This is a genomic window from Nonomuraea jabiensis, from assembly GCF_014204795.1.
GTDB classification, from domain to species: Bacteria; Actinomycetota; Actinomycetes; order Streptosporangiales; family Streptosporangiaceae; genus Nonomuraea; species Nonomuraea jabiensis.
Genome location: NZ_JACHMB010000001.1, coordinates 9228394 through 9454557 on the forward strand (window position 1 = coordinate 9228394; position 226164 = coordinate 9454557).

Consider the following 226164-nt stretch of genomic DNA (forward strand, 5'->3'; position numbering starts at 1 on the left):
CGGCGCGCCGCGGATGTGGAGAGGAGGAGCGCGAATGAGACGACTGACCACGGCGCTGGCAGGTGCCTGCACCGCGGCGCTCTTTGCCGTCATGACCGTGGTACTCGGATCGCCGGCCGCCGCCGCCAGCCTGGTGGAGGTGACCAGCTTCGGCAACAACCCCGGCAACATGCGGATGCACGTCTACGTGCCGGACTCGCACCCGGCCTCACCGGCCATCGTGGTCGCGATGCACGGCTGCGGCGGCTCCGGCCCCGGCTTCTACCAGAGCAGCGAGTTCGCCTCGCTGGCGGACCGGTACGGCTTCATCGTCATCTACCCGAGCGCCACCCAGTCCGCGGGGTTCGGCAACTGCTTCGACACCTGGTCGGACGCGGCCAAGCGGCGCGGCGGCGGCAGCGACCCCGTCTCGATCATCTCGATGATCGAGTACGTCGAGCGGACCCACCAGGGAGACCCGAACCGCGTCTACGCCACCGGCAGCTCGTCCGGCGGCATGATGACCCAGCACATGCTCGCCCTCTACCCCGACGTGTTCAAAGCGGGGGCCTCCTTCATGGGCGTGCCCTTCAACTGCTTCGCCGGCGCCTCCGACTACCCGCCCGGCAGCAGCAAGTGCACCGGCGGCAGCATGGACCGCACACCCCAGCAGTGGGGCGACGCGGTCCGCCAGGCGTACCCCGGCTATTCCGGCCCCCGCCCGCGCATCCAGCTGTGGCACGGCACCGCCGACACCCTCGTGCCCTACTCGCTGCTGCGGGAGTCGATCGAGCAGTGGACCAACGTGTTCGGGCTGAGCCAGACCCCGACCGGCACCGACACCCCGCAGTCGGGCTGGAGCCGCAGCCGGTACGCCGACGCGTCCGGCACCGTCCAGGTGGAGGCGTACAGCATCCAGGGCGCCGGGCACGTCCTCCCGCAGAGCGGCATGGCCCTGTACGCCGTCCAGTTCTTCGGCCTGACCACCAGCCAGACCGACACCACCCCGCCGACCACGCCCGGCACCCCGGTCGCGTCCGGCGTGACCGCCACCAGCGCCACGCTGACCTGGACCGCCTCCACCGACCAGGGCGGCTCCGGCCTGGCCGGCTACAACGTCTACCGGGAGCAGGGCGCCACCGACCCGCAGCTCGGCCAGACCGCCACCACCTCGATCATCTTGACCGGGCTGAGCGCCAACACCCAGTACCAGGTGTACGTGCGGGCGCGTGACGGCGCGGGCAACCTGTCGGGCAACTCCGCGCCGGTCACCTTCACCACGACCGCCACCGGAGGCGACACCACGCCGCCGACCGCCCCCGCCGGGCTCACCGCCTCGGGCACCACCGCCACCGGCACCACCCTGACCTGGACGGCCTCCACCGACGACACCGGCGTGACCGCGTACGAGATCCTGCGCGCCGCCGGAGCGACGGGCGGCACGTTCACCCAGGCCGGCACCTCGGCCACGACCTCGTTCACCGACACGGGCCTGACCGCGAGCACCACCTACCGCTACCAGGTCCGGGCGCGTGACGCCGCCGGCAACGTCTCACCCGTCTCCGGCACCGTCCAGATCACCACCCAGGCGGGCACCACCGGCACCTGCTCGGCCACCCCGACCGTGCAGTCCCAGTGGGGCAACGGGTACGTCATCCAGCCGCTGACCGTCACCAACACCAGCACCTCGACGATCACGAGCTGGACCGTCACCTTCACCCTGCCGGCCGGGCACACCCTGACCGGCTCGTGGAACGCCACCGTCACCACCAGCGGCCAGACCGTCACCGTCAAGAGCGTCAGCCACAACGGCACGCTCGCGCCGGGGGCTCGCACCACGAGCTTCGGCTTCCAGGCGAGCAGGCCCAGCGGCGACACCGCGCTGCCGTCCGGCTACACCTGCGCCTGACCGCCGGCGCGAGCTTCCCTTGATCACGGACCGTCCGGGACCGGGCCGTGATCAAGGGAGCATTCTTCGTTGCAGAACACCTCTTTGACGAGCCTCCGCTGGGCGTTCCCGAACGCCGCCCCGATGGACAGGCCGGCGTCGTCCACCCAGTTCAGTACGGCGGTCAGAGTCCTGCCGCCGTCGGGCGTGCCGTACATCAGCGTGGCGGAGCCGGCCGTGCCGCCGTTGTGGGTGATGACGGTGCCGCCGCACTCCGTCGTCTGGACGAACACGCCCAGCCCATGCCCGGGATGCCCGTGGCGCGCGGGGTGCACATCTCGGCCAGCAGCGGGGCGGGCAGGAGCTCGCCGCGCACCAGCGCGGAGATGAACGTGGCCAGGTCCTGGCTGGTCGAGATCATGTCGCCGCCGGTGGAGACCCAGGAAGGATTGTGGCGGGTGAGTCGATCGTCTCCTGCCGGCCGGCATCCTCGTAGCGGTAGTAGACGTGGGCGTGCGGCTCGGGAATCTCCGGCGACGCGTCCGGCACCACCGTGCCCGACAGCCCGAGCGGCCCCAGGACCTGCCGCCGCATCTCCTCGGCCAGCGGGCGGGCTTGGACAGCGCCAGGCGTACCAGCTCCTCGGGCCGGTAGCTGTGGAAGCGGCGCTCCACCCACTCCTTGCCCGTGGTGCCCGTAGGGCACGGGGATGCCGTGCACGATCGAGCCGAAACTCCTAGGCCGTCCCCCGAGGCAGGCCGCCCGCCCCGCTCCCTACCGTGAAAGTCGTCATCGACTCACTCACCGGGACCTGCCATGACTGACACCCCCCACCACGACCCGGACTTTCTCCGCGTGACCCCCGGCGTCGGGGAGCAGGTGCGCGACGACGTCCTGCGCACGTTCAGCGACCCCGCCGGTACGCGCGAGCGCGCCGCCTCCGCCCGCGAGGCGATCGAGCGGTTCATGGCCGGGCGGGCGACATGAAGACCGGCCCGCTCGACCTGCGCGAGGTGGCCGCGTCGGAGGGCATCAACACGCTGCGCATCCGCTACCAGCAGTACCACAACGGCCTGCCCGTCTTGGGGTCCGGCGCGCAGGCGGTCGCCGACATCGAGCAGGCCGGCGTCACCGACGTCGGCAACACCACCGACGGCGGCCTCGCCGGCGCGCCCGACCCCGCGCGGGCCCGCCCGTTCGAGGAGGTGCGCGAGCGGGTGACCGCCGTGTTCGCCGGGTACGCCGGTACGGCGCAGGTCGACCGGCACACCCTCGGTACGTCCGCGACGACCGCCGCCCGCCGGTGCCCGCCGAGGACTACCCCACGGCCCCCGCCGCGCTGCTCGCCACGGGCGCCGCGCCCGACGGGGCCATCCACCTCGTCTACCACTGCGGCGTCGAGACCGGCGACCCCTACGAGCAGTTCCAGGTCGTCGTCGACGCCGTCTCCGGGGACGCGCTCTGGGTGGCGCTGCGCGGCAAGTACGTCACCGCCGACCTGAGCGTGTGCCTGCGTACGGTCCAGGTCGCGCTCTGCGCCCGCCTGCACGCCTACGTCGGAAGCGGCCGTATCCGCCTGGTGACCGGCTTCCGCCTCGACGCCGACTTCACGAAACAGCTCATCACCACGGGCGTTGACATGTTTCTGACTTACTACCGGGTAAAGCCGCTGGATCAGGACATCACTCCGCCTCTCCGGGCGTCACGTCCTCGATGCGGGCCTGAATCCTCCGCGCGTCGCCGAAGGCCGGCGAGCCGAGCCGCTTTTTTTAGTTCAGGAGCTTTGGAAGCAGCGCGGCCAAGGGCGGGGAAGGGGTGAATTCGGCCGCATGGCTTTCTGGTGGCCTTGCCCTGAAACTTTCAATATGTTTTCAGGCTGAACGACGCGATACGTGCCAGTAAAACGGCATGGGAGCGCCGCCCGTCACGTCAGAGGAGCGAGCCGCGCCTTGACGGATCCGCATGCCTCGTATTTGCTCCGTCGCACCACCACCCATAAGCAGGAACGGGCGCGGTAAAGCGATGTGAATGATGACACGGTTTTTCCGTCATGCCCTCCCATCACGCCAGTTCCGCACAGATGAGAGGACTGATCCGGCTCATGTTAGCGCTAACTGACTCCCTGGCACCGTCCCTCCCGCTGGCGTCACAGGCAGGTGAGTGATGATGCGGCGTACATCCGTCCTCGTCGCTGTCGTCGCGGCGGTGCTTCTCGCGGTGGCCACCGGCGGTACGGCGCTGGGCAGCAGCGCAACCACGTCACGCGCGGCCAGTGTCGCCGCGGCGAGCGCCGCCGCGACGGCAGGATGCGGCAAGACTCCAACGCTCAGAAGTGGTGCGCAGTCGATTCAGAGCGGCGGCCAGACTCGCTCCTTCATCCTGAGAATTCCCGACAACTACAACAACACCAACCCCTACCGGTTGATCTTCGGGTTCCACTGGAACGGCGGCACCGCCAACGACGTCGACTCAGGCGGGACCAGCGGATTCACCTGGTCCTACTACGGGCTCAGGCAACTGGCGAACAACACCGCGATCTTCGTCGCCCCTCAGGGACTGAACAACGGCTGGGCGAATTCCGGCGGGCAAGACCTGACCTTCGTCGACGACATGATCAGGCTGATCGAAGCGGACCTGTGCGTCGACACCACGCAGCTGTTCGCCGGAGGCTTCAGCTACGGCGGTGGCATGAGTTACGCCCTGGCCTGCGCCCGGGCGACGGTCTTCCGCGCGGTCGCGGTCTACTCCGGCGCGCAGCTCAGCGGATGCAGCGGCGGCACCCAGCCCATCGCCTACATCGGGCTGCACGGCCTCAGGGACAACGTGCTCAACATCTCGCTGGGCCGGTCGCTGCGCGACACGTTCGTCAGGAACAACGGGTGCACTTCCCAAAATCCGCCCGAACCGGCACAGGGCAGCCTGACGCACGTCGTCACCGCCTACTCGGGATGCCGATCCGGATACCCGGTCGTGTGGGCGGCGTTCGACGGGGGACACACCCCTGGTCCAGTGGACGGGTCCACCGCTGACGACGGCGCACGTACCTGGACCAAGGCAGTGGTGTGGAACTTCTTCAACCAGTTCCAGAGCACGAACGACACCACTCCGCCGACCTCTCCGGGCACTCCCGCCGTCTCCAACGTGACCGCCACCAGCGCCACCCTGACCTGGACGGCCTCCACCGACCAGGGCGGCTCCGGCCTGGCGGGTTACAACGTCTACCGGGAGCAGGGCGCCACCGACCCGCTGCTCGGCCAGTCCACCACCAACTCGATCACCCTGACCGGGCTGACCGCCGACACCGAATACCAGGTCTACGTACGAGCACGTGACGGCGCGGGCAACCTGTCGGCCAACTCCGCGATCGTCACGTTCACCACGACCTCCACCGGCGGCGACACCACGCCACCCACCGCCCCGGGCGGGCTGGCGGCCTCCGGCACCACCGCCGGCGGCACCAATCTGTCCTGGGCCGCTTCCACGGACGACGTGGGGGTCGCCGGCTATGACATCCTGCGCGCACCCGGTGCCACCGGCGGCACCTTCGCCCAGGTCGGCACCTCGGCCACGACCTCGTACAGCGACACGGGCCTGACCCCGAGCACCACCTACCGTTACCAGGTCCGCGCGCGGGATGCCGCCGGCAACCTCTCGCCGGTGTCCAACACCGTCCAGGTCACCACCAGCGGCACCACCACCGGAACCTGCTCGGCGACGCCGACCGTGCAGAGCCAGTGGGGCACCGGCTATGTGATCCAGCCGCTGACCATCACCAATACCAGTACCTCGACGATCACCAGTTGGACGGTCACGTTCACGCTCCCGGCCGGGCACACGCTGACCGGCTCGTGGAACGCCACCGTCACCACCAGCGGGCAGACCGTCACGGCCAGGAGCGTGAGCCATAACGGCACGCTGGCCCCCGGAGCCAGCACCACCAGCTTCGGCTTCCAGGCCAGCCGCCCCGCCGGCAACACGGCCCTGCCCTCCGGATACACCTGCACCAGCGCGTAACGTCGCGACCGGAAATCGGCCCAGCCCCGAACGTCTCGGTGGGGCTGGGCCGCACCCGTTCTTCCCCGGCCGCGTCGCGACGTTCAGCGAACAGCGTGTCGGCCTCGGCGCGGTATCCGTGCCCGCATGCGAGAAGGCCACCCGCGGTGAAAGCGGACGGCCTTCTGGGAGGCGGGAGCCTCAGCTGTAGGAGTAGGACTGCGCGCTGCAGCCGGTGATGTAGGGCCCGGGGTAGACCTGCTGGGTGGAGCAGCCCCAGGTGGCGGTCAGGGTCGTGGCCGAGGAGGGAATGCTGATCGCCGGTCCGTTGGTCCAGCCGACCTGGTCATACTGGTGACCGCCGCTGCAGATGGCCGACACGCTCACCGAGGTGCTGCCGCCGGGCAGGCTGATCGTGAACGACCACGTGTGGTTCGCCGGGTTCGCGACCATCGAGCTGTAGGGCATGGTCACGCCGTACGAAGGAGGCGCGGAGCCGACCGAGACGTACGAGGCGTACCAGTCGCGGGTGTCGCCGGAGTAGTTGACGTTGAGGCAGTCCACCGTGGCGTTGAGCGTCAGGGTTGAGGCGGCGGCGGGATGCTGCATGGTCACGACCATCGCGGCGGTGGTGGCCAGCATCGCGCCGACCGCCAGTGCCCGGCGGATCAGGTTGCCAGCGATCATGGGGTTCCCTTTCTTCGCGCCGTTGACTGTGGAGAGCTCGCCAGAGTCGCCGGCCTCGCCGTCCGCCAGGGTCGCCGCCCTGGTCGGGGTGAGGCGGGCGCGCACGCCGGTGAGGCCGGTCGGGTGCCGGGGGCAGGTACGGGTGATGGCGATCGGCGTGGTGGCCACCCGCGGGGAGAAGCCGGGCGCTCCGCCGTCGAGGCCGGCGCATCCGTATCCCATGACGTGGTGGTCGCCATGGTGCTTTCATCGGCGTAAGCCGCATTGTGCTGATGGGTCTCGGTGGAACCCGGATAGTGCCGTCCCGCTACAAGGAGAGATATCCACCGATGTACGAAATTCCCTGGCTGCAGTCGACGCAAGGGCTCGCATTCTGTGAAAAGATTTCCCATCTCTCCCTGCCGCCGGTCGCAATCCAGAACGCGCGGGCCGCGCGCCCGAGACGCCGCGGGACATGCCTTCTTGAGGGGAGGATCACACAATGGCCACGGACTGGACAGCCCCCTATAAAGGCCCGCTTTCCGAAACAAGCGGTGAATCGCGGTTTCCGTACGGCCCGTAAAAGGGCGACGATCTCGCCCCGCGGATCAACAGGCTGGTCGCAGAGCATGTGACGCCGTGCGATGTGGCGGTCGTACCCGCCTCATCACAGTCGTCCGCGCGGCGGTGTTAGTGAAACTTTCAACACGGAGACGCCTGGCGGCGAACTGTCGAAGCTCGCCGTCCGGGAGATGCTGAACGCCGCGGGGATCGACCCGTACGGCCGACGGGCGGCGTCAGTACCTCCTGGCCGTCATCGAGCACGCCACCAGACGCGTCCGCGTCCTCGGCACCACGGGGCTGGCCCGCCCGGGGACGACGAGGTCGTCCTGCGCCCGGGGCGGCACACGGCGCTGTGCTAACGGGGCGCGCGGCTGGTCGCCGCCGAATGCGTCAACAGCCTCGCCGACACCAAAGAGCCGCACCCCCATGACAGGCCCGTACGGGCGGGATCTGGACCCACGGCTCACGGATATGAGTCAGGGGCCTCGGTCCCGGCCGAGGAAGCACGACAGGAGTCGCCTGAAATCGTGCGGGTGTTCGAGCGCCGGCACGTGCCCGCATCGGCCGAGCACGTGCAGACGGACGTCGGCCAGGTGCTCGAGCAGGGGCAGGGCTGCCGTCCCGAGCGGGGTGACCCGGTCCTCGGCGCCGTGGACGAGCAGCACGGGCGCGCGCACCCCTGCCAGCGTTCGCGCCGAAAGGGTGAGGTCGTCGGCCCAGCGTGCCCTGGGTGGGGGGAACAACGACGCGAATGCGGCCGCCCCGGCTCGCATCGCGGCCGCGCGGGCGGCGACGGCCGACTCGGTCACGAGCGCCTGGTCGAGGACGAGGCGACTCAACATGTCTCGTGCCCCGAGCGGGTCGGCAGGGGCGGCCCAGATCGCGTCGAGCTCGGCGGACAGCGGCGCCCCGGGGGCGCCCATCGTCGAGACGGCCACGACATGGGTGACCTGCCGGGGACGCGCGGCCGCCAACGCCAGCGCCACGGCGCCGCCCATGGAGTGGCCCACCACGGCGTAGTGCTCGGCACCGAGAGCATCCATCAGGCCCGCGGCCTGCTCCGTCCACAGCCGGAGCCCGCCCCTGGAGCCGGCCGGGATGGGTGTGCGGCCGAACCCCGCCTGGTCGGGAGCCACGAGGTGCCAGGACGTGCCCAGCGCCTGTGCCGTCGTCGCCCAGGCGCCGGATCCGGTCGTACCCGGTCCGGAGCCGTGCAGCATCAGCACCGCGGGCCCGGCGCCGCTCTCCAGGACGTGGACGGGGGAGCCGTCGACCGTGACGGTGCGAGATGCCGTCACCGGGACGGGCCAGGTGCGCTCATGCCGATGCGGAGTTGATGGACTTCGAGAAGACCTCCATCATCGCCCTGCCGAATTTCGGCATGTCCGGCCATCCCCTGCAGGAGACGAGGTTGCCGTCCACGACGTCGGGAGCGTCGATGACCGTCGCGCCCGCGTTCTCCATGTCACCGGTGATGGGCGGGAAGCACGCCGTCTTCCGGCCCTTCAGCAGCCCGTACACAGCCGGCACCTGCGCGCCGTGGCACACCAGCGCGATCGGGAGGTTGCGCGCGAAGAAGTGCTCGGTGATGCGCCTGACGTCGGCGTCGACCCGGATCCACTCGGGGGCGCGTCCCCCGGGGATGATGAGGGCGTCATAGCGCTCGACGTCGACCTCGGCCCAGGGCACGTCGACCGGCAGCTTCCGGCCGTTCTTCTCCACGTAGGCGTCGGAGTTGGGGTCGAACTCGTGGATGACCAGCTGAACGTCACGCATCGTCCGTGACGAGACGTCGACGTCCCAGCCGCCCTCCTGCACGCGATAGTAGGGATACATGGTGTCGAGCTCCTCGGCGGCGTCGCCGGTCAGGAGCAGCGCTCTGGGCACCTGCTTCTCCTCGCATCTGGAGCGGGTGAGGTGGATCCAATCCGATCCGATCGGGTTGACTTAGCATTCCCCGGCCCGGCACGCCCGTCAAGCCTCTGCCACCATTCCGTCCGCGCCCTCGGCCTCGTCGAACAATCGCCGGAACCGCTCGCCGGACCGCAGGATGTGCCGGCGCATGGCGTAGGCGGCGGCGTCGGGGTCACGCGCGGCGATCGCGGTCAGGACTTCTTCGTGCTCGGCCATGGCCAGGTGAGTGACCTGGGTGTCGTGGAGAAGCCGGAACAGGTGCACGTGCGTGTGCAGGCGGGCGAGCGCTTCGCGGATGACCTGGTTTTCCGCGCTCAGGGCGACGAGATCGTGAAAGGCGGCGTCGCGCAGCCCGAAGGCGCCATAGGCCATGAGCCCGTCGCCCCCCTCCAGCTCCGCCATCTCCTCCAGCAGCCGCCGCAGACCGGCCACCTGCTGCAAGGATGCGCGTTCTGCGGCTCTGCGCGCCGCCGCCGGCTCGAGGAGCAGGCGGACCTCGAGCATGTCCTCGAATCGGTGACGGGTGATCTGGGGCGGAATGCGATAGCCGGCGTGAGGCACGCGCACGACCAGGCCCTCGGCCTCCATGCGGTTCAGAGCGTCTCGGATCGGCGTCTGTGAGACCCCCAGCTCTCGCGCCAGGGCGTCGATCGTGACGCGGGAGCCCGGCTCGATCCGTAGCGACATCATCTGCCCGAGCAGCATGTCGTACACCTCGTCGGCGAGCCGGCCGCGAGATCTTCGCGGCGGGATTCCGCCCGTCATGGCCCCACGGCGCCGCGCGATCATCGCTTCGTCGTCCATCGTGACGTGAGGTCCTTTCTTGCGTCTTCGGGAACCTGCCGGCATCGGTCGCAGCATTGCGAGATGTTGACGCTCCCATTCGGATCGTATAGGAAAGGGGGCGGACGCCAGCCATCCTTCACCCATCGGGGAATCGCCCTCCATCGCTCCGCTTCGATCAGTTGGAGCTCTTATGAGCATGCTCGACGTCCTCTTCGGTTCGCCATCGGGCCGCACCAGGACCGAAGACTTCCCGACTGCTTGAAGCCCCATGAAGTCGCGGCGTACTCGTGACGCCGGTCTGCTGATCAGCCCCTGCGACAGCCGGCAACACGCCTGACCAACCCGGCAACTGCTCGGCGAGGCACGCGGCAAGGCTCCAGAAATCCCCCCAGAAAGCAGGCAAGAAGATGCGGTATCCACAGCGAACAGGACGATTGTCGGTTCCTGGTCGAAAGGCGCGGCTGGCTATGGCGGCCATGTTAGTGGCCACGACCATGGCGGCTTGCGGCGGTCAGGACGGCAGCGCCCCCAAGGCGCCGGCGACCATCCCGGAGCTCACCAAGGATCCGCTGACCCTCAGCTTCATCTGGTTCGACTGGCCCCCCGCCCACGCGCTGGAAACCTTCGCGAACGCGGAGTACACCAAGGGGCGGCCGAACGTGACCATCAAGGTCAAGACCGTGCCGAACGCGAACTGGCACGACGCGATGTTCACCCAGTTCGCCGCGCACAAGACCGACTTTGACATCCCGATCCTGGACTCGCAGCACATCGGCGAGGCCGTGACGAACGGCAACATCCTCGACATCACCGACTTCGTCAAGAAGAACATCGACGTCAAGGCCTACAACCCGTACCTTCTGGCGGCCTACGGCCAGTTCCCCCAGGCGGAGACCGGGAAGCGCGACGAGAACGCCAGCCTGTACGGACTGCCGCTGCTCGGCGACACCTGGACGATGATCTACCGCAAGGACCTGATCGGCGACAAGCCACCGCAGACCTGGGACCAGATGATCTCAGTCGCCGAGAAGTGCCAGGCGGACAACCCCGGCGTCAGCGGGCTGGCCTTCCACCAGGCCAACGGCTCCGACGCCGCGGCCGTGACCTACAACACGGTCAACGGCGTCTACGGCGGCAACCTGTGGGACCCCAAGACGCGCAAGATCGACGGCGTCCTCAACGACGCCGCGGGCCAGGAGGCGATGGACGTCCTGGTCAACAAGATGAAGCCGCTGACCGCCAAGGGCTCCGGCAACTGGTTCATCGACGAGGTGAACGCGGCGGTCGCCCAGGGCAAGGCCTGCATCGCGTTCAACTGGATCGCCGCGAGCGGCGGCCTGCTCGACCCGAAGCAGTCGACGCTCGGCACCACGCGGGAGCAGATTCTCGACAAGCTGGGCTTCGCCACCCTGCCGAGCCAGAAGACGAACCTGGTGCCTCTCGGGGGCATGGGGATGCACGTGTCGGCCTACTCGCCCGAGGCGAACCAGGCGGAGGCCCTGAACTTCATGAAGTGGTTCGAGCAGGCTGACATCCAGAAGAAGTGGGCCGCGGCTGGTGGCGTGCCATCGCGTACGGACGCCCTGGAATCGCCCGAATTCCTCAACGCCCAGCCGTTCAACCAGGTGTACACCGACTCGGTTCCGCGGATGCGGGACATGTGGAACGTGCCCGAGTACGCGCGCCTCGTCGACATCGAGAACACCAACGTGAACGCGGCTCTCAACGGCGCGAAGGCGCCGAAGGACGCGCTCGACGACATCGCCAAGCAGCAGCAGGGCGTGCTCAACGCCAGCAGTGGCAAGGGCGGCGGCGGACTGTGAGCGACTCCGCCCCTCTGACGACCGACCACCCCGGGCAGGCGGCGTCCGTGACGCCGCCCGCACCGGGCCGGTCCCGCCGCTTGAGCGACCGCGGGCTCGCCGTGGCCTTCACCTCTCCCGCGCTGCTGCTGTTGCTCGCCATGTCGGTGTTCCCGTTGCTGTGGGCGTTGTACCTGTCCTTCACCGACTACTCGGCCACTCGCGGGGGGCCCGCCCAGTTCCTCTGGTTCGAGAACTACACCGCCATCCTGACGTCGCCGCAGGTCCACCAGAGGGCCCTGACGACGTTGATCTACGTGGTCGGCGCGGTCGCCCTGCAGACCGTGCTCGGTTTCACCATCGCCTACCTGATCTCACGGCGCACGCACGGACGAGGACTGCTGACCACCCTGTTCCTGGTTCCGATGATGCTGTCGCCGGTCGTGGTCGGGCTGTTCTGGCGATTCATGCTCGACGCGCAGTTCGGCGTGATCAACAGCATGCTCGGCTCGCTCGGCCTGGGCCAGGTGGAGTGGCTCACCCGGCAGCGAACGGCACTGATCTCCCTGATCCTGGTCGACACCTGGCAATGGACGCCGTTCATCATGCTCATCGCGCTCGCGGGCCTCACCGCGGTTCCCACGTACCTGTACGAGGCCGCCTCGATCGATCGGGCGTCCCAGTGGTTCCAGTTCCGCACCATCACTCTTCCGCTGGTGTGGCCGCTGCTCCTCATCGCCGTGTTGTTCAGGGCCATCGAGGCCTTCCGGCTGTTCGACCTCGTCTACATCCTCACCAGCGGAGGCCCGGGGGTCTCCACCGAGACGTTGTCGTTCCACGTCTACAAGGTCGCGTTCCTGGGCTTCAACACCGGAACCGCCTCGGCGTACGGGATCCTCATGGTCCTCGTCGTCATCGTCCTCACGCAGCTCTACCTGCGCTACTTGAACAAGCTCAAGGAGGACTGATGGCCCTCTCCGTCGACGAGGCCGTGTCCACAGGTCCTGCCCGGGATCACACGCCCCCCTCGCGCCGCTTCGGCGGCCGGGGCCGCGCCGTGCTGGAGGTCGCGCTGCTGACCGTGCTGGCCATCGTGATGCTCTTCCCGGTGCTGTGGATGATCGAGACGTCCATCAAGGAGAACCGGGACGTCTACGCCATCCCGGCCAAGTTCTTCGACTTCAAGGTCACCATGGATCATTTCAAGGACGTGTTCGTCGCCTCCGGCGGCGGTCGTTCGACGTTGTCCGCCTCGTTCCTCAACTCCGTCCTGGTCGCCGGGGTCTCCACGGCGCTGGCCACCGTGCTGGGGGTCCCGGCGGCCTGGGCCTACTCACGCTTCGCCCTGAAGGCCAAGAAGGACCAGCTGTTCTTCATCCTGTCCACCCGCTTCATGCCGCCCGTGGTGGTCGTGATCCCGATCTTCCTCATGTACCGCCAAGTCGGGCTCATCGACACCAAGCTCGGCCTGATCCTCATCTACACCGCCTTCAACGTCCCGTTCACGATCTGGATGATGAAGGGGTTCGTCGACGAGGTGCCCGCGGAGTACGAGGACGCCGCCATGCTCGACGGCTACATCCGCTTGCAGGCGTTCTGGCGGTTCACCCTTCCCCTGCTCCTGCCCGGCATCGCCGCGACGGCGGTCTTCGCACTCATCTTCTCGTGGAACGAGTTCGTGTTCGCCATCTTCCTCACCTCCAGCGACGACGTGCGGACGGCCCCGCCCGCCATCGCCGGCCTCATCGGCGGAACCACAGTGGACTGGGGTCTCGTGGCCGCCGCCTCCGTGGTGTTCGCCCTGCCGGTGCTCGTCTTCGCCTACCTGGTGCGCAAGCACCTCGTCGCCGGTGTGACGCTCGGGGCGGTGCGACGCTGATGGCGGGCATCGAGGTGAGCGCCCTGCACAAGCGCTACCCGGACGGGACGGTCGCGGTCGATCACGTGGACCTGTCCGTCCGCGACGGCGAGCTGTTCGTGATGCTCGGCCCTTCGGGTTGCGGCAAGACGACCACGCTGCGGGCCATAGCCGGCCTGGAAAGGCAGACGACGGGCCACATCCGCATCGGCGACACGCTGGTCGACGACCTGCCGCCCGCCGACCGCGACATCGCCATGGTGTTCCAGTTCTACGCTCTCTACCCGCACCTGAGAACCCGCGACAACCTGGCGTTCCCGCTGCGGGCCGAGGGACTGCCCAAGGCGGAGGTGCGCGAGCGGGTCGACGAGGCCGCCCGGCTGATGCGGCTCGGTCCGCTCCTGGACAGGCGACCGCACCGGCTGTCCGGCGGGGAGCAGCAGCGCGTCGCGCTCGCCCGCGCCCTGGTGCGGCGACCGCGCGCATTCCTCATGGACGAACCCCTCACCAATCTGGACGCGGAGCTGAGGGCGGACATGCGCACGGAGATCAAGCACCTGCAGGGGGAGCTGGGGACGACGATGGTCTACGTCACTCACGACCAGGTCGAGGCGATGTCGCTCGGTCACAGGATCGCCATCCTCAACAAGGGCCGCGTCGAGCAGATCGGCACGCCGCTGGAAGTCTACGACCGTCCGGCGAGTCTTTTCTGCGCCGCGTTCATCGGCTCCCCGCCGATGAACCTGATCGAGGTGGAGGTGGCCGACGGGAAGCTGCGCAGTCAGGGCGGGCTGGCCCTCACGCCACCGCCGGGCCTGCCGCGCGACCGCCGCCTGGTCGCGGGCGTCCGGCCGGAGGCGCTGGAAGTCACGGAACCGGAGGCGGAACGTTCGGTCCCGGCCCGCGTGGTCTCGGCGGAGTGGCTGGGCGACGAGATCATCTACGTGGTCGACCACGACGGACAGCGCGACGTACGGGTTCGGATGCCACCGACTGTCCGTTTCACCGCTGACGCACCGGTCGGGCTGCGGCACACCGGCGGGCCCCCGCCGGTTTACGACGTGAGCACGGAAGAGCTGGTGGCCTGATGGGAACCGTGGCAGTGCGCGGGCTGCGCAAATCCTTCGGCAAAGTCCAGGCCCTGGATGGGGTGACGCTGGACATACCGGACGGCTCGTTCTTCGTCGTGCTCGGACCCTCCGGGGCAGGCAAGACGACGACCCTGCGAGCGATCGCCGGCCTTGAGAAGCTTGACGCCGGGTCGGTGCACCTGGACGGGAGGGACGCGACCGGCGACAGCCCGGCCGCACGCGACCTGGCCATGGTCTTCCAGAACTACGCCCTCTACCCGCGACACACGGCGTACGAGAACATCGCTTCGCCGCTGCGGGCACGCCGCTGCTCCTCGAGCGAGATCGCCGCCGCCGTCGAGCGGATGTCGAGCCTGCTGCACATCGAACGTCTGCTGCAGCGTCGTCCCGCGCAGTTGTCGGGTGGTGAGATGCAGCGGGTCGCCCTGGCCCGGGCGCTGGTCCGACACCCGCGCGCGTTCCTCATGGACGAGCCGCTGACGAACCTCGACCTCAAGCTCCGCGTCGAGATGCGCACCGAGCTCACCCGCATCCACCGCAGCCTCGGAGCGACCTTCATCTACGTGACCAACGACCAGGTCGAGGCCCTGTCCATGGCCGACCAGGTCGCGGTACTCAAAGAGGGAAAGGTGCAACAGGTCGGAACGCCGGCCGAGGTGTACGAGCGTCCGGCCAACCAGTGGGTCGCGGGATTCGTCGGGAGCCCGCCGATCAGCCTGCTCGCCTGCCACGCCGAGGGAGATCGTCTGGTCGGGGCGGAAGGCTGGACGCTGCCGCGGCCCCGCTGGACCACGGCTGAGGACGGCCGTCCGCTGCTGCTGGGCCTGCGCGCGGAGGACCTGTCCGTCGAGCAGCGTGGGGACGCGTCGTTGCCGGGTGAGCTCTACGGCCTGGAGCCGCTCGGTGACCGGACGGTGGTCGACGTCCGGGTGGGGACGGAGATCCTCAAGGTCAAGGCACGAACCACCGTCACCGGTACGCCGGGCGAGCGACTGCTCGTCACGGTCGACCTGGACCGTGCGCACCTGTTCGACGCGGACACCGGGCTGGCGCTGTCCGAGGCCGGGAGGTGATCGCGCACGACGGCGAGGTCAATCGCAGAGGTCACGCCCGACATCACCGAGAACATCACAGGAGGCGACGCGATGAGTGACCCGATGAACGTCCTGGCCCCCGAGCACCGGCGGCTCCGGATCGGCGACGCCTGGCGCGACGCCGCCGGCGGAGCCACCTTTGCCGTCGAGGACCCGGCCACCGGCAGGACCATCGCCGAGGTGGCGGACGCCGGCGTCGTTGACGGGCTCGCCGCTCTGGACGCGGCGAGCAAGGCAATGGCGGAGTGGGCGGCGACCCCACCGCGAAAACGGTCGGAGTTGCTGACCGCGACGTACCGGGCACTGACCGAGCGATCCGAGGAGGTCGCCCGGCTGATAACGCTCGAGATGGGCAAGCCGCTCGCGGAGGCTCGCGGAGAGGTGGCCTACGGCGCCGAGTTCTTCCGCTGGTTCGCCGAGGAGGCGGTGCGCGTCGAGGGGCGCTACAACACCGCTCCCGCCGGTGGATATCGCATCCTCACCGTGCCGAGGCCGGTCGGACCGTGCGTCTTCGTGACGCCATGGAACTTTCCGCTGGCCATGGGCGCCCGCAAGATCGCTCCCGCGCTCGCGGCGGGCTGCACGACGATCACCAAGCCGGCGGCCCAGACGCCACTCACCATGCTGTTCCTGGCCCGCATCATGGAGGAGGCCGGCGTTCCTCCGGGCGTCGTCAACGTCGTGACGACCACGCGTGCCGGCGAGGTGGTCTCGGCACTGCTGGCCGACCGCCGGACCCGCAAGCTCTCGTTCACCGGGTCGACCGAGGTCGGGCGCGTGCTGCTCCGGCAGGCGGCGGACAACGTGCTGCGCACCTCCATGGAACTGGGCGGCAACGCGGCCTTGATCGTGTGTGCCGACGCGGACCTGGACGTCGCGCTCGACGGTGCCATGGTGGCCAAGATGCGCAACCTCGGGGAGTCCTGCATCGCGGCCAACCGCATCTACGTCGAGGAGCCGGTGCGTGAGGAGTTCACGGCACGCTTCGCCAAGCGGATGGGCGCGCTCTCGGTGGGCCATGGTCTGGACGACGGCGTGGACGTCGGGGCGCTGATCGACGAGGCCTCGGTCACCAAGATCGACGAGCTCGTCGCCGACGCGGTCGATCGTGGAGCCCGTGTCCTGGTGGGCGGCGAGCGCCCGGATGGGTCGGGCCACTTCTACCCGCCCACGGTCCTCGTCGACGTGCCCGACGACGCGCGGATGCTGGAGGCGGAAATCTTCGGCCCGGTGGCCCCGATCATCTCGTTCACGTCCGACGACGAGGTGATCGCGAAGGCCAACGACACCGAGCACGGCCTGGCCGGATACGTCTTCACCCGTGACCTCCAGCGGGCGCTCCGGTTCGCCGAGCGGCTGGAGACGGGGATGCTCGGCATCAACCGTGGTCTGATCTCGGACCCGTCAGCTCCGTTCGGAGGGGTGAAGCAGTCCGGGATCGGCAAGGAGGGGTCGCACGAGGGCATCCTCGAGTATCTCGACGTCACCTACGCGGCGATCGACCTGCCGTGACCGGCCTGCCGCTCCGGGCGCCCGCCGGGGATCACCGCGCCCCGCGCGCACCTGACCTGCCCGCCTCCACCCGTGGAGCGGGACCCTGACCGGCACATCACCGCCGACGTTCCAGAGAGGCACCGACATGCTTGAGACCGTCCGCGGACCACGCCAGCTGATCGTGGGCGAAGGGGTCGCGCAGAACATCCCACGAGTGGTGGCCGAGTGCGGCTCGCGAGTCCTCATCGTGACCGACCGGGTCCTGCTGGGGCAGCCGGGCGTGGCCGGGATCGTGGCCGCCGTACGGGAGAAGGTCGAAGTCGCCGGGGTGTTCGCCGACGCGACTCCGGACGTGCCACTCACCGATGTCGCCCTGGCCGTCTCGGCCGCCGCAGAGGTGGACGCCGACGTCATCCTCGCCATCGGAGGCGGCACCGTGATCGACCTCGCCAAAATCGTCGGCGTCATCCGGTGCCACGGCGGGACGCCGCGCGACTTCTACGGGGAGTCGAAAGTGCCGGGGCCGACGACGCCTCTCGTCGCGGTCCCGACGACATCAGGCACCGGCTCCGAACTCACGCCCGTCTCGGTACTGACCGACCCGGACCGCGAGCTGAAGGTGGGGGTCTCCAGCGTCCACATCGTGCCCGACTTCGCCATCGTCGACCCCGAGCTCACCTACACCTGCCCGGCGACCGTCACTGCCCACTCCGGCATCGACGCGTTCTGTCACGCGGTGGAGAGCTACACCGCGCGACCCCGGGCCCACGGACCGCGCGACCCGGTGGAACAGGTCTTCCTCGGCCGCAACCCGATCACCGACCACTACGCGCTCCTGGCCGCGGAGCGGATCGCCCGCAGCCTGCCCCATGTCGTCAGGGACGGAGGCGACAAGGACGCGCGCGCGGACATGTCCTACGGGTCCATGCTGGCCGGGCTCGCGTTCTCCCACGCGGGCAACGCGGCTCCGCACGCGCTCCAGTACCCCATCGGCGCGGCCACCCACACACCGCACGGCCTGGGCGTCGGGCTGCTGCTGCCCTACGCGCTGGACGCGGCCAGGGACGCCATCGGCGACCGGCTGGCCATCCTCGCCCGGGTGTGCGGGCTCGACGTGACCGGCGCCTCGGATGCCGAGGCCGCAAACACGTTCCTCACCTGGCTCGACGGGCTCCTTGCCGACATCGGCATCCCTGCTACCTTGGCGGACATCGGCGTGGCACGCGCCGACCTCCCACGCTTCGCGAAGATGGCCGGCGGCGTCACCCGCTTGATCCAGAACCATCCAGGCCCGACCGACACCGCCAGCCTGACCGCTATCCTCGAAGCGGCCTGGCTCGGGGACCGGACCCGACTTTTCCTGACTCCGAAGCAGAGATCATGACGGGCCTTTCCAGGACGACGAGTCCGCTTGCCCTCCCCGGGCATCGGAATCGTCGGCCACCGATCCACCGCAGTCGATCACATCCACCTGAGGTTGTCACGGGATCGCCAGAGCTGAGGCTCGATGTCATCGCTGCTGGAACGGACCGCCACCCGCCGTGCCGAAACTGGCGTATCCTCACCAAGCTGCGCATGGACGCCGCTCACGCCATCATGCTGCTGCGCGCCCTGCTGGTGCTGACCCACAGCGAAATCGCCCGGTGACAGACGCTCACCCAACATGATCAATCGTGGCGACCTGCCTTTGAACAGCACCGATGGTGTGTCGCGAGCTCGCTGATCGTCGTCACGAAATCGGTGCCGATGTGGGGCCATCAGCCCGCTGCTCGCCCGCGCGGTCATCGATCAAGGACTGGCCGGCGGCGACGTCCGGCTGCTGACGCTGCTGCGCGGGCTCATGATCGTGCTGGGTGGTGAGCAGCGCTCCCTGGTGGGTGGGAGTGCGTCCGGCTCGTACGCCATGGGCTCTGACGTACGTGTCGCGGGTGGGGCCTGGCAATTGCTCCGCCCAGCCCGGGAAGGTGTCGTCTTTCAGGCCGAACGCGATCAGCGTGCGGTCATGAGCGACGAGTTCTATGATCAGGTTCGTCCTGATTGCCGAGATGCGAAGAAGACGTCAGCCTCATGCGCCGCGCCATGCTCCTTCTGGGTGGTTTCGCCCTTGTCGTCGGCGCGTTCGTCCTCTTGTATCGGGGTCCGGGACAACCGTTCATTCGCGGTTACGTGAGCGACGTCAGCGCCACCATGCTGGTCTACGCGCTCTTGGGACTGTTGTGGCGCACCACCGCCGCCCGCCGCGCCCTGACCACGGCCGCGATTGCCGCCGCCGTCGAGATCTACCAGATGGTCGGTACGACGCCGCCGGGCATCGGCGGTGTCCTGGTCGGCGCGTTCCCCGACCCCTGGGACGTGGTCGCCTATGCCATCGGTGTGGTCGCGGCCCTGGCCTGGGAACGCCGAACGGGCCGATCCGGCGATCAGGCCGGCCGACTTTCGGACACCACCCCGCCGGCACACTGACGGTAAGGAGCACCTCGCCGCCGCACAGCGCGCCGACACCAAGGAGTCGCGCTGTCCATGACAGGCCCGTACGAACCCGGCCCGGCCGGCTGGGTGGCCCAGTGATCACGTGGCCGGGCAGGTGTAGTGGTGCAGGCCCGGGCCGGCGTCGGCGGTGGTTCCGTCCGGGGAGGGTGAGGGTGGCGCGGGTGCCGGGCGGGACGGTGGCGGTGAGGTGGAACGTGCCGTGGTCGATCCTCCAGCGGCTGGTGATACGCCCGTAGGGGCAGTCGAGCTGGGCTTCGGCGGAGGTGAGGCCGCCGCCGGGCTGGGGGTGGATGTCGAAGTGCCGGTAACCCGGCGCGTCGTCGCGCGGCCGGATGCCGGCGACGTACCGGTGCAGGAAGGAGATGACCGCACCCTTGCTGTAGTGGTTCTGGGAGGATTTCGGGGTGCCGTCGGCGGCGATGGCGTCCCAGTCCTCCCAGATCGTGGTGGCGCCGCGGTCGATCATCGCGAGCCAGGACGGGACGCTGTCCTGGAACAGCAGTTCGTAGGCGACGTCGAGGTGGCCGGTGTCGGCGAGCACCGGGAGGAGGAACGGCGTGGCGAGGAACCCGGTGCCCAGATGCGTGCCGGCCGCGCGGATCAGCTCGACCAGGCGCAGCGCGGTCTGCTTGCGCAGTCGCGGCGGCACGAGGCCGAACGCGAGCGCGCGCACGTGGGTGGCCTGGGTGTCGACGGTCAGCGTGCCGTCGGCGCGGATGAACTCCGCCCGCCACGCGGCCAGGACGTTGTCCGCGTAGGCCGCGTAGCGGGCCTCGTCGGCGTCCTTGCCCAGCACCGCGGCGGTGCGGGCGAGCAGCCTCCGCGCCAACTGCACCCACGGAAATGGTTGGAAGACGGCGAAGGCCAGGACGGCGCGGTGATGGGTAGTCCGGCCGGGGTGCAGATCAGGTGCAGGCGCAGACCCCAGAAGTAGCGGGAGTGAGAGCGGCAGTAGCCGTAGCCTGCCCAGCCAGCCAGGTCCGAGCGTTGGGTGGTGGGGCGGGAACGGCCGCACTCGATCGGAGTGGAGTCGGCCACCCACACCGCATCGCTCCACAGGTCGGTGTCGGATGCCAGCGCCCGGATGGCCCGTTTGAGCAGCGGCAGGGCCTTGTGCAGGCGTTTGTTGTAGCCGGACTGGCCGGGCAGGTAGGGGAAGGCGCCGGGGCAGATGTTCGGGGACGTAGCGCAGCCAGCGCGCCTCGGAGTGGATGCCGAGCAGCACCTGGGCCACCGCCAGGGTCAGCAGCTCGGCGTCGGTCAGCTTCGGCTTGCGTCCCAGCCGTGGCCTGTTGCCGAGCCAGTCGTCGATGCTGACGTACAGTGCGGTGAGAAGGGTGTTGAGGTCTGTTGTCACAAACCGATCGTCAACACCCTTCGTCATGTACACACTCCGTACCGCGGCGACTTAGGACTTACTCGTCTAGGCGCGCGAGATCCGGCCGCAGGCCGCCACCGTGCAGTGGTAGGCGACCGTGCATCGGTTGTCGACATCGCCCGTGAACAGCCTGGTTGCCGCATCCCAGTTCCCGGGCCGCCAGGACGACGGCGTGTGCGCCGCCAGCCACGGCCCGCCCCGCGCAGCCCCGCCAGATACGCGCACGCCTCAACGTGCAGCTCCAGGTCCTCATCGACCACCACGACACCGACTCGTCGGCGGCCACCGCCCGCTCCGCTCGAAAGTAGCGAGGCAGCGCACCTGACATGACTGACATGCCTGAAGACCCCTGGATATCTGCCAGGCAGGTACGCGCCAACCTTACTTACCTGACATGACTGACTACTAAGAGTCATCCAAGATAACCAGGGTTATCTGGGGTTGTCAAGCGAACTGGCTGGTCAGCTGCTTGGAGATCTGTCAGGCACGTCAGGCAAGTAGATCCCAGCATGCCGAGCATGGTGGGGTCCGGCGCGAAGGCATTCGAGCGTGTGGAGAGCGATCGATCAGCGTTGATCTCGCTGCTTGACGGGGGCCGGGATCGTTTCCGCCGAGGGAGGCGGGTGTACGTGGCATCTCTCGTTCCGTTTTGTCACTGGCTCCGGGGACAAGGTGGACGAGGTTATGCGGGCCGCGGTGGCCGTCGGTGGCACGGCCGTCAAGGAGGCGGCGGCGCCGAGTGGATCGGCTACTTCGGCTACCCCAATTGCTACCTGTGGAAGGTCACAACTGTGGCCTGACCTCATCAGGTGCGGATATGAGGGCGGCGACGGTTAGCGTCAAGTGCTGGGCCAGTACCTCGGCGGCGGTGTCGGCGTCACGGGCCAGCGCCGCTTCCTCCAGGCGGCGGTGCTCCGCGGCGCCGTCGCGGTCGGGCGTGCGCTGCGCCGACCAGCGGCGGGCCAGCTCGCCGGCCGTCCATAGCCTGTCGAACGTGTCCAGCAGCACGGGGTTGCCGCACCCGTCCAGCAGCGTCCGGTGGAAGACGCGGTGTGCCTCCGACCACGCGCTGCTGTAGTACTCGCCTTCCTCCGGCACGTACGCCGGTGTGCGGGTCAGGCGGTGGTGGGCCGCCCGCACACGTGCCTCCCAGTCGAGGTCGCCGCGCTCGATCGCCAGGCGCAGCATGACCGGCTCGATCGTGCGGCGGGCCTCCGCGATCTGCTGCCACCGCCGGTCGGAGAAGTCAGGAACGGCGAAGCCGCGGTTGGGCAGCCGCACCGCGATGCCCTCGCCGACCAGCCGCACTAGGGCCTCGCGTACGACGGCCAGGCTGACCTGGTGCTGCTGGGCCAGCTCCTGCGGCTTGAGCGCCTCGCCCGGGGCGTACTCGCCCCTCATGATCGCTTCCTGGAGCCGGGCGTGGACACGCTCGGAGAGCATCTGTTTCGTCGATGGGTCGGCCGTCTGCGTCATGTCCTCAGGATAGACCATTCACCAAATAATCGATTATCCGTGTTATAGTCGATGATGTCTGGCCAGCACCCTCGATGGCGCTGTCCGCGGATGCCGACTCCTCGGCTGACACCCTCGCCAGCTCAATGAAGGAACAGACGTGAACAATCCCTTTGCCCGCCTCCCCGAGGTGCCCTCCTTCACCGTCACCAGCACCACGCTGGCCGACGGAGCTCCCTGGCCCGCCGAGCAGATGTCCGCAAGCCTCCCGGGAGGCAAGGACATCTCCCCGCAGCTGTCGTGGAGCGGCGCTCCTGAGGGGACGAAGAGCTACGCCGTCACGGTGTACGACCCGGACGCGCCGACCGGCTCCGGGTTCTGGCACTGGGCCGTGGCCGATATCCCCGCCACCGTCACCGAGCTGCCCGAAGGCGCGGGCGACGACACCGGCTCCGGCCTCCCCGAAGGCGCCCGCCAGCTGCCCAACGACGCCCGCGTGGCGCGTTACCTCGGCGCGGCCCCACCGGCGGGGCACGGCCCGCACCGCTACTTCGTCGTGGTGCACGCCCTCGACACCGAGACCATCGGCGTCCCGGCCGGTGCCACCCCCGCGTACCTCGGCTTCACCATCGCCGGCCACATCCTCGGCCGCGCGGTCCTGACCGCCACCGCCGAAACCCCATGACCGTGACCCCGATCGAGCTCTCCGCGTCCGGCATCCACCTGTCCCGGGGCGGCAGGATCCACGCCGGCGCCCGGCCGGTGGACGCCGGGCGCGATGGCTGGCACCTGAAGGCGTTCCACGCCAGGACCGGTGTCGACGTCCACGCCGACCACTGGCAGGTGAACACCGAGGCCGAGAAGATCGTGTCCTGCATCATCGGCAAGATCCGCCTCTACCTCCGTCCGGAACGGCCGGGACGGCAGGAGGGAGAGGAGGAGGAGGAGATCAGGCTGACGGCCGGCTCCGCCGCCATCGTTCCGCGCGGACGGTGGCACCGGATCCAGCTCGACATCCCCAGCACCATCATGACCATCACTGCGCCATGTGGCGGCCGTTTGGAGAGATGCGCCGATCCCCTCTGACGGCGCCTGCTCTCTGACGGCGCGCGCCTTATGGTGGCCGACGCCCTCCAACGGCACCCGCTCCTAGCTTCGCTTAAGCGGTCGAGCAGGTGAGCCTCGACGGGAAACGGCCACCGCGTGATGCTCCGAGTACGACCAAGTGCCCGGAGGTGGGCGATGGCCGTCCCTACTTGCCTTACAACCCCAGATAATTTGTCAGGCATGTTGGTCGAGACTCCCCTTGCCACACATGCCTGACGCTTCGAATGCACCCCAGATAACCAAGGAGATCCACGCCGACACGCAAGGCCAGTCATTCCCTGTCTTCGCACTGGCGCACCTGTTCGGGTTCAGCTGCTGCCGCGCATCCGCAACTTCCGGGACCTGACCTTCCACCGGCCCGAGCCCGGCGTCCGGTACCGGCATATCGACGCGCTGTTCGGCGAGCCGATCAACTGGCAGCTGATCGAGAACCACTGGCAGGACCTGATGAAGGTGGCCATCTCCATCCGCGAAGGCGAGCTGTCGTCGATCACGCTGCTGCGGCGGCTGCGGCACGACTCCAAACGCACCAAGATCTACCGTGCTTTTCGCGAGCTGGGCCGCGTGATCCGCACCATGGTGCTGTTGCGGTACGTCTCCGACGCCACGCTGCGGGAGAACATCACCCGGGCCACCAACATGGTCGAGTCCTTCAACAACTTCTCCAAGTGGATCGGGTTCGGCAACAACGGCGTGATCGCCGAAAACGAACCCGAGGAACAGGAAAAGCGATCAAGTTCAACACCCTGGTCGCCGACCTGATCATGTACCAGACCACCCTGGACATGTCGCTGGTGCTCAACCGGCTGCGCAGCGAGGGCGAGACGGTGCATCGCGCCGACGTGGCCATCATGTCGCCCTACCAGGAGGACAACGTGCGCCGCTTCGGCGACTACATCTACGACCTGAACGCGCCGCTGGACGGCATGGAGGTCCACCTCGACCTCGGCGAGGAGGTCGACGCAGCCTGAGCCGGGCTCTGCCGCCGCAGGTGAGCCAGCGTTGCCAACGTTTGGCGCGAGGGGGATACCGGCGAAAACAGCGATCAGGGTCGGCGTGGCGCGCTGCTGGACCTGCTCGATCTCATGGGTACGCGAGCCAAACCGTCCGCCGGCGCGCGGCCGCCGACGATGTGGCTGACTCGCCGCCACGTGCAGACGTCGGGCTGATGCCTGGACATTGCGCCTGCTGGAACCAACGCGCCCCAGCAGGCAGATCGCTGTTTCGTGAGCGAGAGCGGCGGCGACGATGACGCCGCCCAGCGGGGATGAGAGGCGCCGACGGCTACGGTGCGGGATGGGAGCGGGCGACGGCCAGGGTGAGCGCGGTGACGTGCTCGGCGAGTGCCGCGACCAGCGCGGGCGGACTGCGGACGGTGAAGGGCCAGGGCAGGCCGGTGAGGATGCGCGCCATGGCGGGCAGGTTCTCCGCGCCGCTGACCAGGAGCACGCCGCCGTCGGGGCAGGCGTGCAGGTTGCCGAAGGTGGCCGGCAACTGGTCGCGGGCGGTGTCCAGGTCGGTGTCGAGCCATACCTCGGTGCGGTGGGTCCAGGCGCCGAGCGTCAACATGCGCAGGACGTGGGTGACGGGGTCGAAACCGTCGGGCGGGGTGAATGTGCCGGGCAGTTCGGCGGCGTCGCTGATCCTGTCCAGGCGGTACATGCGGATGGCGGCGCGGAGATGGTCGTGTCCGACCAGGTACCAGCGGCGGGCGTGCACGACGAGCCCGTACGGGTCCACCTCGCGTGCGCCGTGGGTGTGCTCGATCCGGACGGTGTGCCGCGCGTGGACGGCGGCGGCCAGCGTCAGCGCCAGGTGTGGTTCGGGGGTCAGCGGGCCTGCCGTCGCCGAGGTGGCGGCGATCAACGCGGTGACGCGCCGGCGCAGCGGCGCGGGCAGGACGCGGTTGAGTTTGACCAGCGCCCGGTCGGTCGGGCCGGGCTCTCCCACCTGTTCGTGCTGTTTGCCGGTGGCCAGCGCGACCGCGACGGCGACCGCTTCGTCGTCGGCGAGCATCAGGGGCGGCAGGCGTACGCCGCGGGCCAGCCGGTAGCCGCCGTAGCGTCCGCGGACGGACTCGACGGGGATGTCCATGTCGCGCAGGGCGGTGATGTAGCGGCGGACGGCGCGGGCGTCGACGTCCAGGCGCCGGGCCAGTTCGTCGGCGGACACCAGGCCGCGCTCTTGCAGGATCTCCAGCAGCGCCAGGACGCGAGTCGCGGGACGGGACACGGTCGCGATCCTAATGAGGGCAGAAAGCGTCCACAATCCTCCCTAGCCTTACGCCGGTAAGAGAGATCGAAAGGAGTCGACGCGATGTCGACCATCGTTCTTGTCGGCGGTTCGTTCCTCGGCGCATGGGCCTGGGAGCGCGTCACGCCGCTGCTGACCGCGTACGGCCACCAGGTGCATCCGCTGACGCTCACCGGTTTCGGCGACCGCGCGCATCTGGGCTCGCCGGACACGACGCTCACCACGCATGCCCGCGACATCACGGCCGCGATCGAGTACGCCGGGCTGCGCGAGGTGGTGCTGGTGGCGCACTCCTACGGCGGAGCCCCGGCCACGATCGCCGCCACCACGATTCCCGGACGGATCGCCCGGCTGATCTACCTCGCCGCGCTGCTGCCCGAGCCGGGCCAGAGCCTGTTCGACATCACTCCCGCGCCCGTCGTCGAAGCGATCATGCAGACTGTCCGGGACGGGCGTATCCCGGTGATGAACGACGAGATCATCGACGCCAACTTCGGCGAGCACGGGCTCACCCCCGAGGACCGGGCCTGGCTGCGGGCACGCGGCGCCGGCCAGCCCATCGGCACCTACCAGGACCCGGCGCCGACAGACCTCAGCGCGGCGCAGCGGCTGCCCCGCACCTACATCGCCTGCGCGGCCGACCCGGGCGGCCCGCCGCGCATGCCGGGCATGAAGGTGATCACGCTGGACTCCGGACACTGGCCGATGATCACCGAACCGGAGTCGCTGGCCCGGGTGCTGGACGAGGCGGCCCGGTCATGATGCGGCCGTACCGGGTGAAGATTGCGCAGGAGAGCCTGGACGACCTGGCCGCCCGGCTGGCCGCGACCCGCTTCACCCGCCCGCTGCCCGGCCACGGGCTCGGCGTGCCCGCCGCCCGCGTCCAGCACCTGGTCGAGTACTGGCGCGACGGCTACGACTGGCGCGCCTGGGAGCGGCGGATCAACGTCCACCCGCAGTTCCTGACCGAGATCGATGGGCTGGACGTGCACTTCCTGCACATCCGCTCGCCCCGGCCGGACGCCCTGCCGCTCATCCTCACCCACGGCTGGCCCATGTCGGTCGTCGAGTTCCTTCCGCTGATCGACCGCCTGAGCGACGCCTTCCACCTCGTCATCCCCTCAGTGCCCGGCTTCGGGTTCTCCGGCGTACCGCGTGAGCCGGGCTGGAACCGCCGCCGCGTCGCCGCGGCGTGGGCGGAGCTGATGCGCCGGCTCGGGTACGAACGTTACGGCGCACACGGCAACGACATCGGCTCCCTGATTTCCATCGAGCTCGGACGCCTGGATCCGCACCGCGTCGTCGGGGTGCACGTCACCCAGATCTTCTCCCTGCCCTCCGGCGATCCGGCGGAGCGCGCCCTGCTGGGAAGCGACGACCGGGCGAAACTGGCCGCCCTGGAACGCTTCATGGCCGACCGGAGCGCCTACCTCAACCTCCAAGCCACCCAGCCGCAAACCCTCGCGCACGCGCTTGCCGACTCCCCGGCCGGCCAGCTGGCCTGGAACCTGCAGCTGTTCGGCGAAGTGGTGAGCGACGACTACATCCTCACCAACGCCGCCATCTACTGGCTGACCGACACCGCCGGCAGCTCGGCCCTGATCGGCTATCACGGCAACCGGCCGCCTGCCGGGCCGTCATCGGTCCCGCTGGGCCTTGCCTGCTTTGCCGACGACTTCTTCCCCTCCATCCGCCCGCTCGCCGAACGCGACCACAGCGCCATCGTGCACTGGAACACCTACGACAAAGGCGGACACCATGCCGCGCAAGAGGAACCCCAGCTCCTCGCCGACGACCTTCGCACGTTCTTCACCCTCCGCCGATGACGTCGCCCGCAAGCGCACCGGCCGCGGCACCGGTGGTCTTCACCCGATGGGGAACACAAAGGGGAACAAGCGCATGCCGACCGCGTTCGTCGTCTTCTACCGGAACATGAACCTGGGCCACCCGAACAGCCCCACCCGGGCGATGCTCGAAGACGCGCTGCGTGCCGCGGGGGCGTCGTCGGCACGGTCGTTCCAGACGAACGGGACGGTCCTGATCGAGGTCGGCGACACCTCGCCCCGCGAGGTGGTGAACCGGGCGGCGCCGCGGTTGCTGACGGTCAGCGGCTACGGCGACGCCGTGTTCGTGCGTCCACTCGACCAGCTCGCGGCGATCCTTGAGCGCGACCCCTTCGCTGGCAGCGGCGACGAACACATCTATCGTGAGACCTTCACCTTCTTCGACAGCGTTCAGGAGTTCGGTGCCCCGCTGCCCTGGACGAATGACCGAGGCGATGTCCGCATCATCGAGATCGGCGGCGGCGTGGCGTTGAGCGTCATCAAAAGGATCGCAACCCGGGTCGGCAGTCCCACCGCCGAGGTAGAGGCGAGGCTTAAAGTCCCCGCCACCACCCGCACCGCAAGGACGGTCAAGCGCCTGGTCAAGCGTTTCACTGAGCCGGTGACGGACCCGGCCCACAGTTACGGCGAGCGACAGTGATCGCCCGGCTGCACATCACCACAGCCCAACTTCCGAGATTGACACAATCTCGGAGTTGACTCCCAGGTATGACTTCCGAGATTACGAAGCGCCGTCCGGGCGCCCGCCCCACCCGGCTGCCGCCCGCCTACGACACGGTGCTCGGCGAGTACGCTGCGGCGCTGGAACGCGCGCCGCTGTCGGATGAGACCCGGCGCACCTACCGCTCCCGCGTGCGCATGTACCTGTCCTGGCTGGCCGATCACGCCGCCACCTATTCCACCGATCCCCTCGCCGATCGGCAGGCACGGGACTGGGCGGTGCGCGACTACCGCATGTGGCTGCTGCGCGACGGCCCGGCCAGGCGCAGCCGCGTCTACGTCAACTCCATCCTCACCGCGCTGGACGACTTCCACGTCCGCCGGGGTCTGGGCAAGGCCGACGTCGCCCGCGAAGACCTGCCCAAGAGCGCACCGCGCGCGCTGGCCGAGGGCGCCCGCATCCGCTGGCTGCGCGCCGTGGAGGCGCATCTGTCGCCCCGGGGCCGGTGCATCGCGCTGATCCCGTACTACGCCGGCGCGCGCATCAGTGAGGTCGTCCGGCTCGACATCGGCGACGTCCAGATGTCGGCCCGCAAGGGCAGGCTGCGCCTGTACGGCAAAGGCGGCAAGTTTCGCGAGGTCGACATCCACCCCAAGCTCCGCAGTGAGCTGCAGCTCTGGCTGGATGAACGCCCCAACTGGCCCCGCGCTGGCGACAACCGGGCCCTGTTCCTCAACGCCAAGGGCGGACGGCTGACCGCCCGGGCCGCTGGCGGCATCATCGCCGAGATCGCCCAGACAGCAGGGCTGGACGATCCCACCACCGCGCACGTCCTGCGTCACACGCTCGCCACCACGCTGGTCCGCGGTAAGACTGACCTGGTTCTGGTCGCCGAGATCCTTGGCCACGCCCGCCTGGAGACCACCCGCCGCTACAGCTTGCCGTCCGACAAGGACAAGGAAGAGGCCCTCAAGCTGATCACAGTTGACCACTAGCCGTACATCTGCCTGGGGAAACTGGCGTAAAGATCGACTCATGGCCGGTTTTACCCCTATCTCGGCTGGACCCGACCGTACGCCCGTCCGGTGGTGGGCGTCGGCCGCGACGTCGACCGGGTCGTGGGGGAGGAGCGAAGTCGCCACGACGCGTGACGGTACGTCGAAACGTGGAGCTGCACGCCCCCCGCTCAACCGCGCTGATCTCACAGCCTCCCAGTCTGGACGAAGCGATACCTCGATCTCGCCATGCGCGGAGTCCGCTCAGCCGAGGTCACCGCCAAGATCTCCCGGCATCTGGAGCGCTTCGGCGCCTGGATCACGCGCGGCCTCGGGCATGCCGAGGCTCTCGGCCGTCACCCCGCGCGAGATCACCGCCTGTCGTGACCACCTGGCCACCGCTGGCAACCGCGGCCGCGACAACGTGCCCGCGCCGATGGCGCCGGCGCGACTCGTGTTGATCTCAGTGAGATCCAACTGACCTCCAAGCCCGCGGCTGTGCACTTGTGCCGAAGGTTGGTAGGGAAACGAGATTGGAGTCATCGGTGTCAGGACTCTTCAGGGGGACCAACGGCAGGCGGATCGTCGCCGTGCTGTTCGGCGCTGTCGCTGCCGCCGTGATCGGCGCCACGGCCGCCACGCCCGCTCAGGCGGCGCCGCCGTGGTGGTCGTACGGGGACGATGCCGGGGACGCGGGTCTGTACCAGGTCCATTACGAGGACGGTCGCCCGTTCACCGTGGAGCTGTGCTGGACGTACGAGTGGGGCCAGGTGCCCTGCGGCCGGTACTTCTGACCAGATCGGCCGGGCCCTCGCAGGGGCCCGGCCGTTCTCATGCGACCGGACCGTACGCGGCCGGCTCGCCGTGATCAAGCATGCCGCAACACCGTGAACCCCCGACTGGAGGACCTGACCATGAACAAGAAGGTTGTGCCCGCGGCGATGGCCGGAATCGCCCTGGCCGCCCTGACCGTGACCCCCGCCACGGCCGCGGCCACCCCGGTGATCGAGATCCGTCCCGGGCACAGCGCGACCGTGCAGGAGTCGGACCACGAGTTCCCCTGCCCGAAGAACGAGGTGCTGATCGGCCGGGAGCACGTCGGGGACGAGAACGCCGACACCACCTACTGGTGCGGCCGCATCTACATCGACAACGAACAGGTGACGACGCTGAGGCTCAGCTTCCTCGGCAACACCGAACCGGAGAACGAATCGTTCTTCGTCACCCAGGCCCACCAGGCCCTCACCGGACGCAGCCACGACGGGGACGAGAACGGCTACACCTCGTACTACACGGGCGCGCTGTTCTGGCAGGGCAAGGTCGTCAAGCTCGTCGACCGGCACTGGGTCACCTATCCGCATGAGAGCAACCACTCCACGAAGGCAGCGGCACTGGAGGTCATGACGGGCCGCTGGCACTCCGGCGACGAGAACGGCCCGACCGGCTACGAGTACGCCACGGTCACCTTCAGCGGGTAGCGGCGCCCCATCCGGACGGAACCAGAACCCAAGGACGGAACATGCAGAAAAAGGCTCTGGCCGCCGCCATGGTGGCGGCCGCCGCACTGACCCTCGTCCCCGCCGCTCCGGCTGCGGCCGCCGTAACGATCGAGGTCAGGACCACGTCCACCGCGACCGTGCGGGAATCGGACAGCGATTTCATCTGTCCGGCCAACGAGGTGCTGACCGGCCGTGCGCACTACGGGGACGAGAACGGCTACACCACGTACTGGTGCAGCCGCATCTTCATCAACGATGTGCAGGTGTCGGTGGTCCGCATCGACATCTTCGGCGCCCACCTGCAGGAACCCTCGTTCTACACCACCCCGGAGAATTACGGCCTCAGGGGCCGTAGGCACGACGGGGACGAGCACGGCTGGACGGAGTACTACCCGGCCGCGCTGTTCTGGCAGGGCAAGGTCGTCAAGCTCGTCGACCGGAGGTGGAGCGGGCAGATGAAGGAGAACGACCACTCCTCCAGGGCGTGGCCCAACGAGATCATGACCGGGCGCTGGCACGCCGGCGACGAGAACGGCGACACGACCTACCAGTACGCCAGGGTCTCCATCGACGCTTGACCTCGCGCCGCGGGACCGAGCCTTCCTGCAGGGCCGGCCTCGGGCAACCTCACCCGGTGGACGTCGTCGCCGAGGTCGCCGCTGAGGTCGGCCAGTTCGGGCAGCACCAGCCCGGCTGCCGCCTGCGCGGCGGCCAACCGGTCACGTAGTTCCCGGACCTGTTCGGCCTCGCGCTCGCGTTCGGCCTGGGCGGCGTGGGCCTGCTGTTCGGCGGCCACGGCGCGCTCGCGCTGGAGGTCGCGCTCGGCGCAGGACTGGCGAAGCTCCTCTTTGGTCACGCTCCTGCAGCCGGGCGGCGGCGGCCTGGCCCTGGGTGGCGGCCAGCGTCAGGCGTGCCTCGGTCGTCTCCTGCCGGGCGGTCTCGGTGCGCCTTTCGGCGGTCTCGGCGCGGGCCTGGGCCTGGCGGCTGTCGCGCTCGGCGCGCTCGCGGGCGGCGCTGGCGTCGGCGATCTCGGCCCGCAGAGCCTCGACCTGGCGGGCGTGCTCGTCTGCCGCGGCGCGCAGCCGGTCGAGCTCGCCGCGCGCCTCCTCCAGCGCGGCAGCCGTCCTCTGCTGCTCGGCCTGGGCCTGCTCCCGCTCGCGCGGGGCGTCGTCGCGGGCCTGCTCGGCCGCGCCGCGGGCGCGTTCGTGCTCGGCGACCTGGGCTCAGGCGTCGCGCGCGTCCTCCTTGGCGGCCTCGACCCGGCGGTCGGCCTCCTGCCGGACGCGCCGCTGCTCCCGCTCGGCGGCCTCCTGAGCCTCACCGGCGGCCCGGGCGCGGCGCTCGGCCAGCTCGGCGCGGGCGTCGGCCTCGCTCTTGTCGCGGCGCGCGCGATCGGCGTCGGCGCGCGCGGCCCGGATCTCCTCGAGCGTGTCCGCCACGGCCCGGTCCACATCCGCGCGCAGCCCGGCCGCCGCGGCGGCGACCTGGTCGGCCAGTGGCCCGAGCACGGCCTGGGCCTCTTCCAGGTGGGGCCGCGAATTCAAGGGCCATCCACCTCGGCACACCCTCGATCTCCCCGGCCGAGGCATGCCCCTGCCCGACACCGAACACGCAGCCAAGCTGATCAGGAGTGGTCTCTCACCGTCAGCCGCCGCCAGCGCACTCGGCACCAGCCCGGAGCACCTCAGACTCGCTTTCATGCCGCGGCCCCCGACGTCGGGGCAGCCACAACGGCGTCGGCAAGATCGCTGCAATGGAATGGAGGAACCCGTGCCCAGAGACGCCGAGATCGTCTCTTCGGACGAGGTCCACGCCGGGCCGACGGACGGGGCCATGGGCAAACGGACTCCGGCCCAGGTGCTGCGCGAAGCCAGAGCACGCGACGGCGAGATCAAGCGAGGCCGCGTACTCAGGACCCTCGACGAGATGGCCGCAGAGGCGGGCGCTGCTGCCTCGGCCGCGTCGCTGGCGGCCGACCTGGAGCTGGCCAAAGCCGAGCTCAGAACCTTGCGCGCGGAGCGCGACCGGCTCAAGGCGAGTAACGCCCGCCTGCGAGAGGCGCTGAAGGAGTCCGAGGACGATCGTGCCCATTTTCAACGCCGCCCTACACCTGCTCGATCAGCAGTCATAGGTCGAGCGAATTCTGACTCATGAGAGGGACCACCGCAGCCGCAACGATCATAACCACCGCACATGCCACGACCAGTCCAAGGGTCCAGGCGTTGAACCAGCCAAACGCTACAGACAGGACCGCCGTCAGCTCGCCAACCACGAATGTCACGCAGAGCCACTCGAATGCCAGGTGCAACCTACGGACTGACTGGCTCAGCTGGCGCGACCACTCGCCTGCCGAGCGAGGGTCCACACGTGACTGGACTTGGCGTTGACTTATGTCGTAGTACGTCGCCGCGTCCGCTGATTTTTTCTGCCGCATGAAGCCAATCTCTACTGACAGGGCGATCAAGATGGTCGGCAACACCTGCGAGGCAGTGGAGTAGAACGCTTCTGTGGCCATGCCAGGTAATCGTGATGACGTTGAACTGTGTTCCGTTGCGCGACGGGCCCGAAACCACGCGGGGTCGGGCCCGTCGTCACGTCTGCGGATCTACCAGCCGCCCAACGGAACCGCGCCGAACCTACTAGCTCACAGACTCGCCAAGTGACACCAGAACGCGGATCCTACACAGCCGTGGTTGCCTTGGGGTACGGACGGGCGTCGGCTGCGGGACTCTGCCCTGTGCGACAGACGGGCGTCGGCTGCGGGACTCGCCCTCTGCGGCGGCTGCGGCCCGTCGCCGTCGGCCCAGCGTGGCCCGAGCGGGCGGGGAACGTCCTCAGCCGGGGATGGAGGCGCCTCCGGCGGCGGCGAGGCCGGGGGCGAGCGCCCCTTGACGGGGATCTTCAGGGCACGGCGCGCTGATCTCCCCGATGCCGTACAGCTGGCGTTCCTCTGCCGTCAGAGGGCTGCCGGCCCGCCGGCACAGCAGTCCCGCGACGGCGGAGGCGTCGGTGCTCCAGCGCCGCAGGGCGTGGTCGGAGGTGGTGAGGAGGAACTCTTCGGCGTCGCCGGTGAGGACGCCCACGCCGGTCGTTCCTTCGACGCTGACCGCCTGGCCGATCCTGTCGCGCTCGCGCAGGTCCCATATGCGGGCAGGGCCGGGGGAGATCCCGTTGGTGCTCAGCAGGCGTTGGCCGCGCGCGTCGAGGTCGACCTGCCACACTGTGCCCTTGTGGCCGCTCAGGGCCGGCAGCGCCACGGGGGCCAGGGGGCGGGTGAGGTCCCACAGGTGGATGCGCTGATTGTCGGAGCCGGCCGCGAGCAGGCGCCCGTCGTCGGTGGCGGACAGGCTCGCCACGCTCAGGGCGCCCGGCAGAGGCCGGATGAGGCGAGGGTGGTGCGGGTCTTGGACGTCCCACAGCTGCGCGCCCGCTTTGTCGGTGCCCACGGCGAGCGTGGCGGTCCTGCCGAGGAAGGTGAGCGAGGTGACGGTCGACAGCGGGCTGCGGGTGTGCGGGCGCGGGTGGCCGGGGTCGGAGACGTCCCAGACGACGAGGGCGTGGTTGCCGTTGCCTCCGGTGACCAGGGTCCGCCCGTCGGGGCTGAACGCGGCGTCGTTGATGTGGTTCTCGGTGTGGGCGTGGCCGTGGCCCAGAGGTCGGGGGGCTTCGGGGTGGGAGATGTCCCACAGGCACATGGCGGCCCAGGTCGTCGGCTTGTGTGGGTCGGAGGTGTCAGGGGCGGCCGTGGTCAGGGCGAGCGTGTGCCTGTCCGGGCTGAACGCGGCGCCGGTCAGGGGCAGGTCCTGGCAGGTGAGGGTGGTGCCGAGCGGGCGGGGCGCGCCGGCGGCGGGGACGTCCCACAGGCGGGCGGTGCCGTCGGCGCTGGTGGTGATCGCCAGCCGCCGGTCCTGGCTGGCTTTCAGCGTGGTCAGGGGGCGTACGTGCCCGGCCAGTGGGGGCAGCGGCTGCCAGCGTCGGCTGCCGTCGGTGCGGGTTCCGACGGCCAGCGAGGTGCCGTCCGGCCCGAATGCGAGCCCGAGCACCTCGCCCGGCTGGCGAAGTGTCAGGCTCCAGGACGTCTCTCGCTCCTTGTCGTGCCGGACGTCCTTGACGTTCCATATCCGGACCTGTGCGTCGATGTCGCCTGCGGCGAGCGCGGTCCCGTCAGGGCTGAAGGCCAGGTCGGCGACCGTGCTGGGGGATGCGGACAGCTCTCGCGGCCTGCTGGGGGTGCCGTCTGGCGCCAGGCGGGCGAGCAGGATCGGGTGGGCGGAGACGGCGGCGTCGGCCAGGGCCAGCGTGCGGCCGTCGGGGCTGAGCGCGACCGTTTTGAAGTTTTGCCGGTGTTCCTGCCTCGGCAGGGGGTGGGACTGCGGGTGGCGGGGGTCGGTGGTGTCCCACACGGTGGCCTGGTGGTCGCCCTCCACGGTGGCCAGGGCGCGGCCGTCGCGGCTGAGGGCCAGGTCGAGGATGTGGTCCTGGGTCGCCTGCCAGCGGTGCAGCGGTTCGGGGTGGCGCGGGTCGGTGGTGTCCCACAGGGCCAGCCGGCCGTGGTCGTCTCCGGTGGCCAGGCGGCTGCCGTCCGCGCTGAATTCCATGGCCGTCAGGGGTCCCTGGTCACTGCTCAGATCCGGCAGGCGTACCGGCGGGCCGTTGCCACGCAGGTCCCACAGCCGGACCCGGCCCGAGTCGGTGGCGGCCAGCACATGTCCTGGGTGCACGGCGAGCCGGGCGATGGCGGCCGTCCCCGCGTGCACCAGGAGCGGGCGGTCGTGCCGCGTGGCCGCGGTATCCCATACGCGCACGTCGCCGGCCGGGGTGGCCTCCGCGAGGATCCGCCCGTCGGGGCTGCCGGCCCATGCCGTCGCATCGGCCGGGCCGCCGCTGACGTAGCGGGTGGCGTACGGCGGGGCGGACGAGCCGATCACCGCGTTGCGGGCTTGCGGGGTGTCGGCGGCCTGCAACGCGGCCAGGGCCAGGTGGGCCGCGAGCGCGGGGTCGTTCGGGCGTACGGCGTCGGCCTCGGCGCCGAGCCGGGCCGAGACCGCCTGCGCGGCCTGCCGGGTCGCCCGGCCCGCCTGGTCCACGGCGAAGATCGCTGCCGCCACGGCCGTGACCGCGAGTGCGGCCAGCGCTGCCGTCAGGCGGCGCCGGCGGCGGGTGTCGCGTTGCCGGCGGCGATGGGCGGCCGCCAGGAACGCGCCCTCCACCGTCTGGTCATCGGCGCAACCGTGCCACTCCTCGGCCGCCGCGAGCCGGCTGCCGCGGTAGAGGTGGCTGTCGTCGCGGCCTGCGGCCTGCCAGGCCGTGGCGTCGTCGGTGAGCCGCTGGCGTACCAGGAGTCCGACCCGGTCGGCGTCGATCCATTCCCGCAGCCGGGGCCAGGCGTGCAGCAGCGCCTCGTGGCTGATCTCGACGTGTTCGGCGTCGGCGGTCAGCAGCCGGGCGCGGGTGAACTCCTCGACCACGGCCTTGACCACGGCCTGGCCGCCGGCGCTGGCGGCCAGTGCGCGCCGCTCGGCGCGGCGGCGGGTGTCGCTGGTGCCCTCGCCGACGCGGACCAGGCCCAGCAGCACCGTAGGGGCGATCTTCTGTTCCTGCGGGGTGAGCCGGGCGTAGGCGCGCTCGGCGGTGGTGGCGACGGCGCCGTGCACGCCGCCGGTGCGTTCGTATCCCGCGACGGTGAGCATGCCGTCGGCGCGGTGCTGCCAGGTGGCCCGCAGGGTGTGCGACAGCAGCGGCAGGGCGCCGACTTCGCACGCGTGCTCGCCGAGGTCCCGCAGCAGGACCTCCACTAACCCCGGCTCCAGGGCCAGCCCGGCCGCGGCGGCCGGCTCGGTGATCGCCAGCCGGAGTTCGGCGCGGTCCATCGGGCCCAGCGGCAGTGAGCGGGTCCGCAGCGCCTCGCGTAGCCCGGGGTGGGCCAGGCAGTGCCCGTAGAAGTCCGCGCGTATGGCGGCCACGACGGCGGGGCCCGCCTGGGCCAGCCGGCACAGTTCGTCGGCGAAGACGTCCCGTTCGGCTTCGTCGTCGCACAGGGTGAACAGTTCCTCGAACTGATCCACGATCAGCAGGGTGCACGAGTCCGTCGGGACATGCAGTTGCGCCATCGGGCGCGCAGTGGGCGTCAGGTAACGCACCGCCGCGGGGCCGGGCACCCGCCCGGGCAGCGCTCCGCCCGTCACGGCGGGCGTCACCCCGGCCCGCAACAGCGACGACTTGCCCACGCCCGACGGCCCGATCAGCATCACCGGATGCCCGGCCGTGCTGGGATCGGCCAGCAGGCAGACCAGTTCGGCCGTGGCCCGGTCCCGGCCACTGAACCAGCGGGCGTCCTCGGTGCCGAAGGACGCCAGACCCGGGTACGGGCACGGCGGCGGCGCCGGCCGGGCCAGCGCCAGCAGGGCGCCTTTGGCGCCCAGCACCCGGTCGCACTCCCGGGCGAGCTCCGCTCCTGGCCGTTTCTGCCCGTTCTCCACCCGGCTGAGGTGCCCCTTCGTGCAGTACACCTCGTCTGCGAGGCCTTTGAGCGATTTACCCGCTTCGATGCGCCTTCGGCGGAGTTCTGCCCCGAACGCAGGGGTGTCCTCGTCCTCCGGCTGCTGCATCGAGGCCTCCGCCCATCCCGGGTGTGACTCTAGGTGCCTGATCTTATGCGAAGAGTACGCAGGTCGCGGGGCGTTGTCCGGGGCCGCGATCGACACGGCCACGGAAAACCCGTTCCGGTCAGGCTTGGGTCCGATCCACCATCGAACCGGCGGCAAACACATGCCGTCATCACTTCGTCACCCAGAGAGAGGGTCACTGATGAACAAGCTCACTGTGCGCGCCTGGAGTGGCCGCTGGGCCGTCGTCGCCGCCGTCGTGGCCGCGTTCGCCGGACCGCAGGCGGCTCCACCCGCCCACAGCGTCTCCGCGGTCACCGGCGCGATCAGCGCCCAGGCCAGGAAGGCCTGCCCGACGGACCACCTGTGCGTCTGGGAGCGCCTGATATCGGGATGGCTCGACCGTCGCGGCAGTGACTACCTCTACCGGGACCCCTTCTCCAGCCCGCAGCTCAACAACTTCGCCGACCGCAAGCTCTACAACGTCACCGGCGCGAAGAACAACACCCGCTTCGACGTCAAGCTGTTCACCGGGCCGAACGGCACCGGCGACTCGCGCTGCCTCAGCCCCGGCCAGGCGCACGCCGTTCACGACTCGCAGATCACCAACACCTGGCAGTCGGTCATCATCTACACCGACGACCGCGCCTGCGACTAGTGATCCCATGACCCCCGGCGCGGCGACCCCCCTTGCGCCGCGCCGGGGCCCCTCCGGTGAAAAGGGGCTGCGGTCAGGCGTGCCAGTCGGTGACCCCGCCCGGCACCGGCGCGGCCGGGTCGTAGGGGGTGCGGCTGAAGATGAACGTGTCGAGGTCCAGATGGCCGGGCGCCACCCGGAGCGTCTCCCCGGCGTAGTAGCTGTCCAGCCCCAGCCAGGTGCCGTCGGGCTGGGGCACGAACCGGGAGGCCCGCCCGCTGCCGCCGACCGGCTCCAGCGACAGGGCGCGCTCGGGCAGCAGCCGCAGCGTGTACGGCTTGGGCCCCCAGTGCCACAGCCCGGTCAGCGCCGGCAGATCGGGATCGGCGGCGACCGGCTGCCATTCGTCCGGCAGGCGCGGCTCGTAATGCTGCAGGATGTCCAGCAGGTCGGTCAGCAGCGTGCCGTTCACCCCGGTGGTGGTGTTGGCCATGAACAGCACCCCCACCCCGTCGGCGGGATCGGCCCACACGGTGGCCAGGAACCCCGGCATCGACCCGGCGTGGCCGGCCAGGCGCCGACCCGAGACGCGGGACAGCTGCAGGCCGAGTCCGAAGCCGCCGGTCCAGGCGTCCCCGTCGTCCACGCCGGCCGGCTCGCGCATCTCGGCGACGGTGTCGGGGCTCAGCACGTCGCCGCTGTCGCCGCCGACGAACGCCGCCCACCGCGCCAGGTCGTGCGGCGTGGACCACAGCTGGCCGGCCGGCCCTATCGCGTCGGCGTCGTGCTCGGCAGGTGCCCACACTCTCCGTCCGGGGCATGATCGAGACAGAGCGCCAAGGTGGTTGCAATGAACGCGCCTGCTCGGCCAGAGCCGAGGCTGCCCCCCGGATTTCGTGATCGGGGGTGAGGTGGCCAGGATCCCGGACTTCCGTCCCCGGCTCAAGGGGATCGGCGGTCCCCTGATGGTGCTGGCCGGCCGCCACGACCGGGCGTTGCACCCGGCGCTGCAGCGTGACTTCCAGCGCTTCGCGCCTCAGGCCCGTCTCCACATGCTGGAGCGCAGCGGCTCGTTCGGCCATGTCGAGGAGGCGGAGACCGTCCACTCGCTGCTGCGTGACTTCTGGCTACAGGCATGACGTCCTTGGTGGAAGAGTCCGGGCGTACCCGGGCACGCCGGGACTCGGGCTGCTGTGGGCCGGGCAGTCGTTGTCGCTGTTCGGGGACCAGTTCATGACGCTGGCGCTGCTCGCGGTGACGGTGCTGGGCACGTACACCGGGCTGGGGGCGATCGGCCTGGTCGTCGGCAGCATCGTGCACTGCGTGAACGAGGGCGCGTTCAGCCCCACCTCGATGACCCTGCGCCAGACGCAGGCCCCTGCCGAACTCCTCGGACGGGTCTCCGCCGTGCAGCGGTTCCAGCTGTGGGGCGCGGTCGCGCTCGGGGCCCTGCTCGCCTCCGCCGCCACCGCGCTCGCCGGACTGGAGGTCACGGTGTGGATCGGGGCGCTCGGCACGATCCTCTGCCTTCCCGCCCTTCTGCGGCGCGGCATCCGCACCGCCACGTTCGCCCGCGGATGATCTGAGCCCCCCAGCCGGGGGCTCGATCAGGGGTAGGGACAGGCCCGGTCAGCGGCGGTGGCGAGAACGCCGAGAGTGCTGGCGGCGAGGCGGTGACGGACGTCTTCGAGCATGACGAGAGTTCCTTCCGAGGAGCGGGAGTTCCTCGACATCCTCAGCCGGCGCATCCGTCCGGACCAGGCCCGCATCGTGCCGTGTCGCCCCCTTGCCCGCATTCCGCTTGGCCGGCGTCCTGGGCGCTTGCCGCTCCAACGGGCGATGGTTACCGGGTCACGACGGTCGGATCCGGTAGGCGCGGATGATCGTCTGTTTCGCCGTGTTGCCCGCCGCGTCCACCGCCTGGGCACGCAGGGACACGAACCCGTCGCCGGCCGGGTGGCGCAGGACGGCCGCCGCCCCGTGGACCTCGGCCCTGGCCCAGGTGGCGCCGTCGTCGTAGGAGACCTCCACCGACAGCCGTCTGACGGGACGGGCGGCGCTTCCCTCCAGCGGCTGAATGGTCACCGGTACGGTGAAGCGCCGCCCGGACGGGGCGGTGTTCTCGGCGTCGAGGGCGGGGCTGAAGCGCACGACCGACACGGGCAGTCGCGCGGGCGTGTCGCCCGCGACGTGTCCGGACCGGAAGGTCCACACGCCGGACACGCGCGTGGACAGCGTCGCGGGTGCTCCGCGCTCGGTTTCGACGACGAGGCGGTAGGCGGCCTCCCGCGCGGGCACGGTGAAGCTCGTCCTGATCTCCGGCTGCTCGCCCACGAGGGTGCCGTCACGGTAGAGGGCGGTCCGTTGCGTGGCCCGGGTGGAGTAGCCGAGCGACCCCCTGCCGTCGCCGTACATGAGCAGATCGGTCGAGATGAGGTCGCCGGTGCGGCTGACGCCGTCGGCTTTCTCCGCGCCCGCCCAGGGCAACGCGGGCGAGAAGACGCCGCGGTTCCAGGCCTCCGTGTACGCCCGCCCGGACTGGTAGCCCTTGAAGGGCGAGTCGAACCGGTTGAGTCGACCGTCGGAGCCGTACTCGAACAGGTAGCGTTGCCAGCGGATGCCGTCGTCGGTGTTGACGTACTCGACCTGCTTGAACGGCGTGCCGAACGTGGTGGGAGCCAGGAAGCCGAAGACGGCGCCGTCGCGCGGCCAGGCGCGGCTGTATGCGCGGGCTTCCGCCTCGGGCAGGTGGCGGGCGTAGTCGGTGTGGATGGCGGCCAGGTCGTGCTGGGCCACGCGCCGTTCGAATCCGTTGACCATGCCTCCAGAGTGGAACCAGGCCAGATGGTAGGCGTACGGGCTGTCGGCTTGGGCGGCGGCCCATCGCTCAGCGACCTTGGTGCGTACGCCGGCATAGGTGCGGGCAGGGCCGAGCTGGGCGGTGTACGTCGCCTCGTAGGAGTCGCCGAGCCAGCCCCAGTGACGCGATGTCCCGTCCGCTTTCTGGTACTGGTAGACGATCTCGGCTTGCACCGGGACGGCGTCCGCGCGGGGAAGCGTCAGCGTGATCGGCTTGCCCAGCCGCGCGTCGGCGTCCACGGTCTGCGATCGGTTCAGGTCGAGGCCCGGGTGGACCAGAAGCGTCCGGCTCTGGCCGTCGCGGATGGTGGTCCTGATCAGCCATCGGCCCTTGGGCAACCGCAGGGTGACCGGTCCCTCGGGGTTCTCCACGTCGATCGGCGTCTGGTCGGCGTCCAGGCGGAACAGCGTCGTGTAGGCCTCGGTGGCCGGCCGGCCGTTCCTGCCGGTGAACCTGAGGGTGAGGTCGTAGCTCTCCTCCTCCTTGTCGACCCCGACCGGCGTGCTGAGGGTCAGGTCGCCGTCGCCGGTCGCGACGACGTGCCCGCCGAGGAGGCCGTCGGGCCCTCCGGCGCGGGTGTCGGCGGTGACGACGGCCTCGGCCTGCCCGCCCGCAGGGACGGTCAGCGTGGCGGGTGTGACGCTGAAGGACTTGTCACCACGCGCCTCCAGACGGAGGGTCACCGGCTGCTGCTGCTGGTTGCGGTAGACGATCGTTTTGCTGACTGGCTGGTCGTCGTCGTGCGGCCACGCCTGCTTTCCGAAGCCGAGGCCGGGCGGTTCGGCGGTGACGGCCTGGCGGGTGCCGCGGTCGGCGTCGACGAGCCCCGCGCCCTGCGCGAAGACCCCGATCCCCGGCAGTGGCCGGGCGGTGCCCATGAGGGCCGCCTTGAGCAGGTCGCCCTTCCAGCCGGGATGCGCGCCGGCCAGCAGCGCGGCGACGCCGGTGACGTGCGGCGTGGCCATGGAGGTGCCGGACATGACGACGTAGGAGCCGTCGCCGGGGCTGTCCTTGCCGCGCGCCGCGGTGATGTCGACGCCGGGGGCGGTGATGTCCGGCTTGAGGCCGTCGTCGCCGGCGCGCGGCCCGCGGCTGGCGAACTCGGCCTGCTCGCCGGACTTGCTGACGGCGCCGACCTGCAGTGCGGCGTCGGCGGTGCCGGGCGAGATGAGCGTACGATCGGCGCCGTAGTTGCCGGCCGCCGTCACGAACAGGGTGCCGTAGCGGTCGCTGAGCGTCTGGACGGCCTCCTCCAGCGGGTCGGTGCCGGGGGTGTCCGGGGAGCCGAGGCTCAGGTTGACGACTCTTGCGCCCTGCTCGGCCGCCCACTGCATGCCGGCCAGGACAGCCGAGTCCGAGCACCAGGTCGACTCGCACACCTTGCCGTCCAGCAGCATCACGCCGGGCGCGACGCCACGGTACCTGCCGTCCGAGGCGGCGCCGCTGCCCGCGATGGTGGAGGCCACGTGCGTGCCGTGCCCGATCACGTCGCGTTCGTCCTGGGCCTCGGTGAAGTCGGCCCGTGCCGCGACCTTTCCGGCGAGGTCGGGATGGGTCGCGTCGATCCCGGTGTCGAGCACCGCCACCTTGACGCCGGCGCCGGTGTACCCGCGCTCCCACGCCTGCGGCGCGCCGACCTGCTTGACGCTCACGTCGAGCGAGACGCGCCGGCGTCCGTCGAGCCAGATCTTGCCCGTGCCGCCCGCGAGCGCCTGCCACGTCCGCGCGGCCTCGCTCCTGCGCTGCCGTACGGCGAAGCCGCGCACCGCGTTCAGCGACCTGAACCCGCTCATCGCACGGACGGCCGAGGCAGGGCCGGAGGTGCCGGTCACGAGTAGCGGGAGCTCCTTGCTGTCGTCGTAGCCGAGCTCCAGCAGCCCGGTCACGTCGAACAGCCGGGGGTCCAACCGCCCGGCGGCGACCAGCGGCGCGGCGTCGCCGGGTAAGACACGCAGCCGCCCCCGCGCTTCGTCGGTGAGAAAGGTGACCTTCTCCCTGCCCTCACCCGGCTCGACGATCGCGCTCGTGGGACCGGTCACGGTCACCTTGTCGCCGGTGACCAGCGTGACCGTCCGCATGCCAGTCATCGCCTGGTCACCGGCCTGCGCGACCGCCTGCGGCAGGGCGGCCGGCTGGACGGTCACGGCCGCAGCGAGCGCGGCGACACCAGCCCACCTTGTCGTTCTTTGCACTCAGTTCTCCGATCATCAGGGAAATATCACTACGAGAACAGCCGGGCGGGTCCCTCGGCTGTGGGTGTTTCAGCCGCGGGCGGGGCCGGTTCGCTCTGGTTCGGGGACCACGGGAGGCAGCGTGTTGGTCCACTCGGAAACTCGGACCGTGGTCGTTCCCTCCTTGTAGATCTCGCCGTCCTTGCCGCTGCGGTAGCTGGAGCCGAGGACGAGCGAGGTTTCGGGGTCGATGATGACCTTCAGGTCCACGCCGAGGTCGGAGATCTCCAGGCCGTCGCCGGCGCGGCCCAGGCCGTCCTTCATGGTGCCGATGCTCTTCACGATGGGAATCGTGGCCAGCGCCCGGAAGGCCGCAGCGCGAACCTCCGGCGGAGCCGGCAAGTCGCCCAGCAGGTTGACCAGGGAATTGGCCACGAACCACTCGCGTGCGGCGGGATCCGCATCGCCGTCGCCGTTGTCGACCTTGTCGGCGATCCACGCTTTCAGCGCCTCCGGATCGGTCGGCAGCTGCTCAATCTGGGAGAAGCTGACGTGGCTGTCGGCCAGGGAGAACGTCTTGGAGCCCTTGGCCTTGTAGACGGTGTCGCCCTCGTCGGAGGGCACCCATGCCTGGCCGTCGCGCCTGATCCAGCTTTCGGTGGACTTCGTGGGAAGTGTCTTCTTCCCGGCGCGCACGCTGTGGTCGGCCTTGACATGCCAGTAGGTCCCTGAGCCGGACCTGTTCTGCGCGGTGGAGGCGGCCGCGAGCAGGATCTGAGTGCTGGACAGCTGCGCCGGCACCGCCGACGCGCTGTGAGGCGTTTTGTTCGGCGATCCGGTGGTCACCGCCACAGGCGTTCCGCTGGTGGTGACCACCACCGCCACTGCTGCGGCCGCCGCGGCCGTCGTGAGGCCCATACCTCCGGCCAGCCAAACGAAGCTTCTGCGCCTCGGCTGTGCCTGGGCGTCTTGGAGTCGGCGCCGCCCCTCGCGTACGACGGTGTCGGAGGGATCGGGCTTGTGCAGCATCTTGCTGATCATCTCCAGTTCGTTCATGGTTCGATGTCCTTCAGTTCGGTGCGGAGCTTCTTTCGAGCACGGCTGAGCCGGGAGCCGACAGTGCCGTACGAGATCCCGAGGCTCTGTGCGATCTCCTCGTGGCTGAGCTGGCCGAGCGCCATCAGCAGCACCACGTCCCGCTCGCCTCGGGTCAGCTTCATCAGCGCCTTCGCCAGCTGAGGCTGCAGTCGTTGGGCGCTGACCGCGCTGACCACCCGGCTCTCGTGGCTGTCGGCATCCGGTTCCGCCCCCACGCGAGCCAGGGCTCGGTAGTGGCGGGCCTCCTTGCTGCGGTGCCGCGCCACGAGGTTGGTGGCGATCCCGAACAACCAGGGCCGCAGGCCGCCACGCTTGGGGTCGAACTTCTCTCTTTTGCGGAGGGCGATGAGGAAGGTTTCGGCGGCCAGGTCGTCGGCGGCCTGTACGTCCAGCCGTCCGGCGATGTACCGGTAGATGTCTCGGAAGTGCCGGTCGTAGACGGCCGAGAAAACGGCGGGATCACGACCGGCCTGGGCGGCAAGCTGGGCATCTATGACGTCCTCGACCGCGCCTGGTCCAGGGGTCACGTGTGGGTCTCCGTCATATGGGCACCTCTCGGGATCGGCGACACTCACCTGAACTTCTCTCAACCGCCCGAACGCTTTCCCGCATGGTGCCGTACGGTCCGACGCGCACCGTGGCTCAGGTCTCCGGGCCGGCGGTTCTGGGCGCCGGTCTTTGACGACCTTCACGAAAGTCTCCACCGGACCCGGGCGGCTGAAGACCCGACCGGTGCGGAGCCCGGCAAGGCCGGCGGAGACGATCAGGGTGCGGGCCGCAGCGGCCCGGGAACTACTGCTGGGAGTGCGGAGGTTCCTCAGGAGCGTCCGGTTCTGCGGGGGCTGGCAAGGACGCGGTGGAGTTGCTCGCCACCTACCGGCTCACCCGGCAGCCCGCTCCCGGCCCCGCCGAGACGGGCAGACAAACCACCTCCGCCGTGCGCACCACCGAAGCCGCCCCCGCCACCATCGCGCAGCTCGGCGGCCGGAAGGACGACCACGCGGTATGGCGGTTCACCTTCCGGCCCCGACGCCGACCGGCCGACGCGTCAGCGGCCGACCCCTAGCCTGCTGGGCTCTGGGCCCGGGCCTGACCGCTGGTCGCGGGCCGAACCGAGCGTGGCCGAAGGGTTTGCCCCGAATGTCAGCAGCGCCTCACGCCACGGCCCACGACCGTGACGACGCAGGAGGGCGAACAGCAGATTACGGTTCCCGAATGCCTGCACTGCGAGGTGGAGTGGATGCCTCGCAGCACGCTGGAGCCAGGCGTGCAGGGCTGGGTGCGCTTCCAGCGGACCGAAAGCGTCCTGGCTGAGCTCCACGGCAACGCTGGCCCAAATGGCGGTAGCTGACGGACGGGCGCCGCCCACGACCATGACGCCCGAATCCCCTCGACAGGAGGCCAACTTGCTGGACCTGCGCGCCGCCCTGGAAGAGACCGGGATGCGAGACCTCTAGGCCTGGCCATGCCCGTTCGAGACCGGCCCTCGATCAGCCCGATACGACACCGGCTCGGGCCGCCCTCCGCAGGCCGGGTGGCTCGGCGAGATCGCCAGCCGATGGGTGAGGGGCCCGCCTGGTATCACGGTCGTCCTTGCCGATCACCTTTCAAGATCGTGGGTGTCCGTTGAGGGATCCCCCTAGCAGACACCTTCGCCTACCCATCCGGCATCCTCCTGCGGAGTTCGGTCAGCGCCCGGGCTGCCTGTACGCGTCCACATGCGTCGACGGTAGGGTCGCTGGCGAAGCTCTCAAGTAGCCGTGTGCCCCGCTTCGTGTCCACATCAGCTAGGCCCCGCGCAGCCAGCACCCGGTGGGAGGCGATGAGGGCGGGGTCGGTGGCGAGGGTTTCGAGGAGCCGTGTGCCGCGCTCCGCGTCCACTTCAGCTAGACGAGTAAGTCCTAAGTAGCTGCGGTACGGAGTGCGTACATAACGAAGGGTGTTGACGATCGGTTTGTGACAACAGACCTCAACACCCTTCTCACCGCACTGTACGTCAGCATCGACGACTGGCTCGGACATCAGCCACGACTGGGACGCAAGCCGAAACTCACCGACGCCGAACTGCTCACCCTGGCCGTCGCCCAGGTCCTGCTCGGCATCCACTCCGAGGCGCGCTGGCTGCGCTACGTCCCCAAGCACCTGCCCGGCGCCTTCCCCTACCTGCCCGGCCAGTCCGGCTACAACAAACGCCTGCACAAGGCCCTGCCGCTGCTCAAACGGGCCATCCGGGCGCTGGCATCCGACACCGACCTGTGGAGCGATGCGGTGTGGGTGGCCGACTCCACTCCGATCGAATGCGGCCGCTCCCGCCCCACCACCCAACGCTCGAACCTGGCCGGCTGGGCCGGCTACGGCTACTGCCGCTCCCACTCCCGCTACTTCTGGGGCCTGCGCCTGCACCTCATCTGCACCCCCGCCGGACTACCCATCACCTGGGCCCTGGCCACCCCCAACATCGACGAACGCCAGGTGTTGATGGCCATCTGCGAGCACGACCCGCACCTGCTCGCCGACCGGCCCGGCCTGCTCATCGTCGCTGACAAGGGCTACATCTCCGCCGAACTGGACACCTTCCTGGCCGAGCGCGGCGTGCGGCTGCTGCGCCCGTCCTACCGCAACCGCACCCCTCGCCCCGGCGAAGAGCTGCTCAAGCCGATCCGCCAGCTGATTGAGTCCGTCAACGACACGCTCAAGGGCCAGCTCGACCTGGAACTGCACGGCGGACGCACCGTCACCGGGGTCGGCGCCCGCATCGCCCAGCGCATCCTGGCCCTGACCGCCGCCATCTGGCACAACCGAGCCACCGGCCAGCCCATCACCCGATCCCTGATCGCCTACGACCACTGACCCGACTTAGGACTTACTCGTCTAGGCCCCACGCGGCCCACACTCGGTCGAAGGCGATGAGGAGGGAGTCGGTAGCGAGGGTTTCGAGGAGCCCTGTGCCCTGCTCCGCGTCCACGTTGACAAGTTCCCGGGCCGCCCACACTCGGTCGGCGGTGTTGAGGGTGCGATCGGTGGCGAAGCTTTGCAGCAGTTGCGCGCCGAGATTCCTGGTCCTGTCCGCCTGGGCCAGCGACCGGGCTGCCTGTAGGCGCCCGAAGGTGTTGAAGGTGGGGTCGGTGGCGAGGGTTTCGAGGAGCCGTGTGCCCCGCTCCGCGTCCACTTTGACGAGTTCTCGGGCCACGCCCAGGCGCTTGCCGGTGGTGAAGGCGGGGTCGGTGGCGAGGGTTTCGAGGAGGCGTGTGCCCCGCTCCGCGTCCACTTTGACGAGTTCCCAGGCCGCATGCAGGAGGTCGGGGGTGGCGAGGCTGGGGTCGGTAGCGGGAGTGAGCAGCCGTGTGCCCCGCACCACGTCTACCTCGACCAGTTCCTGTGCCGCCACCATGGCCCTGTACCGGCCGGGGACGGTGGTGTATCGGGTGGCCACGCTCCGGAGCCGGTGCCCGTCCACCTGGGCCCGCACCTCAGTGAGCCCCCGGGCGGCGTACACGCGCTCGGAGGGGCCAAGCGTGGGATCGGCGGCGAAGCCTTCGAGGAGCCGTGTGCCCCGCTCCACATCAACCTCGGCCAGCACCCGGGCCGCTGCTGCCACAGCGGACCCGCTGATCCGACACTCATGGGGGCGGACGAAGCTCCCGTTCCGGTAATGGCTACGCACGTGCGTCGTTGTCTACGCGGTGTTGGTCGGCGAACTCAGACGGTGCGAACGCAGGCGCACTGGCCTGCCGCGAGTGTGCCCTCCGCAGCCTCTGCGGCTTCCCGCGTGGTGACTTCGGTTTTGGCGGAAGCGACCGCCGCTGCGGCGCGGCCTTCGGCCTCCGTCTTCTTGACGCGTGGCTGGACTTCCACTGCCGTACGCCCTCCGGCCTCGGCCTTCTCGTCGCGCGGCCAGACCGCCAGTGCCGTGACAGCTGCGATTACCGCCAGGCCCGCCAGCACCGTCCAGGTGATCGTGAAGCCTGCCTGCGTGGCGACCCAGCCGGCGATGGGATAGGTGACCAGCCAGGCCAGGTGAGACAGCGAGAACTGGGCGGCGAAGACCTCGGGAATTCCGGCGGGATCGACCGCCCGGCGAAGCACCCGCCCGGTCGGCGTGACGATCAGCGCCATCCCACCGCCGATCGCCACCCAGATCACCACGGTCGGCAGTGATGCGGCGACGCTCGCCGCGGACATCGTGACCGCCGCGCCGACCGCCGATACCAGCACGGCGGCACCGATCAGCATCACGAACCGGTCCGCCACCCGGTCCAGGACGCGCGGGAGGACGAGGGCCACCAGCAGCGTCCCCGTTCCGGACGCGGCGAGCACCCAGGCGACGTCGGATTGGGCTCCGCCGAGAACGTCGCGGACGTAGTTCACGGTGTTGACGACCACGATGGAGCCGACGGCGGCGACCACGAGGTTCAGTGCCATGACACCGCGCAGACTTGGGGTGGCCGCGAAAGTGCGGATCCCGGCCACGGCCCGGTCCCAGGCGCTCGTACGCGAACTGGGGCGCGCGTTGGGGATGCGCGTGGACAGGACCAGCAGCGCGGACACGGCGAACCCGACGGAGGTGCCGATGAACAGCAGGTTGAACGACATGAAGGTGAGCGCCACAGCCGCGAGCACGGGGCTCAACAGGCTCTCCATGGTGTAGGCCACCTGCGATGCGGACAGGGCGCGGGTGTAGTCGGCCTCCTTGGTCACGATGTCGGGGATGACCGCCTGAAACGTCGGGGTGAATGCCGCTGACGCTGTCTGGAGAGCCCCGATCAGGACGTAGATGTGCCACACCTCGGTGACGAACGGCAGCGCGATCACCACCAGAGCGCGCACCACGTCGAGGATCGTGAGAAACCAGCGTCTGGGCAGCCGATCGACGTACGCGGCCGCGAGCGGTGCGACGACCACGTACGCGACCATTTTGATCGTCAGCGCGGTGGCGAGAACCGCACCGGCACGCGGACCTGCGAGCTCGTACGCGAGCAGCCCCAGCGCGACGGTGGCCAGACCGGTACCGAACAACGCGATGACTTGAGCGCTGAACAGCCGCCGGTAGTCGCGAATCGCGAACAATCCCATGCCCGTCTCCTCCCGGGTAACCGCAGTCACCATCAAGTACTGAACAGATACCCCTTAGGGGTATGGCGTCGGGAGTTTTGTATACCAGGGTGGGGTATATGTCAAGCTATGAATTCGAGCTCGGCAAGCCTGCTTGGCCTGCAGTGCGACGCCGAGCAGGGCGCGAGCCTTGTCGCCTTGCCGAGTGCATCCAGGACGGAGTCGACCGCGTCGGTGACGCGGGGCGGCGACTCGATGGTCAACCCCTTGACCGCTCCGGCGGCGGGACCGCAATGCGAGCCTCCCTCGTACCACCACCTGGGTAAGGGAGTCGAACCGGTCGATCCCGCCGGGATCTGTGGCGGCCGACGTATCGCCGCCCCATCGGCCGACCGGCGACTGCGGCGTGTCAGCTCTCTTGCGTGCTCAACGGCGTCCGCGGGCCCAGCATCCATGGATCCTGAATGGCTTGACTGTCACCGACTCTTGCGATCATTATGAACATATATTCATGAACAGTTGTTCACGATCGAGAGGCTACCGATGACCATCGTCAACACCCACCAAGCGGAAGCCTGGAACGGCTACGAGGGCAACCACTGGGCCGATCACTACACCCGCTACGACGCCGTGAACAGCGGATTCAACGATTACCTGCTGCATCACGTCAGGGACGGAGACCGGGTGCTCGACGTCGGCTGCGGCAACGGCCAGGTCACCCGGCTGGCCGCGCGTCGCGCCGGTCACGTCACCGGGATCGACCTGTCAGCCCCCATGTTGCACGTCGCCCGCGCCGCCGCGGAGGCGGAGGGGATCGCCGCCGTCGACTTCCAGCAGGGTGATGCCCAGGTCCACCCCTTTCCAGCAGGCTCTTACGACCTGGTCATGAGCCGCTTCGGGATCATGTTCTTCGCCGATCCGGTCGCCGCCTTCGCCAACATCGCCCGCGGGTTGCGCAGTGGTGGCCGGGTGGCCATGCTCAGCCTGCGGTCCGCAGGTGACAGTGACCTGGGCGCGGTGCTGAATGCGCTCGCCGCCCACCTGCCGGCGCCCGAACCCGACCAGGACGGCGTAGGGCCGACGTCGCTGTCCGATCCTGGGCACATCGGCGAGGTGTTCACCGCGGCCGGCTTCGCCGAGGTCGAGGCCACGCCCGTCGAGGCGATGCAGGTGTGGGGCAGCGACGCCGACGACGCGGCAGACTTCCTGATGGCCTGGGGTCCTGTTCGCTTCCTCCTGGAACGAGGCGACCCCGCGGCCGCGCTGCGGGCCCGCACCGCGCTGGTCTCCGCGCTGCGCCCCTTCGAGCAGCCCGACGCCGTACGCCTGCGCGGCACCGCCAACCTCATTACGGCGATCCGGCCGTGAGCCCGCCCAGGGCGGCCGCTCTGAGCGAGGGTGAGAGCCTGCCGGACCACCTGGTGGCCGCCGCCGCGCGCCTGCTGGCCCGGCATGGCGCCGCCGGGCTGACCGTCCGGGCGATCGCCCGCGAGGCCCAGGTGGCCGACGGCGTGCTCTACAACCACTTTGCGGACAAGGAAGAACTTCTCGCCCTGGCCATGCATTCGCATGTTCGCTCCGTAGAGCGCGACCTGCCTGCGCTCCCGGAGCCCGGATCGGGTGATCTGGCGGGCAATCTCCGTGCCTTCGTCGCCTACGGGGTGGCGTTGCACCTGGCGATCATGCCCGCCTTCGCCGGCATGTTGGCGCGGCCCGAGGTTCTCATGCGCTTCGCCGCCCTGGACAATCCAGTGGCCGAGGGGCGGGGTCTGCGCGCGAAGCTGGCCGATTACCTGCGCGGCGAACAAGCCATCGGCCGCTTGTCCGCTGCGGGTCACCCCGACGCCGCCGCCACGATGGTCGTCGGGGCCTGTCACGAACTCGTCCTGCCGCACCTGTTCCGCGGCGTGCCGGCCACCGGCATCGAGGTCCCGCCCGGCTTCGTCGACCACCTCGTCTCCACCTGCCTGTATGGAGTGGCCATACGACCGGAGTGATCGGGCGCAGGAATAGGGTGTCGGCGACCAGCGCGACAACGGCCGGCATGCGAGCTTCCCCGCAGCGGCGTGGTCATCGAAGGCTTTGGGATGCCGGTGGCTCGCGCTTACCCGGCATCGAGCAGCTGACCTCTACTCAAGGCCGAACCTCCAGCGTTGTACTTTCACGGGCAAAGGCGCGAGGTCCTGGCATCACGTCACCCGCAATCCCGGAAATCACCGAGGGCGTTCGGCGTCGTGAGCTGGCGCGCACGGCCAGGACCACGGCGCGACAGCCCGTCCCCGACCGGCGCGCGGTCGCCGAGCGCAACATCGCCGCGGTCCTCGAAGTCGGCACAAGGCTGACCATTCTCATGTGTGCCGAGATCGACGACGCCGGGGGAGCTCGCACCTGCCTGGAACGCGGTATCGGGTACGTGGACGTGTCGGCCTCCCCCCATGTGCTGGCCGAGAGCCAGCATCTGGACGGCCTGGCCCGCGAACTCGGCGTAACCGCAGCCCCTCAAGATGGGCCTTGTCCCCGGCATCACCAACCTGCTGGCTCGCATCTGCGCCGAACGCTCACCGGCCACGGAACTGCGCATCGGAGTGCTGCTCGGCTCGGAGGAGCAGCACGGCCGAGCGGCGATCGCCTGGACCCTGGATGGGCTGGGCCAGTTCGACGGCTCGTGGACGATGAGTTTTCCCGTGCCGTTCTTCGGCACGCGGACCGTTCACCGCTCCCGTTCTCGGATCAGTACACGCTGCCCTGCACTCTCGGCATGCCCGCCGGGCGCACTGGGGCTGTGTATGGACTCTCACATCGCCACCGGCCTGCTGTCCGCGGCCGGGCGGCCCGCAGCCCGGCCGCTACGCCGCCGGAAGGTACGCGATCTGCTGCTCACGGCGCTGGAGCAGATCCATCTCGGGAACGAAGGGTTCGCTGTGACGGTCAACTCGGGCACGGCCCACGCATCCTTCAGCGGACGGCGGATGAGCCGCGCCACCGCGCTGCTCATCCGCCTGCCCGCTCTGTCGCCCGGCGTCCAGCACATCGAGAAACTGGTGGACCCGCTCGTCTTCCTGACCGAACTCGCCGCCGATGGGTTCGATCTCCGCATTCGACCACGATGACCATCTGGAGACCGGCCGTCGATGACCAGCACCATGCGCAGGGTCCGCTCATCGCCCTGATCGCGTGTGCGGCGTAGGACCAACGCCGGCCTGCGGAAACGTATCGCCACGAGCCCCGATGACCGGGAGGTCCGGCTCGGAAACCGGTACTCGTGGCTCATTGCGGCCACCGCCTCGCCCGGCGAGTGGCCAGAACCTTGCGCGCGGGCGAAGAGCCGCATGACTTGGTCTTGGACGGCCGCGAGCTCTGGATGGCCGACAACGGCCGGGGCACGCTGCTCCACGTCGATCCGCAGGTCAGGAAGTGCCCTCACGGCGTGGCATTCGTTCGCCTGCAGACGGCTGAAAAGTCGGCGATGCCGGAGAGTGTGAGCGAGGCTGGCGATAGGAACATCCGAGCCAAGCATCCCGGCGCACTGGGCCGACGTCTTACGGAGTCAGTCGATTGACTCGGCGAAGCCAACAGAGCCAGTGCGTCTACCCGGCGGGCGCCGCAGGTCGCGCTTGCTGCGTCGTTGCTCGTCCTGCTTCCGCCAGCCGTACCGGGTCACACCCCGCGGCTTGAACACCGAGAGGACCATGATGATGAGCAACACCACAAGGCCGCCGACGGAGTGGGGCATCGTGCCAGGAAGCCCCCTGGGATCGGCGTCGGACGTTGCCGCTTGTGCCAGGTGACTCACGGTCGATGTCTCAACGAGTAAGACGGTGGTCGCCAAGACGGTGAGCAGGAGTTTCACCAGCACCCAGTAGTGCCTGAACAGGCCCCATGGGGTACCCAGCGCATTGACGATCCCGATGATCACTGATGCGAGGGCCAACGGGACGATGACGTACACGACCGTGACCTCCATCGCGGAGTATGCACCCCGCACCGTGTTGCTTACCTGGCTACTTGTAGCGGTGATGTCGAGTCCGAGGTAGGCAAGGACCGCGCCGAGCCAGCCGACCGAAGTGGCGACGTGTGTGGTGAGGACGACCTTGCGGATGGAGGGAGACATGAGCATCAGTGGCTGCCCTCGAGGGTTGGACGGCCCGAGCCGTCGTCGAGGAGCGCCTGGATTTCCATGACGCCGACCGGCGATGAGCCGCCGGCACCCATGTGCCGACCGGGGCCGTGTTCGCCTCCGAGGCCTGTGAGTTTCACGATCAGGACGAACAGGATCAGGACGCCGACGATGATCGCCGATACCTTCACCCAGCGTGGCGCCCTGGGCGGTGCAGCAGAAGACGATCCACGGTCGGCGCCCACGTCGGGGCTGTCTCTGGGGTCAGGGGAGTGAGGTGGGACGGCCATGAAAATTCCTCCGGTATGCGTGGTGGGCGAGCCGCTTCGGACCATAGCGTTTTTCGATACGATGTGTCTATATAAAAACAGACTGTCTCGACTATGGTCGCCACGTATACTCAACTGGTGCCGAAGCTGTGGAACGAGACGATCGAGACGCACCGCCACACCGTGCGTGAGGCGATCCTGGAAACCACGTGGGCGCTGGTGACCGAGCACGGCTTGATGTCGGTGACGATGACGCGGATCGCCGAGAAGGTCGGCATTGGGCGCGCGACACTGTACAAGTACTTCCCGGATGTGGAAGCGATCCTGACCGCTTACCACGAACGTAACGTCACGTCACCGGCCACCTTGAACGGCTCGCCGAACTTCGGGACCACCCGGGCGGCGCCCGTGAGCGGCTCGAAGCGGCACTCGAGCGCTACGCCCTCATCTCTCACCATCGCGGGCGGCACGGAACCGAAGAGCTCGAGGCACTCCTGCACCGAGGCGAGTTTGTCGCCCATGCGCAGCAGCGGATCATCGACCTTTTCCGAGACTTTCTGGTCGAGGTCGCCGCCGTTGGCGACCTGCGAGACGACGTCGCGCCCGACGAACTCGCGAGTTACTGACTTCACGCCCTGTCCGGAGCCGGCAAGTTGCCGTCCGAAGCCGCAGTCCGCCGACTCGTCGCGGTCACGCTGACCGGGTTGCGCCCTCCGCGCTGAAGCATGGCGAAGCCGCGCGGGGCCGGAAGCCCTCCGCCCCTGCGGTGGGTGGCGGGCGTACTCTTCGCCGGCAGGCGGCCCGCAGCTTCCAGAATTGGGGTAGATGCCAGCAGGTCACGTAGTCCCTGGCGGCGTTCATGGCGAGGCGAGCAAAGCTCCGTCCAGCGAACACTCGCCCTTGGCCCTGCCGAGCTGACAGCAACTTGGGATCATGATGAGCTTTGAGGCTGGAGTCTCTTCTTGATCATTTTACGGTTGAGGCAACATGCGCTGTCCGGTGGGCGGCGCGCGTGATCACGTCTTCTGCCTGCGCGCGTGATTCCCAACCTCGAGTGTCGGTGCTTTTGTCCGGTTCGAGGTCCTTGTAGACGTCGAAGAAGTGGCTGATCTCCCCAAGTACGTGAACATCGACGTCCAGCAGATCCTGGATGTCCGCGTAGCGGCTGTCGTTGGCGGGCACGCAAAGGATCTTCGCATCCGGCCCGTGTTCATCGTGCATCCAGAACACTGCCACGGGACGCGCGCTGATCACGCATCCGGGAAAGGTCGGCACCTCGCCCAGCACCAGCGCGTCCAGCGGATCGTCGTCCTCGGCCAGCGTTCCGGGCACGAACCCGTAGTCGTAGGGGTAGGCGGTCGCGGTGAACAGCGTTCGATCGAGCCTGATCTGCTGTTTGAGCTGATCCATCTCGTACTTGTTGCGTGACCCCCGCGGCGTCTCCACGATCACATCGAACTGCATCACAACCTCCTGCGCCGCAGCTGCCGGCTGGTCACATCCTCGGCCAGAGCGTGCTTCCAGGTGTCCACCCACACCCGATAGGGAGCAGGCGTACGGCGCCTCACCCTCACGCGGACGGGCATGGGGCGATATGCCGCCCAGGCGGCGATTCCCGCATCCAGCAGCTCGTCCACGCGCCGCTCGGGCACGTCGCCCAGTTCGCTCCAGGCGTCGGAGGACAGCCCGTTGCCGTGCCCGTGCCAGGGCAGCCAATAGGGGCGATCAAAAGGTCGATCGCTCGGCTGGAACATAGCGAACACCGGCATCCTCCTCATCGCGAGGACAGGACCCATTGGCCGGTACGGTGGAGAGCCACTCGGTGGGGCGGCCTCGGCGGAGGCCACCACTGATCACTTCCATAATATGCCCGCGTCCGCTGGCCGGTCAGAGCCGCCCGAGGTGGCGGGGCGAGTTTGAGGCCGAGGATCCAGGTCGCTACGGACGAAGGCCCCGTACTTGGCAGGCTTGCGTGGTTGGTGGGGGTTCGAGTTCGGTCAGGAGCTTCAGTAGCGTGCGCAGGTCGAGGTCATCGTTATCTCGCCGGGTGTGGAGGCTTTCTCGTGCAGTTTCCAGCGTGGCTGGGGCCAGCTCGATGGGGTCCTGGTGATGGCGGGACAGCAGTGCCGGCCGTGCGGTGTGATCGAGGTCGGGCACGGGGCAGCCATATCCGGGATCTCGACTGGCACACCGGCGCCAGGCAGATATTCCGAGTCGCCCCGCCGCCTTACATGCTCCGCCTCGCCTGGCGACACAACCGGGAGGGAGCCGCCAGGGGGCGGGGCGAGTTGCGGCTGGCTTGGCACAGTGCCACGGCGCGATTGAGGATCGCGCGTAGCAACGTGTTTCCCTAGGACAAGCTCGATCGCATTGACCGGGCGCCGGCGCGGACATTCGACTGCCATTGCCCGGCACGATTTGGCCGATCTCACGTTTCCAAGCGACGCGCTAATTCAGGCACGGCGGTGCTCAGCCGGATGTGGACCGGACCCATAGGCGACGGCCCCGAAGTCGCAGAAGCATACCGTGCACGATCTCCGGACACGGAATACGATCGCGGGAACCAGGCACGACCCCGGAAGCCACGGGCGCTGAGAGAACGTTCGTGACGAGCGCGACTCACTCCGGCGTCGGAGTCGTTCGCGCAGAGTGCCAGACCGTGTCGCGCGTTCTCGTCGCCATGGGACGCCTCCGGCGATAGCGCTGGCCGAGACGCCAACGAGTCCCACCTGGGTCGAGATGTCGAAGCCGAGCCCGAGCGGCAGGCCAACCGGGTAGATGTGCCAGCCGGTGCTGATCAGGCGGGTGTAGCCGCTCTTGGGGAGGCGGTTGAGCAGCTTTCGTTCCGTGAGTAGCCGCTCGGGTCGTCCGAGCTCGTAGGCACGTTGTCATATGTCGGGGCACGTCTTCCATGAGTCGGTGAAGCTGGCCAGGCTGAGGCCTGCCACCAGGTAGCGGAAAAGGGGCGGTGGTGAGCAGGAGCTTCACTCGCATCGCCGAGTACGCGCCATGGTCGTTGACGGATGAGCGGGTATAGTCGGGCCCGCAGTAACTCGTACAACAATGTACGACTTATAGGGTGGATGTGCGTTGAGGCGAAGGAAGTAGGCGGGAGCCGACAATGCTGCTTCACGAGACCTATCTGGATACCGAGGTGATCCGCTTTCACTACGCACGAGCCGGAAACGGTCCGCCCGTCCTGCTCCTGCCCGGTAGCGGCGGGTGGAAGCTCACGTTCCAGGCGATGCTCGAGGTCCTTGCACCGCAATACACCGTCTACGCACTGGACCCGCCGGGACAAGGTGCCATGGAGATCCTCGACCGCGCCCTCTCGCTCGGAGCCGACGGGATCGCCCGGTCCATCGCCGGCTTTCTCGACGGGGTGGGCGTGCGGCGGCCGGCGATCGTCGGGCACTCCTGGGGCGGGGGTTTCGCGTTACGGTTCGCTGAGCTGCACCCCGACCGGGTGGCCCGCCTGGCGCTGATCGCGCCGGGCGGGCTCGATGTCAGGGACACGTGGGAGTTCCGGCTTGCGCGGCTCCCCCTGGGCGGTGAGCTCGCCGTTCGCCTGGCCTTGGAAGGCTCGGCGCGGCACTTAGTGCGCAAGTCCTTCGCCCACCGAGAACGCGTGCCGAAGGATCGGCTGGATGACTACGTGCACATGATGAAGTCGTCGCGCCTGCGGGCAACCCTGCTCGCGGACATGCTGCGCATGGAGCGCTCGGTGCGGTGGTCGGACACCGAACAAGATCTGCGCCTTGTCAACATGCCCGTCCTGCTGCTGTGGGGTAGCGAGGATCGCGTCCTCCCCGCGAGCGTGGAGGAACATGTTGTGTCAGGCGGCGGCCACTCGCTGCACGATGACTGCCCGGAAGAGACCTACGCGCTGCTGCTCCCGTTCCTGGGGGCCGATCATGCGTAGCGGTCCGGGAATCGGCACCGACACCGCGATCGTGCTGCTGGTGGCCGGACTGATCTTCCTGGTGGCCTTGGTACTGGGCGTATGGAAGTACCGGCAGATGATCCGCTCTGAGGAACACCTGGCTCATCCCTACGTGGACATCGCTCACCGGGCCGCGCTGCTGTACTCGTTCGCGACGCTGCTGATCGCCGTGTTCGTGGAGTTGAGTGGCTGGCCACCGGTGGTGGATCTCGTCGCAGCCGGCGTCGTGGTCGCCTTCTTCGTGGCCGCGATCGGGACGTACGTCTACCACGGCTGGCGCCGGGACACCGACAACCAGCTTCGCCGTCCGGTTCGCGGCACGACTGTCTTCATGGTCGGACTGATCGTGGGGGAGATCGGTGGCTTTGCCGTCCTGCTGATCGGCTTCGTCCAGGCGCAACTGTGGTGAACCATCATGGCGGGGGCGGCCAGGGGGTAGGGCCATGCACAGCACCGCCGGGTCGTCATGGGGCATCAGCCCTGATGGGACGTTGCGCCGGCAGCTGCGACTCCCCAGCATGCCCTCTCTACTCGGAGAACTGGTCGTATCGGATGAGGTGATGGCCTGGCAGTGCTCGCAGGGCACGTCGTACGTTGTGGATCAGGATGTGGGTCACCCCGGATCGTCAGTCGCGACCTGATGGACGCGGACGGCGATGCGCAGGGTGTGTGACGTTGTCGGTCTGATGGGCAGCGCGGAAGCAGCGCGTTGCGATAGTTCGGTGGCAGGTCGTCAAAGGAATGGTCGGCCCACCGCTTCGGGGTGATTCCGGGCGCAACAGGTCCGGGCGTTGCTCCCGGACCAAGGTGACCAGGGCGGCAAGATCGTAGGGGACGGGTTCGGTGTGGGACTCGGCCAGCGTGCCGAGCACGGCGACGCGCGTCACCGGCTCGCAGCGGTTCGTTGACATGAGCAGTCCGACGAGGAACAGCAGGGGAGTGGGTCGGGCTCATGATGGCCTCAAAGGAGACGGCTCGCGAGACGGGCGGTCGCGGCCAGTGGCCAGAGCAGCAAGATCGCAAGCGCGGCGAAGGCGCTGTAGAGCACCGCGTGCCTCGTTCGCTCCTTCCTGTCCAATTCGGACGTTAGGAGGGGTGGACGTTCAAGAACAGTTCCTACGCGACAACCTTGTGGGTCAGCCCGTGCGTAATCAGTGTGAGCACGTGCGCCTCGCGCGGGGACAGGTCGATCGCCTTGTCGGTTGGGTTCTTCCCCGCGGGCCAGGGTGGCCAGTGCCTGCGCGGCCAGTGCAGGCGGCAGGATGATCTTGCCACGCGCTGCCGCCACCACTGCACGTAGTAACTCGGCGACCTCGGCGTCGCGCGCCACGCAGCCTGAGGCTCCCATGGCCAGCACGCTCACGCCTCGGTGACCGTGTGGTCCTCTGCCGGCAGCACCATGCCCGCATCAGATACGGCGCCGCGCAGGCGGTTGACGATCTCCGGCCGCCGCTCTCAGGTGACATCGATGAGCACGGTATGTGGCCGCCCTCGGGACAGCAGTTCGGCTGCCTGCCCAACGGATAAGGTGGCCGCGACTTAGCCGATGTCCGGCAAAGGGCCTGAGCAGCGCACGCCAGGCCTCGCCGAGGAGCGGCTCCGCCGGCACGATGACGCTGATGTCGAAGCCTGACATCTTGCTCGGCCTGTCCCGGTCGAGTGTGCGTGGATGCGGTCGCACCCATACAGCTCCCTGTCATACCGGTAGGGAGTAAAGCCAGCCTCCTGGCGTCGAGGAGGTGGATGTCCTTTTCGGGCTATCCCAAATGTACCCCTAGGGGGTACTTGACACCATGTCCCTCCGTGAGGGACCGTGTACCCGGAAATAGCCCATGTGCCCCATAACGGTATATGGGTGGCATTTGGGGGCCTCGACGCCTTCTCCCGAATCCACGGGAGAGACGTCCCGGGCCCGCGGGGGCCTTGTGCCGACTGGTCGCGCGTCAGCGCGAGAGGAAGGGCATGGCCATGGCGTCAGCATTTTTTCGGACATCTTCCCTCGTAGTCCTAGTGATCGTTCTGGCTGGATGCGGTTCCGGGCCTGGCGATGGCGACCTGCTGCAGCGAGTCAAGGCGGCAGGCGTCCTCCGGGTGGCCCAGACCCAGGCCAACCCGCCATGGAACTTCCTGGAGAACGGCAAACCCGCGGGTTACGACGTGGATGTGGCCAACGAACTGGCACGGCGCATGGGGATCGCCAAGGTCGAGTTCGTGGCGTCGAACTTCCAGAGCTTCATCGCGGGCGTCCAGGCGGGCCGCTTCGACGCGGTCGTCTCGGGCCAGACCATCACCGACGAACGTAAGAAGCAGGTCGACTTCTCCCGCCCGTACGAGGTGAACGGAATATCGATCTTCGTGGCCAGCGCCTCCGGCATCGGCGGCGTGGCCGACCTGAAGGGAAAGAAGATCGCGGTCACGGCGGGCACGACCCAGGCGGCCTTCGCCAAGAAAACGATCCCGGACGCCGACATCAAGACCTATGACAACGCCACGCTCGGCCTGACCGAGGTAGGCAGGGGCCGCGCGGACGCCGCGCTGTGCTCGCGCTTCCAGGGCGCGTTCCTGGCGCAGAAGAACGGCCTGGCGGTCAAGCCGGCCGGTCCGCTGCTCGAGTCGGAGGTGAACGGCATCTCGTTCGCCAAGGGCTCCACCGCGTTCAAGCAGGCCGTGGACAAGGCCCTGGGCGACATGATCTCCGACGGCACCCTCGCCACGATCTCCCGCAAGTGGCTGGGGGGCCTGGACATGGCCGAAGAGCTGGGGAAGGTGTGATGGACCTGCTCGTCGACTTCTTCCCTGACCTGATCGCGGGTCTGGGCATCACGCTCATGCTCGGCGTGGTCTCGTTCATCCTGGGCAGTGCCCTCGGCGCGATGATCACGCTGGGCCGCATCTCCGGGAGCCGGGTGTTGCGCGCCCTCGCGGCCGCGTACGTGTCGGTGTTCAGGGGCACGCCGCTGCTCATCCAGATCATGATCGTCTATTACGGGCTGCCGCAACTCGGGCTGGAGATTCCGCCCATCCCATCGGCGATCGTGGCGTTCACCCTGTTCAGCGCCGCGTACTTGAGCGAGAACTTCCGCGCCGGAGTGCTCGGCGTGGACAAAGGGCAGTGGGAGGCGGCCGCCTCGATGGCGATGCCGTACTGGAAGACCCTGCGGCGGGTCATCTTCCCGCAGGCGATCAGGATCGCCACGCCGGCTGTGGGCAGCAGGTTCGTCGCGCTCATGAAGGACACCTCGCTGGCCTCCGCGGTCACCGTGGTCGAGTTGACCAGGATCGCCGAGGGCATCGGCACCTCGACGTTCCGGTACATGGAGGCGCTGCTGCTGGTCGGCATCCTCTACTGGCTGGTCAACACCGTGTTGCAGATCGGCCAGCAGGCGCTGGAGAAGCGGATGAGGAGGGCCTACGCATGACGATCGTGAGCGTTCGCGGATTGTGCAAGCGTTTCGGTGATCTGGAAGTCCTCAAGGGCATCGACCTGGACGTCGAGCGGGGCGAGGTGGTCGTGGTCATGGGTCCGTCCGGCTCCGGCAAGACGACGCTGATCCGCTGTCTCAACCTCCTGGAGAGCCCCGAAGCGGGCAGCGTGAGCGTGTGCGGCGCCGGGTTGGACTGCGGGGCCGCTCTGTCCAAACGGGCCGTACGCGACATCCGCCGGCACACCGCGATGGTCTTCCAGCAGTTCAACCTGTTCCCGCACATGACGGCGCTGCAGAACGTGATGGAGGGCCCCGTCTCGGTACGCGGCCTGCCCCGGGCGCAGGCCGCCGACCTCGGACGGAGGTTGCTGGGACGGGTCGGCCTCGGCGACAAGTACGACTGCTACCCGGCCAAGCTGTCCGGCGGGCAGAAGCAGCGCGTCGCCATCGCCAGGGCACTGGCCATGGAGCCCGAGGTGATCTTGTTCGACGAGCCCACGTCCGCGCTCGATCCCGAGTTGCACGCCGAGGTGCTCCAGGTGATGCGCGAGCTCGCGCGAGAAGGGATGACGATGGTGGTGGTGACGCACGAGACCGCGTTCGCCCGGGAAGTGGCCGACCGGGTCGTGTTCATGGACGGCGGCACGGTGATCGAGCAGGGGCCGCCGTCGAGCTTCTTCACCAAGCCCGCCCATCCCCGGGTGCGGACCTTCCTGCAACTGGTGGCCTCGTGATCGACGTCGAGCGGGCCCGCGCGCTCACCCCGGGCGTGCGGAAGGTCGCCCATCTCAACAACGCCGGATCCGCGCTGCCGTCGAGCGCGGTGCTCGAGACGACCATCGACCATCTCCGCCTCGAAGCGGAAATAGGCGGATATGAGGCCGCCGCTGACGCCGCCGACCGGTTGGACGCCGTCTACACCTCGGCGGCCCGGCTGCTGAACTGCGCTCCAGGGGAGATCGCGATCCTCGACAGCGCCACGCGCGCCTGGGACCTGGCCTTCTACTCCATCCGCTTCGAGCAGGGCGACCGCATCCTCACCAGCAAGGCCGAGTACGCCAGCAACTTCATCGCCTACCTGCAGGCCGCCCAGCGCTTCGGCGTGCACGTGGAGGTCGTGCCGAACGACGGGCTCGGCCAGATCTCCGTCGACGCGCTCCGCGACCTGGTGGACGAGCGCGTCCGGCTCATCTCGCTCACCCACATTCCCACCAACGGCGGCCTGGTCAACCCTGCGGCCGAAGTCGGCAAGGTCGCCAAAGAGGCAGGCGCCCTGTTCCTGCTGGACGCCTGCCAGTCGGTGGGGCAGCTCCCGATCGACGTTGGTCAACTCGGCTGCGACCTGCTCTCCACCACAGGCCGCAAGTACCTGCGCGCGCCGCGCGGCACGGGCTTGCTCTACGTCCGGAACGGGGTGCTGGACCAACTGGAACCGGCCTTTCTCGACCTGCGGGCGGCCCGCTGGCTCAGCCGGGAGCGGTACGAGGTCCAGCCGGGCGCACGCAGATTCGAGAGCTGGGAGTACGGCGTGGCCGCCCGCCTGGGCCTGGGGGCGGCGATCGACGAGGCGCTCGGCTGGGGGCTGGAGAGCATTCGCGACCGCGTCTACACCCTGGCGGCCCGGCTGCGCGAGCAACTGGAGGCCGTTCCCGGTTGCCGGGTGCGTGACCAGGGCGCGGAGCGATGCGGCATCGTCACCTTCACGCTCGACGGTGTGCCCGCGGACGAGATCAAGGCCGGGCTCGCCGCCCGATCGATCAACGTCAGCGTCTCGCGCGCCCCCTCGACGCTCCTGGACATGACGGAGCGGGGACTGGTGGAGGTGGTACGCGCCTCCGTCCACTACTACAACACCACGGACGAACTGGCCGAGCTGTGCAGGGGTTTGCCGACCAGGTAACCGGGACACGGCGCCTGTCGTAGCGTCCCGGACCTGCTTCCGGGGCGCTAGGGGGTTCGCCGGGCCGGCCCGCGGTGCCTGGCTTCTGCGGTCGGCAGCTGTCCTTCTCGGGCTCAGGTGCGGGTGAGCACCTTACGGGCGGACCGCGCCGAGCAGGCGGCTACACCAGTAGTCGTCGAGGGTGCTGATTTTGATGACGTCTCCGGTCGGGGGGGGGCGTGGACCATCTTGCCGTTGCCGGCGTACATGCCCATGTGTCCCGGGCCCTTGCTGAAGAGCAGATCGCCGGGTTGCAGTTGGTCCAGGGGGACGCGGCGGCTGGCGCCCCAGCCCCATTGTGTGTAGGTGGTGCGGGGCAGTTCGACGCCTCCCTGTCGCCAGGCGGCCTGGGTGAGGCCGGAGCAGTCGTAGGAGCCCGGGCCGGTGCCGCCGTACCGGTAGGGCTTGCCGATCTGGGCGAAGGCGAACTGGAGCGCTAAGCGGGCGTTGCCGGAGGCGGGGCCGGTGTACTGGATGCCGGGGCTGCTGGGGTCGCCGGTCTTGAAGGCGCCGAGCTCGCGCAGGAGTTTGGTCTGCTCCTTGACCAGCTTGTCGACCTTGCTCTTCTCGTCGCGGACCTTGTCGCGGGCGGTCTCGGCCGCGGCCAGGGCGGTTTTGGCCTCGTCGCGCCGGTCGCGCAGCTCCTTGGTGGCCGCCTCGTAGGCGCGGATCTTGGCCGCTCTGGCCTCGGCGATCTCCTGGAGGGAGGCCATGCTGCTGAGGAGCGCCTGCGGGTCGCTCTGGCCGATGAGGCGTCCCCAGAGCGGCAACGGGCCCACCTGGTAGTCGTTGACCGCGGCCGTGACGAGGTCGCGGCGCAGCTCGTCGGCCCGAACGTTCTTGCGGGCGAGTTCGTCATTGAGCGCGGTGTACTTCTTCTTGGCGCTTTTGAACGTCTCGCCGGCCTGGTTGAACTTCTCGACCAGTTGGTCGGCTTGCTCGTTGAGCTTCACGAGCTTGGCCCGGGCCTTGGCGGGCGACGGTTCGGCGACGGCGGCGCCCGGGGCGGCGATCGATGCGGCCAGTGCCAGGGCGGCCACCGCTGTTCACCCAAGCCATGTCGGCACGGCCACTACGACGCCTCCTCGTACTTATCCAAACCTGCAGCGAAATATTACAGACCTTGAAGGTCTGCCGGTCCCGTTCGTGACAGTTCGGTTCGTGAGGTGAGGACTTACTATGACGCATAGCGGATGGTCTGACGATCCTCATGGAGATACGCGGGCCACCTCCACGGCGTTCATGCGCCCGGTCAGGAGCCGGCACACCCGGACGCCGAGCCGGTTGGGTTGGTACGGCCCATGCGGGCGGCGGGACGGACGGTCATGAAAGCCGGCCCGTGGAGAAGAACTGGACGCCCGGCATCGCGATGATCTCGTCATCGACCACATGGATGGCTCTTGACCACGGGAATACCATAGGGGGGTATAGTGTTGTTCCGGGCGACAGACCCGATGGGAGAACTGACATGGCCGGATACACCGACAGCAAGCAGGACCATGCGATGCGGCTGCGCCGTGTGGAAGGGCAGATCCGCGGTCTGCAGCGGATGGTCGAAGAGGACAAGTACTGCATCGACATCCTCACGCAAGTGTCCGCGGCCACAAGCGCGCTGAGGTCGTTCTCCCTGTCGTTGCTCGAGGAGCACCTGGCCCACTGTGTAGCCGAGGCCACCCTCAAGGGCGGTCCGGAGGCGGAGGCGAAGGTCAAGGAAGCCTCCGACGCCATCGCCAGACTTGTTCGTTCCTGACCCGGATGTGAAGGAGAGATCGCTATGAGCACCGCCACTTACACCGTCAAGGGCATGACCTGCGGCCACTGCGTCAGCTCGGTGAAAGAAGAGGTCAGCGAGGTCGCCGGCGTCACGAACGTCGAAGTCGACCTGGCCACCGGGCTGCTGACCGTGGACAGCGACGGCCCCGTCGACGCGGCGAAGATCGCCGCCGCAGTCGAGGAGGCCGGATACGAGGTGGCGAACCCATGAACACCGCAACGAAGCTCGGCTCCTATGTCCTGGGCCTGGCCGTCGTCTTCGGCGGCGCCTTAGGGGCGGGGAAGGCGTTCGGGCCGGTCGCGGCACCGGCGGTGGAGGACCACAGCGCCATGACGGCGCCCACCGCGAGCGCGGAACATGGGGAGCACGCCACCCAGCAGGCGACGAACGATACCCCTGGGGGGCTCCAAGTGTCCGAGAACGGTTACACCCTCAACCCGCTCACCGAGACGATCAAGCCGGGAGAGCCGACCGACGTCCGCTTCACCGTGACCGGACCCGATGGCGGGCCAGTCACCGACTACCAGGTCGAACATGACAAGAAGTTGCACTTCATCGTCGTCTCCCGCGACCTTCGGAGCTTCCAGCACGTACATCCGGAGATGACGCCTGACGGGACCTGGTCGGTCAAGCTGACACTGCCGAAGGCAGGCGCGTACCGCGCCTTCGCCGACTTCACCCCCACCGGCGGTGAGGCGCTGACGCTGGGCGCCGACCTGTCCGTGGCAGGCGACTACAAGCCCGAGGCGCTGCCGCAGGACAGCCGCACCGCGACCGTCGACGGATACACCGTCACCCTGGAAGGGGAGCTGACGCCGGGGCAGGCGAGCAAGCTCACCCTGAGGGTCAGCAAGGACGGCAAGCCGGTGACCGACCTGCAGCCTTACCTCGGCGCCTACGGCCACCTGGTCGCCCTGCGCGCCAGGGACCTGGCCTACCTGCACGTCCACCCGGACGGTGAGCCCGGCGACGGCAAGACCAAGGCCGGACCGGAGATCGTCTTCTACGCCGAGGTGCCCAGCACCGGCGACTACCGGCTGTTCCTGGACTTCCAGCACGAGGGCGAGGTCCGCACCGCCGACTTCACCCTCGGCGCGGGTCGGCAGCCGGCGATCCCGACGCCGGCGCCCAGCGGGCACGGCCACTGAGCGAGAGAAAGGAGAACGGTGATGTCCTCTGTCACTGACGACCGGCAGAACGCGGTCGAGCTCTCGATCGGCGGCATGACGTGCGCCTCGTGCGCCAACCGGATCGAGCGCAAGCTCAACAAGATGGACGGCGTGACGGCGACGGTCAACTACGCCACGGAGAAGGCCAAGGTCACCTTCCCCGAGGACGTCGACCCGCAGCAGCTCATCGCCGAGGTGGAGAAGGCCGGCTACACGGCCGCTCTGCCCGCGCCGCCCAAGACGGAAGCGGCCGAGCAGGAGCCGCAGGACGAGCTCCAGCCACTGCGGCAGCGGCTGGTGACATCGGTGGTGCTGGCGGTGCCAGTGATCGCGATGGCGATGATCCCGCCGTTGCAGTTCACCAACTGGCAGTGGTTGTCGCTGGTGCTGGCCGCGCCGGTGGTGGTGTACGCGGGCTGGCCGTTCCACAAGGCCGCCTGGACCAACCTCCGGCACGGCGCCGCCACCATGGACACGCTGATCTCGATCGGCACGCTCGCCGCCCTCGGCTGGTCGCTGTGGGCCCTGTTCTTCGGCACCGCGGGCACGCCGGGGATGACGCACCCGTTCGCGTTCACCATCGAGCGCAGTGACGGCTCGGGCAACATCTACCTGGAGGCGGCGGCGGGAGTGACGGCGTTCATCCTGGCCGGCCGGTATTTCGAGGCGCGTTCCAAGCGGCGGGCCGGCGCGGCGCTGCGGGCTCTGCTGGAGCTGGGCGCCAAGGATGTCGCAGTGTTGCGCGGCGGTGTGGAGACGCGGATCCCGAGCGACCAGCTCAATGTGGGAGACCGGTTCGTCGTCCGGCCCGGCGAGAAGATCGCCACCGATGGCGTGATCGAGGAGGGCACCTCGGCGGTCGACGCCTCCATGCTGACCGGCGAGTCCGTACCCGTCGAGGTCCGGGCCGGCGACACGGTCACGGGCGCCACCGTGAACGCGGGCGGGCGCCTGATCGTCCGCGCCACGCGGGTGGGCGCCGACACGCAGCTCGCGCAGATGGCCAAGCTGGTGGAGGAGGCCCAGACCGGTAAGGCGCAGGTGCAGCGGCTGGCCGACCGGATCTCGGGCATCTTCGTGCCTATCGTGATCGCGCTGGCCATCGGCACCCTGGGGTTCTGGCTGGGTACCGGCGACGGCGTGGGCGCCGCCTTCACCGCCGCAGTGGCGGTGTTGATCATCGCTTGCCCGTGCGCGCTGGGGCTGGCCACGCCGACGGCGCTCCTGGTGGGCACCGGGCGGGGTGCTCAGCTGGGCATCCTGATCAAGGGGCCGGAGGTGCTGGAGTCCACCCGCCGCATCGACACGATCGTGCTGGACAAGACCGGCACGGTCACCGAGGGCAAGATGACCCTGACCGATGTCCATGTGGCCGAGGGCCAGGACGAGTCCGAGGTGCTGCGCCTCGCCGGGGCGCTGGAGCACGCCTCCGAGCACCCGATCGCCCAGGCCATCGCCAAGGGTGCTGCCGCCCGCGTCGGCGGGCTTCCTGCGCCGGAGGACTTCGCCAACATGGAAGGGCTCGGCGTGCAGGGCATCGTCGACGGGCACGCCGTGCTGGTGGGCCGGCCCAGGCTGCTGGAGGAGTGGTCACAGCACCTCACGCCCGAGCTGGAGCGAGAGCTGCACGCCGCCCAGGCCGCCGGCCGGACGGCGGTGGCGGTCGGCTGGGACGGCGAGGCCCGCGCGGTGCTCGTGGTGGCCGACGTGGTGAAACCCACGAGCAAGGAGGCCATCGAGCGGTTCCGGTCACTCGGCCTTACCCCGGTGTTGCTGACCGGTGACAACGAGGCCGTGGCCAGGACGGTGGCGGCCGAGGTGGGCATCGACGAGGTGATCGCCGAGGTATTGCCCGCCGACAAGGTCGACGTGGTCAAGAAGCTGCAGGCCGAGGGCAAGGTCGTGGCCATGGTCGGAGACGGCGTCAACGACGCCGCCGCGCTCGCCCAGGCCGACCTCGGGCTGGCGATGGGCACCGGCACCGACGCCGCCATCGAGGCCTCCGACCTCACCCTGGTCCGCGGCGACCTGCGGGTGGCGGCCGACGCCATCCGCCTGTCGCGCAGGACGCTCGGCACGATCAAGAGCAACCTGTTCTGGGCCTTCGCCTACAACGTGGCGGCACTGCCGCTGGCCGCGCTGGGGCTGCTCAACCCGATGATCGCCGGAGCCGCGATGGCGTTCTCCAGCGTCTTCGTGGTCAGCAACAGCCTGCGGCTACGCCGCTTCAAGTAGGTCCAACCGCAATGGCTCCGGGCCGATCGGCTCGGAGCCATTCACATCCCTGATGTTGTGACGAACATCCATAGTCCCTGGCCGACGCACATCATGAGGCTGGTCGCGGCGACGAGCCCGGTCAGGGAGAGTCCCACCAGGCCGAGGCCGGCCTTGTGCGACGGTGGAGCGTCGCCGACGAGTTGGGCCACTCTCGCGGCGGCCGCGCCGTCGAAGGCCGCGACACCCGCGGGCGCCGCGTGTCCGTCCATGGCCAGCAGAGCCCCCTCGACGTGACGGGCGCCCACTTGCGCGATCGCCGCGCGGTCGGCGGACAGTTCGGCCCGTTCCTTCTGCACCCGCGCCGCCCACCGCAGCAGCGGAAGGAAGAACAGCACGTCCGTGGCCGCGTCCAACAGCACTCTGCGAAGGGGATCGCGGCGCCGCGCGTGTGCGGCCTCGTGGCACAGGACCGCCCTCAGCTCGTCGTCGCTCAGCTTGTCCACGAGACCCGCGCTCACGTAGACCCGGGGCCGGAGCATGCCGGCGCAGAAAGCCAAGGGCTCCTTCGTGGTCAGTAAAGCCGTCCTGGCGGAGAACGCGGTGTGCGGCAGCCTCGCGAGCCATCAGGCGGACTGCCAGGCCAGCCACGTGGCCCTGGCGGCGACGGAGACGATGCTCACGCCGGCCACGACGGCGAACGCCAACCCCCAGCACTCGGCCATGGTCATGCTCATGCCGAGCTCGGGCGAAGGGCTCCAGAGCAGCCGGATCGCGATCAGCATGAGCACGATCGCGAGCAGGACAGGTCGGTGGCGCAGGCTGTAAAGGATCATCCCCGAGGTTGCCCGCGCCGCCGCCGAATCCACCGCCGCCCTTATCAGCACCGCTCCAGACGCCCGGCAGGCTCGCCTGATCACCTTGCCCGCCCGCACCTGACACCACTCGGTAGCCAGGCAGGCCCGCGGCTCATGCCGCGGGCCTGCCTCGTCTTGTGGGGCGAGCGACCAGCGGACTGAAAGTCTGCTCGGCCACGAGGTGAGCGCGGACGAAGCAAGCACAGGAACCGATTCTTGACCACACGCCAACTGCGGCTTGGCTGAGTGGGCCGTGGAGGTGTTCTGACTTGATCTTCTCTTGATCGTCACATGGGTCTGATGTGACATTGGCGCACTAGATGATCTACCGCATCGCGCAACCCGCGCCGACGAGCAACCACCGAGCAACCAACCGTGATCAACAACGAGATTGGAGGCCGGTGGGAACCGAGAAACCCCAGGTCGATCGCGGTGTTGGAGAGTAGGGCGGGTGGGACTTGAACCCACGACCCACGGATTATGAGAATCCTCGGTTGATGTCGCTCGGTGTCACGGAGTGCTGTTTTGTATTGTCGCGGCCGGAATTATCCCCGTCGTCGTGTCGGTCTGTGCCGACGTGTGCCGTGCTGTATCGCGTGCACGCGAGCAACCACCGAGCAACCATGCGTTCTTGACCATCGGCGCTATGTGCCATTTGTCCCGATCTCGGCGCGGCTGTCTGGGGCCAGGCTTGCGTGGTGAACTCGAACTTTACGGCGGATCGAACGTGTGCGAGCGACCACCGAGCAGCCATCGCCTGGTCATGTGCGTCCACGGGCAGGATGGCTCGCGGTGGACCTCGGATGCGATGCATGGTCTGCCTGACGTGCATGGACGTGGTTTTCGGCAGGCGCAGATTCTGCACATGGCGAGTATCGACCCGGCGCCCCGCCGGGCCGACTTGGCGGCAGTTCCTGACCGCTCAAGCTCACGCGATCATCGCGTGTGACTTCCTGGTGGTCGAGATGGTGTTGCTCAAACGGCTGCATGTGCTGGTCAATATCAAGCATGGCACCCGGCCATTGCACCTGGCCGGAGTGACCACGCATCCGACCGGGGCGTGGCCGGTGCAGCAGGCCCGCAACTAGTGATGGACCTGGGGGAGCGCAGCGCCAGGCTGCGGTTCATGATCCACGGTCGGGATCCGTTGTTCAGCGGCCTTTCGCGAGGTCTTCCGAGCCGAAGGGCTGAGGATCATTCCTCGCGCTGCCGCAGGCGCCGAAGGTGAACTCCATCTGCGAACGGGTCATCGTACTCTACGTCGCGAACTCCTGGACCAGCTCCTGCGTTCGCAAGCCGAAGCTATTTTGGCCTGCGACTTCATCGAGGCCGTCGCGCTCAATGGACAACGTCAGTACATCCCGGCCGTCATCGAGCACGCCACCCGGCACATCCGTGTGTTGAGCACCACCGCCCACCCGACCGCGAGCTGGGCGTTCCAGGCGATGAAGAATCTCATGATGGATTTGGACGACGCGGGCTGCCAGGCGCGCTATCTGATCCGTGACCGGGATGGGAAGTTCCCCGCTCGGATGGAGGAGATCCTCGCCGGGGCCGGCATCCAGACCGTACTCACCGGTATCCGGGTGCCGCGGATGAACGCGGTCATGGAGCGGTGGGTGCAATCGTGTCGCCGTGAGCTTCTCGACCGCTGCCTGCTATGGATCGAACACCACCTGCGGCATGCCCTGCGCGAGTACGAACGGTTCTGCGACCGGCACCGCGCCCCTCAAGCCTTGGCCCAGGCGGCCCCGCTGCGTAACGTCCCGGATCCGATCACCGATCCAGAGCGAATCGCCGGCTTGAACATACGCCGACGAGACCGGCTTGGTGGAGTCCTCAACGAGTACTCGCATGCCGCTTGAACTGCATGGATGGGGTTTTCGGCAGACACAGCACCCAGCGCTCGGCCGGAAGTCTTGTGAAGACGATCAGGGACAACGGATGCGACACCTCGCCACGGATGCTTGTCCAGGGTTGCTGTAGCCGCACTACGGTGATGTCGTTTTCCGCGCTTGGCCGGGTGGGGTGTGCAGTTCCTGGGAGGGCCGGTCATCCGCAGGTAGTTGTGCTGATTTCTTCTCTTGGCCCGGTGGCTGTCCGCCTTGGCCGGGTGGGGTGTGCGAAGGACTGGTCTCGGGGGGCGCGCTCAGCGACGCCTGCTGCGTGCCGGTCGCGGTGGGCCGGCTGTGTGGTTTCGACGACTTGGGGATGTCCGGCAGTGTGGCTGCAGTATGCGGCTGGTGTCGTGGAGGCGTTGCCTGGGCCGCGGCGGCAGCGGGTGGAGTGGTGCGGGTTCGGCGCGCAGTGGAGGTCGGGCGCGGGCGGCTCGTCGGAGCAATGGCGGAGGCGATGATCCGGCGTGGGGCCGGGGTGGCTCTTGTCGGTGTGGCGTTGGGGCGGGCGGAAAGGGCGGCTGGGGGCGGGCTGGTGATGTTGCTCTCCGGGATCGGCACTTCGTCGAAGGTGGGGGAGCTGGCAGGGATGCCCACCAGGAGGGCGGCCGCGACGAGGTGGAGGAGACCGGCCAGGACGGTGGCGGTCCGGATCGCCTGCCCGCGGGTGCGCCGCCGTTCGGTGGTGGCTTGGTGAGGGCGGGTCGTCACCGTGGACGCGTTCTGGCCGACGACATGGATGTCCTCCCGGAGTCGAGGGCGGGCAACGGCAAACCTTATCGATCTAGACATGGATGGTGACGGCGGTCAAGAGCGTCGGGCAAAGATTCGCCGCCGTACGCCTGCCTCACGTGCGTTTCTGCACGTCGTGGGCTTCGGGAGAAGGGGCTTACGGACTGAGTCAGTTGCTGTGAGTTCGCTGGGAGTTGACTCCCAGGTACTTTGCGGAGCGGTTTCAGCGACCTGGACCTTTCACTCTCCGTTACATCTTCTGAGGGTTGGCTGGAACCCCATCTTCGGGCGGATTTTCGCAGCCCGACGGGCCCTCGCAGGCCATTCAACAGTGTGTTCGACTCTTTGAGTGGATCACTTTCTGTGGTTCTTGACCGAATGTGCCGATTTGTGGCGTGATGCGGATGTTTTGCCTCAAGGGATCTTTAGATCCTCCTTATCTGCGACCCCTGGCGGGTCGCGTGAGCGTGGAGTGTGTCCGTGTCGCAATTACCCGTCCCACGACCGCAATCGGCCCAACGGCCCCGACCTAGACGTCACGCACGGTTACGTCGGCATGTCGTCCTCATCACCGCCCTCGCACTGGTGGCCTCGCTCGCTTCGGCACCGCCCGCCGCGGCGCAGAGCGGGCCGGCCGAGCCCGGGCTGCTGTCGCGCACGTCGAGTTGGGTTACCGCGCAGTCGAGCTGGCTGGCCGGGGAGGTGGCCGGCTGGTTCGCCGAGGAGCCGAAGGGGGAGATACGCCCGGCTCAGGCGCCGATCACGTTGCCGGGCCGAGATGGCACGCCGGCGCAGCTGAAGCTGGATCCGGTCAAGGAGCCGGGCAAGCGGGTCAAGGAACTGACCGAGCAGCGCACCGCGGTGAGTAAGACCTTCGAGCTGGAGGACGGCCGCCGGCAGGTGGAGATCTCGGCGGTGCGCCAGCACGTGCGGGACGAGTCCGGCACGTGGCGGCCGGTGGAAACCCGGGTGCGGGAGCAGGCAGAGGACGGTTTCACGCTGGCGGCCGAGCGGACCGGGTACGTCGCCCGGTTCGGCGAGCGCAGTGACCGGCTGGTGCGGGTCGGGCTCGGCGAGGCGCAGGTGACCTTCGGGCTGCCGGGCGAGCCGCGGACGATCAAGCCGGAGGTGGACGGAGCGAAGGTCACCTACCGGGGCGCGTTCGGTGAGGGCGCGGACCTGGTGTACGAGGTGACCGCGTCCGGGGTGAAGGAGGGCATCGTGCTCGCCCGCGCCCCGCAGGGCACCCCGTCGTACCAGTTCACCGTCAGCATGTCCGGAGGGCTGCAGGCCAAGGCGAACCCGGACGGGTCGATCGGTTTCGTGCCGCCGTCCGGCAAGGGAGCGGTGTTCACGATCCCGAAGCCGTACATGATCGATACGGCCGACGACGCGGCCTCGCCGTACGGCAAGCGCTTCTCTGCCGCCGTCACCCAGACGCTGGGCGAGCAGTCGACCTTGACGGTCACCCCCGACGCGGGCTGGCTGGCCGCTCCCGAGCGGTCCTGGCCGGTGACCATCGACCCGACCGTCGTGATCGCACCGGACTGGTCAACCTCCAGCGACGCGATGATCGTCTCCACCTCACCGACCACGAACTACGACGTCGACCTGCGGCTGAGCGTGGGCCGATCGGGGACGAGCGTGTATCGCGGTCTGGTGCGGTTCGATCTGGCGGGGCTGGTCCCCGAGGGGACGACGATCGACAAGGCCGAGATGGGGCTGTACTACGACCAGACGCTGGCCGGCTCGACGGGATCGGTGGCGCTGGAGGCTCGGCGGGTGACCCAGCCGTGGGACCCCAGCACGGTGACCTGGAACTCGATCAACACCGCGATGGGCGAGGTCGCCGCCACCGCGACCTTCCAGGCCGCCCAGGCCAACCTCTGGCACACCTACACCGTCACCGACCTGGCCCGCGCCTGGCTGGCCGGGACGACGCCGAACCACGGCGTGATGGTCAAGGCGGTCAACGAGACGGTGGCGGCGGGCGGCCCGCAGTACGCGGAGGGCGAATGGGCCAAGGGTTTCCCGGAGAACCCGATGCCCAAGCTGACCCTCACCTACGGGACCCCGTCGGTGCAGCTCGGACGGCCGCTGGTGGTACACGCCACCGGCGCGGAGCTGGCCTGGAAGCCCTATGACGGGCCTGGCGAGGTCACCGAGTACCAGATACACCGCAGCCGGGACCTCTCCTTCACCCCGTCCCCGGCCACCCTGGTGGCGCCGCTGGACAGCAAGGCGACCACGTACGTGGACACCTCGGCCACGCCGAACACGAAGGTGGCCTACCAGGTGGTGGCGGTGCGTTCGGCCGGGCAGGCCTCGACGTCGGGGCCGTTGATCGTGGAGCTGCCCAACGCGGGCATCACCGCGGCCACCATCCCGCCCAGCGCCGACACCACGCTGACCAGCTGCCAGCCCAGCGTCGGGCACGACAAGCTGGGCGAGCGCGCGAACCTGTCGGCCGGCTTCGGCGGCACCGCCTTCGGCACGACCAGGGCGCTGCTGAAGTTCGACACCTCCATCATCCCGGCAGGCATCAAGGAGGTCATGGCGAACCTGCGGATCTTCCAGGTTGCCCACCGTGGCCTCGAGCCGAGCTACCACTTCTACCCGCTGACCCGCTCCTTCGACGAGGCCACCGCCTCCTGGCAGCAGGCCGCACCCGGAGTGCCCTGGACGAAGGCGGGCGGCGACCACGAGACCGCCTCAGTGGGGCAGGGCTTCTTCACCTCTCCGACCGACCCGGACTTCTCCAGTTGGTGGGCGCCACGCGGGTTCGACGCGCTGGCGCAGCGCTGGATCAGCGACCCGTCCACCAACCACGGCCTGCTGCTGCGCGCCGACAGCGAGTCGTCCAAGGCCTGCCCGACCAGCGGAGACGGCGACTCCTTCACCTCCTCCGAGGCGGCCGAACCGGAGGTACGGCCGTGGCTGCACGTCCTCTACTACGACCCGACCCAGACCTACAGCGCCCCCAGCACCCCGTCCCGGATGGCCGGCGGCGAGCAGCGGACGGTCGACGTCACGATCACCAACACCACCAGCGAGACCTGGCCGGCCGGCTCCACCCGGCTGGGCTACTTCTGGAAACTGCCGGACGGCACGGACGTGACCGGCGACACCCAGCTGTTCACCCCGCTGGAAGCAGCGCTGGAGCCACGTGACACGGTCACCGTTCAGGCCCAGGTCAAGGCCCCCACGCTGGCCTCGGGCAACCTGGCGGACGCCGCCTCGCTGGTGTGGGACGTGCACGACACCACTACCAACAGCTGGAAGTCCGCCAGCCACCAGCTGCCGCAACTGCCGCAGCAGATCCGCCTGGAGTCCCCGACCAGCGACCTGCTGGGGCTGGAGAAGTTCTACGCCTACACCGGCAAGAACACCGGCGCCGGAGCGACCGCGCTGGTCAACCCGTATGCGGGCAACGTGGTGTGGAACTACAACGCCTTCACCAACCCCTCCCGCGGCGCGCAGACGTTCGTCCGGATGACCTACAACAGCCTGGACACCAGCGCATCGTCGATGGGCTACGGCTGGTCGTTGCAGACCTCCACGCTGCAGCGCCTCGGCTCGCAACTGCACCTCCACCCGCCCGGCCAGCCCTGGCCCGAGCAGGTGCGGCTGACCGACGGGGACGGCACCACCCACGTGTGGCTGCGCGACCCGCCCACCTGCACCTCCAACTGCGAGTACAAGCACCCGCGCGGCGTGCATCTGTACCTGCAGAAGACCGGCTCGGCCGACCCGCTGCGGCAGTGGGTGTTCACCAAGCCGGACCGCACCCAGTTCTTCTTCGACGACGAGGGCTTCCAGTCGGCGATCGTCGACAAGAACGGCAACACCATGTCGTTCACCTACGAACGCCGCCGCTCCAACAACAAGCCCACCAAGTTCCTGCAGTACATCACCGACGCGGCCGGGCGTCGCACCCTGACCTTCGACTATTACGCCAAGGGCCAGGACTACACCTACATCAACGACGCCGGCCAGCCGGTCAACGACACCAAGCTGACCAACCCGCACATCATCGACAACGTCGAGTCGATCACCGACATCGCCGGTCGGAAGGTGACCTTCGCCTACACCGACAAGGGCCTGATGGCCAAGATGGTCGACGGCGCCGGCGACGAGCAAGCGAAGACGTTCGCCTTCACCTACGACGCCACCCAGGGCAACAAGAACGTCAAGCTCGTGGCCGTCAAGGACCCGCGCGGCAACAGCACCAAGCTGGACTACTACGAGGCGCCGGTCGACCCCAAGGACCTGTGGAAGGTCGAGACGCTGACCGACCGGCTCGACGGGGTCACCAAGTTCGACTACGTCGACCCGGACGGCCCGCAGGGCGGCGTCATCAATGCCACCATCACTGACCCGCTGCAGCACGCCACGAAGTACGTCCTGGACGCCTACGGCCGACCCACAACGATCACCAACGCCAAGAACGAGACCACCACGCTGGAGTGGGACCCCGACCACAATGTCACCAAGCTGACCGAGGCCAACCAGGCGTACGCCACCTGGAGCTTCGACCAGAAGACCGGCTACCCGCTGGAAATGCGGGACGCTGAGGCCAACAAGAACGGTACCGCGCCGACCACGCTGGCCTACCAGGGCTTCCTCAACGGCTACGTCGCTGACCTGACGAGTAAGACCTCGCCGGAAGGCCGCAAGTGGGCGTTCGGCTACGACGCCAAGGGCAACCTCAAGACGGTCACCGACCCGCTCGGCGTCAAGACCTCCGCAGACGGTGACTACACCACCGCCTACGACTACGACGACTACGGCCAGCTGATCAAGACGACCGACGCCAACGGCAACCCCACCGAGTTCGGCGACTACCACCCCTCCGGCTACCCGGAGAAGATCACCGACGCCTACAGCAACGTCACCACCACGAACTATGACGTGCGTGGCAACGTCCTGAACGTCACGGACGCGCTGGGCAAGACCACCAGCCAGACCTACGACATCTTCAAGCGCCCGCTGGAGTCCAAGGTCCCCAAGGACCAGGACAAGAACGAGTTCATCGTCACCCCGGCGCCGGTCTACGACCGTGACGACAACGTCACCAAGACCACCGCGCCCAACGGCGCCGTGGCCACCGCCGTCTACGACGCGGCCGACCAGCTCACAGAGTCGGTGCTGCCCAAGGACAGTACTGACGGGCCGGAGCGCAAGGCCACCTTCGCCTGGGACCTGGCCGGCAATCTCAAGACCCAGACCGAGCCCAAGGGCAACCTGTCTGGTGCGAACGCGGCCGAGTTCACCACCACGTATGAGTACGACGAGATCTACCAGCTGACCCACGTCATCAACGCCGACCAGCACAAGATCACCTACAAGTACGACGACGTCGGCAACGTTAAGTACGTAATCGACCCGCGCAAGAACGCCACCGCCGACACCGGCGACTACACCGCGTTTTACACCTATGACCTCAACCACCAGGTGAAGACCGTCAAGGACGCCGCCGGGTTCGAGACGTCCACCGACTACGACCTCGACGGCCTGGTCGTCGGCCAGATCGACCAGGACGACAACAAGACGATCACCGTCTACAACGACCGCGGCGACGTGGTCGAAACCAAGGTCCCGCATTCCGAGACCGACGGCGTCATCAAGTACGTCACCACCCAGTTCGCCTACGACCAGGTCGGCAACAAGACCAAGACCATCACCCCGCGCGGGGTGGAACGCGGCGGTGACCTGGTCGACTTCGTCGCAGAAACCAAGTACGACAAGCTCAACCGGCCGATCGAGGAGATCTACCCCTACGACCGGTCCGACCTGGTCTACAACAAGCCCGACAGCGTCCTGTACGCCTACGACGCGGTCTCCCGGCTGAAGACGATCTCCCACCCGCCCTCTTACGGGCAAACCATCCGCAACGACACCACGATGACTTACTGGGACAACGGCTGGTCCAAGACCACCACCGACCCCTGGGACATCAAGACCACCTACGACTACAACCAGCTCGGCCTGCAGACCAATCGCACCGTCACCAGCGCGGGCGGCTCCAGCCAGCGGGCGCTGGACTGGGACTACTACCCCGACGGCAAACTCAAGACCCACTCCGACGACGGAGTCCCCCTCGGCCTCGACGTCGTCCTGTCCGACAACTCCGACACTGGACAGACCACCACCACCGGCACCTGGACCCTCACCGGCAGCGGCAGCCCGGCATCCAACATCGTCGGCCCCCAGGCCGAGTCGGCCACCGGGTTCGTCGGCTACGACTACGCCACCGCCCCCGCGGGCACCGGCCAATCGTCATTCGCCTGGAACCTGACCACCCCATCGGAGGGCACCTACAAGGTGCAGGTCCGGTACCCGTCCGGCGCCACGGCCACCAACGCCACATACAAGATCAAGCACCAGGGCGGCGAGGCGAGCGTCACGCTCGACCAGACCAAGAACCCCGGCACCTGGGTCGACCTCGGCTCCTACACCTTCACCGCCGGCACCGCCCACAGCGTCACCCTCACCGACGACGCCAACGGCACCGTCGCTGCCGACGCGGTCAAGCTGGTCCGCGACAACAGCGGCGACACCGACGGTGAGAAGAAGGACTTCTCCTACACCTACGACCCCAACGCCAACCTCACCACGATCGAGGACAAGTCCCCGACCGCGAAGATCGACCTGTGGGACATCTCCTACACCAACCTCAACCAGATCGACACGATCAAGGAGTCGCTCGACGGCACGCTGAAGAACACCACCAGCTACGCCTACAACGAAAACAGCGCGGTCACCACGCGCACGCACGACAAGACGGTGGCCTCTTACGGCTACGACGTGCGTGACCTGGTCGAGCAGGTGGTCAACAAGAAGTCGGCCACCGACCCCGCGCCGAAGACCACCCGCTACACCTACACCCCCCGCGCCGAACGCCTGACCGAGACCAAGGCCAACGGCAACACCGTCGCCTACGACTACTTCCTGTCCGGCGTCCTACGCCACTCCATCGAGAAGAAGCCCAACAGCGCGGTGGTGGTGGCCGAGCACACCATCGGCTACCAGGGCAATCTGCAGCGCGTCAGCGACCACGCCAAGATTCAGAACGCCGACAACCCCAGCGCGTATCTGGAACACGACTACGCCTACACCTACGACCCCCGCGACCGCATCACCAAGACCCTCAAAACCCCGGTCGGCGGCGGGGCCGCAGAGGACGAGACCTACTCCCACGACCCCAACAGCAACGTCTGGGAAGAAGAGGTCCTCGGCAAGAAGACCACCTTCACCTACGACCGCAACCGCCTCATGACCTCCGTCACCGACGGAGCCACAGCCACCTATACATACGACCCATACGGGCGGCTGCGCACCATCCAGGGCGGCGGCAAGACCTGGGAAAAGTACACCTACGACGGCTTCGACCACGTCACCCGTCACGAGAAACTCGGCACCGACGGCACCACCAACGCCGTCACCACCTACACCTACGACCCCCTCGACCGCACCACCAGCAAGACCGAGAAGGAAGGCAGCACCAACGCCAAGACCACCATCTACTCCTACCTCGGCCTCTCAGACGAGGTCCTGGACGAAGAGGTGGCCGGCAAACTGGTCAGGTCCTTCCAATACTCGCCCTGGGGTGAGCGGCTGTCCCAGGTCAAGGTCAAGCCCGACGCCACCGAAGAGTCGTCCTACTACGGCTACAACGCGCACACCGATGTCGAGCAGATCACTTCGGAGCGTGGGGACACCCGCGCCACCTACGGTTACACCGCCTATGGCAAGAACGACGACAAGCTCTTCACCGGGGTCGACAAACCTGACCCTGTCGACCCCACCGCCAAGGAGGAGTACAACCCCTACCGCTTTAACGCCAAGCGCTGGGACAACTCCACCGGCATGTATGACATGGGGTTCCGCGACTACAACCCCAACCTCAACCGCTTCCTCAACCTCGACACTTACAACGGCGCCCTCGATGACCTCGCCCTCGGCCTCGACCCCTGGACTAGCAACCGCTACGCATTCACCGGCGGCAACCCCATCAACAACGTAGAAATCGATGGCCATGAGCCACGCCCCTGGCACGATCCGAAATTTGGAGAGAAATCCAAGAAGGAACGGCAGAAGGCGATCAATGAGAACCGGTCCGGCCATGAGCGAATGGTGGCCCGGTTCGCCATCAGAGAAGCAGTTGATGGCGTAAAGAAGGCTCTTAGCAAAATAGGGGCGCCACAGGGCGGTTTCAACGAGAATATGTACTGCAATGGCGCCGTCACATATCTCTGCGACTCCGCCAAGGAGGTAGACAAGAGCCTGAAGCGGGGAGGAGTCTCGCCTCTGGACGGCATCGTCGAAGGACCCATGGGCGGATGGGTAGTCCCCGTTAAACCCGGCACGATTACGCCCATAAGGCCGGGAGCCAAGCCTTGCCATAGCTTTGTACCGGGAACCCCGGTCATCATGGCAGACGGATCGTCGAAGCCGATCGAAGAAGTAAAGGTTGGCGACCAAGTTCTCGCAACCGATCCGGAGACCGGTAAAACGAGAGCCGAGCCTGTCACGGCGATCATGACGAGCAAAGGCGATAAGAATCTCGTCCAAATCAGCATTGATAACGGTGACCGGATCGGCACGGTGATCGCTACGGACCATCACCCGTTCTGGGTTCCTGAACTGCGCAAATGGGTCGATGCTGGCGAGCTAGAGCCGGGCATGTGGCTACGTACCTCGGCGGGAACCTACGTCCAGGTCAAGGCCATAAAGCGATGGACTGCTGTCCAGCGCGTACACAACCTGACGGTCGCCAATGCTCACACCTATTATGTGGTAGCTGATACAGCGTCTATCCTCGTCCATAATAGCAATTGTTCACTCAAGGACATCGCGGCAGCATATCGAGCCAACAAGGCCAATGGCGTAGGAAAGCGTCGGAACGTGGCGGTCGCCGAGTTCGACATCGATGGGACGAATGGACAGTTGATCGGCGTCAGCGGAAAGCATCATAACCCGGGATCGGTGCCGACGCCTAACAATCCAATCTTCGACCCAGGCTGGAAGGATATCGACTCGGAGTGGCTAATTCTCGAGGAGCTTGCCAAATCACTCAATCCAAACTCGACTGGCACTCTGAACATCTATTCCGAACGCGCTGTCTGTTCGGAATGTGTAGGTGTGGTGAGTCAATTCGCGAAACGCTTTCCCGGGGTTCGGATAAATATCAGGACGGGATAGTCCTGTAAGGCGCTGCTCTGCCTCCGTTCTAAGGCAACGGAGGCGGGGCACTGCTCTAATTTGCAGTAGTTTCGTTTCTTTAGTACTGTGAAAAGGTGGGTGTCGCCACATGGACCGACACCTGGAATCCATCCGCAGGAGATAGAAGTGACAGACTCGCCGGCCCACCTCGCCGTGGAGTTCGAGGACCTTCCCCGACTGCGCGATCTGCTCGACGCGGGTCACGATGTGGAAGATGAACAGGGATGCCATAACGGCTGGACGCTACTCAGGCACGCGATTGATATCGAGTGGGACGGTCATGTGCAAACAGGAGAGCCTTTGCGTGCCGATATAACTGCTTACCTCCTCGCGAGGGGCGCCGACCCTCTGCGGATTATCGAGGGTAAGTCGATCCTTTCCGAAGCCGAGGATAGTGGTCACTGGCTCGCCGCTGACATCATGAAGGCGTGGATCGCGAGAGGGGAGCGAAAGTGAGGTAATCCCGGCAGGTAAAGCTGGCGGGGGGTGTGGGGCTCGAATATTCGATTCATGCGCTGACCTGCGGTCCTTGCCAGGTCTGCGGACCTTGAGTGTTGCCGTCTGAGCGGTTGCTCAAAACGGCTTGAGCGACTGCTTAACCGGGGGAGCTGGAGATCCAGTGCGTCTAGCGAACCCGCAGGTCGGACACTGTGGCTGAATATTCGAGCCCCACAGGTTGTCGGTGGTGGAGTCGCGGTTGCGGCCGACCACGCACCGGGCCCACCGGGATCACGTTCGGTTGCATCTGGTGCCGTACCTGGGCCGGGTGAATCTGGTGGAGTTGTCGCGGCGGGATGCGACGCGGATGTTCGTGGCGTTGGGGCGGCGGCGGACTCGGTGTGGTGCGCCGATCAGCGCGTCCACGTTGGAGCGGATCCGGGCGACGTTGCGGGTGGCGCTGAACCACGCGGTGCGTGAGGACTTGATCGCGGGCAATCCGGCGCAGGGCGTCCGGTTGCCGGCGCCGGTGCGGACGCATCCCGTGGTGTGGACGGCTCGTCGGGAGGCGGCCTGGCGGCGCGGGGGAGAGCGTCCGCCGGTGGCGGTGTGGACGGTCGAGCAGTTGGCCGCCTTCCTGCGCTTCGCGCGGGAGGATCCGTTGTTCGTGCTGTGGTGGCTGGTGGCCTTGCGCGGGCTGCGGCGCGGGGAGGTCGCGGGCCTGCGCTGGGTGGATATCGATCTGGAGCGGCGTGAGCTGACCATTGCCCATCAGCTGGTGCACACCGACGAGGGGCTGGTCTTGTGCGAGCCGAAGAGCGCGGCCAGCCGGAGAACGTTGGCACTCGATCCGGAGACTGTTCGGCTGCTGCGCCGACACGAGCGGGCGCAGCGCCGGGGGCCGGGGGAGCGGTGGTCACCGACCGGCCCGGTCTTCGCCCTGGGCAGCGGGACGGCGGTGCAGCCGAGCTATCTCACGCACCGCTTCCATAAGCTGGTCGCCGCCAGTGGGCTGCCGCCGGTCCGATTGCACGACCTGCGCCACGGAGCTGCGACGTTGGCTTTGGCGTCGGGCACGGAGTTGAAGGTGGTGCAGGGCACGTTGGGGCATGCCAGCATCGTGCTGACCGCCGACACCTACGTCTCGGTGCTGCCGCAGCTGTACCACGACAGCGCCCACGCGACCGCGCGGCTGGTGCTGAAGGCGGTCCGGGCGACCAACCGGAAGATCGGCGAGGCCCGGGAGAGGGCGTGACTCACATGTGGCTCACCGTGACTCACGATCAGATGACGCGACTACGGATCCGGGTAAAGCCGCAGGTCGGCGTGGTAGGGCGGGTGGGACTTGAACCCACGACTCACGGATTATGAGCAGATGCCTCCGTCGTGTCGGCAGGAACCGCTGGGGCGGGTGCGGAATGATCAGCCGGGCCGGGACACTCGTGCTCGCGCAGAAGGGCCTGTGCCACGGCCGCGGCGGTGACCGCCTGCTCGCGTTGGCGTTGTTCTTCCGTCAGCGCTGCGGTTAGCTTGGTGAGCTCTTCGCGCAACCGTTCCACTTCCATGGCTGCAGATTCTCTGGCCTGGTCGGCTGCGGTGCGTGCCTGCTCGGCCACGGCCGCGGCGGTGACCGCCTGCTCGCGTCGCTCTTGTTCGGCGGCCAGCGCCTGGTGGAGTCGGTCGATTTCCTGGGCGTGCGCCGCGGCGGTACCGCGAGCCTGGTCGCGTTCGCGTTCGGCCTCGCGCGCCCGCTCTTCCTGAGTCTGTACTTGGCGGCGCAGGCCGGCGAGCTCGTGCTGCCGGTCGTCGGCCTCCTGCTCCAGTTGGGTGATGCGAGTAGTCGCGGCGGTGTGCAACTCGGTGAGCTGGGCGGTCCGCTGCCGGGCGGCGTCGCGGTCTGTTTCGGCCTGGTGCTGCCGGGCGGCGGCGTCGGCGGCGCTCTGCTCGGCCTGGGCGCGGGCGGCCTGGTGTTCGCCGACCTGGCGCCAGGCATCCTGTTCGCGTTCTTCGGCGCGATCGCGGGCGAACTCGGCCTGTTCGCGGGCCTGTTCCGCGGCAGCGATGCGGGCGGCGGCGGCGTTGGTCGCGGCCGTGGCGTGTTGCTCGGCGGCCGCCGCGGCGGCGCGGGCCTCCTCGGCGGCCTGTTCGGCGGCCTCGACCTGGGCGAGCGCGCCGCGGCTCAGCTCGGCCAATTGACTGCGCAGCGCGTCCTGAGCGGTCTGCCACTGCTCGCCGGCGGCCAGCAGCGGCGCCAGCAGGTCCTGGGTGCGTAGCAGGGCGTTGGCCACGGGGGCGGCATGCGCCGTGGTGCGCGCCCGGTAGGCGGCGGCCCGGCAGGCGTCGCTGCAGTACTTGGCGCGGCTGCTGCGCCCGGGCAAGGTCTTGGCGCACCCGGGACCGGCGCATCGCGGCTCCGGCTCCGCCCCGGCGTTCTTTTTTCCGCCCGGCTCACCGTTCTCAGCCGGGGCGTCCACCGCCCCAGTTTCCTGATCGTCTGCCACAGTCCGACAGGTTACCGTTTTTAGCGTTCGAACGTAGCTGTTTCGTGCGTTCGCAAACGGTTACCACGCATGATCTGACCCGTGATAACCTTCCTTATCGCGGGTCAGGATCGCGGTGCGCAGGGCGCGCCGGAAGCGGGCGGGAGACGGGTGTGGACGACGACGGACGGGCACTGCCGGCACCGGCAGTGGGGGAGCGGCCGCCGATTTACGCGCTTCCAGAACATGCCGACGCCCACACCGCCGTTGACTACACCCTTAGCGCGCGCACCCAGGCCCGCATCGCCGACGGCGTGCCCGCCAACACCCGCCGCGCCTACGCCCGCCAATGGGCCACCTTCACCACCTGGTGCGCCGAGAGCGGCCGCGTCGCGCTGCCCGCCACCGCCCACACCCTGGCCGAATACACCTCCCAACTGTGCGAGGCCGGACAGGCCCCGGCCAGCATCGAGCAGGCCATCGCCGCGGTGCGCACCATGCACCGCCTGGCCGGCCACACCGGACGGCCCGCCACCGAGTCCGCCCGCCTGGCGCTGCGCGCCTACAAACGCCAGCGCGCCGAAGCCGGCGGCCGCGGTCAGCGCGAGGCCCCGCCCATCACCATCGACGCGCTGCGCGCCATGGTGAGCGTCTGCGACCTGGCCACGATGATCGGGCGGCGGGACCGACTGCTGCTCGTGCTCGGCCTGGCGCTGATGGGCCGCCGCAGCGAACTCGTCGCCCTCATGAGGGAGGACGTGCGCGAGGTCGCCGACGGCCTCGAAGTCACCATCCGCACCTCCAAGACCGACAAGGACTCGACCGGCGAGACCATCGCGATCCCGCGCGGCAGCCACCCGCTCACCGACCCCGTCGCCGCCTGGCGCGACTGGCTCACCGTCCTCGACCAGGCCGGACACACCTCAGGGCGGCTGCTGCGCCGTATCAACCGGCACGGCACCCTCGGGCCCTCGCTCGGCGCCGACGCCGTCAACACCATCGTCCGCGACCTCGCCGTGCGCGCCGGCGTTCCTTCTGCGGAGACCATCACCGCGCACAGCCTGCGCGCCGGTGGCGCCACCGTGGCCTATGCCGCCGGCGTCCCGGTCGCCGTCATCGCCAAACACGGCCGCTGGGCCCCCGCCTCGCCCGTCGTGCTGCGCTACATCCGCGCCGTCGACCGCTGGCGCGACAACGCCATGCGCAACGTCGGACTTTAACGCGCCCATGGCCCTTATCCGGACAAACGGGTTAGGCCCGTATCAGGGCAATCGGGAAACACGCCGTCGAAAAAGATAGTGACAACGCAAAGGCCCCGCCCATAGGCGAGACCCGCACCTACCCACGGAAGCAGGTAGGGGAATCGGTATGAACGCTACCAGTGCGTCGGTAAGGCCCGTCAAGCCAGGCCCAGGGCGCACCTGGGCGTAGCGAAACCATAACGGTGCCGAGCGGTGCCCCGGGGCGCATGCATGCAGAGGTACTCCCGATGCCTCCACTAGAGGGAACGCTGTCACTGTCATAGATCTACGCCTCGGCGCAACGTCATGCGGCGGCGCCCAGGTCATGGTCATCTGGCGGCCACGCGGGACCGGGCAGAACCATCCTGTCCGTGGTGCGTCACAGCCCGGAGCTGCCATCAGCGGATCAGGCCTCGCCGTCGTCCCAACGGGAGCGCCCTCGCAGCAGTTGCTGCTCACAGCCCGACTGCCCCGACACGGCCAGGAACTCCTCTGGACTCGTCCGCGCCCGGCTTGAGCGGTGCTGCCAGGCACACATCACCAAATAGTCACGGCGGACGGGTTACTGCTCGCCGCCCGCAGGCTCCACATGCTCGGTCTCCAGACCACCCCGACGAACCGCCGGGTGGCGGCAGCGAGGGACCAACACCAGCGGTGCCCCGGGACGCATGAAGCCAGAGGATCCCGGGGCTCATGCCGTCCACGCTAACAGTGACGACCGAAGGAGAGCGTTTCCGCAACATCCAGCCTGCGCGCGAACAGGAGGACCTGGACGGCCCTGCACCCGACTGTGCAACCGCTGCACCTCAACCGTTCCGCAGGCGAAGATTCCACCGCAGCCGCGATGACCAACCGCTGCAATCACGTGACGTAAACCTGGTCAGGGCCTCATTGGCCATCCCGCTTTCAGCGAAATGGCCACGTCCATTGCACTGGCCGGCAGTCCCAAAGGACGGGCAGCAGGGGCCATCAGGTTACGGTCAGGCTCCTCCACGCCTGCGCCGGGCGGAATTCAGTCGGCCGATGCTTCGCCACCGCAGTCAGGCGTCAACGTCACCGTCGAACCAGGCGGACGTGGGGCCGCAGACGCGAAGATCATGAAAGGCGGAAACGCTTTGCCCCGATATGGGCGGCGCAATTATGTGACCAATGCACTGAAACCTTGTGACGAGGAAATTCAAGTGGCTAATCCTACGCGAGCCCGGCAAGGGCGGCCGCCCCAGCAAGTACTGCTGCAAGCTGTGCGCCAACGAGGCCAGCCGGACCGCCGACGGCGCCCCCGCGGCGGTGGCCACGCACACCGCGGTGGCCGCCTTCACTGCCGAGGCCGGCCAGATCCGCGCCCGGCTGCACCAGCGTGACGCCGAGCTGGCCGCCGAACGCGAGGACCTGCGCCGGCTGGACGAGCGCCTGGAGCAGGTGTGGGAGGCCATCGCCGCCCAGCTGGCCCAGGCCGAGACGAGCGTGCGGCAGGCCGAACAAGACGCCGAGCAGGCCCGGACCTCGATGCGCGCCGCCCACGCCGCGCGCCAGCCGGCCGAACAGGAACGGGACACGGCCCTGCGCGGCCGGCAGGAGGCCCTCAACGCCCAGCGTGAGGCCGAAGAGCACCGCGACCGCATCCACAGCGAAGCCCGCGCCGACTCCGAACGCCTCGATGTACGATCGGCCGGCTCACCACCCAGCTGCACGACGAACCAGGCCTTACCAAGCGCCAAGCCGAGCAACTGGCACCCCTGGGCGCCGACCTCTCCCGCGCCGCCGACCTGGCCGAGGAACGTGCGGCCGCCCTGGCCGAGGAACGTGCGGCCGCCCTGGCCGAGCGCGACAGCCGGCTGCACGAGGCGCGTGCCGACGTCCGCCGCCTGCAGGAACACCTGGAGCAGGCCGCCGCGCATCTGACCACCACCCGGCGGCAGCTCCACGAGGCCACCGCCGCCGCCGGGGAAGCCCGCGCCGAAACCCGCGCGGTGCGCGATGACCTGGCGGCTTCGTGCGGGTCAGGGTTGGGTGTCGAGCCACTCCTGGAAGGTGGGGCCGGCGAGCTTGGCGTGCGGGCCGGGCAGGAGGCCGCCGCCGGCGGCGTACTCGGCATCGGGCAGGTCGGCGCCGTCGACGCCGACGACCTGGATGCCCCGGCGGGCGCCGAGGAGCCTGGCCGCCTCGGCCATGATCTCCTTGCGCGGCCCGGCGATCTCCGGGATCGGCGTTCCGGGAGCGGGCTGGGCGGGCGCGTCCGGGTCGGTGGCCAGATCGACCAGGGCCTCGGCCACGGTGCGAGCAGCCACGAGCTGGCTGGGCCAGTTCGGGATGTAGGCGACGTCGCCCTGCTGCCAGTCCAGGAGTTGGCCGACGAATTCGTGGAACTGCGCGGCCCGCAGGATGCGAGCGGGCAGGGGACCGGACAGGTTGGCCTCCTCGTGCACCTGCTGGGCGACACCGAAACCGGCGGTGGCCTTGTCCATGCCGATGATGGAGGCGATGACGATCTGGCCCACTCCTGCCTTCTGGCCGGCCTCGTGCAGGTTGCGGGTCGCCGTACGGAAGAATTCCGTCGCCGCCTGCTCGTCGGAGGCGTGCCACGAGGCGACGTCGATGATGACGTCGACCCCGGTGAGCGCCTCGGCGAGGCCCTCACCGGTGATGACGTCCACGCCGGTGGCTCGTGACATCGGTACGACCTGACGCCCCCGTTCGGTGAGGACGTCGACGACGTGGCGTCCCAGCCGGCCGGTCGCTCCGGCGACTGCGAACGTGCTGATGCTCATGTTCCATGCCTTTCTCGGGTGCTGAATGATGGGTCGACGCGCGAGCGTTACGCGCTGTAATTCCGGCCGGGAGGCATGCCGGGGATCGGCTTGGCGATGAGAGCGGCGGGGGTGAAGAAGCCGATGTGGGCGATCGCCATGATGAGCGACCAGAGCGCCTTGTCGTCGTAATGGGCCGATGCCTTGGCATAGAGCGCGTCGGAGACGCGCTCCCCGTACGGGTTCGGGGTGAGGACGGCCTCCACGAGCTCCAGCGCGACCCGTTCGGCGTCGGTGAAGTAGGGGGCGTCCTGCCATGTCGCCACGGCGGTGATGCGCTCCTCTGATTCCCCGGCTTTGCGGAGATTGCCGGTTTCCCGGATGGTGAAGTACGTGCTGCCGAGGATCTGCCCGGCGCGGAGCTGCAGCAGGCTGATGGTGGTCTGTGGAATCGGGCCGTTCCTGAGGGCCCGGTGCAGCCCTTCGGCGATTCCCGCCATGTCGGGAAGGAATGGGAGGGGGTTCGGCATACGAGATTTGAGGTCCGAATTCGTGGTCATGGAGAGGTCTTCCTTCTCGGTCGTGAGTGAGCGTCCTGACGAGCAAGAGATCCCGGCGACCCGCTTCCTGTGACAGCGAGACCTGTGTGACATAGGCCACCGATCGTGGGTGTCACAGAGCGGTGGGGACCGGGATCGTATGCATGGCACGACCGCGAACGAACGGACAGGAACCAGTGATGAACGCACGGAGCGAGCAACCGACGGGCGGGCCCCTTGCTCGGGACAGCCGCATGGACTCGGCCACCGAGGCGTTCGTCGCCCACCGCAACCTGCTGTTCACCGTCGCCTACGAGATGCTGGGTTCGGCGGCCGACGCCGAGGACGTCCTGCAGGAGGCGTGGTTGCGGTGGGCGGGCGTCGATCTCGGTACGGTCCTGGACCGGCGCGCGTACCTGATCCGGATCACCGCCCGGCAGGCGCTGAAGCGGCTGCGTACGCTGGGCCGGCGCAAGGAGTCCTACGTCGGGCCGTGGCTGCCGGAGCCGTTGCTGACCTCGCCTGATGTGGCCGAGGACGTGGAGCTGGCCGACAGCGTCTCGATGGCGATGCTGCTGGTGCTGGAGACGCTTCAGCCGACCGAGCGGGCGGTGTTCGTGCTGCGCGAGGTGTTCGACCTGGACTACGACGAGATCGCCGAAGCCGTTGGCAAGAGCCCGGCCGCGGTCCGCCAGATCGCCCACCGGGCGCGGGCGCACGTCGCCGCGCGCCGGCCACGGGGCACCGCCTCACCGGCCGATACCCGGGCCGCGCTCCAGGCCTTCCAGCGGGCGGTCGAAACCGGCGATCTGCAGGGCCTGCTCGACATCCTCGCGCCGGACGTCGTGGCCCTGAGCGACGGCGGTGGGATCAAGCATGCCCTGCTACGGCCCGTGGTGGGCGTCGGTCCGGTGGCTCGGCTGCTGGCCGTCGGCTGGTGGAAGCGCGACGCGGAACGATCGGTCGAGCTGGTGCAGATCAACGGCGGGCCGGGGCTGCTCGTCCGGGTTGACGGGGAGATCGACGGCGTGCTGGCGGTGCGGGTGGAGAACGGCTACGTCACCGGCGCGTACCACGTACGCAATCCCGAGAAGCTGTCGCGCGTGGAACGGGAGACCGCCGTGAGCCGCTGAGGGCGGGACGGCCTCAGCTGTGCTTGTCGCCGTGATGAGCGACGAGGCGGGTGAGCAGGTCGATCAGGGTTCGCCGGTCGTCCGCGGGCAGCGGGGCGAGGAAGGCGTCCTGGGCGGCGGCGAGTAGCCGGTCGAGGTGGGTGAGCTGGCTCCGGCCTGCCGCGGTGATGGTGATGACGTTGCGCCGGCGGTCGTCCGGGTCGGGCGCACGCTCCAGGAACTGCCGTTCGGCGAGGTCGTTGACGGTCGCCACCATGTCGCTGCGGTCGATGCCGGTGCGGCGGCCGAGGGCGGCCTGGCTGGCCGGGCCGTACTCCTCCAGCGCGGCGAGCAGGGCGTAGTGGTAGCGCCGGACGCCGGCCTGACCGAGCGCTTGATCGACGATCCGGTTGGCGGTCTGCGCCGCCTGGTTGGTCAGCCTGCTCGGCAGCGTGCGCAGCCGCTGCGGCGGCGGCCCCTCTGGCGTGTCCACGGGGACAATCTAGCAAATTGTTGGCCGCACCCACGATTAGGTGTACTGTTGGCCGCACCAACGTTGGTTTGACCAACGTTCTCTTCGAGAAAGCGGATAACGGACATGCAAACTACGGACGCCCTTCAGACCCCGGTGGGGGTCTGGAGCGGTCAGACGCACCACGACGGCCGGACTGACTCCTTCACCATTTCGTTCGCGCCTGACGGCACGGTCGCGCTGCGCACCCCTCGCAGCGTGGGCACCGGGGTCTGGAGTGCGGGCCGGCCCGGCTGGTTCTCCTACGAGCTCACCGAGCTTTTCACCGACTCGGGCCGACGGCAGATTCACGTTGAGGCTCGCCTTGAGGAGGCCGGATATCACGGGACCGGCACCGTCGAGACGCACACCACCTCGGCGAAGTACCTCGGCGAGGGGCAGGCGGCCTGGCACGACGTGGTGAGCCTGGGCGCGCCGATCCGGGGGCGCACGCTCTACCCCGGTGACGAGGGCTTCGCGGAGGCCTGCTCCGGCTGGTTGCTGACGGTCGAGCACCGGCCCGCGGCGGTCGTGGTCGCCGCCGACGCCGAGGACGTGGCCGCCGCCGTCCGGTTCGCGGCGCAGGCGGGACGGCCGGTCGCGGTTCAGTCGACCGGGCACGGCAAGTCGGTGCCCGCGGAGGGAGCCGTCTTCATCGCCACCGGGGAGCTGCGCGAGCTGTCGGTGGACCCGCGTGCCCGTACCGCGAGGATCGGAGCCGGGCTGCGGTGGGGCGAGGTGCTCACCGCGGCGGCCGAGCACGGCCTCGCGCCGCTGTGCGGCTCCTCCGGCCAGGTCGGGGTGATGGGCTACCTGACCGGCGGCGGGCTCCCGCTGACCGGCCGTACGTACGGCTTCGCCGCCGACCACGTACGCTCGCTCGACGTCGTCACCGCCGACGGCCTGCTGCGCACCGTCTCGCCGGCCCAGGAGCCCGACCTGTTCTGGGCGGTACGGGGCGGCAAGAGCAACTTCGGTGTCGTGGTCGCGGCCGAGATCGACCTGCTGCCGCTACGTACCCTCTACGGCGGTGAGCTCTACTACCCGGTCGAGGACCGCAGGCGCGCTGCCCACGTGCTCGGCTCCTACCTGGCCTGGACCAAGGAGCAGCCGGAGGAGATGTCGTCCTCCGTGACGTTGCTGCGCTTCCCTGACGTGCCGCAGTTGCCCGAAGAGTTCCGCGACCGTTCGTTCGTGCAGGTCCGGGTGGTCCACATGGGGGAGGAGGGCGCGCGGCTGGTGGAGCCGTTGCGTGCGCTCGGCCCGGAGAAGGACACCTGCGAGACCAGGCCGTACACGCAGATCACCGAGATCTACCAGGACCCCAAGAACCCCGTCAGCGCGCACCTGCGCAGCGCGTTGCTGCACGAGCTGGACGACGAGGCCGTGGAGGAGCTGGTCTCGTTCATCGACCCGGCGACGCCCGGGGGGCCGTTCCCCGGCATCGAGCTACGTCACCTGGGCGGGGCGCTGGACCGGCCGCCCGGCCGCTCGCACGCGGTCAGCACCCAGGGCGCGGCCTTCCACCTGTGGATGCGGATGCCGGCTCCGGCCGAGCAGGCCGACGCGGTGCGCAAGGCCGCCGACGAGGCGCTGGAACGGCTGCGGCGGTGGGACACCGGTGCCATGCTTCCGGGGTTCATGTTCGACCACGACTCGGCTCCCGAGCGGGTCAGGCGGGCCTACACCGAGGTCGCCTACCGGCGGCTGGCCGAGCTGAAGGCGAAGTACGACCCGAACCAGCTGTTCCGTATCAACCACAACATCCCGCCGACCGGTGACGGTGCGGGCCCCCGATCCTGAACGCCGCGCCCACCCGGCCGGGCGGGCCTCCTCGCCTGCCCGGCCGACGTGGCCCGCCCGCGAGCCGAGCGGCGGCCACCGCACCGCGTCTCGGTCAGCTCGCCGCGGTGAGCGGCGCCGCGATGGCCTCCAGGCCCTTGCGCTCGGCCTTGACCCCGAACAGCAGCTCCACCAGTCCCGCCGCGATCATCACGATGCCGCCGATGGAGAACGCCAGCGCCGTGTCCCCGGGCACCCCGGTCTCGACGAGGGAGGCGAAGACGAGCGGGCCGGCGATGCCCCCGGCGGCGGTGCCGATCGCGAAGAAGAACGCGATGGCCAGGGCCCTGGTCTCCATGGGGAAAATCTCGCTGACGGTCAGGTACGCCGAACTGGCCCCGGCCGAGGCGACGAAGAGCACCACGGACCAGCACGCGGTCAGCGTGACGGCCGTCAGCAGGCCCTGGCTGAACAGCCAGGCCGTGCCCAGCAGGAGCATCCCGGACCCGAGGTACGTGGCCGAGATCATCGGGACCCTGCCCACGGTGTCGAAGAGGCGGCCGAGCAGGAGCGGGCCGAGGAAGTTCCCGACCGCGATGACGGCGAAGTAGTAGCCGGCATTCGTGTCGATCTTGAAGAAGGTGGTCAGGATCTGCGCGTAGCCGAAGGTGATCGCGTTGTACAGGAACGCCTGCCCGATGAAGAGCGACAGGCCGAGGATCGTACGTTTGGGGTAGAGCGCCACCATCGTGTGGGCGATCCGGCCGAAACCGATGGACTTGCGCTGGTGCACGGTCACCGACTCCGTCGGCTCCGGCAGGTCGGCGCCGATCTGCCGCTCGATGCCGCCGACGATCTCCTCGGCCGCCTTCTCCTTGCCGTGGATGAACAGCCAGCGCGGGCTCTCCGGTACGTGCCGCCGTACCAGCAGGATCGCCAGGCCCAGCACCACGCCCAGGCCGAACGCGACGCGCCAGCCGATGTTCACCGGCAGGTCGTTCAGCAGCGGCACGGTCAGCAACGCGCCGCCGGCGGCGCCGAGCCAGTAGCTGCCGTTGATGATGATGTCGATGCGCCCCCGGTGGTGACTCGGGATGAGCTCGTCGATGGCGGAGTTGATGGCCGCGTACTCGCCGCCGATCCCGAACCCCGTCATGAACCTGAACAGGAAGAACCACCACGCATGGAAGGAGAACGCGGTCATCAGGGTCGCCGCCAGGTAGACGACCAGCGTGATGAGGAAGAGCTTCTTCCTGCCGAACCTGTCGGTCAGCCAGCCGAAGAACAGCGCGCCCACGCAGGCGCCCGCGACGTAAAGCGCCGCGGCCAGGCCCGCGACCTGCGCCTGAGTGATCTCGAGGCCGCTGCCTGGCTTGGCGAGCTGCCCTGACAGGTTGCCCACGATGGTGACTTCGAGCCCGTCGAGTATCCAGACGGTGCCGAGCCCTACGACGATCATCCAGTGCCAGCGGGACCAGGGGAGCCGATCAAGGCGCGCGGGCACTTTGGTGGTTATGGTGCCGGTTTCCACGTCGCTCATAAGCTTTTCTGGCTACCCGCGTTCTTGCCGGATAGGCTTCCTGGCCCCGTTTGTCGATCATGCAGCCTATGCGGCCCGGTATTTGTCCCGGACCTCCGGCAGTGGCTGGAAACCGGCTGACCTGTAGGTGGCGACGGCGCCGACATTGGAGCTCGGGGTGCAGACGATCGCGCTGGACGAGCCCAGGTCACGGAGCGCGGCGGCCGCGGCGACGGTGATCGCCCTGCCGTAGCCGTGACCGCGGTGTTCCCGGTGCACGCCCATCGGCTCCAGCAACCCGGGCCTACCCGGACCGGCCGACCACACCGTCACCGCCGCCACCGCGTTGCCCTGGCCGTCGTACGCGACCAGGCAGCGGGCGTCGGCGTACGGCGATCCGGCCGCCATCGCGTGCCAGCGCTCGTCCGTGAACGTCGAACCGTCGAACGAGGCCCGCTGTACGGCGGTCCGCACGTGCGCCTGCTCCGGCCCGATCACCTCGATCCGCACGCCCGGATCCTTCACCGGCTCCGCGAGGTCGCGGCGCAGCGGTGTCCACGGATCGTCGACGTCCCAGCCGTTCTCCGACAGCAGATCCTGGACCAGCGCGGGCATGGGCGCTTCGACGTTCACCTTCCCCTCGATCAGCACGCCGCGCCCCGGCTCGGTCACGTCCTCCACCAGTTGCCGCGCCAGTTCCTCGTCCTGCTGAGCGTCCGGCGCGATCGTCAGCCGCAGCAGATCCGGCTGGTCCAGCAGCCCGACGGCGAGAATCCGGCCGTCCCGGCTCCACGTCCGGACCGCCGCCGCCGTCGCCTCCGGGCCGAACCGCCAGAACCAGCCCACGTCGCCCGGATGCAGTTGCATCGGCGCCCCGTCGTCCTGCCACTCCCGCAGCACGCCCACGACCTCGCCCAGCCCGTCGACTCCCGGCTCACCCAACACAATCGCCATGGCCCCGATCACACTCCACCGAACCGCCGGTCCGCACCTGGTTTTCGGCCGGCCTGATCGCCGAGGGGGTGGCGATCCTGCAGGCCGCGCCGGCCCGCGACCGGCTGGGCGAATAGCGGGCGCAGGCCGCGATCGCCGCCCTGCACGCGGACGCCCTGAGCGCCTGCGAGACGGACCGGGTGCAGATCGTGGAGTGGTACGACGAACTGCATCCGTCCCGCGAGCCGGTTCCACTGACGTTGGTCACCGCCCGGCAAGCATCACCTACGCGACGTCGGGCCGTGTCATCAGCGGCGACCGCACATGCCGCGTCAGACTGGGGCCGGTCAGGGGCACGATGTTCCATGTCGCCACCGCTGTCCCCGCGTCGGCGTCGACCACCAGCCGAACCCGGTGCGGGGTGGTGATGACGTAAAGCTCGGCCACGAACGTGTTGCCCTGCCAGGCGCCGGCCGCGACGACAGGGCGGCCGAGCGGCGAACTCTCCCGCCATTCGCCGTGGCCCGCCTCGACGTCGAGGGACGACCCGAATCGCAGGAGCCAGCCACCGTCCACGGGATCGACGATCACCGTGGTTCCGTCGGGCAGGGCCGAATCCTCGGCGGAGGCGTCGAGCCTCGCCTTGACGGAACGCTCCGGGACGGCCGAACCCTGTACCTGTGTGAGTGACAGCCGCCGCAGCCGATCGGCGAGGATCTCGTCGTCCCGGGTGCTTCCCGGGTGGTCCATGCCGGGCAGCAGGCACTCCCAGATCGCGTCGAACACTGCCTGCGCCTGCGCATGGGCGCCGGTCACGGCGACCACGAGATCGTGCGACGGGACGACCACGCATTGCTGGCCGAAGGCGCCGTTGCCGTGGTAACCGTGACGCGACATCCAGAACTGGTAGCCGTAACCGCACACGAAGTCGGCGTCCGCCGATCCGTCCTCGAACGGCAGGGTCGCGATGTGCCGGCGGGTCGCGAGCTCCACCCATTCGCGCGGGACGAGCTGCCGGTCGCCCCAGCGGCCTCCGCGCAGCAGCAGCTCCCCGAAGGCGGCGACGGCCTCGGCCCTGAGGTGCAGCCCGTGGAATCCGAAGGAAGCACCGCTCGCCACCCGGTCCCATTCGGCGTGGTCGACACCCATCGGATGGAGGAGGCGCTCGTCGAGCAGCTCCGGAAGGCCGCGGCCCGTGACCCGTTCCACCATCCGGGCCAGGATGAAGGTGGTCGGATTGTCGTAGGCGTGCCGTGTTCCCTCGGCCTCGGGAAACGGTACGCGCAGGAAGCCCTTCACCAGGTCGTCCGGTTCCAGTTGCCAGGCCTCGGCGAGGCTGTCCGTACGGTGCCCGGTCGTCATGGACAGCAGGTGGTGAACGGTGAGGCGGCGCCCCTGCTCCGAGATGCCGGCCGGAACGTGATCGGGCAGCACGTCCACCACCCGATCGTCCAGCGAGAGCAGCCCGTCGGCGATCGCCAGTCCCACGGCGAGCGAGGTGAACGACTTGGTCAGCGAGTAGAGAAGGTGCGGGCGTTCGGCCGAGTACGGCGCCCACCAGCCTTCGGCGACGACGTGGCCGTGGCGTACGACCATGATGGAATGACACTCGACGGATTGGGCTTCGAGCCGGTCCAGCAGTGCGGCGATCGAACGGGACGACATCCCCGAGGCGGCCGGTGTCGAGCGCGGCAGTAGGGGGCGCTGAGAAGGCATCCGAGCACCCTAACAAATCCGCCCGATCGAGTTACAGGGGATTTAGCTGGGCAACTCACCTCGGCCAGCGACTGACGTGGCGGGCGGGTCACTTCAACGAATCCTGTAATGGGGCGAAGAGCCGACTTCCCCGATTACGGTGCGAGAAATGAACGCTGACCAGTTGCATGAATACGCGAACCAATTGCGTGACAATTTCTTGCGACTGCAGGATCAATCCCTCGAACTGTACCAACGCGCCCGAGCCCTGCAGGTCACCCACAGCTCGCCCGACGGCCTCGTCACCGCCACCGTGCAGCAGGCCGCGGCGATGGCCCAGGAGGAGATCGTGCGGATGTTCGCCCCCCTCGTCCCGCCGGAGCAGATGCGAGCCCACCTGGACGGCGACCTCCACAGCGTGCTGGGGCACCTGGACGACCGGCTGCGCGAGATCGGGTAGCGGATGGCCGAGCACGTACGGATGGAGCGGTCTCAGGTCGAGGCCGGGCTCAAGAGCTGGCAGGGCCACACCGCCGGACTCGGTGACGCTCTGCGCGACGCCACCGCCCGCATCGAACGGCTGCACACCACGCAGGCACACCCGACACAGGACACCACGCCGACACCGCGCTCCCGCGAAGAGGTCTATGCCCGCCGGCGCGGTCCCGCCGACGACCCGGAAGCGGATCCGGACCTGTGGGCGCTGCGGGCCGTGGACGGGCGGATGAGCGAATCCCGCTATCGGGACGAGGACGCCGAACGCCAGGCAGGCAAGATCCTCCAGCGCATAGCGAACACCTGGGGCCGCGACGGGATCCAGTGGCTGCTGGACACGTTCCAGGCGCGTTCCTCGTACGTACGCGACGGCATCGTCTGGGCCGCCCGCCAGAACGGCCTGGCCGGCCCGAGCGGCGAGCAGCAGTCAACGCGGCCCCTGGGGCAGAGCGGCCGGAGCGGCCAGCCGCAGGAGGCCTCCTACCAGGCCGAGGACCTGTACGACTCCCAGGCCGACCGGCGCCACTGGAAGGACGTCATGCGGGAGGCCGACCATCTCGCCCACCAGTACACGGCCGCCGACCGAAACCAGAACGCGGACGCGTTCCAGGATGCCATCGACGACACCAGGCGTTCGTCCACCGTCACGGCCTGGCCGACGCCAGTCGGACGCCTTGGTACAAGTTCAAGGGCGCGGCGGAGATGGACGACTGGATGGCCTTCCGCGAGAGCGAGGACACCAGCACCGGCATCGGCTTCATCAGCGAGATCCTGCTCTATGACTTCGACCTGGAGCCGGACGACCTGAAGGGCACCGATGCCGCCGGTCAGAGTGGTACGCAGGGGTACGAGCCGCCGCTCTCCGACCAAGGCGACTTCGGCAAGGTCAATGTCGAGCGCCGGGCCAAGGTGCCCCTCGCCGGACTGCGCCCGCAACGGGTGGAGGACTACGACAAGGCCGCCCAGCCGCTCAGCGAGGAGCACAAGGCGGCAATGCGGAAGGCGTACGGGGAGGCCGAGCGGATCGTGCGTACATCGCGGAGGAACTGAGCGCGGTGGGGGAGGGGCTGGTCGTGCACGACGCGGTGACGGTGGAGCGGCCGTACGGGTGGTTCTTCACGATCACCACGGCGGAGTTCGTCGAGACGGGCGACCCCGGCACCACGTACGCCGGACTGGGACCGGTCCTGCTGCGGCGGGCCGACGGCGGGCTCGTCGAGTACGACTCCATGTACACCGGCGAGGCGGCGGCCGAGGCCCACGAGGCGGGGCTGTGACTCGGTGGCGGCCCGCGATCTGCGACGCGTGCGCCAGGCTCCGGCAACGGGTTGACCCGCAGGCGGCCGGCCGGTACGTCCCCTATTGCGAGGCCTTCCCCGAAGGCGTCCCGGCGGAGGTCTATGGGGGCGGTTTCGACCACCGGTACGAATACCCCGGCGACGGCGGCGTCCGGTTCGCGCTGCGGCCGACGGCCGAGGGGGCGGTGCGGGCGTTCGAGCTACGCCGCCCCTGAGAGGCGAGGGCTGTCCGGGCCAGAGGTTGTGCGGTGTCAACTCTTTGTGAGGCCGAGTCAGACCGCCCTGCTGCGCTTCCCTGTCGGTCGCAACGGGTGCAGGAGAGCACCGGGATCATCCTGACCCCGCCGGCGCCGTTCACGACGCGGGACCACCGCCTACTACGAGATCGTGCGGAAACCGGCCCGAGCGCAGATCATCCCGAGCCGGCGGACCGAGATCCGGGGCGACAACGGGCTCTTCCCGGAGCCGACGATCGTGTCGCGCAGCGGGCGCCGCCCGCAGATGACCCACCGCAACGAGCTACCCGTTCCCTTCGCCGCGCACCTGCACGGCGACAAGATGCCCCAGAGAGCGAGCAACGGCTACCCGACCGACCTGGTGCTGCCGTCGGGCGCTTTGCAGGGGCACGAGGGGGATAAGCACAGTGCTGGCCTGGCCATCGCCACCGCCGCCGTGGTGACCACCGCGCAGGCCCTGCGCGGGGGCCGGTATGGGTACTGAGCGCGGCGGTCGTTCCCCACCGACGCCACCGCCGTCGAAGTGCGGTCCGAACGGCTGATCATGGTGCGCCACCTCATCAGCCGCCACGTGGCCAAGAACAGGGCTGTTTCAAAGGCAGCGTAGGCGCTGGTGATCGCTCATCTGGAGGAGAGCTGATAGTGCGACACCACGACCTGCCCGTCGAGCACGCGCGAATCGACGAGCCGCAGCTTGTGGCGCTGCTCCGGCGCGGCGAACAGCTGCCGACCGCCGCCGAGCACCACCGGGTGCACGGCGATGTGATACTCGTCGATGAGCCCCAGCTCGGTCAGTGCGGCCGCCAGCGCGGAGCCGCCGGTGAGGAGCAGGTCCCCGCCGCCGGGCCGGGCCTTGAGGGCGGCGACCTCCTCGGCCAGGTTGCCGCTGATGACGCGGCTGGTCCACTCGTCGCCCGGGTACGTACGCGAGAAGACGATCTTCGGCGTGGCGCGCCAGAACGGCGCGAAAGCGGCGACGTGCGCGTCATCCGACATCGACTCGGCGTTCGGCCAGAATCCCACCATCATCTCCCACACCGGACGCCCGAACAGCAGCGTGTCGACCCCCTTGTCCAGACCTTCGGAGTACGCGGACAGCTCCGGTCCCATCACCGGCCAGTCGAACTCCCCGTTGGGCCCGTCGATGAACCCGTCCACCGACGCGTGCACCCAGTAGATGATCTTGCTCATTGGTTACCTCTCTTGTCTGTGCGGTCATAGGTAGGTCGGAGCCGACCGCTGCTTATCGACATGCGACGGCAATCAGACCCGGCACGGCCAAGGCGACGCGGCCATACGCCCGCAGGAATCGACCCGGCAGGAGGCACGATCGGGAAGTCGTGCCTCCGACATCTGAACATCGACATCAGGTCGCGATCATGATGATCCACCAGTCGGGTTCCCATGCCGCCTCCCTTCCGCGTCGCTGTCGCTGTCTGCGACTTTGGCGTACCGCGACAGGCCGGGACATCCGTGCGGCCCCCCTGACCGCCACGGAGCGCGCACGGACACGCCACGGAAAGACCTCACTCCTCCAGCACCGAGACCCGCCTTCTCCGTCAGCCCCACCAGCAGCGCGTCCAACTACCGCACCTGCCGCTCGCCCAGCGCCGCATGCAGGGTGTCCCACAGCGCCGTTCCGCCGCAGCCTCCCAGCCGAGCCAGGCGCGACACCCCGCACCGCGTCGTTGAAGATCGCCTTCGGCCCGTCCCCGGTGCCCCAGGCCCGCTTAGCCCCATACGCATCACACGGCCTGTCGGCGTCCTGAACGGATACGGGAGGAGCTGCTCAAGCATCTGCGCGAGGAGCGGATCGAACCTCCGACGCCTGGACGGATCTCCCGGGTCGTGGCCCCGGCCCTGCGCACCGCCCCCGGCGGGGGGCTGTTGTCAACGGCAAATCCGAGACAACCCTCCCGACAATCTGGCGCCGGACAACCGGGAACCAGCCCCGCGACGGCGCGATCGTCGCCTCACCGTTCCCCTCCGGAGAGGGGTGCCGTTAACCAACGTGACACAGGCCGCCAAATAGGGTCTGAGCTGCGAAATCAGCTTCCTGCTTCCGGTTCGGCCCGCGCCGGTCGGCTGTTCGACGGCGCGGGCCGCTCAGTCGTCGGCGGCCCGTACTGCGGCGGCGATCGGCTCCAGCCCCGCGACCAGCTCGTCGAGCTCGTCCACGCTGAGCACGTCGTACGCCAGGGCCGCCAGCTCGTCGGTGAGCGCCTCGATCCGCTGCTTGGTCTCCCGGCCGGCGGAGGTGAACCCACCGGCGGCGTCCACGAGGCCGCGGCCGCGCAGCCCATCGACGACGGCGGCCAGCTGTGCTTTGGGCAGATGGTGGATCCGGCCGAACTCCTCCGCCCTCATTCCGAGGGAAAGAGCCATGAGGACGTGGGATTCGGTGCCGCCGATGCCGTGGGCGAGAAGGGCGGCGTTGTGGCCGTCCCCGCGGTGCTCGCGCAGCAGTGTCGCCGCGTGCCAGAGCCTGGCCACCGGCTCCTCGGGTACGTCGAGCGCCCGCAGCCCGGCGTACAGCACCCGGCCCTCGGCCGGCGCGCTGAGCGCTGCTCGGGTGGCGAGGTCGGCGGCCCGTACCAGGGCGGGGGAGTCGGCGTGTTCCCCGATCCTCTGCCGCAGGGCGGCGGCGCTGCTCCGCTCGCGCACGGCGATCGCCTCCTGCGGGCTGATCTTCCCCCACACCCAGGGGATGTGGCGCGCCACCTCGCCGTCGGCGAAGTTGTAGAACACCGCGTGCACCACCTCGGCCGGTGCCATCCCCAGCGGCGCGGCCCGGCCGGCGAAGTATCCGTCCCAGTAGTTGCGCATGCCGAGGGCCAGGAACGCCTCGTTCGGCACCTCGGAGAAGGTGACGGTGGCGATCGGCTCGACGAGCTCGAACATGCGGTGGATCTTGGCCTGTGGGTGCGGCATCGGTGGTCATCTCCTGTGGTCGTGGCAGCGCCCCTGGCGGGCGGCCTCTCATCCTGGCTACGAACGACGTGGCCCGGATACGACAACTCCGGTCGATAATTCTCGGTCGATTCTGCCGGGTGGCGCCGGGGTATCATCCAGGCTCGGTCGCCCGCCGGGGTTCTTCGGGCGGATCGTGGGACCGCGTGCCGGCCGGGCAGCTTCAGCCCGGCGCCGACGCTGATCTTCCACGACCCGCTTGCGGAGGCGATCCCCCTGCGGGGCGGCGAGCTGGTCCTCAAACTGGCGAGCCGTCACGGCGGGCCGCATGCCCTCGCTGGATCGGCTGGGCCGTTCCCTGCAAGACCTCATCAGCAGCAGCGGCCGCGCTCTCGCTGCCCGGTGTACGGGCGGACGTGGTGGCCAGGCTTGCAGAAGCGTGCCGATGCCAAGTACTGCAGTCGGCGATGTCGCACCGCGGCCTGGCGGGAGCGGCAGGGCGAGGTGCCGAAGTGGCTGGCGATCTTCGGGCGCGGGCGGACCGGTAGCGTTCGTGATCCGTCGGTTCGTAGTCGCGGCAGTTGGGGCGGGCTCTCATGATCCACGACAACGTGCGCTCCACGATCCAGCGGCGGGGTAACACGACGAATCCGGGCTGATTCCGCGGCCGGGAGACGATCTTGAGGGTTAGCCGGACGCGGGTGCGGGCCCCTGCCACCAGCTCACCACCATAGGCGGAGTCAGCCCGCTGAGGGTGGAACAGGCGCAACGGGTGAGCATGTCACGGGCAACGGCCCGGTCCGGCAGGTCGGCCGGGGTGACGATCGCGTTCAGCGGCAGCCCGCGCGTGTCGACCGCTATGTGCCGCTTCGTCCCGCCTCCGAGGCGGCCCACGAGCGGGCACGGGGAGAGCCACTTCCCGTCCCAAGCGCGCCAAGGAAATGGCAACACCAGCCGCGTCGGATCGCCGCTTCCCGATCGGCACCCGCCACGGCCGGCAGGAGCAGGCCTTTCCGCGCACCGCGGTGAGGGGCCGAGGCATGGGCCAACGCGGGCGGCCGGTCGACGCTCAGGCGGACTGACGCTCCTCTCGCTGCCGGATCAGCTCCTCGACCGCGCTCGGCAGAGTCGTCTCGAAGTCGATCAGCTTCGCCCACGTCGGAGTCACCACGATCCGGACCATGCCGTCGTGGTAGAGCGAACGTACCTCCGCCTCCCACTCCACCCGCTGCTCGGGCGTCATCTCCTAGGTGCTGGTCGCCTGGAGATACTCGTCCGGAATCCCATCGACGAAGTCCAGCTCGGCCCGACCCCGGATGAGCAAGATCCTGGGCGGGTGCGCCTCGGTGTCGATCGTCAGGGCTACCATCGGGTTCTCGCTCAAGGCCTGGAGCTTCGGAGCGTTCTTCGGAGTGGACATGACGATCTCCGAGCCGTTCCAGGCAAAGATGATCGGGATGTTGCGGGGTGTGCCGTCCTTGGCAACGTAGGCCAGGCGGGCCACGTCGCGGGCCAGCAGTTCCCGGCTGAGCGGCCGGTTCAGAACTTCGGTGACCTCGTTCGGTTCCACGGTCATTTCTCCCATGATCTGTTTCTTGATCCGCCCGGCTTGCGTGATCCAGGGTGGTTGCTGATGCGTCGTCTCCGGCTGCGGGCGCGAGCCGGATCGCCCTGGTCGGCCGCGACGGAGCGTCAGCGGAGCTGCTGGGCCAGGCCGACGATGATGCCCTCGGGGCCGCGGACGTAGCAGAGCCGGTAGCTGTCCTCGTACTGCTCCAACGTGCCGACGAGTTCGGCACCGTGGGGACGCAGGCGGGCAATGACGTCCTCAATGTCGTCGACGGCGAACATGACGCGGCGAATGCCCAGCGTGTTCGCCGGCGCGTCCTTCGGCTCGGCGCTGATCGCCTTCGGTGTGTGGAACATCGCCAGCTCGATTCCGCCGACGCCGCCCGGGATCCGCAGCATCGCGACCTCCTGCCGAACCCCGTTGAGCCCGATGACACGCTCCGCCTGCTCTGCCCAACGCCCCTCGATCAGCGCCCTGCCCTCCAACTCCATGCCGAGTTCGACGAAGAACGCGATGGCGGCGTCAAGGTCGTCGACAACAATCAGGACGTTGTCCATCCGCTGGATTGCCATGCTGGGTCTCCTTCATCACGCGGCCGGTTCGTGGCCGCTGGTATTCCTGGGACGGAGCCGGCACCGCATTCTCGACATCCTCCCCGGCTCGTGCCCAGTTTGCTCGGAGGTCCGGCACTACGGAAATCCCATCGCCTTCGGCGTGTGGTGCCTCGCCGGCTCGATCGGGCCGTGGCCGTCCCGGGTCCGCATCATCGCCACGTCGAGCTCGACGAACGTGCCGCCCAACGCCTCTTGAGGTCGTCGACGACGATGCCGACGTTGTCCATCCGCTGGACGGTCACCCGACTATCTCCCGGATTGATGCGGCGCTCTACCTCCGCCGATGGAATCTTGATCCCACCTTGTCCCCCTGAACGGGCCGCCCAACAGATGCGAATGTCATCGTGCCGCGGCATCTTCCTCGGTCAGCGGGGGCGGGATCCTCGGGTCGGGCAGCAGGTCGGCCAGTACGGTGCGCACGGCGCCTCGGCTCACCCCGCGCTCACGCGCGAGACCCGCGATCGAGGCGCCCTCGTCACGGAAGGTCGCCCGCACTTCCTTCAAGCTGGTTTCCGGCGAGTGCGGGTGACCCGCCGCAGTAGCGGCCTTCGGCTTCGGCCGCGGCGATCCCTTCGGCGGTCACTTCGTTCTGCAGGTCGCGCTGGAACTGCCACAAGCGCGAGGTTCGCGGCCCTGTCCCGCGAGCGCGATGATCGCCAGGAGGTGGTCGGCGTTCGGGACACCGGGGCCGGGTATGCCTGCGCGAGCAGTTCAGCTCTCGCGGGGACCGGCGATGTCGCCCATCAGCGTGCCAACGCCCCCGTCAACAGGTCCATCGCCATGACGTCGGCGAAAAGCGAACTGGCGGCGCACCTTTGTCTGACGGTCAGGTTGCGGCTGATCAGGGATCTCGTCGCGACCCACCACCCGCAGCGGCACCGCCGCACCGCCCCGTACGGATCGTCCAGTTTGGGGTCCTGTACTGGCCGGATGCCAAGGGCTGAAGACGCCGGAACAGGGTTCAATAGGCTGCGAGCAACTGCTCGAGCAGAGCCGCGGTGGTTTCGCCGGTCGAGGTCCGCGTTACGACGTTGAGCTCCCAGGTGATGCGCTCGTTCAGAGGGACGACTGTGATGCCGTCGCTCGGCGGGATCAGGAGTTCGGGGAGCAGCGCGATGCCGAGGCCGTTGGCGACGAAGACCGGGATCGCGTTTGTCTCGGTCGCCTCGACTCTGACATCGCGCACAATCCCGCGTGCGCTGAGCGCGGCGTCGAGGACGTCCCGGTTGCCGAAACCGACAGGCGCGTCCACGAAGGGCTCATGTGCGAGGTCCTTCAGCGCCAGTCTCGCGTGCGATGCGAGTTCATGGTCGGCCGGGAGGATGACTGCGTAGGGCGTTGTGGCGAGCCGGTGCACGGCAAGGCCCGGGCCTGCGGTGGCCGCTGGGAGCCCGTACATGCTGAGATCGAGCCGCCCCCGCCGCACGGCGTCGGCGAGTTCCGCCGAGCCGGACGGAGACGCGCGCAGCCGGAGGTCGACGCGCGGGTGTTCGCGGTGGAAGGCGCCGATGACGCGCGGGATCGCCAGGTAGCTCACGCTGGAGAACACCCCGATGCGCAGCTCGCCCCGCAGTTCGCCTCGCGGGTCGGCCGCGGTGCGGGCGCGCGCCTCGGCGTCGGCGAGCGCGCGAAGCGCAGGTAGCACCGCTTCTCCGGCGGCGGTGATCCGCACCCCTCGCTGGTCTCGCTCGAAGAGCGCGGTGCCGAGCTCTCGTTCCAGCGCCCGGACACCGGCGGAGACGGTCGACTGCCCTGCGTGAACCCGTTGCGCGGCACGCGTGAAGCTCAGCTCGTCGGCGACCGCGATCGCGTACTCGACCAGTCGGGTCTCCATCTCTCCGCCTCCTGTGCCATCGTTCACGTCGATAACTATGAACAAGAGTATGCGTTGGACACGATGATATGAGGCGTCGAGCATGGAGGAATGACGACAACCGCGGCTCCCCCTCTGACTCCAGCCACCGGACGGCTCTCGCATGGGGCGGGATTCTGGATCATCGCGCTCGCCTTCAGCACCGAGCTCGCGTTCTGCGCCGTGCCGACGCCCCTCTACGCGATCTACCAGCAGCGCGACGGCTTCCCGACGATCGTCCTCACCATCATCTTCGCCGCATACGCGGTCGGGGTCATGCTGAGCCTGTATCTCGCGGGCCATGTCTCCGACTGGCTCGGGCGCCGACGCGTGATCCTCGGCTCGCTGCTGGTCAACCTGCTGGCCGCGATCCTGTTCCTCGTCTGGAACGACGTCGCCGGCCTCATCGTCGCCCGCTTCATCAGCGGACTCGGCATCGGCATCCTCACCGCCACGGCGACCGCACACCTCTCCGAACTCGGCGCGGCGGCCAACCACGCCAAAGGCCGCATCGCCCTCGTGTCGACCTTCGCGAACCTCGGCGGCATCGCCCTCGGCCCTTTGATCGGCGGGCTCACCGCGACATGGGCCACGCGACCGCTCGTCGTGCCCTTCGTGGCCTTCGCCGTCCTCCTGGTCGTCGAAGGGATCCTGGTCGCCTTCGTTCCCGAGACGGTCGAGCGCCGTGAGGAGCGCCCTGCCTACCGGCCGCAGCGCGTCGCAGTGCCGGCGGCAGGGAGAGGCGCGTTCTGGGCGGCCGGAGCGGCGGCATTCGGGGCGTTCGCGGTGTTCGGCACCTTCATGGGACTGTCCTCGACCTTCCTCGTCGGTCTCCTCGGGTTGCATTCGCACCTGCTCGCCGGCCTGGCGCCATTCGTCGTTTTCATGGCGGCAGCCCTCGCGCAGATCGTCACCGTGCGGCTGGCGACGCGCCTTCAGATCGGGCTCGCCATCGCGCTCGCCGCGCTCGGGCTCGTGAGCATCGGCGTTGCCGCCATCATCGCCTCGCTTCCGCTCTTCCTCATCGGCGGCGGGGTCGCGGGCGCAGGGATCGGCATCCTGTTCCGGGCCGCCCTCGCCATCGTCACCGCGGTCGCGGATGCGGAGCGTCGAGGCGAAGCGCTGGCCGGCACCTTCCTCATCGCCTACGCCGGCATGACCATCCCGCCGCTTCTCACCGCCGCCGCGCTCAGCGTCTGGCCCGCAGTCGTCGTGCTCATCGGCCTGGTCACCCTCGCCGCGATCCTCGTCGCGATCTCCGGCTCCCGAATGCTTCGCCGCTGATGACTGATTTGCTGGTCAGCCGGTGGTAGAGAGCCAGGCGCTCAGGCAATAGCCCTGAGACGGTGAGGGTGTCGCCGGGGTGCGCGGCGGAGGCGACCTTGGCGAACGCGGGCCGTTCCAGTGCGGGAATCTTGGAGGTGGGCGCCGGGTCCTCGAACACCAGCACCACCTCGGGCGGGTGGAACCCCTCGGCGACTCCTTCGGTCCGGACCAACGGCCCGGCCACGGTGAGGAGGTGCTGCTGCCGGAGCAGTGACTGGGCGCGGTGGACGAGCGGGAGTAACGATCCGCACCGGCGCTCCTCGGTAGTACGGAGCCTCGTTCTGGCGGCTGGGGTCACGTTCGGGAGCGGAGGGCCTTGTAGTAGCGCAGGTAGATCTCGTCTTTTCTGCCGTGGAAGATCTTCCCCGCCAGTGCATGGCGTCTTCGGCCTCCCGAGGTCGCCGGAGACGTACCAGTCGAAGATTTCGGAAAGGCGTGCACCGTCCGTCTCCGAGTTGAAGGGCTCGGCGAGGGCTGGGCAGCCGCCAACCGAGTCGGCCCCAACCACATATCGAGCCGCAGAACTCGCGACTCCCGCTGACCATGATCGGCGCCGTCTGCTCCTCGGCACCCCCAGCAAGATCGTTCTCATCGACCACGGCGGTTGCTCAACCCCGGCACTGCAGGCACTTCGAGCCGGGACGCACCAGGTCATGTTTTCTGAATTTTATTTTCTGGAAAATCAAAAATGATAAGCTGCCGCCGTGACTCCGGATGCCAGTGTGGTAACGCCGTGTAAACACTGTGGGGCGCCGATCGAGCAGCGGCGGGGGAGGGGACGGCCCAAGGCGTACTGCCCTGAGAAGGACTGCCAGGCGGCGGCCAAGCGGGAGCGGGAGTTGCGGCGGGCCACGCCGGGGCTGGAAGGGGCGCTGGCCAGGGCCGAGCAGTTGTACGACCGGATGGAGAGCGGGCTGGCCGCCGCCATCGAGCCGCTGGCGCGGGCCCTGGCCGCGGAGCTGAGTCCGGCGGGGGTCGAGGCGAAGCTGAGCGCGGTGCAGGCCGAGGCGCACACGCGCGTGGCGATCGCGCGTACCGAGCGCGAGCAGGCGTTCGAGCAGGTACGGCTGGCGCGCGAGGCCGCCGAGCATGCCCGCAGGCAGACGGCCGAGATGCGGGTACGGCTCGAAGAGGCGCAGGCCGAGCGCGAAACGGCGCTGGGGGATGCCGAACGGGCACGGGAGCAGGCGCTGGCCGCGTTGCGGGAGGCCGCGAGCACCGAACGGCAGGCGCTGCAGACGGCCGAGGAGGCGAAACTACGCGCGAAGGCGGCCGAGCGGCGGGCCGAGGAGGCGCTACATCGGGGCGAGTTGACGGAGCAGGCCAGGGACCAGGTCGTTCATGAGCTGGCTGAGCGGGCGGAGCTGGCCGAGCGGCGTACGGCTGAAGTCATGGAGGAGGCTGAGCAGCGCACCGCCGAGGCGCGGGCGCAGGTCGTACAGGCTCAGGAGGAGGCCGACCGGGCACGGGAGGAACGCGATCGCGCCCGGGCCGAGACTGCGGCGGCCCTGCGGGAGCGTGAACAGGCCGAACGCAAGCTGATCGAGGCGCAGGCCCGCGCGGAGGCGGCGGCGCAGGAGCGGGACCGGGCGGTGGAGCGGGCCGTCACGGCCGAACGGGCGGCGGCGGAGGCCGAACGCGATCGGGCCGTGGCAGTCAAGGAGGCCGAACGGGATCGAGCGGTGGCGCTGAAGGAAGCAGAGCGGGATCGCGCCATGGCAGTCAAGGAGGCCGAGCGCGATCGGGCGGTGGCGCTCAAGGAAGCCTCGCAGGCGGCGGCTGAGGTGGAGCGGTTGGAGGGGAAGGCGGCGGAGGCTTCCGCGTTGCTGACCCGGGAGCGGAAGCTGGTCTCACGGGAGAAGTCCCGGGCTGATGCCGCAGTGAAGGAGCGGGACGGGTTGCTGGCGGAGCTGAGGCTGGAGCGGATGCGGGTCGAGGATCTGCGGGCCCAGTTGGAGGCGGCACGGGCGGAGGCGGCGCAGCTGCGGGAACGGGCGGTGGCGGCGGAACTTCGTTCGTCCTAGGGGAGCTGGCGCCGCTGCCGCTCGAGCCGTTCAAGATCAGCCGGATGCTGACGTCGCGCGTCAGCATGCACGGACAGATCAGCGTGCGCACCGACCACCACCGGTGCCGATCCACCTGGGCCGGGTACCAGGTGCGGGTCACTGTTCGCCTCCGGCCCGATTGTCTACCACAAGGGAGTGGGAGTGGTCCGGCACGAGCGGCTGATCGCCAGGGTGCCGGACCACTACCTGGAGGCCCTGGTGCGCAAGCCCGGCGCGCTGCCTGGAGCGACCGCGCTGGAACCGGCCCGGGTCGCACCTACCGCCGTCCATGACGCCTGGTGGGCGGCGGTGCGGCGCAAGCATCGGGACGCCGCGGGCACCGAGGCGCTGATCGACGTGTTGCTCCTGCACCGGCGGATGGAGCATCGGCACGTGGTGGCCGGGTTTCCGTCTGTATACGGGGCTGGAATCTTCTTGAAGTTGGCGCGGCACGGGCTCGGCGTAGTCGCCGACGGAGCGCGGTCTCGATGTAAGAGCGCGTGCCCCGAAGGGAGAACAGCGCCACATCTGCGCCATTGGGCTTCGTGCGGGCGCGATCGGGACTGTCGTTCGTGATCGCTAAGGTTTCCACCTGCGACCCGGATGGAGGAGACCGTAGTGGCTGAGTTGATCCGCAGCGTCTACGACGAGGCGCCGATCTCGTACGGGCGGTTTGGCCTGTACGACGGCCTGTCGTTAACGAAGCTGTCACCAAGTACATTCGAGCGCGTTCGCCCTGGTCATTAGGCCCTTTGCGGAGCTTCTCCCGGATCTTTCGCGGTTTCCCGGACGTATCGGATCAGGTGCGATAGGTATTGATCCGAATCTCGGGGGTTGATCTGTGGTGGCCGACCTGGACCCGTCGGCAGCCCCTGAGAAGAGAGCTCGAGTGTCATGGCGCGTGTCCTCGACGAAGACGAACTGGTCGGCCACTGGACGCTCCTCGATGAGGAGATGGAACTCCTGGCAGGTCGCCGAGGGCCGACGAAGCTGGCCTTCGCGCTGATGCTGAAGTTTCATCAGCTCCACGGGCGGTTCCCACGCGGGCGTGGCGAGCTGCCGGACGAGGCGGTCGAGTACGTCGCCGCCGCGGTGAAGGTTCCGGCCTCCGATCTGGCGTTGTACGAGTGGGACGGGCGGACCAGCAAAGCCCACAGGACCGATATTCGTGACTTCACCGGCTTTCGGGAGTGCGGTGTCGATGACGCCGACAAGGCAGCCGAGTGGCTGGCCCGCAACGTATGCAAGTCCGAGCGGCGCGCCGACCGGGTGCGGACGGCTCTGCTGGCCCACCTGAAGGACGAGCAGATCGAGCCGCCGTCCAAGCAGCGGATGCAACGGATCGTCGGCTCTGCGCTGGACCAGTCCGAGAAGGCTCTGACGCTGCGCATCTCCTCGCGGATCAGCGACGACGTCATCCAGCGGATGTTCGCCCTGATCGCCCGCCGCAGCGAGGCCGCAGAGGCGGCCGACCAGGCCGAGCAGGAGTCACCCGAGCCTGGGGACGACGAAGAGGAGGAGACGCCGGCGGACGGCGAGGGCGCGGACGTGTTCGCGGCGATTCGCGAGGACCCCGGCAACGTCAGCGTCACCACGATGGAGAAGGAGGTGTTCAAGCTCGGCGCCATCAAGGCGATCGGGCTGCCGGAGGACGTCTTCGACGACATCGCCCCGGGCGTGCTGCTGTCGTGGCGGGCACGGGTGGCGGTCTCCTCGCCCAGCCACCTTCGCCGCCACGGTCACGAGCTGAGGGTGACGTTGCTGGCGGCCTACCTGCACTGCCGGCGGTGGGAGATCACCGACGCCCTCATGGACCTGCTGATCACCACCGTGCACCGCATCAACGCCCGCGCCGACACCAAGGTCACCGAGGAGTTCATCGCCGAGCTGAAGCGCGTATCGGGCAAGGAGAACATCCTGTTCAAGATGACCCAGGCCGCGCTTGAGGCGCCGGAGGAGACGGTGAGTGAGGCGATCTACCCGGTGGTGCCGGGCGGCGTGGACACGCTGGTGGCGCTGTGGCACGAGTACCAGCACAAGGGCACCTCCTACCGCCAGCACCGGCAGCGGGTGTTCAAAGCCTCCTACACCAACCATTACCGGGCCGGGCTGATCCAGATTCTGGAGGCGCTGGAGTTCGGCTCGACCAACACGATGCACGCGCCGATGATGACCGCGCTGGCGCTGATCAAGCGGTATAAGGCCGAGACGACCCACCGCACGAAGTACTACGCGACCGGCGAGACGGTGCCGGTGGAGGGCATCGTGCCGGCGGAGCTGGCCGAGCTGATGTATCGCACCGATAAGAACGGCCGTCAGCGGATCTTGCGCAGCGTCTACGAGTGCGGGGTGTTTCAGATGTTGCGGGACAAGCTGCGCTGCAAGGAGATCTGGGTGCACGGCGCCTATAAGTGGCGCAACCCCGACCTGGACCTGCCGGCTGATTTCGAGGACAAGCGGGAGGAGAACTACGCCCGGCTGCGCAAACCGCTCCAGGCCAAGCTGTTCACCGCTGAGCTGCTGGAGGAGATGGACGCTGAGCTGTCGGCGCTGCATGACGCCCTGCCGTCACTGTCGTGGCTGGAGATCGTCGAGCGTAAGAAGGGCGGCGCGATCGTGCTCTCGCCACTGGATCCGCTGCCCGAGCCGCGCAACCTGCGCAAGCTCAAGGCCACGGTGCGCTCCCGCTGGGGCGTGGTTCCGCTGCTGGACATGCTCACCGAGACCGCACTGCGCACCGGCTGCCTGGACGCCCTGATCCCGGCCGGAACCCGGCTGGGAATGGAGCCAACCGAGTTCTTCGAGCGCATGCTGCTGGTCATCTACGCGCTCGGCACCGGCGCCGGGATTCGGTCGGTGGCCGCCGGCGAACACCCCTACAGCGAGGAGGACCTGCGCTACTGCCGCCGCTGGTTCCTGTCGGTGCCCGGGGCGCGGCAGGTGGCTAAGACCATCGCCAACGCCACCTTCGCCGCCCGGCAAAGCGCCTTGTGGGGTGAGGGCACCACCGCGGTGGCCTCCGACTCCACCCACTTCTCCGCCTACGACCAGAACATCTTCACCGAGTACCACTCGCGGTACAAGCGGGCCAAACGGGGCGTGCTGATCTACTGGACGGTCGAGACCGCGGGAGCGATGGCCATCTACAGCCAGCACCTGGCGTGCTCGGCCTCGGAGGTGCATGCCATGGTCGAGGGCGCGATGCGGCACGAGACGAACATGAACGTGGAGACCAACTATGTGGACTCCCACGGAGCCAGCCTCATCGGGTTCGGCATCACCCGCTTGCTGAACTTCGACCTGGTCGCCCGCTTCAAGCAGATCAACGTGATGAAGCTGTACCTGCCGGGCCGAGGAGACCGGTTCGCGTACCCCCTGCTACGCCCGGCGCTGACTCGGCCTATCCGCCCCGACATCATCGAGAACAACTACGATCTGGTGATCAAGTATGCGACGGCGATCCGGCAGGGCACCGCCTCCACCGAGGCCCTGCTGCGCCGTTTCCAGGGCGAGACCACTCACCCGGCCTACTCGGCCATGCTGGAGGTGGGGTGTGCCCAGCGAACCATTTTCCTAGCTCGCTGGCTCCGTGACCGGGACCTGCAGCATGAGACCGAGTCCGGGCTGAACGTGGTGGAGAACTACAACGGGGTCAACGACTACATCCGGTTCGGTAAGCGCGGGGAGCTGGCCTCAAATAGGCGCGAGGAGCAGGAGGTGGCGATGCTCTGCTTGATGATCTTGCAGAGCAGCCTCGGCTACATCAATACCCTGATGATTCAAGACTGCCTTGCTGAGCCGGAGTGGGCGGAGGTGCTCACCGACGTCGACCGCCGCGGTTTGACTCCGCTGTTCACCACGAACATGACGCCGTACGGGACGGTGCAGTTGCGCCGCGACCGGCGGCTGGACCTGATCGGGCCACCGCCTCCTCCGGAGGTATGAAGAGGCTCGGAGACTGCGTTGACGCCAGGTCACTGCAGCACCGGGGTCTCCCTGGTCTTCCTGACAATGCCGTGTACCAGGGCGTCGGTTGGACCGCCGCCCTGGTCATCGTCGTCGGGCCTGATTCTGCTGCGATCAGGAGCGTTGGCCGGGCTGGTTCACGATCGTGGCTTCCAGCTGCGCCGTCAGGCCCACCGTGCCCGCCTTGAAGGTCTCCTTACTGCCATCGGCCCACTCGTAGGTCCGATCCTGCAGCCGCGTCGAGTTGGTGCCCAAATACCGGAAGGTCTGCGGGTCCAGGACGAGATAGCTCCGTGCCTCGGCCTCGGTGATGCTGAACGCGACGCCTCGCCGTCCGTCGGCGACGGGCACATCCTGGGTCACCGTGATGCCCTTGATCGTGGGCAGCGCGCGGTAGAGCGCGGCCCGCACCTCGGGGGCGAGCCACTGCTCGGAGATGAGCTGGTTGATCTCCATGAAGAGCATCACCGGCGGGACGTGGCCGTTCAGCTCCTGCGGCCCCCGGCGGTCCTCGTCGAGGATGGCCGCCTTGATCTTGGCGATCACCCCCGGCGGGGTGACAGGCGGTTTGGCCAGCTCAGCCGGGTTGAAAATCGCGCTGCCCTGGAACATCAGCTTGCCGCCCTGGTACCAGGCCGACCGCTTGCCGTCCACGCTTGTCCACCGTTCCCAGGTGTCACGCTGGTCTCGGTCGACGTCCCCTTCGACCCCGGTCAGCTGCAGTTCCTTGGTGTAGAGCCACTGTCCGGGGCCCGGGGCGGGCGTCGGGTCGTTCTCGGCCGCACGGGCGGCGCGTTCGCCCAGCTCGGTCACGCTGGCCACCGGTGCCATGCCCGGCTCGTCCCTGAGCGTCACGACGGTCCCGCCGACGACCAGGGCCAGAGCCGCCGCCACCGCGATTCGCCAGCCGAACCTTCTCGTGCCGGACGCGGCCGGCTTGCTTGCGGCTTCCGGTTCGTGGATCGCTGTCATCAGCCGCGCCTTGGCAGCAGTTGCTGCGTTGTCAGTCATCGCCGGGGTGTTCCGGCGAAACTCCTTCAGCTCGTTCACTACAGCTCCTCATCCCCTAGCACGTTCCTGGCCTTCTTCCGCGCCCGGTGCAGCCGTGACCGCACAGTCCCCACTGAGATGTCCAGCGCCCGCGCCACTTCCTCGTACGACATGTCCTCCCACGCCACCAGCAGCAGCACGTCCCGATGCCCACGGGGCAGCGACGCCAGCGCCCCCGCCAGCTCACGCTCCCTGCCCTGCGCCGCCACCCGGCGCGCCACGGTGTCGTCCAGTGCCTCCGGCAGAGGGTCCACTCCGGTGCGGCTCAGCGCCCGCAGCAGCCGTTCCTCCTGCCGCCGATGTCTGGCGATCAACGTGGTGGCGATCCCGTACAGCCAGGGCCTGGCCAGCGCGAACGAGGTGTCATACGTCCCGCGCCTGCGGAAGGCCGCCAGGAACGTCTCGGCCACGATGTCGTCGGCGGCCTGCGTGCCGAGCCGCCGAGCCGCGTACAGATGGATCTGCTGGGCGTAGCGGTCGAACAGCGCCGCGAACTGCTCTGGGTCGTGCGCCGAACGACGGATCAGTTCTCCGTCGTCGATCTCGACCGTCTCAGCGCTCAACGCCTCTCCTTCGTGAGTAGGTATTTCACCGTGCTGTCTCCCGAAGGGCGTCACCGGGTTCCCCAAAGCTGTGACACGGCGGAAATGTGATGCCGCCGCCCGCAAGCGGCAGGTGTAGGCACTATTCTTCGGGTTCCGCTGGCAGAGATGGACGTGCTGGTCGATGCCCGCGCTCGGGAGCACGCTGCGCGAGATTCTCGGTGCGGACACTGACCAAGGCTGTCGTTTCGGGATCCCAGAGACGTGCGCAGGGGTTGCGGGATAACCTTGCCGTCGTCCGGCGCGGAGGCTTCGATTCCCGGTTATCTGGCAACTCGGCGGATGGGGGTCGGCACGATGGATCCAGTCATCGCCGAGCAGCTCGGTCGCACACACCCGCTCGCCCGGCACCTGGACGATTTCCTCACCGACCTGGCCAACGCCGGCGCCTCCGTCCACACCCGGCGCGCCTACCGCGGCGACCTGATCGCCTTCGCCGCCCACCACGGCGAGGACCTCGCCGAGCTGACCGCCGCGCCGATCCGGGCCTTCCTGGCCGAGCTCGCCGACCTGTCGCCGGCCAGCCGCAAGCGCAAGCGCGCCGCCGTCGCCTCCTTCGCCAAGTGGGCGGTCCGGCACGACCTCCTGGACGCCAACCCGATGGACCGCATCGACACGGTCAAGGTGCCGAAGAGCCTTCCCCGCCCGGCCGCGGCCGCCGACGCGGCTAAAGTGCTGGCGGCGATCTGCTCGCGGCGACCGCGTAAGGACCTGCCGCTGGACCGGCTTCGGGATCGGGTGCTGTTCGAGACCGCCTATGTGTGCGGCGCCCGCGCCTCGGAGGTGTGCGGCCTGTATGTGGAGGATCTCGACCTGCGCCTGGACGACGAACACGTCCGGATCCACGGCAAGGGCGGCAGCGTCCGCACCGTCCTGCTCGACGACCGCGGCTACGTCACCCTGCTCAAGCTCTACCTGGCCCGCGCGGGCTACAGCGCCGGGCCGCTGTTCCGCGCGTCCATCAATGGCCGCGGCGGACCTCTGTCCTACGACGCCGCCCATCACCGCTGGCAGAGCTACTGCGCCGCCGCCGGTGTCGAGATCGACATCCACCAACTACGCCACGCCCACGCCACCGAGCTCATCAACGCCGGCGTCTCCATCGAGGCCGTGCGCCGCCGCCTCGGACACGCCTCCACCGAGACCACGCAGCTGTACGCGCTGCTGGACGACAAGGTCGCCGACACCGAGATCCGCGCCGCCCGCCGACGTCGCGACCGAGCGGCACATTGATCGCACAGTTGGCCCTCTCCAGGTTCAGGCCCCCCGCTCGGGTCCGCGTCACCAGCCGCAAAGTAGCGCTGAGTAATCATCGCTACTTTTTGTGGTCACAAGGCTGGTATCTCAGTGTCGAGTAACGGTCGTCTGCCGACACTCGGCAGACGACCGCATCACCCCAGGCGACATGTGTCGACAACCCGTGCCGGATTTCAACGTCGGCGAACGGTACGCGGAGTAGATTTCGACACATGCTCGGGGTCGAGGAGGAAGTCCACAGGAATTAGCGGTAGCGCACCACGCCGGAGCTCATGCGGTGGTGCCTCGCTTCCGGCGGCGTAGGGGATCGCGGTCGGCGACGTGGGCGGCCACGGCTCGACGCTGGGCCGGGCGTAGCGCTCCAGGGAGCGCACGGAGGCGTGCCGGGAGCGGGCCAACAGGGTTGGGGTGTTGGTGCCGTCCTCGGCTTCGTGCGTCAGCGCGGAGTGGCGCAGTTGATGCAGCGTCCATCCGCCGCGTGCCTCGAGTTCGGCTGGGTCGGTGATGCCCGGATGGGCGAGCGGCCGGGTGAGGGCCTCGAAGAGCTCGGCGGCTCGCCGGTAAGACAGGCGGGCGCGCCCGGTAACTGGGCATGTGTCACGCGTGGGGACGTGGGCAGGCGCCCGGCGGTCCGTAAGGAACACAGGCCCGCGGGTACGGCCTTTGAGCAGCCGGGGCAGGAGTTGGGCGGTGCCCGATTGCCAGTGCACCCACTCGACGGTGCCGCCCTTGGAGGTGACGCGGCCGCGTTTGTCGGCCAGAAGCAGATCCTCGACGTCGAGGCAGAGGATCTCCTCGGCTCGTGCGCACGTCTCGTACAGGGCCTTCCAAAGCGTGCGTTCGCGCACGCTGACCTTGAGGTCGGACAACGCGACGATCTGCTCGCGCGACAGGGCCCGGGTTCGGTCCGGCGGCGCCGGCCGGCGTTCGATGCCGATGATCGGATTGCGGGTCAGCCAGCCGCGGGCGCGCCACCAGGCGATGGCAGCCTTCATCACCGACAGTTCACGGTTGACGGTGTCGGCGTCGACCAGCCGAGCCCGCTGCGCGAACATCTCGGCGATCACATCTGTCGGCGCCTCGTCGAACATGGCGAATGCCACGGTGGGCGGCTCGGCGCCACGCCGGTTGCGGCCCAGCGGCGGTTGCTGCCCGATGGCCAGCCACGCCCAGGTCAGCAGTGAGATTCGGTAGATGCGCTGGGAGGAAGCGGCGATCCCGGCCGAGCGAAGGTATGCCTCCACGGCGGTGCTGTAGTCGGCGGGGGTATCGCGGTCCAAGGCGTGGACCGTCATACGCTGCTGCTTGTCGTGGATGTGGACCCGTTCGCGGCTTGTCCGGGCTCCGGCAGGCCATCGTTGTGCTGGTAGGTGCGTCCAGGCTGGCTGAAAGGGCCGGCGGATGGGCCGAGTGGGTGTCCTATCGATCCCCGGGCGTACTGGGTCTCGCCAAAGACCCAGTAGTGCAGGTCCACGAGGTCAGGCGGCCAGAGCACCACGCCCGCGCCGCCGACGAGCCCGTGCGCGTTGGTGCGGGCCAGTTCCTTCAGCTGTTTCGCCAGCTTCATTCCGGAGGGCTGTCCGGCGATCGCTGCGGTGGTGGCTGCGGTGACGAGGTCTGCCAGTTGGAGGTGCGGGACGTGGTGGGAGGGCGCGGTCAGGATGGGCGAGACAACGCGGTCGGGTGTGGCGAAGCGAGTGCCGTCCCGGGTCAGGCCGAGGGTGTCGGCCAGCCATTTCACTTCGTCCTTGCGGCCGCCGCCTGGTTGATCAGCAATGATGATGCCGACGTCGTTCCGCTCGCGCAGATGCAGAGCGATTCGCTCGTAGAGGTACTTGAGGATCTCGGGTTCGACGTCGGACTTCTCCCAGGGGACATGACCGCGGTCCCACACCACGACGGCCGACTTGATGCCGCTGTCGATGGCGGCCTGGAGCATCCGCTGCCGCAGGTCGGTGATCAGCGGGCCGGTCGCCTTGGCCTGAAAGGTGTTCTTGGGTAGCTTCCATTTGAGTTCCTCCCCCTCGGGGATCTCGAACTCCGCGCGGATGCCGTCGAGCGCGGTGGCGAATCCGGCGACTGCGGGTTCGGGGACGATCACGCCGCCGACCGAGACGAGCTCGCCCATGTGCCGGCGGCGGACCTCTTTCTGTCCGCTGTCGTCGATGTAGATCATGTACACGATGGCACTCCACGATCGTCGCCGCAGTAAATGCGTACACCTCGACTCGAGGGCAGAGGGTCACGTGCTGGGGGACGCTCCAGGCCGGATGAGACGCGTGTTAGTGATCGTATCGGGCTTGTCGCAGTAAATGCGGCATTTACTGCGGTGCCGGGGGCTCCTCTTCCTCCGGGTGCTGGGACGCGGACGGGCGGCGCATCATCGAAGGATCGGCGTATGCCAGGTAGCCGTACCTGGCATACCAGCTCGCCTGCTGCATTTCCTTCTCGCGACGATCAAGATCGCGGAGTTGCGCTGCCGCCCGTGGCGCTTCGTCAGTGTGGCCGGTGGCGATCGCCTCGCGGTACCAGTGTCTGGCCTGCTCAAAATCGCCTAGCTTCTCCTCCAGCATGCCCAGGTTGTTCATCGCCTTGGGTGCCACTTCGTGATGGCCTGTGGCGGCCGTTTCGCCGTACCAGCGCCGCGCCTCAGCTGTATCTCCCTGCTCTTCCTCCAGCATGCCGAGGTTGGCCATCGCCCGTGGCGCTCCGTCGGTGTGGCCGGTGGCGATCGCCTCGCGGTACCAGTGTCTGGCCTGCTCAAAATCGCCTAGCTTCTCCTCCAATACGCCGAGGTTGGTCATCGCCTTGGGTGCCTCTTCGGGGTGGTCGGTGGCGATCGCGTCTCGGTACCAGTGCTGAGCCCCGGTCAGATTGCCCAACGCCTCCTCCAACATCCCGAGACAGCGCATGGCCACAGGCGCCTGATCAGAATGGCCAGTAGCGATCGCCTTCCGATACCAGCGTCCGGCCTCCCCTAGATCACCCTGCCGCTTCTCCAGCACGCCGAGGCTGACCATCGCATGGGGCGCGCCATCTGGGTGGCCGGTGGCGATCGCCTCGCGGTACCAGTGTCTGGCCTGCTCAAAATCGCCTAGCTCTTCCTCCAGCATGCCCAGGTTGTTCATCGCCTTGGGTGCCACTTCGTGATGGCCTGTGGCGGCCGTTTCGCCGTACCAGCGCCGCGCCTCAGCTGTATCTCCCTGCTCTTCCTCCAGCATGCCGAGGTTGGCCATCGCCCGTGGCGCTCCGTCGGTGTGGCCGGTGGCGATCGCCTCGCGGTACCAGTGTCTGGCCTGCTCAAAATCGCCTAGCTTCTCCTCCAATACGCCAAGGTTGGTCATCGCCTTGGGTGCCTCTTCGGGGTGGTCGGTGGCGATCGCGTCTCGGTACCAGTGCTGAGCCCCGGTCAGATTGCCCAACGCCTCCTCCAACATCCCGAGACAGCGCATGGCCACAGGCGCCTGATCGGGGTGGCCGGTGGCGATCGCCTCGCGGTACCAGCGGCGCGCCTCCTCCACATTCCCCTGCTGCTTCTCCAGCACCCCGAGGTTGACCATCGCCCTGGGTGCCACATCGAGGTGGCCGGTGGCGATGATCTTGCCCCACCAACGGCGCGCCCCGTCGAAGTCCTCACTCTCAGACAGCCACACGCCGATCCGAAACAGGACTGTGGCGTCGATGTCGGCGTCAGAGTGGTCGAGGAGCATGATCGCGGCCGGATATGCCTGCCGCTCTAGGGCGGCGTAGCCGATGTCGCGGCGCTGGTCTGCCTCAAAGTACTGATCGGCGTAAGTCCATAGGGCGTCGTAGACGGGCCAGGCGGCCGGTTCTTCGGGCTCTTCGGCGAGTGCGGTCAGCAGCGGATGTGGGGCATAACGGCGGCCGGAGCCGGTGGCTTGCTGATAGATCAGCCGGGGGCGGGCGGGGCTGTCGGCAGCCATGGCCCAGGTTAAGGCCGCACGGCGGCCGGTGACGGGGATCGGCGTGTCCAGCGGCAGGTCGACGATCTCCCGCCTGTACTGCGCGAACAGGTGCTTGAGGATGTCGGCGGTGAGCAGCCGGTGGGTGTCCAGCCGTAGTCGGTACCAGTCGGTGACGGCGTGCAGCAGCGTGACGCGGTCGGTGGACTGTTCGCCCTCGCGGGTCAGGGCACGGCGGAGCTCTTCCCAGGAGACCATGAGCCGCCCCATCAGCACATCGTGCCCTTCAGCCAGAATCGGGCGCAGCTCGGCGTAGGTGTCGCAGTCGCGCAGCGCGTGGCGCTCGGCCGGGCTGATCGCAGCAAGGTCGGCCTGGACGGCGCGCTGGTCGAGGAATGCCTCCAGCTGGGCGTCCGGAGGTTGTTCATGGTCAGGTCCACGGGTGAGCGTGACCGCGATCCGCAAGGTAGCGGGCAGCGTGTCCAGCGCTAGGCTCGCCAGGTCGCCGGCCCGCTCGGGCGGCAGGCCATCCAGCCACAGCACCGCGTCGGCCGTCTTGGCTCTGGCGGTCAGGTGGGCGGCATGCTGGAGCACCTGCTGCAGCGGCAGGCTAGGGTCGTGGTGGAAGGCCATGATCCGGTAGTGGCCGGGCAGATGGGTCAATACCGCATGCGCCAGCGTGGCGGTGCAGCCCGCGAGCCGGGGCCCGCGCACGACGATGAGGCGTTTGCCGCCAGTCAGCGCTTCGTGCAGGACGGCGTCGACGTCGCGCGGGATGTAGGGCGGCTGCTGGCCGGTGGCGAACCGGTTGGCGTGCACGCCCAGGTCGCGTGGGGTGACCTCGCGTAACGTCTTGGGGCGGCCGCTCGTGTCGGTCAGCTGGGGCCACAGCACCGGCGTGATGGAGCCGGCGACGGCGTCACACCGGGCCAGCCATTGCTGCAGCGTCTCGGCCAGCGCCGCCAGCACCAGGCCCGTGATGAGCCAAAGCGGCTGCAGGGTGGTGCCGTTGAGGATCTGGTTGATCGCCACGCCGACGGTGACCGTTAGCACCGCCACCGCGGCGACGCGCGCCAGGGCTCGTGCTGCCTTCATGCCGCACTTCCACAGGGTGGTACTACGTGGTGGCGAATATCAGGAGAAGGGCAGGCCATGGCTAGTCGTCTCCGGGGTCGGCGGACGGGTTACGCAGCGGCCGCAGCCCGGTGCCGGGCGGCGGGGCGGTGAAGGTGTAGCGGCCCAGCAAGTTGATGTGGGCGTGGCCGAGCGGCGACAGCCGGGCGACGTCCTGCTCGGCCACCGTCTGGCCAGCGGCGCGTAGGCCGGTCACGGCTGCGTCGATGTAGCGGGTGTTCCACAGCACCACCGCGTTCACGACCAGGCCGAGCGTGCCGAGCTGGTCTTCCTGGCCTTCCCGGTAGGGCTGGCGCAGCTCGCCGCGCTGACCATGAAACAGCTTGCGAGCCAGCCGGTGCCGCGACTCCTGCACGGTCAGCTGGGTGTTGACGGCGCGCCGGTAGCCCTCGTCGACTGGGTCGATCAGGGCCAGCAGGTGCAGGGTCTTGGCGATGCGGCCGTACTCGGCGAAGACCTGGCCGAGCTTGCTGGGGTGGCCGTCGCGGCCGAGCATGCGCAGCAGGTCATAAGCGCGCACCTGGTTGGTGACCAGGGAGCCGGCCACGCGCAGCATGTCCGGCCAGTGGGCGCGGATCTTGGCCAGGTCGACACGGTGCCGGGCCAGCGCGTTCAGCGGCCCGTAGTCGCCCTCGGCCACACCAGGCAGGGTGGCCCGCCAGAACCGCTGGTCGGCCAAGTCGGCGATGCGCGGTGAGAAGCGGTAGCCCAGCAGCCGGAACAGGCCGAACACGATGTCGCTGTAGGAGGCGGTGTCGGTGGCCACCAGCTCCGGCCTCGGCCCACCGTCCAGGTTGAGCAGAGTGTCCAGGATGAACAGCGAGTCGCGCACCGTGCCAGGCACCACCACCGCGCCGATCCCCGCGACCTGGTCATTGACGGCGTTCAGCCAGGTGATGCCGGCCTTGAGACCGAAGTAGCGGGGGCTGGGGGCGGCGTTGATGGTGCGGACCGGGACCACGAACCGCAGCCCGTCGACGCTGGCCACCAGCCCGCCGCCCCAGGCGGCCGCGACCGGGATCTTCGCCTGGGCGTCGATCAGCCGCGCGTTGGCCGCCGCGTGAGTGTCAGCACGCAGGTAGTTCTGATCCACGTGCGAGAGTCGGTCGCGGGTCAGCGCCGCATGGCCCGGCTGGATCACCGGGGTGCGACCCACGTTGCAGCTCTCGGCCACCAGCAGCGCCGCGACGGAGACAGGCAGGTCCTCCAGCCGGGAGGCGACCTTGGCCACGTGGGTGTAGGCGTCCAGGAAACCAGTCCAGGCGTGCACCTCCAGCAGCAGTTCGGGCAGGTCGACGCGAGGCAGCATGGCCGCCACCACGGCGCGCAGGGTCTTCAGCGACTCGCTCTCGCCGATCGCCTCCAGCCGGTCCACCGCCAGCTTCACCCGCCCGTCCTCGCCGGGCACCAGCCGCACGCTCGCCTCAGGCCCGGCCTGCTCCAGCCGGCGGGCCAGCAGCCGCCGCGCGGCGTCCAGTGCGCCGGTCAGCTCGGCCAGGTGCGCAGCGACGGGTGCGGCAAGTCCGAGACCGGCCAGCGTCTCGGCGCGCACTGCCTGCCACGCGGCCCCGTCCAGCAGCTGCGCCCGTGGGTCGGCCCACCGCACCGACGGGGCGGCGAACACATCGCGCCGGCGGAGCGCGCCGCGCAGCTGCTCCAGCACGCACAACACGTACGCGTCCCGGTCGACCGCGTTCTCGGGTAAATCCCGGTTGCGGAAGACGGCGCGCTGCCACATCGGCGGCACAAGCTCTTCGTCGATCTCCTCGGCCGTCAGCGGGCGCTGCCTGACACGGCGGCGGGCCAGCTCAGGCAGGCCGCCGACGGCGGCCAGGATCTGCCGTCCGGCCGGGGCCGCCGCCAGCGGCAGCGCCTGGGCCAGCAGGATCACAAACGGCCGCACCACCCCGTAGCGGGTGGCCAGCTGCTCGCGCATCGCGGCCTCACCGGCCGCATCGTCGGGCACCAGTTCCTCCACCCGCGCGGCCGCCGCCCGCACCAGCTCGCGCGGCGCGACCTGCTCCACCGCCCGCCAGGCCGCACCCACCTCTACCACCCCGGCATCGGCACCCGTCTCGGCGGCGGCCTGTTCCAGCACGTCCAGCACCGCGCGGGTAGCCCGAGCCAGCGTCCGCGAGGCGTGTTCCAGCTGAGGCAGCACCGCCAGCCGGTGCTGCTCGCTGGCCCGCCGGGAGGGGTTGATCAGCCGGGTGGCCATCAGCCGATCGAACAGATCCAGCGCGTCGTCGACCGCGACGGATTCCAACTGGCGGGTGGCGGCCAGCAGGGTCGCGGTCCGGCGCGGCTCGGCCAGCTCCTTCAAGGCAGGGGCCTTGGCGGTCAGCCCGTAGCGGGCCAACATCGCCAGCCGGTTGGCCCGGCACCCCGGACACCCTCGCGGCGCCCGCCCCGATGGCGCTCACCTCGGCCGCGCGGGCCAGCGCCTTCTCCAAGTCGGTGCCGGAGGTGCGGATGGGGGCGCGGCGCAGCCGCTCCCACTCACTGACCCGCTGCCCGGGCAGGACCTCCAGCAGCGCGCGCATCCGATCCGGCAGCTGCGGGTCAGCCTGACGTGCGGCGTCGGCCAACGTGCGATGCAGGCGTTCGGCGGCCTCGGCCCGCACCGTCACCGCCAGCCGGGCCAGCACGCTCACCCCGGGCAGCAGCACCCGGTGCCGGCGCAGCCATCCCACCGTCTGCTCGAACAGCGCCAGCGGCCCTTCGGCGTGCGTCCACGCCCGCCCGGCCATGAACTCCCGCAGCTGCGCGCTCGCCTGCGGGTCGGAGAAGTCCCGGTAGCCGCGGGCCGCCTGGATCTCCCAGGCGTGCTCGTAGGGAGTCATCTGCCGTTCGGTGTACCGCTTGACCACTGACGCGTCGCCGATCCCCAGCTGGCCCGCCAGGTAGTCGATGACCGGCCAGGGCACCTCCAAGGGATCAGAGGTCAGGAAGGTTCCCAAGAACCGCACGGTGCACAGCTGCAGAGCGAACCCCAGCCGGGTGTGATCACCCCGCCGCTTCCCGATCAGCTCGCGATCGGCCTCATCCAGCAGGAAGAACCGCTCCAGCTTCGCTTGCGTCGGCTCGCCGATGAAGCACCCGTAGGCTGCCACTTGATCATCAGACAGGAACTCAACCGTCACATGCTGTCATCGATAAGGATCAACGCGTCGCTACCGCTAATTCCTGAGGAGTTCCTCCTCAACCCCCATGCTGTTCGGCTACGCGCGGGTGTCGACCGCGGACCAGAACCCCGACCACCAGATCGACGCCCTGCTGCAGGCCGGAGTCGAGCAGGGCAACATCCACCTCGACACCGCCAGCGGCGCCAAATCCTCTCGCCCGAAGTTCGACCTGGTGATGCAGCTGCTGCGCGAGGGCGACACGTTGAAGGTCACCCGCCTGGACCGGTTGTCGCGGTCGGTGCTGCATCTGGTGACGCTCGGCGCGGACCTGCGCGAGCGCAAGATCGGCCTGCACGTGATCGAGCAGGGCATCGACACCGCCACCGCCGAGGGCCGGGCGATGTTCGGGATGCTGTCGGTCCTGGCCGAACTGCAACGCGAACTCATCATCGCCAACACCGACGACGGCCTGGCCGCCGCCCGCGCCCGTGGTCGCGTCGGCGGACGCCGCCCCCGGCTCACCCCCGAACAAGCCACCCTCGCCCAAGAGCTCTACGACGCCCGCATCAGAACCGTGCAGCAGATCGCCGACCTCTTCGGCGTCCCCCGCTCCACCGTCTACGGCCACCTCGACAAGAACACCACCGTGCTCCGCGAGCCGAAGAAGCGCCCCGCCGAAGCGTAACCAGCAGACAACGATCTTCAGTGGGCCTACTTTGCGGCTCGCCGTAGCCTTCTTCTTCAGGGGTCCTGGGCCCTGACGGTGCGTCAGTACTGCCCGATGTAGTGCTGGACGCCGCCGCCCCTGGGGAGCCGCCGCGCCCACTCCGCGATCCTGCTCGGGGACGGGTCGTCGGACAGGACGGCCATTGCCAGGCCGGGCAGCGTGACGTTCTGCCGCCAGAGCTCCTGCCACTGTTCGTACCGCAACGACAGGTAGCGTAGACGGCTCATCCGGCCCAGCGCGGCCAGGTCCATGACCGACGATCCGCACAGGTCCAGTGCGTAGAGCCGGGGCGCGGTGACCAGCGGTTCGAGGTCGACGGCGTGGTGCGCGCGCACCCGCACCGCGCGCAGCGTCGGATGGCCCGCGATCGGCGCCAGGTCGAGGGCCTCCACGTCCTGAAGCGTCAGCGCCTCGACGGCTGTGTCCCGGAGCGGGCTGAGATCGGCCGACCGGCACTGCGTCAGCTCCAACTTCAAGAGCCGGGTGCCGCGGACGGTGCCCAGATCGATGTCGCCCCCGCCCCGCACCCACAAACTCTGGGTGTTGTGGCCGGGATTCAGCACCTCACGACAGGCCCAGACTGTGGACGCGTCGGGCGCGTTCTCGTTCTCCCGGGCGAGGGCCATGTCGCCGAGATCGATCCGCAGGTCGTCGTCCTCGCACGTCCAGTCGCCTCGCTCGAGTGCCTCCACGTGGCGGCGCAGCAGCGAGGTGACCGAGTCGGCGACGTAGGTGGGGCCGTCTCGCCGCAGGCCGATACGGATGACCTGGCCGGGTCGACCGCCCGGCCCGGGGTCCATGTCGACGGCGAGGTACTCGTTGTTCCCACCGTCGGCGAACGGGATCCAACCATCCCGGTCGATAGAACGCCGGACCGCCCCGGGCGGGCCGTCGTCCAGCATGATCCTCCATGGGTCCGGGTCGAACAGCGGCACGTTATCCACCCAGACGTGATCACTTCCCAGCTCGGACACAAAGGACGCTGAAAGCCAGTCGTAGCCATTGTCGATGAGTCCCAGATCATCATCGCCGTCCATCACGTCGTAGAGGGCGCGCAGATCGTCGGGAAGCGCGTGATCCAGGTCTGCGAACATTTCCTCGCGATCCGCCGCCGGCGGCGGCAGCTCATCGGAGTAGCCGAGGATCTCCTCGCGGCGCTGGAGGTAGGCGCGCAGCAGGCGGACCGCCTCGGCGGGATCCCCGGCCTGCGTCGGATCGGCGGGCCCGTCCACCTCATCGCCGGGACCGCTGGGCAGTGCCTCCTCGTCGAGGACGCAGGCGACGCCCGAGTTCTCCGCGCGACCGCCAACGGCGGCCTCGAACCACCCCGAAGGATGCACGACCATCGTGACCGCCGTACCACGGCCGAGGCGCAGCGCCTTGCGCAGGTCGAACGGGAGACCGTGGTTCTTGAGGGCGCCGTCGGGCAGGGTGTAATAGCCTCTGGTACCTCCGCCGATGGTGAACGTGGCGCGTCGCCAGCCGTCCGGGGCCCGGGCGGCGGTCTGTACCGCCAGGCGCCGCAGCACCTCGGTAGCCTGAGGGTTCTGCTCGTTATCCGCGGCCCGGCGGTCGGTCAACCGCCAGAAGTCCAGATGGCCGCGCAGACCGTCGTGGTCGGGGTCGGCGAGGATCTCCTCGGTGATCCACGGGGCGAGCCGGACCGCCTCGGCGAGATCGTCGAGCGCGGCGTCCTCGTCACCGAGCAACGCATGGACCCACCCGCGGTAGTGGTGCACCTTAGCGCCGGGGTGCAGGGCCGCGGCCTCATCGATCACCCGAAGTGCCTCGCGGGCACGCCCGGACTCGCCGAGCTCCAGCACCCGGGACAGCCAGCCGAGCAGATACCCGGGGTCCTCCCGGGTGGCGCGCTCCCAGTCCACCGGCCGGATGCCCGCCAGCAGACAGGTCGCGGGACCTGCCATGCCGCCGTCCGCCGCCCGTTCCAAGGCCGTGGCGGCCTCCACCGGATCGGCCTCCATCAGCAGCCAGCCACGCCACAGCTCGGCGAGTCCGGGTTCCGCACCAGCGGCCAACGCCCGATCGAACGACTCCAGCGCTACGTGCAGCATCCTCGCGTCCAACGCGGCGAACGCGACGTCCAGCCAGCGATCGGACGAGCCGTCCGCGGCGGCGATCGCGGGGATCAGCGGCCCCGCTGGGCGCCGGGGCATCTCCTCCAGCATGAACCCGCTGAGCCCGATCGGCCGCACCGACCGTTCCCGAAACACCGCCGCACGGGCCATCAGCGGCTTCAGAACGTTCTTGGCGAGAGTCCCGCCTGGTGACGCCGCGGCGAGAAGGTCGAGCCCGGCGGCTGTCCGGTCGACGCCCTCGAAGCCCATCCCCGCGGGATCGGTGAAGCCGAGCACGTCGACCACGAAGACCTCGTCGCCGGTCGCGAAGATCAGCCCTTTCGGGATGTCGCCTTCGCACCGCCCGGCCCGGGTGGTCCCGTAGGTGCAGCGCCAGAACGTCCCGTCCGGCCAGACGCGCTCCATCGTCCCGCTCCTGCGCCATTCCCAGCCCGCGGCCGCCAGCCGTTCGCGCACCCTCGCCTCCGTCATGGCACCCAATTATGGGACGCCAAGATCACCCATGACGGACTTATAGTCAGACGGCGGGGCCGTTCGACAACGGGAGGCGGCATCGCTCGGCCTCGTCGAGCTCGGCGATCTGTTCGCGCCGCTGCGCGCCCAGCTTGCTCGCGCCCGGCGGATGATCGGCGGAAACACTCGGAGATAACGCGAGACGGCCAGCCAACAGCCCGGCGCGCCCAGAGACACCAACGCCGGACCGCACTGGGCGATCTGCCCGACCAGAGCGTCCCGTCCCCCGATCAGCCTGACCGAGAAACAACCCTGTCGACCTGCGAATCAGTGCTAAGCGCTAATACCCGGCCGGATCTTCCCGCTCTGAGCAGGGATAACGCAATCGCGTGTACCTGGTGACAGCTTCGTTAACGACAGGCCTACGACGTATCCGGCTATGGCCGGGATGTCGTGCAAGAGACCGAACATGGTGGGCTATTGGCCGAGCCCGAGGGCATTTCACTGGGTGCTCTCCAGTTGGTGAGCCCGGCCGGAGCGTGGCTGGCCGCTGTCCAATTGGAGGCATGGGACGCCGAGCCCGAGGATGAACCCGGCCAGCCATGGGCAGAGGCGGGGCGGGTTCTGTATTGGAGTCCGGGCGGCATCGTGACCGTCAGCGGCATGGGACACAGCCCGACGGGACAGAAGCTCCTCTTGGGACCACCTTGTTTCGCCTACTGGCTGAGCGCCTACACCGGCTCGGTACGCAGCGAGCCAGCCTCCTGGGATCCCGGCGAAACCGTAGCCGTCGACGAACGCTGGCTGCTGCGGTTCTGGCCGGTGGCCGACGTCTCCGGACCCGCTCTACGTGGGGAAGACGACAGCGGGCATATGGTCAGGATGCGCGAGATCCTCGCGCTCGAACCCGGCACGGCACCACCACGGCCGCAGGCCTGGGCAGCACTGCGGCCGCACCCGCAGCCCGACACCGCCACCGCGGTGATGCGCTTCAACCCGCCGGAATCCGACCGTGTGACGGTAGGCCACCCTGCGCAAGCCGGCAGCGCTTCGGAGACCGACGGGGGACGCATAACAGTCTCGTCCGTCGATACAGAAAATGACCCACAACTGGTCCACGAGGTGCTGGGCGACCTGCTGTACGACGTGCTCGGCAACCTGCCGCAGAACGTGTGGTCCTGGTCGCGATCGATGCTGGAGGACTACGCGACGCAGTTGCGTGTGGACCGGCGCATAGGCCGGGAGCTGAACCCGGCTAGCATGCCCACGCTGGTGCTGAAGGCATCCAGTGTGCGCACACCGTTCTTCGGGACCGAGCCGGGCTTCAGCGGGCGCGCCTGGGTATGGGGATCCGAGGAGAACGGCCACGCCGAGGTGCTGTCGGTCGACAGGGAAGTGATCGCCCGCGACCGCCTCCGTCAGAACACGCTGTTCACGGGCATTGTCACCATCTTGCGCAAGGAGAACGACTTCGTCGAGGTCCGTGCGGCGACGCAGGCGGAGGCCGCACGGGTGATCGACGTAGAGAGGTTACGCGGTTAACGTCCCAGGGGTCGCCGTAGGTTGACCCCTGGTCAGCGATGGATCCCGGGGCCACGAGCGATGCCACGCACCATCCAGGAGCGGTGCTGCTCCAGGAGCGTATCCAGCGGCGAGGCCGATGCCCGCTCAGCCACGATGATCCTGGTCTCGCGGAGAGAGGTCCGCCCGCCGCTTCCTTCATGAGCAGGCGACGATCAAGGATGCCTTCGCGCCTCAGGCCCTGACGGGAGCCGATATCAACGCCTTCCTGTTATGCGAATGCGAATGCGTCTCGGCGGTTCGGCCAAGGGGCGCATGGCGGAGCTGCGCTCTTTGCTGGGAGGAGCGGGTCAAGGTGCAGCGCCCGCAGGCGAAGCCGAGGACGAACGATCTTGACGCGGCACGAGCAGTGGCCTTCATCCTCGCACCGAGAAAGAACAGCGGCACGGTGGGCAAGCGAGCCCAGCCACAGATGAGCTGAGCGTCGCCAGAGACGTGGCCTTGCTCAAGGCATGCCGGCGTTGGCAGCAAGGAACGACAGCACCGTTGGCAGAACGTCGGTCGATCTGTCCCAGCAGCCCTTGTGATCTGCGCCGGAGATGGACAAAAAGGTTGCGCCTGAGCTCTCGGCGAAGGCGCGCATCGGCTCGTGCCAAGGGTCGGCCGTGCCCGCGTACAGCAGCATCGGCACGCCGGAATCGGCGAGTTTCAGCCCAAGTCCAGGCTCGCGCGAGAACGCCTCATAATTGGCGCGGAACCCGGCAGGATCTCCCGCCTCGATCAGGGCGGCCTGATAGGGATCGGCGACGGCGCCTTGCTTCATCAGCGTGTACGCGTCGGTGTCGGCGGGCAGACCGAGCAGGCGCAGCGTAGGGCCGACCACGGAGCGGAAACCGTCGACAGGATCGAACCCGCCGGCCACCAGGCAGGTCAGACGGTCAGGCGTGTGCGCGGCGACCGCGTACCCTGTCATGGCTCCGAGCGAGTATCCCCACAACGCGGCCCGTTCGACGCCGACCTCGTCCAGCACCGCCGTGACAGAGTCCACCCGCCGTTCAAGCGAATAGTCCTCGGCCTGGTGCGGGGCGTCGCTGCCCCCCAGGCCGAGTGGGTCGACGGTAATTACGGTGTGGGTGGACGTAAGTGCGGACGTGTAGCCGCTGTGCGCCCAATGTGCCCCGTCCTGGAACATGCCTGGATGAAGCACCAGCGCAGGACCATCACCGGAGACCTCGTAGGAAATCTTGCAGCCGTTGCTGCGTGCGATGGGCACGTGTTGTTTCCCTCATCTGTTCACGAAGATCCTGCGCCTGCACGCAGGACCGTTACGATTGATAACGGGGTCAATCGTGACGCATGCTTAGAAAGTTTTGGAAGAAGGCACTTTCTTGTCGCAACGGAACACCGGGGTAACAAACCAGCTCACGCCCGCGACGACGGCACCCGCCCCAGACGATTGCCCGCTGCCCGAGGTCCTCAGCTTGATCGGTGGCAAGTGGAGCGCTCAGGTGCTGGTCGAGCTGGGCAACGGTCCACGCCGCTTCACGCAGCTGGAGCGCGCGATCGCGGGCATCAGCCGTCGCATGCTGACCGTGAGCTTGCGTGATCTCGAACGCAACGGGCTCATCACCCGAACCGTGTACCCGGATTCCCCGCCGCGAGTGGAGTACGCCACTACTCCATTGATCGAGGACATACGCGAGCCTCTGGAAGCACTCACGGAATGGGCCCGTCTTGCGGCCCCTGCCATCACCGCAGCCCGCCGCGCCTACGACGGTTCGGCCGATTCACATCCCTGATGCGCTGTCGTTTCTCACCGACATTACTATCGGGTACTGGAATCTGAGGCTGTCGTCGACAAACGCCGCTACTCGTCACGGACGAAACGGACAAGGCGATCAGTGGCGCGTAGCACCCTCGCAGTGCATCCGGGCCTGCCGTTGTGCCGCCCGAGAGCATGGGCTCTGCGAGCCGGCAGTTCGAGCTAGCCCGCCAGTTTCGCCAGCCAGCTCTCGACGTCCGCCGCGATGGCCAGCGGCTGGTCCTCCGGCGTGTGATGGCCGGCGACCTCCTCGTGCTCCACGATCTCCAGTGCGGCCACGTTCTTCGCGCACCAGGCGACGGTCTCCGCCGTCCACATCGTGCCGGTGCCGGGACGGAAGCCGATGAGGAGCTTCGGCACCTCGACGCTGGTCGCCAGCCACCGGTCGAACGCCTCGATCCAGGCCACGACGTCGGCCGGCTCTCCGCCCAGTGGCAACGAGCGCGCCCAGCGCAGCTGCGGCAGGCGGCTCTCCCTGGTCGGGTACGGCTGCGTGTACGCGGCCATGTCCTCCTCGCTGAGCGGGGTGGTGACAGTGGTCGGCAGGCCCTGCCTGAGGAAGGCGTCATCGTCGAGGATCATGGACTCGCCCACGCCCTCGGTCTTGATCGCCCGGAACAGGGCGCGACCGTCCTGGGGGAGCTCGTCCCAGCTCATCGGCTTGATAATGGCCTCGGTGAAGGCGATCCCGCGGACCCGGTCCGGGTGGCGAGAGGCCCAGTCGAAGGCCAGCGCGCCGCCCCAGTCGTGGCCGACCAGCACCACGTCGTCAAGGTCCAGGGCGTCGAACCAGGCGTCCAGGTAGCGGGCGTGGTCGGCGAAGGTGTAGTCGATGGCGGGCTTGCCCGACTCGCCCATGCCGATCAGGTCGGGAGCCAGGAGACGGCCGTGCCCGATGGCGGGCATGACGTTGCGCCACAGGTAGGAGGAGGTGGGGTTGCCGTGCAGGAAGACGATCGGCGCGCCGGTGCCGCCGAGCTCCCGGTAGTGCATGGTGGAATCGAGCACGTTCTGGAAGGGCATGTCGGATCCGTTCAGGTGTTGAGGGTCATGGTGCGGTCCACCGCGATCTCGATCACGACCCGGCCGGGCGGCGCGGGCGGCGGCGAACCGTAACGTCGGAGGTAGCGCCGGGCGGCCTCGGCCACCCGGCGTGGATCGTCGGACACCGTCGCGGTGCCCTCAAGGGTGACCCAGCGGAACCCGTCGACCTGGCAGAGCGCGGCGCGGCCGCCCCGTACCAGGTTGCGGGCCTTGCGGGAGGCGGCGACGGTCAGCACGCGGGCCATTCCACCGTCCCAGGTGAAGCGGACCGCCACCACGTGCGGGGACCCGTCGGGCCGCAGGGTCGTCAGCGTGGCCACGCGGGGTTCTGCCAGGAAGGACTCCATCGAGCCGGTCACGAGGTGAGCCTCATGGGGAGGGCTCCGCGCGGTGCCATCAGCGGTGGGTGGCGGCGTTGCGGGCGGCCCAGCCCGCGAATGTGGGGCATGAACTGCTCCGCGAACCACACCTCCTCGCCTGCCGTGACAACGATCATGATTTCCCAGCCCTACTTAGTTAGTTAGTTGGCTGACTCAGTGAGGAAACCATAGTGGGTGGGCGAGGCCTCTGTCCATAGTTAGTGGCCTGACCAACTCACTGGCCGTCGTCAAGAGGGATCGCCTGAACCTGGGGCAGGCGTCATCGATGACTGCGGTGGACGGTCTCCGGGCCGACGACGCGGAGCAGCTCCAGAGCCTCGATGCTCTTGGATCCGGGCGGCGGCGTGAAGAGGCGCAGGCGCTGGTCCGCGGCCTGCGTCTGCAGCATCTCGAAGTCGAATTCGATGGGCCCGACGGACGGATGCATGACGCGCAGCCGGCTCTCGCGGCGCACGGCCACCTCGTGCCGCGGCCAGAGGGCGGCGAACTCCTCGCTCGCCGTCTCGAGCCGGGCGATCAGGGTGCTCGAGGAGTGGTCGTAGCCGCGGCGCGTCGCCGCGGCCCGCAGGTCTGCGACGTGCAGGCGGCTCAGGCGGTCGTGTTCCTCGACGGGGTACGCCTCGCGTACGAACGGGTCGGTGAACCAGCGCCACACGATGTTCCGGTCCGGTTCCTCGATCGTGCACACGCACCCGAACAGGGCCTCGGCCAGGGGATTCTGCGCGAGCAGGTCACCGAGGTCGGTAAGGAGCTGGGCGGGGGTGTCGCCCAGCCGGTCGAGAAGGTAGAGCAGGCCGGGACGGACGTGGTTTCCGGCGCGCGCCCCTTCGGGCGGCCGGTGACCCGCCAGCAGGTAGAGGTGAGCCGTTTCGTCCTCGGTCAGCCGCAGGGCCCGGGCGAGCGCGGTCAGCAGCTGGACCGACGGCTGGGAGCTGCGGGCCTGTTCGAGCCGCATCACGTAGTCGGCTGATACCCCGGCCAGCTGGGCCACCTCTTCGCGGCGCAGGCCGGGCGTGCGGCGCCGCGGTCCGGCGGTCAGGCCGGCGTCCTGCGGCTGGAGCCGCTCGCGGGAACGGCGAAGGAAGTCCGCCAGCCTGGCGCGGTCCAGCTTCATGTCATCCATCCTCGACGCCCCGATCCGTTGCTCGTGCCATGCCTGCCAGGAGAGCCGATCCTAGGGAATTGGCTCTCCTCCTCATCGCGCCGGCATCCGCGCGGATGATGGGCGTGGCCGGGTGTTCACGGGCACCAGCACGGCGGTGCTGCCGGATCTTCCGGGAAGCGAATACTGGTACAGGGCGCCGCTGACCGGACCTCGCATGCGCTGACGTGCCTCGTCACGGTGACGTGCGACGAGATCGGCCGGCTTCGTGTGCCCAGCGTTCGGTGAAGAGCCGGTCCGTGGGCGGGTCGCCGGGCAGCGGACGCGGGTGGCAGGTGCGCAGGCCGTCCACGGCGATGGCGAGAACGCGCCGGTGAGCGGCGGCGGCGGCTTCGACGAGATCCTCGCGCCCCTGCTTGCGTAGCTGGTCCAGGGCGGGCGATCTGCCGAACTGCTCGATCAGCAGCGAGATGTCGACGGCGGTGACGTCCGGCCTGAGTGCGCCGGCACGGTGGGCGCGCGCGACGAGCTCAGCGAGCAGCTCATCGGAACGGTCGGACTTGGCCTGCATCTCCTCGGTGACCTCGATGGTGCCGGCGATCGGGGCGAGCGATCCTTGGCCGGACTCCGCGCAGGTGACGATGAAGGAGGCCAGCCCTTCCCATGGATCGTCCTCGGCGAGACCTCGTTCGGCGGCTTGGTTCCAGCTGTCGAGGGACAGTTCGGCCAGGCGCTGGAAGAGCTCCTCCTTGGTGCGGTAGCGGCGGTAGAGGCTGCCGATGCCGACCCCGGCGGCCGCTGCGATGGCCGCGACCGAAGCGTGTTCGCCGTCGGCCGCCAGCACGTGGCGTGCCGCCTGCAGGAGGGCCCGGTCGTTGCGCTCGGCTTCCGCCCGCCTGGGGCCGCGGCGCTGGGATTCGGTCATGCCGGCAGCATACCGAACTTGCGGAGCGAATTACTCCGGTTGTAAGGTCGCCTCAATCGGAGCATTTCGCTCCTATTGAGGAGGCAGTCATGCATGCTGTGGTCATGGATCGCTTCGGCGGGCCGGAGGTGCTGCGCGTCCGGGAGGTCGAAGACCCGGTGCCGGGGCCGGGGCAGGTGCTCGTGGCGGTGGACTACGCCGGGATCACGTACGTCGAGACGCAGGTGCGGGCCGGTCGCGGGCCCGCGGCCCACCAGCGGCCACCGCTTCCGCGCATCCCCGGCAACGGGGTGGGCGGGCGCGTCTCGGCTGTCGGCCCGGGGGTGGATGCCGCGCTGGTCGGGCAGACCGTGGTGACCACGACGGGCGGCACCGGCGGCTATGCGGAGCTGGCCGTGGCCCGGGTGGAGGACCTCGTCCCCGTCCCGGCGCAGGTGACGCTGCGGGATGCGGTGGCGCTGCTGGCCGACGGCCGGACAGCGGTGCTCCTGCACCGGCGGGCCGAGGTGCGTCCGGGCGAGTGGGTGCTGGTGGAGGCGGCCGCCGGCGGTGTCGGCAGTCTGCTGGTCCAGCTGGCCGCCGCCTCGGGGGCGAAGGTGGTCGGCGCTGCCCGCGGTCCGGGCAAGGAGGCGTTGGTCGCCTCGCTGGGTGCTCTCGCCTACGTGGACTACTCCAAGCCGGGGTGGGAACGCGAGGTCGCCGAGATGAGCGGAGGCGTCGATCTCGTCTTCGACGGAGTCGGCGGCGTCGTGGGCGCGCAGGGCATGCGCGCCGTACGGCCCGGCGGCCGGGCCAGCGTGTACGGCATGGCCTCCGGCTCCTGGACCGAGCCGGCCGCCCAGGTGACGGTCGTCCCCGACGGCGGCGTTCCGACCCCGGCGGAGACCCGGGCGCTGGCCGAGGAGGCGCTCGCGCACGCCGCGGCCGGCCGGCTGCGCCCGATCATCGGCCAGACCTACCCCCTGGCCGAGGCCGCCGAGGCGCACCGGGCGATCGAAGCCCGCGCCACGATCGGCAAGACCCTGCTGATCCCGTGAACACGCCGAACGCAAGCCCGGCCACCTCTGCCACGACCGCCCGCGCCCTCCTGCCGCTGACCGCGACGGTCCTGGTGGGTGCGATGGCAGCGCTGCTGGACACCACGATCGTCGCGGTGGCGCTGGACGAGCTGGCCAGGGACCTGGCCGCGCCGGTGACGATGATCCAGTGGGTCACCACCTCGTACGTGCTGGCGATGACCGCCGTCATCCCGCTGGTGGGCTGGTCGGTCGGCCGCTTCGGCGCCCGCGCCGTGTGGCTGACGGCCCTGGGGCTGTTCCTGCTCGGGTCGATCCTGTGCGGCGCCGCGTGGTCGGCAGGCTCGCTCATCGCCTTCCGGGCGCTGCAGGGGCTGGGCGGTGGCATGATCCTGCCTGTGACGCAGCTCGTCCTGGCCCGGGCCGCGGGACCCGAACGCCTGGGCCGGGTGATGGGCACGGTCGGCTTCGTCGGGCAGATCGCCCCGATCTCCGGGCCCGTGCTCGGCGGCGTGCTGATCGACGGCTGGGGATGGCGCTGGATCTTCCTCGTCAACGTGCCGCTCGTCCTGGTCTCGATGGCCATGACGTGGCGGTGGTTCCCCCGGGACGAGGAGCGCGACGAACGCCGGCTCGACCTTGTCGGGCTGCTCCTGCTGCCGGCCGGAGTGGTCGCCCTGCTGCACGCGCTGACCGGGCTGGAGACGCGGGCCGGGATCGGGGCCGCGACCCTGACGGCGGTGGCGGGGGCCGGGCTCCTGGCCGCGTTCATCACGCGTTCGCTCCGCCGGGCCGAGGCGAGCCTGCTCGACCTGCGGCTCTTCGCCGATCGCGCCTTCCGGTCGGGGACGGTCATGATGTTCGTCCTCGGCGTCACGAGCTGGGGGCCGATGTTCCTGCTGCCGCTGTACTACCAGCGGCTGCACGGCCTGTCCGCGCTCGACGCCGGGCTGGCGCTCGCTCCCCAGACCCTCGGTATCGCGCTGGCGTCCCTGCTGGTCGGCCGGTACGCCGACCGCCTGCCGCCGCGTCCGCTGGCCCTCGCCGGGATGGCCGCGGCCACCCTGGGCACCCTTCCGTTCGTCTTCGCCACCCCTGACACCGACGCTCTCCTGCTGAGCGTGGCGTTGCTCCTGCGCGGAGCCGGATTCGGCGTCGCCAGTCTGCCCGTCAGCGTCGCCGTCTACCGCACCCTGCGCCCGGCCGCCATCCCGCACGCCACCAGCGCCAGCACCATCGTGCAACGGATCGGCGCCGCCACCGGCACCGCGCTGATGGCCGTCATCCTCCAGGCCGGCGGCTTCGCCCTAGCTCTCACCTGGATGTTCCTCCTCACCGCAACCGGCCTGGTCATGGCCGCAAGCCTGCCCGGCCGCAAATGAACCGGCAACCCCGCCAAGGACAGGCATCATCCGCCCGGGATGCAACGGCGAGGCCGTGGCCGGGTAGGGAAGCGCGGTGGACTCTCCCACTGTGGGAGAGTCCACCATGGTGACGTGCAAGGCGAACTTCTCACCATCGGGCGCTTCGCCCGCCTGTGCCGGCTCAGCGTCAAGCAGCTACGGCACTACGACGAGGTGGGCCTGCTGGCCCCGGTCCACGTGGACGCCGGCTCCGGCTACCGCTACTACGCCCCCGAACAGGCACGCGATGCCCTGACCATCGCCCTGCTGCGCGAAATGGACCTGCCCCTGGCCGTGATCGCCCAGGCCCTGGCCGCCGAGCCCGAGTCCAGGGCGCGGATCCTGCGCGCCGAGCGGGACCGGCTGGCCGAACGGATCAGCCGGGACCGGGCGCGGCTGGAGATGCTGGAGCGGCTGGCGGAGGGTGGCCTGCCAGGCTACGAGGTGACGATGGGCAGGGAGCCGGAGCGGCGGCTGGCGGTGGCGCGAGCGGTCTGCGGCCCCGCGGAGATCGGGGAGAAGGTCGAGGAGTGCGTGAGCCGGCTGCTGCCCGTGCTCGGCAAGGCGGGGATCGCGTGGGAGCCGCCGCTGTGGGCGCTGTACCCGCTGGATCTGGAAGAGCGGATGGAGATCGCCGTCGGAGCGCAGACGCCGCAGGGGGAAGAGGCGCCCGGCCTGGAGTTCGAGGTGCTGCCCGGCGGACCCGTGGCCGAGACCGTGCACATCGGGCCCTACGCCCAGCTGCCCTTGGCCTACAACGCGCTCTTCGCCGCCATCCACGAGCGCGGGCTGCGTCCGAAGGCGCCCGTACGTGAGGCCTATCTCGTCGGCCCGGCGGAGGCGCCGCAGGAAGAACTGATGACCCGGCTGATCATCCCCATCCAGGAGAGCACGGCATGACGATGGTGAGAGACCTCGACACCCGCGGTGCGCAGCACTGCGAGACGACAGCTCTGGGGGTGCTGCTGCGGCACCAGGGCCTCGATCTGTCCGAGCCCATGCTCTTCGGCCTCGGCTCCGGTCTGTCCTTCATCTACTGGGACAGCAAGAACATGGGATTCCCGTTCCTCGGGGGCCGGGTCAAGCCGTTCGACCTCACCAGGAACCTGGCCGCCAGGCTCGGGCTGGAGCTCCTGGTCCAGGAGACCACCTCCCCGCGCAGGGCGTGGGAGAACGTGGCGGCGCCCATCGACGCCGGCCGCCCCGTCGGACTGCAGCTCGACAGCTACCACCTGGACTACTTCGGGTCGAAGGTGCACTTCGGCGGCCATGTCGTCGCCATGTACGGCTACGACGACCACGACGCCTACCTGGTGGACACCGACCAGCAGGGCGGCGCGGTCTCCACCAGCCTGGCCACGCTCGCCCAGGCCAGGGCCGCGCGCGGCCCGATGGCCGCCAGGCACCGGTCCTTCACCCTCACCGCTCCGAAGAACCCGCCTTCCCCGCAGGGCCAGATCATTCCCGCCATCACGGCCTGCGCCGATGCCTTCCTCAACCCGCCCATCGCCAACGTGGGGCACCGCGGGATCGACAAGGCCGGCAAGCTGGTACGTACCTGGCTCCAGCGGACCGACAACCCGCGGCGGGACCTGCCGCAGGCCGCCCTCCTGATGGAGAAGGCCGGCACCGGCGGCGCCCTGTTCCGCAATCTCTACCGCGATTTCCTCGCCGAGTGCCTCCACCTGCTCGACAGCGGCCACCTGCGTACCGGCCACGGGCTGTACGCCGAGGCAGCCACGCTGTGGACGGAAGCCGCGGCACTGATCACGAAGGCCGGTGAATCAGGCGAGGCGCAGTACCTCGACCAGGCGGGCACCGTACTTTGCGAGCTTTCACGCGTCGAGCGCGAGGCCATGCGGGCGCTGAGCCGCCTGGGGGAGTGAGACCCGCGGACCTATGCCAGGAGGGACCAGCACGGGTTGCCGACGAGGGCGTCCAGGTCGGGATCCGTGTCCGCCGCCCAGGCCGCGTAGCCGTCGGGGCGGACCAGGATCGCGCCGGGCAGGCCGTCCACCGGCTGGACGCGCGACGCGCCGAGGCCGGGCGGGAGGATCCCGGCCAGGTCGAGCAGGACGGGCCTGCCGGCCTGGAACAGCGACGGATCCACGCCGGCGACCCGGTGACCGACCAGCGGGTGGTCGCCGGGCAGGTCGTAGGAGTGCGACAGCCCCGACATCAGGCCCGCCAGGTGCCTGTTGGCCTCGGGCAGGCGGATCAGGTCCGTGAAGACCTTGCGCAGCTCGATGGTGTCCTCGCTGGGCCGGGGAGTGGCGAAGACCCGCTGCGCCTGAGTGATGTGCAGGACCCAGGCCCCGGCCGGGTGCCGCTCGGCGTGGTAGGTGTCCAAGAGGTCCGCCGGGGCCCGGCCCCGTAGTACGGCGGCCAGCTTCCAGCCCAGGTTGAACGCGTCCTGAACGCCCAGGTTCAGCCCTTGCCCGCCGAAGGGCGGGTGGATGTGCGCGGCGTCGCCGGCGAAGAACACGTTGCCCACCCGGTAGCTGTCGATCTGCCGGGTGGCGTCGCTGAACCGCGAGGAGTTGTCCACGGCGGCCAGCACGGTCTGCTCGCCGTACACGGCGCGCAGCAGCTCGGCGATCTCCTCGAACGTGACCGGCCTGTCCCTGCTCGGCTCCTCCTCGCCCGCCGCCCCGCCGGTGAACCGGTAGCGGCCGCCGCCCAGCGGCACCAGCATGACCCAGCGGTCGTCGACCTCGCGCGTGAGCGTGCTGATGTGCCCGAGGGCCTTCGGGACGAGGTCGGACACCGACGACAGCCGCACGTCGGCCAGCACCGCCGTGTACGTCCCCGGCCTGCCGGGGAACGGCACGCCGAGCAGCTTCCTGACCGTACTGTGCCCGCCGTCGCAGGCCACCAGGTAGCGGGCCTCGATCCGCCGGTCGCCGGCCGTCACGACCACGCCGCCGTCCGGCTGCTCCACCGCCGTCACCGCGCTCTCGCGCAGCACCTTGACCCCCAGCGCCGTAGCGCGCTCCTCCAGCACCTTCTCGATCTCCCCCTGCGGGATCGAGAGCGGGTACGGGTATGCGGTGTCCCACGCCGTGCAGTCGAGCGGTACGGGCAGCATCGCGAAGTGCCCGCCCGCCGGCTCGCGTGACAGCGCCCTGTCCTGCATCGGCTCCAGCAGGCCGCGCAGCTCGAGCAGCTCCTGGGTGCGCGGCTGGATCGTGCCGCCCTTGGTCTGCTCGATCCGGTACGGCAGCCGCTCCACCACCAGCACGTCCACGCCGCCCAGAGCCAGCTCGCAGGCCAGTGCCAGCCCGGTGGGCCCGGCGCCCGCGACGATCACTTCCGTCATCGTTCCTCCCGAAATCTCGCCTGAGTGCAAATGTATACCTCATGCGAGAAACGTACGAGTGCAGATTTTGATACCGTTGCGGCATGACAGGGCTGCGTGAACGCAAACGGGCACGGACCCATGCCGCCATCTCGGAAGCCGCCATCACGCTCTTCCTCGAGCGCGGGTTCGACCAGGTGTCGGTGGCGGAGGTGGCGGAGGCGGCCGAAGTGTCGAAGCGGACCCTGTTCGCGTACTTCCCCGCCAAGGAGGACCTCGTCGTCCACCGCTTCGCCGACCACGAGACCGAGGCGGGCCGCGTGGTGCGCGCCCGCCCGGCGGGGGTCGGGCCGCTGGTGGCCCTGCGCGACCACTTCCTGGACGGCCTGCGCGACCGCGACCCGATCACCGGCCTCAACGACGTCCCGGAGATCCTCGCGCTCATCCGCATGATCACGGATACCCCGGCGCTGCGGGCGAGGGCGACCCGCTTCCAGGAGGGTTCGGAACGGGCGCTCGCGGAGGCGCTCCAGGACACCGCCGGCGTCCCCGCCCTGACCGCGCGCCTGGCGGCCACCCAGGTGGTGGGCGTGCACTGGCTGTTGTCGCTGGACAACTCCGGTGCGCTGGCCGGCGGCCAGACCGCCGACGAGCGCTATCCGCAGGCGGTCGCCGACGCCGAACACGCCTTCACCTTGCTGTCCGAGGGGCTGGCCGGGCACGTATAGGGCTGGCCGGGCATGTATAGGGCTGGCTGCGCGGGCGCGCCGGGCGGAAGCGGGATGCTACGTGGCGAGGTTACGTGGCGATGTGCTCCGGACGGACGCCCATGCCGATGAAACGGCCCAGGAGGTGGCGCAGCGGCGGCAGCGTCCGGAACGCCGTGAAGATCGGGGGCACGTGCTGGGTGGTGTCGTCGCCCAGGTCCTTGGGGTAGAGGTCGCGCAGGATGCCGAGCTGGAAGGCCTGGGTGATCCTCGCGGCGCGTTCTCTTCGTGACTGCACCCGGGCCAGGTCGGCGTCCTGCGGTCTGCCGCCTCGGGCGAGAAGCGGGCCCAGCAGGTTGGCGGTGGCCACCGCGTCCTGCACGGCCAGGTTGATGCCCACGCCGCCCGCGGGGGACATGGCGTGCGCGGCGTCGCCGATGCACAGCAGCCCTGGCCGGTGCCACCGCGGCAGCCGGTCCACGCGGACGCTCAGGTGGTGCACCGCCTCCCAGTCGTGGAGGTGGTCCACGCGGTCGCGCAGGGCGGGCGCCAGGTGCGCCACCCGCTCCCGGAACGCCGCCAGCCCGGCGGCCTTGAGCTCGTCGAAGGCGGCCGCCGGGATCGCGTAGGCCAGCTGCCAGTAGTCACCACGGTCGATGGAGATCAGTGCCCCCTTGCCGCCCTGGAAGAAGGGCACCTGGTCCTGTGGGCGGCGGGGCAGGTGGAACCAGAGCACGTCCATGGGGGGCGAGGCGCTGACGGGGGTGAGGCCGGCGCGGGCCCGTACGGTGGAGTGGCGGCCGTCGGCGCCGATCACCAGGTCGGCCCGTACCTCCACGGGGCCGTCGGCGGTGTCGGCCAGGACGCCGGTCACCCGTCCCTGGTCGGTGAGGAGTTCGGTGGCCTGGGCGCGGCGCAGGAGGCGGAAGGAGGGGTAGGCCGTGGCCTTGCCGGCCAGGAAGTCCAGCACGTCCCATTGCGGCATGAACGCGATGTAGGGGCAGCGCACGTTCAACCGGCTGAAGTCGGCGAAGGTGACGTCCTGGCCGCCCATGTTGACCGCCACCTGGGGCATCTTGGTGTGCGGGAGGTCCAGGAACTCCTCGATCCAGCCCAGCTCGGCGATCAGTTGCAGGGTGGAGGGGTGGACGGTGTCGCCGCGGAAGTCGCGCAGGAAGTCCGCGTGCTTTTCCAGCACGATCACCTCCACGCCCTGGCGGGCCAGCAGTAACCCGGCCATCATGCCCGCGGGGCCGCCCCCGACGACACAGCACTGTGCGCGCATCTCATCCTTCTTCCGGAAACAGCAGCCCGACCAGGGCCGCGATGTCGATGGGGGTGCCCAGCCGCCGGTTGACGGCGACGGTGGCGAACAGGGTCCTGGCGGCCATGACCGTGTCGTGCGGGCGGAGTTCGCCGGTATCGATGCGTTCGAGCAGGAAGTCGCCGATGAGCCGCTGGCCCTCGCTCACCAGCGTCGCCAGCGGTCCGCGGGCCTGGGCGGAGCTGAAGAACACCGCCATCAGCTCGGCGTTGTCGGCGAGCAGCCGGTCGAACGCCTCCAGCAACTCGGTCAGCACCTCGGGAGCCGGCCGCGAGTCGTCCTGCTCCGCCCGCAACTCCCGCAGGCGGGGCAGGAAGCCCCGCTCCGACAGCAGCGTCTCCACCATCGCCTCTTTGCTGTCGAAGTAGCGATACAGCAGGCCCGGTGTCACCTCGGCGGCCTGGGCCACGTCCTTGACCGTGGCCCCGTCCACGCCCTTGTCGGCGAACACGCGCAAGGCTGCGTCCAGCAGTTGCTCCCGGCGCCATGCCGCCTGCTCGCTTCGCGTCCTGGCCATGACCCACCTCATTGAGTAAACGTTTATTCATCGTAGCATGAGTGAGTGGTCCACCACCGCCGCGCGGGGGCTCCTGCTGGTCGCCTACGGTCGCTGCACCGGGCAGCTTCGGGGGCCGAGGTCCTGGCCGGCGCCGACGACGGTGACCTGGGCGGGGGTTTGCGGCGCCCAGGCGGCGGCCGTGCACACGATCTGGTCGACGGCCAGTGCGGACAGTTCGCCGGCCGGAGTGGACAGGGTCACCACCACGTGGCCGTCCGGCCCGGCGGTCACCGAGAACGGGCCGGCTTCGGGCGGGACGTCGGTGGTGATCCCGCGCGACCGTTCCTCCTCGGTGGGTTCGGCTGCCAGCAGCGCGAGCGCGTCCGCTTGGGACAATCGGAAACCGGGCCGCGTCACCGCGCTGAGCCGGCCGTTCTTCACCAGGAAGAGGGCGATCTTCAAGGATCGTGCGACGCCTCCGCTCGGCGGGTTGCCGGCGGAGATGGCCTCGCTGGGTTGCACGCCGCAGCCGCCCGCGGCGAGGAGCGATACGAGGCCCGCGGCGAGCACGTGGCGGGCGAGCCCGGTTCTCACTCGGCGCCTCCGTCCTGATCGTGTGTCCGGCGTGGCAGGCGCAGCGTGAACACGGCGCCGCCGTCCGGGGCGTTGGTGACGGTGAGATCGCCTTGGTGCAGGCGCGCGTTCTCCCGCGCGATGGCCAGGCCGAGCCCGCTGCCCTCGGACCTGGCCCGGGCCGCGCTGGCCTTGTAGAACCGGTCGAACACGTGCGGCAGCACCGCTTCGTCCAGCCCCGGCCCGTGGTCGCGGACCTCGAGAGCGATCAGGTGCGCGTCGGCGGTAAGCCGTACCGACACCGGTGGCTCGCCGTGCCGCAGGGCGTTGCCGACCAGGTTCGCGAGGATGACGTCCACTCGGCGCGGGTCCAGCCGCGCCGTCACCGCGGGTGGCAGCTCGGTCTGCACCTGCTCCGACCAGCCCCGCGTACGCAGGGTCGCGCCCACCAGCTCTGCCACGTCGACCTCGTTCAGCGCGAGGGCCGCGACGCCCGAGTCGAACCTGCTGATCTCGATGAGGTCGTTCACCAGCCCCGTGAGGTTGAGCGTCTCCTGGCTGACCAGCCTGGCGGCCCTGCCTGCGGGCTCGGGCAGGTCGGCCGCCTCCTCGTCGAGGACGTCGGCGACCGCGGTGAGGGCGGCCAGCGGGGTGCGCAGCTCGTGGGACACGTCGGCCACGAACCGGCGGGCGTCGGCCTCCATCTCGCGCAGCTGCTTGACGTGCCGTTCCAGCTCCGCGGCGGTGTTGTTGAACGTGCGTGCCACGTCGGCCAGCTCGTCGGAGCCGCTGACCTCGATCCTGGTCCGCAGCTCGCCCTCGCCCAGCAGGCGTGCCGCCCGGCCGAGCTCGCGCACCGGGCGCAGCACGCCACGGGTGGCCAGCAACGCGAGGACGATCGCGAACGTCAGAGCCACCCCGCCGATGCCCCAGGCACGTGCGGCGAGCCCGTCGATGCTGCTCTGCTCGGCGATCAGGCTGCGCGCGGCGTAGACCTCGATACCCGACGCCCGCGCCGGCCGATCCGGCTCGTCGATCAGCAACGGCGTGCCGATGATCAGCCAGGGCGTGTCGTCCCAGACCACGCGTTGCCACGCGATCTCGCCGTCGGCCACCTTCCGCCGCAACTCCGGTGAAATCACCCCGAGATCCGGAGCCAGCACCCTCCCGCCCGGCCGCCAGCCCCCCGGCGGGGCGGTCGGCGAGTGCGTCTCGCCGTAAATGGCGACCGCGAACTCCACGGTGTTCCGGTCGGGCACGACGGCGGCGATGTCGCCGAGCTCGTCCTGGTCCGGCGTCGCACTCCGCAACGGGAAGACGTCCTTCAGACGGCTTCTCACGGTCTCCACCGTGGCGTCCTGGGTCCTCTGCAGGATGTCGTTGCGGGCCTGGACGTAGATCCCGCCGGCCACCGCCGCCGTGGTGACCACACACACCAGCGTGAACGCGAACAGCAGCCGCGCACGCAGCCCCAGGCTCGGCCGAGGTGTCATGGGCGGCTCACACCGGCCCGAACCGGTACCCGAACCCACGCACCGTCTGCACGTAGACGGGCGCCGTCGAATCGTCCTCGATCTTCGCGCGCAACCGCTGCACGCACGCGTCCACGAGACGCGAGTCGCCGAAATATCCGTGCTCCCACACCGACTCCAGCAGCTGCTGGCGGCTGTGCACCCGGCCCGGTGTGCCGGAGAGTTCGAGCAGCAGGCGCAGCTCGGTCGGGGCGAGGCTGACCGGCACGCCGCGGTTGGCGACCACCAGCCCGGCCCGATCGATGGTCAGGTCCCCGTGCCGCTCCAGCTCCGCCTGGTCCCGGCCGATCCGCCGGAGCACCGCGCGGATGCGGGCCTCGAGCACCCTGGGCTGCACCGGCTTGACCACGTAGTCGTCGGCGCCCGCCTCCAACCCCGCCACCACGTCGATGTCGTCGCCGCGCGCGGTCAACATGATGATCGGCACCTCACCGATGGCACGGATGCGCCGGCAGACCTCGAACCCGTCCATCCCGGGCAGCATCAGGTCGAGCACGACGACGTCGGGAAGGTCCATCCGCAGCCGCTCCAGCCCCTGCTCGCCGGACTCCACCGCGCGCACCGCGTGCCCGTGCCGGGTCAGGGCCAGCTCAAGGCCCTCCCGCACGGCCGGATCGTCCTCGATCAACAACACTCGTGACACGCCGCGTATCACAGCACGCTCCGTAACTAGCCCGTCGGTCAACCCCATCCACTGTCGACCGGCCGTGTCCCCGGCTCGTCCGCGTCGTGTCATGGTTGTGTCACGGTCGCGGCGACGGTCCCATCGCCCCGGCCGCCGTCGACAAACCATGACATGCGGCGGACAGCCCGCGCACATTCGGCGCCAATCGTAGTCGCCATGAACGAACCACGCACGATCCCACCTCGGCCCCGCGACCGGCTGTATGCCGTGGTCACGCTGGTGCTCGCCGTGGTCCTGCTGCCCGCGGCGCTCGCCCGCCATCCCGGTCGCGCCCGCGAAGTGGCCTGCCGCTGGGCGTTACGGATGCGATTCCCGGCCGAGGATCTCACCGGGCTCACCGACGGCGCCCTGGCGGCGTTCACCGCGGCGCGCACCGACGCCCTCTGGCGTCACGGCCAGCTCATCGGCCTCACGTCGGGATACCGCGACCCCGTTGTCCAGCAACGGATGTTCGACGAGGAGGTGCGCCGCTCCGGCTCCCCGTCCTCGGCGCGGATGCTCGTCCTGCCACCGGCGGAATCCAACCACGTCAAGGGCATCGCGCTGGACGTGCGCCCCCACGAAGGCGCGCGCTGGCTCGAGGAGCACGGCGCCCGCTACGACCTGTACCGGATGTACGACAACGAGTGGTGGCACTTCGAGTATCGCCCGGAACGCGGCGGCAGGCCACCACGCCGACGCCCCCACCCCGGCGTGGGCCGGCTGTAGCCCAGGTTCGGGTCCGTTCGGAGAGGGGTCAGGGGTATGTCATCGGGCAGTGACGACAAGCCCGGATTGCTGGGATGCCGCCTGCGAGCGGCGCGCGAGACGGCGTTCGTCGGGCGGGAGGAAGAAGTCGCGGTCTTCAACGCGGCGTTGTACGGCGGCGGCTGCAGCGTTCTGTACGTGCACGGCCCCGGCGGCATCGGGAAGTCGGCCCTGTTGCGGCGGTTCGCTCACGAGGCCGCGGTGGCGGGGCGGCCGGTGTCCATGGTGGACGGGCGCATGCTGGAGCCGGCGGCGTCGGAGGCCGAGCCGGTGCTTCGGGATGCGGACGCGGTGCTGCTGGTCGACGACTTCGAGCGGATTCAGGGCTTGGAGGGATGGCTGCGCGAGCGGTTCCTGCCACGGGTGCCCGTGGGGGCGCTGGTGGTGATCGCCGGGCGGAACCCGCCGGACATGCGGTGGCAGGCCGATCCGGGATGGGCGGGGGCGCTGGAGGTGCTGCCGCTGCGCGACCTGCGGGCCGGAGACGCGCGGACCCTGCTGGACTCCTGCGGGGTGCCGGCCGAGTCGCGCGAGCCGCTGCTGGCCTTCGCGGGTGGCCATCCGCTGGCGCTGCTGCTAGGGGCGGCCGTGGCGGTCAAGGACGGCGGGGCCGGCGGGCGGTGGAGGCCGAATCAGGACGTGGTGGCCACGCTGCTGGATGAGCTGGTGGGGGAGTCGCCTTCGGCGGCGCATCGGCGGGCTCTGGAGATCTGCGCGCATGCGTACATGACGACGGAGGACCTGCTGCGGGCGGTCCTGCCGGAGGAGGCCGGGACGTTGTTCCGGTGGTTGCGGCGGTTGCCGTTCGTGGAGTCGAGCAGCCGCGGGCTGTTTCCGCATGACGTGGTGCGGGGGGTGCTGGAGGCGGACCTGCGATGGCGGGATCCGGAGGGGTACGCGGTCATGCACGACCGCATTCATGCGCATCTGGCGGAGAGGGTGCGCACGGCGAGCGACGCGGACGTGCCCGGCGCGGTGGCGGCACTGCTCCACCTGCATCGCGACAGCGGGGCGCCGGCCGATTTCCGCGGCTGCCACGACGAGGACGAGTTCCAGGAGGAGGTGCTGCGGGAGGAGGACATCGCTACCTTGCTCCGGGTGGTGACGGCAGCGGAGGGGGCGGCGTCCGCGGCCTGCGCCGCCTTCTGGGCGGAACGTCAGCCGGAGGCGTTCCGGCTGTATCGGCGGGCCGAAACCGGCGAGCCCGTGGCCTTCTCCGCGTGGTTGCGGCTGGCGGAACTCGATGAGGAGGAGCTGGCGGCCGATCCCGTCGTGGCCATGGCGTGGGCGCACGCGCGTGCCACCACGCCGTTGCGCGCCGGTGAACATCTGGCGGTCAGCCGGGTATGGGCGCTGCCGCCGTATCGGGGGAACTCGCCGGTGATGGAGGTGATCCAGTGGCGAGTGATCGGCAACTGTCTGAGGTCCGAGCGGCTGGCATGGTCATATATCGAGATACGGCATCCGAACCAGGCATGGGTGGAGCGGCTGCGGCGGCATTACGGGATGCGTGACATCTCCGGGCAGCCACAGCTGGGGGAGGTGTTCGCTCATGACTGGCGCGCGGTGCCGGCGCAGGCGTGGCTGGAGCGGATGAGCCGGTTGCTCGTCGCGGGGCCTGCCGCCCGCCCGGGTGCCGCGACGGCGAAGCTGGCGGTGCTGTCCCAGGCGGAGTTCGCCGAGGCGGTTCGCAAGGCCTTGCGGCAGTTGTCGCGGCCGGACGCGCTGGCCGTCTCCCCGCTGACGCGTACCAGGCTGATCGCCGAGCGGGCCGGGCAGAACCCGGCCACGGCACTGGGGGACCTGCTCCGCCAGGCGATCGACGACCTGCGTGCGGATCCGCGCTCGGTCAAGTTCCACCGGGCGCTGTCGGCCACGTTCCTGCGCGGCGCGCCCACCCAGGAGCTGGCCGCGGAAGGACTCGGCCTCCCTTTCACCACCTACCGCCGCCATCTGACGGCCGGCGTCGAACGGGTCTGCGCCGACCTGTGGCACCGGGAGCTGTACGGCACCGGCGTGCCGGTCCACCTGCGCCGCACGGCCCTGCCGCCGTGAACGACCGAGGGCGGGTCAGCCGGCAAGCGCGAAGCCGGCCGCCGCCTCAGCGTGCAGCCGAGCGCTCGGCAGCACCGGGATGGCGCTGTCCTTCTCGCTGATCAGCAGCTCGATCTCCGTGCAGCCGAGGATGACGCCTTCCGCGCCGTCGGCTGCGAGGTCGTCGATGATCCGGGCGTACGCGTCCCTGGACGATTCCCGGAGCACCCCGCGCACCAGCTCGTCGAAGATCACGTGATGGACGAGTTCCCGCTGCTCACGCGGCGGGACGAGCACGTCGAAGCCGTGGGCGGCCAGCCGATCCCGGTAGAAGGGCTGCTCCATGGTGAAGCGAGTGCCCAGCAGGCCGACCTTGCGCATGCCCCTGGCGCGGATCTCGGCGCCCACGGCGTCGGCGATGTGCAGCACGGGCACGTCCACGGCCCGCTCCACGTCGTCGCTCACCCGGCTGAAGGTGTTGCTGCAGATGAGCAGGAGGTCGGCGCCGAACTCCTCCAGGTTCCTGCCCGCCCCGGTCAGCAGCGTACTCACCTCGTCCCAGCGGTCGGCGAAGATGAGGTCCTCGACGGTCGTGTAGTCGACGGACCAGATGAGGCTGTTGGCGGAATGGCTGCCGCCGAGTCGCTCGCGTACCCGCTGGTTGATGATCTGGTAGTAGATCACCGTCGATTCCCAGCTCAGCCCGCCGATGAGACCGATCGTGCGCATGGAACTCCGTTCATTCAGCAAAGGAGCGGTCAACAGGTCGGCGCTGCCAGCGCGCGGGCGCAGGCGCCGAGCCCGATCTCGCTGGAGGCCTTGACGAACACCACGTCTCCCGGTTCGACGAGCGCGGTGGCCAGCTTGACGGCCCCGGCCACGTCCTCCGCGGTGTGGACGGCCACGCCCTGGTCCGAGGACTGCGCTGCCTCCGCCATCGCGAGCGGATCCCCTGCTCCGACCGCGATCAGCACGTCGAAGCCAAGGTCGGCGACGAGCCGGCCCATTTCCGCGTGCCGGGCGCGCGAGGCGGCCGCCTGCTGCCCCATCGCGCCGAGCACGGCGACCGTACGACGGGTGCCGGCCAGGGCCTTCACCGCCCGCAGCCCGGCCCGCATGGATTCGGGGCTGGCGTTGTAGGCGTCGTTGACGATGGTGATGCCGTCAGGTCGTTCGACGATCTCCAGCCGGCCCGCGGAGCGCCGCCGTGCGGCGTTCAGCCCGGCGGCGATCTCGGCGACGCCCAGGCCGAGCGCGGTGGCGACGGCGGCGGCGGCCAGGGCGTTGCTCACCTGGTGCTCGCCGATGAGGTCGAGCTCGACCGGGGCGCGGCCGGAGGGTGTCACCAGCTCGAACGCGGTTCGCGCGCGGTCGGCCAGCCGCACGTCTTCGGCTCGCACCTGAGCCTGCGCCGACCTGCCGTACCGCAGGATCCGGGCGCTGGTGCGGCCGGCCATGCCCATGACGTACGGGTCGTCGGCGTTGAGCAGTGCGAACCCGTCTGCCGGAAGGGCCTCGACCAGCTCGCCCTTGGCCTGGGCCACGTCGGCCGGCCCGCTTCCCATGCGCTCCACGTGTGCGCTGCCGACGTTGAGCACCAGCCCGACCTGGGGCGGTGCGATCCCGGTCAGATACCTCAGGTCGCCCTTCCGGCCCGCGCCCATCTCCAGCACCAGGTACCGGGTGGTGGCGTCGGCACGCAGCACGGTGAGCGGCAGCCCGAGCTCGTTGTTGAACGACCTGTCGGTGGCGACCGTCGCGGCGTGCCGTTCGAGCACCTGGGCCAGCAGGTCCTTGGTCGTGGTCTTGCCCACGGAGCCGGTCAGGCCGATCACGATCGGGCTGATCTGTTCGAGCAGGTGCCTGGCCAGCAGGCCGAGCGCGAGCTGGACGTCCTCGACCACGAGGGCGGGCACCCCGACGGGCCTCGACGCCAGCACGGCGACGGCGCCGCTCGCGACGGCACCGGCCGCGTAGTCGTGACCGTCGACGCGGGCGCCGATCGTCGCGGCGAACAGGCCGCCCGGCACCACCTCGCGGGAGTCGACCGCGGAGGGCGCCGTCACCAGCGCCTGCGGGTCGCGCACGTCATGCAGGCTCGCGCCGACCACCTGCGCGATCTTGTGGAGCGTCATGGGGATCATGAGCCGCTCCTGGCGAACGCGAGGTCGATGAGGCGGCGCAGCAGGTCCGGGTACGGGATCCCGCTCGCGGCCCAGGCCCGGGCGTAGACGGAACGGGAGGTGAAGCCCGGCATGGTGTTGATCTCCAGCACGTACAGGCGTCCGGTGTCCTCCTCGTAGAGGAAGTCGACACGGGCCAGGCCGTAGCCGCCGATCGCCCGGTAGGCGCGCAGCGACAGCTCGCGCACCTCCTCGGCCACCCGTTCCGGCAGCACGGCGGGGATGGTGGCGATCTCGGCCTGGCTGAGGTATTTGGCCTCGTAGTCGAGCCAGTCGCCGGGCACTATGAGCTCGCCGGGCACCGAGGCGTCCGGCGTGTCATGGTCGCCGAGCACGCCGCAGATGAGCTCGCGGGCGGTCACGCCCTGCTCGACGATGACCACCCGGTCATGGGCGAGCGCCAGGTCCACGCCCGCGCGCAGCTCCTCCATGGAGGTGACCCGCGAGATGCCGATGGAGGAGCCCAGGTTGGCCGGTTTGACGTACATCGGCCAGTCGAGCGACTTCACCAGGCCCCAGTGGTCGGTGGTGGTGCGCCATTCGTGCTCGGTGAACCACACGTGCGGGGTGATCGGGATGTCCTCCGCCAGGAACGCGCGGCGCATGGCGACCTTGTCCATGCTCACGGCCGAGGCCAGGACGCCGCAGCCCACGTACGGGATGCCCAGCGTCTCCAGGTGACCCTGGACGACGCCGTCCTCGCCGAACGGCCCATGCAGCACGGGGAAGACCACGTCCGCCAGGTCGCGTCGCAGCTCCACCGGCCACCTGCCCTGCCGGTCGATGATGACGGCGACGGGCTCGTACAGGTCCCTCGGCAGAGCGTCGAGCACGGCCTGCGCCGACTGCAGCGACACCTCATGCTCGGCGGACGGCCCACCCGCCAGCACAGCCACGCGCACGCGTTCGGTCACGATCGATCAGCCTTCCTCAGTGGCACGGGGACAGCCCCGCCGGCGGCACGGTGTTCGCCGTCGCGGGACCAGCGCTGCCGAGTGTCGGCCCTTCGGCTGACCAGTTCCCAGGCCATTCGCTGTCCAGTTCCGGGCCGGATGTCACAACCGGGCTGTCTCGTCTCGGGTTCCGAAGGCGGGTTCCTGGAAGAACGCGCCATCCCATGGCACGGAGCCGGACATGAGCGAGCACACCACGCACCGGAAGATCGCGCTGATCACCGGGGCGAACAAGGGGATCGGCTGTGCGGCCGGCGGCGCCGCGCATCGTCAACGTCAGCAGCGCCGCCGATCCCGGTTACGTGGACACCGAGATCAACAACCACAGCGGCTTCCTCACGACCGCGCAGGGCGCCGCGATCCTGGTCCGCCTGGCCACGCTCGGCACGGACGGGCCGACCGGCGGGTTCTTCGGCGAGAACGGCCCCATGCCCTGGTGACGAAGCGGGCCTACTGGGGGCGGATGTTGTGGTTGTGGGCGAACAGGTTGCCGGGGTCGTACTGGCGCTTGACCGCCGCCAGCCGCTCATAGGTCCCCGCCGGATAGACGGCGGCGACGTCCTCCTCGGTGGCGGAGGCCAGGAAGTTCGCGTAGGTGCCGCTGACGTGAGGTGCGAGCCGCGCCCAGATCGCGTCCAGAGCGGGACGGGTCGCCTCCACGACCGGCTCCGGACCCAGGACGGTCGTCACGAACATCAGCTCCGCCCGGCGGTGCGCGTAGGCGGTGGCGTCGGCCGGGACGCGGGACACCGCACCGCCGACGCTGCGAACGGCGATGACCGGCGTCCCCTCCGAGGCCCCGACCTCGGCCAGGATCCGGAGGACCTCGGGTGCCGACTCCTTGTCGGCGAAGCCGCTCCGGGTGACCAGCCGGATGCCGGGCGGCGGGATCGCGCCGTCCACGAGCACGTCCGCATAGGGCTTCAGCGCCACGTCGTCGTCGATCACGGTGCCGAGCCGGCGGATCGGGTCGAGGGCCTGCGCGGCGAGCTCCGGGTCATCGCCGTCGAAGGCGACGAAGATCTCGACCGGCGCCTGGGGCCCGCCGGCGAAGGGGTTGGCGAGGTTCGCGATGGAGGTGAGCTCTTCGGGGGCGGTGCGCAGGTAGTCCGCCCAGCCCTGCAGCACGGTGGCTGCCTCCGCCGCCGGGAAGGCGATCCTGCCGTGGAAGACGTCCGTCGTCGGGTGTGCCGCGAACTCGAAGGCGGTCACGATCCCGAAGTTGCCGCCGCCACCGCGAAGGGCCCAGAACAGCTCCGGGTTCTCCTCAGCGCTCGCGCGCACGACCTCTCCGTTCGCCGTGACCAGCTCGGCGGCGACCATGCTGTCCAGGGCCAGGCCGTACTTCCTGACCTTCCAGCCGATGCCGCCGGCCAAGGTCAGCCCGCCGACGCCGACGCTCTTGGTGTCGCCGGAGGAGATCGCCAGGCCGTGCGGGGCCAGGGCGGCCGCGACCTGACCCCAGGTGGCGCCGCCGCCGATCCGTACGAGGTGCCGTTCCTTGTCGATGACCTCGACCTGCGCGAGGCCGCCGAGGTCGATGACGATGCCGCCGTCGTTGGTGCCGAAGCCCGCGAAGGCGTGGCCGCCGCCGCGTACGGACAGCAGGAGCCCGCTGCCGGCGGCGAACCTGACGCCCGCCCGCACGTCCGCGACGCTCTTGGGCCGCAGAACATAGGCTGGGCTGCCCGAGGTCAGTACCGAGCGGCTGGCCGCCCCGTACTCCGCTGCGCCCGGCTCGATGATGTCGCCGCCGAAGTCGCGGCGCAGGGTGTCAAGTGCTGAGCTCATGATGTTCCTTCCACAGGTACTGGGCGAACACGAGACGCCGGCGAGCCGGTCCCTGTGACAGCGCGGGCTACGTGAGCTGTGTCACAGGGGCCGCGGCGTCACAAATCGGCGGGCTCCGGCGTCTGGTGGGTGACACAGTCGAAGCGAACAGGAGCCACCCATGCCGCACACCGCACCCGAAGACCGCGGCGGGGACATGAACCCGGACGCCGCCACCGAGGCGTTCCTCACCCACCGCAACCTGCTGTTCACCGTCGCCTACGAGATGCTCGGCTCGGCCGCCGACGCCGAGGACGTCCTGCAGGAGGCGTGGTTGCGGTGGGTGGGCGTCGACCTTGACGACGTGCGGGATCAGCGGGCGTACCTGGTCCGGATCGTCACCCGGCAGGCGCTGAGCAGGCTGCGTACGCTGGGCCGGCGCAAGGAGTCCTACGTCGGGCCGTGGCTGCCCGAGCCGTTGCTGACCTCGCCTGACGTGGCCGAGGACGTGGAGCTGGCCGACAGCGTCTCGATGGCGATGCTGCTGGTGCTGGAGACGCTTCAGCCGACCGAGCGGGCGGTGTTCGTGCTGCGCGAGGTGTTCGACCTGGACTACGACGAGATCGCCGAAGCCGTCGGCAAGAGCCCGGCCGCGGTCCGCCAGATCGCCCACCGGGCACGGGCGCACGTCGCCGCGCGCCGGCCGCGCGGGGTCGTCTCCCCGGCCGAGACGCGGGACGCGCTGGAGGCGTTCCAGCGGGCGGTCCAGACCGGCGATCTGCAACGCCTGCTCGACATTCTCGCGCCGGACGTCGTCCTGCTGGCCGACGGTGGCGGGATCAAGCAGGCCGCGCTGGCGCCCGTCGTGGGGGCCGGCGAGGTGTCCTCCGTGCTGGGCAGGATCCGCCCCACGCAGTTGGTGCAGGCGGCACACGTCAACGGCTACCCGGCGCTGGTCTTCCGGGTCGACGGCGAGATCGACACCGTCATGGCGGTGCGCATCGAAGACGGGTTCATCACCGGCCTCTACGCCGTGCGCAATCCCGAGAAGCTGGCGCGGATGGGGCGGGAGACCGCCCTGCACCGCTGAGCCCGGCGATGTCACAGCCGGGCGGGCTGTCTCGTCTGTGGGGTGCGAAGCCAAGTTTTCTGAGTTCGGGAAGGTGATGATCATGCGGGTGTTCGTGGCCGGTGGGAGCGGGGTTCTGGGGCGGCGGCTGGTGCCGCTGCTGGTGGCCCGGGGGCACCAGGTGACGGCTTCGACGACGAGCGCGGCCAAGAGGGGACTGCTGGAGCAGCTGGGCGCCGAGGCGGTGGTGATGGACGGGCTGGACGCAATGTCGGTCGGTGAGGCGGTGGCCAAGGCCCGGCCGGACGCGATCGTGCACCAGATGACCGCGATCTCCGTGACACATGCCGGCAAGCCGGACATGAAGCACATGGATCGGTGGTTCGCCGGCACCAACCGGCTGCGTACCGAGGGGACGGACCACCTGCTGGCCGCCGCCGAGGCGACCGGCGTGACCGGCTTCGTCGCGCAGAGCTACGGCGCCTGGAACGGCATCCGTACGGGCGGCTGGGTGAAGACCGAGCAGGACCCGGTGGACCCGATGACGGGGACGCCGGCGGAGCCGGGGATGAAGGCGATCGGCCACGTCGAGGACGCGGTCGTCAAGGCCGGTGGCGCGGTCCTGCGGTACGGCTGGTTCTACGGGCCGGGCGCCACGGACGACCTGGTCGAGCCCATCCGCAAGCGGCAGTTCCCGGTCGTCGGAAGTGGCGCCGGCCACTGCTCGTGGGTGCATCTGGACGACGCGGCGAGCGCTACCGTCCTGGCCGTGGAGCAGCGGGCGAGGGGAGTGTTCAACATCGTCGACGACGAACCGGCCCCGGCCGCCCAGTGGCTGCCCTACCTGGCCGGGTGCGCGGGCGCCAAGCGGCCGATGCGGGTCCCCGCGTGGCTGGCCCGGCCGCTGGCCGGGGACGTGGCGGTGACGATGATGACCGAGGGGCGCGGCTTCTCCAACGCCAAGGCCAAGCGGGAGCTCGGCTGGGAGCTGCGCCACCCCTCCTGGCGGCAGGGCTTCAAGGAAGAGCTGGCATGACCCGCGCCGAAGAGTTCGAGGACCTGCGGCCGCTGCTGGCCGCCGACGTGCGCATGGTCGCCGACGGCGGCGGCCGGCTCACAGGGGGGACGGCTCGGCCGCGCCCGGACTCGCGAGTTTCCGCAGCGCCTGCTCGGAGGCCGAGCCGGGCTCGGCGGCGAACAGGTCCAGCCCACAGCACGCCGGCTCGTCGGGCAGCGCGACGAGCTCGCCGTGCAGGGTCAGCTCGCCCACGACCGGATGGTGCAGCACGTACGTACGGGACCGGAGCCGCGCGACCGGATGCTCGGCCCACATCCGCGCGAAGTCCGCGCTCAGCTCCCGCAGGTGCCCGACGTGCGCCGCGAGCCCGGAGTCCCCGCGGTAGCGCCCGAGCAGGACCCGCAGGTGCGCCACCTGCTCGCGCGCCGCCCGCTCCCAGCCGGTGCCGAGCAGCTCGCGCAGGTGGGGCTCGGCGAACAGCAGGTGCGAGAGCGTACGGCGCCGCGCCGGCAGCGCGGGGAAGTCGCCGAACACCGCCACCGCGAGCTGGTTCCAGCCGACGATCTGGCTGTGCCTGCCGACCACCAGCGCCGGCGTCATCACGAACGACTCCAGCAGGTGGCGCAGGCTCTCGGGCACAACGGCGTCGCCCGCCGCGCACGCCACGGCCGGCCGGGCGATCCCGTGCAGGTAGGTCAGCTCGTCGCGGTCCAGGCGCAGCGCCGCCCCGACGGCGTCCAGGATCTCGTCGGAGACGCTGTCGCCCCTGCCCTGTTCCAGGCGCGTGTAGTGGGCGATGCTCACCCCGGCGAGCCGGGCCAGCTCCTCGCGCCGCAGCCCCGCGACCCGGCGTGTCCCACCGTACTCACGCAGCCCCACGTCCTGCGGGCGCAGCCGGGCCCGGCGCGATTTGAGGAACTCGCTCAGCTCGGTCCGGTCGTCCACGGCGACCACCCTACGCCGTGGGTGATCACGCCGTGAGTACGCAGGACACGGGCCTGGCCGCGCGGCCGCCAGGGTCCCAGGCTGTCAGGCGAGTTACCCACCTGAACGAATTGGAGATGAACCGTGCCCCAGACGCTCGGACTCATCGGGAGCGGCATGATCGGGTCTTCGGTCGCCCGCCTGGCCGTGGCGGCCGGCCTCGAGGTCGTCCTCAGCAATTCGCGGGGGCCCGAGACCCTCGCGGACCTCGTCGCCGAGCTGGGCGGGCGTGCCCGGGCGGCCACCCCGGCCGAAGCGGCACGCGCCGCCGACCTGGTGGTGGCGGCCATCCCGCTGAAAGCCCGCGACCGGCTGCCCGCCGGCGCCCTGGCCGGCAAGACGGTGCTGGACACGTCGAACTACTACCCGGAGCGGGACGGCCACCTGGCCGAACTCGACGCGGGCGAGCTGACCTCCAGCGCCCTCGTGCAGCGCCACCTCGCCGGCGCCCGGGTGGTCAAGGCGTTCAACAACATCACCCCGCACCAGCTGCTCACCCTCGCCCGGCCCACGGGCGCGCCCGACCGCAACGCCCTGCCCATCGCCGGCGACGACGCGGAGGCGAAGGCAGAGGCCACCCGGCTGCTGGACGTCCTCGGCCATGACGCGGTGGACCTCGGCACGCTTGCCGACAGCTGGCGCAGCGAACCGAACACCCCGGTCTACATCCAGCCCTACCTCGGCGAACTACCCGCCATGAGCGTGGCGGACTTCCTCCGCTGGACCCTCGGGAACCCCGGCATCGCCGTCCCCGCCGCGCAGGTCGGCAGGCTCGTCGAGACCGCGGAACGCCGGCCGGCGGGCGAGGCCAGGCTCCCGAGCGCCGGCTGACCCCTGAAGGCTCATCGCGCAGAACGCCTCGACGGCGTTGATGACGGCCTCGAAGCGCAGCGAGTGGAACAGGTCGAAGGCGTGCTGCCCGCCGGGCAGCTCGGCGTAGGCGACCGGCTGGGCCGAGAGCTCGCGCAGGCGTCCGGCGAGGAGCCGGGCGCCCTCGACCGGCGCGACGGTGTCGTGGTCGCCGTGGATGAGGAAGAACGGCGGCGCGTCCGGCCGGACGTGGGCGAGGGGCGAGGTCCGCGGACCCTCGCCGTAGTAGGGGCCGTAGTAGCCGCCCAGCCCGATCACCCCCGCCACGAACGCCGGATCGTCGGAGGTGAGGGCGGCCATGGCCGACAGGTGAGCGCCGGCCGAGCTGCCCGCGAGGAAGATCCGGCCTGGATCGGCGCCATAGGAGCGCGCGTGCTCCCGCACCCAGGCGATCAGCTTCCTGGCGTCCGCCAGGTGGTCGTCGAAGGTGGCCTGCGGGCGCAGCCGGTAGTTCGCGCTGACGCACACCCAGCCCTGTGCGGCCAGGCGGTAGAGGAGGGGCAGCGACTGGCTGTCCTTCCTGCCGCCGCTGTAGCCGCCGCCGTGCAGGTGGATCAGGACCGGGGCCCCGGTGGGCCGGGAGCGGTGGCGGTAGAGGTCCAGCAGGTTGCGCCTGCCGGCCGTGCCGTACGGGAGGTCGGGGATCCGTTCCACGGAGCGGCGGCGGCGCAGGAAAGGGCTGAGCAGGATGCGCCCGTACGGGAGGCGGCGCGAGACGGGCACCGCCCCCATGGCGCGCCGCACGACGGGCAGGGCCTGGTGGCCGCGCCAGGCCACCCGGACCAGGCCCGCCATGGTCAGGGCCGCCGCCCCCGCGATGATCGGCGAGGTCAGGTCGCCTTGCGCGAAGGCGAGCACCGAGGCGGCCAGCAGCCAGGCCGACACCACGAAGGGCAGCTCGTTGACGGCCAGGCCGAGCCGGAGGCTCAGCATGGCCAGAAGCCGGGTACGACCGGGCGCGGCCAGCGCGAAGAACGTGCAGATCGCGACGAGGAGCAGCGTGATCAGGTACCCGAAGGGCAGGTTCATCGCCGCGCCAGCCCCGCGACGAGCACGGCGCCGACGACCAGGTGCAGCAGCATCAGCACCAGCGTCGCGGCGAGACCGGCGGCGCTGCCGAGCGGGCCGAAAAGGGACAGGACGAGCACGACCAGGGCGGTGATCGTCCAGACGCGGCCGGGCCTGGCGACCCGTCGTTCCAGAACGGCCAGCAGCGCCCAGCCCGCGAGCCCGACCACCAGGCTCGCGACGATGACCGACACCGGGCCGACGGTCTGCGTGGCGCCGCCCGTCCGCACGGTCAGCGCGGCGCCGGCCAGCGGCACCGCCAGGGCCCACACGGCCAGGGCGGCCGCGGGGGCCGCGATCACGGTGAGGAGCAGTCTTCTGAGGGAGGTGTTCACGCCGCTCAGCCTCGCCCGTCCGGGCGGGTCGCCGCATCGGGCCCGCGGTCGCGCTCTGTCCGTCCCCGGTGGGGTACGGGTCCTCCTTTAGTAGGTGATGGCTCCTTCGTACCGGCGACTAACCTGGGCCGGTGAGTGAGATGCGACCCTCGCGGCCCCTGGCCGTGGCGGCCATGGCCCTCGGGGTGGGCGCGCTGACCGGCCTGACGCTGTGGGGGCAGGGCGGCGGGCCGCTGCTGTGGCCGGATGTGGCGGTGGCGGTGCTGAGCCTGGTCGCGGCGCTCGCCCAGCTGTGGTGGCCGGTCTCCGGGGCGCTCGCCGCGGCCCTGCTCGCCGTGGCCTCCCCGGTGGCCACGCCGGCGGCGACGACCGGGGCGCTGCAGGTGGCCCAGCGCAGGCGCTTCCCCGTCGCGGCGGCGGTGGCGGCGGCGGGCATGGCGGCCCATCTGGTCCAGGGGCTGTGGCGGCCGAGCTCCGGCATCTCCCTCGGCTGGTGGCTGCTGCTGATCTGCGCCGCGTACGGGGCGCTGCTCGGCTGGGGCGGGCTGGCCCGCTCCCGCCGCGCCCTGCTCATCTCGCTGCACGAACGCGCCCGCCGCGCCGAGGCCGAGCAGGGCAGGCGGGTCGCCGAGGCCCGCATGGCCGAGCGCCGCCGGCTCGCCAGGGAGATGCACGACGTGCTGGCCCACCGCCTGTCGCTGGTGGCCACGCACGCGGGGGCGCTGGAGTACCGGCCTGACTCCTCGCCCGACCAGCTCGCCCGGGCCGCCGGGGTGGTCCGTTCCGGAGTCCACCAGGCGCTGGAGGAGCTGCGCCAGGTGATCGGCCTGCTGCGCGAGGAGGACGACCTCCTGGACGAGCTGGAACCCCAGCCCACGCTGGCGGACGTGGCGCGGTTGGTCGACGAAGCGCGCCAGGCAGGTCAGGCCGTACAGGTCAGCGACGAGACCGAGGGCGCCGCCCCGCCCGTCGCCGGGCGGACCGGCTACCGGGTCGTCCAGGAAGGGCTGACCAACGCCCGCAAGCACGCCCCCGGCCAGCCGGTGGAGGTGCTGCTGCGCGGCGCCCCGGGCACGCGCCTGCTGATCGACATCAGCAACCCGCTGCCCCCGCCCGGCTCGGCGCCGGCCGCGCCCGGCAGCGGCGTCGGCCTGGTCGGGCTCACCGAGCGGGTACGGCTGGCCGGCGGGCAACTGGACCACCACAGGACCGGTGGGCGGTTCCGGCTCCAGGCGTGGCTACCATGGCCCGCGTGATCCGCGTGCTCCTGGTCGACGACGACGCCCTGGTCCGGGCCGGGCTGTCCATGATGCTGGACGGTGTCGCGGGCATCTCCGTCGTCGGCGAGGCGGCCGACGGCCAGGAGGCCGTCACCGCCACCGACGCCCACGCGCCCGACGTCGTGCTCATGGACCTGCGGATGCCTCGTGTGGATGGCATCACCGCCACCCGCCGGCTCCGCGCCCGCGCGCGCCCGCCGGAGGTGATCGTCCTGACCACCTTCGACACCGACGAGAACATCCTGCACGCGCTGCGCGCCGGCGCCAGCGGGTTCCTGCTCAAGGACACCCCGCCGCCGCAGATCGTGGAGGCGGTCACCCGGGTCGTGGCGGGGGATCCGATCCTGTCCCCGCGCATCACCCGGCGGCTGATGGAGCGCACCGTCGCCCAGGCCGGGGCCTACGAGCGGGCCCGCGCCGCCCTGGCCGCCCTCACCCCCCGCGAGTACGAGGTCGCCCTCGCGATCGGGCGCGGCCGGACGAACGCGGACATCTCCGCGGAGCTCGCCATGGGCATCACGACGGTGAAGGCGCACGTCTCCAACATCCTGACCAAGCTCGACCTGGACAATCGCACCCAGATCGCGCTCCTCGCCCACGACGCGGGCCTCGCCTGAACATGATCAGGGGCTTTCGCGGCCGAGCTCCGCGAGGCGGGTCAGCGCCGGCAGGGCGGCGGCGATCGCCCGGCGCTGTTCCGGGGTGAGCCGGGCGACGAGCGGGGCCAGGTGGCGGGTGCGGTCGGCGTGGCGGGAGCGGCCGATCCGGCGCCCGGCCTCGGTGATGTGGACGAGCACGGCGCGGCCGTCGGTCGGGTCGGGGCGGCGCTCCACCAGGCCGTCGCGCTCCAGCCGGGTGATGAGCTGGGTGATGCCGGGCTGGCTGACCTGCTCGGTCCTGGTCAGGTCGGTCAGCCGCATCGGGCCGTCGCTGAAGGCGAGGGTGTCGAGCACCGACAGGGTCGTGAACGGCAGCTTCTCCAGCACGGGGAGCCGGATGTAGAAGCGGTTGAAGTGCTCGATCGCCATGGTGAAGGCGTCCACGTCGAGATCGTCGCGCGAGGTGTCGTCCACGCCGAGAACATACCGAATCTTGCTTGAGCTGCGCTGACCCGATAATCGGCCGCGAAATTTGATCATTTGCCCTATCTTCGACGGAAGTGTGCGACTCGAAGGGGCATACCGTGACCAACACCCCTACCAACGTGCTGCTCGCCGGAGTCGTCGGCTCCACCGCCTACGGCCTGGCGGGGCCCGACTCCGACGTCGACCGGCTCGGCGTCTTCGCCAGCCCCACACTGGCCATGGTCGGCTTGTCCCGGCCCAAGGAGAGCATCGTCCAGACGAACCCCGACCGCTCGCTCCACGAGGCCGGCAAGTGGTGCTCGCTCGCGCTGGGCGGCAATCCCACCGTGATGGAGCTGGTGTGGCTGCCCGACGACCTGTACGAGACCCGCACCCCGCTCGGTGACCGGCTGATCGCCATCCGGACCGCGTTCCTGTCCGGCCCGCGGGTCCGCAACGCCTACCTCGGGTACGCCACCCAGCAGTTCAAACGCCTCGACCAGCGCGGCGACGGCTCGTTCTCGGCCGACACCCGCAAGCGGACCAGCAAGCACGCCCGCCACCTCGCCCGCCTCCTGCACCAGGGGCGGGAACTGTACGAGACCGGCCACCTGCCGATCCGGCTCCCCGACCCCGAGGCGATCCGCGCCTTCGGGGAGAGGGTCGCCGCCGGCAGCCTCGAGGAGGCCCAGGCCCTGCTGGCGGCCACCGAGGAGGTGTTCGACACCGTGCGTACGCCGCTGCCCGACCGGCCCGACGAGGCGACGGTCGAAGCGTGGCTGCGCGAGGTCCGCATCGCCCACTGGGACCCGCCGACCTCGCCGCCCGTCGTGCGGGATCAGCCGTTCAGCAGCGGGACGAGGTATTCCTCCTCGTAGTCGAGGTGGGCCTCGACCTCGCGGGTGAGCCGTTCGACCTCCGCCAGCAACGTGCCGGGGGAGAGGCCGTCGTCACGCAGGAGCGCCTGGAGCTCTCCCAGCAGCCGCTGGACGGTCTCGTGCTCGGCGCGCAGCCGGTCCATCACCGGCTCCAGCTCCGGATAGCGCGCCTCCACCGCGGGGAAGACGGCCTCGTCCTCGCGCGTGTGGTGCTCGTGCAGGTTGGCGCACATGGTCAGGCAGTTGACGCGCAGCTGCGCACCCAGGCGCGGGCCCGACCGGGCGACCTCGGTGCGGATGCGGGACAGCTCCCTGCGGAAGGCGTCGTGCACCACCTTGAGCGCGTCACCCAGGCGGCCCGGCGGCGGCCCGTCGAAGATCGGGAGGAGCGCGACCACGGGCAGGACGCGGCCCGCACTCTCCTGGTAACGCCCCCAGCCGGGGTCGGCCTCCACGGCGCGGGCGAAGATGCGGTCGCGCTCCTCGCCCTCCAGCACGACCGCCTTCGCCTGGTAGGTGAAGACGCCGTCCTCCACGGTGACCTGCGGGTTGGCGACCAGATTGTGGTACCAGGCCGGGTGCCGCGGCGAGCCGCCGGCCGAGGCGATGATCAGGTTGCGCTCGCCGTCCGGCAGGTAGCCGAGCGGCGTCGTGTGGCGCGCGCCCGTGCGCGCTCCGACGGTCGTCAGAAGGAGCAGCCTGGCTCCCTCGAACATGCCGCCGACCTGGCCGCGGTTGGCCCGGAACTCGTCGATGATCTGCTGGTTGAAGTCAATGGGCATGCGTGTTTCGCTCCAAAGCGGAATGGGTTCTTCGATGACCTGGGAAACCCGTCGGAGCACGCCGCAACGGCGTGCGCGGGTCAGCTGCGTTCAGGCACGCCCAGCGATGTGAGAAGTCATCGGCCTCATCCCCTTTGGTTTCGGCGCCTCCATGCCGCCGCCGTCCCCACGGCCGGCGTCACGCGACGCGACGGCCATTACACGTTGATCGGCGCCGGATGTCAACTCGCCCGGGGGAAGTGCGCGAGGACGGAGTCGGATTGTCGGGGGCGATAAACGGCAGGCCGTACCCCGTACCGGACTCGAACCGGCGATTTCCCGGTTGAAAGCCGGGCGTCCTGACCGCTGGACCAACGGGGCCTTTTTCTTACGTACGTCCGGCGGGATTCGAACCCGCACCATCCGGTTCCTTAGACCGGTGCCTCTGCCATTGGGCTACGGACGTGCCGGCGTTTTCGTGGACCGACAGGATCTCGAAACCTGAACTCCTGCGTGCAAGGCAGGTGTGATGCCTTTTCACCATCAGCCCAAAGAGAAAGGCCGCCCGGTGGCTCACCCGGCGGCCTCTGGAGGATCCTTGAGAGGATTATCCAGAAGCCCGTCCGGCCGGCCCGAGCGCGCCGCCGCACGCCGCGCCCCGGCGATAGCGGCGTTCGGCTGCGAATCGCATGGGAGGCCTTTCTTTCGTTCTTCCGACGAAGATGACAGTAGCCGGTGCGCGTCGGCGCCTGCCATTGATTTATGGTGGGGCATGCGGATCGGAGAGCTCGCCGCGCTGCTCAGGGTGTCCACCCGGACGGTGCGCTACTACCACCAGCAAGGCATCCTGCCGGAGCCGCCGCGCCTGGCCAACGGCTACCGCGAGTACGGCATGCGCGACGCCATCGCCCTGGCCCGCGTGCGGCGCCTGGTGGAGCTCGGGCTGAGCCTGGAGGAGGCGCGGGACGTCATCGCGGACGACCGCTCCCGCGAGCTGTCCGACATCCTCGTCGAGATCGACGCGGACCTGGCCCGGCAGGAGCACGAGATCCAGCTGCGCCGCCGGCGGCTGGCCGAGGTGCTCAAGCAGGCCGAGGCCGGGTCGCTGGGCCCCGACGACACCTCGTCGCCCGATCTGCTGGCGTTCCTGCGCACGGTGGAGCTCCCGGCGTCGAAGGCGGCGGCCTGGGACCGCGATCTGCTGGTGCTGATGGACAGCATGGCGACGAGCGGCGACCGGAAGCAGGCGTTCGCGATGTTCGACGCGCTGGCTGCCGACCCCGCGATGGCGGCGCGCGGCCACGACTTCTACCGCAGGCTCGACGCGCTGGCCGACGCCTCGCCGGACGATCCGCAGGTGGGGCCGCTGGCGGAGGCGCTGGCCGACTACAGCGTGGTGCACCTGCTGGCCGGCTCCGGCCCGCCCGACTGGGACTCGGCGGCGGTCGAGCCGTTCCTCGACGGGCTCGCCCCCGCGCAGGCCGAGGTCGTACGGCAGGCGATGCGGATCATGGCGCGCCGGTGACGTGCGGGGCGACCCCGTCGAGCACCCAGTCGAGACCTTCGTCGAAGTCGGGCTCGACGTCCTCGCTCGCGACGAACCTGGCCACCTCCGGGTAGCGGCCGGTGGCCAGCATCCGGGTGAGGTACGGGCCGACGGTGCTCCGCCACTCCTGCTCGTCCAGGCCGCTGGCGCGCTCTGTGCGCAGCTCGGTGATCTCGCGGCGGACCGCGCCCATCACGTACGCGTTCACGGTGCTGACGACCCGCAGCATCGTGGCGACCGGCACGTGTTTCAGCGCGGTCAGGGAGGTCTCCAGGTAGGCCAGCGCGTTGGGCCCCAGCTGGGGCCGCCCGCCCAGCAGGTCGGCGAACCACTCGTGACGCAGCGCCGCCTGCCTGAGGCGCCGGGCGAGGTCCCGCAGCGCCGCCCGCCAGTCGCCGCCGGCCGGCTCTGACGGGACGATCTCGCCGTACACCTCGTCCACCATGAGGTCCAGCAGCTCTTCCTTGGTGGCCAGGTAGCCGTACAGGCGCATGGGGCCCGCGTCGAGCGCGGCGGCGACCTTGCGCAGCGACACCGCGTCGAGTCCCTCGCGGTCGGCGAGGTCGATGGCCGCGCGCACGATCTGCTCCCTGCTCAGCGGGCTCGGCGTGGGCCTGCTCGGCGGCTCGGGCCGCTCCCAGACGAGCATGGGATCACCTCCTTGAGGAACGAGATTACACCGTCTATGGTCGATACAGTGTATTGCTCAATACGCTGTATCGAAGGGATCCTCCCATGACCTCTCCCCGCATAGCCGTCGTCGGAGCCGGACTCGGCGGCCTCACCCTCGCCCGCGTCCTGCAGGTCCACGGCCTGCCCGTCACCGTCTTCGAACGCGAGCCGTCACCCGATTCCCGCTCCCAAGGCGGCACCCTCGACATGCACGTGGGTTCCGGGCAGACCGCGCTGGCCAAGGCGGGGCTGCTCGACGAGTTCCGCGCGCTGGCCCGGCCGGAAGGGCAGGAGATGCGGATCTTCGACGAGGACGGGACCCTGCTTTTTCACGAGCAGCCCGCCGACGGTGACGAGAGCATGCCGGAGATCGACCGGGGGCAGCTGCGCGGCCTGCTCATCGGCTCGCTCGCCGACGGCACCGTCCGCTGGGGCCACGGCGTGGAGAGGGCCGCCGGGCGGAGCGTGCTCTTCCGCGACGGCTCCAGCGAGGAGTTCGACCTGGTCGTCGGCGCGGACGGCGCCTGGTCCCGGGTGCGTCCCAGCCTGTCGCAGGTGACGCCCGCGTACACCGGCGTCAGCCTCGTCGAGAGCGGCTTCGAGGAGGCGCGCCACCCCGAGCTGGCGCGCCTGGTCGGCGACGGCAGCATGTCGGCCTACGGACCCAACAAGGCCGTGGTCGCCCAGCGCAACAGCAACGGCCGCATCCGCGTCCACGCCGCCTACCGCGGTCCACAGGACCGGCCCGTCGCCGAGGTGCTGTCGATGTTCGACGGCTGGGCGGAGAGCATACGCGCGCTCCTGCTGGAGGCCGACGAGCCGTTCGAGGCCCGGCCGCTGTTCGCGCTGCCCGTCGGCCACTCCTGGCCGCACACCCCGGGCCGCACGCTGCTGGGCGACGCCGCCCACCTGATGCCGCCGCTGGGCGCGGGCGCCAACCTCGCCATGCTCGACGGCGCCGAGCTGGCCGAGGCCCTGGCCGCCGAGCCCGACGTGGACGCGGCGGTCCGCGCATACGAGAGCGCCATGTTCCCCCGCGCGGCGCGCCTGGGCCGCTTCACCACCGACGGCCTCGACGTCCTCTTCTCCCCGGAAGGCGTCAAGGGCGCCCTGCGTCTCTTCGGCGAGCTCACCGGCTGACCGCGAAGGCCTGCCGGCCGCGGGCCAGGAGCTCCCGCACGGCCGGGCCGTGGCCGGTGCGCCAGACCAGCGCCAGCAGGGCGGGCGCGGTGACGTCGGCGATGGTGCGGGCGACGAGCCGGTCGCGGTGGCGGGCGGCCATGGAGTCGCTGAGGACGCCGACGGCGACGCCCCGGGCGGCGAGGTCGGCGATGGCGTCGGCGGCGCTGGCCTGCAGGGCGATCACGGGCCTGCGGCCCTGCGCGGCGCAGGCCCGCTCGAACACCGCGCGCAGCCCCGTGCCGGGCGGCATGCACACGATCGGGTACGCCTCCAGGTCGCGCAGGCCGACCTCGGGCAGTTCGGCCAGGGGGTGGCCGGGCGGGACGGTCACGACGAGGCGCTCGCTGACGATCGTGAACGCCTCCAGCCCGTCGAGGGCCTCGGTGGCCGTGCCCACCAGGGCCAGGTCGATCGTGCCGGCGCGGACCCCGTCGATGAGCCGGTCCGAGTTGTCCTCCAGCAGGGACAGCTCCACGCCGGGATGCGCGCGGTGGAAGGCGGCGAGCGCGTCGAACAGCGGCGTGACCGTGCAGCCGATCACCATCCCGACCGTGAGCCGCCCCCGGATCAGGTCGGTCACCTCGCCCACCGCCTCGCTGACCGCCCCCGCCGCCGCGAGCGCGGCCCGGGCGTGCTCCAGGGCCGCCCGGCCCGCGACGGTCAGCGTGGCCGTGCGGCCCGAGCGGTCGAACAGCTCGGCCCCGAGCTCCCGCTCCAGCTGGCGGATCTGGGCGCTGACGCCGGACTGGCTGATGTGCACCCGCTCGGCGGCGCGGGTGAAGTTCTGCTCCTCGGCGACCGCGACGAAATACTCCAGCTGCCTCAGTTCCATAACTGGAGATTCTAGCTTCCATAAAAACCATCTGTTGGACTTCTGATGGCGGGCCCGGCAGGCTGGGAGCCATGACGGAATACGAGAAGGCCATGCGGCCGGAGGACATCACCCGCCTGTTCGTCGAGCGGTCCAACGCCGGTGACGCGGCCGGGGTGGCGGCGCTGTACGAGGAGGACGCGGTGCTGGCCTACCCGCCCGGCAGCCAGACGGTGGGCCGGGAGGCGATCCGCGAGCTGTGGGAGAAGGTGCTGGCCGGGCGGCCGCACTTCGAGCCCGAGCAGCCGCTGCCGACGCTGGTCCACGGCGACATCGCGCTCACCTCCACCCCGCCGAGGGACGGGGCCGGGGCTCGGGCCCAGGTCGTACGGCGCCAGCCGGACGGGAGCTGGCTACGCGTGATCGACCAGCCCGAGTTCGTCCCGCCTGCGGTTCAGTAGACGGCGCAGCCGACACGGACCGCGACCTTGGGCGACCAGCGGCCCGAGGTGACGTCCTGGGCCTGGGCGCAGGCATTGGCGGGCTTGCCCGGGCCCGAGCAGTCGAACTTGCCGGTCTGCACGCCCCAGCTGCCACCGGCGTACGCGCCGCGCCTCGGTCCGGCTCTTCTGGTTGACGCAGACGTCGTCACCGGCGAAGGCTTCCCGCCACACCATGGTCGGGTGGGCCCGTGTCGAGGGCGGCGACGTCGGCGGCGAAGCGCTCGAAGCCGGTCGGCCAGGTCAGCTGGAGCAGCCGCAGGGGGGTGGTCCTCGCGGTTGGCGAAGGCGTGGGGCCGCCCGCGGGGCAGCAGGACGAAGGCGCCCGGGCCGGGCGGGCACTCCTGCTCGATGAGAGTCAGGGCCCCGCCGGTCTCCCGTCCGCTCACCTTGATGCCGCCGATCAGCCACCCCACGCTGCCTTCGGCGATCTCGGAGTGTGCCACGCCCAGCGCCTCAAGGCGGTCGGACCAGGCGCGTAACGCATGAAGGGTCGGCACGCCGAGCGCGACCGGGTCGAACCCGCTCAGGGCGGCGGCCCGCCCGGGCTCCTCGCGAAGCGCGAGCATGAGGCTCTGGCCGGCGTCGCGCAAGGCCGCGCCGCGCAGCGCGCCGTCCTCGACGAATTCGATCGCCACCTCGAGGCCGAGCACACGCCTGTGCCACTCCAGGCTCTTGTGGATGTCGGAGACAGGGAGCCTGACGTGGTGGAACCCACCCAGCGCAGTCATGAACCACTCCCAATGGGCGCTCCGCGCAGACCAAAGGCCGTATTGTGCGGGCCGGGGATATGCCGGGACGACCTTCCAGCAGGTCGCCGAACTTTCACTACGGCAGCAAGAGCCGGCTGCTCAAACACGTGGTCGACGCCGCGTCCGCCGGAGACGCCGAGCCCGTGCCGCTTCTGGGCCGGTCCTGGTTCGCGGCCCTGCAGGAGGAGCGAGACCCGGCGGCGGTCGTACGAGGGTGGACCCACGCGAGCGGCGTCATCCTCGAGCCGGGTTCAGAGTCGTTGCAGCCCGCTGAGCACCCGTTCCAGGAGGTCGGCCTCCGGCCGCCCGCCGGGCAGGCGCGGGTGGTACAGGTGCAGCAACCCGTCGGCCGCCATGTCGGCGATCAGCACGCGGGCCACCCCGAGCGGGATCTGCAGCACCGCCGCCACCTCGGCCACCGACCGGACCTGCCGGCACAGCTCGCTGATGGCGGCGTACTCGGGCGTGATCAGGGCGAAGGTGTGCGGCGGCGCGTCGGCGGAGCACACCAGGGCCTCCATCGCCAGCCTGATGCGCGGCGCCGTGCGCCCGCCGGTGACGGCGTAAGGCCGGACCGGCGAATCCGGGTCCTCCTCGTCGGGGTCGGGCGGCGGCCTCCAGCCGCTGCCCCAGGGCGGGTCGGTCATCCGCGCTCACCAGGACTGCCGGGCGCGAAGGGCCGGGGTGAGCACCTGCCCGGCCCGGTCCGCCAGGAGCGTCATCTGGTACGCCACCACGCCCATGTCGCAGTCGGGGGCGGCCAGCACGGCCAGGCAGGAGCCGTCGCTGATGGCGACGTTCAGCATGAGCCCGCGCTGCATCTCTATGGCGGTCTGGACGACCGGCCCGCCCTCGAACAGCGTGGCCGCGCCCTGCGTCAGGCTGGCCAGCCCCGAGGCGACGGCGGCCAGCTGCTCGGCGCGCTCAGGCGGGAAACCGGCCGAGACGGCGAGCGGCAACCCGTCGGAGGAGACGACCGCCGCGTGGGCGACGCCGGGGACCGACCGGGCGAAGTCGGTGATCAGCCAGTCGAGATTGCTGTTGCGGGTCATGGGCCTTCCTCGCGGGTCGTGCTCCCTGCATCGAAGGGAGGGATGCTGCGCATGCAGATGTCGTCGCGGGCCGCTCGGAACCCCTGCTGGTAGCTGGCCATGCGGTCGCGGACCTGCTCGGGCGAGATCTGCGGGATGGGGGCGACGCCCTTGGGCACCGAGGGGGTGTCGGCGCTGCCGGGCACCAGATTGGCCTTGGGGACGCGTTTGGGCAGGCCGGAGGCGGTGGTGCCGTCGTTGGCCGGGCTGGCGGCGGCCTCGGCCGCGCTCCATCCGGCGTCGGCCTCGGGGGAGCTCCACGCGCCGTCGGAGGTGTCGTGGTTGAACCAGGCCGACTTCACCGCCGCGAAGATCGGCAGGTAGCCGTCGGGGTCGGGGACGGGCGCCACGCCCAGCCCCGTGCCGAGCGGGTCCACGGAGATCGCCCTGGCGGGGACGGAGCCTCCCGGGACCGGGCCCGGGCCGCCGCGCAGGAGGTCGAAGCGCGCTCTGGCCCCGGGCGTGTCGAACACGCCCGGCCAGATGGAGGACGCCGACCAGCCCGTCGAGGGCTTGTCGGGCTCGGGATCGGTGGCGAACGACGGCCAGTCGGCCGAACCCGCCCCCACAGCCGGCGAGTACGGCCGCGGGGGCGGGACCACGGGCGGGGGAGTGGCGGCCCAGGAGTCGGAGATGTCGAACGGCCGCCCGAAGGAGGCTGCCGGCGTCGGCTGGGCGGGCGGCTGCAGCAGCGCCTCCGGCAGGAAGACCGTCGCGGTCAGGCCCTTGGAGTCGTTGAGGTGCAGCTGCACCCGGATGCCGTGGCGGTGGGCCAGCCGGGCGACCACGAACAGCCCCATGCGCCGCGAGACCGACACGTCCACCGTGGGCACGTGGGCCAGGCGCTCGTTGGCCTGCGCGAGCTCGTCGGGGACCATGCCGATGCCGCTGTCGGAGATGGACAGCACGGCGCCGCCGCCCTCGATGGCGGCGGCGGTGACCACGACGGACGTGGTCTGGGGCGAGAACGACAGCGCGTTCTCCACCAGCTCGGCCAGCAGGTGGATGATGTCGTTGACCGCCTGCCCCGAGACGGCGCTGCGGGTGGCGATCCGGGGCGTGACCCGCTCGTAGTTCTCCACCTCCGACAGGCAGGCGCGTACGACGTCGGCCACGCTGACCGGCTTGTTCCAGCGTCGGGGAGGCTCCTGACCGGCCAGGAGCAGCAGGTTCTCGTTGTTGCGCCGCATGCGCGTGGCCAGGTGGTCGAGGGTGAACAGGCTGGCCAGCCGCTGCTCGTCCTGCTCGCCCCGCTCCAGCCCGTCGATGAGCTTGATCTGCCGCTGCACCAGGGTCTGGCTGCGCCTGGACAGGCTGACGAACATGGCGTTGACGTTGGCGCGCAGCCTGGACTCCTCACCGGCCAGCCGGACGGCCTCGCGGTGGACCTCGTCGAAGGCCCGCGCGACCTCGCCGACCTCGTCCAGGGAGTCGACCCCGATGGGCGGGATGGCCACGGTGGTCCCGTCGCCGGCCTCGTGCAGCGAGCGCACGGTCCGGGGCAGGCGTACCCCGGCGATGTGCAGGGCCTCGGTGCGCAGCCGGCGCAGCGGCCTGACCAGCGACTGGGCCATGATGGCGGTGACCATCAGAACCGCGAGCAGCAGCAGGAGGCTGTAGGTGGCGGCCAGCAGCGCGTCGCGGCGCGCGGAGTCCTGCAGCGTGCGGCTCTGCACGTTGATCGACTCGCCGAGCCGCCGCTGGACGGTCCACATGCCGTCCACGGTGCCGCTGATCGCCTCGAACCAGCGCTCGGCGTCGTCCTTGCGGTCCGGGTCGAGATCGATCCGGCCGCCCCCGGTGACCTGGGCCAGCGCGCGCAGCCTGATCGCCTCGGCGCGGTCCACCAGCGTGCCGGTGACGGTGTCGTCGTAGGTCTGCAGCTCGTCCAGCGTGGCCACCGACCTGAACACGGCGATCTCGCTCTCCTGCTGGGCGCGTGCGGCCATGAAGCGTTCGAGCTCGCCGCTCTGGAAGCGGCCCGCCGAGGCCACCGCGGCGAGCAGGCCGCGCTGCTGCGAGGCGGCGTCGTGCGCCTTGGACAGGGCTGAGAGCGCGCGGACGCTGTTGCCCAGGGCCTCCTGGTCGCCGCCCTGGGCGATCTGGTCGTGGAACTGCTGGAAGGCGTTGATGATCTGGGAGTACTTGGTCAGCGCGGGCAGCGCGAGCAACTGGGTGGACTGCACGATGCCGCGGGTCGCGGGGATCTCCGGCAGCCGGCTGATCATCTGCTGGGTGATGGTCCAGGCGCTCTCGCCGTGGTCGGGGGTGAGGACCTGGGCCTTCGCGCGTACGGCGGCGACCGCCTCGTCCACGGGGGCGAACTGCCGGCGCAGCGGCTCCGCGCGCCCGTCCGGACGGCCGGCGGCCACGAAGTAGACCGCGAGGTCGCGCTCGCGGGCGAGCTGGTGGGTCAGCTCGACGACCGCGTCGCCGAGCTCAGCCTTCTCCAGTACGCGCTGGTACTGCCCCGCCGCGGCCCACGAGGTGATCACCTGCTGGGCGCCGAGCACGACGCCCACCCCGGTGGGGATGAGGATCAGGGCGACGAGACGCGCCCGCACCCGCCAGTCCCGCAGTCGCAGCCTGCGCTTCTGCCTCCTGCGGACGTGCGCTAATCGGGGGCGAGGGCCGCGCGCGGTCGGTTGCTTCGTCACTGGCTCCCCACTCTGTCGCCTGAACGCACGCCGGCATGCGAGGCGCGTGATGTGCGCCCTGAGACGAAGAGCAATTTGAGCACACACCGACGAGGTAGGCCAACCTTACAAAGACCGTGACTTCCATTGGAATGGCCGACTGACCTGGAATCCCTCCTATCTGCCCAAGGTCGCCAGAAATAGGACACTTTTGGACAACCCGTAATGATCCACCGAGTCATGACTCATGACATTTCATGGCAATTGGCGCAGATCCTGCTGTACGATCACCGGCGGCCTTTCGGATGCGTGGACTCGCCAAGGAGAAACCCTCAATGGAATCCGGTTCTGCTTTTCGCGCGGTCCTGGCGTTACTGGCCGCCGCCGCCCTCGCCGGGTGCGGTGGCGGCAGCACCCCCGCGGCGAACACGGGCGCGCCGGGAGACCTGGAGAAGACCACGCTGACCATCGGCGTCAGCCCCACTCCCTCCTCGGCGCCGGTGTTCATCGCCGACCGCAAGGGCTTCTTCAAGGCCGAGGGCCTGACCGTCAAGACGGAGATCATCCAGGCCCCGCAGGCGGTCATGCCGAAGATCCTCAACGGCAGCATCGACATATTCAAGGGCAGCTACGTCTCCCTGATCAACATCCAGGACAGCGGCGCCGCCAAATTGAAGATCCTTTCAGACAGTTTGCAGGGCGCGCCCGGCATCGCCGGCGTCGTGGTACGCAAGGACTCCCCGCTGCAGACCCCCAAAGACCTCAAAGGCAAGACGATCGCGGTCAACTCCCTGAACAACCTGGGCACCATGTCCATGAGCGCCCATTTGAAGGCGCATGAAGTAACGCCGAAACAGGTGAAGTTCGTCGCCATCGATTTCCAGGCACAGCTGGGCGCGCTGACGAGCGAGAAGGTGGACGCGGCCTGGATGGTGGAGCCGTTCCTGTCGGCAGCCCAGCAGGCCGGCGCCCGGCTGCTGCTCGACACCAACACCGGCCCGACCGACGCGCTGCCGATCGACGGCTGGGCCGGCACGGCGGAGTGGGTGAGCAAGCACCCGAAGACCACCGCCGCCTTCCAGCGCGCGGTCGCCAAGGCCCAGCGCCTGGCCGCCACCAACCGCGCCGAGCTGGCCGAGGTCGTCCCCCTCTACACGCAGACGCCCAAGCAGGCGGTGATGACCATGGCGATGGGCACCTTCCCGACCTCGCTGAACCCCAAGCGGATCCAGCGGGTGGCCGACCTGATGTACGAGTTCGGCTACCTGAAGTCCAAGGTGGACGTGGCCTCCATGGTCGTCCCGGAGCCCGTCACGCAACCCGGTTAGTGGGCCCTGCCTTACACGCGTCGGCCTCGACGCCGGGGATCCTCGCCGTACGGGTCGTCCACCAGGCCCCATTCGGCGTCGATGCGCATGGTGGCCCGGCAGCCGGTGTCGTAGCGCTCCCAGCCGGGGCAGCCCGGTGACGTCGCAGACGAACGGCAGCTCCACGGCGTGGGTGGCACCCAGTTCGCCGCCCAGAGCGTTCGAGCGCCACGCGAAGGAGTAGCGGTAGGTGGCGGCGGCCGCGCGTCCCGGGTGTGTGCGTGCGCGTCGGCCAGGCGCCGGCTGCCCGCGCCGAACAGGGCATCGCCCAGGACGGCCGAGCGCAGCTCCCCGGCGGACGCCTTCGCCTTGCGGTAGGTCTCGACGAGGTGGGCGGGATCGCCGCCGACGCCGGATCGCCGAGGCGCGGCCGTACCTCAGCGCCGCGTACGACACCTTCCGCCGCCTGGGCGCACGCCCGTGGGCGGAACGCGCGGAGGCCGAGCTGCGGGCGGCCGGCGGCGAGGAGCGGAGCGGGCATGTCCAGGAAGGCCACGACCGCCAGGGCGAGCGCGATGCCCGTGACCGCCGCGAAGGCGGCCGCCGAACGTACGAGCCCGGGGTCGCGGTCCGCGAGGCGATCCCATGAGCAGGGTGGCAACACGGCGACCCCGCAGGTCAGCCGGCGGAGCTCACTGGACGCTCCAGGCCTCCTTGCGGGGCGGATAGGCGAAGGTCTGTGTGCCGGCCCAGTCCTCTCCGACGACGCGGTAGTCGTGGGCGGCTTCGCCGGCGGCGTGGTCGCGGCCGATGTCGACCGTGTCGGCCGTCGACCAGGCACCGTCGACCTTGTGCTCCACGGTGTAGAGGAACTCGTTGAAGCCCGAGGGGGACACGCACGTGTTGACGATGGTGAGCGAGCCTCGCCCCCTCGTCAGATGCGGCGGGAGGGTGACGATCTGGTCTCTCCACTTGTAGATGCCGTCCTCGAGCAGCGGTCGCCATTCTGCGGCCGGGCTCCCGTTGACGGTGATGGTGGCCTGTTGCAGACCGACGCCCGCATCCAGCCGGCGGGTCAGCCGTACGCCCGTGTTGGCCGGGCTGACCCTTACGGTGAACCGGCTCGATCCTCCGCGAGGGAACGCACGACCATCGTCAGTGACGATGTGGGCGGGGTTGACGATGTGGCCAGGCACGCCTTCGGACGCGCCGGGTTGCGGCGTCGCCCGCTGGGCGATGACGATGCTCAGGATCACCGCTGCTGCCGGCACGGCCACCGCTGCGAGCAGGGCGGCTCGGCGCCGGCGCCGCCCGGCGGCACGGGGCGTGTCCGGGCTGCCGGGTTCGGGCATGGCCTGGGTGGCGATCTCCCTGGAGCCGGCGGGCAGCTGATGGAGACGCACCCGCTCCCAGGCCCGTTCCCACGCCGGAAGCTGATGGTCGGGGACGCGGCATCCCCGGAGGAACGCCACCATCACCGCCTTCTTGGGGAAGCGGCGACCGGCCAGCATGTCGGCGCAGGTGGAGCGGGGCAGCCGCGTTCCGCCCGCCCGGTCCGCCCGTTTCTGAAGCTCCCGAAGTGACACGTCGGCCCGCGCGAACTGCTCGGCCAGCAGTTTCACCAGATCCTCGGGAGAGGTCACCGACTCCAGCCCGCCGGCGGGCCGGGGGTCTTGGTCGCCTTGGGGGGCCTCGCTCATCGTTCCCAGACCCTGTCCTCTCCTGACCGGCCCGTCCGGCCGCGCCTGCTGCGACAGACAGTGTATGGGCAATCGCTCTACGTGTTCGAGCCCTCGCTTCCGCTCTGGTCGCCGGGACCGTACAGGCGCTCGATCGCCTCCACCTGCCGGGCGGCGAACCAGGCCCGGTCGCGCGCGCCCTGCGACAGCCCGCCGGGCCGTTCCCCGTCGTGCCTGGCGTACTCCTCGGCCCACAGCCCCGTCTTCACCCTGCTCACGAGGTTGCCCATGCCGGGCCGCCGCCGCAGCCGGCGCAGCGCGCCCACGTCCAGCTCGGCGGCGGCCACCAGCGACTCGCCCGCGCCCGCCTGGGCGAGCACGCGTCCCTGGTGGTCCAGCACCTCCGAGCCGCCGTTGGTGGAGTCGCCGGGGATCGGGATGCCCCTCAGGCCGCCGCTGTTGGCCGAGACCACGTAGGCCAGGTTCTCGGCGGCCCTGGCGCGGCGGGCGATCGCCTTCGGGGTCAGCGCCGGCGAGGACGCCTCGGAGGTGGGGTGGCAGAAGACCTCGGCGCCGCGCAGGGCCAGCGCGCGGGCCAGCTCGGGCATGAGGATCTCCTCCGAGGCCAGCACCGCCAGGTTGCCGATCTCGGTGCGGGCCACCGGCAGCACCCCGTCGATGCCGTAGACCTCCAGGTAGCGTTCCCACACGTCGTACGGGCTCGGCGTGAACATCGAGTGCAGCCTGCGGTAGCGCAGGACCGGCGCACCCTGTGGAGAGAGGATCACCGACGCCTGGAAGTACAGCTCGGGGAAGTGCTCGTCGCGCTCATAGGCGTTCACGCACAGGTAGACCTCGTGCCGGGCGGCGATCCCGGCCAGCGCGTCGTACTCGGGCCCGCCGGGGTCGAGCGCGGCCTTGTCGCGCCACTCGGCGAAGCTCTCGCGCATCGGGAAGCCGGTCAGCACGTACTCGGGCAGCACCACCAGGCGCAGGTCGCGGCCCAGCCACGCCTTGCTGCCGCCGACCTGCTCGGCGATCCGCTCGATGGCGGCGCGGATGGCGGCCCTCGGGTCGGCGGCGGCGTTGACGGCCCTGGTCTCCATCTGGAGCGCCAGGGCCGTGTAGGCGGTCACGAGTGCCCGTTGGCCGCGCACCAGGCCGGCCAGGTGGTGGCGCCCTTGCCGAGCTGCTTGTTGTAGAAGGAGCTCCAGGAGTTCTCGCTGGCGCCGGGCGCGGTGGGGGCGGCCTTGAAGAGCGGGTGGTTCGCCTCGATCTCGGCGCGCAGCCACGGCTCGATCTCGGCGTAGGAGTTCAGCGACCAGCTGCGGGCGTGGTAGGTGAGCTGGCCGCGTACGTCGCTCTCGGCCAGGCACATGAACGGCGCCCACGGGCTCGTACGCGCCCAGCTGATCTTGGTGTCCATGGCCCCGGAGGGGACGGTGCCCGGAACGGTCCTGGCGGCCGCCTCGCGCTCGTCCACGGAGAAGTCGAACATCTCCTGGGCCGCGTACACGCCGCCCACCAGGCCGAACCGCTCGCCGAGCGTGGCGCCGAAGTCGGTGCGTACGGGGATGTCACTGGTCCACACGTTCTCATCATGCAACTGGCGCACCGGCGGGCCCACGTAGGAGGAGGTGATGTTGAACGGGCCGAAGTTCACCGCGTCGTTGTTGATGGGGATGACCGGATAGGTCTTCTGGTCGATCGGGTTCTTCCATTCCCGCAGGATCCGCGTGGGGTCGGCGGGGTCGGTGTAGAAGACGATCTCGCGGGAGAGCTGGTAGAGCTGCGTCGTGTCCGGCACCCGGTACAGGCGCCTGATGTTGTAGCCCTCGATGTTGAACAGCTTCTGGCCGTGCCGCAGCGCCGGGTCCAGGCTGTTGCCCTCGATGTTGGCGTACACGCTGCCGGAGATCCGGAAGACCATGTCCTTGCCGTCGGGACGGCCGAAGGTCTGCAGCGAGAGCAGGCCGCTGCGATCGGTGACCGTCTTGTAGACCGGTCCAGGATAGGTCGGGTCGGTGGGCTTGTCGTCGGCCGCCGCCCCTGGAGCGGTCACGCTCAGGAACAGGGCGGCAAGGGCTAAAGACCGGAGGAGGTTGCGCTTGACCATGGGGTTCGCTCCGAACACTTAGGCGATTGAGCGAGCCAATGTGATCATGTCGCGCTCCGCGCTGTCCATCTCGGCGCAAAAAACTGAAATGGGCTCCAAAATTGAAGTAGACTCCAAGCATGGTGGAGGGGCTCCGGGAGCGGAAGAAGCGGCAGACCCGGCAGCGCATCGTCGACGTGGCCATCGGCCTGTTCGTGGAGCGCGGCTTCGAGCACGTCACGATCGCCGAGGTCGCGGCGGCCGCCGAGGTGTCGGTGAACACCGTCTACAACTACTTCCCGGCCAAGGAGGACCTCGTCCTGCCGCCGGAGGAGGCCTCGCCGCACCGGCTGGCCGACATCGTGCGGGAGCGCCCGCCCGGCCAGTCGGCGGCCGGGGCGGTGCTGGCGCGGCTGCGGGCGGAGGTACGCGGGCGCGAGCGCCAGGTGGGGCTGACGGAGGGGTTCGGGCGGGTGCTGGAGATGATGCGGGCCGCGCCCACGCTCGCCGCCCGGCTGGAGGACCTCGGCCGCCGGATGACCGACGAGCTGGCCGTCGTGCTGGCCGAGGAGACCGGGGCGGCCGAGGGCGATCCGCTGCCGCGCGTGGCGGCCTGGCACATCGGGTGCCTGCACTCGCTGGTCTACGCCGAGATCGGCCGGCGGACGGTCGCGGGCGAGCCGCCCGACGCCATCGCCGCCGCCGTGCTGGAGCTGATGGATGCCGCAGAAGAGCTGCTGGGCGAGCGTGTCCTGGCCTATGCCGTACGAAAGGGATGACCGTGTTCAGGGTGACGATCAGGGGCAAGTTCAAGGGGCTCGACGACGCCGGGCGGGCCGCCGTGCTGGCCACGAGCGGCGCGGCGTACACCGAGGCCGGGACCTTCACTCATGACGCCGGCGTGACGGCGTTCACCTTCCGCTGCCAGGTGCCCGCCGGGCCCGACGACGGCGAGGACGAGGCGGCTCTGGGGGCGATGGCGGCGCTGGAGGCGCACGGGCATCCGCACGAGATCCTGCAGCTCGCGGTGACCGACATGCGCGACATCAAGGTGCGACGTCGCCGCTGATCCCATATTTGGGATATCTTCTCTTATGTGAGACAGATGAGGGAGGTCGAGGCCAGGCTCGCCGGGCGGCTCGCGGAGCTGCGCGTCGAGCGGGGCTGGTCGCTGGAGGAGCTGGCGAGCCACTCGGGGATCAGCCGCTCGACGTTGTCGCGGCTGGAGCGGGGCGAGATCAGCCCGACCGCCGCCCTGCTGGGCAAGCTGTGCGCCGTCTACGGGCGTACGATGTCGCGGCTGCTGGCCGAGGTGGAGTCCGAGCCGCCGCAGCTCGTACGGGCGGGGGCGCAGGCGGTGTTCCGGGATGAGGAGTCCGGGTTCGTCCGGCGTTCGGTGTCGCCGCCCCACCCCGGGATGCGGGGCGAGGTCGTGGAGGGCAGGCTGCGGCCGGGAGCGGACATCTCGTACGACGCGCCGCCGGTGCCCGGGCTGGAGCAGCACATCTGGGTGCTGGAGGGGGCCGTGGAGATCACCGCCGACGGTCACACGCACACCGTGGAGGAGGGCGACTGCCTGCGCTTCCGCCTGTGGGGGCCGTCCCGCTTCCGCTGCCCCGGCCCTGACCCGGTCCGGTACGCCCTCCTGATCGTGCTCCCCTGACGACCCTGATAGACCTCGGAGGAATTCCATGCCCGCCATCGAGCGCCTGACCGCCGACGACTTCGACGCCGGTGTCAAGGAGCTGGCCGGACTGCTGGTCGATGCCGTGGACAGCGGCGCGTCCGTGGGCTTTCTCGCGCCGTTCGGCCACGAGGAGGCCGCCGCCTGGTGGCGTTCCCAGGCCCCGGCGGTGGCCGACGGCAGCCTTCTGGTGTGGGTGTGCCGCGACGGCGGCGCCGTCACCGGTACCGTCAGCCTCGCCCTGGCGAGCAAGCCGAACGCCCGCCACCGCGCCGAGATCGTCAAGCTGATGGTCCACCGCGAAGCCCGTGGCCGGGGCCTGTCGCGCGCCCTGCTGGCCACCGCCGAGCAGGCCGCCCTCGACGCCGGGGCGGACCTGCTGCTCCTGGACACCGAGACTGGCAGCACCGCCGAGCACGTCTACCGCACCGGCGGCTGGACCCGTTACGGCATCGTCCCCGGCTACGCCGGATCCCCGGACGGCACCCTCCAGGACTGCAGCTTCTTCTACAAGCGGCTCGAAGCCAAGCGGCTCGAAGCCAAGCGGCTCGAAGCCAAGCGGCTTGGAGCCAAGCGATTCACAGCGTCCGGGTGAGCGCGTCGAGGTCGGCCAGCCGCTCGGCGGGCGCCAGGCGGGCGGCCGTGGCGACGAGCAGCAGCTCGGTGACGGCGATCTCGTGGGCGAGCGGCGCGATCGGCCCGGCGGCCTCGCGCGGCAGCCTGATCAGCACCTCCGCCTCGGCGGCCAGCGGCGACTCCCAGGCGTCGGTGACGAGCACCAGCCGCGCGCCCCGGGCGCGGGCGGCCTTGACGAAGCGGGCGGTGCCGGAGGAGTAGCGCCGGAAGTCGTACGCCACGACCACGTCGGACCCCTTCAGATCCAGCACGACACGCGCCCGGGCCTGCGTGGAGTCGGGCACCCGGTGCGCGCCGGGCCGCAGGCTGGCCAGCTGGCGGATCAGGTATTCGGCGGCCAGCTCGCTCAGCGGCCCGCCCAGCGCCCACACGGTCCTGGCCTCGGCGAGCAGGGTCGCGGCCGCGTCGAGGAGCGGGTCCGTGGCGGCGGCGAGCGTGCCGTCCAGCCCCGCGCGCAGGTCCTCGGCGGCCTGCCGCAGCTCGGGGCTGGTGGCGGGGGAGTCGGGCGCCCGCGAGACGAACTCCAGCAGCCGCGACCGCCCCCGCGCCCCGTCGCGCACCGCGGCCTGGAAGTCGGCGAACCCGCCGTACCCCAGCCGGTCGAACAGCCGTGACGCCGTGGGCGGGCTCACCCCGGCGCGCTCGGCCAGCGCCCGCAGCGAGCCCAGCGCCGCGAACGGATAGTCGTCGAGCAGCACCCTCACGATCGCCCGCTCCCCGGGCGGCAGCTCGGGATAGACGGTGCTGAGGCGGTCGGCCACCGGATCGTTCTCCACAATGACAAATGTTACATCAGCACCGGCTACCCAGGTTTACGAAACGAATGTTACGGTGCGGGGCATGAGAACCTGGCACGGTCTGATCGACAGCGACTACCGGCGCTGGCTGCCGGTCACCGCCGACACGCCCTCCATCTCCCTCAACGAGGGCAACACCCCGCTCCTGCGCTCCGCGCACCTGTCGGAGCTCACCGGCTGCGAGGTCTGGCTGAAGGTCGAGGGCGCCAACCCGACCGGCTCGTTCAAGGACCGCGGGATGACGGTGGCGATCAGCAAGGCCGCCGAGGCCGGGGCGCAGGCCGTCATCTGCGCCTCCACCGGCAACACCAGCGCCTCGGCCGCCGCCTACGCCGCCCGCGCCGGAGTGACGGCCGCCGTGCTGGTCCCCAAGGGACGGATCGCGCTCGGCAAGCTGAGCCAGGCCGTACGCTACGGCGCCGAGATCGTCGAGATCGACGGCACCTTCGACGACTGCCTGCGCGTGGCCCGCGAGCTGGCCGCCCACCACCCGATCGCGCTGGTCAACTCGGTCGGCAACGAGCTGCGCCTGGCCGGGCAGCGCACGGTCGCCTACGAGATCGTGGACGCGCTCGGCGAGGCGCCCGACGTGCACTGCCTGCCGGTCGGCAACGGCGGCAACATCACCGCCACCTGGGGCGGCTACCGCAACTACCACGACGCCGGCCTGGCCACGCGGCTGCCGCGCATGTGGGGCTTCCAGGCGGCCGGCGCGGCCCCGCTCGTCCACGGCGCTCCCGTGGCGGCCCCGCGTACGGAGGCCACCGCGATCAGCGTGGGCAACCCGGCCACCTGGGACGGCGCCGTGACCGCCCGCGACGAGTCCGGCGGGCTGATCGAGGCGGTGACCGACGAGCAGATCTTCGCCGCGTACCGGCTGCTGGCCCGCCGCGACGGCGTCTTCGCCGAGCCCGCCTCGGCGGCCGGCGTCGCGGGCCTGCTCGACCGGCACGAGCGGGGCCTGCTGGAGCCGGGCCTGCGGATCGTGATCACGCTCAGCGGCAACGGCCTGAAGGACCTGGACGCCTCCCTGCGCGGCGGCTACACCTCGACGGAGACCTCCTCGTCCGCCTCCGACGTGGCCCGGGCCCTGCGCCTGGCGGCCTGACCGGACTTGTGGAAGGGGTATCGGTCGCCAGCAGAGGAACGAGCGGAAAGTTGTGGGATCCCTCCATGCCTGGAGTGTGGGGTTGTGGTGTGGGATCGTCCCCATGATGGATGCATCGAAGCGGCGCGGGTTCCCCACGGGCGACCTGGCGCGGGTGGCCGTGTTCGCGGCGCTGATCGCGGTGCTGGGCGTGCCCGGCTCGCTCAACCTGTTCGGCAACGCGGTCCCGATCACGCTCCAGACGCTGGGCGTGATGCTGGCCGGGGCGATCCTCGGCACGTGGCGGGCCGCGCTGGCCGTGGTGGTGCTGCTCGTGCTGGTCGCCGCCGGCCTGCCGCTGCTGGCGGGCGGGCGCGGCGGGCTCGGCGTGTTCGCCATGCCGTCGGCCGGATACCTGATCGGCTGGATCCCCGGCGCGGCGGTGACCGGCTGGCTCGTCGAGCGCGCGGGCCGCAACCCGGGAATCTTCCCGCTGATGGTGGCCTGCCTGGTGGGCGGGATCGGGGTGATCTACCTGTTCGGCATCCCCGTCCAGTCGCTCGTCACGGGGGTGTCCCTGGGCGCGACCGCGGCCGCCAGCCTCATCTTCCTGCCCGGCGACCTGATCAAGGTGGTGCTGGCGTCCGTCGTGGCCAGGGGCACGCAGCGGGCCTACCCGGACGCGGTCCCGGCCGTGCACCGCGAACGGCTGCGCTCCGGCGGGGGGCGTTGACCGCTCGATGCCCGTAGCACGACACGTGATGCGGCACGCCGCCGAACGCCCTTCGCGCCCGGCGGTGTGCGGCCCTCAGGGCGAGCTCACCTACGCCCAGCTCGCCGAACGGATCCACGGCGCCGCCCGCCACCTGCTCGGCCGCGGGATCGGCCCGGGCGCGCTGGTCGCGATCGGCCTGGCGGACCCCGTCGAGCTGCTCACCGCCGTGCTCGCGGCCGACCTGGCGGGCGCGACGCCGCTGGTGGGCGACCCCGCCTGGGGCCGGGAGCGGTGGTCGAGCGTCGCCGCCTCGGCCGGGCCCGGCTTCTTCGTGGACGCGCCGCTGCCCGGGGCGGCGGGGCCGGCGGTGCGGCACGATCCGGAGCCCGGGGACCGGGCGTGGGCGTGCTTCAGCTCGGGCAGCACCGGCCGGCCGCGCGCCATCGTACGCACCCGCGCGTCGTGGACGGAGTCGTTCCCGCACCTCGGCGAGCTGGCCGGGATCGGCCCGGACGACGTCGTGCTGATCCCGGGCCCCCTCGTCTCCAGCCTGTACGCCTTCGCCGCCGTCCACACCCTGGCCACCGGGGCGACGGCCCTGCTTCCCGGCCGCCGGCCCTCCCGCGCGCTGCCCGGCCTGCTGGCCAGGGCCACGGTCGTGCACCTGGTGCCGCACCTGCTGCCGGAGGTGCTGGAGCACCCGGGAGCGCTGCGCGTGGCCGTCGTCGGCGGCGCGGCCCTCGACCCCGGCACCCGGGCGGCGGCCGTCCGGGCGGGGGTCCGGGTCGTGTCCTATTACGGGGCGACGGAGCTGTCGTTCGTGGCGGTGGACGCCGACGGGGGCGGGCTGCGCCCGTTTCCGGGCGTGGAGATCGAGGTCCGGCCGGGCGGCGGGCTCGGCGAGGTGTGGGCGCGCTCGCCGTGGCTGGCCGACGGCTATCTGGGCGGCGCCGCGGGCCCGTTGCGCCGGGACGCTGACGGTTGGGCGAGCGTGGGCGACGTGGCGGAGCCGTACCGGGTAGGAGAGGTGCTGCGGGTACGCGGCCGGGGGGACGGCGCGATCCAGACCGGGGGCGCCACCGTCGTGCCCGAGGACGTCGAGGAGGTGCTCAGGAAGGTGCCCGGCGTGGGGGACATCGTCGTGATCGGCTCGCCGCATCCGTCGCTGGGTGCGGTGGTGACGGCGGTCATCGAGGCCGAGTGCGCCACGCCGCCGGCGCGCGCGCTGCTGGAGGCGACGGCCAGGGGCGGCCTGGACGAGGCGCAGCGGCCCCGCCGCTGGTATGCGGTGCCGAGCCTGCCGCGCACCCAGACGGGCAAGCCCGCCCGCGCCCTGGTCGCGGCCCGGCTGGCGGGCGGCGACCCCGACATCCGGCGGCTGATCTGACATGCGCGACCCCGATCCGCGCCACGAAGCCGCGATCCGGAGCCTCGGGGACGAGCCCGTCGTCGTGGCGGCCCGGCGCACCCCCATCGGGACGGCCGGGCACGCGTTCAAGGGCGTGACGGTCGATCGGCTGGCCGCGCCCGTGATCGCCGCCGTGGCGCGCGAGCTGGCCGGGCGGCGGGTGGACGACGTGGTGCTGGGCAACTGCATGGGACCCGGCGGGAACGTGGCCAGGGTGTCGGCGCTGGCGGCGGGCCTGGGGCACGAGGTGCCCGGCCTGACGGTGGACCGGCAGTGCGGCAGCGGGCTGGCCGCGATCCTGGTGGCCGGTCAGGCCGTACGGGCGGGGGAGATGGACCTGGTGATCGCGGGAGGGGCGGAGAGCGCCTCGACCGCGCCGCTGCGTACCCATCGGGGCACGGCGGAGCCGTACCCCAGGGCGCCTTTCGTCCCGCGCGGCCACCCCGACCCCGACATGGGGCCGGCCGCCGAGGCGCTGGCGGCGGCGCGCGGCGTCAGCCGGGCACGCCAGGACGCCTACGCCTGCCGCAGCCACGCCAGGGCGCTGGCCGCCCGCGAGGCGGGCCGGTTCAAGGAGGAGATCGTCCCGATCGGCGAGCGCCGTGACGACCAGCGGCCCCGGCCGCTGCGGGTGGCGTCGCTGGCCCGGCTGCCCGCGGCGTTCGTGGCGGACGGTACAGTGACGGCCGGTAATTCCTCCCCGGTCAGCGACGGCGCAGCGGCCGTGGCCATCGTGCCCGAGCGGCTGCGCGCGGGCCTGCCGGGGATGCGGCTGGTGGCCGGGTCCGTCGTCGGGTGCGATCCCGAGCTGCCCGGGTGGGGTCCGGTGCCGGCGGTGCGGCGGGTGCTGGCGCGTGCGGGGGTGGAGTTGGAACAGGTCGCGGCGGTGGAGATCGTGGAGGCGTTCGCGGCGCAGGTGCTGGCCGTCACCGACGCGCTCGGGATCGACGCCCTGGACAACGATCGGGTGTGCGCCGACGGCGGTGCGCTGGCCCTGGGGCATCCCTGGGGCGCCACCGGCGCGGTCGTGGTGACCCGGCTGTTCAGCCGCCTCGTGCGCGGGGGCGCCCCGCCGGGGACGCTGGGCCTGGCGGCGGCCGCGGTGGGCGGCGGGCTCGGCGTGGCCGCCCTGTTCGAGGTGGTCGGCCGGGATGCCGGTCCTGGCCGGGACGGAGCACGGGCGTGATCGAGTTCGCCGACGTGCGCGTACGCCTCGGTGCCCGCGACGTCCTCAACGGCGTCACCGCGGCCCTGCCCGAGCGGCGGATCGGCGTGGTCGGCGCCAACGGCTCCGGCAAGAGCACCTTCGCCCGCCTGATCAACGGCCTGGCCCTGCCGACCTCCGGCAGCGTCACCGTGCTCGGGCTCGACACCCGCCGCCACGCGGCCAGGATCAGGCGGAGCGTCGGGTTCCTGTTCACCGACCCGGACGCGCAGATCGTGATGCCCACCGTGGCCGAGGACGTGGCCTTCTCCCTGCGCCGCAAGGGCCTGGCGCGCGAGGAGGTCGAGCGACGCGTGCACGACGTGCTCAGCCGGTACGGCCTGGCCGGGCACGCCGACCATCCCGCCCACCACCTGTCGGGAGGCCAGAAGCAGCTGCTCGCCCTGTGCTCGGTCATGGTGCTCGAACCGGACATCCTCGTCATGGACGAGCCGACCACGCTGCTGGACCTGCGCCACTCCCGCCAGGTCGCCGACCTGCTGGGCGAGCTGCCGCAGCAGGTGCTGGTGGTCAGCCACGACCTGCCGCTGCTGGCCGGTTTCGACCGCGTGCTGGTGCTGGACGAGGGCCGCGTCGTCGCTGACGGCACGCCGGACGAGGCCATCGCCCACTACCGGAAGATCATGTCGTGAACGGCCTGACCGGCGCCTACGTCCCCGGTTCCTCGCCGCTGCACCGGCTCCCGGCCGGGGTCAAGCTGGCCGGGCTGGCGCTGGCGTGCACGGCGCTGGTGCTGCTGAGCTCGCCCCTGGCGCTGGCCGGCGCGGCGGTCGTGGCGGCCGGTCTCTACACGCTGTCCGGGGTCGGCGTGGCGGCGGCCTGGGCGCAGGTCAGGCCGGTGCGGTGGTTCGCGGTGGGGCTGTTCGGGATGCAGTGGGTGCTCGTGGACCTGTCCGGGGCGGTGTCCACGACGCTTCGGGTGGTGCTCGCGGTCGCGCTGGCCGGGCTGGTCACGCTCACCACCCGCACCTCGGCCATGATGTCGGCGCTGGAGCGCTGCCTGTCGCCGGCCAGGTTCGTGGGCCTGGACCCGTTCCGGCTGTCGTTGCTGCTGTCGCTGACGGTACGCAGCGTGCCCGTCGTGGCCGCGCTGGCCACCCGCGTCCGGGAGGCCCAGCGGGCCAGGGGCGTCGAGCGCAGCTTCCGGGCCTTCGCCGTGCCGCTGGTGGTCGGCTCACTCCGGCACGCCGACGCCCTCGGCGAGGCCCTGAGCGCCCGCGGTCTGGACGACTGATATCCCAGGTTTGACTTATATAAGTCTGTCCTGAAACAATCTGGTCGTGCACGCATTCGACGTCCTCGGCGATCCGGTCCGGCGGCGGATCCTGGAGCTGCTCGCCGCCGGCGAGCAGAGCTCGGGGGAGCTCACCGGCGTCATCCAGCGCGAGTTCGGCATCTCCCAACCAGCCGTCTCCCAGCACCTGCGGGTGCTGCGCGACAACGGCTTCGCCAGCGTACGAGCCCAGGGCACCCGGCGGCTCTACGCCGTCGAGCCGGGGCCGCTGCAGGAGGTCGATCTCTGGCTGGAGCGATTTCGCGGCTTCTGGACGCAACGACTGGACGCGCTGGCGACAGAGCTGGCCCGCGGCAAGCGCGATCGCCGCATGAACGAAAAGGACACCTGATGGATATCGTGGACGAGCTGCTCAAGGCGCAGCGCGAGCTGAAGGACGGCGACGTCAAGACCGTGGTGCTGCGACGGCACTTCGACGCCGAGGTCGAGGACGTCTGGGACGCCTGCACCGACGCCGGGCGCCTGTCCCGCTGGTTCCTGCCGGTGAGCGGGGACCTCCGGCTCGGCGGGACGTACCAGCTCCAGGGCAACGCGGGCGGGGAGATCCTGCGCTGCGAGCCGCCCAACCTGCTGAAGGTCAGCTGGCTGTTCGGCGAGAACCCCGGATTCTCCGAAGTGGAGGTGCACCTGTCCGCCCAGGACGGCGGCACCCTGTTCGAGCTGCGCCACAGCGCCGAGGTGCCGCCGGAGTTCTGGGGGCGGTTCGGGCCGGGTGCGACCGGCGTGGGCTGGGACCTGGCGCTGCTGGGCCTGGCCCTGCACCTGTCGACCGGTGGCGACACGGGGGTCGACGAGGCCACCTTCCACGAGACCAGCGAGGGGCGACGCTACATCCTCGGGAGCAGCCGGGCCTGGGGCGAGGCCCACCTGGCCGCGGGCGGCCCGCCCGATGAGGTCGCGGCCTCCGTCGCCGCCACCACCGCTTTCTACGCTCCCGAACAGGAGAGCTGACACCCGGTCCATGCGGATCGGCAGGGGCTTGCGCTCGGCAGATCATCCCAGTAAACATTTACTGTGGCTTCGAGGAGCAGGCAGGCGCTGCTCGACGCGGGAGCCGAGGTGTTCGCCCGGCACGGGCTGAAGGGCACCCGGATCCGCGAGATCGTCGAGCGCGCGGGCGTCAACGAGCGGATGATCTACGACCACTTCGGCAGCAAGGAAGGGCTGTATCAGGCGGTCCTGGAGGAGCAGAGCGCCGGCATCGGGGCGGCCTGGCAGCCGTACCTGGAGGACCTGGCCGGCCGGGACGCGGTGGAGGGGACGCGCCTGGCGCTGCGGGCGTTCTTCGACCTGGTCGCCGAGCGTCCGCTGCTGGTGCCGCTGCTGCTGCACGAGGGGCTGGGCGAGGGGGAGATCCGGCCGCCGATCGACCCGTCGGAGCTGCCCGCGCCGCTGCGGGAGGCGTTCGAACGCGGACGGCGCGAGGGGGCCTTCCGCGAGGACGGCGACTTCGAGCTGTTCTACGTCACCGCGATCTGCCTGCTGACCATGTTGCCCGCGCTTCCCCGGCGGCTGGGCGCGCTGGCCGGCGGCAGCGCGGAGCAGGCCCGGGAGCGTCTGCGTGACCAGGCGGTCGACCTGCTCCTGGACGGCATCACCGGACCGGCGGGCAGAGGCCGGTGAGCGCCGCGCAGGTGCTCGTGGTGGGGGCCGGGCCGACCGGGTTGACGCTCGCCTGCGATCTGGCCCGGCGCGGCGTCGCCGTACGGATCATCGACCAGGCGCCCGGACCGTCCCCCGGCTCCCGCGCGAAGGGCATCACGCCTCGCACGGTGGAGGTCTTCGACGATCTCGGCGTCGCCGGGGAGGCCACGCGGGCGAGCACCCCGGTCGTCATGCGCCATCACGGGCGGGACGGCACGTTCGTCGATCAGCGGCCGGATTCCTACTGGCGGAGCAGCCCCGCCGAGCCCTACCCGCAGCTGTTGCTGCCGCAGTGGCGCACGGAGGCGATCCTGCGTTCGCTGCTCTCCCGGCTGGGCGTCACGGTCGAGTACGGCACCCGGCTGGCCGCGTTCGAGCAGGACGGGCATCAGGTCGTGGCCGCCGTCCAGCACCCCGAGGGCGGCCGGACCATCACGGCCGGCTACCTGGTGGGCTGCGACGGCGGGCACAGCACGGTACGCCGGGAGTTGGGGGTGGCCTTCGAGGGCACCACGCATCCGGCCCAGGCGCTGCTCATCGGCGACCTCGAGGTGACGGGCCCGCGAGCGGACCGGCTGCATTTCTGGGCCGACCCCGAGCGGGGCTTCCTCCAGCTGTGCCCGTTCACCGGATCGCCCGTCTGGCAGGTCGCCGCCATGACGCCAGGCTGGCAGGCACGACCGCCCGCACCTTCCAGGGAGGTCTTCCAGCACGCGGCGCGGGAGATCACCGGCTCGTCCGGCATCGAGTTCGGTGCCGCGAGGTGGACCTCCACCTACCGCGTCAACGTCCGCATGGCCGATCGCCTGCGCCGGGGACGCGTGTTCCTGGCGGGCGACGCCGCGCACGTGCATCCGCCGGCCGGCGGGCTCGGCATGAACACCGGGATCCAGGACGCCTACAACCTGGGCTGGAAGCTCGCCCTGGTCCTCGGCGGCCTCGCCACCGACGCGCTCCTGGACACCTACCAGGCCGAACGCCTGCCGATCGCCGCCTGGACCCTGGGCACCAGCTCCGAACGCCTGCGCGACATGGTCGCCGAGATCGGCAAGGGCGGCGGCGCCGACCTCGGCGTCGTGAACACCGACGACACTCGCCAGCTGGGGCTGGGCTACCGCTGGAGCCCGCTCTCGCACCCGGGCACCGGACACCGCGGGCGGCTGCGGCCCGGTGACCGCGCCCCCGACGCTCCCTGCCGGGACGCCGGGGGAGCGAGCGTACGCCTCTTCGACCTCTACCGTGGCCCGCACTTCACCCTGCTGGGGTTCGGCCACGCGAGCCGTCCCGCGATCGAGGCCGTCTCGGCCGCCTGGGACGGCCCCCTGCGTACCTGCCTGATCGCCCCCGGCGCCCCGCTCGCCGACCACGACGGCCACGCGGCGGACGCCTACGGCATCACCGGCGACGCGCTGGTGCTCGTGCGCCCCGACGGCTATCTGGCCCTGACCGCCGAGCACCATCAGGCGGCGGCCGTGGTGGACTACCTTCGGTCCCTGTGAGGGTCGCCGCGGGGGATGAGGCGGTCGTCACCAGGCGGTAGCCGAGGTCGAGGGTGTGGGAGTATCCGAGCCCGATCGACCCGTACGGATCGGCACTCACAGGTGCTTTCCGAGGTCGGCCACGTCCAGCAGGGGCAGGCCCCAGCGCAGGGCGGCGATCTCCAGGTCGGCGGCGCCGGCCATGGTGCCGTCGGGGTTCATGACCTCGCAGCACACCCCGACGGGCGGCAGCCCGGCCGCCACGCACATGGCCACGGTGGCCTCGGTGTGCCCGGCGCGTTCGGCCAGCCCTCCCGGGCGGGCGGCGAGCGGGAAGACGTGTCCCGGCCGCAGGAAGTCGGCCGGCCGGGCGTCCGGATGGGCCAGGCGGCGCACGGTCGCGGCGCGTTCGGCGGCCGACACGCCGGTGCCGGTGCCGGAGGCCAGGTCCACGGGGATGTGCGGGCGGGTGCCGTGCCGGTCGCCGGGGCCGGGGACGGGGCCGATCTCCAGCCGGTCGAGGACCTCGGGCGCGCAGGGCACGGTCGGATGGCCGCACACCTGGGTGAGCAGGAACGTGAACGCCTCCGGGCGCAGCCGGGCCCCCGCGAACACCACGTCGCCTTCGCCTTCCCGGTCGGGGTCCCAGATCATCACGGCTCCTCCGGCGGCGAGCTGGGCGAGCGCCTGCTCCACGCCGCGCCCGCCCGAGAGCCGGCCGGCCCAGGGGAGCGTCGCGACCGCCTCGGTCACCGACCGCGCCAGGTCGGGCACGCGGCGCCGTACCAGCCGGACGACCAGGTCGGGCTCCAGGTTCACCCGATCCCCGACGGACAGCTCCGACAGCGTGGTGGCCCGCAGCGTCAGCGGGATCAGCGCCACCGAGAACCGGTCGCGGGACACCTCGGCGACGGTCAGGCTGACGCCGTCGATCGCGATCTGCCCCTTCGCGACGACCAGCGGGAGGAAGCGCTCGGGCGGCTTGATCCACAGCCGCCGCGCGACCCCCTCGTCGTCGATCCGCACGATCTTGCCCACGGCGTCCACGTTGCCCTGGACCAGGTGACCGGCGAGCGGGTCGCCCAGCGCCAGGGGAGTCTCCACGTTGACCCGCGTGCCCGGCCTGATCTGGTCGAGGGTCGATCTGCGGCGGGTTTCCGCCGACAGCCCGGCCTCCAGCAGTTGCGTCTCGTACGCGGTCTGCAGGACGGTCAGGCCCACGCCGTTCAGGCAGATCGAACCCGGGGCGCCGGCGGCGGCCCGGGGGGCGCTGACCGCGATGCGCGCCTCGTCGACGGCCACCACCGTGCCGATTTCCTGGACGTTTCCGGTGAACATGCGACACCACCTCCCGACAGCAGGGACCAGGGGCCGGAAAGGCCCGAGAGGTGGCGGGGTCTCACCGCGTGGCCCGGAGTCGCACCGAGTCGTCCCGCCGAAACCGGCAGAACCGGCGGGCTGTCACCGCCGCACCTTGGAATCGCACCAATCAACCTTTTATCACCCGCCGCCCAGGAGATCAAAGCGTCTGGCCCAGGGACGCGGGCGCGATCCCGGCCAGCTTGATCAGGAACCGGTCGATCTGCGCCTCCAGCGGCGGCCAGGGCAGGTCGGGCTGGTTGACCCGCATCGACACGGCCCCGTGCACCGCCGCCCGCAGGTCCAGCGAGACCTCCGCGGCGTCGCCTGGCGCGGCGAGCCCGGCGTCCATGCAGCGCCGCACCGCGACCGTGGTGCGCTCGCCCAGCTCCTGCTTGAACTCCATGCTGGCCCGCTGGTTGAGCGTGCTCTCGTGGAGGACCTTGTACAGGCCCGGGTGCCGGCGTACCCAGTCGCCCAGGTAGAGCAGCCGGGCGCGCAGCCGCGCCACCGGGTCGGCGGCGGTCTCGGCCTGGTCGAGGGCGCGTACGAGGTCGCGGTGGCACTGCTCCAGGGCGGCGAGGACGAGGGCGTCGCGGTCGGCGAAGTGGATGTAGACGGAGGTGGCGGCGATGCCGACCTCCCGCGCGACCGCGCGCATCGACAGGGCCTGGTCGTCGGCGAGCTCGTCCAGCAGCCGCAGGGCGGCCGTGACGATGTCCTCGCGCAGCCGCTCGCCCTGACCTCGGGGGTTTCGGCCCCGTGAGCGGGGGTTCGTGGTCGCGTTCATGGGGGCCATTGTAACGAGACGGCCGTTGCACTACAGTCGTAGCGCTACAACTGTTCAGTTATCGAGGAGCATCCATGAATGTCCACGCCAAGACGCTCGACCCGGTGTTCGCGGAGATGAGCGAGGCCACCGACCGCAAGGTCTGGGAGGAGATCACCGAACTGTCCATGCGGGAGAAGATCCTGCTGTCCCTGGTCGGCGACGTCTGCCAGCAGACCCTCGGCCTGCCCTTCGAGGCGCACGTGACGATGGCGTACGAGAACGGCCTGTCCGCCGACGACCTGCGCGAACTCCTGCGCTTCATCGCCTACGACAGCGGCTACCCGGCGGCCCTGTCGGCGCTGGCCCGCCTGGTCGACATCGAACGCGAGCAGGCCCTGCCCGGTCCCACGGGCGACGGGCACCCGATCGACGCCGACGGGCAGACCAGCCCGATCCCCGCGCCGACCCGGCAGGCCGTACGCAATCTCGACCCCGGCTTCGCCGACTACATGGACCTGCAGTCGCGCATGCGCGCGGGGATGCGGCGGCTGACCGTCCGCGAGCGCGCGTTCGCGACCATGACCGTCGACGTGCTCTTCCAGACGCTGGAGGAGAGCTTCCGCGTCCACGTGACGCGGGCACTGAAGGCGGGTGCCACCCCGGAGGAGGCGCGTGCGGTGGTGCGCTTCTCCGCCCAGTTCGGCCTGACGAAGGCGTGGCGCGGCATGCGGGCGCTGAATGCCCTGTTCACGGAGGCGGGCACGGTCTTCGCCTGATCGGTCCCCGCGAGCGGCCGTCCCGCGAGGTAAGGTGAGTGAATACTCACCAACTTGGAGGGGCGACACTGATGAGAATCGCGGTCTTCGGCGCGACCGGCGGCATCGGCCTGCAGCTCCTGCGCCAGGCCCTCGGTCTCGGCCACGAGGTCACCGCCGTCGTACGCGACGCGTCCCGGCTGCCTGCCGAGCTGCGCGGGCGGCTGGACGTCGTCGAGGCCGACGTGATGAACCCCGACGCCGTCTTCCCGGCGGTCAAGGGCTGTGGGGCCGTGCTGTCCGCGATGGGCACGCGCGAGCGCGGCCCCACCACCGTCCACAGCGCCAGCACCACCTCGATCATCCAGGCCATGACCGAGGCGCAGACCCGCCGCCTGCTGCTGGTCAGCGCCAGCGGCCTGGTCGCCGACGCGGGGGACGGCGTCTTCACCCGGTACGTGCTCAAGCCGCTCATCGTGCAGCGCCTGCTCCGCCACTCCTACGCCGACCTGGCCCGGGCCGAGGAGCTGCTGCGCGCCTCCGGCCTGGACTGGACGATCGTGCGCCCCTCCCGCCTGCTCGACACCGAGCGGCCCGGCCCCTACCGCACCGCCCGGGACCGCAACATCAGGGGCGGGTTCAGCACCACCCGCGCCGACGTGGCCCGCTGCATGCTCGACCTCATCGACGACCCGTCGTCCGTCCGCCACGTCATCTCGGTCGCCTCTTAGGACCGCGCCGCGGCAGCGGCGGCGTGCCCAGTTGGCACGTGCGAGACTGGGTCCATGGCGACCGGTGTCGGCGCGCGGAAACGTCGGACGGGCAGGGGCATGGGCCGGCTCCCGACGATGAAGGAGATCGCGGACCATCTCGGGGTTTCGCGGCAGTTGGTCTCGCTCGTGTTGAGGGGCGTTCCGGGGCCGAGCGAAGAGTCAAGGCAGCGGATCCTGGCCGCGGCCGACGAGCTCGGCTACCGGCCGAACGCGTCGGCGCGGCTGCTGCGCCAGAACCGTACGCGGCTGATCGGCGCGCTTTTCTGGATGCGCAATCCGTTCCAGGTACTCGTCATCGAGCGCTTGTTCGTTCGCGCCGCGGAACGAGGTTTCGGGCTGGTGCTGGGCCGACGACGTCCGATCGGCCGACCGACGTGGTGGTTGCGCAACTGATGCAGGAGCGGGTCGAGGCGCTGGTCGCGTTCAATCCGGATCCGACGTCGCGCGCCCTGGCGGACGCGCGCGAGCTGGTGCCCGTGGTGTGGCTCGGGGAATGGGCGGACGAGCTCGACGTCGACGAACGTCCATGTCGATGAGATCGAGGGGCTTCGCCTGGCGGTCGAGCATCTCGTGGAGCTCGGGCACCGCGACATCGTCTATGCCGGCGGACGAGGCGGAACCGTGGGCCGAGTTCGTGCCGAGGCGTACCGGAGTGCGATGGCTGCGGTCGGACTCGCAGAGCGTGCTGAGGTGCTCGAGAGCGACTTCTCCGAGGAAGACGGTGCCAGTGCCGCGCGGCAGATCCTGGGACGAAGTCACCGGCCGACGGCTGTGGTGTGCTGCGGTGACCAGTGCGCGGCGGGTGTGCTGGCGGTGTTCGCGCGGGCTGACGTCAACGTGCCCGGCGAGATCTCCGTGGTCGGTTTCGATGACAGCTATGTGGCCTCGCTGTCGTGTGCGGATGCTCGGCACGTTCCTGCTTGATCCGCGGGATGTTCCGCACGTGGCGGTGGACTACGTGGCCGAGCAGATCGGTGTGGCGGACCCGTCGTGCATCAAGCTGTATCCGGAGCGGGCCCAGACCAAATGGGACCATCAAGGCGAGATCGGGAGCTGCTGGAGTACCGGGAGTTCGCCGAGGCCCAGGACGAGCTGCTGCGGTTCCTGGGATCGCGGGTGCGCAACTTCCGGGTCTCCGCGGCGGGAGTTGTTCGATCGGGCGGTGGTGTGGCTGATCGACAACAAGGTGGTGCTGCCGGGGATCACCGTACTGGCCTCCGGGGAGGATCGGACCGAACTTTGGCGCTACAGAGAACGAGGCACGGCGATGAGCCCAACCCGCGTTGATCCCTCGCGAGTCCTTGTTGGTGGCCTTCGAGGAGGCTGAGTGCAGGAATTAGCGGTAGCGACCTGGGGCTTCTTCGCCTGTTAGTGATCCGTGACGTGATGGCCCGGACCTCCTACAGCTCCAGCCAGCCGCCGGTCATGATCAGTGGGTACGGCGGCGGGGCGCGAGGACCTCGGTGACCTTGGCGATGGCCTCAGGTCCGGGTTTGACGTAGCGCATGGCGGTGCGGGGGTTCTTGTGCCGGGTCTTGCCCATGATGAGCTGCAGCGGCACTTCGGCCTCGCCGAGGTGGGTGGCGGCGCTGTGGCGCAGCTGATGCAGATCGAGGCCGGCGTGCTTGTCGAGCAGGACGCGGGCGCGGTCGTAGCCCAGGCGGGCGCGGCCGGTGTGCGGGCAGATGTCGGCGGCCGCCGGGCGGCGGGCGGGGACGGGGCGGCGTTCGGACAGGAACAGCGGGCCGTGCGTACGCACGCTGCCGTCGGGGAGGCGGAGCAGGCGGGGCAGCAGGTGAGCGGTGCCACTGTCCCAGTACAGCCACTCGGTGGCGCCGCCCTTGGAGCGGACAGGTGCCCGCCGGTGCTCCAGGTCGAGGTCCTCGACGTTCAGCGCCAGGATCTCGGCGGCCCGGGCCGCGGTCTCGTACAGCATCCGCCACAGGGTCTTTTCGCGCAGGGGGATGTCGCGGCGTGACAGCAGCCGGTGGATGGTGGTCTTGGCCACGGCGCGGGTCTCGTCGATGGTTTCCTTGCGGCGTTCGGCCTCGGCCGGGACCGATGGGGCGGCCCAGTGCTTCTTGGTCTGGCACCAGGCGAGCCAGGAGGTGATGGCGGCGCGGTTGCGGTTCCAGGTCGCCGGCGCGCTCGTCCCCCACAGTTCGGTGAGCGCGGTGCCGATCTCGATGTCGGCGATCTCGGCGAGCGGCCGATCCCGACCGAGCAGTGCGATGACGCGGTCGATGGCCGAGGCGTAGGCGCGGCGGGTGTTGGGGTTGGCCGTGCGCGCGGTGGCGAGGAAGGCGTCAGCGGCCGCAGCGAGCGTGACGTGCCCGCCGCGCAGAGCGGAGACTTTCGGTGCCGTGCTCATGCCGGCCGCCGGGCGATGCTCGCTGCCGGCGTGGGTGATGTACCGGATAACGTGCCGGAGTCGCGCACCATCCCGGCGAGGGGTTCTCCTGGTCGCCGCATCGCCGTGATCGCTCATGTACGTGATAATAGTCCATTATCACGTACATAAAGCCCTCTTAGGATCGAGCGGGGACTTCCACTGCTCCAATTCATCGAATATCGCCGATTGACGATGAATGAGTACAAGGAACCCTGTGCCACGGGCGGAGGCCGAGGAGTACGCGAGCTGTTTCAAGGCTCTCGCGGACGCGACCCGGATCCAGATCGTGTCGCTGCTGGCCCGGCGGCGCGCGCCGATGAGCGTGGGCGAGATCGTGGCCGCGTCCGGGGTGGGGCAGTCCACCGTGTCGCACCACCTGAAGATCTTGGCCGAGGTGCGGTTCGTGCTGGTCGAGAGGCAGGGCACCTCCAGCCTGTACCGGATCAACGAGAACTGCGTGAGCTGTTTTCCGACCGCCGCCGACGTGGTCATGGGCAACCCCGCGCCGGTCGCGCCCACCTGCGAGTGAAGGAGCCTGGTCATTGCGTACGACGAGATCATCGACCACTACTCCGCGCTGGCCCGTGCCGCGGACGCCGGAAGGACGGTCGCCGACTGCGGGCAGGACGCGTTCGAGCAGGGCGGCTTCGGCGCGGCCGGCTATGAGGAGCTCGGCATGCTGCCCGAGGGGGCGGTGCGGGCCAGCCTGGGCTGCGGCAACCCGGTGGCCGTCGCCGAGCTGCGCGCCGGCCAGACGGCGCTGGATCTGGGCTCAGGCGGCGGCATCGACGTGCTGCTCTCAGCCCGCCGGGTCGACCCGCAGGGCAGGGTGTACGGAGTGGATGCCAGCGCCGACATGCTGGCGCTGGCCCGGCGCAACGCCAAGCAGGCCGGCGCGCGCAACGTCGAGTTCCTGCAAGGCACGATCGAGCGGATGCCGCTGCGATGGTTATCTTGGGTTGTTGACCTCTTCTCGCAGGTCAGGGCGTTATGCTCTTGTCGGGCACGTAAGGCATGTCGGCGGGCGTTGAAGACATGTGCTCCGAGGGCGAGACCCATGCCTGCGCTGGGACTGGGGACCGGTCAGGTCAGCGTCCGCGCCGGCCGTGTCAGCCGCCGCCTCACCGCGACACCAGCCAGGCATCAAAGTGGTCCGCGACCGTAACGACCCTGAACGGTTCAATGATCGAAGGCCGCGACGCCTGCTGGCCGGCCGCACCGCCGGGCCGGCCTTCCTGGCCTATCGGCGCGCCCCGCCTCCGGCCGCCGCCCGCGGCGGCCTACCTCTGCCCGGCCGTCGGCCGCGGACGGCTGTCCTACCGGAACCGTTACCGCTGGCGACGCTGCTAGCCGAGATCATCAAGCTGGAGCGGGTCAAGGCGATCGGGCTGCCGCAGACGCTATTCGGCGAGACCTCGGAGAAGGTCGTGGAGGTCCTGGCGGGCGCGGGTGATGCGCATGTACCCCCTCCGACGAAGAGAAGGTAAACCGTTGCCGTGCAGTGCGCTGCTCAGCCATTCGATCAAACGCCTGCGCTCCCCGACGATGAGATGGCACCGTGCAGCTGATTTAGGCGATTTCTGCTCGCTCAGTTGAGGCGGTGGCCGGGGTGATCTGATGGTCGTATGCGTTGATGATGGCGTCGAGGAGGCTGGGGAAGCGGGCGTCGAGATCTTCGACGCGGAGTGTGGTCCAGCGGCGGTTGCCGTCCTCCCGTTGATGGATGACGCCGGCCTCGCGGAGCACCCGGAAGTGGTGGGTGAGGGTGGAGGGCGCCACATCGACCGGGAAGGTGCCACAGGCTCGTGCGAGGTCGGCGCGCAGTGTCCGCACGATGGTCATGCGGGTGGGGTCGGCGAGGGCATGCAGGATGTCCAGCACGTCGAACTCCTCGGGGTCCGGATGGTTCAAGGTCGCGCGGCGGCCGTGTGATCGGGGCATTCTCGCACCTCTCTTTCGACAAACATCGTACATCCATGATACGACTTTCGTTGTACGACGAACATCGAAAGAGGAGAACGGCATGCGCGCTCTGATGATGACCGCACCGTCACAAGGATCAGACCGCACACAGGTTCAGGAGATCGGCGAACCCCGTCCGGGCCCAGGAGAGGTCACGATCGATGTCGCCTACGCCGGGGTGAACTTCATCGACGTGATGGCACGTCGCGGCGACCCCGGATACGCCAGCACCTGGCCATACGTGCCCGGGCTGGAGGCCACCGGGACCATCCGCGAGCTCGGCGCGGGCGTCAGCGGTCTCACCGTGGGGCAGCGAGTGGCCGCGTTCACCCCGGGAGGTGGCCTGGCTGAAGTCGCGCTTGCGCGGGCGGCCCTCACCGTACCGGTGCCGGACCAGGTCTCGCTGCTGACCGCCGCAGGCGCCCCGATGATGTTCGCGACCGCGTTGCTCCTGTTGACCGACGCCGCCCGGCTGGGCTCCGGCGAGAGTGTGCTGGTGCATTCGGCCAGCGGCGGCGTGGGCAGCGCCATCGCGCAGCTGGTGCCCGCGCTGGGCGGGGGACTGCGCCTTGGCACCGTCGGCCGTCCCGACAAGGTCGCCGCAGCCCAGCAGAGCGGCTACGACCTGGCGTTCGCTCGTGGCGATGACCTGATCGAGGCAGTACGCGCTGCCACCGGCGGGAGCGGCGTCGACGTCGTACTGGACCCGCTGGGCACCAGCATGCTCGACGTCGATCTGGCGGTCACGGCGCCCGGCGGGCGGATCGTGCTGTTCGGCAACGCCGGCGGCGGGCAGCCCGCTCCGCTCCCTCCCGTGGGGAAGCTCATCGGCGGAAACATCGCGATCGGCGGGTTCAGCATCAGCAGCCTGAGCGTCTCCGCTCCCGAGCGCGTCGCCGCGGCTCTGCGCCGCGTTCTCGACCTGATCGCCGCCGGTCGGCTTGACGTCGTCGTCACCGAGATCGACTCACTCGCCGACGTGCCTGCCGTACACCAACTGCTCGCCGACCGTCGCGGCAATGGCAAGTACGTGACACGACTGACCACTGAGTTCGATACTCCGTGAACGCGCGCCTGGATGTGCGCGCCAAGGCCATGAGCGCACCGCCGCGCCGCGCGTCCTGATCGAGCGGGGCAGCCAGGCGTCCGCTACTCAAGTCCTTCGAGACGGCGGGCATCTTTGATCTCGCTGAACCTGGCAGCCGTCATCGGGGTCCACTCCCTCCTCTGTCCAGCGGCACGGAGGGCTTCTCCAACCTCGCTGAGCTTCACGGAGGACAACACGCCCGCCCGCTCGATCAGGTCGTCCCGGGCCACGGTGGTCAGCCATGTGCACGGAGTAAAGCCTGGACGCGGGAACGCGAACCGCAGCACGCCTTCGAAGGGCAGTCCTTCCGGGGCTCCTACGGCCACTTCAACGCCCAGGCCGCTGATGTCGGCGCCCGCTGGCGCAACGACCTGCATCGCCTGAAACCCGGATGACTCTTCGTCCGAGAGCAGCACGACCGGGCGTCGCTCATCGAAGTCGACCCACCAGATTTCACCGCGTTGCATGTGTCCTCCTAGCACGAGACGGCGGGCGAACGCTGCGTGCCCCGTGCGGGACACGGAAGGGATGCGGCCCCGTCTTCGCACGTCGTGACCGAGGGGCGGTGAAGACGGGCGCGGCCACCGTTGATCATCGGTGTGTGAAGACTGAAGATCATGCGGTGGCCGCGAGTCACAGCGTAGACCCTGCCCGCTGGCAGGAGGCATTCGAGGTCCTGATGTCCCGGATAGCGGGCCGGTTCGCGCGGGTTGAACCCCGGCGTCGGGTGCGGGACTTGGTGCTGGGCTGCTGTCGGACCTGCCGCGCAAGAACTGCTGGAGCATCGCCGAGTGGGCCGGGCAGGCCAGTCCGCATGGAATGCAGCACCTGCTCGGCCGGGCTAAGTGGGATGTCGACACCGTGCGCGATGACGTGCGCGAGTACGTGCTGGAACATCTGCACGACGACGATGCGGTGCTGGTCGTCGATGAGACCGGGGACGTGAAGAAGGGCACGCACACCGTGGGTGTCCAGCGCCAGTACACTGGCACGGCTGGGAGGGTCGAAAACGCTCAGGTCGCTGTCTACCTCGTCTATGCAGGCCGCCGCGGACACGCGGCGATCGACCGTGAGCTGTACGTCCCGCGCTCGTGGACGTGCGACCCGGACCGCTGCCGGGCGGCGGGACTGGGCGAGGACACCGTCTTCGCGACCAAGCCGGAGCTGGCCGCCCGCATGATCGGCCGGTTCCTTGACGCCGGGCACCGTGTGGGCTGGGTCGCGGGCGATGAGGCTGCATCGGCTCGGGTCCGTGTCACCAGCCGCAAAGTAACGCTAAGTAATCAAAGTTATGCGATGTGGCCATGGGCTTCGGCGTAGTCCCGGCCGCAAAGTAGCAAAGCGTCATGTCTCCGGCGCGTTGCGTCGCCCTCACGGGTGCGACATACCAGTCGGTAGCTGGACGGTTACGGCCCATGTTTCTCCTGACCTTCGTTGGAGGTCCGGGAGAAGGGGTGCGGGACATGCGACGCGAATGGGAGATCGAAGACCCGATCGAGTGCTGGACGCTGGATGAGGAGGAACTCGCGCTGCTGGCAAACAAGTCTGGGGCGACTCGGCTCGGTTTCGGCTTGATGCTGAAGTTCTTCGAGCTCGAAGCAAGGTTCCCGCGCCGGGAGGACCTGCCTCGCCCAGCGGTGGAGTTCATGGCGGGATAGGTCAAGGTGGACGCGGCGTTGTTCGCCGCCTACGACTGGTCCGGGCGCACGATCGAGTACCACCGGGCGCAGATCAGAAAGTTCCACGACTTCCGCGAGCCGACGATCGGCGATGAGGACAAGCTGGCCGACTGGCTGGCCACCAAGATCTGCCCCGTGGAGATGTCGCGGGACCGGTTGCGCGGCGCGCTGCTGGCGCGCTGCTGGCGCGCTGCCGCGAAGACCGGATCGAGCCGCCGAAGACGACTCGGATCGAACGCGTGCTGGGCGCGGCCGAGGCGATGTTCGAGCGGAACTTCACCGCCACGGCCGTGCAGCGCTTGTCGTTCGAGTCGTTTGGCAAGCTGGAAGAGCTGATCGTCGCTGAAGCTTCCCCGGCCGCTCCGGAGGGAGACGCTCCGCAAGAGGACGGGCAGGCCCAGGCCGCCAGTGGCGGCAGGCGCGCGTTCTTGCAGGAGCTTCCTCGGATAACGCCACCGGCTCGAGCCTGCTGTCCGCCATCTCTCCAGCAGACCTCACCAGCCAGGCGTCGTCACCACCACACAGTCAATCTGAAACGAAACACACCTCATGTGGTGTCCCTGATACTCACAACCAGCTCACTAGGGGGTGTTCACGAATGGTCTCCACCTGCGGCGTAACGCAGGTGGAGGAGATCACTTCCCGCCTTGAGGCTGATCGTTTTCGGACGATCCGTTCAGAAGATCAGCGCGATCTTCCCGTTCAGGCTCCCTCGCTGGAAATGCTGGTGCGCGGCTTTCATGTTCTGCACGGCGTATTGCCCGTCGACCCGGATCTTCAGTCGCCCGCCGTCCACGGCTGCGGCGAGTTCGGCGAGTCCGCGGCCATCTTCGCGTACCTGGTTGACCGTGGTGCGCACCCGACGATGCGACAGGTCGGGTACGGGCCCGGCTTGAGTGGCGATCGAGGCGTACCTGCCGCCATCGGCCACGGCGTCGGTGACAAAGGCGCCGAAGGTGTCGAAGATGGCGTCGTAGCCGCCCACCGGCAGTGTGGTCCGGTCGGTGGTGGCGTGGTCGGCTCCCAGTTCCTGCACCACCTTGATCTGCGCTTGTCTGGACACCAGCGCGTCCACCTGCGCTCCGCGAGCACGCGCGAGCTGCACTGCGAGTCCGCCGACGGCTCCTGCCGCGCCTGCCACCAGCAGCTTGTCTCCCTGGCCGACCTGCAGCCAGTCCAGGGTCTGCAACGCGCTCAGTCCCGGCAGGGGCAGGGCCGCCGCCTCGACCAAGCTGACCGACGTGGGCGCCTGGGCGATGGAGGCAGCCGGGATGGCGACGAGGTCGGCCCATGAGCCGCGTCCGGTCGCCAGCTGATGCGACATGCCGAACACCCGCTCGCCGACGGACAGCTCGCTCGTGCCTGCGTTGACGACGATCCCCGCCAGTTCCCAGCCCAGCGTCATCGGCAACGGTGGCGTGCCCTCTCCGATGGCCCCTTCCCGCGTCTTATCATCAACCGGGTTGATGGCCGAGGCGATGACCCGCACCAGCACCTCGCCATCGGCTGGTTGCGGTTCCGGTACGTCGACCAGCGCCAGCACATCAAGATCTCCAAAGTGGTCGATCTGCAGAGCACGCATACCCAACTCCCAAAGTGTCCGATGAGCATCCAACATTAACGGTGGCCTACTTTGTGCCGGTGGCAGACCGGCACCCTGTGCGGTGATGGCTCTCGAGGGCTGGGTATGTCCGGCCAGCCGTCGGCAAAAGCGCGTCCGGCTCCGAGGGCGTCGGCGAGCAGATACGCGGGGGACAGGGGAGGCGCATGATGGGTGACGCCGACGGCGCGACGAGCACCGAAGCGAAATCGGCCGGATCGCGTCACCGCGGCGCCGACGGCCCGCCCAAGCAGCCCGCGCGTCACCGACGCCGCGGTGTTCGTGCCAGGAGATGAGCGATCCATGATGATTAGCCGATCCCAGCAGCAGGCCGCGGCCCGGGCCACCCACGCCCAGCGGGTGGTCCAGAGGCTCGCGGCGCACTTCGACGACTTGGCCGATCCGGCGACCGCCGAGGTAGTGGCCACGTCCATCGCCGCCTATCTGGCTGGGCCCGCCGCAGGGCTACCCTCAACGCCGTCGCGGGCACTGGCCTAGAGGCCCTGTTGGGCAGGACCCGAGCGGAGATCCTCTCCTGCATCGCCCGGGCACCGGGCTGCACCACCAGCGAACTGGCCAGCTACACGGGGGTCTCGTTGTCCAGTGCGAGCGAGCATGCCAATGTGCTGCGCCAGAACAAGCTGACGGACGGCGCCCTTCCCCCGGTCTCCTGCGTCGCACCTCGCTGGTCTGCCGCTGGCGGGGTTCGGAAACACGGTTCGTTGCACCTTTGGGGATTCCGAGCCCATGCAGAAGGGATGAACGGCGGACGCGCGCCGACCACCTCCTGGTGATCACCGCGCTTGCGGGACAAGGCCACGAACCTCGCGCTTATGGCTGCCCGGCTCAGCACCGTGCCTTACATGCCTGACAAGATCATATCGCTCTGAACTGCGAGAAGGGGCCAACAACCCAAGATAACGATTGCACCCTGTTCCCGCCAGGGAGTTCAGCTCTCCTCACGGTCGGCCTACCACTCTGGACGGACCTGGAGCGGACCCCGACGGGCCATAGCGGGCGATTTGTTCGTCGGAGAGAAATTCGAACGGCATGGCCCAGGAACGTAAGCCCCGCGACCTGCCAAAACGGTGCCTGTCACCGAACCGGCACGAAGATCAACTCCCTACCGCTAATTTCTGCACTCAGCCTCCTCGAAGGCCTGGTCGACTCGGGCCGCCGGCGGCCGACAGGTCGGGAGGTTCGGCGAGGACGGCTTCGACCATCAATTCGACGAGTTCGGTCTTGCCGGGCACGTAGCGGTACAGGGCCATGGCCGGATCGCCGAATCGACGGCGACCTAGTTCATCGAGACGGCTTTCAAGCTCTGCGTGGCCATGGTGGCTCTAGGTGCTTTCAGAAGCCTGCCCTGGCCTGTTCTCCCGGCCCCTCTCGGTGCGCCGCCATCGCAGATTCGGCCGCCTGCGGGAGGGCTGCGGCGATGCAGTCGAGGACGCGCTGGAGTCCGTACCGGAACTGGTCGTCGCGGCTCAGGTGGAACCGGTGCGCCTTCATCACGATCTTGCTGAAGATCGGGTACTCCCCGCTCTTCAGCAGCTGCTCGACGTACGGGCCGCTCCGCGCCATCCACTCCGACTCACTGAGCCCGCTGCGGCGGACCTCCTCGGCCCAGCTGATTTCCTCCCGGGCGGCGCCCTCGACGTAGCCGTTCAGGATGGCCATGAGGGCGAGGTTCTCGTCGATGGAGACGTGAGCGTCGAGGGCACCCATTACCCGTTCGATCACAAGCAGCTGGTTGGGGCCGAAGCTGGGGAGTGACCGCTGCACGGTGGCGATCCACGGGTGTCGCAGCCACATCGCCCGCAGCCCGTCGGCGTAGCGCGTCAGATCCGCGCGCCAGTCGCCCGAGGGCATGCCCTCGACGTCGATCTCGCCCTGCAGCCGGTCGGCCATGAGCTCGATCAGGTCGTCACGGCTCGGCACGTAGCGGTAGAGCGACATCGCGCCGGCGCCGATCTCGGCGGCGATGCGCCGCATGGTGGCCGCCTCCAGTCCCTCGGCGTCGGCGATCCGGATCGCCGCCTCGGCGATCTGCGCGCGGTTGTAGGCCGGTCTCGGCCCCCGGGCGGGGCGCTCGGGGCGCATCCAGATGTTCGCGTACTCGGCGTCGGTCACCGCCTCACCTCCTTGTTGCGTACATGGTACTCAGTAACCTACTCTGACTGCCACAACCGCGTACAACGTACTCAGTGGAGGGGTCATGACAGATCCGATCGTGGTCGCCGAAGGGCTGCACAAGTCCTTCGGCGGCACCCATGCCCTGCGGGGCCTGGACCTGAGCGTCCGGAAAGGGACGGTCTGCGGGGTGCTGGGGCCGAACGGTGCCGGCAAGACGACCGCGGTGCGCATCCTGGCGACCCTGTCCGATCCCGACGCCGGACACGCCCGCATCGCCGGATACGACGTCGTCCGCGACGCCGGCCAGGTGCGGGCCAGAATCGGGCTCGCCGGCCAGTACGCCGCCGTGGACGAGAAGCTCACCGGCCGCGGCAACCTGCGCATGTTCGGGCGGCTCTATCACCTGTCCCGGCCCGCGGCGCACCGGCGGGCCGATGAGCTGCTGGAGCGCTTCGGCCTGACGGACGCCGCCGACCGGCCGGTTCATGGCTACTCCGGCGGCATGCGGCGCCGCCTCGACCTGATCACCTGCCTCATCCTGCGCCCCGAGGTGCTCTTCCTGGACGAGCCGACCACCGGCCTGGACCCGCGCAGCCGCGGCAAGATCTGGGACAGCGTCCGCGAACTGGTGGCCGACGGCACCACCGTGCTGCTCACCACCCAGTATCTGGACGAGGCCGACCGGCTGGCCGACGACATCGCCGTCATCGACCACGGGAAAGTGATCGCCACCGGCACTCCGGACGAGCTGAAGGCCACGGTCGGGGACCGCCTCGACGTCGTCCTCGAAGATCCCGCTGCACTCGCGACGGCGGCGGCCGTCCTGAATGCCCTGGCCGGCGCCGAAGCCACGCCGACCGACGGCGACCGGCTCAGCGTCGCCGTGCCCGCCACCGGCCTCCGGCTCGCCGACATCGTGCGCGAGCTCGACGGCGCCGGGGTCGCCGCCGCCGACGTGAGCCTGCGCCGCCCCACCCTCGATGAGGTGTTCCTGCGCCTCACCGACCGCAAGGAGTCCGTCCGATGACCGCTCTCACCTCACCACTGGGCCGCCTGCGCTGGACGTTCGCCGACGGGCTGACCCTGGTCGGCCGCGAGCTGGGCCGGCTGCGGCAAGAACCTGGGCAGATTGTCGCCGCGCTGATCTTCCCGGCCGTCATGGTGGTGCTGTTCGGCTACGTCTTCGGCAGCGCCATCCAGGTGCCCGGCGGCGGCGACTACCGCGAGTACCTCATGCCCGGCCTGTTCGCTATGGTGACCTTCTCCGCGTGGCTGGGCGTCATGACGCGGGTGGCCGCCGACGCCTCCCGCGGTGTGATGGACCGGTTCCGCTCCATGCCGATGGCGCGCCTGGCGGTGCCGTTCGGGCAGACCGGCGCCGACCTGCTGACCGGCCTGCTGATGCTGGCCATCATGGGGGGAACGGGCCTGCTGGTGGGCTGGCAGCCGCACCGCGGCCTGATCCCCACGGCCCAGGCGTTCCTGCTGATGATCGTGCTGCGGTACGCGCTGAGCTGGGTGGGCGTCTATGTGGGCCTGGCAGTGAAGAATGACCAGGTCGCCGACGCGATGGTGCCGCTGGGCCTGCCGTTCACGATGCTGTCGAACGCGTTCGTCCCGACCGACGGCATGCCGGGCTGGCTGCGTTTCCTGGCCGATTGGAACCCGGTCAGCGCGCTCACCGCCGCCTCACGGGAACTGTTCGGCAACCCGGGGGCCCCATCCGGGGATGTGGCCTGGCCACTCGCCCATCCGGTGACCACCGTCCTGCTCTGGTCGGCCGCACTGCTGGTGATCTTCGTCCCGCTGTCGCTGCGCGCCTACACCCGCAGAGGCCGCTGACCGCTCCAGGCATCCGTGAACCGCATGTTCTCCGCCGAATAGCTCTCCCCCGAAAGGCATCATAATGACGCAAAACGCTCACGAAGACGGCACCACCACCGCTACCTCTCCCGCCCGACCGCTGATCATCGGCGGCTCGATCGCCGCAGCGGTCGCCGGCGCGGCAACCGCGGCCGTCGCCGCCGCGGGTCAGTTCGCCGGGATCAGCCTCGTTATCGGCGGCATGCCGATAACGGTGCTCGGGTTCGCGGTGCTGACCGTTGTCTTCTCCGTGGTGGGGCTGGTGCTGGCGCTGGTGCTGGCTCGCACGGTTCGCCGTCCGCGCACGGTATTTGTCCGTGCCACGGTGGTGCTTACCGTGTTTTCGCTGGTACCGGATGTGCTCATGGACGCGTCCGTAACCACGAAGGTGCTGTTGATGCTGGCGCACGTGATCGCCGCCGCGATCGTGGTCCCGGCCATCGCCCGCCGCCTGTCGGTGGGTGAGCGGCAGGCGAATGAAAAGTCGCGGTAGCGGGTTGGGCGGAAGCGGCTTGGTTTGACGTTCCGTTCAGGACTCATCTGGGCCAAGAACGACGCCGTGAGCCCTCGAGTGGGGCTGATCTTGTTCTCAGAAATGAGGAGTTCTGACAGACCCCGCCACCCGAGCGGTCGTGTCGGGTTTGTCCCCGGGCGTCGTTCTCATAACCTCTCCCAAAACCGCGTTCTCACAACACAGGTCGCGGTAGGTTTTGAGACATGAGTGATCTTGCCGACCCGGCCGCTGCGGTCGAGGCGTTCGACTGTCCCATGTGCCAGGCACCGGCGGGCAGCGCCTGCCGGACCCGGGGCGGGAAGGTCGCGCCGAAGTACCACACGCCGCGCTTCATGCTGGTGCCGCAGCTTCGGACCGAGCTGGAGGTGCGCACGCCCGCCGATCGCGGTCCGGGGCGGGCCTGGGTGACAGGCCCGGCGCGCGAGGCGGCCGTCGCCGATGCCGGGGCCAGGCCGACCCGGGTCGGCTACGCCCGGTGCTCCACCGAACAGCAGGAGTTGCAGAGCCAGCTGGACGCCCTGGCGGCAGCGGGTTGCGAGCCGATCTTCTCGGAGAAGATCAGCACTCGGATCAAGGTGCGGCCGGAATTCACCAAGGCGCTGGATTTCGCGCGCACGATCAAGTCGGCGGTCCCGCACCAGCGGGTGATCTTCACGGTGCACGAGATGAAGCGCCTGGGGCGCGGCGCGGCCGAACTGCTCACTATCGCCGAGGAACTGCGCCGGGCCGACATCCAGTTGGAGTTGCTGACCGGTCCGCTGCAGGGGGTGTACGACCCGAGCGGCCACGGGGCCGCGCTGTTCGCGTTCTTCGCCGGGATGGCCGAGTCCGAACGCGAGTACATCCGGGAGAAGTCGATGGAGGGCCAGGCCTCGGCGCGCGAGCGTGGCCGCCACGGCGGCCGTCCCAAGGTATTCGACGACGACATGGCGGCCTACGCCCGCAGCCTGCGCGCCCGGGGCGTGTCGGTGCCGGAGATCGCGGCCAAGCTGGTCATCCCCGCGGGCAAGAACAAGGGCCGGCACCCGTCACTGGCCAGCGTCTATCGGGTGCTGGCCGAGGACGCCGGTCCGGCCTCGGCGCCTGACCGCCCTGGCCACGCTGGGGCTCAAGCGCCCTCGTGAGCACCTTCATGGAAGGGACGCAAGCCCCCGGCCACATCAGCGCGGGAGAAGGCGTAGCGGCCTAGGAAGTTGATGTGCTCGTACTGGATCGGCGACAACCGCGCGCACATCTCGTCGGTGACCGGGAACCCCTGCTCGCGCAGGTGTTTGACGGCAGCGTCCAGATACAGGCTGTTCCACCAAATGACCGCGTTCAACGCCAGACCCAGACTGCCCAGCTGGTCCTCCAGGCCCTCGCGGTAGCGCTGACGCAGCTGGCCCCGGTTGCCGAAGGCGATCTTCCGCGCCAGGCGGTGGCGGGCCTCCTGCACGTTCAACTGGGTGCCGATCATCCGCCGATAGCCTTCGTCGGCGATGAACTGCAGTAGATGCAGCGTCTTGGAGATCCGGCCGTAGTGCGCGAACGCCTCGCCCAGGCCGGTGGTGCGGCCATCGGCCGACAACATCCGGATCAGGTCGTAAGCGCGCACCGTCCCCATCGTCAGCGAGCCAGCCACCCGCAGCATGTCGCCCCAGTGCGCGCGGATCTTGTCCAACCGGACAGTGTGACGGGACATGTGCTCCAGCGGCCCGTAGACCGCGCGGGTGTTGGTGCGCCACAGCCGAGTGTCGGCCAGGTCGGCAATACGCGGGGAGAACTGGTAGCCGCAGATCGCGAACAGTCCCGAGACGATGTCGGAATAGCTGGCGGTGTCAGTGACCACCGTCTCCGGCTTCGGGCCGCCGTCGAGGTTGTGGATGGCGTCCAAAATGAACAGCGAGTCGCGCAGCGTCCCGGGCACCACCAGCCCACCGATGCCCATCACCTGGTCGTTGACCACATTCAGCCACGTCGCGCCGCGCTGGCGGCCCCAGTAGACGGGATTGTGGCCGGTGTGCAGGTTCTGCACCGGCACCACGAAGCGCAGCCCATCGGCCGAGGCGATGTGCCCGCCACCCCAGCACCGGACGATGTCGAGTTCGGCCTGGGCGGCAATCAAGCGGGCGTTGGCCGCCGCGATCGTCTCGCCGCGCAGGTAGCCCTGATCCACCTGCAGCAGCCGGGCCCGGGTCAGGGCGGGCACGTTCGGCTTCTCGATCGGCACCAGGCCCACGTTGCACGCCTCGGCCACGATCAGCGCGGCCAGGCTGACCCCGAAATCCTCCATTGAAGGGTCGGCTCCGGAGATGTGGGTGAAGTCGCCCGGCAGGCCGGTGCGGTCGAACACCTCCAGCAACAGCTCGGGAAAGTCCAGCCGGGGCAGCATGCCGTCGATCAGGCTCCGCAGCTCCTTCATCAAGGGCGGCTCTTCGACCGCGCCGAGCTTCTCCAATTGCAGCCGGCCGCCGACGAACTGCACCGCGGTGTTGGCGCCCAAGCCGTCCAGCACCCTGGCATAAGCGCCCTCCAGCGCACTGGCGAGTTCGGCCAGATGCCCGGCCGGTTCGACCTCCAGCTCCAGCGAGGTGAGGACGTGCGGCCGCGCCTGCTGCCACGCGTCCCCGTCCAGCAGCCGGGCCCGCGGGTCGCTCCAGCGCTCGGACCCTTCGGCGAACACATCGCGCCGGCGCAGCGCGTGGTGCAGGTGCATGACCGCGCACAGCACGAACGCGGCCTTGTCGATCTGCCCTTCCGGCACATCCGGGTTGCGGTAGACCAGCGGCCGCCACGATCCGCTGATCAGCGCCTCATGCGCGGCGATACCGCCCGGCGCGTAGCGGCGGCGGCTCTTGGCCATCGCCGCGGCGGTGCGCACCATCGCCAGCACCGCGCTGCCGGCCTCGACCGCGCGGAAACGGATCACCTCCAGCAGCAGCTCGATGAAGCCCTGCACGGTGCGGTAGCGCTTGACCAGCTCGGCCCGCCATTCGGCGGCCGCGTCATCGTCAGTCGTAGGCACGAACGCCGCGACCGTCTCCACCGCCGAGGCCAGCTTCTCCCGCGGCACCACCTCCTCGATCGCCTTCCACACCTCCACCAGCGACACCAGCCGATCCTCGGCCGCCTCCGGCGCCGACATCAGCACCTCCACCGCCGAGGCCATCGTGCGCGCCGCCTTGCGCAACTTCGGGAAGGTGCGCAGCTGCTCGGCCTTGCCCGCCCGCTCCGCCCGGGCCAGCAGATTGGAGGTGATCAGCAGATCCAGCACGTCCAGGGCGTCATCAACCGACGAGGTCTCCAGGCGCCGCACGGTGGCCAGCAACGTGGCCGCCTGCCGATCGCCTTCCAGATCCCGCAATGTCGGCGCCTTGGAGGCCAACCCGTAGCGGGCCAGCGCCGACAGCTTCACCGCCGGCACCGGCTCCACCCGCACCGCCCCGGCGCCCAAACCGCCGATCTCGGCCACCCGATGCAGCTCCGCCACCATCACCCGGCCCGAGGCTCGCGTCGGCGCGGTACGTAGCCGCTCCAGCTCCGACACTCGCCGATCGGCGGGCACCTGCAGCAGCTCGGCCAGCCTCGCCCGCAGCTCCGGGCCGGCGCGCTCGGCCAGCGTGCGATACAACCGGGCGTGCTCGGCCCGGCGCACCTCACTGATCAGCCGGGTCAGCGTCGTGATCCCCGCGGGCAGCAGAATGCCCTCGCGCAGCATGTGCACCACGGCACGGTCGAACAACGCCCGCGGCCCTTCGACCGTCGACCAGACCCGGGCGGCCAGGTAGTCGCGGACCTCCTGCTCGCGTTTGGAGAACTCCCACAGCTCCAGCAGATCCCGGATCTCCCAGGCGTGCTCGTAGGCGGTCTTCGGCCGGGTCAGATACTCCGGCGCACACGCCGGGTCGATGCCGAGTTGCTCGGCGACGAACTCCAACACGTCCCTTGGCACGTTGAGCGGGTCTTCGGCCAGGAAGGTGCCGAGCATCCGCACGGTGCCCCACTGCACCGCCCACCCAAGCTTCGTCGTCGGACGGCGCTTACTCGCCAGCGCCTGCAGCGCCTTGGCTTCCAGCCGGAAGAACTGCTCGAGCTCGGCCACCGACACCTCGGGCCGGAACCGGCGATAGCGGGCTACTTGCTCATCTGAGAGGAAATCCACAGGCATGAGCAGGCACGTTAGGGCGCTCAACCAGGGCAAACAGGCGTCGTCACCGAATCGTCGTCAAGATCGACTCTGTAGCGCCAAAATCCGGTCCGATCCTCCCCGAAGGCCTACTGGAGCGGCTCGTGCGGGATGTGCGCAAGGAGGAGCTGGACGCGATCAACGTCGTGCTGGCCGAGCGGACGCCGGTGGAGCTGCGGCGCGAACTGCTGGAGACCCTGGAGGTCCCCGACGGCAGGAGGGTCGCAACGGCCTGGCCCGCCGCGTCTTCTTCGGCAACCTCGGCCAGCTGCGCCAGGGTTGTGCGAAGGGCATGGAAGACCAGCTGGGTGCGCTCGGTCTGGGTCTGAACGCGATCATCTATTGGAACAGTCTCTACATTGACGCCGCCGTGAAAGCTCTGCAGGCGGACGGGAACCTGGTGATCGGCCCGGAGATCCGGGCACGGCTGTCCCCCTTGATCTGGGAGCACATCACCTTCCACGGCAGCTACCCGTTCACCTGGCCGGAGATGCCGGGGAACCTGCGGCCGCTGCGCGATGCCACGGCCGAAGACGACGAACAGGACTGACCACGATCGGGTCCGGCGCCCTCACGCAACCGGTGGCGCTGCTGGGCTGCCCGTTCAGCGGTTGTCGTTGTTGTCGCGGACCTCGTTCTTGTCCGCGGCTGATTGGGCCCGGCGGTCGAAGTGGTCTTCGGCGTGTCGCTGTCGGGGTTCTTGGCCCGAAGCGGACTGAATCCGGGCGGCAGCGTTTCCCTCGCAGGTTCCAGGCATGTTTCCCGGCCGCTATATGTTCATATAGTCTGCTATATGATCGTATAGCATCACGAGAAATGAGGTGCCCACGGTGGGTGAGCAGGCGGCGGAGGCGGTTGACATGACGGCGCGTGCGCGGATGCGTGAGGCGGCGATGCGGTTGTTCGCCGAGAAGGGCTACGCGGCCACGTCGGTGACCGACATCGCGAAGGCGGCCAGGGTCTCCGGAGGCCTGATCAGGCATCACTTCGGCTCGAAGGCGGGGTTGCGCCAGGCCTGCGACCAGGCAGTGGTCGCGGAGTTGGCCCAGATCAAGGAGCAGAACCTCGCCCGGATGGCGAAGGGCCTGGAGCCGATTCTGGATCGGCGCCGCGCCGAGCTCGGTCGCTACCTGGGACGGTCAGTGCTGGACGGGTCAGAGTTCGGGGCACAGACGTTCCGCAATGGCGTGGACCTGCTCGAGCAGTATTTCCGCGCCAACCCGGTGACCGGTGTGCAGGACGTGCGCGGGTTCGCGGCCGCGGTACACGCGTTCACCATCGGCACGGAAGCGATGTACGAGGTGATCGCGGCCGCTCTCGACGCCGACCCCGACGACCCGGCGACGTTGTACCGCGTCCACCACGTGGCCGCACAGGTCTATTCCAGCCCGATAACCGTGCCCGGCATCGCGGAGGTGCGGCCAGGCGTACCAGCCGACCAGGAAGGCACCGTGGCATGAGCGGCCATGTCCTTGACTTCGACGGTATCAACGACACGGCGCTGCCACTGGTGGGCGGCAAGGGCGCGAACCTCGGCGAGTTGTCCAGGATCGAGGGGATCGAGGTCCCAGGCGGCTTCTGTGTCACAACCGAGGCATACCGAGCGGCGACCGCCCGGATCGAGGGTCTGGCCGAGTCGCTGGCCCAGCTGGGCCAGCTCGAGGTTGACGATCGTGCCGCGCTCAACGCTCTCGCCGCGCGCATCCGGGCTCTGATCGACAGCGCCCCGATCCCAGAAGACATCCAAGCGGCGGTCACGACTCGGCTCGCCGAGCGCGGGGAGTGTGTACCGTACGCGGTCCGCTCCAGCGCCACGGCCGAGGACCTGCCCCACGCATCGTTCGCCGGGCAGCAGGAAACCTATCTGAACGTCGTGGGCACGGACGCGGTCCTGCGCCACATCAGCCGGTGCTGGGCGTCGTTGTTCACCGAACGCGCGGTGGTCTACCGCATGCAGAACGGCTTCGACCACCAGAAGGTGTACCTGTCTGTCGTCGTACAGGAAATGGTGTTCCCCGAGGCGTCGGGCATCATGTTCACCGCGGATCCGGTCAACTCCGACCGCACGACGGTGTCGATCGAGGCCGGCTTCGGCTTGGGGGAGGCACTCGTGTCGGGCCTGGTCGACGCCGATCTGTACAAGGTCCGGTCCGGTGAGATCACCAGCAGGAAGATCTCGACCAAGCAGGTCGCGATCTACGCCCGTCCCGAGGGCGGCACCCGCCAGGTGCAGCTCGGCACCGAGCAGCAGCACACCCAGACCCTGACCGACCAGCAGATCCTGCGACTGGAGCAGACCGGCCGCGCCATTGAAACGCACTTCGGTCGGCCACAGGACATCGAGTGGTGTCTCGCCGGCGGAAAGGTCTACGTCCTGCAGTCGCGTGCGATCACGACGCTGTTCCCGATTCCGCAGTCGGACGACAGCAAAAAGGACGGCAAGAACCACGTCTACATGTCGATGAGCCACCAACAGCAGATGACCGACGTGATGCGGCCTTTGGGCATCTCGATGTTCCAGATGGGGTTTCGCAAGCTCGCCAGCCAGCCAACCGTGGGAGCCGGTGGCCGGATCTACATGGACGTGTCGCGTGACCTATCCTCCTCGTACGCGGCCAAGATCTTCGTCTACAGAGGGCTGGGGTCCGCGGACCTGCTGATCCAGAAGGCACTGGCGAGTGTCCTGGAGCGCAAGGACTATGTGCGGACGTTGCCTCGTGGCATGTCGTTCGGCATCACCGGGGGCTCGCTCGGTCAGATCCTGTCCGGGCTGCTGCAGGCCCTGTCGGTCTACCGTCGCAACGATCCCGGCCTGGTCGACCAGGTGATCGAGGCCAACACCAAGGAAGCCGCCAAGGTCGCGAAGGCGATCACCGGCAGGACCGGCGCCGACCTGTTCGACTTCATCGTGCGTGACATGGACGTCCAGTACCGCCAGGTCGTGCTGGACAACTACGGCATCGGTTTCGTCATGCTGTACGCACAGCACTGGCTGAACAAGACCGTGAAGAACATGCCCGGCGAGGAGAACGCCACAGACGTCCTGGCCCAGTCGCTGTCCAACAACGTGACCGCACAGATGGGACTCGAACTGCTCGACGTCGCCGACGTCGTCCGCAGGCATCCCGCCGTCCTGGCCTACTTGGAACACGCCGACGACAAGACGTTCTTCGACGATCTCGCCGCGATCGACGGCGGTGTCGACGCGGCTGCCGCGATCCACGACTACCTCGACAGGTACGGCATGCGCTGCCCAGGCGAGATCGACATCACCAGAACCCGCTGGGCCGAACAACCCACCATGCTGGTCCCGCTCATCCTCAACAACATCAACAACTTCCCGCCCGCCTCCCACGCCCGCCTCTTCCAGGAGAAACTCCAGCAAGCCGACGCTACGGCCGAGCGGATCATCCGCCGGCTCGAACACTCGACAGGCCGGCGCAAGGCCAAGCGGGCCCGCAAGATGATCAGTCTCTACCGCAACTTCATCGGCTTCCGCGAGTACCCCAAGTACGCCCTCATGCAACGGCACCTGATCTACAAGCACGCCTTGAGACGCGAAGCCGTGCGTCTGGCCGGCCTGGGTGTCATCCGCGACCCCGGCGACGCCGACTACCTCAGCTTCGAGGAGTTCCGGCAGGCCGCCCACACTCACCGAGCCGACCAGGCCCTGATCGACCAGCGCCGGCGCGACGACGCCCTCTTCCAGCGGCTGACCCCGCCCCGCGTCATCACCTCGGCCGGCGAGGTCGTCACCGGTAGCTACGACACCGGTGACCTGCCTGACGGCGCCCTGATCGGCGTACCCGTCTGCTCGGGCGTCGTCGAGGGCCGCGCTCGCGTCATCCACGACCTGCAGGCGGCACGGACCGAAGCGGGCGACATCCTCGTCACCGCGTTCACCGACCCGAGCTGGACCCCGCTCTTCGTGACCATCGCCGGCCTGGTATCCGAGGTCGGCGGCATGATGACCCACGGCGCCATCGTGGCCCGCGAGTACGGGCTGCCCGCCGTCGTCAGCGTCGAGAACGCCACCCGGCTGATCCGTGACGGCCAACGCATCCGGGTCAACGGCACTGCCGGCTACGTCGAACTCCTCGACTGAACGGACACCCGACCGACGTGACCAGATCCTACTTCGAACTGCTGATCCTGCTGCTCAACCTCGCCAGCGCCGACGCACTCGCCGTGATCGCCGGAGTCCTCCACAAGGCCATGCTGACCCTCGACGAGCGCGCATTCCGGAACTTCCTCAAGCCGCTCCACAAAGGCGCGCAACGCTCGCCCTACCTGATCATCACCGCCACGCTGCACGTCGTCCTGTTCATCCCGTACTTCATCATCTACGGCTTCGACAACCTCTGGTTCACCGCCGGAGCGATCGTCGCCGTCGCCGCATCGACGTTCATCAGCAAACCAGTCATCCTGCCGACCTACCAGATGATCTACGACAAGCTCGACCCCGACGACACAGCCGCGATCCGCGCGTGGCGCGACATCCTCGGCAGACGAAACAAGTTCCGCGCCGCCATCCAGTTCGTCTCCGTCGCCCTGATGACCATCGGCCTCTACGGCATCAGCTAGCCGCCGATCCCCGGCCGGCGGTGCTGGCCTACGTTGGTGGCCATGACGCGAGCGGTGAGGCGATCTTGACGAACTGGTTCACCCGGACCTGCGGCTGCTGGTCGAGCGTGGAACAGATCGCGCTCAGCCACGAGCAGGTGCTCCAGTACGGATTGCCCGGCGGCGCCGGGTAAGGCGGGCGATCCGCGCTGGCCCGCGTTCGCCGCCCGCCATAGCCTGGACCCCGCAGGCGGCGGCTCCGCACCGGAACGCGCCAGCGCCCGCAGGAACCGCTCCTCATCGCGCCGTTGCCTGGCTATGAGGTTGGTCGCGATGCCGTACAGCCATGGCCTGGCCAGCGGCTGCGCGTGGTCGTAGGAGGCGCGGCAGCGGAAGGCGGTCAGGAACGTCTCCGCCACGATGTCGTCGGCGGCCTGCACGCCCAGCCTCCGCGCGACATAGCGGTGGATCTGCTCGACATACCGGTCGAACACGCCGGCGAACTGCTCCGGGTCGTCGAGTGACCGGCGGATGAGCTCGGCGTCATCCGCCTCGACCATCTCCTCCGGTGGGGTTCGTGTCATGCCTGCTGTTTCCCGATGGGACGAATCGAGTTCTTGATGGCCACGAGCCCGGTGCGTGAACTCGTCCAGGACCTGCGGGCAACAACGGACCAGCCAATCTTTCCGTGCCCGAGAGGCCCACGATGACCTTACGCAATGCGCTCATGGCCGCCCTGCTGGCGGGAGCGGCCGCGGCAACCCCCACGCCCTCATCCGCCGCGCCCGCCGGCACCGGCACGTCGAACAGTGTGACGTTGATCACCGGCGACCGGGTGATGGTCGCCGGCAACGGCTTCCGCGTCGTTCCCGGCCCCGGCCGGCAGGTGGACTTCACCAGCCAGAGGCGCCAAGGGCATCTGTACGTGATTCCGTCCGACGCCCGGACGCTGGTGGCCGGAGGCATGCTCGACCGGCGGCTGTTCGACGTCACCCAGCTGCTGGCCTGGCGCTATGACGATGCCCGCAGATCCGACATACCGCTGATCGCCCAGTCGGCGCAGATGCCCGCGGCCGCCCGCCAGGCCCGGCAACTGGCCGGCGCCGGCATGACCACGCTGCGCGTGCCGAAGGAGAGCGCGGGCCAGGCGTGGAAGGACCTGACCAGCGGCGCCCGCGCCCTGGGCACGGGGAACACGAAACTCTGGCTGGACGGCCGCCGCTCCTTCGACCTCGATCAGAGCGTCAAGCAGATCGGAGCGACCACGGCCTGGGAGCTCGGCCTGACCGGCAAGGGCGTCACCGTAGCCGTACTCGACTCCGGCTACGACCCCGACCACCCAGATCTGAAGGGAGCGGTGGCCTACGAACGCAACTTCAGCGAGGATCCTGACATCCGCGACACCCTCGGCCATGGCACCCACATCGCCTCGACCGTCGCCGGAGCCGGGCAGAAATACCGGGGCGTCGCGCCCGACGCCAAGCTGGCCATCGGCAAGGTCGGCGGCGAGGACGGCATCGCCGACTCCGCTGTGCTGGCGGGCATGGAATGGGCCGCCCTCGAAGTCAAGGCCAAGATCGTCAACATGAGTCTCGGCGGGCCCGACACGCTGGAGCTCGACCCCCTGGAAGAGGCCGTCAATTCCCTGTCGGAGCGGACGGGTACGCTGTTCGTCGTCTCCGCCGGCAACAGCGGCCGGCCCGGCACGATATCGAGCCCCGGCAGCGCCGACGCCGCTCTCACCGTCGGCGCGGTCGACAGGTCGGACCGGATCGCCGACTTCTCCAGCCGGGGACCGCGGCAGGGCGATCACGCGATCAAGCCGGACATCACCGCGCCGGGCGTGGACATCGTCGCCGCGGCACCCGGCGGCGCCTACCAGACGCTCAGCGGCACCTCGATGGCCGCGCCACATGTGACGGGAGCCGCCGCGATCCTGGCCCAGAAGCACCCCGAATGGACCGGCCAGCAGCTCAAGGCGGCGCTCATCGGCAGCGCCGCGCCCTCGGCCGGTGCGACGCCGTACCAGCAAGGCACCGGCCGGGTGGACGTGGCCCGCGCCGTCGACCAGCAGATAGTGGCCCTACCGGGCGATCTGTGGGCCACCTTCCCCTGGAACGGCCAGGGCGAGCGGGTGGCCACCAGGACCCTCACCTACGCCAACACCGCGGACACCCCGGCCACTGTCGACCTGGCCGCCGATGGGGAGATGCTGAAGCTGTCCACCAAGCGACTGGAGGTGCCCGCGAACGGCGAGGCGTCGCTCACCCTCACCGTCGATGCCCGCCAGAAAGCGCCGGGCGACTACCCCGGCGTCGTCACCGCCAGGTCCGGCCAGAGCGTGATCCGCACGTCGGCCGGCGCGTACGTCGAGCCGGAGTCGTACAACCTCACCGTGAGCGTCGTCGGCAGGGACGGCAACCCAGCCCAGCCGTACGTCGAGCTGTACGACCCGAAGACCGGCGCCGTCCACGAACTCGCCTTCCAGGACGGCATCGGCAAGGCCCGCCTGCCCGTGGGCGAGTGGAATCTGTATGCCGACTTCAGCGAGCGGGCGTACGGCAAGACCGTGGCCCACACCGCGGTGCGCATCGCCGACCGCGACCAGCAGGTGGTCGTGGACGCACGCAAGGGCAATCCGGCACGGGTCACACTGGACGATCCGAGCGCGGCCCCCGCACGCGGCCACTCGCTGAGCCTGTCACACGGCGCCTGGGGCATCGCGAGCTGGTCGAGCGAGGATCCCAACACCAGGCTCTTCATCGTCCCCGCACGCCAGGAGGGCCTGCGCTACCTGCTGCGGACCATCTGGTTCAGCAAGGACGCCGTGCCGAGCCCGTACCTGTACGACCTCGCCGACCACCGCGCCGGCGGGCTACCCGAAGATCCCACCTACGCGGCCAGGCAGAAGGACCTGGCCGCGGTGAGCGCGACCTTCCGCGCGTCCGCCACAGCAGCCACCGGCCTGCCCCTCAGCGGCCCGCGCTTCCGCGACGACTGGCCGGTGTCCCTGGCCTCGCCGCCGCAGGACCTGGACCTGCCCGGTACGCTCACCTACTACCGCACGCCCGGCCTGACCTGGGACAGCATGCTCGAGCTCGGCACGTACACCCTCGCCGACGACGGCCAGGCCATGAAGCCCGGACAGCACACCCGGCAAACCTGGAACGCCGCGGTGACCGGTCCCGCGACAGCCGGGATCCGCGGCAGCCGTACCGGGGATACGCTGACCTTCTCCACCGTCGGGCTGTTCACTGACCCCGCCCCTGGCAGGGTCGGAGCGGACGCGGCGGCCACCGGTACCGCCACCCTCAGCCGGAACGGGCACGTGCTCGCCGAGGTGCCCCTCGCCGGCTGCGCGCTCGACCGGTGGGAAAGCTGCCGTCTCCAAGCCGCGCTGCCGGCGGAATCGAGCCTCTACACGTTGCGGGCGTCCATGCGCAGGCAAGTGCCCGGCTCCGCGCTGTCCACGGCGGTGGAAAGCGTGTGGACCTTCCGGTCAGCGCGTACAGAGACCGAGCGGCCGCTACCGCTGATGGCGGTGCGCTACGCGCCCCGCGGACTCGACGACCTCAACCGCGCCACGCCCGGCTCACTGACCGAACTGCCCATCAAGGTCGAGGGCGTTCCCTCCACGCTCAAGCTGGAGCTCTCCTCCGACGACGGCACGAGCTGGCGTACCATCCCGGCCCAGCGCACCGCCACGGGATGGACCGCCACGATACCCAACCCGCGCACGCCCGGATTCGCCTCGCTGAGGGCTACTGCCCACGGCACGTCCGGCACCACCCTGACCCAGACGATCATCCGAGCCTACGCCGTCGGCCCGGCCTCACATCTCACACCTGGCTCGTCCGCAGCAAGACCCCTCGCTTGAACATACTGGGGCGAAAACGACCCTGGCGAGGGCGGACCAGATCTTTCTCCGGATCATTTTCGACGTGGAGAAGCAGCGGATCGGTAGGGGCGGCGCGTTCATAGATCATGGACAGTGAAATCCTGCGGCTGGCGGAGCCGGCACCGAAGGTGTCCGCTCCGCCAGCCGCAGCCCTGATGCTGACCTGGTCGCCTCCTATCGCCTGCATCGGCTCGGTCTTGTGCGGTTCGCGGTGCTGCTCGTCGGCGATCGTTGTCGCAGCGGATCGACAAACGCTGTCAGGTGTCGGCCGGCAGAACCACAGGGGCGTACATCGTCGCAGGTCAGGCAAGTCCGTTGGAAATTTCCCCAGGACTACAGCGAGGCCCACGGCGGCGATCGAGGGGATGGAGGCCGACACCGAGGCCGCGCTGCGCCGGACCCGCCGCCTGTTCGTCAACCGCGACAACCTGCACGCCGCGATCCGCACGGTGGTCAACAAGACACTGGAGGTACGCGACGTCTCGCTGTGGGGGCCCGGCACGACGTGCGCGTCGGACTCGCGCAAGTTCGGTTCCTGGTCGGCGAACTTCATGACCGAGTGGCACCAGCGCTACGGCGGCGCCGGGATCATGGTGTATTGGCACGTGGAGCGCAAAAATGTCTGCATCTACAGCCAAGTACGGTCGACGACGGACTCCGAGGTGGCCTCGATGATCGAGGGCCTGCTGCGTCATCTGACCAGCGCGGAGATCGATCGCCAGTACACCGATACCCACGGAGCTTCGATCGTTGGCTTTGCGTTCTCGCACTTGCTGGACTTCAAACTGCTGCCCCGGCTGAAGAACATCGGCTCGGCCCGCCTGTACCGGCCGGGCCTGACCGAGGGCGAGGCCTGGCCGCAGCTGGAGGGCGTCCTGTCGGGCAAGACCATCGACTGGGAATTGATCGCCAACCAGTACGACCAGATGATCAAGTACGCGACGGCGCTACGGCTCGGCACCGCCGAGGCCCACCAGATGCTGCGCCGCTTCACCCGCGGCGGCCCCAAGCACCCCACCTACCGCGCCATCGAGGAACTCGGCCGGGCCAACAAGGACATCTTCTACGGCAGGCCGGTGATCTGACCGGCGACGACCGTGAGCACGTCGAGGTCTCCGCGCTGACCACCGATGCCCTCTGGAAGGCCGTCACCGGCAAACCCGGCACGGGCTGAGTCGAGTCGGTGACGATTGTCGACCGAAGCCAGGCCGCACCCAAAGATCGCAAAGTGACCGACGCTGCGGCGCGTCGCGAACGTCGGCCCAAAGCTGCGCCGAAACCGCCCACCGACGCCCAACTGAAGTACCTCACCACCCTGGTCGGCAAGGTAGGGCGCGAGCGATTCGATACCGCGTTCAACACCGTGGTCCAAGGCACCGGGATCGCGCCGCGCGGAACTGACGAGAAGACCGGTCAGGCACTGCGGCGTTTGACCAAAGCCGCTGCGCGCAAACTGATCACCGCCCTGGTAGGGCCCTGACCCTTCGCCCTCGCGACACCCCGGCTTTCCGCGTACTTCGTCGGCGGGCAGCACTCCCGCCCGCGACAACGAACCCACCATGCCGTTTGCTCCAGTCCGGGTCAGCCGCGCGGCGCGTACAGCCTTCCCTGAGATGACCAGTCTCGCGACCACGCAAAGTGACAACGGCTACCTAGCATTACTTTGCGGCTGGTGGCGCGGACCCGAGCGGGGGCCCCTAAGCCACGACAGAAGCGACAGCGACGCTCAGCTCACCCGTGCTGACCTGGGGAAAGTCCTTAGCGTTGTTCTCTGAGGAAATAGTCCCCGTACCCCTCTACGTGCGACCCCGCAGAGCGCGCATCTCGCGGTCGGGCTGGCGGCGATCGCGGCAGGCAAACACGTGCTCATCGAGAAGCCGATCACCGTCACCGCGGCGGAGGCGCGCACCCTCGCGGAGGCGGCGCGGGCTGCCGACGTGCTGGTGATGGAGGCGATGTGGAGCCGGTACCTGCCGCAGACCTCGGTGATCCGCAAGCTCCTCGCCGACGGAGTGCTCGACGTGCGGGCGGTGCTGGCCGACCACGGGCAGGCGATCACCGCGGATCCGCAGCACCGGCTCTACCGACCCGAGCAAGGTGGCGGGCGTTGCTGGATCTGGGCGTCTACCCGGTGCAGCTCTCCTCCATGGTCCTCGGCGCTCCCACGGGGGTCGTCGCGGTCGGCGCGATGACGGACACCGGGGTGGACACGTACTCGACGCTCGTGCTCACTCACGAGCAGGGTGCGCTGTCGACGCTGTACTCGTCCATCCAGGCCCGCACTACGATGACGGGAGTGATCGCCGGGACCGCGGCGACGGTCAGCATCGACGGCGCCTTCTACGCGCCGACCTCGTTCACCCTGTCCGGTGCCGACCACTTCTCGCCGACGCTGCGGTGGAGCGACCCGACCGGGCTGCGCGGCTTCGACGGGCTCTCGTGGGAGGCGACCGCCCTGACCCGGTTCGTCGGCGAGGGCCGCCCGTGCACCCGCTGGAGGAGACCGTCTCGATCATCGCCACCATCGACCAGGCCCGCGCCCAGCTCGCCGGGTCCTGAAACCATCCGCGACCCGAGGGAGAGCCCGCCCATGACGAATCTGATCACCGAGCTCGAGCAGCAGGAACAGGAGTTGGCTTTCGACGCGTTCGACCATGCCGACGCCTGGCGGCTCGGCTCCCGCATCACCGCGATCACGCAGGAAGCCGGGCACAAGGTCGGCATCGACATCCGCCGGCCCGGCCTGATCCTGTTCCGCGCCGCGCTGCCGAGCATCACCCCTGACCAGGACGTGTGGATCGACCGCAAGGCCGCGGTGGTGCTGCGCATGGAGAACAGCAGCGCCCTGGTCGACGCCCGCCTGTCCGCTGCCGGCGTGAACCCGGCGGCGATCGGATGGCTGGGCCCGGACTACGCGGTCACCGGCGGATCGTTCCCCATCCACGTCCGCGGGGTCGTCGCCGCCGCGACCGCGTCCGGCCTGTCCTCGATGGAGGACCATGACCTCATCGTCGCCGGGATCCGGGCTCACCTCGCGGAGGAGGCCGGCAAGTGAGTGACGAGAAGATCCCGCAGCGGGTGCTGCGGCCTGGCCAGTCCGCGCGCATCCGCGTCTGGGACCGCGCGACCCGCACCGTGCGTACCGTGTTCGAGTCCCGCGACCGGCTCTACGAGGCGCCGAACTGGACGACGGACGGGCAGCTCCTCGTCAACGGCGACGGCAAGCTCTGGCTCCTGCCCGTCGATGGCCCTGCCGACGGCCCTGCCGGCAGTCGCGTCGACCCTCCCGCCCCGCCACGTCAGATCCATGCGACGGGCCTGCCCGACGTCAACAACGACCACGTGCTCGCCCCCGATGGCGCCACGATGTTCGCATCCGCGAACGACTGGCACATCTGGGAGGTCCCCCTCGCCGGTGGGGCGGCCCGCCGCGTGACGGTCGAGGACGGCGGGATGCACTTCCTGCACGGCGTCAGCCCCGACGGGCAGCGCCTCGGCTACGTGCGCCTGCAACCGGAAGGCGACAACTGGTGGGCCTCGGCCACCATCCACACCGTCGGGCTGGACGGGCAGGACGACGTCGCGGTCACCACCGACCCGGGCCCGGCGGACGGGTGCGAGTGGACGCCCGACGGTGAGTGGATCGTGTTCAACACCGAACAGTTCTCCACCGCCCCAGGACACGCGCAACTGGCCCGGGTACGGCCGGACGGGACCGGGCTGGAGCAGCTCACCTTCGACGAGCGGGTGAACTGGTTCCCGCACGTCGCGCCCACCGGCGATGTCGCCGTGTACCTCAGCTACCCGCCCGGCACGACCGGCCACCCCGCAGACCTCCCCGTCGAGCTGCGGCTCGTCTCAGTCGACGCCTGGCAGGAGCCGACGACGCTGGTGGCGCTGCGCGGCGGGCAGGGCACGATCAACGTCCCCAGCTGGGCGCCCGACGGGTCGGCGTTCGCGTTCGTGGACTACCCCACAGACTCCCGGAACGACTGACCGGCAAGGAGAACCCTGTGAGCACCACCCTGAAGCATCGAACCGCGATCAACCCCCTGCCGTGGATCCTCGGCGACGGCGGCTACCGCCTCGACCGCGGCATCCTTCAGGAGGCGATGACCGCCCTCTCCCAGGTCGGCTTCACCCATCTCACCATCGAACTGCCTGCGGACATGACCCCTGCGGAGTACGGGGCGCTGCTGTCGGAGCATTCCCTCGCCGCCGCGCCGGGGTACTTCTCCGCGCCGTTCCACGACCGGCAACGGCATGCCCAGGCCGTCGGGGACATCAAGCGGCACGCGCACGCGCACCTGCAGCTCGGTGTCGACACCGCCTTCATCGCCACCGACCTGATCCCTGACCGCATCGCGCACCCCGCCGTCGGGTTCGCCCCGGACGCCGACCGCACGCTCGTGATCGCCGATGGGCTCGCGGCGGCCGCGGCGGCCACCGCCGAGGGTGTCCGGTAAGGGCTGCACCCGCACGTCGGCTCCACCGTGGAGGTCGAGGCAGAGGTGCGGGCCGTGCTGGACGCCACCGCGGGCAGCGCGCTGTGGTTCGGCCCGAACACCGGCCATCTGCGCTGGGCCGGCGCCGTCCCCGAGAAGGTCATCGCCGACTACGCCGACCGGGTCCTGAACGATCGACATGTTCGACGATGACGGCTTCGTCCTGCTCTTCGACGGGAGCACGCTGAAGGGCTGGCATGCGGTGCCGCGCGTGTACGGGAGCCTCTACCCGGGCGGACCGCACGTGCACGAGGTCCTGGCCGAGCGCGGTATCGATCCTCCGCACGAGCCGGAGAAGCACCCTGCCGTATGGACGGTCGAGGACGGCGCGATCGTCGGACGGCAGGACGAACCCGGCAGCGGCTACGGCGGCTACCTCGTCAGCGACCGCGCGTTCGGCGACTTCGAGCTCTCCCTCGAAGCCCAACCCGACTGGCCCGCCGACACGGGCATCATGATCCGGCGCCGGCCGGACACCTGGGAAGGCTTCCAGGTCCTGCTCGACCACCGGGAGTCCGGCGGCATCGGCGGGTTCTTCGGCAACGGCCTGGCCGGCTTCTCCGCCGTCCCCTTCGCCATCCGCTCCCTGCGTGACGCGAACGGAGAGGTCATCGGGCTCCAGGCGGACGATCCCGCCACCAGCACGGAGCCCGTCACACCCGACAAGATCGGCAGGCTGGGCCACGCGGCCGACGTCGAGGACTTCCTGAACGTGTGGCGATGGGGTGACTGGAACGAGCTGCGTATCCGGGCCGTCGGCGCCCTACCCGTGATCACCACCTGGGTCAACGGGCTCAAGATCGCCGAGCTGGACACGGCCACCCTCGAGTCACCCCACTACGACCCCGAAGCGGTGCTCGCCACTCTCGGCGGCAGCGGCCACCTCGCGTTCGAGGTGCACGACAACGACGCCGTGTTCGGCGAGGCCCGCTGGGGACACGGCGCGGCGTGCAGATGACGAAACATCCGGATCAAGGAGCTTGGCTCGCAGCCTTGCGCACCCCGGCGTGGAGGTTCGCGTCCTTCACCCTTGGGAGGGCTCGTCGAGCAGCGCGCGGGCGGTCGCGACGTCGGTGATCAGCACGTTGACCCAGCCGCCGCTGATCGCCGCGCGGATGGCCGCGTGCTTGCGCTCGCCGCCGGCGATGCCGATGCGGCGCGGGATCCCGCGCAGGACTTCCGGGTCGATGCCGACGACGCGGCTGTTCAGGTCGCTGTGGATCAGCTCGCCGGTGGCGTTGAAGTACCGCTGGCAGACATCGCCGACCGCGTGGGCGGCGATGAGCTGGTCCTGGTCGGCGGGGGCGATGGCGTTGCCGCTGTCGCGCAGCAGCGGCGAGGGCTGCACGCTGCCGATGCCGACCAGTGCCATCGTGAGGCTCTGCCACTCCTCGGTGACCGACTGCATGGCCGTGTCCGTGACCAGGCTGCGGCGGGTCTCGGCGGTGCTGACCAGGCCGGGAGCCTGAACGTAGATCGGTTCCGCGCCGACCAGCTCGGCGAGATGGCTCAGCAGCCGGTTGGCCTTGGCCTGGACGGCGCCTTCGCCGACACCGCCGGCGAGCTGGACGACGCGCTCGGCGCCGGCCACGCGGAGCGGGTGCAGCCGCTCGGCGACCGACAGGAGGGTCTGGCTCCACGGCGAGATGCCGATGCGCTCCCCGCCGGCCAGGGTCGACTCGAGGTAGGCCGCTCCGGCGGAGCCGATGCCGGCGATGATCCCTGACTCGTCACCGTCGACGTCGACGACGACGGCCTCCCGCAAGCCGTACCGGCTCTCCAGGCCCTGCTCCAGAGCCAGGTGCACGCCCTGGGAGACGACGACCACCGTCCGCACGATACCGATCTCGCCGGCCCGCTTCAGCAGCCGGGACACCTTCGTCTGGGAGATGTGCAGGGCGTCGGCGATGTCGGCCTGGCGGATGCCCTGTTCGTGGTACATGTGCGCGACCTTGGTGATCAGTCGCACCCGCCCGTCGGAGGCGGACCGGCCGGCGCCGCTCGCATGCAGAGCCATCAGGATCCGTCCCCTTCGTCGTCGCGGAGTTGTATCGCCCAACATTGTCCATCCGTAGGGCCACTCGTCGCGCACGCAGAGCCCAGGCCCCGTCGAGAGCCGGCGGTTCTCACAGGGGAAGGTTGCTCGGAGTTATTGACAGACATGCTCGGATCAGCCAATCTACGGACACGGAATATTATGCGCTACCGCATAATTATGCAATGCCTGGAGACCGCGATGCGCCAACGCAGAGTGATCATCAACACCGACGCCAAGAACGAAGCTGATGACCAGTTCGCCATCGTGCACGGGTTGTTGTCGCCCACTCTCGACGTGAGGGGACTGATCCCGGCTCACTTCGGCACCCGGCGATCGCAGCGCAGCATGGAGGAGTCCCGCGAGGAGATCGACCTCCTGCTCGACCTGCTCCACCTGACCGGCTCCGTCACTGTGGCCAACGGCGCGGCGACCGCCCTGCCGGACGAGGTCACCCCGGTGGACTCGCCCGGCGCGCGGCTGATCATCGAGGAATCGCGGCTCGCGACCGAGGATGACCCGCTCTATGTGGCCTTTCTCGGTCCGCTGACCGACATGGCCTCGGCGATCCTGCTGGACCCCGAGCTGGTGCGGCGCCCGGTGGTGGTGATCTGGATCGGTGGCTCCGGCTACCGCGGCTACGACGAGGGCGTGCGGATCGAGTTCAACCTCTCCAACGACATCCACGCCGCCAACGTGGTGTTCGGCTCCGGTGTCACCGTGTGGCAGGTGCCGCGCGACGTCTACACCAAGGTGTCGGTGAGCTACGCCGAGCTGGAGGAGGAGATCGGTGACGCCGGGCCACTCGGCCGGTACCTCATCAAGCAACTGCACGAGTGGAACGCCACCTACCACCCCGCGCCGATCGAGTCCCGCTCCCTGGGGGATTCGCCGGCCATCGCGCTGATGCTCTTCCCTGGGAGCGGGAACCTTCGGGTGAGGCCCGCTTCCCGCTTCGGCGCCGACGGCTCGCACCTGCCCGGCTCGAACCACCCGATCAGGGTCGTCGAGGAGATCGACGTGCGCTTCCTGCTGGCGGACATGTTCGCCAAGATCCGAGCGTTCGGGCGCAAGCACCCTTAGTGAACTGACTGACGAGGAGTGAGCAACATGACTGATATGCCGACTTTTGGTGCTGGTATCTGGCATTTCGCCACCTATAAGGACCGTTACGCCACCGACGGCTACGGCCCGCCGGTCGGGCTGCTGGAGCAGATCGACCGCGCCGGCGCCGTGGGCGAGCTGTCGGTCGTCGACCTGAACTGGCCGTTCGTGGGCTTCGACGGCACCCTCGACGACGTCAAGGCCGCGCTGGCCAAGAACGGCCTGAAGGCCATCGCCATCACCCCCGAGATCTACACACGTGACTTCGTGAAGGGCTCCTTCACCAACCCCGATCCGGCGGTGCGCAAGCGGGCGCTGGCGTTGATGCACGACGCCACCGAGGTGGCGCTGGAGCTGGGCTGCTCGTACGTGAAGCTGTGGCCGGGCCAGGACGGCTGGGACTACCCGTTCCAGGTGAACTATCACGACGTCTGGCAGCTCGCGCTCGACGGCCTGAAGGAGCTGTGCTCGGCGCACCCGGAGATCAACTATGTGATCGAGTACAAGCCGCGCGAGCCCCGCGTGAAGATCATTTTCCCGAGCGTGGCGCGTACGCTGCTCGGCATCGAGCGGATCGGCCTGCCGAACCTGGGCATCCTGCTCGACTTCGGCCACTCCCTCTACGGGCAGGAGACCCCGGCCGACGCGGCGCAGCTCGCGATCGACTACGGGCGGCTGTTCGCGATCGACGTCAACGACAACATGCGCGGCTGGGACGACGACATGGTGGTCGGCTCGGTGCACCTGGTGGAGACGTTCGAGTTCTTCCACACCCTGCGCAAGAACGACTGGCAGGGCGTCTGGCAGCTCGACCAGTTCCCCTTCAGGGAGGACAGCGTCCAGGCCGCCAAGCAGGCGATCCGCTTCCTGAAGGCGATCCACCGCGCGCTCGACGTCCTCGACGACGACGCGCTCGCCCAGGCGCAGGCCGCGCACGACGCGCTGGCCGCGCAGCGCCTGGTGCAGAACGCGCTGCTGACCTCGATGACCGGGCTGGAGGAGGCGTGACCGAGCTGGCCGAGGCCGTCCAGAGCCACGTGACGGGGCATGTGACCATGCCGGTGCTGGGCCGGCTGGACCCGCACGCGAGCCGGGCCGAGCAGGTCGCGCACATCGCGGAGGCGGCGCGGCAGATCCGCGTCCAGGACCTGAAGCTCATCTATCACGCGGGGGCCGGACACATCGGCGGCGACTTCTCCGCGATCGACATCCTGGCCACCCTGTACGGAGCGGTGCTCGACATCAGCCCCGAACGGGTCACCGATCCGGAGCGCGACCGGTTCATCCTGAGCAAGGGTCACGTCGCGGGCGCGCTCTACACGACGCTGGCCGCGTTCGGCTTCCTGCCGGTCGCCGAGCTGGCGACGTTCCTGCAGCCCCTGTCGGCGCTGAACGGCCATCCCAACCGGACGAAGGTGCCGGGCGTGGAGGCCAACACCGGGCCGCTCG

General features: G+C 69.7%; 217 protein-coding genes, 3 tRNA genes and 8 pseudogenes (1 of these 228 only partly in view). 135 read left to right on the forward strand and 93 right to left on the reverse strand.

Translation table 11 applies throughout. The features are described from left to right. The first annotated feature begins 34 nt into the window (after window positions 1–34). Window positions 35–1888 carry an extracellular catalytic domain type 1 short-chain-length polyhydroxyalkanoate depolymerase gene (locus HD596_RS42065; protein WP_185074990.1) on the forward strand — a complete coding sequence of 618 codons (1854 nt, stop codon included), beginning with the start codon at window positions 35–37 and terminating at the stop codon, window positions 1886–1888. 23 nt (window positions 1889–1911) lie between these two features. Here the strand turns inward: HD596_RS42065 and HD596_RS42070 are convergent, their stop codons facing one another. Together HD596_RS42070 and HD596_RS42075 are read right to left on the reverse strand one after the other, a co-directional pair. Beyond that, the gene (locus HD596_RS42070) at window positions 1912–2160 is read right to left on the reverse strand and encodes a hypothetical protein (protein ID WP_185074991.1); all 249 of its coding nucleotides are present in this window, start codon (window positions 2158–2160) and stop codon (window positions 1912–1914) included. 124 nt (window positions 2161–2284) lie between these two features. After that, the gene (locus HD596_RS42075; RefSeq protein WP_185074992.1) at window positions 2285–2461 is read right to left on the reverse strand and encodes a hypothetical protein; all 177 of its coding nucleotides are present in this window, start codon (window positions 2459–2461) and stop codon (window positions 2285–2287) included. A 222-nt stretch (window positions 2462–2683) separates the two neighbouring features. Here HD596_RS42075 and HD596_RS42080 point away from each other — a divergent pair, with 222 nt between their 5' ends. The 3 genes from HD596_RS42080 (at window position 2684) to HD596_RS42090 (ending at window position 5881) form a co-directional block, all read left to right on the forward strand. Beyond that, complete coding sequence (locus tag HD596_RS42080; RefSeq protein ID WP_185074993.1) at window positions 2684–2854, forward strand: hypothetical protein; 171 nt, start codon at window positions 2684–2686, stop codon at window positions 2852–2854. Then, complete coding sequence (locus HD596_RS60770; protein ID WP_221519783.1) at window positions 2851–3369, forward strand: hypothetical protein; 519 nt, start codon at window positions 2851–2853, stop codon at window positions 3367–3369. The genes HD596_RS42080 and HD596_RS60770 overlap by 4 nt, the downstream gene beginning before the upstream one ends. Window positions 3370–4030: 661 nt before the next feature. Further along, complete coding sequence (locus HD596_RS42090; RefSeq protein WP_185074995.1) at window positions 4031–5881, forward strand: cellulose binding domain-containing protein; 1851 nt, start codon at window positions 4031–4033, stop codon at window positions 5879–5881. A 180-nt stretch (window positions 5882–6061) separates the two neighbouring features. Here HD596_RS42090 and HD596_RS42095 read toward each other — a convergent pair whose 3' ends face one another. The 4 genes from HD596_RS42095 to HD596_RS42110 form a co-directional block, all read right to left on the reverse strand. Next, entirely contained in the window at window positions 6062–6769 is a 708-nt protein-coding gene (locus tag HD596_RS42095; protein ID WP_185074996.1) for a hypothetical protein, read from the reverse strand. A gap of 797 nt (window positions 6770–7566) precedes the next feature. Further along, the gene (locus HD596_RS42100) at window positions 7567–8388 is read right to left on the reverse strand and encodes an alpha/beta fold hydrolase (RefSeq protein WP_185074997.1); all 822 of its coding nucleotides are present in this window, start codon (window positions 8386–8388) and stop codon (window positions 7567–7569) included. 19 nt (window positions 8389–8407) lie between these two features. After that, window positions 8408–8977, reverse strand: a complete 570-nt coding sequence (locus HD596_RS42105) for a DJ-1/PfpI family protein (protein ID WP_185074998.1) — start codon at window positions 8975–8977, stop codon at window positions 8408–8410. Between the two features lie 87 nt (window positions 8978–9064). Continuing rightward, window positions 9065–9808 carry a GntR family transcriptional regulator gene (locus HD596_RS42110; protein ID WP_185074999.1) on the reverse strand — a complete coding sequence of 248 codons (744 nt, stop codon included), beginning with the start codon at window positions 9806–9808 and terminating at the stop codon, window positions 9065–9067. A 449-nt stretch (window positions 9809–10257) separates the two neighbouring features. Between HD596_RS42110 and HD596_RS42115 the strand changes: the two genes are divergently transcribed. From HD596_RS42115 to HD596_RS42145, 7 genes are all read left to right on the forward strand, one after another. Further along, window positions 10258–11613, forward strand: coding sequence for an extracellular solute-binding protein (locus HD596_RS42115; RefSeq protein ID WP_221519784.1), 1356 nt, complete (start codon window positions 10258–10260; stop codon window positions 11611–11613). Next, window positions 11610–12560, forward strand: coding sequence for a carbohydrate ABC transporter permease (locus tag HD596_RS42120; RefSeq protein WP_221519785.1), 951 nt, complete (start codon window positions 11610–11612; stop codon window positions 12558–12560). Before HD596_RS42115 ends, HD596_RS42120 begins: the two co-directional genes overlap by 4 nt. Further along, complete coding sequence (locus HD596_RS42125; protein ID WP_185075001.1) at window positions 12560–13471, forward strand: carbohydrate ABC transporter permease; 912 nt, start codon at window positions 12560–12562, stop codon at window positions 13469–13471. The genes HD596_RS42120 and HD596_RS42125 overlap by 1 nt, the downstream gene beginning before the upstream one ends. Further along, the gene (locus HD596_RS42130) at window positions 13471–14538 is read left to right on the forward strand and encodes an ABC transporter ATP-binding protein (RefSeq protein ID WP_185075002.1); all 1068 of its coding nucleotides are present in this window, start codon (window positions 13471–13473) and stop codon (window positions 14536–14538) included. Before HD596_RS42125 ends, HD596_RS42130 begins: the two co-directional genes overlap by 1 nt. Then, a complete protein-coding gene (locus tag HD596_RS42135; RefSeq protein WP_185075003.1) occupies window positions 14538–15614 on the forward strand; it encodes an ABC transporter ATP-binding protein in 1077 nt (358 codons plus the stop codon). The genes HD596_RS42130 and HD596_RS42135 overlap by 1 nt, the downstream gene beginning before the upstream one ends. Window positions 15615–15686: 72 nt before the next feature. Continuing rightward, window positions 15687–17147: an NAD-dependent succinate-semialdehyde dehydrogenase gene (locus HD596_RS42140; protein ID WP_185075004.1), complete on the forward strand. Its 1461-nt coding sequence runs from the start codon at window positions 15687–15689 to the stop codon at window positions 17145–17147. Window positions 17148–17274: 127 nt separating this feature from the next. Next, complete coding sequence (locus HD596_RS42145; RefSeq protein ID WP_185075005.1) at window positions 17275–18513, forward strand: iron-containing alcohol dehydrogenase; 1239 nt, start codon at window positions 17275–17277, stop codon at window positions 18511–18513. Between the two features lie 77 nt (window positions 18514–18590). On the opposite strand, the gene HD596_RS42150 is transcribed toward HD596_RS42145, so the two are convergent. Further along, entirely contained in the window at window positions 18591–18914 is a 324-nt protein-coding gene (locus HD596_RS42150; RefSeq protein WP_185075006.1) for a hypothetical protein, read from the reverse strand. A 402-nt stretch (window positions 18915–19316) separates the two neighbouring features. On the opposite strand from HD596_RS42150, the gene HD596_RS65855 reads away from it, so the two are divergent. Then, window positions 19317–19592 (forward strand): hypothetical protein, encoded by a 276-nt coding sequence (locus tag HD596_RS65855; protein ID WP_376776162.1) that lies wholly within the window; start codon window positions 19317–19319, stop codon window positions 19590–19592. A gap of 160 nt (window positions 19593–19752) precedes the next feature. On the opposite strand, the pseudogene HD596_RS66180 reads toward HD596_RS65855, so the two are convergent. The 3 genes and pseudogenes from HD596_RS66180 to HD596_RS42165 all read right to left on the reverse strand — a co-directional run. After that, window positions 19753–20454: pseudogene (locus tag HD596_RS66180) on the reverse strand (alpha-L-rhamnosidase-related protein); the annotation flags it as partial. A 41-nt stretch (window positions 20455–20495) separates the two neighbouring features. Further along, a pseudogene (locus tag HD596_RS66185) lies at window positions 20496–20976 on the reverse strand (transposase family protein); the annotation flags it as partial. An 804-nt stretch (window positions 20977–21780) separates the two neighbouring features. Continuing rightward, entirely contained in the window at window positions 21781–22473 is a 693-nt protein-coding gene (locus HD596_RS42165) for a GntR family transcriptional regulator (protein WP_185075008.1), read from the reverse strand. A 139-nt stretch (window positions 22474–22612) separates the two neighbouring features. On the opposite strand from HD596_RS42165, the gene HD596_RS42170 reads away from it, so the two are divergent. The 3 genes and pseudogenes from HD596_RS42170 to HD596_RS62650 all read left to right on the forward strand — a co-directional run bounded on the left by HD596_RS42170 (window position 22613) and on the right by HD596_RS62650 (window position 24530). Further along, on the forward strand, window positions 22613–23137 hold the full coding sequence (locus HD596_RS42170; RefSeq protein WP_185075009.1) for a YbhB/YbcL family Raf kinase inhibitor-like protein: 525 nt from the start codon (window positions 22613–22615) through the stop codon (window positions 23135–23137). Then, the gene (locus tag HD596_RS42175; protein ID WP_185075010.1) at window positions 23134–23538 is read left to right on the forward strand and encodes a cupin; all 405 of its coding nucleotides are present in this window, start codon (window positions 23134–23136) and stop codon (window positions 23536–23538) included. Before HD596_RS42170 ends, HD596_RS42175 begins: the two co-directional genes overlap by 4 nt. A 363-nt stretch (window positions 23539–23901) precedes the next feature. Beyond that, a pseudogene (locus tag HD596_RS62650) lies at window positions 23902–24530 on the forward strand (Tn3 family transposase). Window positions 24531–24843: 313 nt separating this feature from the next. Here HD596_RS62650 and HD596_RS42190 read toward each other — a convergent pair. Then, window positions 24844–25791, reverse strand: a complete 948-nt coding sequence (locus HD596_RS42190) for a helix-turn-helix transcriptional regulator (protein ID WP_185075012.1) — start codon at window positions 25789–25791, stop codon at window positions 24844–24846. A gap of 84 nt (window positions 25792–25875) precedes the next feature. Here HD596_RS42190 and HD596_RS42195 point away from each other — a divergent pair, with 84 nt between their 5' ends. The 8 genes from HD596_RS42195 (at window position 25876) to HD596_RS42230 (ending at window position 31389) form a co-directional block, all read left to right on the forward strand. Beyond that, window positions 25876–26574, forward strand: a complete 699-nt coding sequence (locus HD596_RS42195; protein WP_185075013.1) for an alpha/beta fold hydrolase — start codon at window positions 25876–25878, stop codon at window positions 26572–26574. Next, window positions 26574–27638: an epoxide hydrolase family protein gene (locus HD596_RS42200; RefSeq protein WP_313047641.1), complete on the forward strand. Its 1065-nt coding sequence runs from the start codon at window positions 26574–26576 to the stop codon at window positions 27636–27638. The genes HD596_RS42195 and HD596_RS42200 overlap by 1 nt, the downstream gene beginning before the upstream one ends. 73 nt (window positions 27639–27711) lie before the next feature. Beyond that, the gene (locus HD596_RS42205; protein ID WP_185075015.1) at window positions 27712–28296 is read left to right on the forward strand and encodes a DUF1697 domain-containing protein; all 585 of its coding nucleotides are present in this window, start codon (window positions 27712–27714) and stop codon (window positions 28294–28296) included. A 68-nt stretch (window positions 28297–28364) separates the two neighbouring features. Further along, entirely contained in the window at window positions 28365–29312 is a 948-nt protein-coding gene (locus HD596_RS42210; RefSeq protein WP_185075016.1) for a tyrosine-type recombinase/integrase, read from the forward strand. A gap of 249 nt (window positions 29313–29561) precedes the next feature. Then, complete coding sequence (locus tag HD596_RS42215; RefSeq protein WP_185075017.1) at window positions 29562–29699, forward strand: hypothetical protein; 138 nt, start codon at window positions 29562–29564, stop codon at window positions 29697–29699. 158 nt (window positions 29700–29857) lie between these two features. After that, window positions 29858–30106: a hypothetical protein gene (locus HD596_RS42220; RefSeq protein ID WP_185075018.1), complete on the forward strand. Its 249-nt coding sequence runs from the start codon at window positions 29858–29860 to the stop codon at window positions 30104–30106. A 120-nt stretch (window positions 30107–30226) separates the two neighbouring features. Next, window positions 30227–30790 (forward strand): hypothetical protein, encoded by a 564-nt coding sequence (locus tag HD596_RS42225; protein ID WP_185075019.1) that lies wholly within the window; start codon window positions 30227–30229, stop codon window positions 30788–30790. A gap of 41 nt (window positions 30791–30831) precedes the next feature. Continuing rightward, on the forward strand, window positions 30832–31389 hold the full coding sequence (locus tag HD596_RS42230; protein ID WP_185075020.1) for a hypothetical protein: 558 nt from the start codon (window positions 30832–30834) through the stop codon (window positions 31387–31389). Here the strand turns inward: HD596_RS42230 and HD596_RS42235 are convergent. Next, entirely contained in the window at window positions 31356–31667 is a 312-nt protein-coding gene (locus HD596_RS42235; RefSeq protein ID WP_185075021.1) for a hypothetical protein, read from the reverse strand. The two genes, HD596_RS42230 and HD596_RS42235, sit on opposite strands and share 34 nt — an antisense overlap. A gap of 367 nt (window positions 31668–32034) precedes the next feature. Next, window positions 32035–32355 (reverse strand): hypothetical protein, encoded by a 321-nt coding sequence (locus HD596_RS42240; protein WP_185075022.1) that lies wholly within the window; start codon window positions 32353–32355, stop codon window positions 32035–32037. A gap of 226 nt (window positions 32356–32581) precedes the next feature. On the opposite strand from HD596_RS42240, the gene HD596_RS42245 reads away from it, so the two are divergent. Then, window positions 32582–32965: a hypothetical protein gene (locus tag HD596_RS42245; RefSeq protein WP_185075023.1), complete on the forward strand. Its 384-nt coding sequence runs from the start codon at window positions 32582–32584 to the stop codon at window positions 32963–32965. Here the strand turns inward: HD596_RS42245 and HD596_RS42250 are convergent. Continuing rightward, on the reverse strand, window positions 32937–33326 hold the full coding sequence (locus HD596_RS42250) for a hypothetical protein (protein WP_185075024.1): 390 nt from the start codon (window positions 33324–33326) through the stop codon (window positions 32937–32939). The two genes, HD596_RS42245 and HD596_RS42250, sit on opposite strands and share 29 nt — an antisense overlap. Before the next feature lie 319 nt (window positions 33327–33645). Beyond that, complete coding sequence (locus HD596_RS42255) at window positions 33646–37419, reverse strand: nSTAND1 domain-containing NTPase (protein WP_185075025.1); 3774 nt, start codon at window positions 37417–37419, stop codon at window positions 33646–33648. Between the two features lie 199 nt (window positions 37420–37618). Between HD596_RS42255 and HD596_RS42260 the strand changes: the two genes are divergently transcribed. Next, window positions 37619–38074: a hypothetical protein gene (locus HD596_RS42260; protein ID WP_185075026.1), complete on the forward strand. Its 456-nt coding sequence runs from the start codon at window positions 37619–37621 to the stop codon at window positions 38072–38074. Between the two features lie 73 nt (window positions 38075–38147). Here HD596_RS42260 and HD596_RS42265 read toward each other — a convergent pair whose 3' ends face one another. After that, on the reverse strand, window positions 38148–38858 hold the full coding sequence (locus HD596_RS42265) for a serine hydrolase domain-containing protein (protein WP_313046316.1): 711 nt from the start codon (window positions 38856–38858) through the stop codon (window positions 38148–38150). A gap of 91 nt (window positions 38859–38949) precedes the next feature. Here HD596_RS42265 and HD596_RS42270 point away from each other — a divergent pair, with 91 nt between their 5' ends. Then, a complete protein-coding gene (locus HD596_RS42270; RefSeq protein WP_185075027.1) occupies window positions 38950–39192 on the forward strand; it encodes an alpha/beta fold hydrolase in 243 nt (80 codons plus the stop codon). Continuing rightward, window positions 39170–39634 carry a hypothetical protein gene (locus HD596_RS42275; RefSeq protein ID WP_185075028.1) on the forward strand — a complete coding sequence of 155 codons (465 nt, stop codon included), beginning with the start codon at window positions 39170–39172 and terminating at the stop codon, window positions 39632–39634. Before HD596_RS42270 ends, HD596_RS42275 begins: the two co-directional genes overlap by 23 nt. Before the next feature lie 270 nt (window positions 39635–39904). Here the strand turns inward: HD596_RS42275 and HD596_RS42280 are convergent, their stop codons facing one another. The 3 genes from HD596_RS42280 to HD596_RS42290 form a co-directional block, all read right to left on the reverse strand. Continuing rightward, complete coding sequence (locus HD596_RS42280; RefSeq protein WP_185075029.1) at window positions 39905–43057, reverse strand: S8 family serine peptidase; 3153 nt, start codon at window positions 43055–43057, stop codon at window positions 39905–39907. A 117-nt stretch (window positions 43058–43174) separates the two neighbouring features. Next, a complete protein-coding gene (locus tag HD596_RS42285) occupies window positions 43175–44140 on the reverse strand; it encodes a CU044_5270 family protein (RefSeq protein WP_185075030.1) in 966 nt (321 codons plus the stop codon). Further along, window positions 44137–44709 carry an RNA polymerase sigma factor gene (locus HD596_RS42290; RefSeq protein ID WP_185075031.1) on the reverse strand — a complete coding sequence of 191 codons (573 nt, stop codon included), beginning with the start codon at window positions 44707–44709 and terminating at the stop codon, window positions 44137–44139. Before HD596_RS42290 ends, HD596_RS42285 begins: the two co-directional genes overlap by 4 nt. A 329-nt stretch (window positions 44710–45038) precedes the next feature. Here HD596_RS42290 and HD596_RS42295 point away from each other — a divergent pair, with 329 nt between their 5' ends. Together HD596_RS42295 and HD596_RS42300 are read left to right on the forward strand one after the other, a co-directional pair. Next, on the forward strand, window positions 45039–45248 hold the full coding sequence (locus tag HD596_RS42295; RefSeq protein WP_185075032.1) for a hypothetical protein: 210 nt from the start codon (window positions 45039–45041) through the stop codon (window positions 45246–45248). An 890-nt stretch (window positions 45249–46138) separates the two neighbouring features. Continuing rightward, window positions 46139–47032, forward strand: a complete 894-nt coding sequence (locus tag HD596_RS42300; RefSeq protein WP_185067915.1) for an IS982 family transposase — start codon at window positions 46139–46141, stop codon at window positions 47030–47032. A gap of 13 nt (window positions 47033–47045) precedes the next feature. On the opposite strand, the gene HD596_RS42305 is transcribed toward HD596_RS42300, so the two are convergent. Both HD596_RS42305 and HD596_RS42310 read right to left on the reverse strand, forming a co-directional pair. Next, window positions 47046–47762, reverse strand: coding sequence for a hypothetical protein (locus tag HD596_RS42305; protein ID WP_185075033.1), 717 nt, complete (start codon window positions 47760–47762; stop codon window positions 47046–47048). A gap of 119 nt (window positions 47763–47881) precedes the next feature. Next, window positions 47882–49255, reverse strand: coding sequence for an MFS transporter (locus tag HD596_RS42310; protein WP_185075034.1), 1374 nt, complete (start codon window positions 49253–49255; stop codon window positions 47882–47884). A 522-nt stretch (window positions 49256–49777) separates the two neighbouring features. On the opposite strand from HD596_RS42310, the gene HD596_RS42315 reads away from it, so the two are divergent. From HD596_RS42315 to HD596_RS42325, 3 genes are all read left to right on the forward strand, one after another. After that, a complete protein-coding gene (locus tag HD596_RS42315; protein ID WP_185075035.1) occupies window positions 49778–50602 on the forward strand; it encodes a class I SAM-dependent methyltransferase in 825 nt (274 codons plus the stop codon). Further along, window positions 50599–51231, forward strand: coding sequence for a TetR/AcrR family transcriptional regulator (locus tag HD596_RS42320; RefSeq protein WP_185075036.1), 633 nt, complete (start codon window positions 50599–50601; stop codon window positions 51229–51231). The genes HD596_RS42315 and HD596_RS42320 overlap by 4 nt, the downstream gene beginning before the upstream one ends. A gap of 507 nt (window positions 51232–51738) precedes the next feature. Continuing rightward, complete coding sequence (locus tag HD596_RS42325) at window positions 51739–52344, forward strand: hypothetical protein (RefSeq protein WP_185075037.1); 606 nt, start codon at window positions 51739–51741, stop codon at window positions 52342–52344. 437 nt (window positions 52345–52781) lie between these two features. On the opposite strand, the gene HD596_RS42330 is transcribed toward HD596_RS42325, so the two are convergent. The 3 genes from HD596_RS42330 to HD596_RS62655 form a co-directional block, all read right to left on the reverse strand. After that, window positions 52782–53345, reverse strand: a complete 564-nt coding sequence (locus HD596_RS42330) for a hypothetical protein (RefSeq protein WP_221519788.1) — start codon at window positions 53343–53345, stop codon at window positions 52782–52784. A gap of 5 nt (window positions 53346–53350) precedes the next feature. Beyond that, window positions 53351–53542 (reverse strand): hypothetical protein, encoded by a 192-nt coding sequence (locus HD596_RS42335; RefSeq protein ID WP_185075039.1) that lies wholly within the window; start codon window positions 53540–53542, stop codon window positions 53351–53353. Window positions 53543–53751: 209 nt separating this feature from the next. Next, window positions 53752–53898 (reverse strand): hypothetical protein, encoded by a 147-nt coding sequence (locus tag HD596_RS62655; RefSeq protein ID WP_246555251.1) that lies wholly within the window; start codon window positions 53896–53898, stop codon window positions 53752–53754. Here HD596_RS62655 and HD596_RS65865 point away from each other — a divergent pair. Next, the gene (locus HD596_RS65865; RefSeq protein ID WP_376776163.1) at window positions 53870–54319 is read left to right on the forward strand and encodes a TetR/AcrR family transcriptional regulator; all 450 of its coding nucleotides are present in this window, start codon (window positions 53870–53872) and stop codon (window positions 54317–54319) included. The genes HD596_RS62655 and HD596_RS65865 overlap by 29 nt on opposite strands. Before the next feature lie 267 nt (window positions 54320–54586). On the opposite strand, the gene HD596_RS42345 is transcribed toward HD596_RS65865, so the two are convergent. Continuing rightward, window positions 54587–55084, reverse strand: a complete 498-nt coding sequence (locus HD596_RS42345) for an inorganic diphosphatase (protein ID WP_185075040.1) — start codon at window positions 55082–55084, stop codon at window positions 54587–54589. After that, a complete protein-coding gene (locus HD596_RS42350) occupies window positions 55084–55383 on the reverse strand; it encodes a hypothetical protein (RefSeq protein WP_185075041.1) in 300 nt (99 codons plus the stop codon). Before HD596_RS42350 ends, HD596_RS42345 begins: the two co-directional genes overlap by 1 nt. 1358 nt (window positions 55384–56741) lie before the next feature. Between HD596_RS42350 and HD596_RS42355 the strand changes: the two genes are divergently transcribed. From HD596_RS42355 to HD596_RS42380, 6 genes are all read left to right on the forward strand, one after another. Beyond that, on the forward strand, window positions 56742–57542 hold the full coding sequence (locus tag HD596_RS42355) for an alpha/beta fold hydrolase (RefSeq protein WP_185075042.1): 801 nt from the start codon (window positions 56742–56744) through the stop codon (window positions 57540–57542). After that, window positions 57535–57972 (forward strand): hypothetical protein, encoded by a 438-nt coding sequence (locus tag HD596_RS42360; RefSeq protein ID WP_185075043.1) that lies wholly within the window; start codon window positions 57535–57537, stop codon window positions 57970–57972. The genes HD596_RS42355 and HD596_RS42360 overlap by 8 nt, the downstream gene beginning before the upstream one ends. A 1682-nt stretch (window positions 57973–59654) precedes the next feature. Continuing rightward, window positions 59655–60335, forward strand: coding sequence for a transporter substrate-binding domain-containing protein (locus HD596_RS42365; protein ID WP_221519790.1), 681 nt, complete (start codon window positions 59655–59657; stop codon window positions 60333–60335). Beyond that, window positions 60335–60982 (forward strand): amino acid ABC transporter permease, encoded by a 648-nt coding sequence (locus tag HD596_RS42370; protein WP_185075045.1) that lies wholly within the window; start codon window positions 60335–60337, stop codon window positions 60980–60982. The genes HD596_RS42365 and HD596_RS42370 overlap by 1 nt, the downstream gene beginning before the upstream one ends. Beyond that, the gene (locus HD596_RS42375) at window positions 60979–61722 is read left to right on the forward strand and encodes an amino acid ABC transporter ATP-binding protein (protein ID WP_221519791.1); all 744 of its coding nucleotides are present in this window, start codon (window positions 60979–60981) and stop codon (window positions 61720–61722) included. The genes HD596_RS42370 and HD596_RS42375 overlap by 4 nt, the downstream gene beginning before the upstream one ends. Beyond that, entirely contained in the window at window positions 61719–62888 is a 1170-nt protein-coding gene (locus HD596_RS42380) for an aminotransferase class V-fold PLP-dependent enzyme (protein WP_185075046.1), read from the forward strand. The genes HD596_RS42375 and HD596_RS42380 overlap by 4 nt, the downstream gene beginning before the upstream one ends. A 113-nt stretch (window positions 62889–63001) precedes the next feature. Here the strand turns inward: HD596_RS42380 and HD596_RS42385 are convergent, their stop codons facing one another. Continuing rightward, window positions 63002–63967 carry a C40 family peptidase gene (locus HD596_RS42385; RefSeq protein ID WP_313046317.1) on the reverse strand — a complete coding sequence of 322 codons (966 nt, stop codon included), beginning with the start codon at window positions 63965–63967 and terminating at the stop codon, window positions 63002–63004. Between the two features lie 428 nt (window positions 63968–64395). Here HD596_RS42385 and HD596_RS42390 point away from each other — a divergent pair, with 428 nt between their 5' ends. From HD596_RS42390 to HD596_RS42405, 4 genes are read left to right on the forward strand one after another with little or no spacing between them, the layout of a single operon-like run. Continuing rightward, window positions 64396–64677, forward strand: coding sequence for a metal-sensitive transcriptional regulator (locus HD596_RS42390; RefSeq protein WP_185075047.1), 282 nt, complete (start codon window positions 64396–64398; stop codon window positions 64675–64677). A gap of 24 nt (window positions 64678–64701) precedes the next feature. Continuing rightward, complete coding sequence (locus HD596_RS42395) at window positions 64702–64911, forward strand: heavy-metal-associated domain-containing protein (RefSeq protein ID WP_185075048.1); 210 nt, start codon at window positions 64702–64704, stop codon at window positions 64909–64911. Further along, the gene (locus HD596_RS42400) at window positions 64908–65849 is read left to right on the forward strand and encodes a DUF8832 domain-containing protein (protein WP_185075049.1); all 942 of its coding nucleotides are present in this window, start codon (window positions 64908–64910) and stop codon (window positions 65847–65849) included. The genes HD596_RS42395 and HD596_RS42400 overlap by 4 nt, the downstream gene beginning before the upstream one ends. Window positions 65850–65870: 21 nt before the next feature. After that, on the forward strand, window positions 65871–68105 hold the full coding sequence (locus HD596_RS42405) for a heavy metal translocating P-type ATPase (RefSeq protein WP_185075050.1): 2235 nt from the start codon (window positions 65871–65873) through the stop codon (window positions 68103–68105). A 41-nt stretch (window positions 68106–68146) separates the two neighbouring features. Here HD596_RS42405 and HD596_RS42410 read toward each other — a convergent pair whose 3' ends face one another. Together HD596_RS42410 and HD596_RS42415 are read right to left on the reverse strand one after the other, a co-directional pair. After that, window positions 68147–68698 carry a M56 family metallopeptidase gene (locus tag HD596_RS42410; protein ID WP_313047643.1) on the reverse strand — a complete coding sequence of 184 codons (552 nt, stop codon included), beginning with the start codon at window positions 68696–68698 and terminating at the stop codon, window positions 68147–68149. 12 nt (window positions 68699–68710) lie between these two features. Next, entirely contained in the window at window positions 68711–68920 is a 210-nt protein-coding gene (locus HD596_RS42415) for a hypothetical protein (protein WP_185075052.1), read from the reverse strand. A gap of 851 nt (window positions 68921–69771) precedes the next feature. Between HD596_RS42415 and HD596_RS42420 the strand changes: the two genes are divergently transcribed. The 5 genes from HD596_RS42420 to HD596_RS42440 all read left to right on the forward strand — a co-directional run bounded on the left by HD596_RS42420 (window position 69772) and on the right by HD596_RS42440 (window position 82486). Next, window positions 69772–70029, forward strand: coding sequence for a hypothetical protein (locus HD596_RS42420; protein ID WP_185075053.1), 258 nt, complete (start codon window positions 69772–69774; stop codon window positions 70027–70029). A 219-nt stretch (window positions 70030–70248) separates the two neighbouring features. Further along, window positions 70249–70806 carry an IS481 family transposase gene (locus HD596_RS42425; RefSeq protein WP_185075054.1) on the forward strand — a complete coding sequence of 186 codons (558 nt, stop codon included), beginning with the start codon at window positions 70249–70251 and terminating at the stop codon, window positions 70804–70806. 1347 nt (window positions 70807–72153) lie between these two features. Continuing rightward, window positions 72154–80772, forward strand: a complete 8619-nt coding sequence (locus tag HD596_RS42430; protein WP_185075055.1) for a DNRLRE domain-containing protein — start codon at window positions 72154–72156, stop codon at window positions 80770–80772. A gap of 147 nt (window positions 80773–80919) precedes the next feature. Then, the gene (locus tag HD596_RS42435) at window positions 80920–81249 is read left to right on the forward strand and encodes an ankyrin repeat domain-containing protein (protein ID WP_185075056.1); all 330 of its coding nucleotides are present in this window, start codon (window positions 80920–80922) and stop codon (window positions 81247–81249) included. A 292-nt stretch (window positions 81250–81541) separates the two neighbouring features. Beyond that, on the forward strand, window positions 81542–82486 hold the full coding sequence (locus tag HD596_RS42440; RefSeq protein WP_313047645.1) for a site-specific integrase: 945 nt from the start codon (window positions 81542–81544) through the stop codon (window positions 82484–82486). 103 nt (window positions 82487–82589) lie between these two features. Here HD596_RS42440 and HD596_RS42445 read toward each other — a convergent pair whose 3' ends face one another. Beyond that, entirely contained in the window at window positions 82590–83732 is a 1143-nt protein-coding gene (locus HD596_RS42445) for a hypothetical protein (protein WP_185075058.1), read from the reverse strand. A gap of 152 nt (window positions 83733–83884) precedes the next feature. On the opposite strand from HD596_RS42445, the gene HD596_RS65190 reads away from it, so the two are divergent. After that, window positions 83885–84931, forward strand: a complete 1047-nt coding sequence (locus tag HD596_RS65190) for a site-specific integrase (RefSeq protein WP_185075059.1) — start codon at window positions 83885–83887, stop codon at window positions 84929–84931. A gap of 1185 nt (window positions 84932–86116) precedes the next feature. Further along, entirely contained in the window at window positions 86117–86854 is a 738-nt protein-coding gene (locus tag HD596_RS42455) for a hypothetical protein (RefSeq protein ID WP_185075060.1), read from the forward strand. Between the two features lie 98 nt (window positions 86855–86952). Here HD596_RS42455 and HD596_RS42460 read toward each other — a convergent pair whose 3' ends face one another. After that, window positions 86953–87720 carry an SDR family oxidoreductase gene (locus HD596_RS42460; protein ID WP_185075061.1) on the reverse strand — a complete coding sequence of 256 codons (768 nt, stop codon included), beginning with the start codon at window positions 87718–87720 and terminating at the stop codon, window positions 86953–86955. A 47-nt stretch (window positions 87721–87767) separates the two neighbouring features. After that, entirely contained in the window at window positions 87768–88199 is a 432-nt protein-coding gene (locus HD596_RS42465) for a carboxymuconolactone decarboxylase family protein (RefSeq protein ID WP_246555262.1), read from the reverse strand. 293 nt (window positions 88200–88492) lie between these two features. On the opposite strand from HD596_RS42465, the gene HD596_RS42470 reads away from it, so the two are divergent. After that, window positions 88493–89371 (forward strand): RNA polymerase sigma-70 factor, encoded by an 879-nt coding sequence (locus tag HD596_RS42470; protein ID WP_246555264.1) that lies wholly within the window; start codon window positions 88493–88495, stop codon window positions 89369–89371. 13 nt (window positions 89372–89384) lie between these two features. Here the strand turns inward: HD596_RS42470 and HD596_RS42475 are convergent, their stop codons facing one another. Beyond that, the gene (locus HD596_RS42475) at window positions 89385–89843 is read right to left on the reverse strand and encodes a MarR family winged helix-turn-helix transcriptional regulator (protein WP_185075064.1); all 459 of its coding nucleotides are present in this window, start codon (window positions 89841–89843) and stop codon (window positions 89385–89387) included. Window positions 89844–89948: 105 nt separating this feature from the next. Between HD596_RS42475 and HD596_RS42480 the strand changes: the two genes are divergently transcribed. After that, window positions 89949–91664 carry an FAD-binding oxidoreductase gene (locus HD596_RS42480; RefSeq protein ID WP_221519794.1) on the forward strand — a complete coding sequence of 572 codons (1716 nt, stop codon included), beginning with the start codon at window positions 89949–89951 and terminating at the stop codon, window positions 91662–91664. A gap of 94 nt (window positions 91665–91758) precedes the next feature. Here HD596_RS42480 and HD596_RS42485 read toward each other — a convergent pair whose 3' ends face one another. Together HD596_RS42485 and HD596_RS42490 are read right to left on the reverse strand one after the other, a co-directional pair. After that, window positions 91759–93183: an MFS transporter gene (locus HD596_RS42485; protein WP_185075065.1), complete on the reverse strand. Its 1425-nt coding sequence runs from the start codon at window positions 93181–93183 to the stop codon at window positions 91759–91761. A gap of 66 nt (window positions 93184–93249) precedes the next feature. Beyond that, window positions 93250–94116: a GNAT family N-acetyltransferase gene (locus HD596_RS42490; protein ID WP_185075066.1), complete on the reverse strand. Its 867-nt coding sequence runs from the start codon at window positions 94114–94116 to the stop codon at window positions 93250–93252. 50 nt (window positions 94117–94166) lie between these two features. Between HD596_RS42490 and HD596_RS62670 the strand changes: the two are divergent. After that, window positions 94167–94325: pseudogene (locus HD596_RS62670) on the forward strand (RNA polymerase subunit sigma-24); the annotation flags it as partial. A gap of 55 nt (window positions 94326–94380) precedes the next feature. Here HD596_RS62670 and HD596_RS42495 read toward each other — a convergent pair. After that, the gene (locus tag HD596_RS42495; RefSeq protein WP_185075067.1) at window positions 94381–95811 is read right to left on the reverse strand and encodes a serine hydrolase domain-containing protein; all 1431 of its coding nucleotides are present in this window, start codon (window positions 95809–95811) and stop codon (window positions 94381–94383) included. A gap of 199 nt (window positions 95812–96010) precedes the next feature. On the opposite strand from HD596_RS42495, the gene HD596_RS42500 reads away from it, so the two are divergent. The 6 genes from HD596_RS42500 (at window position 96011) to HD596_RS42525 (ending at window position 98303) form a co-directional block, all read left to right on the forward strand. Beyond that, window positions 96011–96250, forward strand: a complete 240-nt coding sequence (locus tag HD596_RS42500; protein WP_246555266.1) for a hypothetical protein — start codon at window positions 96011–96013, stop codon at window positions 96248–96250. Window positions 96251–96253: 3 nt separating this feature from the next. After that, complete coding sequence (locus HD596_RS42505; RefSeq protein WP_185075069.1) at window positions 96254–97093, forward strand: hypothetical protein; 840 nt, start codon at window positions 96254–96256, stop codon at window positions 97091–97093. Then, complete coding sequence (locus HD596_RS42510; protein WP_185075070.1) at window positions 97000–97335, forward strand: hypothetical protein; 336 nt, start codon at window positions 97000–97002, stop codon at window positions 97333–97335. The genes HD596_RS42505 and HD596_RS42510 overlap by 94 nt, the downstream gene beginning before the upstream one ends. A gap of 5 nt (window positions 97336–97340) precedes the next feature. Beyond that, window positions 97341–97562 (forward strand): YrhB domain-containing protein, encoded by a 222-nt coding sequence (locus tag HD596_RS42515; protein ID WP_185075071.1) that lies wholly within the window; start codon window positions 97341–97343, stop codon window positions 97560–97562. Then, the gene (locus tag HD596_RS42520; protein WP_185075072.1) at window positions 97559–97798 is read left to right on the forward strand and encodes a hypothetical protein; all 240 of its coding nucleotides are present in this window, start codon (window positions 97559–97561) and stop codon (window positions 97796–97798) included. The genes HD596_RS42515 and HD596_RS42520 overlap by 4 nt, the downstream gene beginning before the upstream one ends. Window positions 97799–97970: 172 nt before the next feature. Then, entirely contained in the window at window positions 97971–98303 is a 333-nt protein-coding gene (locus HD596_RS42525) for a multicopper oxidase domain-containing protein (RefSeq protein ID WP_313046318.1), read from the forward strand. Between the two features lie 137 nt (window positions 98304–98440). On the opposite strand, the gene HD596_RS42530 is transcribed toward HD596_RS42525, so the two are convergent. The 7 genes from HD596_RS42530 to HD596_RS42555 form a co-directional block, all read right to left on the reverse strand. Then, a complete protein-coding gene (locus tag HD596_RS42530; RefSeq protein ID WP_185075073.1) occupies window positions 98441–99010 on the reverse strand; it encodes a dihydrofolate reductase family protein in 570 nt (189 codons plus the stop codon). Between the two features lie 915 nt (window positions 99011–99925). Then, window positions 99926–100750, reverse strand: a complete 825-nt coding sequence (locus HD596_RS42535; protein ID WP_185075074.1) for an SCO6745 family protein — start codon at window positions 100748–100750, stop codon at window positions 99926–99928. A gap of 1048 nt (window positions 100751–101798) precedes the next feature. Then, on the reverse strand, window positions 101799–101972 hold the full coding sequence (locus HD596_RS62675; protein ID WP_246555268.1) for a hypothetical protein: 174 nt from the start codon (window positions 101970–101972) through the stop codon (window positions 101799–101801). A 3-nt stretch (window positions 101973–101975) separates the two neighbouring features. Next, window positions 101976–102305: a pyridoxamine 5'-phosphate oxidase family protein gene (locus HD596_RS42540; RefSeq protein ID WP_246555277.1), complete on the reverse strand. Its 330-nt coding sequence runs from the start codon at window positions 102303–102305 to the stop codon at window positions 101976–101978. Window positions 102306–102421: 116 nt separating this feature from the next. After that, on the reverse strand, window positions 102422–102871 hold the full coding sequence (locus tag HD596_RS42545) for a VOC family protein (RefSeq protein ID WP_185075075.1): 450 nt from the start codon (window positions 102869–102871) through the stop codon (window positions 102422–102424). Window positions 102872–103252: 381 nt separating this feature from the next. Beyond that, window positions 103253–103408 carry a hypothetical protein gene (locus tag HD596_RS42550; RefSeq protein WP_185075076.1) on the reverse strand — a complete coding sequence of 52 codons (156 nt, stop codon included), beginning with the start codon at window positions 103406–103408 and terminating at the stop codon, window positions 103253–103255. Window positions 103409–103874: 466 nt separating this feature from the next. Continuing rightward, window positions 103875–104747 (reverse strand): LysR family transcriptional regulator, encoded by an 873-nt coding sequence (locus tag HD596_RS42555; protein ID WP_185075077.1) that lies wholly within the window; start codon window positions 104745–104747, stop codon window positions 103875–103877. A gap of 90 nt (window positions 104748–104837) precedes the next feature. Here HD596_RS42555 and HD596_RS42560 point away from each other — a divergent pair, with 90 nt between their 5' ends. The 5 genes from HD596_RS42560 to HD596_RS42575 all read left to right on the forward strand — a co-directional run bounded on the left by HD596_RS42560 (window position 104838) and on the right by HD596_RS42575 (window position 112081). Then, complete coding sequence (locus HD596_RS42560) at window positions 104838–106049, forward strand: MFS transporter (RefSeq protein ID WP_185075078.1); 1212 nt, start codon at window positions 104838–104840, stop codon at window positions 106047–106049. Between the two features lie 764 nt (window positions 106050–106813). Then, the gene (locus tag HD596_RS64165) at window positions 106814–108115 is read left to right on the forward strand and encodes a coiled-coil domain-containing protein (RefSeq protein WP_185075079.1); all 1302 of its coding nucleotides are present in this window, start codon (window positions 106814–106816) and stop codon (window positions 108113–108115) included. Between the two features lie 183 nt (window positions 108116–108298). Then, window positions 108299–108712: a hypothetical protein gene (locus tag HD596_RS65870; protein WP_185075080.1), complete on the forward strand. Its 414-nt coding sequence runs from the start codon at window positions 108299–108301 to the stop codon at window positions 108710–108712. Window positions 108713–108754: 42 nt separating this feature from the next. Continuing rightward, window positions 108755–108883 (forward strand): hypothetical protein, encoded by a 129-nt coding sequence (locus HD596_RS64170; protein ID WP_281398309.1) that lies wholly within the window; start codon window positions 108755–108757, stop codon window positions 108881–108883. Window positions 108884–109030: 147 nt separating this feature from the next. Further along, window positions 109031–112081 carry a Tn3 family transposase gene (locus tag HD596_RS42575; RefSeq protein WP_185075081.1) on the forward strand — a complete coding sequence of 1017 codons (3051 nt, stop codon included), beginning with the start codon at window positions 109031–109033 and terminating at the stop codon, window positions 112079–112081. A gap of 135 nt (window positions 112082–112216) precedes the next feature. On the opposite strand, the gene HD596_RS42580 is transcribed toward HD596_RS42575, so the two are convergent. Together HD596_RS42580 and HD596_RS42585 are read right to left on the reverse strand one after the other, a co-directional pair. Continuing rightward, window positions 112217–113152 carry a CU044_5270 family protein gene (locus HD596_RS42580; protein WP_185075082.1) on the reverse strand — a complete coding sequence of 312 codons (936 nt, stop codon included), beginning with the start codon at window positions 113150–113152 and terminating at the stop codon, window positions 112217–112219. After that, window positions 113152–113715, reverse strand: a complete 564-nt coding sequence (locus tag HD596_RS42585; protein WP_185075083.1) for an RNA polymerase sigma factor — start codon at window positions 113713–113715, stop codon at window positions 113152–113154. Before HD596_RS42585 ends, HD596_RS42580 begins: the two co-directional genes overlap by 1 nt. A gap of 336 nt (window positions 113716–114051) precedes the next feature. Between HD596_RS42585 and HD596_RS42590 the strand changes: the two genes are divergently transcribed. Beyond that, a complete protein-coding gene (locus HD596_RS42590; RefSeq protein WP_185075084.1) occupies window positions 114052–114987 on the forward strand; it encodes a tyrosine-type recombinase/integrase in 936 nt (311 codons plus the stop codon). A gap of 197 nt (window positions 114988–115184) precedes the next feature. Here the strand turns inward: HD596_RS42590 and HD596_RS42595 are convergent, their stop codons facing one another. From HD596_RS42595 to HD596_RS42610, 4 genes and pseudogenes are all read right to left on the reverse strand, one after another. Next, a complete protein-coding gene (locus tag HD596_RS42595) occupies window positions 115185–116306 on the reverse strand; it encodes a tyrosine-type recombinase/integrase (protein ID WP_185075085.1) in 1122 nt (373 codons plus the stop codon). Next, a complete protein-coding gene (locus HD596_RS42600; RefSeq protein ID WP_185075086.1) occupies window positions 116303–117187 on the reverse strand; it encodes a DUF3800 domain-containing protein in 885 nt (294 codons plus the stop codon). Before HD596_RS42600 ends, HD596_RS42595 begins: the two co-directional genes overlap by 4 nt. A gap of 145 nt (window positions 117188–117332) precedes the next feature. Continuing rightward, on the reverse strand, window positions 117333–120029 hold the full coding sequence (locus tag HD596_RS42605; protein ID WP_185075087.1) for a tetratricopeptide repeat protein: 2697 nt from the start codon (window positions 120027–120029) through the stop codon (window positions 117333–117335). A 61-nt stretch (window positions 120030–120090) separates the two neighbouring features. Continuing rightward, window positions 120091–123211: pseudogene (locus HD596_RS42610) on the reverse strand (Tn3 family transposase). A 67-nt stretch (window positions 123212–123278) separates the two neighbouring features. On the opposite strand from HD596_RS42610, the gene HD596_RS42615 reads away from it, so the two are divergent. Further along, complete coding sequence (locus HD596_RS42615; RefSeq protein WP_185075088.1) at window positions 123279–123878, forward strand: recombinase family protein; 600 nt, start codon at window positions 123279–123281, stop codon at window positions 123876–123878. 83 nt (window positions 123879–123961) lie between these two features. Here the strand turns inward: HD596_RS42615 and HD596_RS42620 are convergent, their stop codons facing one another. Beyond that, window positions 123962–126487: an SMI1/KNR4 family protein gene (locus tag HD596_RS42620; protein WP_185075089.1), complete on the reverse strand. Its 2526-nt coding sequence runs from the start codon at window positions 126485–126487 to the stop codon at window positions 123962–123964. Between the two features lie 462 nt (window positions 126488–126949). Between HD596_RS42620 and HD596_RS42625 the strand changes: the two genes are divergently transcribed. Beyond that, entirely contained in the window at window positions 126950–128011 is a 1062-nt protein-coding gene (locus HD596_RS42625) for a hypothetical protein (RefSeq protein ID WP_185075090.1), read from the forward strand. Between the two features lie 484 nt (window positions 128012–128495). Here HD596_RS42625 and HD596_RS42630 read toward each other — a convergent pair whose 3' ends face one another. Further along, the gene (locus tag HD596_RS42630; RefSeq protein WP_185075091.1) at window positions 128496–129263 is read right to left on the reverse strand and encodes an alpha/beta fold hydrolase; all 768 of its coding nucleotides are present in this window, start codon (window positions 129261–129263) and stop codon (window positions 128496–128498) included. 208 nt (window positions 129264–129471) lie between these two features. Here HD596_RS42630 and HD596_RS42635 point away from each other — a divergent pair, with 208 nt between their 5' ends. Continuing rightward, entirely contained in the window at window positions 129472–129789 is a 318-nt protein-coding gene (locus HD596_RS42635; protein WP_281398311.1) for a winged helix-turn-helix transcriptional regulator, read from the forward strand. 185 nt (window positions 129790–129974) lie between these two features. Here HD596_RS42635 and HD596_RS42640 read toward each other — a convergent pair whose 3' ends face one another. The 4 genes from HD596_RS42640 to HD596_RS42655 all read right to left on the reverse strand — a co-directional run bounded on the left by HD596_RS42640 (window position 129975) and on the right by HD596_RS42655 (window position 133263). Continuing rightward, window positions 129975–130835, reverse strand: a complete 861-nt coding sequence (locus tag HD596_RS42640) for a haloalkane dehalogenase (protein ID WP_185075093.1) — start codon at window positions 130833–130835, stop codon at window positions 129975–129977. A gap of 11 nt (window positions 130836–130846) precedes the next feature. Further along, window positions 130847–131215 (reverse strand): pyridoxamine 5'-phosphate oxidase family protein, encoded by a 369-nt coding sequence (locus HD596_RS42645; protein WP_376776027.1) that lies wholly within the window; start codon window positions 131213–131215, stop codon window positions 130847–130849. 280 nt (window positions 131216–131495) lie between these two features. After that, window positions 131496–132350 (reverse strand): helix-turn-helix transcriptional regulator, encoded by an 855-nt coding sequence (locus HD596_RS42650; protein WP_185075094.1) that lies wholly within the window; start codon window positions 132348–132350, stop codon window positions 131496–131498. A gap of 223 nt (window positions 132351–132573) precedes the next feature. Then, complete coding sequence (locus HD596_RS42655; RefSeq protein ID WP_185075095.1) at window positions 132574–133263, reverse strand: TetR/AcrR family transcriptional regulator; 690 nt, start codon at window positions 133261–133263, stop codon at window positions 132574–132576. Window positions 133264–133352: 89 nt separating this feature from the next. Between HD596_RS42655 and HD596_RS42660 the strand changes: the two genes are divergently transcribed. The 4 genes from HD596_RS42660 (at window position 133353) to HD596_RS42675 (ending at window position 137568) form a co-directional block, all read left to right on the forward strand. Then, window positions 133353–134300, forward strand: coding sequence for a zinc-binding dehydrogenase (locus HD596_RS42660; RefSeq protein ID WP_185075096.1), 948 nt, complete (start codon window positions 133353–133355; stop codon window positions 134298–134300). Then, complete coding sequence (locus HD596_RS42665) at window positions 134297–135661, forward strand: MDR family MFS transporter (protein ID WP_313046319.1); 1365 nt, start codon at window positions 134297–134299, stop codon at window positions 135659–135661. Before HD596_RS42660 ends, HD596_RS42665 begins: the two co-directional genes overlap by 4 nt. 114 nt (window positions 135662–135775) lie before the next feature. After that, window positions 135776–136582 carry a MerR family transcriptional regulator gene (locus tag HD596_RS42670; protein ID WP_185075097.1) on the forward strand — a complete coding sequence of 269 codons (807 nt, stop codon included), beginning with the start codon at window positions 135776–135778 and terminating at the stop codon, window positions 136580–136582. After that, the gene (locus HD596_RS42675; protein WP_185075098.1) at window positions 136579–137568 is read left to right on the forward strand and encodes a BtrH N-terminal domain-containing protein; all 990 of its coding nucleotides are present in this window, start codon (window positions 136579–136581) and stop codon (window positions 137566–137568) included. Before HD596_RS42670 ends, HD596_RS42675 begins: the two co-directional genes overlap by 4 nt. A gap of 11 nt (window positions 137569–137579) precedes the next feature. On the opposite strand, the gene HD596_RS42680 is transcribed toward HD596_RS42675, so the two are convergent. Then, complete coding sequence (locus tag HD596_RS42680; protein ID WP_185075099.1) at window positions 137580–139001, reverse strand: FAD-dependent oxidoreductase; 1422 nt, start codon at window positions 138999–139001, stop codon at window positions 137580–137582. An 83-nt stretch (window positions 139002–139084) separates the two neighbouring features. Here HD596_RS42680 and HD596_RS42685 point away from each other — a divergent pair, with 83 nt between their 5' ends. Further along, window positions 139085–139708, forward strand: a complete 624-nt coding sequence (locus tag HD596_RS42685; RefSeq protein WP_185075100.1) for a TetR family transcriptional regulator — start codon at window positions 139085–139087, stop codon at window positions 139706–139708. A gap of 70 nt (window positions 139709–139778) precedes the next feature. On the opposite strand, the gene HD596_RS42690 is transcribed toward HD596_RS42685, so the two are convergent. The 5 genes from HD596_RS42690 to HD596_RS42710 form a co-directional block, all read right to left on the reverse strand. Further along, complete coding sequence (locus HD596_RS42690; RefSeq protein WP_185075101.1) at window positions 139779–140972, reverse strand: FAD-dependent oxidoreductase; 1194 nt, start codon at window positions 140970–140972, stop codon at window positions 139779–139781. Window position 140973: 1 nt separating this feature from the next. Further along, on the reverse strand, window positions 140974–141528 hold the full coding sequence (locus HD596_RS42695; RefSeq protein ID WP_185075102.1) for a TetR/AcrR family transcriptional regulator: 555 nt from the start codon (window positions 141526–141528) through the stop codon (window positions 140974–140976). A gap of 84 nt (window positions 141529–141612) precedes the next feature. Further along, entirely contained in the window at window positions 141613–142104 is a 492-nt protein-coding gene (locus tag HD596_RS42700) for a hypothetical protein (RefSeq protein WP_221519798.1), read from the reverse strand. Next, complete coding sequence (locus HD596_RS42705; RefSeq protein WP_185075103.1) at window positions 142101–143576, reverse strand: ATP-binding protein; 1476 nt, start codon at window positions 143574–143576, stop codon at window positions 142101–142103. The genes HD596_RS42700 and HD596_RS42705 overlap by 4 nt, the downstream gene beginning before the upstream one ends. A gap of 7 nt (window positions 143577–143583) precedes the next feature. Next, the gene (locus tag HD596_RS42710) at window positions 143584–144258 is read right to left on the reverse strand and encodes a response regulator (RefSeq protein ID WP_185075104.1); all 675 of its coding nucleotides are present in this window, start codon (window positions 144256–144258) and stop codon (window positions 143584–143586) included. 198 nt (window positions 144259–144456) lie between these two features. Between HD596_RS42710 and vanY-N the strand changes: the two genes are divergently transcribed. Beyond that, window positions 144457–145008, forward strand: coding sequence for a D,D-peptidase/D,D-carboxypeptidase VanY-N (gene vanY-N / locus HD596_RS42715; RefSeq protein WP_185075105.1), 552 nt, complete (start codon window positions 144457–144459; stop codon window positions 145006–145008). Between the two features lie 36 nt (window positions 145009–145044). After that, on the forward strand, window positions 145045–147102 hold the full coding sequence (locus HD596_RS42720; RefSeq protein ID WP_185075106.1) for an ATP-binding protein: 2058 nt from the start codon (window positions 145045–145047) through the stop codon (window positions 147100–147102). Between the two features lie 15 nt (window positions 147103–147117). On the opposite strand, the gene HD596_RS42725 is transcribed toward HD596_RS42720, so the two are convergent. The 3 genes from HD596_RS42725 to HD596_RS42735 are packed head-to-tail and all read right to left on the reverse strand — an operon-like array spanning window position 147118 to window position 150178. Continuing rightward, window positions 147118–147810: an aspartate/glutamate racemase family protein gene (locus tag HD596_RS42725; protein ID WP_185075107.1), complete on the reverse strand. Its 693-nt coding sequence runs from the start codon at window positions 147808–147810 to the stop codon at window positions 147118–147120. A gap of 29 nt (window positions 147811–147839) precedes the next feature. Next, a complete protein-coding gene (locus HD596_RS42730) occupies window positions 147840–149225 on the reverse strand; it encodes a UDP-N-acetylmuramoyl-tripeptide--D-alanyl-D-alanine ligase (protein ID WP_185075108.1) in 1386 nt (461 codons plus the stop codon). Continuing rightward, the gene (locus HD596_RS42735) at window positions 149222–150178 is read right to left on the reverse strand and encodes a D-alanine--D-alanine ligase family protein (protein WP_185075109.1); all 957 of its coding nucleotides are present in this window, start codon (window positions 150176–150178) and stop codon (window positions 149222–149224) included. Before HD596_RS42735 ends, HD596_RS42730 begins: the two co-directional genes overlap by 4 nt. Before the next feature lie 284 nt (window positions 150179–150462). On the opposite strand from HD596_RS42735, the gene HD596_RS42740 reads away from it, so the two are divergent. Next, window positions 150463–150657, forward strand: a complete 195-nt coding sequence (locus tag HD596_RS42740) for a Rossmann-fold NAD(P)-binding domain-containing protein (protein ID WP_221519800.1) — start codon at window positions 150463–150465, stop codon at window positions 150655–150657. Between the two features lie 10 nt (window positions 150658–150667). Here HD596_RS42740 and HD596_RS42745 read toward each other — a convergent pair whose 3' ends face one another. Beyond that, window positions 150668–152008: an FAD-binding oxidoreductase gene (locus HD596_RS42745; protein WP_185075110.1), complete on the reverse strand. Its 1341-nt coding sequence runs from the start codon at window positions 152006–152008 to the stop codon at window positions 150668–150670. 160 nt (window positions 152009–152168) lie between these two features. Here HD596_RS42745 and HD596_RS42750 point away from each other — a divergent pair, with 160 nt between their 5' ends. Together HD596_RS42750 and HD596_RS42755 are read left to right on the forward strand one after the other, a co-directional pair. Continuing rightward, on the forward strand, window positions 152169–153077 hold the full coding sequence (locus tag HD596_RS42750; protein WP_185075111.1) for an RNA polymerase sigma-70 factor: 909 nt from the start codon (window positions 152169–152171) through the stop codon (window positions 153075–153077). Between the two features lie 82 nt (window positions 153078–153159). Beyond that, window positions 153160–154092: an NAD-dependent epimerase/dehydratase family protein gene (locus HD596_RS42755; RefSeq protein WP_185075112.1), complete on the forward strand. Its 933-nt coding sequence runs from the start codon at window positions 153160–153162 to the stop codon at window positions 154090–154092. A 78-nt stretch (window positions 154093–154170) separates the two neighbouring features. On the opposite strand, the gene HD596_RS42760 is transcribed toward HD596_RS42755, so the two are convergent. Next, complete coding sequence (locus tag HD596_RS42760) at window positions 154171–155019, reverse strand: helix-turn-helix domain-containing protein (RefSeq protein ID WP_313046320.1); 849 nt, start codon at window positions 155017–155019, stop codon at window positions 154171–154173. 123 nt (window positions 155020–155142) lie between these two features. Here HD596_RS42760 and HD596_RS65195 point away from each other — a divergent pair, with 123 nt between their 5' ends. Then, window positions 155143–155889, forward strand: coding sequence for an NADPH-dependent F420 reductase (locus tag HD596_RS65195; protein ID WP_185075114.1), 747 nt, complete (start codon window positions 155143–155145; stop codon window positions 155887–155889). 90 nt (window positions 155890–155979) lie between these two features. Here HD596_RS65195 and HD596_RS65200 read toward each other — a convergent pair. Together HD596_RS65200 and HD596_RS42775 are read right to left on the reverse strand one after the other, a co-directional pair. Continuing rightward, window positions 155980–156957 (reverse strand): annotated as a pseudogene (locus tag HD596_RS65200) (alpha/beta hydrolase); the annotation flags it as partial. Further along, window positions 156954–157331, reverse strand: a complete 378-nt coding sequence (locus HD596_RS42775; protein ID WP_185075115.1) for a DUF6069 family protein — start codon at window positions 157329–157331, stop codon at window positions 156954–156956. The gene HD596_RS42775 and the pseudogene HD596_RS65200, both read right to left, overlap by 4 nt. 140 nt (window positions 157332–157471) lie before the next feature. On the opposite strand from HD596_RS42775, the gene HD596_RS42780 reads away from it, so the two are divergent. Both HD596_RS42780 and HD596_RS42785 read left to right on the forward strand, forming a co-directional pair. Beyond that, entirely contained in the window at window positions 157472–158587 is a 1116-nt protein-coding gene (locus HD596_RS42780) for a sensor histidine kinase (RefSeq protein ID WP_185079050.1), read from the forward strand. Then, a complete protein-coding gene (locus HD596_RS42785) occupies window positions 158575–159228 on the forward strand; it encodes a response regulator transcription factor (protein ID WP_185075116.1) in 654 nt (217 codons plus the stop codon). Before HD596_RS42780 ends, HD596_RS42785 begins: the two co-directional genes overlap by 13 nt. 6 nt (window positions 159229–159234) lie before the next feature. Here HD596_RS42785 and HD596_RS42790 read toward each other — a convergent pair whose 3' ends face one another. Beyond that, window positions 159235–159684 carry a MarR family winged helix-turn-helix transcriptional regulator gene (locus HD596_RS42790; RefSeq protein ID WP_313046321.1) on the reverse strand — a complete coding sequence of 150 codons (450 nt, stop codon included), beginning with the start codon at window positions 159682–159684 and terminating at the stop codon, window positions 159235–159237. Window positions 159685–159794: 110 nt separating this feature from the next. Here HD596_RS42790 and HD596_RS42795 point away from each other — a divergent pair, with 110 nt between their 5' ends. Next, window positions 159795–160553, forward strand: coding sequence for a nucleotidyltransferase domain-containing protein (locus tag HD596_RS42795; protein WP_185075118.1), 759 nt, complete (start codon window positions 159795–159797; stop codon window positions 160551–160553). Here the strand turns inward: HD596_RS42795 and HD596_RS42800 are convergent. The 4 genes from HD596_RS42800 to HD596_RS42815 all read right to left on the reverse strand — a co-directional run bounded on the left by HD596_RS42800 (window position 160514) and on the right by HD596_RS42815 (window position 161864). Continuing rightward, entirely contained in the window at window positions 160514–161335 is an 822-nt protein-coding gene (locus HD596_RS42800; RefSeq protein ID WP_185075119.1) for a nitroreductase/quinone reductase family protein, read from the reverse strand. The genes HD596_RS42795 and HD596_RS42800 overlap by 40 nt on opposite strands. 287 nt (window positions 161336–161622) lie before the next feature. Further along, window positions 161623–161695 (reverse strand) — tRNA-Glu (locus HD596_RS42805). 12 nt (window positions 161696–161707) lie between these two features. Next, window positions 161708–161780: transfer RNA gene (locus HD596_RS42810), tRNA-Leu, on the reverse strand. Window positions 161781–161793: 13 nt separating this feature from the next. Further along, window positions 161794–161864, reverse strand: a tRNA-Ala gene (locus tag HD596_RS42815). 222 nt (window positions 161865–162086) lie between these two features. On the opposite strand from HD596_RS42815, the gene HD596_RS42820 reads away from it, so the two are divergent. Continuing rightward, the gene (locus tag HD596_RS42820) at window positions 162087–162839 is read left to right on the forward strand and encodes a MerR family transcriptional regulator (RefSeq protein ID WP_185075120.1); all 753 of its coding nucleotides are present in this window, start codon (window positions 162087–162089) and stop codon (window positions 162837–162839) included. Here HD596_RS42820 and HD596_RS42825 read toward each other — a convergent pair. Then, window positions 162823–163509 carry a TetR/AcrR family transcriptional regulator gene (locus tag HD596_RS42825; protein WP_185075121.1) on the reverse strand — a complete coding sequence of 229 codons (687 nt, stop codon included), beginning with the start codon at window positions 163507–163509 and terminating at the stop codon, window positions 162823–162825. The genes HD596_RS42820 and HD596_RS42825 overlap by 17 nt on opposite strands. An 86-nt stretch (window positions 163510–163595) precedes the next feature. On the opposite strand from HD596_RS42825, the gene HD596_RS42830 reads away from it, so the two are divergent. Continuing rightward, window positions 163596–164672 (forward strand): FAD-dependent oxidoreductase, encoded by a 1077-nt coding sequence (locus tag HD596_RS42830; RefSeq protein WP_185075122.1) that lies wholly within the window; start codon window positions 163596–163598, stop codon window positions 164670–164672. Here the strand turns inward: HD596_RS42830 and HD596_RS42835 are convergent. Further along, complete coding sequence (locus HD596_RS42835) at window positions 164662–165546, reverse strand: LysR family transcriptional regulator (RefSeq protein WP_185075123.1); 885 nt, start codon at window positions 165544–165546, stop codon at window positions 164662–164664. The two genes, HD596_RS42830 and HD596_RS42835, sit on opposite strands and share 11 nt — an antisense overlap. 71 nt (window positions 165547–165617) lie before the next feature. On the opposite strand from HD596_RS42835, the gene HD596_RS42840 reads away from it, so the two are divergent. Next, window positions 165618–165986, forward strand: coding sequence for a YybH family protein (locus HD596_RS42840; protein ID WP_185075124.1), 369 nt, complete (start codon window positions 165618–165620; stop codon window positions 165984–165986). Here HD596_RS42840 and HD596_RS62700 read toward each other — a convergent pair. From HD596_RS62700 to HD596_RS62705, 4 genes are all read right to left on the reverse strand, one after another. Continuing rightward, complete coding sequence (locus tag HD596_RS62700; protein WP_246555279.1) at window positions 165980–166756, reverse strand: VOC family protein; 777 nt, start codon at window positions 166754–166756, stop codon at window positions 165980–165982. The two genes, HD596_RS42840 and HD596_RS62700, sit on opposite strands and share 7 nt — an antisense overlap. A 272-nt stretch (window positions 166757–167028) precedes the next feature. After that, window positions 167029–167424, reverse strand: a complete 396-nt coding sequence (locus HD596_RS42850) for a DUF742 domain-containing protein (protein WP_185075125.1) — start codon at window positions 167422–167424, stop codon at window positions 167029–167031. A gap of 6 nt (window positions 167425–167430) precedes the next feature. Then, window positions 167431–167829, reverse strand: coding sequence for a roadblock/LC7 domain-containing protein (locus HD596_RS42855; protein ID WP_185075126.1), 399 nt, complete (start codon window positions 167827–167829; stop codon window positions 167431–167433). Beyond that, window positions 167826–170525 carry a sensor histidine kinase gene (locus tag HD596_RS62705; RefSeq protein WP_185075127.1) on the reverse strand — a complete coding sequence of 900 codons (2700 nt, stop codon included), beginning with the start codon at window positions 170523–170525 and terminating at the stop codon, window positions 167826–167828. Before HD596_RS62705 ends, HD596_RS42855 begins: the two co-directional genes overlap by 4 nt. Window positions 170526–170839: 314 nt before the next feature. Between HD596_RS62705 and HD596_RS42865 the strand changes: the two genes are divergently transcribed. Continuing rightward, complete coding sequence (locus HD596_RS42865) at window positions 170840–171832, forward strand: ABC transporter substrate-binding protein (RefSeq protein ID WP_185075128.1); 993 nt, start codon at window positions 170840–170842, stop codon at window positions 171830–171832. Window positions 171833–172503: 671 nt separating this feature from the next. Here the strand turns inward: HD596_RS42865 and HD596_RS42870 are convergent. The 3 genes from HD596_RS42870 to HD596_RS42880 all read right to left on the reverse strand — a co-directional run bounded on the left by HD596_RS42870 (window position 172504) and on the right by HD596_RS42880 (window position 175606). Next, complete coding sequence (locus tag HD596_RS42870) at window positions 172504–173511, reverse strand: hypothetical protein (protein ID WP_185075129.1); 1008 nt, start codon at window positions 173509–173511, stop codon at window positions 172504–172506. A gap of 77 nt (window positions 173512–173588) precedes the next feature. Next, entirely contained in the window at window positions 173589–174626 is a 1038-nt protein-coding gene (locus HD596_RS42875) for a nitrilase-related carbon-nitrogen hydrolase (RefSeq protein WP_221519801.1), read from the reverse strand. Beyond that, entirely contained in the window at window positions 174623–175606 is a 984-nt protein-coding gene (locus HD596_RS42880) for a DUF1838 family protein (protein ID WP_185075130.1), read from the reverse strand. Before HD596_RS42880 ends, HD596_RS42875 begins: the two co-directional genes overlap by 4 nt. A 119-nt stretch (window positions 175607–175725) precedes the next feature. On the opposite strand from HD596_RS42880, the gene HD596_RS42885 reads away from it, so the two are divergent. From HD596_RS42885 to HD596_RS42900, 4 genes are read left to right on the forward strand one after another with little or no spacing between them, the layout of a single operon-like run. Then, complete coding sequence (locus tag HD596_RS42885) at window positions 175726–176364, forward strand: TetR/AcrR family transcriptional regulator (protein ID WP_185075131.1); 639 nt, start codon at window positions 175726–175728, stop codon at window positions 176362–176364. Then, a complete protein-coding gene (locus HD596_RS42890; RefSeq protein WP_221519802.1) occupies window positions 176361–176654 on the forward strand; it encodes a DUF6204 family protein in 294 nt (97 codons plus the stop codon). Before HD596_RS42885 ends, HD596_RS42890 begins: the two co-directional genes overlap by 4 nt. Window positions 176655–176690: 36 nt before the next feature. Continuing rightward, window positions 176691–177248, forward strand: a complete 558-nt coding sequence (locus HD596_RS42895; protein ID WP_185079053.1) for a helix-turn-helix domain-containing protein — start codon at window positions 176691–176693, stop codon at window positions 177246–177248. Between the two features lie 28 nt (window positions 177249–177276). Continuing rightward, entirely contained in the window at window positions 177277–177864 is a 588-nt protein-coding gene (locus HD596_RS42900; protein ID WP_185075132.1) for a GNAT family N-acetyltransferase, read from the forward strand. Here HD596_RS42900 and HD596_RS65205 read toward each other — a convergent pair. Further along, the gene (locus tag HD596_RS65205; protein ID WP_185075133.1) at window positions 177848–178681 is read right to left on the reverse strand and encodes a MurR/RpiR family transcriptional regulator; all 834 of its coding nucleotides are present in this window, start codon (window positions 178679–178681) and stop codon (window positions 177848–177850) included. The genes HD596_RS42900 and HD596_RS65205 overlap by 17 nt on opposite strands. A gap of 64 nt (window positions 178682–178745) precedes the next feature. Here HD596_RS65205 and thrC point away from each other — a divergent pair, with 64 nt between their 5' ends. The 10 genes from thrC (at window position 178746) to HD596_RS42955 (ending at window position 187574) form a co-directional block, all read left to right on the forward strand. After that, complete coding sequence (thrC, locus tag HD596_RS42910) at window positions 178746–179810, forward strand: threonine synthase (protein ID WP_221519803.1); 1065 nt, start codon at window positions 178746–178748, stop codon at window positions 179808–179810. A 103-nt stretch (window positions 179811–179913) separates the two neighbouring features. Then, window positions 179914–180522 (forward strand): biotin transporter BioY, encoded by a 609-nt coding sequence (locus HD596_RS42915; protein WP_185075135.1) that lies wholly within the window; start codon window positions 179914–179916, stop codon window positions 180520–180522. A 7-nt stretch (window positions 180523–180529) separates the two neighbouring features. Beyond that, entirely contained in the window at window positions 180530–181891 is a 1362-nt protein-coding gene (locus HD596_RS42920; RefSeq protein WP_185075136.1) for a class I adenylate-forming enzyme family protein, read from the forward strand. Between the two features lies 1 nt (window position 181892). Next, window positions 181893–183098 carry a thiolase family protein gene (locus HD596_RS42925; protein WP_185075137.1) on the forward strand — a complete coding sequence of 402 codons (1206 nt, stop codon included), beginning with the start codon at window positions 181893–181895 and terminating at the stop codon, window positions 183096–183098. Further along, entirely contained in the window at window positions 183095–183769 is a 675-nt protein-coding gene (locus HD596_RS42930) for an energy-coupling factor ABC transporter ATP-binding protein (protein WP_185075138.1), read from the forward strand. The genes HD596_RS42925 and HD596_RS42930 overlap by 4 nt, the downstream gene beginning before the upstream one ends. Next, window positions 183766–184371: an energy-coupling factor transporter transmembrane component T family protein gene (locus HD596_RS42935; protein ID WP_185075139.1), complete on the forward strand. Its 606-nt coding sequence runs from the start codon at window positions 183766–183768 to the stop codon at window positions 184369–184371. The genes HD596_RS42930 and HD596_RS42935 overlap by 4 nt, the downstream gene beginning before the upstream one ends. 46 nt (window positions 184372–184417) lie before the next feature. Continuing rightward, window positions 184418–184762 carry an ArsR/SmtB family transcription factor gene (locus HD596_RS42940; protein WP_185075140.1) on the forward strand — a complete coding sequence of 115 codons (345 nt, stop codon included), beginning with the start codon at window positions 184418–184420 and terminating at the stop codon, window positions 184760–184762. Beyond that, complete coding sequence (locus HD596_RS42945; protein WP_185075141.1) at window positions 184762–185382, forward strand: SRPBCC family protein; 621 nt, start codon at window positions 184762–184764, stop codon at window positions 185380–185382. Before HD596_RS42940 ends, HD596_RS42945 begins: the two co-directional genes overlap by 1 nt. Before the next feature lie 63 nt (window positions 185383–185445). Continuing rightward, entirely contained in the window at window positions 185446–186054 is a 609-nt protein-coding gene (locus tag HD596_RS42950; RefSeq protein ID WP_185075142.1) for a TetR/AcrR family transcriptional regulator, read from the forward strand. Continuing rightward, on the forward strand, window positions 186051–187574 hold the full coding sequence (locus HD596_RS42955; protein WP_185075143.1) for an FAD-dependent monooxygenase: 1524 nt from the start codon (window positions 186051–186053) through the stop codon (window positions 187572–187574). The genes HD596_RS42950 and HD596_RS42955 overlap by 4 nt, the downstream gene beginning before the upstream one ends. 96 nt (window positions 187575–187670) lie before the next feature. Here HD596_RS42955 and HD596_RS42960 read toward each other — a convergent pair whose 3' ends face one another. Both HD596_RS42960 and HD596_RS42965 read right to left on the reverse strand, forming a co-directional pair. Then, the gene (locus HD596_RS42960) at window positions 187671–188891 is read right to left on the reverse strand and encodes a riboflavin synthase (protein WP_185075144.1); all 1221 of its coding nucleotides are present in this window, start codon (window positions 188889–188891) and stop codon (window positions 187671–187673) included. Between the two features lie 181 nt (window positions 188892–189072). Then, window positions 189073–189702 carry a TetR/AcrR family transcriptional regulator gene (locus HD596_RS42965; RefSeq protein WP_246555281.1) on the reverse strand — a complete coding sequence of 210 codons (630 nt, stop codon included), beginning with the start codon at window positions 189700–189702 and terminating at the stop codon, window positions 189073–189075. 74 nt (window positions 189703–189776) lie between these two features. On the opposite strand from HD596_RS42965, the gene HD596_RS42970 reads away from it, so the two are divergent. From HD596_RS42970 to HD596_RS42985, 6 genes are all read left to right on the forward strand, one after another. Next, a complete protein-coding gene (locus tag HD596_RS42970) occupies window positions 189777–190460 on the forward strand; it encodes a carboxymuconolactone decarboxylase family protein (RefSeq protein WP_185075146.1) in 684 nt (227 codons plus the stop codon). Window positions 190461–190531: 71 nt separating this feature from the next. Continuing rightward, complete coding sequence (locus tag HD596_RS42975; RefSeq protein WP_185075147.1) at window positions 190532–191170, forward strand: NAD(P)-dependent oxidoreductase; 639 nt, start codon at window positions 190532–190534, stop codon at window positions 191168–191170. A 54-nt stretch (window positions 191171–191224) separates the two neighbouring features. Next, window positions 191225–191605, forward strand: a complete 381-nt coding sequence (locus HD596_RS60780; protein ID WP_221519804.1) for a LacI family DNA-binding transcriptional regulator — start codon at window positions 191225–191227, stop codon at window positions 191603–191605. Continuing rightward, on the forward strand, window positions 191605–191748 hold the full coding sequence (locus HD596_RS60785) for a hypothetical protein (protein ID WP_221519805.1): 144 nt from the start codon (window positions 191605–191607) through the stop codon (window positions 191746–191748). Before HD596_RS60780 ends, HD596_RS60785 begins: the two co-directional genes overlap by 1 nt. Before the next feature lie 16 nt (window positions 191749–191764). Then, window positions 191765–192136 (forward strand): substrate-binding domain-containing protein, encoded by a 372-nt coding sequence (locus tag HD596_RS60790; protein ID WP_246558002.1) that lies wholly within the window; start codon window positions 191765–191767, stop codon window positions 192134–192136. Next, entirely contained in the window at window positions 192114–192539 is a 426-nt protein-coding gene (locus tag HD596_RS42985) for a DUF4158 domain-containing protein (protein ID WP_185075148.1), read from the forward strand. Before HD596_RS60790 ends, HD596_RS42985 begins: the two co-directional genes overlap by 23 nt. 102 nt (window positions 192540–192641) lie before the next feature. On the opposite strand, the gene HD596_RS42990 is transcribed toward HD596_RS42985, so the two are convergent. Beyond that, entirely contained in the window at window positions 192642–193583 is a 942-nt protein-coding gene (locus tag HD596_RS42990; protein ID WP_185075149.1) for a tyrosine-type recombinase/integrase, read from the reverse strand. 235 nt (window positions 193584–193818) lie between these two features. Here HD596_RS42990 and HD596_RS42995 point away from each other — a divergent pair, with 235 nt between their 5' ends. Next, window positions 193819–194133 carry an ArsR/SmtB family transcription factor gene (locus HD596_RS42995; protein WP_313046322.1) on the forward strand — a complete coding sequence of 105 codons (315 nt, stop codon included), beginning with the start codon at window positions 193819–193821 and terminating at the stop codon, window positions 194131–194133. Between the two features lie 147 nt (window positions 194134–194280). Beyond that, complete coding sequence (locus HD596_RS43000) at window positions 194281–194769, forward strand: methyltransferase domain-containing protein (RefSeq protein WP_185075151.1); 489 nt, start codon at window positions 194281–194283, stop codon at window positions 194767–194769. Between the two features lie 404 nt (window positions 194770–195173). Here the strand turns inward: HD596_RS43000 and HD596_RS43005 are convergent, their stop codons facing one another. Next, on the reverse strand, window positions 195174–195485 hold the full coding sequence (locus HD596_RS43005) for an ArsR/SmtB family transcription factor (protein WP_313046323.1): 312 nt from the start codon (window positions 195483–195485) through the stop codon (window positions 195174–195176). On the opposite strand from HD596_RS43005, the gene HD596_RS43010 reads away from it, so the two are divergent. Then, window positions 195475–196632: a quinone oxidoreductase family protein gene (locus HD596_RS43010; RefSeq protein WP_246555283.1), complete on the forward strand. Its 1158-nt coding sequence runs from the start codon at window positions 195475–195477 to the stop codon at window positions 196630–196632. The two genes, HD596_RS43005 and HD596_RS43010, sit on opposite strands and share 11 nt — an antisense overlap. An 83-nt stretch (window positions 196633–196715) precedes the next feature. Here the strand turns inward: HD596_RS43010 and HD596_RS43015 are convergent, their stop codons facing one another. After that, on the reverse strand, window positions 196716–197120 hold the full coding sequence (locus tag HD596_RS43015) for a type II toxin-antitoxin system PemK/MazF family toxin (RefSeq protein WP_185075154.1): 405 nt from the start codon (window positions 197118–197120) through the stop codon (window positions 196716–196718). A 212-nt stretch (window positions 197121–197332) separates the two neighbouring features. On the opposite strand from HD596_RS43015, the pseudogene HD596_RS43020 reads away from it, so the two are divergent. The 3 genes and pseudogenes from HD596_RS43020 to HD596_RS43030 form a co-directional block, all read left to right on the forward strand. Continuing rightward, a pseudogene (locus HD596_RS43020) lies at window positions 197333–197889 on the forward strand (IS701 family transposase); the annotation flags it as partial. Between the two features lie 227 nt (window positions 197890–198116). After that, window positions 198117–198311: a DUF4158 domain-containing protein gene (locus HD596_RS43025; protein ID WP_185075155.1), complete on the forward strand. Its 195-nt coding sequence runs from the start codon at window positions 198117–198119 to the stop codon at window positions 198309–198311. A 6-nt stretch (window positions 198312–198317) separates the two neighbouring features. Next, complete coding sequence (locus tag HD596_RS43030) at window positions 198318–198668, forward strand: DUF4158 domain-containing protein (RefSeq protein WP_185075156.1); 351 nt, start codon at window positions 198318–198320, stop codon at window positions 198666–198668. A gap of 340 nt (window positions 198669–199008) precedes the next feature. Here the strand turns inward: HD596_RS43030 and HD596_RS43035 are convergent, their stop codons facing one another. Next, window positions 199009–199914 (reverse strand): NADP-dependent oxidoreductase, encoded by a 906-nt coding sequence (locus HD596_RS43035; protein ID WP_185075157.1) that lies wholly within the window; start codon window positions 199912–199914, stop codon window positions 199009–199011. A 321-nt stretch (window positions 199915–200235) separates the two neighbouring features. On the opposite strand from HD596_RS43035, the gene HD596_RS60795 reads away from it, so the two are divergent. Continuing rightward, the gene (locus HD596_RS60795; RefSeq protein ID WP_221519807.1) at window positions 200236–200430 is read left to right on the forward strand and encodes a hypothetical protein; all 195 of its coding nucleotides are present in this window, start codon (window positions 200236–200238) and stop codon (window positions 200428–200430) included. 8 nt (window positions 200431–200438) lie between these two features. After that, a complete protein-coding gene (locus HD596_RS60800; protein ID WP_246555285.1) occupies window positions 200439–200726 on the forward strand; it encodes a winged helix-turn-helix domain-containing protein in 288 nt (95 codons plus the stop codon). A gap of 559 nt (window positions 200727–201285) precedes the next feature. Here the strand turns inward: HD596_RS60800 and HD596_RS43045 are convergent. Beyond that, window positions 201286–202065, reverse strand: a complete 780-nt coding sequence (locus HD596_RS43045) for a TetR/AcrR family transcriptional regulator (RefSeq protein WP_185075158.1) — start codon at window positions 202063–202065, stop codon at window positions 201286–201288. Between the two features lie 85 nt (window positions 202066–202150). Here HD596_RS43045 and HD596_RS43050 point away from each other — a divergent pair, with 85 nt between their 5' ends. From HD596_RS43050 to HD596_RS43065, 4 genes are all read left to right on the forward strand, one after another. Further along, a complete protein-coding gene (locus tag HD596_RS43050; protein WP_185075159.1) occupies window positions 202151–203095 on the forward strand; it encodes an ATP-binding cassette domain-containing protein in 945 nt (314 codons plus the stop codon). Continuing rightward, complete coding sequence (locus HD596_RS43055) at window positions 203092–203910, forward strand: ABC transporter permease (protein WP_185075160.1); 819 nt, start codon at window positions 203092–203094, stop codon at window positions 203908–203910. The genes HD596_RS43050 and HD596_RS43055 overlap by 4 nt, the downstream gene beginning before the upstream one ends. A 64-nt stretch (window positions 203911–203974) precedes the next feature. Then, complete coding sequence (locus tag HD596_RS43060) at window positions 203975–204424, forward strand: DUF6069 family protein (RefSeq protein WP_185075161.1); 450 nt, start codon at window positions 203975–203977, stop codon at window positions 204422–204424. A 224-nt stretch (window positions 204425–204648) separates the two neighbouring features. Then, window positions 204649–205569 carry a recombinase family protein gene (locus HD596_RS43065; protein WP_185075162.1) on the forward strand — a complete coding sequence of 307 codons (921 nt, stop codon included), beginning with the start codon at window positions 204649–204651 and terminating at the stop codon, window positions 205567–205569. On the opposite strand, the gene HD596_RS43070 is transcribed toward HD596_RS43065, so the two are convergent. Next, the gene (locus HD596_RS43070) at window positions 205554–208592 is read right to left on the reverse strand and encodes a Tn3 family transposase (protein WP_185075163.1); all 3039 of its coding nucleotides are present in this window, start codon (window positions 208590–208592) and stop codon (window positions 205554–205556) included. The genes HD596_RS43065 and HD596_RS43070 overlap by 16 nt on opposite strands. Before the next feature lie 122 nt (window positions 208593–208714). Here HD596_RS43070 and HD596_RS65210 point away from each other — a divergent pair, with 122 nt between their 5' ends. The 5 genes from HD596_RS65210 (at window position 208715) to HD596_RS43090 (ending at window position 213194) form a co-directional block, all read left to right on the forward strand. Continuing rightward, the gene (locus HD596_RS65210) at window positions 208715–208939 is read left to right on the forward strand and encodes a hypothetical protein (protein ID WP_313047717.1); all 225 of its coding nucleotides are present in this window, start codon (window positions 208715–208717) and stop codon (window positions 208937–208939) included. Next, window positions 208879–209160, forward strand: a complete 282-nt coding sequence (locus HD596_RS65215; protein WP_313047650.1) for a Tn3 family transposase — start codon at window positions 208879–208881, stop codon at window positions 209158–209160. The genes HD596_RS65210 and HD596_RS65215 overlap by 61 nt, the downstream gene beginning before the upstream one ends. Before the next feature lie 280 nt (window positions 209161–209440). Continuing rightward, window positions 209441–210070: a TetR/AcrR family transcriptional regulator gene (locus HD596_RS43080; RefSeq protein WP_185075165.1), complete on the forward strand. Its 630-nt coding sequence runs from the start codon at window positions 209441–209443 to the stop codon at window positions 210068–210070. Continuing rightward, window positions 210067–212715 (forward strand): rifamycin-inactivating phosphotransferase, encoded by a 2649-nt coding sequence (rph, locus tag HD596_RS43085; protein ID WP_185075166.1) that lies wholly within the window; start codon window positions 210067–210069, stop codon window positions 212713–212715. The genes HD596_RS43080 and rph overlap by 4 nt, the downstream gene beginning before the upstream one ends. A 17-nt stretch (window positions 212716–212732) precedes the next feature. Continuing rightward, window positions 212733–213194: a hypothetical protein gene (locus HD596_RS43090; RefSeq protein ID WP_185075167.1), complete on the forward strand. Its 462-nt coding sequence runs from the start codon at window positions 212733–212735 to the stop codon at window positions 213192–213194. On the opposite strand, the gene HD596_RS60805 is transcribed toward HD596_RS43090, so the two are convergent. Continuing rightward, complete coding sequence (locus tag HD596_RS60805; RefSeq protein WP_221519808.1) at window positions 213191–213757, reverse strand: RNA polymerase sigma factor; 567 nt, start codon at window positions 213755–213757, stop codon at window positions 213191–213193. The genes HD596_RS43090 and HD596_RS60805 overlap by 4 nt on opposite strands. A 122-nt stretch (window positions 213758–213879) precedes the next feature. Here HD596_RS60805 and HD596_RS43100 point away from each other — a divergent pair, with 122 nt between their 5' ends. From HD596_RS43100 to HD596_RS43135, 9 genes and pseudogenes are all read left to right on the forward strand, one after another. Continuing rightward, window positions 213880–217050 (forward strand): S8 family serine peptidase, encoded by a 3171-nt coding sequence (locus HD596_RS43100; protein ID WP_185075168.1) that lies wholly within the window; start codon window positions 213880–213882, stop codon window positions 217048–217050. Between the two features lie 386 nt (window positions 217051–217436). Next, window positions 217437–218156, forward strand: a complete 720-nt coding sequence (locus tag HD596_RS43105) for a Tn3 family transposase (RefSeq protein WP_221519809.1) — start codon at window positions 217437–217439, stop codon at window positions 218154–218156. A 98-nt stretch (window positions 218157–218254) separates the two neighbouring features. Further along, window positions 218255–218551, forward strand: coding sequence for a hypothetical protein (locus HD596_RS60810; protein WP_221519810.1), 297 nt, complete (start codon window positions 218255–218257; stop codon window positions 218549–218551). A 334-nt stretch (window positions 218552–218885) separates the two neighbouring features. Continuing rightward, window positions 218886–219263, forward strand: a pseudogene (locus HD596_RS60815) (Gfo/Idh/MocA family protein); the annotation flags it as partial. Continuing rightward, window positions 219179–220126 (forward strand): heme-binding protein, encoded by a 948-nt coding sequence (locus HD596_RS60820; RefSeq protein ID WP_221519811.1) that lies wholly within the window; start codon window positions 219179–219181, stop codon window positions 220124–220126. The pseudogene HD596_RS60815 and the gene HD596_RS60820, both read left to right, overlap by 85 nt. Beyond that, a complete protein-coding gene (locus HD596_RS43125) occupies window positions 220123–221067 on the forward strand; it encodes a TolB family protein (RefSeq protein WP_185075170.1) in 945 nt (314 codons plus the stop codon). Before HD596_RS60820 ends, HD596_RS43125 begins: the two co-directional genes overlap by 4 nt. Before the next feature lie 17 nt (window positions 221068–221084). Continuing rightward, complete coding sequence (locus HD596_RS43130) at window positions 221085–221537, forward strand: hypothetical protein (protein ID WP_221519812.1); 453 nt, start codon at window positions 221085–221087, stop codon at window positions 221535–221537. A gap of 27 nt (window positions 221538–221564) precedes the next feature. Further along, window positions 221565–221729 (forward strand): hypothetical protein, encoded by a 165-nt coding sequence (locus HD596_RS60825; protein WP_221519813.1) that lies wholly within the window; start codon window positions 221565–221567, stop codon window positions 221727–221729. Continuing rightward, a complete protein-coding gene (locus tag HD596_RS43135) occupies window positions 221716–222534 on the forward strand; it encodes a 3-keto-disaccharide hydrolase (RefSeq protein ID WP_185075171.1) in 819 nt (272 codons plus the stop codon). The genes HD596_RS60825 and HD596_RS43135 overlap by 14 nt, the downstream gene beginning before the upstream one ends. 66 nt (window positions 222535–222600) lie before the next feature. Here the strand turns inward: HD596_RS43135 and HD596_RS43140 are convergent, their stop codons facing one another. Further along, on the reverse strand, window positions 222601–223593 hold the full coding sequence (locus tag HD596_RS43140; protein WP_185075172.1) for a sugar-binding transcriptional regulator: 993 nt from the start codon (window positions 223591–223593) through the stop codon (window positions 222601–222603). A gap of 219 nt (window positions 223594–223812) precedes the next feature. Between HD596_RS43140 and HD596_RS43145 the strand changes: the two genes are divergently transcribed. The 3 genes in view from HD596_RS43145 to HD596_RS43155 are tightly spaced (at most 27 nt apart) and all read left to right on the forward strand, a layout consistent with a single transcriptional unit that may run on beyond the window. Continuing rightward, the gene (locus tag HD596_RS43145; RefSeq protein WP_221519814.1) at window positions 223813–224694 is read left to right on the forward strand and encodes a nucleoside hydrolase; all 882 of its coding nucleotides are present in this window, start codon (window positions 223813–223815) and stop codon (window positions 224692–224694) included. A 27-nt stretch (window positions 224695–224721) separates the two neighbouring features. After that, window positions 224722–225723, forward strand: coding sequence for a sugar phosphate isomerase/epimerase family protein (locus tag HD596_RS43150; protein WP_185075174.1), 1002 nt, complete (start codon window positions 224722–224724; stop codon window positions 225721–225723). Then, window positions 225720–226164: the start of a transketolase gene (locus HD596_RS43155; protein ID WP_221519815.1), read on the forward strand. Its footprint extends 467 nt past the window's final position; only the first 445 of its 912 coding nucleotides appear in the window; the start codon lies at window positions 225720–225722; its stop codon lies beyond the right edge, outside the window. Before HD596_RS43150 ends, HD596_RS43155 begins: the two co-directional genes overlap by 4 nt.

Bases quoted from the DNA above. Each gene is read 5' to 3' on its own strand.
- HD596_RS42115 (WP_221519784.1), top strand. From the start codon at position 10,258: ATGGCGGCCATGTTAGTGGCCACGACCATGGCGGCTTGCGGCGGTCAG.
- HD596_RS65855 (WP_376776162.1), top strand. From the start codon at position 19,317: ATGCTGGTCTACGCGCTCTTGGGACTGTTGTGGCGCACCACCGCCGCC.
- HD596_RS42880 (WP_185075130.1), bottom strand. From the start codon at position 175,606: ATGGTCAAGCGCAACCTCCTCCGGTCTTTAGCCCTTGCCGCCCTGTTC.
- HD596_RS42545 (WP_185075075.1), bottom strand. From the start codon at position 102,871: ATGGCAATCCAGCGGATGGACAACGTCCTGATTGTTGTCGACGACCTT.
- HD596_RS42745 (WP_185075110.1), bottom strand. From the start codon at position 152,008: ATGAGCTCAGCACTTGACACCCTGCGCCGCGACTTCGGCGGCGACATC.
- HD596_RS42885 (WP_185075131.1), top strand. From the start codon at position 175,726: ATGGTGGAGGGGCTCCGGGAGCGGAAGAAGCGGCAGACCCGGCAGCGC.
- HD596_RS43035 (WP_185075157.1), bottom strand. From the start codon at position 199,914: ATGCGTGCTCTGCAGATCGACCACTTTGGAGATCTTGATGTGCTGGCG.
- HD596_RS42695 (WP_185075102.1), bottom strand. From the start codon at position 141,528: ATGGCCAGGACGCGAAGCGAGCAGGCGGCATGGCGCCGGGAGCAACTG.
- HD596_RS42855 (WP_185075126.1), bottom strand. From the start codon at position 167,829: ATGACCCGCAACAGCAATCTCGACTGGCTGATCACCGACTTCGCCCGG.
- HD596_RS42165 (WP_185075008.1), bottom strand. From the start codon at position 22,473: ATGACGCAGACGGCCGACCCATCGACGAAACAGATGCTCTCCGAGCGT.
- HD596_RS42785 (WP_185075116.1), top strand. From the start codon at position 158,575: ATGGCCCGCGTGATCCGCGTGCTCCTGGTCGACGACGACGCCCTGGTC.
- HD596_RS42705 (WP_185075103.1), bottom strand. From the start codon at position 143,576: ATGACACCTCGGCCGAGCCTGGGGCTGCGTGCGCGGCTGCTGTTCGCG.
- HD596_RS60795 (WP_221519807.1), top strand. From the start codon at position 200,236: ATGATGATTAGCCGATCCCAGCAGCAGGCCGCGGCCCGGGCCACCCAC.
- HD596_RS42820 (WP_185075120.1), top strand. From the start codon at position 162,087: ATGCGGATCGGAGAGCTCGCCGCGCTGCTCAGGGTGTCCACCCGGACG.
- HD596_RS42925 (WP_185075137.1), top strand. From the start codon at position 181,893: ATGCGCGACCCCGATCCGCGCCACGAAGCCGCGATCCGGAGCCTCGGG.
- HD596_RS42970 (WP_185075146.1), top strand. From the start codon at position 189,777: ATGAATGTCCACGCCAAGACGCTCGACCCGGTGTTCGCGGAGATGAGC.
- HD596_RS42690 (WP_185075101.1), bottom strand. From the start codon at position 140,972: ATGCGCGCACAGTGCTGTGTCGTCGGGGGCGGCCCCGCGGGCATGATG.
- HD596_RS42140 (WP_185075004.1), top strand. From the start codon at position 15,687: ATGAGTGACCCGATGAACGTCCTGGCCCCCGAGCACCGGCGGCTCCGG.
- HD596_RS42090 (WP_185074995.1), top strand. From the start codon at position 4,031: ATGATGCGGCGTACATCCGTCCTCGTCGCTGTCGTCGCGGCGGTGCTT.
- HD596_RS42260 (WP_185075026.1), top strand. From the start codon at position 37,619: ATGAACAAGCTCACTGTGCGCGCCTGGAGTGGCCGCTGGGCCGTCGTC.
- HD596_RS42725 (WP_185075107.1), bottom strand. From the start codon at position 147,810: ATGCGCACGATCGGTCTCATCGGCGGGCTGAGCTGGGAATCGACGGTG.
- HD596_RS42465 (WP_246555262.1), bottom strand. From the start codon at position 88,199: ATGGCGGGAATCGCCGAAGGGCTGCACCGGGCCCTCAGGAACGGCCCG.
- HD596_RS42830 (WP_185075122.1), top strand. From the start codon at position 163,596: ATGACCTCTCCCCGCATAGCCGTCGTCGGAGCCGGACTCGGCGGCCTC.
- HD596_RS42230 (WP_185075020.1), top strand. From the start codon at position 30,832: ATGCAGAAAAAGGCTCTGGCCGCCGCCATGGTGGCGGCCGCCGCACTG.
- HD596_RS42555 (WP_185075077.1), bottom strand. From the start codon at position 104,747: ATGGAGACCCGACTGGTCGAGTACGCGATCGCGGTCGCCGACGAGCTG.
- HD596_RS42650 (WP_185075094.1), bottom strand. From the start codon at position 132,350: ATGAAGCTGGACCGCGCCAGGCTGGCGGACTTCCTTCGCCGTTCCCGC.
- HD596_RS42395 (WP_185075048.1), top strand. From the start codon at position 64,702: ATGAGCACCGCCACTTACACCGTCAAGGGCATGACCTGCGGCCACTGC.
- HD596_RS42205 (WP_185075015.1), top strand. From the start codon at position 27,712: ATGCCGACCGCGTTCGTCGTCTTCTACCGGAACATGAACCTGGGCCAC.
- rph (WP_185075166.1), top strand. From the start codon at position 210,067: ATGAGCGGCCATGTCCTTGACTTCGACGGTATCAACGACACGGCGCTG.
- HD596_RS42920 (WP_185075136.1), top strand. From the start codon at position 180,530: ATGCCCGTAGCACGACACGTGATGCGGCACGCCGCCGAACGCCCTTCG.
- HD596_RS43050 (WP_185075159.1), top strand. From the start codon at position 202,151: ATGACAGATCCGATCGTGGTCGCCGAAGGGCTGCACAAGTCCTTCGGC.
- HD596_RS42780 (WP_185079050.1), top strand. From the start codon at position 157,472: ATGCGACCCTCGCGGCCCCTGGCCGTGGCGGCCATGGCCCTCGGGGTG.
- HD596_RS42755 (WP_185075112.1), top strand. From the start codon at position 153,160: ATGCGGGTGTTCGTGGCCGGTGGGAGCGGGGTTCTGGGGCGGCGGCTG.
- HD596_RS43070 (WP_185075163.1), bottom strand. From the start codon at position 208,592: ATGCCTGTGGATTTCCTCTCAGATGAGCAAGTAGCCCGCTATCGCCGG.
- HD596_RS42720 (WP_185075106.1), top strand. From the start codon at position 145,045: ATGTCATCGGGCAGTGACGACAAGCCCGGATTGCTGGGATGCCGCCTG.
- HD596_RS42130 (WP_185075002.1), top strand. From the start codon at position 13,471: ATGGCGGGCATCGAGGTGAGCGCCCTGCACAAGCGCTACCCGGACGGG.
- HD596_RS42110 (WP_185074999.1), bottom strand. From the start codon at position 9,808: ATGGACGACGAAGCGATGATCGCGCGGCGCCGTGGGGCCATGACGGGC.
- HD596_RS42620 (WP_185075089.1), bottom strand. From the start codon at position 126,487: ATGACGGAGGCGAGGGTGCGCGAACGGCTGGCGGCCGCGGGCTGGGAA.
- HD596_RS42285 (WP_185075030.1), bottom strand. From the start codon at position 44,140: ATGAACGAACTGGAGATGATCAGCAAGATGCTGCACAAGCCCGATCCC.
- HD596_RS62655 (WP_246555251.1), bottom strand. From the start codon at position 53,898: ATGCCGACCTTCTCGGCGATCCGCGTCATCGTCACCGACATCAAGCCG.
- HD596_RS42510 (WP_185075070.1), top strand. From the start codon at position 97,000: ATGGCCTTCCGCGAGAGCGAGGACACCAGCACCGGCATCGGCTTCATC.
- HD596_RS42615 (WP_185075088.1), top strand. From the start codon at position 123,279: ATGCTGTTCGGCTACGCGCGGGTGTCGACCGCGGACCAGAACCCCGAC.
- HD596_RS42870 (WP_185075129.1), bottom strand. From the start codon at position 173,511: ATGAGCGAGGCCCCCCAAGGCGACCAAGACCCCCGGCCCGCCGGCGGG.
- HD596_RS43145 (WP_221519814.1), top strand. From the start codon at position 223,813: ATGCGCCAACGCAGAGTGATCATCAACACCGACGCCAAGAACGAAGCT.
- HD596_RS42250 (WP_185075024.1), bottom strand. From the start codon at position 33,326: ATGGCCACAGAAGCGTTCTACTCCACTGCCTCGCAGGTGTTGCCGACC.
- HD596_RS42195 (WP_185075013.1), top strand. From the start codon at position 25,876: ATGTCGACCATCGTTCTTGTCGGCGGTTCGTTCCTCGGCGCATGGGCC.
- HD596_RS42595 (WP_185075085.1), bottom strand. From the start codon at position 116,306: ATGACGGTCCACGCCTTGGACCGCGATACCCCCGCCGACTACAGCACC.
- HD596_RS42990 (WP_185075149.1), bottom strand. From the start codon at position 193,583: ATGAGCACGGCACCGAAAGTCTCCGCTCTGCGCGGCGGGCACGTCACG.
- HD596_RS60770 (WP_221519783.1), top strand. From the start codon at position 2,851: ATGAAGACCGGCCCGCTCGACCTGCGCGAGGTGGCCGCGTCGGAGGGC.
- HD596_RS42080 (WP_185074993.1), top strand. From the start codon at position 2,684: ATGACTGACACCCCCCACCACGACCCGGACTTTCTCCGCGTGACCCCC.
- HD596_RS42800 (WP_185075119.1), bottom strand. From the start codon at position 161,335: ATGCCCATTGACTTCAACCAGCAGATCATCGACGAGTTCCGGGCCAAC.
- HD596_RS42530 (WP_185075073.1), bottom strand. From the start codon at position 99,010: ATGAGCAAGATCATCTACTGGGTGCACGCGTCGGTGGACGGGTTCATC.
- HD596_RS42390 (WP_185075047.1), top strand. From the start codon at position 64,396: ATGGCCGGATACACCGACAGCAAGCAGGACCATGCGATGCGGCTGCGC.
- HD596_RS42370 (WP_185075045.1), top strand. From the start codon at position 60,335: ATGGACCTGCTCGTCGACTTCTTCCCTGACCTGATCGCGGGTCTGGGC.
- HD596_RS43135 (WP_185075171.1), top strand. From the start codon at position 221,716: ATGTTCGACGATGACGGCTTCGTCCTGCTCTTCGACGGGAGCACGCTG.
- HD596_RS42495 (WP_185075067.1), bottom strand. From the start codon at position 95,811: ATGCCTTCTCAGCGCCCCCTACTGCCGCGCTCGACACCGGCCGCCTCG.
- HD596_RS42485 (WP_185075065.1), bottom strand. From the start codon at position 93,183: ATGAGCGACGTGGAAACCGGCACCATAACCACCAAAGTGCCCGCGCGC.
- HD596_RS42985 (WP_185075148.1), top strand. From the start codon at position 192,114: ATGCTCGGCACGTTCCTGCTTGATCCGCGGGATGTTCCGCACGTGGCG.
- HD596_RS42210 (WP_185075016.1), top strand. From the start codon at position 28,365: ATGACTTCCGAGATTACGAAGCGCCGTCCGGGCGCCCGCCCCACCCGG.
- HD596_RS42825 (WP_185075121.1), bottom strand. From the start codon at position 163,509: ATGCTCGTCTGGGAGCGGCCCGAGCCGCCGAGCAGGCCCACGCCGAGC.
- HD596_RS42590 (WP_185075084.1), top strand. From the start codon at position 114,052: ATGGATCCAGTCATCGCCGAGCAGCTCGGTCGCACACACCCGCTCGCC.
- HD596_RS62700 (WP_246555279.1), bottom strand. From the start codon at position 166,756: ATGACTGCGCTGGGTGGGTTCCACCACGTCAGGCTCCCTGTCTCCGAC.
- HD596_RS43000 (WP_185075151.1), top strand. From the start codon at position 194,281: ATGCTGCCCGAGGGGGCGGTGCGGGCCAGCCTGGGCTGCGGCAACCCG.
- HD596_RS42835 (WP_185075123.1), bottom strand. From the start codon at position 165,546: ATGGAACTGAGGCAGCTGGAGTATTTCGTCGCGGTCGCCGAGGAGCAG.
- thrC (WP_221519803.1), top strand. From the start codon at position 178,746: ATGAGAACCTGGCACGGTCTGATCGACAGCGACTACCGGCGCTGGCTG.
- HD596_RS43060 (WP_185075161.1), top strand. From the start codon at position 203,975: ATGACGCAAAACGCTCACGAAGACGGCACCACCACCGCTACCTCTCCC.
- HD596_RS42960 (WP_185075144.1), bottom strand. From the start codon at position 188,891: ATGTTCACCGGAAACGTCCAGGAAATCGGCACGGTGGTGGCCGTCGAC.
- HD596_RS42965 (WP_246555281.1), bottom strand. From the start codon at position 189,702: ATGAACGCGACCACGAACCCCCGCTCACGGGGCCGAAACCCCCGAGGT.
- HD596_RS42135 (WP_185075003.1), top strand. From the start codon at position 14,538: ATGGGAACCGTGGCAGTGCGCGGGCTGCGCAAATCCTTCGGCAAAGTC.
- vanY-N (WP_185075105.1), top strand. From the start codon at position 144,457: ATGAACGAACCACGCACGATCCCACCTCGGCCCCGCGACCGGCTGTAT.
- HD596_RS42460 (WP_185075061.1), bottom strand. From the start codon at position 87,720: ATGAGCATCAGCACGTTCGCAGTCGCCGGAGCGACCGGCCGGCTGGGA.
- HD596_RS43065 (WP_185075162.1), top strand. From the start codon at position 204,649: ATGAGTGATCTTGCCGACCCGGCCGCTGCGGTCGAGGCGTTCGACTGT.
- HD596_RS42200 (WP_313047641.1), top strand. From the start codon at position 26,574: ATGCGGCCGTACCGGGTGAAGATTGCGCAGGAGAGCCTGGACGACCTG.
- HD596_RS65865 (WP_376776163.1), top strand. From the start codon at position 53,870: ATGACGCGGATCGCCGAGAAGGTCGGCATTGGGCGCGCGACACTGTAC.
- HD596_RS42505 (WP_185075069.1), top strand. From the start codon at position 96,254: ATGGCCGAGCACGTACGGATGGAGCGGTCTCAGGTCGAGGCCGGGCTC.
- HD596_RS42420 (WP_185075053.1), top strand. From the start codon at position 69,772: ATGGACGTGGTTTTCGGCAGGCGCAGATTCTGCACATGGCGAGTATCG.
- HD596_RS42315 (WP_185075035.1), top strand. From the start codon at position 49,778: ATGACCATCGTCAACACCCACCAAGCGGAAGCCTGGAACGGCTACGAG.
- HD596_RS42850 (WP_185075125.1), bottom strand. From the start codon at position 167,424: ATGACCGACCCGCCCTGGGGCAGCGGCTGGAGGCCGCCGCCCGACCCC.
- HD596_RS42750 (WP_185075111.1), top strand. From the start codon at position 152,169: ATGCCGCACACCGCACCCGAAGACCGCGGCGGGGACATGAACCCGGAC.
- HD596_RS60805 (WP_221519808.1), bottom strand. From the start codon at position 213,757: ATGACACGAACCCCACCGGAGGAGATGGTCGAGGCGGATGACGCCGAG.
- HD596_RS42600 (WP_185075086.1), bottom strand. From the start codon at position 117,187: ATGATCTACATCGACGACAGCGGACAGAAAGAGGTCCGCCGCCGGCAC.
- HD596_RS42685 (WP_185075100.1), top strand. From the start codon at position 139,085: ATGACAGGGCTGCGTGAACGCAAACGGGCACGGACCCATGCCGCCATC.
- HD596_RS60780 (WP_221519804.1), top strand. From the start codon at position 191,225: ATGGCGACCGGTGTCGGCGCGCGGAAACGTCGGACGGGCAGGGGCATG.
- HD596_RS42560 (WP_185075078.1), top strand. From the start codon at position 104,838: ATGACGACAACCGCGGCTCCCCCTCTGACTCCAGCCACCGGACGGCTC.
- HD596_RS42360 (WP_185075043.1), top strand. From the start codon at position 57,535: ATGCGTAGCGGTCCGGGAATCGGCACCGACACCGCGATCGTGCTGCTG.
- HD596_RS42310 (WP_185075034.1), bottom strand. From the start codon at position 49,255: ATGGGATTGTTCGCGATTCGCGACTACCGGCGGCTGTTCAGCGCTCAA.
- HD596_RS42330 (WP_221519788.1), bottom strand. From the start codon at position 53,345: ATGTCTCCCTCCATCCGCAAGGTCGTCCTCACCACACACGTCGCCACT.
- HD596_RS42540 (WP_246555277.1), bottom strand. From the start codon at position 102,305: ATGACCGTGGAACCGAACGAGGTCACCGAAGTTCTGAACCGGCCGCTC.
- HD596_RS42325 (WP_185075037.1), top strand. From the start codon at position 51,739: ATGGGCCTTGTCCCCGGCATCACCAACCTGCTGGCTCGCATCTGCGCC.
- HD596_RS42975 (WP_185075147.1), top strand. From the start codon at position 190,532: ATGAGAATCGCGGTCTTCGGCGCGACCGGCGGCATCGGCCTGCAGCTC.
- HD596_RS42415 (WP_185075052.1), bottom strand. From the start codon at position 68,920: ATGATCCTTTACAGCCTGCGCCACCGACCTGTCCTGCTCGCGATCGTG.
- HD596_RS42125 (WP_185075001.1), top strand. From the start codon at position 12,560: ATGGCCCTCTCCGTCGACGAGGCCGTGTCCACAGGTCCTGCCCGGGAT.
- HD596_RS42575 (WP_185075081.1), top strand. From the start codon at position 109,031: ATGGCGCGTGTCCTCGACGAAGACGAACTGGTCGGCCACTGGACGCTC.
- HD596_RS42680 (WP_185075099.1), bottom strand. From the start codon at position 139,001: ATGACGGAAGTGATCGTCGCGGGCGCCGGGCCCACCGGGCTGGCACTG.
- HD596_RS42065 (WP_185074990.1), top strand. From the start codon at position 35: ATGAGACGACTGACCACGGCGCTGGCAGGTGCCTGCACCGCGGCGCTC.
- HD596_RS42400 (WP_185075049.1), top strand. From the start codon at position 64,908: ATGAACACCGCAACGAAGCTCGGCTCCTATGTCCTGGGCCTGGCCGTC.
- HD596_RS42225 (WP_185075019.1), top strand. From the start codon at position 30,227: ATGAACAAGAAGGTTGTGCCCGCGGCGATGGCCGGAATCGCCCTGGCC.
- HD596_RS43010 (WP_246555283.1), top strand. From the start codon at position 195,475: ATGTCCAGCACGTCGAACTCCTCGGGGTCCGGATGGTTCAAGGTCGCG.
- HD596_RS42075 (WP_185074992.1), bottom strand. From the start codon at position 2,461: ATGCGGCGGCAGGTCCTGGGGCCGCTCGGGCTGTCGGGCACGGTGGTG.
- HD596_RS42900 (WP_185075132.1), top strand. From the start codon at position 177,277: ATGCCCGCCATCGAGCGCCTGACCGCCGACGACTTCGACGCCGGTGTC.
- HD596_RS42840 (WP_185075124.1), top strand. From the start codon at position 165,618: ATGACGGAATACGAGAAGGCCATGCGGCCGGAGGACATCACCCGCCTG.
- HD596_RS42640 (WP_185075093.1), bottom strand. From the start codon at position 130,835: ATGCCCTTCCAGAACGTGCTCGATTCCACCATGCACTACCGGGAGCTC.
- HD596_RS42605 (WP_185075087.1), bottom strand. From the start codon at position 120,029: ATGAAGGCAGCACGAGCCCTGGCGCGCGTCGCCGCGGTGGCGGTGCTA.
- HD596_RS60785 (WP_221519805.1), top strand. From the start codon at position 191,605: ATGCAGGAGCGGGTCGAGGCGCTGGTCGCGTTCAATCCGGATCCGACG.
- HD596_RS42345 (WP_185075040.1), bottom strand. From the start codon at position 55,084: ATGCAGTTCGATGTGATCGTGGAGACGCCGCGGGGGTCACGCAACAAG.
- HD596_RS42405 (WP_185075050.1), top strand. From the start codon at position 65,871: ATGTCCTCTGTCACTGACGACCGGCAGAACGCGGTCGAGCTCTCGATC.
- HD596_RS43055 (WP_185075160.1), top strand. From the start codon at position 203,092: ATGACCGCTCTCACCTCACCACTGGGCCGCCTGCGCTGGACGTTCGCC.
- HD596_RS42865 (WP_185075128.1), top strand. From the start codon at position 170,840: ATGGAATCCGGTTCTGCTTTTCGCGCGGTCCTGGCGTTACTGGCCGCC.
- HD596_RS42890 (WP_221519802.1), top strand. From the start codon at position 176,361: ATGACCGTGTTCAGGGTGACGATCAGGGGCAAGTTCAAGGGGCTCGAC.
- HD596_RS42675 (WP_185075098.1), top strand. From the start codon at position 136,579: ATGACGATGGTGAGAGACCTCGACACCCGCGGTGCGCAGCACTGCGAG.
- HD596_RS43100 (WP_185075168.1), top strand. From the start codon at position 213,880: ATGACCTTACGCAATGCGCTCATGGCCGCCCTGCTGGCGGGAGCGGCC.
- HD596_RS42095 (WP_185074996.1), bottom strand. From the start codon at position 6,769: ATGGGATACGGATGCGCCGGCCTCGACGGCGGAGCGCCCGGCTTCTCC.
- HD596_RS43140 (WP_185075172.1), bottom strand. From the start codon at position 223,593: ATGGCTCTGCATGCGAGCGGCGCCGGCCGGTCCGCCTCCGACGGGCGG.
- HD596_RS43150 (WP_185075174.1), top strand. From the start codon at position 224,722: ATGACTGATATGCCGACTTTTGGTGCTGGTATCTGGCATTTCGCCACC.
- HD596_RS42490 (WP_185075066.1), bottom strand. From the start codon at position 94,116: ATGGCGATTGTGTTGGGTGAGCCGGGAGTCGACGGGCTGGGCGAGGTC.
- HD596_RS42215 (WP_185075017.1), top strand. From the start codon at position 29,562: ATGCGCGGAGTCCGCTCAGCCGAGGTCACCGCCAAGATCTCCCGGCAT.
- HD596_RS42655 (WP_185075095.1), bottom strand. From the start codon at position 133,263: ATGACCGAATCCCAGCGCCGCGGCCCCAGGCGGGCGGAAGCCGAGCGC.
- HD596_RS43015 (WP_185075154.1), bottom strand. From the start codon at position 197,120: ATGCAACGCGGTGAAATCTGGTGGGTCGACTTCGATGAGCGACGCCCG.
- HD596_RS42375 (WP_221519791.1), top strand. From the start codon at position 60,979: ATGACGATCGTGAGCGTTCGCGGATTGTGCAAGCGTTTCGGTGATCTG.
- HD596_RS42660 (WP_185075096.1), top strand. From the start codon at position 133,353: ATGCATGCTGTGGTCATGGATCGCTTCGGCGGGCCGGAGGTGCTGCGC.
- HD596_RS42145 (WP_185075005.1), top strand. From the start codon at position 17,275: ATGCTTGAGACCGTCCGCGGACCACGCCAGCTGATCGTGGGCGAAGGG.
- HD596_RS62675 (WP_246555268.1), bottom strand. From the start codon at position 101,972: ATGACGCCCGAGCAGCGGGTGGAGTGGGAGGCGGAGGTACGTTCGCTC.
- HD596_RS42945 (WP_185075141.1), top strand. From the start codon at position 184,762: ATGGATATCGTGGACGAGCTGCTCAAGGCGCAGCGCGAGCTGAAGGAC.
- HD596_RS42480 (WP_221519794.1), top strand. From the start codon at position 89,949: ATGCAAACTACGGACGCCCTTCAGACCCCGGTGGGGGTCTGGAGCGGT.
- HD596_RS42150 (WP_185075006.1), bottom strand. From the start codon at position 18,914: ATGACCGCGCGGGCGAGCAGCGGGCTGATGGCCCCACATCGGCACCGA.
- HD596_RS42915 (WP_185075135.1), top strand. From the start codon at position 179,914: ATGATGGATGCATCGAAGCGGCGCGGGTTCCCCACGGGCGACCTGGCG.
- HD596_RS42255 (WP_185075025.1), bottom strand. From the start codon at position 37,419: ATGCAGCAGCCGGAGGACGAGGACACCCCTGCGTTCGGGGCAGAACTC.
- HD596_RS42730 (WP_185075108.1), bottom strand. From the start codon at position 149,225: ATGATCCCCATGACGCTCCACAAGATCGCGCAGGTGGTCGGCGCGAGC.
- HD596_RS42470 (WP_246555264.1), top strand. From the start codon at position 88,493: ATGGACTCGGCCACCGAGGCGTTCGTCGCCCACCGCAACCTGCTGTTC.
- HD596_RS42355 (WP_185075042.1), top strand. From the start codon at position 56,742: ATGCTGCTTCACGAGACCTATCTGGATACCGAGGTGATCCGCTTTCAC.
- HD596_RS42895 (WP_185079053.1), top strand. From the start codon at position 176,691: ATGAGGGAGGTCGAGGCCAGGCTCGCCGGGCGGCTCGCGGAGCTGCGC.
- HD596_RS43105 (WP_221519809.1), top strand. From the start codon at position 217,437: ATGGAGGCCGACACCGAGGCCGCGCTGCGCCGGACCCGCCGCCTGTTC.
- HD596_RS42535 (WP_185075074.1), bottom strand. From the start codon at position 100,750: ATGCCGCACCCACAGGCCAAGATCCACCGCATGTTCGAGCTCGTCGAG.
- HD596_RS43025 (WP_185075155.1), top strand. From the start codon at position 198,117: ATGCGACGCGAATGGGAGATCGAAGACCCGATCGAGTGCTGGACGCTG.
- HD596_RS42175 (WP_185075010.1), top strand. From the start codon at position 23,134: ATGACCGTGACCCCGATCGAGCTCTCCGCGTCCGGCATCCACCTGTCC.